Genomic DNA, 229864 nt, shown 5'->3' with positions numbered 1-229864 from the left:
GGCCGACGCGGGGCCAAGGCAATGCCTCTGCCTTTCGATGCGATAATTGTCGGCTTGGCTCTTAGCATCTTCGGCATATCGGGCTTCGCGCAGGCGCCGGGTGAGATCGCGGCAGCTATTCTCTATTTCCTCGGTTTGCTCGGAATGGCATGCGCGGTTACCGGTGCCATGACGACTTTGACGCTTACGGTGCCGCGTCACCTGCGCGGTCAGGTCACCGCTATCTATTTCTTCTGTGTGACTTTGGTTGGCGTTGCAGTGCTTCAGCCGCTCGTCGGAGCGATTTCCGACCGGCATGGACTGCCGGTGGCGATGACCGGATGCGCACTGGCATTTGGAGTGCCTGCCTTGATGACCGCGATCAGGGGGCGTGCCCGCAGCCACGCCGCAATCGCCCGTCAAAGTGAATTGGAGGCGGGTGCCATTGCAGATTGAGCTGGCCTCCTTGCGGAGGGCGTTCGGGCTGATGCGGTAGGGCCGAGCTAGGCGTCGAAGAACGCAGGTATCATGAGTTGGGGGGAAGCGATGAGCGTCTATCTGAAATTCGGAACTGTGATGGGAGCCGCATTGCTGATTATGGCGTCTCCGGCACGTTCCGATACGCCTCAACTGCCCGAGATGCGCCCGATTCCCGAGGATTATCCCGCAATTCCTGTGGCGCCGGATGGCGCGCCGAACATCCTGTTGGTGTTGACCGACGACGTCGGCTTCGGCGCGGCTTCTGCTTTCGGCGGCCCGGTCGCGACCCCGAATCTCGAGCGGTTGGCAGAGCACGGCTTGCGCTACAATCGCTTCCATACCACGGCCATGTGCTCACCGACGCGAGCCTCCCTGTTGACTGGGCGCAACCATCATGCGGTGGCTACCGGAGCGCTCACGGACTTCGCCGTGGGGGCGCCGGGTTATACCGGCATTATGCCCAAGAGCGCTGCAACTATTGCGGAAGTGCTGAGAAGGGGCGGATACAATACGGCCTGGTTCGGTAAGCATCACAATATGCCCAAGGGGCCATTCGGCTCCGCCGGTCCGCAGGATTGGTGGCCGAGCGGACTGGGCTTTGAGTACTTTTTCGGATTTATCGGTGCGGACACGGATCAGTGGCGCCCGACGCTCTATCGAGGAACGTCCAGGGTCGTCGACACAGCGCAGGAATCGATCTTGGACGAGCGCCTTGGCAACGAAGCGATCGCCTGGATTCACCAGCAGAAAGCCGCTGCGCCCGACAAGCCCTTCTTTGTCTATTATGCTCCGGGTAGTGCGCATACGCCGCATCAGGCACCGCCGGAATGGATCGCAAGGTTCCGCGGCAAATTTTCGCAAGGCTGGGAGAAAGTGCGCGAGGAGACGCTCGCTCGGCAAAAGGCCATGGGTCTCGTGCCGCAGGATGCCGTCCTGCCGCCCTGGCCCGAAGACGTGCCGCACTGGGATTCCCTCTCTGCCGGGGACAAGGCGCTGCAGGAACGCATGATGGAAGCGTTTGCCGGGGAACTGGCTTTCCAAGATGCGCAATTCGGGAGGATCATGGACGAGTTGGCTCGCATGGGTCAGCGCAACAACACGCTCGTTGTCTTCATCGAAGGGGATAACGGCGCAGACAGCGCGGCCTCGCCTGCCGGCGCTCTCGCGGAATCGGGCGAGATCGGGAACAAGCGCATGTCAGCTGAAGAACGCAGTTCCTTGATGGACCGGATCGGCGGTCCTTATGTGCACAGCAATTATGGCACGGGCTGGGCCATCGCGATGGACACGCCATTTCCCTATTACAAGCAGATTGCGTCACATCTGGGCGGGACGCGCAACGGCATGATCATTTCCTGGCCCGGACGTATCGAACAGGCAGGAGTGCGCTCGCAATACGCCCATGTCATCGACGTCTATCCGACCCTGCTGGGTGCAGCCGGCATTGCCCAACCGCGCACGATCGACGGGGTGGCGCAGCAGAAAGTGGACGGTATCGATCTTGGCTATTCGTTCGAGCACCCTGGCGCGCCGAGCCGTCGCCATGTCCAATATTACGAGATGCTGGGAAACCGAGCGATCTACAAGGACGGTTGGCTGGCCAACACCACGCCGCAACGCGAGCCATGGCACATGTTTAGCGTCGGTCCGCGATCATCGGAAAATCTCGCCCCCGATTACAAGTGGGAATTGTACAACCTCGACGAGGACTTCAACCAGACGCACGATCTAGCGCAGAAGGAGCCGGCCCGCCTTGCTGCGATGCAGCAATTGTTCGACGAGCAAGTGCAGATCTACAATGTCGATCCGGTCGACGACCGGCTCGATGCGGCGCGCGCAGCAAGCGCGTCTGCGCATTATGTCAAGGTACGCGGCCATTACGACTTCTGGGGCAAGGGGATCTCCCTGCAGTCCGATGTGGCTCCGCCCATCACCAACCGCAGCTTCCGCGTGTCGGCCGATGTTACGGCGGGCAGCGGGGTCTTGCTTGCCCTGGGCAGCAGTCTGGGGGGCTGGAGCTTTGCGATCACCGGGGGGCAAGCCGTGGTGCACCATGCGCTTTCGCCGCTTCCTGCCGATCAGTTCGAACTGGCGGCGCCACTGGCGCTTACGCCCGGACAGTCCGTGCAGCTCGAATTCGAATTCGATTATGACGGTCAAGGGCTGGGGAAGGGGGGCGGAATGGTGATCCGTTCGGACGGCCGCCAGATTGCTCAAGGGTATATTGCGCGGACGATCACTGTACCGGAAGGCTACAATGAGAACTTCGATATCGGCTTCGATGGGGGCGTGCCCGTCATCGAGGCGCTGGGGCAGAACAATGCCTTTACCGGCACCATCTTCAAGGTCCGAGTCGACCTCGGTCCTGTCGGCCAGGCATCGAAGCCGCCGGTATCAGATTGACCGATCGCATTATAGCCGAGATGTCACAGTTCGAATCTTTCCGCGCTTCTATGGAATGAATGATCATTTCTTGTGTTGAGTATCTCGTACATTTGATGCATATAATCGCTCCGTGCCGACGCATGCATCCGAATACGGGATAGCAAGAGACGGAGTTGGTGCTCGAGTGGCGGGAAGCCGCCATTGCAGGGGAGGATAAAAGTATGAAAAAGGCAGGACATTCGTCTACGATTTCGCGCCGATGCCTGGCAGGCCTGCTTGGCGCTGCAAGTGTCGTCGGGTTGGCTGGTGCAGCCAGTGCGCAGGAGGAAGGCTCGCAGAAGAACTCCGCGATAAGCAATGAGGGACTTGCGACGATCGTCGTTACAGCCCGTAAACGTGCGGAGAACGTTCAGGACGTTCCGATTACGATCGCCGCCATGTCGGGCGAGCGTCTGGAAGAGACCGCAACACGTAATATCAACGACTTGTCCGCGATTACGCCGGGTCTGCAGATCCAGCAGAGCGCTATCGTCAATCCGGCATCGAGCTACATCTTCCTGCGCGGATTCAGCCAGACGGACGACCTGATCGGTTTTGACCAGCCTGTAACCACATATGTCGACAACGTGTTCGTGGAAGGTGTCGGCGGTTCGGCCGGTACGAACTTTTACGACGTTGACCGTGTTGAGGTGGTCAAGGGGCCGCAGGGCACTCTGTTCGGCCGCAACTCCGTTGGCGGTGCCGTCCAGATCTATACCAAGACGCCTACCGACAATTTCGAAGCCGAAATGCTGGGAGGCCTGGGCAACCGCGATGGCGCACGCCTGGCCGGCTTCGTTAACGTGCCGATGTCGGATACAGCGGCACTGCGTGTTGTCGGTGAGTATGAAAATGTCGGTGGCTGGTTGAAGAGCGTTCCGACGGGTGAGGATTTCGGCGGCCGCAAAACCTATCTTGTGCGCGGTTCGCTGCGACTCGAGCCGTCTGACGATCTGCAAATCCTCCTGCGCGGATCCTATTCGCGCATCACCGCATCCGGCACGGCAGTGCGAGCGGTCTATGTCGATCCGGCCGGTCCCGCCTTTCTCTCGGCCTATGTCGAAAATGGCGGGGACTTCTCGTTCACCGATCCGGCCTATCAGCAAACGGTCAGCGATTTCAACGAGATCGTCAATGCGCCTGACTACAGCACTTACGTGACGGACAACCGTGGCCAGCGCGTCAACACCTACATGGCCTCGGCTGAAATCACCTACGATCTCAGTGACTCGTTCACGATCAAGTCCATCAGCGGCTATCGCCACCTGAAGGGCAGTTCCTACACTGACGCTGACGGAACCCAGTTCGCACTGCTGACCGCTCCGCAGCGGCGCAATACCAATGCCTTTTCGGAAGAGCTGCAACTGCTGATAAGCGGCTTCGACAACCGGCTCGATATGGTTGTAGGTGCCTACTACTATCATTTCAGCGGTCGCGAATTCCAGCAGAGCCGCGCCCTTGAGGCGCTACTCAGCGCCTTCAGTCCGAACGGGAGAACCTCGACCACGATTCCCGACATTACGCGCAATTCGCCTGCGATTTTCAGTCAGGCGACTTTTGCCCTCACCGATTCCGTCAATCTGACAGGCGGCGCGCGTTACACCTGGGACAAGAGGAAGCAGGTAGCCACCGGCACCATCTATTCCGATTACGAGTTGACCAATCCAACCGGCTGTAACATCCCGTTCGACACGACCGTGCCGTGTTCGACGACGCTGAAGACCAGTGACAAGGCCTTCACCTGGTTGCTTTCTCTGGACTGGACGCCGATCCCCGGCACGATGCTTTATGGCAAGGTGGCGAAGGGTTTCCACAGTGGCGGCGTCACATCGCGTTTGGGGCCCAGTGCGGATCTGGCCATCCCCTACGATCCTGAATACGTGACTGAATATGAAGTTGGCTTCAAGACCGAGTTCATGGATCGGCGGGTGCGCCTGAACGGTGCCTTCTACTATGATGACTTTAGCGACGCGCAGATCGTCGTTCCGGTCTTCAACGATACCGGCTTTGCCAATCGTCTCGACAATGTCGGCAAGGCGCGGCTTTACGGTGCAGAGTTCGATCTCGAACTTGCGCTGACTGAGGGTCTGCGGCTGGGCGCCACGCTTGGCTATGCGAAGGGCAATTATCAGCGGGTCGAGGTATTCGATTCGGTGACGGACCAGATCGTCAATGCAGCCGACGCTTATCGGATCGATAACTTGCCCAAGTGGTCTTACACTCTGTTCGGCTCCTATACGAAACCGACGGATTTCGGAAAGATCGCGGCGTCGCTCAACTGGCGCTGGAAGGATACGCACGTCGTGAACCCACAGAAGGTCAAGGGTCCGGAGACATTCCCGGATGACCTGACCGGTATCCCGGGCTTTGCGCTTGGCGTGTCGGATCAGTATCAGTTTCAGAAGGCCTACGGCCTGCTGGGCGGTCAGATCCGGGTGACGATAGACTCTGCAGATATCGATATTGCTCTTTGGGGCAAGAACCTGCTGGACAAGCACTATTTCGCTCAAAAGACCGACCTGGTGCGAGCGGGCCTTGGACTTGTCGGAGGCGTCGTCGGGCAGCGTCGTACGTACGGCCTGGAGGTGACCAAGCGCTTCTGACGCGATCGACTGAAACAGGGGGCGCTTCGCTTGGGAGCGCCCCAATTTTTTGCAGGCGCCGGCGTCGCCGGGTCGGTGTTGGAATCTGCACAGTTGGAGAATGAGGGATCATGGGACATGTCCGTTTCGAGGGCGCAGTCGACCTTCATTGTCATTTCGGCCCTGATTTCATCAACCCGATCGTTTCCCCTTCGGTGACTGCGATCGAGGCGGCGCGGGACGCGGTGGCCCATGACATGGGTGCGATCGTGCTCAAGGCGCACGATTTTCCCACGCCGCAGCTTGCAGCGGCGGTGCAGGAGGCGGTGCCGGGCCTGTGCACATGCGGCGGCATCGTGCTTGACTATCAGGTAGGCGGGATCAATGCCTATGCAGCGGAGCAGGCCCTCAAGCTGGGGGCCAAGATCGTCTGGCTGCCTACCGTGTCGAGCCATCAGGATCATCTCAACGGGATCGGGCCGATGCTTGGCTACGAAGGCACGGGGCAACTGGCTATCGATGATAGCGGTGAATTGACCAGTGTGGTCAAGGATATAGTCGAACTGGTCGACAAGTACGACGCGGCTATCGCAACCGGCCATACGACGCCGCAAGAGCATTACGCCTTGGCCAGATATTACGGCAAGCGCGGCAAGGTCATCGTCACGCATGCGATGGAGAAGGGCGGCGGCGCGCACCTTGACGAGCAACAGAGCGTGGAACTGGCGGAACTGGGGGCAACGATCGAACTGTGCGCGCAGATCTGCGTGGCGCACATGGGCCATCAGCCCGTTCCGGTAGAAGATGTCGCGCGGATCGTCCAGCGGGTCGGCTACGACAAGGTCCTGCTTTCGTCGGACTTTGGCTGGAACGACGACCTGCCGCGACCTGCGGCAGGGTTGCGCGACTTTCTCGATTCCCTTTGGGAAATGGGGGTCAGTGAAGAAGCGCTGCGTACAATGGCGGTGCGCAATGGCTCTCGTATCCTGAACCTGATGTAGGCGTCGGTCCCGCTGTCGACGGTCCCGTCAGTATTGGAACGGTTCGTTGGTCTTTACCCCCAGCCATTCCAGACCATAACCCAGGGCCGTATCTTCCAGCATCATGCGGCGATAGCGTTGGGTCAGCGTCAGGCGGGTATAGCGCAATGCGGCGTGTGGGCGCCGATTGAGCTCTTCGGCCAAAGCCCATGCACGGGCCAGAAGCCGGTCGCGAGGCAGGACTTCGTTGACCACCCCCAGATCGTGGGCTTCGCGCGCGGAAAGTTCCTGGCCGGTCAGCAGGAAGTATCGTGCGCGATTTGGACCTAGCAGATAGGGCCAGACGGTCTGCACGCCGTCGCCTGGCACAACCCCGTGCAGGACGAAATGGACGTAATCGGAAAAGACTGCGTCCTCGGAACACAGCGTGATGTCGCAAGTCAGGGCGAAAGGCGGCAGGTGCGTCAGAGGCCCGTTGATCGCCGCGATCATCGGTGCTTCCACATCGAGCACGCTCTGCATGATACGTCGCCCTTCGTAATGCAGCCGGGCAACCGCGGTTCCGTCGGCGCCCGGATCGGCATCGTTCATGCGATTGCCGAAGGCGCTTCCCGTCCCTGTCAGTATGACGATGCGGTTGTCGTGGTCGGCGCCGACATTGTTGAAGGCGTCGACCAATTCGGTATGGGACGTCGCGCTGTTCGCAAACTCCTTCCCATCCGTATGAAGCTGCATGAGCAGGATGCCGTCGCGCCGCTCGAAGCGGATATTTTCGTACTTATCGCAATAGGCGTCCAGGTTCACCATCACCTTGGCCATGGACAATCTCCCTTACGCGGTTGCGCGCTTTGCCTTTGGCGGTGCTGCCGCGGCGCAGGGGCGCACGTTGACGGGAATCGCGGACATGCGCGGGGTCCGGTTGTAGCAATCGAAGTACTGGTTATGGCCCAGACCGATAAGCAGATTGGTGTTGGTGCCGTCGCGAACGTCGGCCTTGGGATCGTCCGGCAGTCCGCCCCAGCCATTGGCCATCGATACCACGCCGCGTCGCAAATCCGCGTCCGGCTGGGCGATGGCTGCCATCGTTCCGGTTTCTGAGACGATCTCGATCTCGTCTCCTGCGGCCACTTCGATCTCGGCCATGTCGTCCGGGTGCAGGTAGGCGGGGTTGTAAGGCATTCTGCGCCGTACGGCAGAAAGTTCGCGCCCCATCGTGTTAGAGACCTCGCGCAGCCTCCGCACTGTGAGGCGAAAGGCGTAGGCGCCTGCACTATCGGATGTGGCTGTCTCGCTCCGGACGGCCTTGAGCTCGTTTACCACGTCGGCAGGCATGACGGCAAAGCGACCTTGCGCTTCCGGCCTCGCAGGTTCGACGAATTGCGGCTCGACCTCGAGAATCTCCCCACGCCGCGCCTTGATCTCCTCGAAGGGCACGGGGCTGTCGCGCAGGCACATGGCGTAGATTTCTTCGGTCGAAGGCGGATTCTCCATGTCGAGATCGACCCCTGCGACTTCCATCTGAAGGCCAAGGCGCTTGGCGAGCGACCAGTAGACGTACCACTCGTCCACCACTTCCGAATCCGCAGGTGGGTCGACGATTGCCGGGGTGTATCCGGCGAAAGGAACCGTGACGTAGCGATCGTCTCCCCACATCCACGGAATGGCTCCGGGCCGTTCGTACATGAGGCGCGGCGCGAAGATATAGTCGGCCATCTGTGCTGTTGCCGAAAGGACGGGGTCGGTCGTTACCAGGAGGTCGAGCGAGCGCAGGGCTTTGACGACACGCCGCTGGTCGGGAATCGTTGCCGCGGGGTTCGCGCCGACCGCGATCATGGCGCGGATACGATCCTCCCCGGGGCTCATGATGTCGTCGGCCAAGCCAGATGAAACCATTTCGCCTACGATCTGGCCATGCCCGTGGGCTCGGCTCTTTGGGCCGCGTTCCCAGGGGCGGGTGGGGGCATTGACTTCGGCGTAGCGGGGACGGCGCGGGCAGAACACGCCTGGATGGGGAACGCGTTCGCCTTCGCGGCGATAACGGCCGCAAACGACATTCAGGCATTCGGTCAGATGGTCGGAAAGGTTGCCGCGCGGGGCCATCGACGATCCCGTGGCCATGCCCGCGTTGCCCTTGGTCCCGATTCTGGCGAAAGTCTCGGCTGCCTCGCGCACAAGTGCTGCAGATACGCCTGTGCGGGTTTCGACATAAGCATCCGTAAAGGAAGCGAGGTTCGCCTTGAGCCGGTCGAGCCCATCGACGAAGCGGTCGCAAAAGGCTTCGTCATGCCATCCCTCTTCGAGAATGATGCGCAGCATTCCGGCAAGCAGTGTAGGATCCTCGCCAGGATAGGGTTGGAGATGAATATCGGCATGCTGCGCGGTTTCGGTGCGGCGCGGGTCGATGACAATGAGCTTCAGGCCCCTGGCCCGTGCGTCCTTGATCGTCTTCAAGGGGTTGGAATAGAAGCCGTAGACCGCCAGCGACACGAGCGGATTGCCCCCCACGATCATCCAGACGTCCGATTCCTCGACAGTCGGCCTACCGGCATGCCAGCTACCGAGGCGGCCGGAAGTGATGACCTTTGCCGACTGGTCGAGGGTATTGGCCGAGTAGATCTGGTCAGATCCCAGCGCGGACATGAACGCTCCGCTGTAGATGTTTGCCAGATTGTCGTACCAGCTTGGATTGCCCCGGTAAGCTGCGATGGTTTGCGGGCCATGGCGCTCGATCAACGACCTCAGGCGCTGGGCGACCTCGTCGAGGGCCGTCTCCACGCCGATCCTTTGCAGGTTCCCGTCGGGGTCACGCTTGTAGGCATGCAGGAGCCGGTTGGGGCCGTTATGCTGTTCAACGGCTTGTATGCCCTTGATACAGGCATATCCCTGGCTGAGGGGGTGGCTCTTGTCGCCCCGGATTTCCGCCAGTTTGCCATCGTCGTCGATTTTGATCCGCATACCGCAATAGCCATTGCAGATGCGACAGAAGGATTGTTCTTCCCTCATGGCCTTGCCCTCTCCAGTTTTCCCGGCGTGCAATCGGTTTCGCTGCGCCAGGGTCCATCACACAATACTCCGATATTGCAGGAGGGAAAGGACTATTTCTTGTAAGAAAGATTCTTCGCTTCGACTGATATTCTACTAATGAAACATTGCCTATATGAAATTATCATTCTTTTCTGTTGAAGTGCAGCCGGGCAATGATATGGTGGCATCAGGCCAAGCGGAATGCACGCGTGAGACGTGCTCCCTCGATGAGAGAGGATAGTTGCGATGCTGCGATTTGATGGGCGCGTGGTCGCCATTACCGGCGCGGGGCGCGGGATGGGACGTGAACATGCCTTGCTGTTCGCATCACGCGGTGCAGCGGTCGTCGTGAATGACGCTTCGATCGCCATGGACGGTCTTTCAACCGAGGCTGTTTCTCCGGCCGATGCGGTGGTTGAAGAGATTCGTTCAGCCGGCGGCACGGCTGTCGTCAATCGCGCCAATATCGTCGATCCCGAAGGCGGCGCATCCGTCATCGCCGATGCGATCGAGCATTTCGGCGGTATCGACGTACTCGTGAACAATGCAGGTGTGGTCGGGCACAGTTCCTTCGAGGATTGCTCGATAGAAGAACGCGATGCCAACATGGCGGTGCATTTCCATGGGGCGTGGAACGTCACCAAAGAGGCGTGGCGGCATATGAAAAGCCGGCGCTTCGGTCGGATCGTGAACATCGTGTCCAGTACGGCCTACCTGGGGGCGCAAAACCGCGTGGCCTACACTTCCGCCAAAGGTGCGTTGATCGGATTTACCCGCACAACGGCACTTGAAGGGGAGGAGCATGGCATCCTCGTGAACGGTCTCGGCCCTGCGGGACATACGCGCATGACCGCTGCTTCCTTCAAGGATTTCGGCAAGGCGCTGACGGACGGATCGGAAGAGGCGAGCCGCGCATGGCTCGATCGCTATTTCAACATTCGCCATCCCTCTGTCGGCGTCCTTGCGCTTGCGCACGAGGATTGCCGCGTCACAGGCAATTTCTACAATTGTCATGGCGGGCGCATGTGGCGCACATTTTTCGGGGAGGGCGACGGTTTCATCGCCAGCGACGCAGACTTTACGCCCGAAGCAGTCATGCAGAACTGGGATGCGGTGGAGAAGCTGGAGCCCTACGCCGTACTCAAGGATCCCGCAGACTCGATGGCGCACCTGATGGAACTCGTTTCTCGCGCAGAGGCCTGAGAGGGCTCTGCAACGACGAGGCAAGACACAAACTTCACGAATGTCAGGAGCAGGAATCTATGGCCGACGAAGATAGCGCAGTCACTGCGACTGGCGCACGGGAAATTGTCCGCTTCCTGGAAGATCACGGGCAGGAACACGTATTCGGCCTGCCGGGCAGTTCGATGGTTTCAGTGCTTTACGAGCTGCAAAACTCCAAAATTCAGTACGTGCCGACGATCCATGAATCGGTGACGGTGGCGGCAGCCGATGGCTATGCCCGTGTACGCGGTCTGGGCGTTGCCATGATCTACATGCTGCCGGGTACGGCCAACGCCATGGCCAACCTCTACAACGCGTGGTGGGATGAATCCCCGCTGCTGCTGATGGCATCGCAACAGGCGTCGACTTACCGCACTCGCGGCTCGGACGGTACGGTCTGTGAAGGGGATACCGTGCGGATGACCCGGCCGTACACGCGCATGTCGCACGAACTGACACGCGACACGCCGGTTCGGCCATGGCTTGAGGCAGCCAGGCGCGCGGCGATCGGTTCTCCTTCGGGGCCGGCGTTCCTCTCCATCTGCGAGGATGTATACGAGGGCAAGGCTCCGGTAGTCGACGTGCGCATGTCGGTGCGTCATCCCAGTTGCCCCAGTGACATGTCGGCCGTGATCGATGCGTTGACGCGTGCAGAACGGCCGCTGATCGTGGTGGGCGGGCAAACCCGCAGGCTGGGCGGGGCCGAGATTGTCGAAGAGATATCGGACAGGTTCGAGATACCGGTCGCCTATGAGGGCGGCTTTCAGGGACAACTTGGCGTCGGGCCGGGAAGGGAGCGGACGGCGGGAATGCTTGCCGGTCGCGGCACACCCTTCGAGCAGGACGCAGACGTCGTGGTGGTGATCGGTGCCCAGTTGATGATCGAGGGGCATCCGCGGCCGACCCCTTGGTTCCCGAATGCTTCCTTCGTGGCGCAGGTGCATGCCGATCCTGACAGGCTGGAAAAGACCGAGACAGCCGATTGGACGGCAGTTGCCGATGCGGGGGCCTTCGCTCGGGCCCTGCTTGCAGGGCTTTCGGCGGACCCGCCGTCTGCTGAATTGATGGCTTCGCGCGCCGAGCGTCTGCGCCGTTTAATGGCCCAGGGCAGGCGTTCGGCGCCGAAACCGGACACGGCCACGGGCCGCGCTTTCGCCAATTACGCGAAGGCGGCCGAATTCCTGCACGATGTCCTGGACCATGGCTGGATGGTCGATGAATCGGTCATGTCCGCCTCGCTTCTCGTCGATGCGCTGACAAGTCTGGACGGTTCGCGCTACGTGGCCGCGACCGGTGCGTCGCTGGGCTGGGCCACTGGCGCCGCTGCCGGTGTTGCCATTGCATCGGGAGAGCCGGTGACCTGTGTACTGGGTGACGGCTCGCTGCGTTTCGGCGCTCACGGCCTGTGGACCATTGCCGCATTGAATCTGCCGATCACATTGGTGATCCTCGACAACGGCGGTTACGGCTCCACGCGCTACTTTGAACGTGAATACATTGCGCGTCTCGGCATCGATACGAATTCGCACAAGCCGAGCTATTTGAACATGGACATGCGCACGCTGGGACCGCGCGTGGGCAGCATCATCCGTGGCTTCGATATTCCCTGCCGTGAACTGGGCCCTTCCGACAATGTCCGCGAGGCCTTGCAGGAGGCCTGGCAGACGCGGTCCCAGGGGCCGAATGCAGTGGTGATCCCGACGGGCTATGAAGACGAATGACGGATTGCCGACTTGCACGGTCTGCCGGTTTGCGCCCCGAATCCGAGGCTGGTGAACCGGCATCGATGGCATGCCGGGTACGTCTGATCGGGCAAGGCGATTCTGCCTTGCGCTTCTCGTCGGGCAAGTTCGTTCCGGGACTTGGAATTGCTGTTGCACGACCGGGTTGTCGATAGGCCGGGATTTTTGCTGTTCGGGGGATAAGCGCTACGTTCCCCAAGCGACGAGGAAAGCGATTGACCTGCCAAGTTCGTTTCACTTATAGATTGATCGCTTTATATACGAAAAGGTTTGCGCCGCATTGCCGGCGCCTGCCGAGGCTAGGGAGAGATGCCGCGTGGGCAGTTCGGTTTCGATGAAGGATCGCCATCAGGCGGCAAGAGAAGGGCTGCCTGAGCCGCGTCATGCGATAGGCGGTCGCCGGCTTTCGACGGATGGAGCGGGGCGTTGGTCGCATGTCGATCCTTCCACGGGCGAAGTGCAGGCGCTCGTGCCGATGGGCGGTGCTGCAGAGATCGACGCGGCTGTTACCGCCGCCCGCACGGCGTTCCCCATGTGGCGCGACACGCCCGGCGTTCGGCGCCGTGAGATCATGGAGCGCCTGGCGCGCTTGCTTGACGAACACCGTGACGAGCTCGCGCGGCTGACGGTCCTTGAAAATGGCGCATCCATGGCCACGGCGCTGCATATGACCGGTCTGGCCCGAGACTGGATGTATTACTATGCCGGGTGGGCGGACCGATTGGACGGACGCGTGGCCAGCGACCGGGCCTATTCCGGATTTGCCTATACGGTGCCGGAACCGCTTGGCGTCATTGCTTCGATTATCACCTGGAATGGTCCGATCATGTCCATGGGCATGAAACTGTCGCCTGCGATCGCAACCGGGAACTGCGTGGTGTACAAGCCGGCCGAGATCAATCCATTCACTTCGCAGCGCTTCCTGGAGCTTGCGCTGGAGGCAGGCTTGCCAGAGGGCGTGCTGAACATCGTCCACGGTGGGGCCGAAGCGGGTGGAGCGCTGACCTCGCATCCCGACATCGCGAAGATCAGCTTTACCGGCGGCGATATAACGGCCCACAAGATCTTGGATGCGGCCAATCGCAACTTGCGTCCGGCACTGCTCGAACTGGGGGGCAAGTCCGCCAACCTGGTGTTCGCCGATGCCGATCTCGATACTGCGCTCGATTTTTCGGTCGGGACTTGCATGGTCAATGCCGGGCAGGGCTGTTCTCTTCCGACGCGCATGCTGGTCGAGCGTTCGATCTATGACGAGGTGGTGGAGCGGGCCGCCGCCGTTGCACGCGCGATGCCGATCGGCGATCCGCTGCTGGAAAGCAATTTCGTAGGCCCGGTCATTACGCCGGTAGCCGGCGAACGCATATTGAATACTGTGGCACGCGCAAGCGCGGAAAGCGGTGCCAGGGTCGTGACCGGCGGCGTAAGGATGGAGGGTGAGTATGCGGACGGATGGTTCATCGAGCCTACCATACTTGCCGATGTGCCGCCTCAGAGCGACGTCTTCCGCAAGGAAGTCTTCGGACCGGTTCTAACCATCACCCCGTTCGACAGCGAGGAAGAAGCCATCGAACTGGCCAATGGTACGCCCTACGGACTGGCGGCTTACGCCCAAACGAACAACCATGCCAGAATTCGGCGGCTCGGATATGCACTGGATGCCGGATCGGTATTGTTCAATTCCGCGATGGCGCCTGTGCATTTCGCACCTTTCGGCGGGGTCGGGCTGAGCGGCTATGGCAAGGAAGGCGGGCCGGAAGGTCTCGAGGAGTTCATTCATCGCAAGACAGTGATGATCGGCTGAAACCGATCAGGCATGGGCGGGAGAAAGCAGTGAACGACAGCGACCATGCGGTGCTCGGGCAAGAATTCGCCGACTATCTCGCCCGACCTTGGGAAGTGGAGGATCCCCCTGCCCTGTTTCGGCGCCTGCGCAATGTAGATCCGGTGTTCAAGGGGCCTGGAAACACCTGGTTCATCACCGGTTTCAGGGCAGCGGACGAAGCCTATCGCCACCCAGGTCTCAGCCGCGCCGCGTCTGCCCGTCAACTCGTGCGACCGATGGGCCTGGCGGGCGTTGATCCGCCAGCAGTAGTCAAGGTGGTCGACATGATGATGACCTGGATCATACATACCGATGATCCGCAGCACGCCCGCCTACGCCAGCTTGCTGCACCCCATTTCATGCCGAAGGCGGTGAAAGCCTGGCAGGACAGGGTAGAGATGCTTGTCGATGGGCTTCTGGATCAGTTGGAAGAGAGCGATAGCTTCGATTTTCTTGAAGAATTCGCCTATCCCGTTCCGATCCACATGATCCTTTCCATTCTCGGTGTACCGTTTGAGGATCATCAACTGCTGCTCGAGTGGGTGAACCGCAGTTCGGGTATCAACACGGTAGTCGGCGGTACGGCGCAGGACATAAAGCGGTCGGCGCAGGAAGCCCTGGTCGAGGAAGCCGAATATTTTCGCAGGCTGATTGCACAAAGGCGGCTCGCTCCCGGTAACGACTTGATCGACGCGCTGATAGCAGCGGAAGAGGACGGCGATCGCATGACCCAGGACGAGCTCGTGGGGATGGTCATGCTCGTGCTTGGCGCTGGCCTGCATACGACAGCACACCTGATCGCCAATACGATGCTCTGCCTGCTGTCCAATCCGGACCAGCAGGCGCTTGTACGTGCGAATCCCGGGTTGGCTCGCAAGGCTGTGGAAGAGACCTTGCGATTCGATCCTTCCTCTGCGGGCCAGCCACGTGTGGCGATCGAGGATCTCGTCATCGCGGGCAAGCAGATCTGCGCAGGCGAGCAGGTTGTGATCGTGTTACGAGCCGCGAACCGTGATCCGGAGCGTTTCGATGAACCCGACCGTTATCTGATCGAGCGAAACGAAGGCCATCATCTGGGTTTCGGCACTGGCATTCACATGTGCCTGGGCAACTGGCTTGCCCGGTTGGAAGCCGTGACCGCGATCGAGCGCGCGATCGGTCGGCTCGACGGTCTGCAACTGTCGACCGAGCGCTTGCCAAGAAGCCGCACGCAGTCACGCGCGCTGGAAAAGCTCCCGCTACGACGGGTGCGCGCAGCCGCGACCCTCTGACGTCGCGGATCGAGCTAAATGGCCGGAGCCGCAGGCTCGAGGTCCCAGGGAAAGAATGAAGACGTGGCACAAGTGAAGACCGGAACAAGCAAGGGCATTTGGCTCACTCTACTGGCGGTCGCGACGACTGTGCTGTTCGTTCTGTACTGGCAATGGCACGCACGCCACAGCGTTGAAGGACCTTCACCTTCGGCGGTATTGCTGACGAACGGTAATGCCGGTGCGGATTGGCCCTCTTATGGCGGGACTTATGACGAATGGCACTACAGTCCCCTGGGCGAGGTCAATGCCGGTACAGTCGATCGCCTCGGGCTCGTGGCTGCGCTCGACTTGCCAGAAACGCACAACGCCGGAACCGTGCCGCTGGCCGTGGACGGTGTGATCTACTTTACCGTAGACCAGAGCATCGTTCGGGCCTTCGACGTGAAGACGAAGAAGCTGCTGTGGACTTTCAATCCCCAAGTGATGAAGCGCGGTGAGGGGCTTTCCCTGCGGCAAGGTTGGGGGCCGCGTGGCATCGCCTGGTGGGACGGCAAGATCTATGTCGGAACCACCGACGGGCGGCTCATCGCCATCGACGCAAAGACGGGCAAGCAGCGCTGGTCGACGCAGACCTTCGATTTTGCGGGTGGCGGTTACATCTCCGGTCCTCCCCGGATTTTCGACGGGCTTGTGCTGATCGGTTTCGGCGGAGCCGACTACGGCAATATTCGTGGTTATGTCACCGCCTACGATGCGCAGACGGGGCGGAAGGTATGGCGGTTCTATACTGTGCCAGGCAATCCCGCCGACGGCTTCGAAAATGAAGCCATGCGTATGGCCGCCAAGACCTGGAAGGGCGAATGGTGGAAATACGGGGGAGGCGGCACCGTATGGAACGCCATGACCTACGATCCTGAACTCGACCTGGTCTATATCGGGGTCGGCAACGGTTCTCCGTGGAACCAAGCCGTGCGCAGTCCTGGCGGTGGCGACAATCTATTCCTCGCATCGATCGTCGCGCTCGATGCCAAGACCGGCGAGTATCGCTGGCATTATCAGGTCAATCCCGGGGAAAGCTGGGATTATACCGCTACGATGGACATGCAGATTGCGACGGTCACTATCGATGGAAAGCCGCGGAAGGTTCTTTTCCAGGCGCCGAAGAACGGCTTCTTCTACGTGATCGACCGCAGTAACGGCAAACTGATTTCGGCGGAAAAGATCGCCAAGGTCACCTGGGCGGAGCGCATCGATCTGACCACCGGCCGGCCGGTCGAAGCACCGGGTATTCGCTACTACAAGAACGATAAGACAGTGTTGATCTATCCGGGCAATGTGGGAGCTCATAGCTGGGCGCCCATGTCATTCAATCCCCAGACGGGGCTGGTCTACATTCCCACCAACGAGATTGCCGGCGCCTTCAATTCCAAGGGCGTTACCAGACAGTCCTACAAGTACGTTCCGGGCAAGGGCAATCTGGGGATCAATCTCAGGGACGGCGACGTGCCGACCAACGCGGGTTCCAGTACACTGCAGGCGTGGGACCCGGTCCGACAGCGGCAGGTCTGGTCGGTCCCGACGCCCGGCATCCTGAACGGCGGGACCATGACGACCGCGGGGGGACTGGTTTTCCAGGGGCTCAACGATGGCACATTGCGCGCCTTCGATGCCCGCAGCGGCAAGGAGCTTTGGTCTTTCGACGCGCACATGGGCATTGCCGGTGCTCCGATTACGTTCAGCACGGATGGCCGACAGTATATCGCTGTCGTGGCGGGCTGGGGAGGAACCAATGCCACGATGATGGGCAAGATCGCTGCGCAGTTCGGCTGGCAGTATCGTCGCTCCATAAACCGGTTGCTGGTCTTCGCACTCGATGGAAAGGCCCAGCTGGAGGAAAGTCCTGCGCCTGAGGCTGCAGTCCCCGTGGATGATCCGGAGATGAAGCTCGATCCCGGCCGCGTTGAGGCAGGCATGGAGGCCTACGTGGGCTATTGCAGCGGCTGTCACGGAGCCGGCGTAGTCGCAGGCGGACAAGTGCCCGATTTGCGCGCTTCGGCCTTTCCGCTCGATGCGGAGATGATGCGACAGGTCGTAATCGGGGGAATCCTGCAACCTAACGGCATGCCGGCATTCAAGGAGCTCAGTCCGGATACAGTAGAGAATATCCGGCAGTACATACGCTCGAGGGCGCGCGCGGCCTTGTCGGGCGAGAGCGAACCTGAAGGCGTCGCTGTGCTGCCGCGCTAAACCGCTGCGCATTGGCTGACGAGCGCCGGTAAGAGCCGGCGAGTGCTGGCAAGGGGAGCGTTGTACGTTCGGCATACGGCCGGCTGATGATCTGGATGAACTGGCGGGCCGATGGAGAGGCTTATGGCTACGATTGCACCAATCGAATACTTCGACGAAGCCGACTTCGACCCGTTCGTGATCGACGACGACGTTTTTGGCGAGATAGAGGATCCCTACGCAATCTTCGATAGGGCGCGTGCCAACGGACCGGTCCAGCCAGGTACGATCCTGGAACTGCTTGGCGCACCTGCCGACAGCATAGTGGCCGGAATTCCGCAGTTCCGTGTCATCGGCCATGCTGAAGTGCAGGCGGTCATGCGCAATGCTGCCTTGTTCTCTAACGACGTGCTCAAGATGAATCTTGGTGTGACGTTCGGGGATACCATCTCGGCCATGAACCCGCCCAAGCACACGCAGGTGCGCGGCCTGTTCCAGTCTACGTTCATGCCCAAGCAAGTCGCCAAATGGAGCGAAACGCTGGTCGATCCGGTGGTAAACGACCTGATCGGCCGCTTCATCGGCGATGGTCGCGCGGAACTCGTTGAGCAGTTCGCAAAGCGTTATCCCTTCGAGATCATCTACCGGCAATTGGGCCTGCCGCAGCGCGATGTGCAAACTTTTCATCGGCTGGCCGTCACCCTGACGTTCAACAGCGACTATATCCGTTACGGCAAGGAGGCCTCGCGCAAGCTCGGCGTGTATTTCCAGAACCTGCTGGAGGAGCGCAGGCGCAACCCGGCCGATGACCTCGTCTCTCTGCTTGGACAACTCGGAGGCGATAATGGTCTGTCCGACGAAACCATCGTCTCCTTCTTCAGGGGGCTGATCAACGCCGCGGGCGACACCACATACCGGGCGACCGGATGCATGCTGATGGCGCTGCTGGAGAATCCGGAGCAGCTTGAGGCCGTGCGACAGGACCGATCGCTGGTGCCCTTGGTCCTGGAAGAGACCCTGCGCTGGAACGGGCCGATCATCTTCACCCAACGCATGGTCATGCAGGACACCGAACTTGGAGGGGTCAGGATGCCGGCTGGCGCGATCGTCAATGTGTCGATGGCCGCAGCCAATAACGATCCCGCCGTTCACGAGAATCCGCGCAAGTTTGACTTGTTTCGAGGAACCAAGAGTCACTTCGGATTTGGTCTGGGGCCGCACATGTGCCTGGGCCAGCATCTGGCGCGCCTGGAAATGTCGCGAGCGCTCAATGCTATACTGGACAGGTTGCCCGGCTTGCGATTCGATCCGGACATGCCCAAGCCGACCGTCAAAGGCGGTCTGATGCGGACGCCGCGGGACATCCATGTTCTGTTCGACCCATCCTGATGGCGGAAAGTCAGGAAAGACTTCTTCCTGCGACAACCATTCTCTTGAAGAAATTTATGTTTCACATAAGCTGTGCAAGCGCGGGTTGCAGAAACCCGGTCAGCGCATTTGAACGGCGATACAGGAGAGGCTGAGTGAGCAACGTGGATCTGAGTGGCAAGGCGGCCATCGTCACCGGTGGGGCCGACGGGATCGGTCTGGCCTCTGCAGAGCGGATGGCGCAGCTCGGCGCACGCGTCATGCTGGTGGACATTGACGCGGACAAACTCGATGCAGCGGTCTCCCGCATGAAAGCGCTGGGCCATGAAGTGGTGGGACAGCACGCCGACGTGTCCGACGAGGGCGATGTTCGTGCCTACGTCGAAGCGGCCAAGTCGCATTTCGGCAGGATCGATGGATTCTTCAACAATGCCGGGATCATTCCGCGCTATTACGGCGTACTTTGGGACTGTCCGGCCGACGATTTCGACCGCACCATCGCAGTCAATGTCCGCGGGGTGTTTCTGGGTCTCAAATACGTAATTCCTGTGATGATCGCTCAGGGAGGGGGCGCGATCGTCAATACGGCTTCGATGGGGGCGGCAGGGGGCATTCCCGGGTCCAGTCCCTATGTGGCGTCCAAGCACGCTGTCGTGGGTCTGACGAAGAATGCGGCGCTCGAAGCGGCGACCGCGAAGGTCAGGGTCAACGCCGTTCTGCCGGGGAACATCGTAACCAGGATGTCAGGCCTGGGTACTCCCGGAGAAAAGGCAAACCAGGAGCGGCTTGCGGCAATGGTGCCTGCGGGACATATGGGAATGCCTTCGGATATTGCCGAAGCGGTATGCTTCCTGATGTCCGATGCGGCGACCTACATAACCGGCATCGAACTGCCTGTAGACGGAGGAATCCTCGCCGCCTCCTACGGTAACATGTTCAACATCTCCCGCCCGGAGAATTAGGTCTTGCGTGCTTTCACGGCACATCGAGGGCTGGCACTGTCGTACAGGGCACCGGGGCGATGACGCTCCAGAGCGATGTCATCGTGATCGGCGCCGGCGCAGCCGGAAGCACCATTGCGGGCAGGCTGGCTAGCGCTTCGCCTTTACGGGTCCTGCTTCTCGAAGCCGGCCGACCGGCGGACAACCCCTGGATCGGCGTGCCGGCCGGACTGGGCCGGGTCCTGGTGGATGGCCGCTATAACTGGACAACCACGGTCGATCTCGGGGATCGCGTGCATCCGGTCCCGCACGGGCGTACGCTGGGCGGAGGGACGGCGATCAACGGCCTGCTCTACATGCGCGGCACTCCGGGTAATTTCGCTGACTGGGTCCAGCGCGGCGCACGCGGCTGGGACTGGGACACCGTGCTGGACGCTTATCGCCGGATGGAGTCGCACACAGACGGAGACAGCGCGATCCACGGTGGCAGCGGGCAACTGGATGTCAACCGTCTGGCCTATGTTCACCCTTCGGCGCGCGCGTTCATCTCTGCGGCCGCGCGGTTGGGCGCGCGAGTTGCGGACGACCTCAATGACGCAGGCGACGACGACAAGGTCGGGTTGTTGCAACTCAACACCAGGCGTGGACGGCGATTGTCGGCATACGATGCTTTCGTCAGGCCGGCTCTGCGCAAAGGCAGTCTGCGCGTAGAGACAAATGCTCATGTCGAGCGCATCCTTTTTGAAGGTAATCGCGCGGTCGGCGTCGTCTATCGGCACCAAGGTCAACCGATCGAAGCGCGTGCAAGGGAGATCGTCGTCTCCGCCGGCGCGATTCTCAGTCCCGCGTTGCTTTTGAGATCGGGCATCGGCCCTGCCGGGGAACTGGTCGGCCTGGGAATTGATCCTGTGGCCGATCTGCCGGGCGTTGGACGCAACCTGCAAGATCATCTCTATCTGTGGTGCAATGCCCAGGCGCAGCGCCGCGCATCGATGAATCGCGACATGGAAGGGCTGCCCTTGCTGTTTCAGGGGTTACGGTACCTCTTGACCCGTACCGGGCCGATTGCCACCGGCGGATCGCAGGCTGCGGCCCTCCTGCGATCCGCGCCCGACCTTCCGGCGCCCGATCTTCAAATGAGTTTTCGGCCTTTTACGGTCGTGCCTAATGCGAAGGGCGCATTGGTCACTGGACCGGGCAACGGCATTACCATTACCCCGACTCTACTGTCGCCTCAGGCCCGCGGGTCGGTGAAGCTGGCAGGACCCGATCCAGACGCAGCGCCCAAGGTGAGTTTGCCCCTTGGAAATCGGGCCGACGAGGACCGCTTGCTTTTTGGGATGCGCTGGGCATTGGAGTGTTTCACGACCGGAGAGCTGGCTGCGCTGACGCCTGGGCCAGTGACGCCCCCAGCGCAGGCCGATGACGACGCACTTCGCGCCTTCATTCGCGAGACCGTGTTTCCCGGATCGCATCATGTCGGCACTTGCGCGATGGGCGAGGGGCCGCTGGCGGTCGTCGATCCGGCCTTGCGCGTTCGCGCGGTAGAGGGGCTGCGGGTCTGCGATGCCTCGGTGATGCCCAGCCTGCCATCCGGCAACACCAGCGCTCCATCCATGATGATTGGCTTTCGCGGTGCCGAACTGGTCCATGAGGCATTGGGTGGCTGAACAAGCAGGAGAGGAAGAATCGAAAATGCTGACACGTAAGGACCTGGAGCGGCTGACCCGCGAATTATTCGATTCCCTCGCCGACTTCGGACCGAACGGCGAGCGCAACCTGGAGCGGATCAGCGCGCATTTCGCCGATGAGCTTGCCTATCGCATTCCCTTTCTGCCTGCCCCTGTAGAATTGGGGACACGCAAGGCTTTCCTCGAGGTGTTGGCAAAAACGAACGGACTGTTCGCGGCCAGCCACTACAAGTTGGAGAAGTTATTGATCGATGAAGTGGCGCAAACGGTCGTGGTCGAGGCGACCAGCCTGCGACCGCTGCGGACGACCGGTGCTGTCGCCACCTTCTCCTATGTCTTCATTTTCGCCTTCGACGGCAACCTGATCAACGAGATGCGGGAATACGTCTTTTCCACTGACATCGAGATGATCTCCAAAGCGATGGATCTTGAGAGCTTCGCGGCTCGTGTCGATGAGCAGGCCAGGGACGCAAAAGCATGACCTTGTTCGATGGCTTCTTTCAGATCGGCTATGTCGGCAGCGACATTGACGGCGTTTGCGATACTCTGGGTCGCCAGTTTGGCGTTACCAAAGTGCGGCGGCAACATCGCATCGAGTGGCTCCGTGCCGTACACACCTGGGTCGGGGATCTCATGATCGAAGTCCTCATTCCCGAGAGAGGGGCGCTGGAGGCCTACGATGACTATATTCCGGATGAGCCAGCGCGGTTGAATATCCACCATCATGGATTTCGCACGACAGACCCTGCAAGATGGGCTGAAACCCGCAGGTTGGTGGCCGCAGCCGGTCTGCCTATCGCTGTCGAGACCTCCATCTGGAATGACGAGCTTCACATGATGTACGTGGATACCCGCGCCCAGTTCGGCCTCTATTCCGAATACATTCTGATGACCGGTTCTGCCGCCGAGGGCTACTATGCCGACGTTCCCCACAACTGAATGGCGGTTTCGCGACAGGTTCGATCGGTTTTGGCGCCGCGCGGGGGGTGTCGGCACCACAACGGAGGTGCGAGGTGGCGCTTGAACAGTTCAGACTCGACGGATGTACCGCGGTCGTGACCGGTGCTGCGAGCGGACTTGGCGAAGCCATAGCCCGGCAGTTCGCCACAGTCGGAGCGCATGTCGTCCTGCTGGATATCAATGGCGAGGCGCTGCATGCTGTAGCTCAAGACATCGTCGCTGAGGGAGGACGGTCTGAATCGATCGTCGGTAGCGTTGCGGTAGAAAGCGACGTTGCAAGCGCTGTGGATGCAGCCGTAAAGATCACGGGCAGGCTGGACGTCATGGCCAATATCGCGGGTGTCGCCGCCCGCCAGTCTATCGAGGAATTGGACGAGGCCTTTCTGGATCGTCTATATTCCGTTCACCTCAAGGGATCGGCTTGGGGCACCAAGCATGCAATTCGGGCAATGCGCAGTGGGGGCTTTGCCGGGTCCATTATCAACTGCGCATCCGCGGCCATGGATTGCCCCGATGACGGTCTGGCACCCTATGCCGCGATGAAAGCGGGCATCTGCGCCTTTAGCCGCGTCGCTGCGAAGGAGGCGGGCAAGCACAACATTCGCTGCAATGTGATTTCACCAGGCCTCATCGTGACACCGATGACCCGCCGCTACGGCATTGATGAAAACGGGCGGTTCGATCAGGCGCGTTTCGATGAATTTGTCGATTCGATCAAAAGCGGCAACGCGCTCGACCGGGCTGGCGATACCGGCGATATCGCGAGCGCCGCACTCTACCTCGCATCGAAAGCCTCCAAGTATGTAACGGGCCAGATCCTGCGCGTGAACGGCGGCGCGTTCATGGCCTGATATTCACAGTGCCGCCGACGCCTGGCTACTCGCAAGTCGCCGCGGTGAAGCATGAAATTACACAATTCAGTAATCTGGCGAGAACGCGGGGAGTGACGGCAATGAACGGCAAGGACACGACAAGCCTGGGCAATTGGGTGCCAATCGTGGGATGTATGCTGGTGATGACGCTCGTTTCCGGGCTGAGCATGTCCGGCCTTGGCGTTGTCGCGCCTGAATGGATGCGCAGCTTTTCCCTGTCGACGGGTGAGGTCATGGTCATCCTGACGACGATTTCCGTGTCGGCAGGATTTTTCGGCATCGTTGTCGGGATGTTGGTCAGCCGCTATACGCCGACCCTGCTGTTGCTGGTCGGGGTCGTATTCAGTGCGACTGCGCTGCTCCTTGCCTCGCGGGCGCAGAGTTTCGGCTTGCTGATGCTTGCAATGGTTCCGCTTGGAGCGGCTGCCAACGCGCTGACGGGCCCGGTTCTCGGCCAGAATTTGGCGGTGCGCAATTTTGCGCGGCCCGGACTGGCGATCGCGGTGGTCAGCATGGGAATGAGCTTTGGCGCGATTCTGGGACCGCCGATCCTGGCCATGCTGATCCAGATGGACGATTGGCAAGGCGCGTTGGCAACCTCGTCGGGCGTTATCCTCGTACTGGGCGTCGCTCTCGTGCTGCTCACGGTCAGGAAGGTTGGACCGATGGTCAATGAGCCGACGACCGCCGCGGACATCACTCCGGTAGCTTCCGCTTCGGCATTGCGCATCCTCATCTCTCCGGCTTTTGTCGGGGCGGTCCTGTTCCAGTTCCCCCTGACTTCGCTGATGGCTGGCACGTTCTTCCACCTCCCGTTGTTCTTCGGTGAACTGGGCGGCGGGTTGAGCGATGCAGCAGGTATGATGTCCGTCGCCGCCTTTTCAGGTCTGGCCGGGACATTCCTTGCCGGCTGGCTGGTGGACCGGATGCCTTTGCCCGTGCTTCAGGTCGCGATTTTGGTGATGATGTTCGGCGCCAACATGCTGGTCGTATCAACGCCGTCCTTTGCCGTACTCGGCCTCGCAGCCGTATTGTTCTCGATCGGCAACAGTGTGCTGTTTCCCTTGATCCCTGCAATTCTCGCTCGACGATTTTCGTTGAGGGAGTTTCCCAAGGCGATCGGGCTATTCCAGCCGTTTCTGTTCAGCACGATCATCGGCGCGCTTGTCATCGGTGTAGTCCATGATCGCTACGGAACCTACCCGCTGACGTATCAGGCAATCTTGCCGATGTACGGCGTCGTTGTGCTGGGAATGATCATGTTGGGGTTGAAGCCCCGGTCCGGGAACACATCTGCCGACATGCGGGCTGACACGGAAAAGGCCTCGGGCAAGGCCTGACCGGGAGCTGGACCGGGGGGAGGGCACCGCGCGAGCGCCGTTTGGCGACAAAGTCGGCGATGCCTTCCTCTTTGCGTGCGCTCGTCGCGCCTGGTCCAGTGGGTGAAGACGCTTCGAAGAAGTCCAGGCGCTATTGCGCGGGCAGACTGTCCCAGGCCTTTTCAAGGAAGCTGAAGACGGGAACCGCTTCGCGGCCAAGGAAGTCGCGAACGACAGATGTTCGAATGGCTGCGTAGCCCTCGGCGCAGGCCTTGTCGAAGCCCACCATGGCGGCTGCCAAGGGCTCGGGATAGCCGGCAGCCTGCATTTCTTGTAGAAGTTGATCGGCGGAAATTGCCAGGTGGGATATGCTCTTGCCCGATCGCCGCGAGATCCATTGCGCGATCTCGCCCTGGGTCACTAGTTCATTGCCCGTGACGTCGAGGATGGCGCGGCCCGAAGTATTGCTGCCCACGACGGCTGCTGCCACGTCTGCGCAGTCCGAACGGGGGATGTAAGTCCGGCCCTGATTCTCCGTGGCGGAAACGATCTGACCTGTCGCGGCGGCCGTCGTTGCAGTCATCAGCAGCAGGTCCGCATAAAGCGCATTGCGCAGGATCGTCCACTCCATTGTGCTGTCTGCGAGGGCATGTTCGGTCCAGTAATGGTCTTCGTCGATGGGGCTGCCAGTTCCTGGGCGCGGGGCGGTCACGGAAGTGTACACGACATGGCGAACGCCTGCCGACTGCGCTGCAGCGATCGCAGCCCGGTGTTGCTGTAATCGTTGCCCAGGTGCCAGCACGGCATCCGTGCTCACCAGCAGCATCCGGTGAGCACCGCTGAAAGCGGCGGGTAGACTTTCAGGTGAGTCATAGTCGGCATGCCGGATTTCCACGCCGCGCGCTTCCAGATCGGCCAGCCGCTCAGGTGTGCGGGTCGTTGCGATCAGCGGCCCCTTGCCGCTTTCCAGCAATTGTTCCAGCGCTCGTCGACCCAGATGCCCGCTGGCGCCTGCTACAAGTAGTGCTTGCCCGCTCATTGTCCGCTCTCCGTTGGTATGGCAAAGTCATTTCTTCAGAAATATATTCGTTGCACATGTCGCATAGCGGAACTACGCTGATGGCGAAAGGCCGGCCCTTGGGCAAGGCCGATGTTTTGTATTGGGAGTGCGTGATGACTGGGTTCCTCGACGACCTGAAAGTGACCCGCTCGATGCAGCTCGAGAGGCTGCGTGAACCGGTGAGCCGCCAAGCCCGGATCGATAACATGATTGAGCATATGCAGGCGGAACACGACAACGAGTTCGAGCGACTTGCCGCCACGATTTCTCCCGATCCATGCTGGAATCTGCACCCCATCGGCGCCTGGCAGGGGTGGGAGTCTGTGCTTCGCATGTACCACGCCAACTTCCCCTTCGCCCCGGAAGGGCCGTTGGAGATGATCAAGGGCGTGCATGATCCGCGCGTCGCGATGTGGGGAGAAGATCATGTGCTGTTTCACATGGCGATCTACGCCGACGAATATCCGCTACACCGCAATCTGACGATCCTCATAAAATTCCAGGGGAATCTGGTTCAGGGGGAGACAGTGTTCCTGACCGATGAGAACCTGATCGCCTTCATGCGCAATCATGTGAAGGAACTGGGCACCGACAAATTTGAAGGCTTCGTCCCCTTTCCCGCAGCATGATAGCGGGCGGAGGGAGGCGCTGCATCTGCGTGCGCACCGGCGAGGCGATCAACTTTCCTTGTCGTCGAATTTATTGTTGAGGCCCCGCTTGAGGCCATCGGGCCGGATGCCCCATGGCACCAGTCCGAAACCACCATCGGAGATGATCGTCTGCCCGGTGGTAAAACCGGATCCCGAGGTCAGGAAAAACACAATAGGCGCGACGATTTCGGGCAGGTTGCCAAGCCGGCCGAGTGCCGTTGCGCTGCTGGCCAATTCGTACATGTCCGGATCTGACCACAGCTTCTCGGACTTTTCGACGGGGAACGCGCCGGGGCCGACAATGTTGATGCGGATACCGGAGGGTCCCCATTCGCGCGCGCAGGCTCTGGCGAAGGATTCAAGGCCAGCCTTGCCTGCGGAGCTGTGCGCTATGCCCGGTCCGCCGCGCGCGGCCACGGCACTGGACAGCATCACGGCGCTGGCAGGTTGCGCTTCGCCGGTCTTTTGCGCCGCGGCGAGTATTGGCTCGGCCCAGCGTTTTGTAGCATTGAAGCCGGTATACAAAGTGGTGCGGATCGTCTGGTCGAAAGCCGCATGGCTGATCTCGCTCGCCACGCAATATGTCGTGGCAGCTGCGCAATGGACGAGGCCGAAGGCGGGCCCGCCGTCTGCTTCGACAGCGCCGAAAGCCGCGTCCGTCGCATCGATTTCGAGAAGATCGCAAGGGATCGGCACTATCCGGCCCGACAATCCTTCACCAAGCGAGGCGGTGGCTGCCAGAGCATCGGGTCTTCGACCCATGATGTAGACCGTAGCGCCGCAGTTTGCCAGTTCCAGGGCGGTCGCACGTCCTATGCCGGAGCCGCCGCCGGTCACCACGATGCGGTCGAATTGCAGTGGCGTGCGCCACACTGGGGTGTTCATTGCCCTCTCCATTCATCTGAAAGTTTCTCGATCCGGCGCATCGCTGCCACGATCATCGCCTCGTCAACCGGGAAGGGCACGTGGTGTGCCCATTTCTCGGCGCAGGTGATCGCAGCAATGGAGCACAACTCATCTTCGCTCGGTTCCGGACAATCGAGGTCGGCCAGCGAAACGGGCAAGCCAAGAGGGCCGAGGAAACCCGCCAGATCGGTGATTTCTTGGTCAGCGCGGCTTTCCATCGCCAACTGGACGAGAAGCGCATAGGCGATGTGTTCGCCGTGCATTCTGCGGGACGCGCCGCGAGCCTGCATCAAGGCCGTCTGCATCGAATGGGCGAAGGACAAGCCGCCGTTTTCGAATGCTACCGGCGACATGAAGATAATGGCTTCGACAGTGGCTTCGAGTGCGGCGCTTGTTCGTCCCGCTTCGACATCCTCAAAGGCGGCATGACCGTGCTCGCGCAAGGTGCGATAGCATGTATCGGCAATGGCCATGGCGAAACGGGTAGGGACATAGCCGTGGTAATTGCCCGCCCCGGCTGCGGCGGCGGCCTGCGCCTCGAACTTCTTGCTCAGAGCGTCACCGATGCCTGCTGCAAGCAAGCGCGCTGGCGCCGATGCAATGACGGCGGTGTCCACGAGGACAAGTTCCGGGTGCCGTTTCAGTCGCTCGCTGCCAGTGCGGACATGCGCCTCGTTGTAGACCGCGGCGCCCAGGGAGGCGGGGGCGTCGGTCGAGGCGGCAGTCGGTACCGAAAGGAAAGGGGCGGAGAGGCGGACCGCTACGCATTTCCCAGCATCTATGGACTTGCCACCACCGATGCCGATGACGCAGTCACACCCGGCGCGGCGCGCATGTCGGGCCATCGCATCGACGGCGCCGGGCGTCACTTCACCGGCAAAATCCAGATTGCAGACATCGACCCCGGAGGCGCGCAAGGCAGCGTCGATGCGTTCGCCCAGCAGTTCACGGACGGTGCCGTCGCACACGACGGCAGGTCGGCGGCCGTGTGGCCGGACGAGTGTGCCTAGCGCGTCGATCGCTCCAGGGCCCTGGACATAATGAGCGGGGCCGCGATAACCCGACAACATGCCCGTTTCATTCAACGCCGCGCAGAGCGCTAGCGATGGCGCTGTCCAGCCAGGCCAGGTCGGGGAGGATGGAAGGCATGTGCTGCCACCAGGTATGGAAGCCGTGCAGATGACCGCGTGCATAACGGCATTGATGGTCGATCCCTGCCTCAGCGAGGCGGCGCTGGAACAGGGCAGTGTCGTCTGCAAGAGGGTCCAGTTCGGCGGCGAGCAGAATGGTCGAGGGCCAGTTCTCCGGCAATGGGTTTCGCGCGGGGGCCAGTTCAGGGCGAGCGGTCGCGGTCATGCCATCGGGCAGATAGAGCGCCCTGAAATCGAGCAGTTGCGATAGCTCCTGGAAGTGTCCGGTGCCGTACAGGTCACACGATGGCAGCGACAGTGTAAGGTCGAGCCATGGGCTCAGGAGCGCGGCCGCCGCCGGTTTCCGGCCTCCTTCGTCGAGTATCCGGCGAATCGCGGCGACCGCGAGCCCGGCTCCTGCGCTGACCCCCAGAACAGCGAAGCGGTCGCATGGAATGCCTGCTTCTCCTGCACAGATCGCGCCAATCGCGTCCTGCACATCCTCTATTCCCGAGGGGTATCGGTATTCCGGTGCAAGCCTGTAAGTGATTGAAACCAGGTTTGCGCCGATCGAGTGGGCCAGGCGCCGGCATTCCGCGTCGGCCTCGACCAGGCCGCCTACGACATAGCCGCCGCCATGAACGTAGATTATTGTCGGCAGATCGCGCTCGAGGCTCGATTGATAGAGGCGCGCGGGTCGCTTGCCGCTGCGCAGCGACAGCGAGATATCACTCACTTGCGCCAGATCGGGGAGTGGCGAAACGATCTTTATGGCGGAAGCTGCGCGGAAAGTTTCGCGCGAAGTGGGGCAATCCTTCGAATTCCAGCCCTGAAGCCCGGCTTTTCGGGCCCAGTCGAGGACAAGGTCGATCTGTGCGGCGCGGGCCTCAGGGTGTATTTCTGCCACAAGCTCTATTCCGCTGCGTTCGCCGTTGCAGCTTGCGAATGGTGACTGACAACGAAGCCTTTATAGCCGTCCTGGACGATTTCCTGACATTTCTTGGCATAGGGGCCGATCCCGCCCGCATAAGGCATGAAACGCACGGGTTTGCCTTCGATGTTGGCGCCCATGTACCAGCTGTTGCCGCGCACCATCAGGGTTGCATTCGCGACCTCGTCGACATGGTCGGCCCACTTCTCCTGGGCTTCCGGATCGGGCTCGATGGTGTCGAGGTCGTTGTCGCGCAGCCAGGTCAGGCAATCGCCGATGAACTCGACGTGCTGCTCGATGGCATTGATGACGTTCACCAGAACCGAGGGGCTGCCCGGGCCTGTCACGATGAACATGTTGGGAAAGCCCGAAGCCATCAGGCCAAGGTATGCCGAAGGACCGTCGCGCCATTCGTCCTTCAGGAGCCGGCCCTCGCGCCCACGGATGTCGATGGCGTTGAGCGGTCCAGTGATGGCGTCGTAGCCGGTAGCGAACACGATTGCGTCCAACGGATATTCCGCGGCACTGGTGCGGATGCCGTTCTGCGTGATCTCGACGATCGGTTCTTCCTTGATGCTGACCAGCCCGACATTGTCGCGGTTGAATACCTCGAAGTAATGATTGTCCACGCAGATCCGCTTGGATCCGATGGGATGACTTGTGGGGATCAGCTTGGCTGCGGTTTCCGGATCCTTTACCGTTTCTCGGATCTTGCGGCGCACGAACTCCGCCGCGAATTCATTGGCCTCCTCGTCCAGGCTAATATCCTTGAAGGCGCGGAGGAAATTGGGGCTGCCGATCTGCCAGCGCCTTTCGAACTCGGCCTCGCGTTCTTCGGGCGTCGCTTCGAGCGCAGAGCGATCTGACAATTCATAAATGGTGCCCGCAGTGGTATTGTACCGGGCCTCGTGGCGCAGTTCGGGATAGCGGTCCTTCCACTGCCGTTCGTATTCAGGTGTCATCGGTCGATTGCGCATCGGGACTGAATAGTTGGCAGTCCTCTGGAAAACGGTCAGCCGTTCGGCCTCCGGTGCGACGGCCGTGATGACCTGGATGCCCGATGAACCCGTGCCGATCACCGCCACGCGCTTGCCGGCGAAATCGATCTGGCGGTCGCGCGGCCAGTTTCCGGTATGCAGGACTTCGCCCTTGAAGGTTTCAAGTCCGGGGATCGGAGGGATGCGGGTGGAGGAAAGGGCTCCCGTCGCCATGATGAGATAGCGGCAGCGATAGCTTTCGCCGGAGCTTGTGGCGACGTCCCAAAGTCCATCCACGTCGCTGTAGTGCGCTGCGGTGACCCGGGTGTTGACCTTCACCCCGCTACGCAGATCGAGGCGATCGGCCACGTAATTGACGTAACGCATGATTTCATCGCGCGTGGCGAACTTTTCAGACCACGACCACTCCTGTTGAAGCTCGTCGTCGAAGCCGTAAGAATATTGCATGGATTCCACGTCGCAGCGTGCGCCAGGGTAGCCGTTCCAAAACCAAACGCCCCCGACATCCGGGCCGGCTTCGACGACCTGGGCCGAAAAGCCGGCCTTGCGTGCTCTGTGCAGCATGTACAGGCCCGCGAAGCCAGCGCCCACGACGAATACATCCAGCACCTGATTATCGGCCGAACTCATGATCCGCTCCATTTTCTTGTCTCGCCTGGACTACTGCAGGCGGAGCAATGTTATAGCAGTTAACATTAGTCCGCAAGGGGCATGTGACGAGTTTGGTTTCTTCAACGAAAGTGTCATTCTTATCAGGCAACAACTTGTCGACGCGCCGTGGCTCTGGGAAGGCTCGAGCCATTGCGCCGGGCTGGGCTAGAGCGGGGATCGCGGGTCAAACTTCGGTTCGCGCTTTTCGACATGGCTGGCCATGCCTTCACGCACTTCCGGTCCCATGAATCCCAGCGCCTCCAGCGCGAGGGATGTGTCCATGATCGGCCAGGCCATGCGCAGCCACCCGTTGAGCGATTGCTTCGTCCAGCGGATCGCCGTCGGCGCACCTCGGGCGAGTTTGCGCGCGACTTCAAGGGCCCGGTCCATGAGCACACCGTCGTCCACGCACATCGACACCAGCCCGATGCGTTCGGCTTCTTCGGCTGGGATGGGATCGCATGTCAACAGATAGTACTTCGCCTTTGCCATGCCGCACAGCAGCGGCCAGAGCAGAGATGCGTGATCGCCTGCCGCAACGCCCAGACGGGTATGGCCATCGACCAGTTTGGCCGAACGCGCCATGATCGAGATATCGGACATGAGCGCCACGACGAGGCCGCCGCCCGCGGCTGGGCCGTTAATGGCGGAGATCACTGGCTTGCTGCAGTGGATCATGTTCTCCACCAGTTCGCGTGCATCCTTGACCATCTCGATCATGTCGTTCCAATTGCCCATCAGCTTGCCGTCGGCTTCGAAGTCGCCGCCTGCTGAAAAGCACCGGCCTTCGCCGGTAACGATCACGACCCGTACATCCTGGTCCCGGTCGATACGTCGCCAGATCTGCGATATGTCATGGTGCATCTGAAAGCTCATCGCATTCACGTTGCCACGCGACAGGGTGATGCGCAGGATTCCGTCCTCGGGCCAATCGAGCTTGAGGCCCTCATATTCCGGATAATCCATGATCAATCTCCTTTAGAACGGATCCCTTGGGCCCTGTAGTTGACGACTTGCCGGCCGCGGGCAACGGCTCAGTCGGTCAGAACTGCCTCGCAGCCGTTCAGAATTGTTTCGTTCCGCTCAACTGCGATGGCCCTGAAGCGAATTTTGCGCTCATCGGGATAAAGTTCAAAGCGGATCGTATCGCCGGGGAATGCTGGTCTGCTTAGCCGGACCGAAAGGCTTTTCAGCTTCGTCGGATCGCCTTGGGCATAAGCACGGATGATCGCCCTGGCGGCGATGCCAAAGGAAGCAAGGCCGTGCAGGATCGGGCGCGGGAAGCCTGCCTGGCGCGCGACCGCCGGATCGACGTGGACCGGGTTCAGGTCTCCCGAGAGTCGGTAGATCAGTGCCTGATTGGCCGCGGTAGGGACCGTCACCTCATCGACAGGCGGACCATCCGGAAGTTCGGTGGAGAATTTGGGAACCTCTCCGAAGCTGCCGCAACCGCCATCGCCTCGCAGGAACATGTTCTGCCAAAGCGTTGCCAGCGGAGCATCGCTTTCATCGTCGAAAAGCTGCCGTTCGATGACCATCAAGGCGCCTTTCTCGGCGCCCTTGTCCTCCACGCCCAGGATCCGGTGCTCAGCTCTCACAGTCCCGCGCGGGGCGAGGGGGCGATGCAAGGTGATCGCCTGCTCGCCATGCAACATGCGCACCCAGTCGATACCGGCTTCGGGTTCGCGCATCCACGATCCTGGATAGCCCAGGACGACAGCCATCGAAGGCGCAGCCTGCAGCTTGTGTTCGAAGACGAAGGGTAAATCGAGCTCGTCGAGCGGATCGGCGCCGTAGCCTATGCCCAGCGCATAGAGGATCGTATCGCGCTCTTCATAATTCTGGATGACGGGTTCGAAGCGCCAATTTCTTATGCGGTGGAGATCCATGCTCCCTCTCCCCTTGTTATCGTATCGGCTAACTGTCGAAAGGCAGGCGAAAGCCGTGCTGTCGCGCCAGTTGCTTCAGCCCAACCTTGTCGACCTTGCCGTAGTTGGCGCGAGGAAGATCATCGACGATGACCACTTCGCTCACTCGCTGATATTTGCTCAGGCGTTCGTTGCCCCACGCCTTCAGTTCGGGTGCGGTTGCGTTGCCGTCCTTGCGCAGGATCGCGAAGAGAAGCGGCGTTTCCATCCATTTTTCATGGAATATGCCCAGTGCGGCTACCTCCTGAACGGCGGGATGAGCCGTGAAGACGGCCTCGATATCGGCCGGAAATACATTGATGCCGCCCGACTTGATCATGTCCTTGGCGCGGCCGCAAATGTACAGGTAGCCGTCTTCGTCGAGTCTCCCGAGGTCGCCGCTGCGCAGATAGGTGCGCCCGCGTGGCCCCGTCCAGACCGTTTCGCGCGTCCTTTCGGGGTCCTTGTAGTAGCCCTTCATGAGCCCCATCGAATAACCGCAGATCTCGCCGATTTCCCCTTGCGGCAGTTCGGTGCCCGTGTTCGGATCGATGATACGGATGTCGTCGAGGAACATGCCTTTGCCGACCGATCCCTGCTTGCCCTTAGCATAGTCGGGTGGACCGACGATCGTCCCGAACCCTTCGCTCATCCCGTAGCCTTCCCACAGCTCCACATGGGGCAGCTTTACCTGCACCTCTTCGAATGTGGCCGGGGCCAGGGGCTGGCCTGCTGAAACGATGATGCGCAGCGATGACATGTCGTGCTGCGCAATCTCAGGATGCGCGAGGATCGCGACTGTCTGTGTGGGAACCAGGAAGACATGCGTACAGCGGCACCGTTCGACTTCTGTGATGAACCCGAGCGCGTCGAACTTATCCATCAGGACAATGCACCCGCCGCGGAACATGGTCGGGCCCATCGTCTGCCAGGTTCCGTTGGCATAGAGCGCGGTGGCCAGGATCGTGACCGAGTCAGCATCGAATCCGAAGTAGTGTCCGGTTCCGAACGTATAGTTGTGGCGCGAAAGATGGCTCTGCTCGATTCCCTTGGGAATACCGGTTGAACCCGATGAATAGACGATGTTGAGAGTATCTTCCGGATCGATGCGGACATCGACGGGATCTTCCGAACCGGCTGACACGAAATCCTCGATCAACCCGAAGGTTTCGTGAGGAACATCGGAATAGATGGATTCCAGTGTAATTCCCGTCAGGTCGGAGGCGATGTCCTCTACCATCGGTGCGCCATGACTGTCCGTAAACAACCATCGGCCATCCGAATTGTTAACGAGCACAGTTAGCGCATCCGGAGAGACCATGGTGTTTAGCGCCACCACAACCCCGCCAGAGCGGATGACGCCCCAAAACAGCTCGAATGCTGCAAGACTGTTCCGCATGTAGAGGCAGACCTTGTCGCCCTTTTTGAGGCCCGCGTCGAACAGCGCATTGGCGACCTTGCGTGTGCGGAGTTCGAGCTGCGACCAGGTCAGTGTGCGATTGCCGTGGATGACGGCGGTGCGCCCCCCTGAGAAACGGGCATGATGGGGTATGACGTCCGGATAGAGAAAATCGGACTGGAACGACATGACCATCTGAACTTCCCAAAAATCCTGAGTGTTTCACCTGCGTCTTCGCGCAGGTCTATCTAGAGCCATGGTGGCCTGTGACGCAACAGGTATTGCACAAGGTGGATGATTATTTCTTTTGAGCTATTATTGCGCGGACATTGCGGCGGCGCCTGCGCGCACCAGCCGACCGGGCAGAGCCCCTGTTGCCTGTCCGTCGCGATAGGTCACCTCACCGCTGACGATCGTGGCTCTGTATCCGCTGGCCTTCTGGGACAGGCGTTTGCCATTTGAAGGCAGGTCCCTGGAAACCGTGGGGCGGTGCAGGACAATGTTGTCGCGGTCGATGACATTGATGTCGGCCTTGGTGCCAACCGCGATCGTACCCCGGTCGAACAGTCCCACGGACGCTGCCGGTTGGCTGGTCAATGCTCGGACAAGCTTCGACAGGTCAAGTTCTTCGCGGTCGACCAGCTCGCCCAGAGCATACGTCGTGTAGGCTGCGTCGCAGATCAGGCTGTAATGTGCACCGCCATCGCCAAGCGCTACGATCGTGCCCTCGGCGCCAATACGGGGCAGGGTGTGATCGAGGTAGCCGCGCACGTCATTGCTGTAGGCGCACAGGATTGCATGGCCTTCGTCCTCCAGCAGCGCATCGTAGATGAGTTCGCGCAAATCCCGGCCTTCGCGGGCAGCGCGGGCACTGAGGCTTTCCTCCGCCTCGAAGCTGTAGCGGGCCGGTTCCGCCAGTGCATAGAGCTTCCAGCTGGGATTGGAGACAAAGCTGATCAATGAAGGATTGGGATCTTCGGGCCGCTCCTGCAGTAAACGGCGGCGAAGCTCCGGGTCGCGAAGTCGAGTCACCTTCTCGGGTAGAGGAAGGTCTTCGATTGCGCGGTAGCTGGGGTTGAGGGAAAAGGGATTGAGGCTGAGGTCGAGGCCGAACAGGACCCCGGGAGGGCGCGGCAGGAACTGGCCATTGATTTGCATACCCGCCTTGCGCGCTGACTCGATTCCATCGACGTAGGCGGGCCATGCCTTGTCGTCGTGGGGCAGGACAAACAGACTGAAGTTCAGGGGGCGACCGGAAACTTTCGCAAGGCGACCGAACAGCGCCAGTTCCCGTTCGGCGTCGGCCTCCAGATTGGGATTGATCTGAAACACGCCGTCGCCTGCATCGCGAAGCCCCGCCGCGAGCGCCATCAATTCCTTTTCCTCAGTATGGACGCTGGGGGCAGGCTTGCCGTCACGAAAGCGATGGAAGATGTTGCGCGACGAGGATACGCCAAGGGCGCCAGCCCTGATTGCATCGGCAGTGAGCCGGCGCATTTCCGCAAGCTCTTCGTCGTTGGCCGCTTCCATCGACGCGCCTTTCTCGCCCATGACATGTACGCGTAGCGGGCTGTGCGGCAGCTGCGCGGCGAAATCCATGTCGCACTGACGTTCGCTCAGTGCGTCGAGATATTCGGGAAAGCTCTCCCAATTCCAGGGCAGGCCCTGCGCCATGACCACCTGGGGAATATCCTCCACCCCTTCCATCAGGCGGATCATCAAGTCGCGGTTGCATGCCCGTGCCGGAGCGAAGCCGACGCCGCAGTTACCCATGACCGCTGTGGTTACGCCGTGATTTGACGAAGGTTTCAACCGCTGCTCCCACATCACTTGTCCGTCGTAGTGGGTGTGGACGTCGACGAAGCCGGGCGTGACGATGCAGCCGGCTGCGTCGACTTCTTCCACGCCGCCGGGTAGCCCCGAGCCTATTGCAGAGATGCGATTTCCGGAGATCGCAATATCGGCTTGGAAAGGGGCAGATCCCGTACCGTCGATAATCGTTCCATGCCGGACGACCAGATCGAATTCTTGGGCCATGGACACTCTCCGGTTTAAGGGGGCAGTTCTCCTTGTGCATCACCGCCCGGCTTCGTGTCGTTATTGCTTGCGTTACGATGAGTAGAATGATTATTCTATGAATGCAATTAAGCAGAGTATCCTGCTACCCTTGGGAGAGTCCGGTTTGGCGTCTGATCGTGCCATTGTGAGCGACCGTGTAGTTGATGTCGATATCCATGGTCTCGTGGCTCCTGGCGAAGACGTGCATCTTGCCTGGAGCGACCTGACGCGCGGTCCCGATCTGGTTTGGACCGAACGTAACGGCGGCCATTGGATAGCGGTCAACGGCGATCTTATCCGCACGATCTACAAGGATAAGGTGCACTTCTCCAATCGCGATGCGAGCCTTCCGGTGCCGCCTCCCGAGTTCCGTCTTTCACCCGCAAACGACGATGGTCTCGATCATGAGGAAGCGCGCGCGATCCTTGCGCCTTATTTTCGCCCTCAGGTAGTGGCCGGAATGGCCGGTCAAGTGCGCAAACTGTCGGCTGAACTGGTTGCAAAGCTGGCGCCGCGCGGAAGTTGCGAATTCATGGGCGAGTTCGCGCTCGTTCTCCCTGTCGAAATCTTTCTCGCCATGATCGACCTGCCTCTGGCGGATCGACCTGTTCTGCGTGCTCTTGCGGAACAGATGATCCGCGAATCCGAAGAGGACAAACGCAACGCCGGTTTCGAAGCGGCCGCCCGCTACCTCATGGAATGGCTTGATCGAAGGGCCGCAAAGCCGGGTGAAGACGTACTGTCGGCGATTGCAACGGCCACTTTCCGTGGGCAACCGATCTCAAGGCAGCGGCAACTCAGTCTGGCGCTGAACGTCTTGCTGGGTGGGCTCGATTCGACCGCTTCCATGACGGGCTTCATCATGGGGGCGCTGGCACGGGACCCGGCCTCGCGGCAGTGGTTCATCGATCATCCAGGCCAACGCCGCCAGGCAGTAGAGGAATTGATGCGCCGGCATGGCGTGGTGAACAATCTGCGTGTCGCGACTTGCGATGTGGAACTGGACGGTGTCACCATCCGCAAGGGAGAGCACGTCTATCTGATCAATGCGCTGCATGGCCTCGATCCGCGGCTCTACCCCGATCCACTGAAGATCGATTTTTCCCGCAAGCCACAGCCCAATGCGGTGTTCGGCATGGGCGATCATCGCTGTCTCGGGGCCAATCTGGCGCGCATGGAAATAGGCGTCTTCCTTGAGGAATGGCTGGCGAAAATTCCGGATTTCCGGATCGCCAAGGGCGAAACGCCGGTCACGCGCTCGGGGCCGGTGAACGGCATGGAATACCTGCCGCTCGAATGGAGCCCTGCCCGCGGCGCAGCGAGTGTGTCGCAGGATTGAAGACAGGATCGAAGAGGGGACCGACGGCCCCGCGCTATACGCTCGCCGTCGTCTGAAGGAGATAATCAATGCAGGCCGAGGCCATCAAATCAGTCAGTTCGCGATTGGCGGAACTGGGCGACATCATGCAAATCGCCTTCGTGCTGAAGGAAGAGGATCTGCACCCGGCCATCGACTTCTGGGTGCGCATGGGGGCGGGGCCGTTCTTCTGGAATGAGCGGACCGCCGACATAACCTACCGGGGGCAGCCCAGCCGGCCGCATTTTACAGCGGTCATGGGTTATTGGGGTAAAGTCCAGGTCGAACTGATCGGTCAGTTCAACGATGCACCGTCGATCTACAAGGACTGGCTGGACGCTGGCCGCAAGGACATGAACCACATCTGCATCGTGGTGCAGGACATGGCCGAGGCGCGCCGCCGTATCGCCGCAGTGGGCGGCGAGATAGTGCAGGAGAATGTCCTGCCTGGCGGGGAAGTAATCTATGTGAGCATGGGGGAGGGACCCTATATCGAGGTGGCTCAGGTTCCTGATTATGCCAAGTCGTTTTCGGACATGATGGAACAGGCCGCGCGCGATTGGGACGGCGTTACAGAGCCTTTGCGCGCTGGCGGCATTGTCACGTCCTGAAACATGACGCGGGCTGGTCGATCGACGTTCCCCTTTCCTTCGATAGAAGGATTGCGCGGACGGCTGGGCGATGAAGTGGCACGAAGAGTGCGGCCTGACCGAGGCAACTTCTGGCGTATGGCATGCTGGAACGAGGCGGCCGCTCTTGGGCTCATGGATCTTGCCGATGCCCTTCGTGCCGATGAGCGTCTGCCCGCCGAAGTCCGGGAATTCGTGATCATGCGCACGGCATTTCGTTGCGGCGCATCGCTTCCGGTGGCGCATCACAGCGCTGCCGCCCGCAGTCTCGCTGTTCCCGAGTGGCTTATCGAGGCGGCGATCGGGAGAGCGCAACTGCCGCTGGATGACGGCTTTGGCGACGTCGCTGCCGTTGTCGATTCGCTGGTCGCGGATAAGCAGGCCGAACCTGAAGCGTTTGAACGGCTCCAGGCGCGACTGGGTCCAGCGTTGGCCCTCGATATCGTGATGCTGACAGGTCTTTATATCACCGTTAGTCTGGTCATGAACGCCTGCGCAATCACTTGCGAGGATAAGGATTGATGCAAAGGCGTGAGGAGGCTCAGGGAGAGCGTTACGATTACGTCGTCGTTGGTGCCGGGTCGGCCGGATGCGCCCTTGCAGGAAGGCTTGCGCAAGACGGACGTTACCGCGTGCTTCTGCTCGAAGCAGGCCCACCGAACCATTTCATCTGGACCCGCTTCGCCCTTGGCTGCGGAAAGACGCTGAACGATCCACGCGTCAATTGGTGCCTTCAGTCGCAGCCACAGGAATCCATGGGCGGCCGCCGCCTGCACATTCCCGCCGGCAAGATTGTCGGCGGATCGTCCGCAATTAACGGCGGCGTATTCATGCGCGGCAACCCGGGAGATTATGACAGTTGGGCACAGAAGGGGTGTTTCGGCTGGTCATGGGCGGACGTCCTGCCGGTGTACCGGCGCATGGAACGCTACGTCGGCGATGAAGTCGATCCTGAAGTCCGGGGCGGCGAGGGGCCACTTTGCGTCACGCAGGTGCCTGAGCGGGACCCGCTGATCAGCGCGCTGATCTCATCGGCGGGCGAGGCGGGGCTGCCGGTCAACCGCGACGTTAACGGGCGGGATCAGGAAGGCATCTGGTTCGGCCAGGCGACAACCAGGTCGGGATGGCGACACAGCGCGGCCGACGCTTATCTCCGGCCGCAGCGCCGCAATTCCAACTTGCGGGTGGTGACCGGCGCTCTCGTCGACCGGGTCGTCGTCAGGGACGGGCGCGCCGAGGCGGTCGTCTATTCCACGCGCGCCGGACCGGCACGCGCGGAGGCATCGGGTGAGATTATCCTGTGTGCCGGGGGGCTTCACTCGCCGGCGATTCTCGAACGATCGGGAATCGGCGATGGTCGGCGGCTCCAGAGCCTGGACATTCCGGTCGTATGCGACCGGCCCGCTGTGGGCGAGAACCTGCAGGACCACTGGGCGACCTGGATGAAGTGGCGGGTGCACGGTCACGCAACATTGAACGAGCGCACCCGGGGGCTGCGTGCCGTATGGGAGGGACTCCGGTTCATGGCAACCCGGCGCGGCGCCTTGAGCCTGCCTTTCGGATCGGCAGTGGCTGCCTGGCGCAGCGATCCCGCTGTCTCGGATTGCGATGTGCTGTTCACCGCCAATCCCTTTTCCTATGACAATCCCGAAACGCGCAAGCTCAATGCATTCCCGGGGATCACGATTTCGACGATGCTTCTGCGGCCGCATAGCAGAGGAAACCTGCATATATCGGCTTCCGATCCGGTGCGGCCGCCATCGGTCGATTTCAGAGGCCTTTGCGATGCGCACGACGTGCGCGTCATTGCGCGGGGGATGAAATTCCTGCGTCAGGTGATGCAGGGACAGACGCTGAGCAGGTATCGGCCCGAGGAACTGTCGCCCGGACCCGACGTCGATTCGGAGTCTGGACTGGAGGCGTTCATACGCGCTGCCGGGAACAGTTGTTATCACCCTTCCGGGACCTGCCGCATGGGAAGCGACGAGGCTGCAGTGGTCGATCCGAAGCTGCGGGTTCGGGGTATCGCAGGTCTGCGGGTCGCCGACAATTCGATCATGCCGAGCATCGTTTCCGGTAATACCAATGCCGTGGCTATCATGATCGGGGAACGGGCAAGTGAATTCGTTCTGGCCGACGTACCGGGCCGATGAACCTGGGCAGATCACGCGAATAAGTTCTATGAATGAAATGCTTGACGCACTGATGATATAGCCATAATTCTCCATCCATACGAACTATAAGGAGCATGGGCGGGATGCAGGTTTCTTCCGCTTCGGGAGAGGGTTTGAGCAGGCGGCAGGTCCTAGCAGGCGCTGCGGCCGTCGGCACCGCCGCAGCCGGCATGGCGCTTTCGGGAAGCATGTCGTCGCTGCAGCCGGCACTCGCAGTCCCTCGCATGGCGATACTGGATGAAGGCGCTCCGGTTGCTGCAGCGCTACCCGGACTGCTGGTCGCCCGCGTTCCCAGGGTAGAGCGCTTTCGCGGTGACATTTCGCAGCTTTGGTTCGGGCGAATGGCCAGGTCCCCGGCAGCTTTGTCCGCTCCGATCCTTGGCCTTACCAGCGCAGGGTCGATGTACTGCATCGAGGAGCTTGGTGCACGTCACGGGCTGCGCCTGCTTGCGGCAGTCTATGCCCATTCGATCGACGATAGTGTGGCCGGCGACGCGGCCTGGCTGCGCGGAGAGATTGCGGCAGCGCGGCGTCATGGCAATGCGGTGCTGGCATTGGCGCGCGGCGCGCCGGGCATGCCAGCCCCCGGAACGCCGGCTGAACGTTTCGCTCGTGGCGGGCGGGATCGTCTCGTCGCGTGGATAATGGCGCCCAGCGGCGCCAATCAAGCGGGGCCGGCGAAGATCCGGTCGGAAAGGGTTTGACGTCGTGAGGATACCACCTGGGGTAAACGAGGCCGATTATAGCGCGGCGCTTGGAGAATTCGCACGGATCGTGGGCAGTGACTGGGTTCTCACCAGTGACGAGGACATGGCGACTTACAAGGACACCTACTCACCCTGGAAGGGCGAGGAAAAGGAACTGGTCGCCTCTGCCGCAATCGCGCCCGACAACGCCGACGATGTGCAGGAAGTCATGAAGGTTGCACATCGATACGGCATTCCCATCTATCCGGTCTCCACAGGCAAGAACCTGGGCTATGGCGGCGCAGCACCGGTCTATTCGGGCAGCGTCGTGCTCGATCTGAAGCGCATGAATCGCATTCTCGGTTTCGATGAAACCGCGGGTACCGTTCTGGTCGAACCCGGGGTCAGCTATTTTGACCTCTTTCAGTACATTCAGGAGCGCAACTTGCCTTTCTGGGTGGATACACCTGATCCGGGTTGGGGAAGCCTGATCGGGAACGCGCTCGATGGCGGCATGGGCGGCACATACGGAATGCTGCGGCACCATTACGAGTCGCACTGCGGCATGGAAGTCGTTCTGGCCGATGGTGAAGTGTTGCGAACGGGTATGGGCGCGATGCCCGCTGCCAAGACATGGCAGCAGTTCCGTTGGGGCTATGGACCCTACCTGGATGGTTTGTTCAAGCAGTCCAACTTCGGCGTCGTTACCAAGATGGGTTTCTGGCTTGGGCCAAAGCCCGAGGCGTTCCGGCGCGGAACGGTGTTCGTGCCGCGTTTTGCCGATCTTGAAACCTTGGTGGACATCAAGAACTATCTTGAAGACACCATGGCGACGAACGGCATGCCAGAGATCGGCAGCCCCCTGCTCGGTGGTGGCGACCTGTCAGATCCGACGTCGGCTGCCATGTACATTCGCACCGATGCGAATATCGCGGAGATGGAAGCACAGGCAGCGAAAAAAGGCGGGTTCTGGAGTTGCCGCTTTGCCTATTACGGCAATGCCGCCGTGATCAAGGCGCAGTGGGAGCATACAAAGGCGCTGTTCACCGACCGCATTCCCGGCGTCACATTCCAGGATGATGAGGTATACGATCTGCCGGCTACGCCGGAACAGATGGCGAAATTCAGAACTCATCCTACGATTCTGGGTATTCCCAATCTGCTTGCTTTCCAGATTGGCGGCCGATCCGCCTTCTATCCAAATCCGACTTCCGGTCATATGTGGTTTTCGCCCGTGATCCCGCGAACCGGAGCGGCGATCATCGAAGCCAACCGGGTACTCGTCGATGCGGCGAAGGAATACAACGTGCCGCTTCTCTGGTTCAGTCCTCCGGTCAGTATCTGGCCAAGAGGCCAAATGCTGGTGATCGGCGTTCCTATCCGAGAGGATCCGCAGGAAAACGAGCAGATGCGCAATGCCTTCAGGCACCTGATCGCGACCGCTGCGGAACATGGCTGGGGTGAATACCGAACGCCGCCGATCTATCAGGACTTCGTGCAGTCCACCTACTCTTTCAACGATCATATCCAGCGCCGCGTCAGCGAGGTTCTCAAGGACGCGCTCGATCCGAAAGGCATTCTGTCGGCAGGGCGCTATGGAATTTGGCCAAGGCATCTGAGGAAAGAAGCATGACTTCGCGGATCGCAAAGCGCCTGTTTCACACGGGACTGCTCGCCCTTGCCCTTGGCCTTGCCGGTTGCGAGGTCAAGTCCAACCCTACGCAGGAAGAGTCGATCCCCGGGACGCCCCGATTGCCGGAGGTCGCCAAGATGGACATCCAGGCTGACGGCCCCGGCTTGGGCAAGGCCGTCTACACCAAGTGGTGTTCCATCTGTCATTCTGACGGACCCGGCTATCCCGGCACCGTCGCTCTGACTGAACGCTATAAGGGAACCGAGATTTCCGGCGTTCTGCTCAAGCGGACCGACCTGGATCCGGATTTCATCAAAGGCGTCGTGCGTGGCGGGCTGTTCAACATGCCCAACTTCCGAAAGACGGAAATCTCGGACGCTGAACTGGATGCGCTGGCAAATTACCTGGCGAGCAGCAAGTAAACGGCGGGCATCACCAGGTACCTGGCGGCGCGGCTAAAAATTCAGGGCCGGGGATCTTGTGCAGATCCCCGGCCCTCAAACTATCTCGACGTGCGCGATGCTGTCAGGCGCCATCTATGACCGGATTGCGCAGTACACCTACGCCTTCCAGTTCAACCTCCACGACATCGCCGGCCTTCATCCACAGCTTGGGCTCGCGCGCCATGCCAACGCCTGCCGGGGTGCCGGTGGCGATCAAATCCCCTGGCTGTAGAGTCATGACTTCGCTCATGATGACGATCTGCTGGGCGATCGAGAAGATCATTTCATCCACGCTGGCACTTTGCACGGTCTTTCCGTTCAGGCGCGTTTCCAGTTTCAGGCCGGCACAGCCGGCCGGTAACTCGTCGGCTGTCACCATGACCGGACCCAAGGCGCCGGTGGCGTCGAAGTTCTTGCCCATTGTCCACTGCGGCGATTTCCATTGATAGTCGCGGATGGAGGCATCGTTGAAGATCGAATAACCGGCGACATGGCTCAACGCCTCGTCCATCGGGATGTTGCGGCCGCCTTTGCCGATGATTGCCGCAACTTCGCCTTCGTAATCGAGTTCGATGGAGACCGGCGGGCGAACGATCGGCTGATTGTGGCCGATCAGGGTCGTCGCGAAACGGCCGAAGATTGTCGGATAGTCGGGCGGCGTGAAGCCTGCTTCAAGCGAATGATCGACATAGTTCAGGCCGACGCACAGGATCTTTCGCGGGCGCCTTACCACGGGAAGAAAGGTGATTTCTTCCCGGTCGAATCTCTCTCCGTCCAGAAGGGCGCGACCCACGGTCTGGAGGTCGGCGCTTGTCTGTACCAGCGTGTCGATGTCGCCAGGATAGCCGTCGTTGTCGCTGGTGAAGCCTCGCAGTTCGCCGTCGTTGGACTCGGCCGCGATTCCTTCCTTGTGCGCATGCTTGAACATCACGAGACGCATTGCGGGCTCCTACTCCTTTAAATGCATATATGCATTGATCGTTCTATATAAGAGACAATTGTCTTGGCTGAGCCTCTCGTCTTAGTCAAGCGCTCGGGGCTTTCCGTTGCTTGCAAAATCGTAAAATATAGAGAATGCATATTGCCCCTACGGAATAAAAATGGCTAATATGCAGCGGGCAGGCGGTTCGGCCTGTGGGCTCGATGCAGCAAGCGCCGGAAAACCGGAGGAGAGTGAGAGGGCATGTTACCACGGACTATTTTTTCCGACGAACATGAGATGTTTCGTGACGCCGTTGCGAGACTTGTTCGCGGTGAGTTCGTCCCGCACCATGAAGAATGGGAAGAGGAAAACATGGTCCCGCACGAAGCATGGTTGGCTGCTGGCGCAGCGGGCATGCTGTGTTGCACGGTGCCGGAGGAATATGGCGGCCCTGGGGGTGACTTCCTGCACTCGGTGATCGTAACCGAGGAACTGTTCCGACACTCCATTTCCGGTCCGTCCTTCATGATCCATTCGGACATGGTGACGCCGTATCTGCTGGATTACGGCACCGAAGAACAAAAGCACAAGTGGCTGCCCGAGATGGCCTCGGGTCGTATGCGCGCTGCGATCGGCTTCAGCGAACCTTCGGCCGGATCCGACCTTGCAGCGATCCGGACGAGCGCGAGGCGAGACGGCGACGAGTTCGTGATCAATGGCCAGAAGACGTTCATTACCGGCGGCTATGCGGCCGAACTCTTGCTGGTGGCCTGCAAGACTGATCCGGCGGCGGGCGCGCGGGGTATCAGCCATCATGGTCGAGGCCGATCGCGCCGGGTTCTCTCGCGGAAAGAAGCTCAAGAAGATCGGTCTCAAGGCTCAGGACACCGCCGAAATCTTTCTGGAGGATGTACGGGTTCCGGCCAGCAATCTGATCGGCGAGGAAAACCGCGGCTTTTACCAGATGATGAAGGAGTTGGCGCAGGAGCGTCTGGTACAGGCGGTGCGGGGCCAGACCATTCTCGAGACGGCTATCGAATGGACCAAGGACTATGTTCGCGAGAGGCCGCTTTTCGGTCGCACCGTGGCGGACTTCCAGAATACGCGCTTCAAACTCGCTGAAATGCACGCGCAGGCATCCGTGATGCGGGTCTATGTGGATCGCTGCATCGCTGCCCACATGGCAGGCGAACTGGATGCGACGGAGGCTGCCATCGCCAAGATGACCTGTGTGGAACTGCAGGGCAAGGTTCTGGATGAGTGCCTGCAACTGCATGGCGGTTGGGGCTATATTTGGGAATATCCGATAGCGCGTGCTTATGCCGATGCGCGCATCGCTCGAATCGCGGGGGGGAGCATCGAGGTGATGAAGCAGATCATCTCCAATTCGATTCTCCCGAAGGACAAGCGTTCATGAGCTGCATTTTGCGCTCCACGTGTGACGAAACGGCCAATTCTTCGGCCTTATGGCGAAGCCGTCTGAGTAGACTTGGAGGGTGGATCGTGCTTTTATCTTTCCTGCAAAAAGTGCGATTGGACGAGGTCTTGCGCAGCCGTTTCACCCGGCGGAGCGAACGGGTTTCCACGTAAGAGCGTGGCCATAGAAACAAGAAGATCCACAGGCCGCGTATAAGCGTGACTTACTGAGAGGAGCAATAATCATGGACATGCCCACCACGACAGCGGTGCCTGCCGATCTGCAGCCATTCATCGGGGAAATACTGGATGCCGATGCGCACGAGCACACGCCTGTAAATCACTGGCGCGAGGCCTTCGGCAGCATTACCGATCGGCTTGCCGAAGTGGTGCAGGCTTCCACCCACCCCTCGAATGAGTTCCAGGAGGCCGACGACACCGAGTTGACCCCTGACAACCTGTGGAATCAGAAGCGCGCTGCAGCCCCGGGCTCGTTCAACTTCGACCGGCGAGGGCCCGCGCTCGACATGATGGGCGTAAAGTCGCAGATGCTCTTTGCAGGTACGATGGGCCTCCAGGCCGTCATTCTGCTGGCGACAAAGGACGTGCCGCAGGCGATCCACGGTTCGATCACCGAAGGGCGTGAAAAGTACGCCCTGGACCTGATACGCGCCTACAACGAGTGGTGCGTGCGCACCAACGATGCGTACGGTCCGCGCGTCCGCCCCGTCGTGACGATCGTCGGTGAGACGGTCGACGACCTGATCTCCGAACTGAAGCATTGGAGCGCCAAGGGCATTCGCGCTTTCTGGACGCCCGCTTCCGTCCTTCCGGGCGGTGTATCGCCAGCGCATACCGATCTCGATCCGTTCTATGACATCTTCGAACAGGGGAACCTGACGCTCTGCTCGCATGTCGGCGCGGATCTTGGCTTCCTGAAGACCGAGCGCTGGCGCGACGCGCCTGCCTTCAGCGGCTTCAAGCTGGGCGGCGAATTCTCTCTCGATCCCTGGACGCTCAACAACATGAGCAAGGCGACCGAGAATTTCATGACCACGCTGGTCCTGGGCGGCGTGTTCGAACGCCACCCGAAGCTGCGCTATCTGGTGGCCGAAGTCGCCGCGAACTGGGTCGGTCCACTCGCCTACAGCATGGATATGTGGATCGAGAATTCGGGCGCCTTCAACAAGCGCAATACAGGCTGGGCAATGGAACTCAGCCCATCGGAATACGTGATGCGCAATATCCGCGTCGTCCCCTTCGAGTTTGAGGATGTCGGTGGATATATCAAGCGCTTCGGCCTCGAGGACGTCTACGTCTACGGCAGCGACTTCCCGCATATCGAAGGCGGCAAGAACCCGATGGGCCGCTTTAACGAAAGCATCAACGCCGCAGGGCTTGGGGATGCCGTAAAGCGCAAGTTCTTCTGCGAGAATGCGAAGTGGGTACTGCCCGATTGATGACTAGCTACCGCGACCATCGTCCGGCGCGTTGCCCGTGAAAAACGCGCGGGCAGCGCCAGGCGATGATGCAAGTATCGAAGAAATCAGGCCGGGCATGGCCCGGATCGCCATTCTCGTGCTGGAAGGCTGCCTGATTTCTTCGATTGCGGTGCTGAAAGACATCGTCACGCTGCTGCGGAACCTCGTCGACGAGCGTCTGGCCCACGAATCCTGGGTCATTGAGATGGACATTCCGCGTCTGCGCGATCCCATGGTCGCGCGGCATCTCTCGCTTGGCGGAACCAGCAAGCGCGCCTTTGACGGCACGATGATCGAAGTCGATGGGCCGTTGTCCGGTGACGAGTCCTATGATTTCATCTTCATTCCTTCCATGCCCTGGGACAGGGCCCTTGCGATCGCTGAGTCTGACCTGCAGCGGATCGGAACGTTTCTGCGTACGCAGCATGAGGGAGGAGCCGTCGTTGCGGCACAGGGCGGCGGCGTGGTGCCGGTTGCAGCTTCCGGCCTTCTCGATCGCCATGCCGCCGCGGTATTCTGGTCGCGCGCCGTGGCCTTTCGTGAACGCTTTCCGGCGGTGCGACCCGAGGCGGTAGAAACGATCACGTTTCAGAACAATGTCGGATGCGCCAGCACCATGGCAGCCGGACCGCCGCTGATCTGCCGCATTCTCGACCGCTTCATGCCAGCCTTCGTTGCGACCGCGTTGCGACAACAGGTTCTTGGCGAGGATCCACCGCATACGGACGACGAAATGGGAAACTGGGAACCGGAAGACCTTGTCGTGTCGCGTGCGCGCCTTTGGCTGGCCCAGAACTATCATGCGCAGTTTCGTCTCGCCGATCTGGCCGCGCTTGTCGGGGTCAGCGAACGCAGCCTCTCACGCCATTTCAATGCCACCATCGGCATGACTCCCCACGACTATCAGCGGGGTCTGCGCATGGACGCGGCCGCGCGTTTGTTGCGCAATACACCGATGCGGGTGGATCAGGTGGCACAGCGTGTGGGATACAAGGACAGCAGGTTCTTCGCGCGCGCGTTTCGCGACTGGTTCGGCATGACTCCCAAGATCTATCGGGTCCGAAACCGCACGAGGGCTGGCCGGGCCGCAGCGAAATGACCATATAACCGCCCTCATTTGGCAGGATCGATCCTTTCTTCGGTCATGGCAATCGGGCACGCTGGCGGGACAATGGGCGCTCCATGCGCCGAATACCATTAGGGACAGGATCGTGCCGGCCATCACCGAAATCAAGCAAGGACCGCCTCACGCAGACGAGGCACATGCCATCCCGGTCATTCACGTTGTGAAAGGCGAAGTGCGCAATGCTGCAGACGTGCTGTATCAGTCTGGCGGGAGGACCTATCGGCTTCCCGAGCTCGATCTGACCGAGCTTGTCTGGCCGCGCACGGCCCCGCCCCCGGCCTGGAATATCCCTCTGGCCGAGATTCTCGACTTCCTGGTCGCCACTGGGGAGGCGCTTAAAGCCGACACAGCGGGCCATCTAGCCTTCGCCCGAGACCGTATGATCGAGGCGGGTTCTTTTGAAACGGGCATTGTGCGAAGGTCGTATGAGGCGCTTCATACCTTGTTCGAACGCGACCGGTTGCTTTCTATGGTCGAGGGGGAGATCGGCAATCCCGCCGTGCTGGACGGATGGGTTCCATTTGCCAACCGCATCGGCGAACACGGCAAGATCCGCGCCTTTCCCGCACGGCTTGTGCACATTCTGGCCGGCAATGCACCCGGTGTGGCTGCGGTCAGCATCACGCGCGGGGCGCTCAGCAAGGGCGTGCATCTCCTCAAGATGCCGTCCAACGATCTTTTCACCGCGCCTGCGATACTTCAGACGATGGCGTCAGTGGATGCCGACCATCCCGTGGTTCGTTCCTTCAGCGCCGTGTATTGGCGCGGCGGTGACCGAGACGTCGAAGGCCGGATTTTTCGCCCTACCTTTTTCGACAAGCTGGTGGCCTGGGGCGGGGAGGCGGCGATCCGCGGGGCACGCGAATATATCGGTCCGGGCCTTGAATTGGTGGCCTTCGACCCGAAGACATCGATTGCGATGATAGGCAAGGAGGCATTGCAGTCCGCAGAAGCAATTAGCGAGACCGCCGAGCGCGCGGCGACCGATTCCACACCTTACAACCAGGCCGCCTGCGTCTCGGCGCGTTTCCATTTCGTCGAGGCGGGCGATGAGGATGCGGTGGATTCGTATTGCGCGCAGTTGCAGGCACGCCTGGGCATGGAAAGGCGAACTGCCTCGGTTCTGGCATCGCCGGTGACCAGCGAGCTGCAGGACGAAATCGAGGTACTGCGCGCGTTCGACGGTCTCTATCGCGTGTGGGGTAGTTATGAAGGCCGAGGCCTGGTGATCCGTTCCGATGAGCCGCTGGACATCTATCCCGATGGCAAGATCGTGAACGTGGTGCGGGTGGAAAGCCTGGAGCAGGCGGTGCGCTATGCGGGCTTTGCGACACAGACCGTGGGCATCTATCCTGCTGAACGCAAGACCGGGCTTCGCGATGCACTTGCTGCTGCGGGCGTGCAGCGCGTTGTGACACTCGGCGGCGCCGAAAGCCTGGCTACCGGCATGTCCCACGATGGATTCTTCCCGCTGCACCGCATGGTGCGTTGGGTCAACGACGAGGACTGAAAGGAGATTTGTGATGGGTGAAGCGATCGAACGTCTAAAGGCCCTGCGCGAAATGCCTGATGTCTTCGACATTCCCGAGGAAGTCCTGCGTCCCCTGCACATAGCTGCGACGCAGGAAGCTCTGGACGCGCAGCGGCCGCATATCCCGGTGCTGGACAAACGGGCACGGGACATGGGCATAGACCGCGTTCGCTCGCTGGACGACGTTGTGCCGCTTCTGTTCGCGCACAGCAATTACAAGAGCTATCCCGCGTCCTTTCTGGCTCAAGGGCGCTGGAAGGCCCTTTTGCAATGGCTGGCGATGGTTTCGACGCCGGACTATTCGGATGTCGACGTGGAGGGCATTGCCGACATTGACGATCTGCTGCAACGGCTTTGGGCTGCGGGTTACTGTGTGACGACGTCCAGTGGCACAGGCGGTAAACTGTCGATGGTCCCCAAGAGCACCGGCGACATGAACAGGCTCAAGGATTTCATCCTGCATTTCCGTGAGATGGAGCGGCCGTTGCCTCCCGAGCGCCAGTTCCATTTCTTCTGCTTCGGACCGGTACTGGGGACCTATACCGCGACAAGCATCAACGCCTTCACGATAGAGGGCTTCGCGCGACCGGACTCGACTTATGTGCTGATTGAGGAGCCGATGCGCAATGTCGCCATCATGCGCATGGCCGAAATGCGACGCCGCATGGCAGACGGTACCGCTACTCCAGACGAGATTGCGCAAATGGAGGCGCAGGCGGCAGCGCAATCCGAACAGATGAAGGAGCGTTTCGCCTCGATGGCGGACAAATTCCTGGAACTGCGGCATGAACGCGTATGGCTCTCGGCAATGACGGCGCAATTGTGGGATCTCATGCTGTTGGCCCGGGAAAGGGGGATCGAGCGCGCCGAGCTGGGGCCCGGCTCGGTCATAACGGGGGGTGGCGGGCGCAAGCACCTCAATTTGCCTGACGATTTTCAGGAGCAGTTGAACGACTTTTACGGCACACGGGGGCCGGCCGGTTATGGCATGTCGGAAATGAGTTGGCTTTACCCTGCGTGCGGTGCGGGTCGGTACCATGTCCATCCGTTCGCTGCGGCCCTGATACTCGACGAACGCGGCGAACGGCTCCTCGCGCGCGAAGGAGTGGTGGAAGGACGCTTCGCTTTCATGGACCCGACCACGGATTATCGCTGGGGCGGTCTCATATCTGGAGACAAGGTGACGGCCGATTTCGGTTCTTGTCCGTGTGGCCGAAAGGGCATGACGATTCTCGATCCGATCCGCCGTTACGCGGACATCAATGCCGATGGAGACAAGATCGAATGTGCGGGCACCATCGATGCCTACATTCGCGGCGGCTTCGCGCAAACCGCCTGAACCCATTCGTCCTGCGGCACCGGAGAATGGGTGGCGAGGCAGCTATAGGTTTTTCACCTGGGCTATGGACATTCTATCTGTTCAAATACTATGAACATCGATGTCGGGCTGCCCGCTGAACACGGCACCCGGCCCAAGCTGGGATTGGCTCGGCAAAGACAAGGCGGTTCGCAGGCCGCCCGAGAGGGATGCTATCCGCTTGTTGAGCGGCAGGGGATCGATGCTTTCATGAGTTTGCGTTTACCGGAAGCCGATGCGGATGTCCTGGCCCGCAGAGATGAGATCGTCGCCGCTATGCGCGCGATCGTTCCGGGAGAGGGGGTCATCGACGATCCGGACATGTTGCGCCCTTATGAATCGGACGGGCTCACGGCGTATCGGCAACCGCCCATGCTGGCTGTCCTGCCCGAGACGACAGAGCAGGTCTCTCTGATTCTGCGCTGGTGTCACGACAATGGCGTCAAGGTCGTGCCGCGCGGTGCGGGAACGTCATTGTCCGGCGGCGCGCTGCCGCTTGCCGACGCAGTGCTCCTCGGCATGGCCAAGTTCAACCGCATTCTCGAAATTGACTATCTCGACCGCATTGCCGTGGTGCAGCCCGGCGTTACCAATCTGGGGGTCAGTCAGGCTGTTGCGGACGAGGGGTTTTACTATGCGCCCGATCCTTCCAGTCAGATCGCCTGCTCGATCGGCGGCAACGTTGCGGAGAATAGTGGCGGCGTTCACTGCCTGAAGTACGGGCTCACTACCAATAATGTTCTGGGCGTCGAACTCGTCATGATGGACGGGCAGATCCTGCGCCTTGGCGGGCGCACGCTCGATTCTGCCGGCCTCGACCTGCTCGGTGTCGTCGTCGGCTCCGAAGGACTGCTGGGTGTCGTTACCCAGGTCACACTGCGAATCCTGCCTCAGCCGGAGATGGCCCGTGCCCTCCTGATCGGTTTCTCAAGCGTGGAGGCGGCAGGGCAGTGCGTTGCCGACGTCATCGCCGGCGGCATCATTCCGGCCGGGATGGAGATGATGGATCGTCCCGCCGTTCATGCCGCCGAGGCTTTCGTCAACGTAGGCTATCCGCTGGATGTCGAGGCCTTGCTGATCGTTGAACTGGACGGCCCGGAAAACGAGTGCGCCTATCTCATCGGCGAAGTGGAACGCATAGCACTTGCGAACGGGGCAATTTCCTGTCGCATTTCGCGTGACGAGGAAGAGCGTCTGTCTTTCTGGGCGGGCCGCAAGGCTGCCTTTCCTGCGGTAGGCCGACTGGCTCCGGATTATTACTGCATGGACGGCACAATCCCCCGGCGGCGGCTGCCGCAGGTCTTGCGGGGAATATCGGAGATGTCGGAGCGCCATGGGCTTGGCGTCGCCAATGTCTTCCATGCCGGTGATGGCAATCTTCATCCCCTGATCCTCTACGATGCCAATCAGCCCGGACAGTTGGAGCGGGCCGAAGCGTTCGGCAATGACATCCTGCGTCTTTGTGTCGAAGTCGGCGGGGTCCTGACCGGAGAACATGGCGTCGGCGTTGAAAAGCGGGATCTGATGCCTGTGATGTTCAGTGAAGTGGACCTTGCGCATCAGCAAAGGCTGAAGTGCGCCTTCGACCCGGATCTCCTGCTCAATCCCGGCAAGATGTTTCCCGTTCTTCATCGCTGTGCGGAACTGGGCCGCATGCACGTCCATCACGGGCAAGTACCGTTTCCCGAACTCCCGAGGTTCTGATGGCTGTACTGGCCCCAGACGACGAAATCCAACTCGCCGAGGCGATCCTTGCAGCCGCCGCCGAAGGCCGTTGCCTGAATTTGCGCGGCGGCGGCAGCAAGGCGCAGATCGGTGCACCGGCAGATCATGCCGACATCCTCGACATGCGTGCCTTCCAGGGGATCGTTGACTATGACCCGGCCGAGCTGGTGTTGACGGCGCGCGCGGGCACGCCGCTTTTCGAGATAGTCGCGCTTCTTCGTGATGAAGGGCAGTCGCTTGCCTTCGATCCCTTCGATCATGGCCCGATTTTCGCGCGTCCTTCCGGCGCCGCCACCATCGGCGGTGTCGTTGCCGCTGGAGTAGCCGGTTCCCGCCGCCTGACCGCGGGAAGCGTGCGCGATCACTTGCTGGGTTTCTCGGCAGTTTCGGGACGAGGAGAGTGCTTTGTTGCCGGAGCCAAGGTCGTCAAGAACGTGACCGGCTACGACTTGCCCAAGCTCATGGCCGGAAGCTGGGGAAGGCTTGCCGCTCTCGTCGAAGTGACGCTCAAGGTCCTGCCTGCGCCGCGGGAGAGTGTGACGTGCCTTCTGGGCAAGCTCGATCCGACACAGGCGTACATCGCGATGGCGCGGGTTCTGGGCTCTTCGGTGGGAGCGGCAGCGGCGGCCTATCTTCCTGCGGACATTGCGAATGGCAGTGCCGTGACAGCCTTGCGCATCGAAGGTTTCGGCCCTTCGGTAAAGGCGCGCGTTGCAGCGCTCACGGCCATGTTCAGCGATCAGCTTGCCGTCACAGAAGCATCGCCGTCGCAAGCTGCTGCGATCTGGGACAGCCTGCGAACGCTGGCGCCGCTTGACGATGCTCAACCACTCTGGCGCCTGAGCCTGCCGGCACGATCGGCAGCCGAACTCGTGGCCGAGCTTGGCGCCGACGAGTGCTGGATGATGGATTGGGGCGGTGGTCTCCTCTGGTTAAGCAGCGCGGCGGATCCGCAGCTTATCCGCAAACGCGCAGCCAGAGCGGGAGGGCACGCAATGTTGGTGCGCGGCGATCCCGATTTGCGGTCTCGTGTGCCTGCCCTCCCTTCCTTGCCGCCGGCCAACGCAGCGCTGGAAGCGCGGATAAGGCGGGCTTTCGATCCCGCCGGCGTGTTCGAGACGGGCCGTTTCGGGAAAGTCGGCAATGCAGACTAGTTTCTCTCCATCCCAGCTCGCCGATCCCGTCATGGCATCGTCGGAGGCGATCATCCGCAAATGTGTGCATTGCGGATTCTGCACCGCGACCTGCCCGACTTACGTGCTGTTGGGAGACGAGCTGGATTCGCCTCGCGGTCGAATTTATCTGATGAAGGAGATGTTGGAGAACGAACGCCGGCCTACGGCGGAAGTCGTCAAACATATCGACCGCTGCCTCTCGTGCCTGTCGTGCATGACGACTTGTCCTTCCGGCGTGAACTATATGCACCTGGTCGACCATGCTCGCGCCTACATCGCCGAGAATTATCGCCGGCCCTGGCAAGAGCGCCTGATGCGAGCATTGCTGGCCTCCGTCCTGCCTTATCCCCGTCGCTTCCGACTGGCCCTGGGGCTGGCCCGGTTGGCGCGGCCCTTGGCGCCCTTGCTGCGGGCAACGGCCGGGCTGAGGCCGCTCTCGGTATTGCTCGACCTGGCACCCAGGTCGCCGGTACGTCCTGAACCGGTGCGCAGCAGCACACCAGCTGCGCCGAAAAGTCGGATAGCCCTGCTTCAGGGCTGCGCCGAACCGGTATTGAAGCCGGCGATCCGCGCCGCCACGATGCGGCTGCTCAACCGTCTTGGCCATGAGGTTGTTCTCGCGCCGGGGGAAGGATGCTGCGGCGCGCTTGTCCATCATCTGGGGCGCGAGGCCGAGGGCCTGGCTGCAGCGCGGCGCAATGTCGATGCCTGGACTGCTCAGATAGAGGCTGGCGGGCTCAGCGCTATCGTCATCACCGCATCCGGTTGCGGCACCACGATCAAGGACTACGGCTTCATGCTGCGCAATGATCCGGCCTATGCTGACAAGGCCGCAAGGGTCTCGGCGCTTGCCAAGGATGTCAGCGAATGGCTTGCCGAACAGGAAGCTCTGCCACCGGTTACGCAGACCAGTCGTCTGAAAGTCGCCTATCAGGCTGCATGTTCGCTGCAGCACGGTCAGAAGATCACGACTGCAGCCCCGAACCTTCTGCGCGCTGCCGGTTATGAAGTGCTAACCCCGAAGGAAGCGCATCTGTGCTGCGGCTCGGCGGGCACCTACAATATCCTTCAACCCGATATCGCCGGACAGCTGCGCCAGCGCAAGGTCGAGAATCTGGAGCGCCTTGAGCCCGATGTCATCGCGACCGGCAATATCGGGTGCGCAATGCAGATTGGCGGGGCTACGCGGCTGCCTGTCGTTCACGTCGTCGAACTTATCGATTGGGCGACCGGCGGCGCCATGCCCGCCGCCTTGGAAAAATCAACTGAAGCACACAGGAAATGAAACATGTCGGCAATTACTTTGCAGCAGGCCAGGGACATCATCGCGGCGAGCCTTGCCGAAGGCGCGAAGCGGGGCCTGAAGCCGTTGGGTATCCTTGTTCTGGATGCCGGGGGGCATCTGATTGCCTATGAACGACAGGATGGCGCTTCGATCGGACGCTTTGCAGTTGCTATGGGCAAGGCCTCGGGCGCGCTGCAGATCGGCGTATCGTCGCGCAAGATTGGCGAAATGGCGGCGGAACGGCCGACATTCGTGAGTTCACTCGCTCCATTGCTCCCCCATGGCGCCGTTCCGGCGGCGGGCGGTGTTATCGTCGTTGACGACAAGGGCAGTGTCCTTGGAGCGGTCGGTATTTCGGGCGATACCTCGGACAATGACGAAATATGCGCCATCGCGGGCATTGCTGCCGCAGGGTTGCTCGTCCAGTCGTAAACCGCCAGCGCACGTGAAGTATCGGCAGGGCGTCTGCCGTCGACCATGAAAATAGCGGTGGACGCGCGACCGCGCGCCCGCGTAGAGGATCGTCACGGCCCGAGGAGGCGTGACTGATCATGCATCGGACGACGGAAAAGAGTGTGCGCAAGAAGGACTACCATCACGGCAATTTGCGGCAGTCGTTGCTCGATACAGCATACGAGATCGTTTCGAAGGATGGGGCAGGGGCGCTTACCACCAAGGATTTGTCGCGAAGGCTAGGCGTTTCCGCACCCGCTTTGTATCGCCATTACCGGAGCCTGCGCGAGCTGCTGCTGGGCGTTTACGCCCTGGCGATGCAGGAATTGTCCGCACGCATCCTGGCAGCACGGGCGGAAACTTGTGAGCCTGGCGACCAGCCTCGTAGGGTGGCGGAGGCGATTATCGACTTCGGTGATCGCAATCCGCACCTTTATCGCCTCGTCAACGAGATGGAACTCGTGGAGGAGCAGGACGGCGATACCGAAGCCTATCGTCTGCACATTGCTTTGAATGCCGAGATCGACGAGGCATTTCGCGCCGCGAATCCAGGAATCGAAGGCTCGGCCCTGCGTGAAAAGACACTGCTGATGTGGTTCATGATCTTCGGATATGTTTCGGTGCGGCGCATTCAGCCGATCAACTCGGCCGTCAACGATCCGCAGGAAGGGGCCGCCTTGCGCGAAAAGCTCATACGCCGGGCAACCATGCTCGACTGACGCGCCGCCCCAGTTCGGGAGGAAAGCATTTTAGCCGGGAATTGGTTCGCGCGGACCTGTCAGATCTGCGTGGCAGGGTGGGCAAGGGCCCGCTAATTGACTCGGATGAAGCGTGAATCCAGAGCCAAGCCGCCCAGTCCCTTCCGGTGCTTCAACTCCTCGCCGGAGGTGATCCGGCTGGTGGTGTTGATGTATGTCCGCTTTCCGCTGTCGCTGCGGAACGTCGAAGACCTTTTGTTCGAGCGGGGTATCGACATTTGCCACGAGACGGTGCGATTCTGGTGGAACAGATTTGGTCCGATGTTCGCGGCTGATATTCGCCGCCGGCGGGTCAGCCGCATGAAAGGCTTTTGCCACTGGCAGTGGCAGTGGCATGTTGATGAGATGTACGTGAAGATCAACGGCGAGATGTGCTACCTCTGGCGCGCGGTTGACCACGAGGGGGAGATCTTGGAAAGCTATGTCACCAAAAGCCGCGACAAAGCGGCTGCTTTGACCTTCCTGAAGAAGGCCCTGAAGCGCCACGGCAAGGCAGAGAAGATCGTCACCGACGGGCTTCGCTCCTATCCGGCCGCCATGCGTGAACTCGGCAACCTGCAGCGCCGAGAGATGGGACGCTATCTCAACAACCGGGCGGAAAATACACATCTGCCGTTCCGACGACGAGAGCGGGCCATGCTGCGGTTTCGGCAGATGATCGCCGCCTAGAGAATGCGTGTTCTAGAGAGAGGCTCGTCCGGTGGAGAGCGGTTCGCAGAGGACTGACACCTCCACCCTGCGCTCATCAGGTCGCCGATCCTGATTTTGACCAGATCGCAGCCTCGCAATTTGCTGTCGATGGCGAGATCGAACAGGGCCCGGTCACGCAGACGCTTGTGTTCGTCGAGATAGAAACGGATCGCCCAGATATCGCGAGGCTTCAGCGGGCGCTTGGGTCCAACGTTTATGCCTGCATTCCAAGGGCGTCGGTCATGTATGGCGGGGTCGAGGTCTGAATGTCCCATGATCATTCTCCGATGGCCGGAATGGCCAGCGTGAGTATAGGATCCATTATTCGCGTCCGCCGACGTGTGTCGCGCGACACTTGACATTAGCGCGCCGCGGGACTATGTCCGAGCGATGGAAATAGAGAGCATCAGGCACAAAGGCCTGCGCCGCTTCTTCGAGACGGGCAACGCCAAAGGCCTGGTTGGAGATGCGGGGCGGCTGCGCAAAATGCTCGCTTTCATCGACGCCGCGGAAAGCTTCGAAGAATTGTCGGTGCCTCCGAACTTCGGATTGCATGAACTGACAGGCGATCGGAAGGGGAGCTGGTCGATGACGGTTACGAGAAACTGGCGAATGACCTTCGGTTTGAATGATGAAGGCGCGCTAATCGATATGGATCTGGAGGATTATCATGGCGCTTAAGATGCACCCTTCGCTCGCGGTCCATGTGGGGGACTGGTTGAAGACTGAAATCGTGGAGCCTGCGCAGGTCAGCGTGACGGCTTTGGCCGAGCATTTCGGCGTATCCAGACAGGCATTGAGCACCTTGCTGAACGGCAATGCAAACCTGTCTGCCGATATGGCTATCCGATTTGAGAAAGCGTTTGGCATCAAGGCTGACACTCTGTTGCGGATGCAGACGACCTATGAGCTAGCCCAGGCCCGCGAGCACGAGCAGGACATAAAGGTCGAGAAGTTCGCAAAAGCTGCCTGACATCGCCTGAATTCCTGCCGTTGAGAGGCTCGGGAGGCATCGTCGAAAGCGGTCGGATGTTCATGTGCCCGCATCGGCTCCCCGACAGGATCGAGGAGCCGATAGCGGCCAAGCTCCAGGGATCGCGAACGGTGAAACGCAGCTATCCTATAGGATTGCTGATTAAAAAAGGGATTTTGTGCGGGTCCCCATTCGCATTGTAAGGATCCGGCTGCCGCGCCTGTCCGAACTCCAAATATTATTCCTGAATTCGTGCAGTGATATTTCGTCCATGTGCTAAAGAGCCTTCATCACCTGATTTCGAACAAGCTCCACGTGACAGAGGGATAAGTTTTTACCCTCGCTTGATGCAGGAGCGCGCGCCATGTGCCTCAATCAATTACTTCAGGACGAACAAATCGCGCTGATGCGATATTCCGCCGCGACCGATCCGACGGAGATCGATAGATACGGACGCACGATCGAAACCATCGGCCTGTGCCTGGGATCTTTCCCTTATCGCCACCGTCCCTATTTCCCCCGGAATGCGACGGGGCGGCTGATTGCATTTTCCCACCTGCGGCCTTCTGCCGACCTATCGATCCGGAACAACCAAGCTGGAGCCGTCTGAAATGGCCAAATCACAAAAACGCAGCAATCGCGAGCTTCGCAAGCCCAAGGTGGCAAAGCCGAAGTCGCCCACGGCACTCGCGGTCCAGGAAACGTCCGCGGTAAAGATGATCGTCAAGCCGAAAGGCAAGCACTGAGATGGCTTGCACACACCCGCGCTCCGGATCGCCTTTATCGGCAATGCCCTTCCGCGCCGCTGCGGCATAGCCACCTTCACGAGCGACCTGGAACTCGCGGTCGGGGCGCTCGACGAGATCGCCGAAACGACAATTGTCGCGATGTGCGAGCCGGGTGCTGACCACGCCTTTCCTTCAATCGTCGGAAAGACGATCCGGCAGGAGGAAGCTGGCGACTATCGGGCAGGCGCAGACTTCATCAACCGCGAAGGGTTCGATCTCGTTTGCCTGCAGCATGAGTACGGCATCTTTGGCGGTGACGCGGGCGCGCTCGTCCTCGACCTGATCGCCAGGCTCGACGCTCCGCTCGTCACCACATTGCACACGGTGCTCGACCGGCCGAGCGCGGCGCAGCGCCGGGTCATGGATGCCATAATCGCAGCATCCGCTCGCGTGATCGTCATGGCCCGCAAGGCCCGTAAGATACTGATCGAAACCTACGGCGCCGACCCGGACCGGATCGATATCATCGGGCACGGCATTCCCGATGTTCCGCTCGTTTCGTCACGGGACGCGAAAGAACGCTTGGGTTTTGCCGGGCGCAGGGTCATCCTGACCTTTGGGCTGATCAGCTGGAACAAGGGAATCGAAACGATAGTCGAGGCGATGCCGGAAATCGTCAAGCGATCCCCCGACGTCGTTTATGTGGTGATGGGCGCGACTCATCCGATATTGCACGCCGAAGAGGGGGAGCGATATCGCGACAGCCTGGTGGACCGCGTTCACGAGCTTGGCCTCGACGACCATGTCGTCTTCATCAACCGCTTCGTCGATCGCCCCGCACTGCTCGAGCACATCGCCATGTGCGATGTCTATGCCACGCCCTATCTGGTGGAATCGCAAATGACCTCGGGCACTCTGGCCTATTCGCACGGCGTGGGCCGCCCGGTCGTCTCCACGCCCTATTGGCATGCCGCCGAACTGCTGGCCGACGGATCGGGCGTGCTGGTCCCGTTCGACAATCCTGCCGGCTTCGGACCGGCGATAGCGGCCCTCCTGGGTGACGAGACGCAGCGTCTGGCGATGGGGCGCAAAGCCTATGCCGCCAGCCGTCCAATGACATGGGCCAATACGGCGCACCGCTATGCCGCCAGCTTTCGCGCGGCCTGCCGAGAGGGCAGGCTTGCGACATGCCCCGGGCCGGGCACGCCCGCCGGTCCCGCCCCGAAATTATCGTGTGCGCTGCTCGATCCAACGCTCCCGGCGATGGCCCTCGAACATTTTACCGCCATGTGCGACGACACTGGTATGTTCCAGCATGCTGTCCATGCCATACCCGACCGCGACCATGGATATTGCATTGATGACAATGCGCGAGCGCTGCTGCTGTGCTGCAGCCTTGCCGGGGGACCCGATGCGCCGCTTGCCGGCCGCCTGTCGTCGACATTCGCGGCCTTTATCCAGCATGGCTGGAATCCCGACAACCGGCGCTTTCGCAACTTCATGGGGTTCAACCGGCAATGGCTGGAGCCCGCGGGATCGGAGGACAGCCACGGACGCACGCTTTGGGCGCTCGGCACCTATAGCGCACATGCCTGTGCGCCGGGACGCGCGCGCTGGGCGAAGGGGCTCTTCTGCGAAGCGCTGGAAGGCGTGGCAGCCTTCACATCCCCGCGCGCATGGGCGTTCACCCTGCTCGGTCTCGTTTCCTATTGTGCCGCATACCCCGAAGATCACGCGGCTGCGCGGACGCGGGTTCAGCTCGCCGGCCGCCTGGAAGGACTGCTGCGGGCGAACGAAACCCCGGAATGGACATGGTTCGAGGATGGCCTGAGCTATGACAATGCGCGGTTGCCCCAATCCCTGATCGTCACGGGGGGCGCTACGGGCGCGCCGCATCTCGTCGATGCCGGGCTCCGCAGCCTGCACTGGCTCATTGCGATGCAGACCGCGCCGCAGGGGCATTTCCGGCCTGTCGGATCGCACGGTTTCCTGCAGCTACCCCGCAGTGCGCCGCAGCCTTTCGATCAACAGCCCCTGGAAGCGTGTGCAACGATTGCGGCCTGTATCGCGGCGCGGGGCGTCGATCCCGATTTCCCGTGGCGAGCGGAGTCGGAGCGTGCCTTCGCCTGGTTTCTCGGCGCGAACGACCTGGCCGTCGAGCTTGTCGATGTCGCAACCGGGAGTTGCCGCGATGGGCTTCATCCCGACCGGGCCAACGAAAACCGGGGAGCGGAATCGACGCTGTCCTATCTGCTTGGGCTGGCCGATATGAAGCGGCTGGATGACGCGGGCTGCCCGACCGCAGCACCACGGGCCATGCGCGCGATCACACCGCTGCCGATAGGCACCGTCGATGCGTGAGGCTGTCACACCGCACGCGCCATTCTTCAATCGGCAGGCGCTCCATCTGCGGCCCGATCCATCGCGCGTCGTCGTTCGCCCGTTCCGGCCTGCGGTCGAACCCAGGGATCTGAACCCCGTCGACAAGACGCGGGCCAATCACATCGTCGATCGCGTCCTCGCCCTTGGGGAGGACGAAACGCTGGAACTGCTTGCCGCAACGCTGCGGAACTTCGACGACCGGCACCGAAATCTGCCTGCGATCTTCGAACGGCGCGCGGCGGAAATGGAAGACGCCCTTGCCAGCCACGCGGCCTTTTCGAAAGCGCAGCGCCAACTCGTCGGCGCCTATTTCCTCCATGAATACAGTTTCGAGGCGGCCGCCCTGTTCAACCCCAGCATCGTGCTGCATCCGGACCAGTCGGGATTGGCCGAGGATTGCGGCCGCTTCATTCTGAGCCTGCGCGCGGTCGGCGAAGGCCACATCTCGTCCCTGACCTTCCGGTCTGGAGTCCTGGCCGCCGACGGAACGGTCTTCATCGACCCGCCCGAACGGCTTGCCGGCACGCCGGAGGTGACGGCCCGTCTAGGCGATCATCTGGAACTCACCTTCGATCCCGACAGCGATATTGCCGAGCGGGTGATCTTCCCCGTCACCGATATGCAGGCGAACGGGATCGAGGACGCTCGCTTCGTGGCTTTCAGGGATGAAGGACGAACCACCTATTATGCGACCTATACCGCCTACAGCGGTCGCGGCATTCGTTCCGAACTGCTTGAAACCAGCGATTTCCTTTCATTTCGGATGGCACCACTCAAAGGCGTTGCGGCGCGCAACAAGGGCATGGCGCTGTTTCCCCGCAAGATCGGCGGACGCTACGCGATGATCGCGCGCCACGACAATGAAAGCCTTCACCTCATCACCTCCGACACTCTTTACGATTGGGGGCTGGGCGAGGTGATCATGAAGCCCAAATATCCGTGGGAGTTTGTCCAGATCGGCAATTGCGGCTCACCCATAGAGCTTGACGAGGGCTGGCTTCTCTTCACCCACGGCGTCGGACCCGTGCGCCACTATTCGATCGGCGCCGTCCTCCTCGACAAGCAGGACCCGTCGCGTGTGATCGCTCGCTCGCGCGAACCGCTCGTCCAGCCGGAAATTGCCGAGCGACAGGGGTATGTTCCCAATGTTGTCTATTCGTGCGGCGGCATGAAAGTCGGGGAGCGCATCCTCCTGCCCTATGCCATTTCCGACGCTTTCTCGACCTTCGCCACGATCAAGACGGCCAGGCTTCTCGAACTTCTCAAAGACTGAAAGGCAGATCTTGCGGTCTACGTGAAGGGGCACTTTCCGCCACCGATCTCTCATTCCGCCGTTTTGGGATTCGAATGTGTGCGATGGCCGCAGTTTGGCCGCGTCCGTGCGAAACAAGTCATTGCACTCGGCGCACGCGGGAGCAGACGAAAGCGCGATGTGCCGCTTAGCCATTGGCGCGCTGTGTCGCTATGGGAAGACATGATCCAGATTCTAATCGATGCCGACGCTTGTCCGGTAAAGGACGAGACCTACCGGGTTGCTGCCCGCTACAAGGTACCGGTCGTTGTCATAAGCAACAGCCCGATCCGCGTGCCGCGCGATCCGCTCATTTCGCGAAAGGTGGTGAGCGACGCCTTCGACGCAGCGGATGACTGGATCGTCGAGCATGCCACCACAGGCACTGTCGTAATCACGGCGGACATCGTGCTGGCGGACCGGTGCCTGAAACTCGGGGCGACGGTCATCGCTCCGACCGGCAAGCTATTCACCAGTTCATCGATAGGCAGCGCCATCGCGACAAGGGCGATCATGGCCGACCTGCGCGTCGGCGGCGATATCGTGGGTGGACCGCCCCCATTCAGCAATGCCGACCGCTCACGCTACCTGTCGAGTCTCGACGAAACGTTGGTGAAACTGCGACGGCAGGCTTGATGCCGGTCGCCGCGCTGCGGCCGGGATTCCGTTCAATAGGAAAGCGGCGTGGGGCGCGAATGCATGAAAGCGAAACGTTTCACTCGGCCCTCGATCAGGTGCTTGGCGAGCACGCGTCGCATGATCGCGGCGCCGTCGCCGGTTACAGTGACCACATGGGTGCCGCCGGCGGGCAGCGGCTCGATCGCGCTGATGGCGACGTCCGCCCCCTCACAGTGCGCGATGACTTCGGCTTCGGTGAGAGCCACATTCATCGCCCGGCTCATGGCGAGAGCCTCCCGCGAGCGGCCGCCAGCGGGGGCGTGCGAGCACCAAGGTGCTGCTGCAGCGCGCCGATTCGCGAAGCGAAGCAGTCTGCCTGTGCGGCATATCGGCGATGCTCGCTGGAGGTTTCGGTTCGATCCGCGCGGATCAGCGCGATCTGGTGGCGGGAAAATAGTTCGTTGAGGTCCACAGCACCCCTCCCGTCATGTAAGCGGGAGCGCGCATGGTCTCTCTGCCGCGCGCGCCTACGGAATACGAATGCGCGCAGTGTTCAGTAACATGGGGATTTCTGCCGGAATTACAAGCAACGAAGAGTGCCAGGATCAGGACAGCGCCTACCTCTGCACGCCCTCATGTGTGTGGGGAGGACCACACACGCCTGAAGAGCGGCCATTGGCTGGCTCAGATTGGATCGTCGAGAGCTGCCATACATTCACGCACTAGCCCGCCTCGGGGTTGTTTCCAGCTGGAGGCGAAATAACAATTGAGATCGGTAGTTCTGCAGGTCTGCGGGGTCGTGTTGGCGTCGTCACTCGCATCATCGCAGGCCAGACACCGTCAGATCGTTGGCAATTATTCCGTTCCATTGGGTGGGCTCAAAGGTTTCAAGCGGGCTGCCGGCGACACGCCCATCGCGCCAGACCCAGTGCGTAGGCGTGGTTGTGTCGAAACTGAAACCGGGCGACAGCCATAACGGCTCTGCCAGGAGTGCATACCGGACTTCAGTCCGGCGCATGAGCCGCACCAAGCCGGCAGGCGTGCGTCGGAATACCTCCCGCCGTTTAAATGGAGTGATGGGATGTAGTGATAGGCGCCAACCCCCACCATCGAAATGAAAGCCTCGAAAGGCTGGATCGTAATTCCACCGTTCGACCACGAGAATATCGGTACGCACATCTCGCACCATCTCGTCATGCAAGCACAACCCCTCCCGCCGGAATTCATCCAGTTTATCCCACAGCGGTGGTGGCGGGGGTGGAACGTCGCGTCCAGTTTCTGCGCTTGAGGCATACACCATTTGCAAACGAGCGCGGTTGCATTCCGGACCGATCGATCCGAGTGAAAAGCGATGAGCGGGGCTGGGCAGTTCGGGCCCATTTGACAGCTTGTCGAGCGGCACTTGGGTAATGCTCTTCGCGGTGCGTGAAAATAGAAGCCGCTGGCAAGTGTCCGAACATTTACCCGGAGAGCCTAAGCCCCTGTCAATTGCGTGGGTGATCGAAAGATTTGGCTGCAATATTGGAGGGGTACCGTGATCTTGCGCGATCAGGAGCTGGACGCGTCGTTCGGTGATTCCGTTGGCCCACCATGGAATGCCAAAGCCGGCGGCCAGCGGGAGTATGGCGGCCACCGCTAACATCGCTAGATGCGGCGTCCTGTCTGACAGTCGGCGCAGGATCGCATAGATTGCAAGCGTCGGCGTTAAATATAGCCATGCCCCCGGCATAAGGGCGATAAGCCACCCCAAGGGAATGCCGATAATCGTCAGCATGAGCAGAACGATTACCACTGGCATGAAAAGCGCGCAGCCCGCTCCCAGTGTCAGCAGCAACCAGGAATAAAGAAGGCGCCGATCGAATGCATGCATGCTGTTCAAACTTCCGGAGCAAGATTCAAATGATATTTTGGGCGGCGACACGAGCGCATTTCCGCACCTATTTGTTTCGCGCCCGTTTTCCCCGGCGGCCGACTTGGCGCAAGGTTACAGAAATTGGAAGAATTGGATTATGCAATCCTCGACCGCGCCGTATTGCGCAAGTGGCCGCCGCCGCCTTAAATGCTGCCATTCACCGGACAAAACAGGCCCGTCGAAAGCCGACCTTCATTCACCTCGACCCCGGAGAGCTGGAATAACTGGGCTTGGGACATTGCCGTCATTTCTTTGATGTTGTCGAATGTCAGGTCTCGGAAGCAGCCGACGTTTAGCGTTGGCTTGAACCGCAATGCAGAATGACAGAAATGCGCTGTCGGCCCAATTGTGGTATTTGCGCGCGCCATGGTATGATGACGTGGTGCTGGAAATCTGGACAGGGTGTTAAGCTCATCCCGACCTAAGGAATGGACGGGAATGAAGAAGACGAGAAAGCGCTACAGCGCGGAATTCAAGGCGAAAGTTGCGATGGAGGCGATCCGTGGTGAACTGACGCTGGCGGAACTGGCTGCGAAGCACGGCGTCCACCATACGATGATCGGGGGATGGAAGCGTCAGGCGGTGGACGGGATGGCCAGCCTGTTCGACGGCGGTGAGCAGGCGTCGAAGACGGAGACCGAAGCGGAAATCGAGAAGCTGCATGCCAAGATCGGGCAATTGCTGGTGGAGCGGGATTTTTTGGCGAAAGCCTCCGGTCGATGAGCGCGGGCCAGAGGCGATTGCTGATCGAGCCTGCTCACCAGCGCCTGTCGATCGCGGCGCAGTGCCGCCTGCTGTCGATCAGCCGGTCTTCCTATTATTATACGCCTGCGCCTCAGAGCGAGGAGACGCTGGCGCTGATGCGGGTAATCGACGAGACGTTCATGGACTGTCCGTGGTACGGCAGCCGGCAGATGGTGCGGCACCTGCAGCGGCTTGGTCATGCGGTGGGCCGCCGCCGGGTACGACGGCTGATGGCGCAGATGGGGCTGGCGGCGATCTACCAGCGCCCGCGCACGAGCGATCCGCACCCGGAGCATCGGATTTATCCCTATCTGCTGCGGGACATGAAGATCGAGCGGCCCAATCAGGTGTGGTGTGCGGACGTGACATATCTACCGATGCGCCGAGGCTTCCTCTATCTCGTTGCGATCATGGATTGGGCCACCCGCAAGGTGCTGGCCTGGCGATTGTCCAATACCATGGACGCGGCTTTTTGCGTCGAGGCTCTGGAGGATGCCATGGCCCGCTTTGGCAAGCCGGACATCTTCAACACCGATCAGGGCAGCCAGTTCACTTCGCAGGCCTTCACCGGCGTGCTGCGGGCGGCCGAAGTGAAAATCAGCATGGATGGCAAGGGGCGCTGGATGGACAACGTCTTCATCGAGCGCCTGTGGCGCTCGGTGAAGTACGAGTGCGTCTATCTGCACGCCTTCGAGACGGGTTCCGAACTGCGCGCAGGCCTGTCCCGCTGGTTCGCCTATTACAACCATCACCGGCCTCACTCACGCCTTGCAGGCAAAACCCCGGCAGAGGCATATGGGCAAATCGACGCTTCAGATCATGGGGGGCATGCCCCCCATGATCTGATCACCAGAATGGCGGCGTAAACAACAACCGGATGAGCTTAACTTAGCCGCAAACCTGTACAGGAAGGCGGGACCACCTCATGACGCCTTGGCCGATCGAACTCGCGGATCAGGAGAATAGGCGTTGGATATCCTGGTGATCATGCCGTTCGGCGAGCATCAATATGTGCGCGACGAGGCGATCGCATCGACAGATTTCGACATCATCTATCATGAAATTATCGCGAAGGCGGTCAGCGAGACCGGAAACATCGCGGTAAGGGCCGACGAGATCATCGGCGCGGGCGACGTCACCACTCAGTTGATGGACAGGATCGTGTCCTCTCCGGTGATGATCGCGGATCTGTCGATGCCGAACGGGAATGTCTATTTCGAGCTCGGCGTGCGCCAAGCGGTTAGCAATCACCGCACGATCATCATGGCGCTGGAAGGTACGATCCTCCCGTTCAACGTCCGCAACCGGCGCGTTCTGTTTTACCAGGCGGGCGACGCCGTCGAGCGCGCCGAGTCGGCGACGCGCCTAGCCCGTTGGATCGAGCAGGTTGCGGCGACCGCATATGCCAGCCCCGTTCAGTTGCATCTGAAGGCGCTGGGGCTCGCCGCCGACCCTGATGACGCGGAATCGTTTGAGCGCGATCTCCGGGGCAAGATCGACCGCGCCACGACCCTCGAGCAGTTGAATGCCGTGTGGAGCTGGGCGAAGGCAGTGCCGGCGCCGCCTCCATTCGCACTGCTTGAGCTTGCCGACAAGTTTGCCCGGCTCAAGGCCTGGAAGACCGCCGCATCGATCGCGCGAGTGGCTCGCGATGCGCGGCCTGGCGACTATGAGATCCATCGTCTTCTCGGCTGGTACCTCAGAAACGACGGAGAGGAAGGCTATGAAGAGGCAGAGGCCAGCTTCCGGGAAGCGCTGCGGCTCAATGGCGGCGATCTCGAAGCCTTGGGGATGCTGGGTGGCCTGCTGAAGCGGCAAGGCCGCTACACGGAGGCGGCCGAGTGTTATGCGAAGGGCGTCGGCGAGGCGCCGGACAACCTTTATCTACGCGTGGCCCACGCGGGCATGCTCCTGATGTCGGGGCCTAGTGCAAATGGTCAGGCGCTCGCGCTCTACGCAAAGTTGGCCGAGGATTGCGGCGACGAGGATGCCGTATCGGACGAATGGGCGAACGCGGTCGCGGGAGAGGCCGAGTTCGTGCTGGGCAACAATGCGCGTGCGCTCGAGCGCTATCGCACCGCTCACCGGCTCGCCAACTCCCCGACGGTGCTTGCCTCGCCTGCGGATCAGTTGCGGCAGTTCGCGAGCGTGGGCTTTCGCGCAAGCGAAGCGCTCGATCTCGCCGCGCAGCTCGATCAGTGGTCGAGCGAGATCGCCGTGCGCTCGGGGACGGCGGCGGGTCCAGCGTCAGGCGTCTCGGGCACGCGTTCCGAGCTTCCCGTAATTATCCACCTTTCCGACCCACATTTTGGCTACAAGGTGATCGACGGCAAGAATGTTGACATGCACCGCTTCCGGGATGGCGATTATTCGACCACGCTCGAGGCGCATATGCTGGACGAGTTCGTATCGAGGAACCGGCCGTTCACATTCGATCCGGGAAGGCTGTTCGTGGTGATCTCCGGCGACATCGTCTACCGGGGTGTCGAGGAAGAATTCCAAGAGGCGCTGAGTTTCTGCACCGCGATGGCGGACAAACTCAGGATTCCGCGCGAGCGCTTCGTCTTCTGTCCGGGCAACCATGATGTCAGCTGGGCGGACGCGCAGATCGCGCGCGGCCGGCGGTTCGACAATTATCTGAACTTTCTTCTGCAATTCTACGGCGAAACGCTTTTCCGCACCCTATATCCGCTGGTGACCTGGGATTTCCGCGTAGGAACCCCGCGACCCGAACCGCACGAGATTATCGGAATGCACCGGTTCGGCGGACAAGGCATCTCTTTCGTCTCGCTGAACTCTTGCGTCTACGAGACCGACCAGAATCATTACGGATTGTCGGCGGCAAACAGATAAAGGCCGTGCAAGCGCTGCTGGCCGACATTGAGGCCGACACCGTGGCGGTTGCGGTGCTTCACCACCATCTACACCCCTATCCCGATTACGGCGAGAGCAACGAGACTGCCGAGCATTGGGTGGACAGCTCGACGATCCGCGACGCCGGGCTCGTTGAGCGCTTTTTGGAACGCAACGGCTTCGACATCGTGCTCCACGGGCACAAGCATAAAGCGCAGTTGCGTGAGACACTGGTCCGTGACCGCGGATCGAACGCAACGAACCGATTGATTGTGTGCGGCGCCGGCAGCAGCAGCGTGCGCTCGAAGGAGCTCGAGCATTCGGTGCCGAACCAATATCAGGTGATCGAATTGCTCTCGCCGAAGCGAAATCCGCAAGCGGCGTTTCTGCGTCTGGACTGGCGCGAGTTAGCGGTCTCAGCGGAAGCGGAATGGATCACCGCATGGTCATGTCTGGTAGATGGCTGACGTCCCATGCTGCTCCCATCCGTCTGCGGCAATTTGCCGCCAGTTCTTATTTGCCAGCATCCTCGCGATGACCGGTTGCGCCGCATTGACGCGGTGTCAGGAACCGGTTTGCAGACGCCACTTTCCGCAGCGCTTTTGCCAACGCCGCTAGGCACTGCGCCTAGATGGCGAGTTTCCATTGATCTCAAGGGCTATTGATGCACGGACAAACGTCGGCCTTCGGGATTGCGATCGCAATCGCTATATGACCGAGATCAGGGCGCGTTGCTGCCAGACGCCTCGCGCTGGGAGAAGAGCAGGTTCTGGCAGAAGCTGTCGTTCAAAGCCCGCGGAGAACGACGCATCTTGGTCGGCAGGAGAAACGCTAAGTGTGGTGAGAATCTCTGCAGATTGGCCGCCAGCACGGACCTTTTCACGGCTAACCGTCGTAATTCGATGATGTCCAATCTTCCCGACCATGCCGGACGCGTAGAATGATGACCTCGCCCTCATTTCCTACATCATAAATCACCAGGTGTGCCTTGTAGGGATGCACGCGAACTGGCGGCGAAATTTCCTCTCGCAAGCGCGCGGCATGGGGATAGTCTGCGAGAAACGCGAAAATCGCACTCAGCCCTTCGTGATAAGCGTCAGCCTGCGGCAAGCCAAACTGCTCGATGCCTTCCAGAAAAATGGCTGTCAGATCGTCGGCTGCGGCGCGTGTTAAGTGAAAACGTGGCACAGTCAGGCTTGCAGGCCTGCCTGGTTGATCGCTCGCGCCCGGATATCCGCCATCGTCTCATCGCTCAGACCGCCAGCTCGGGCGTCGTCGACAAGGCGCTGCATGGCGGCAATCTTGTCGGCGCGTTCCTGGTCACGGCGGATAAGATCGCGCACATAGTCGCTGGCATTGCTATACCGACCAGTATCAGCTTGCGCTTCCACCCATTGCTTCATCGGATCGGGCAGTGAGATGTTCATCGTAGCCATGGCAACCTCCATGCCCTGAAATAGCAAAGCTTGGCAAAGCTTGTCAATTGCTGCTCAGCCATGACCTACCCCCACGAATAGGGACAATTATGCAGCCGACGCCTCGCAGCACTTCCCCCTGCGGCTGCCAGACGTTCTTCCGTTGGCCAATTCTGGCTATCGGAGAATGAACATGGAAATGCCTGAAACCCAACCTACATCCGCCAAGCGTCAGGTCTGGAACGCAGGTCGCGCTGTCGGCGCGAAGCGGGCGCTGAAGCCGAAGCAAATTTGGGAGATCCGCTTTTACCTCAATCAGCGTCGTCGCCTTCGAGACCGGGCTCTGTTCGACCTGGCGATCGACAGCAAATTGCGTGGTTGTGATCTCGTGCCAATGAAAATCGGCGACATTGTCAGCGGCGGGCAGATCCGAACACGCGCCATCGTGATGCAGCAGAAAACCGGCCGCCCTGTGCAGTTTGAGTTGCTTCCTGATGCCCGCGCCAGTCTGCTGGCTTGGCTTGAACGCCGTGGCGGCACGGTGGACGATTATGTCTTTCCAAGTCGGGTCGATCGCAACGGCCATCTCAGCACCCGCCAATATGCCCGGCTTGTCGATGAATGGGTGACCGGTGTGGGCCTGATGCGAAGCGAATATGGCACCCACTCGCTGCGCCGGACGAAGGCGTCGATCATCTACCGGGCAACCGGCAACTTGCGCGCCGTCCAGATCCTGCTCGGTCATAGCAAGATCGAAAATACGGTGCGGTATCTTGGGATCGACGTGGAAGACGCGCTTGCCCTCGCCGAGAATACCGAAATTTGAACCGTTGGCTCCCCGCACCGCTGGCGGGGAGCCAACTTTGGTGGGCCTTGGGACTTTGCTGCCGTTCACTGTCGACATACTGAATGACTGGGTTCGCTAACACCGGCCAGTCAGCGTCGACCGGGGTTCTGCCAAAAAGCCGAAAATCCGAAACCGACGCCAATGCGGTCATATTGGGAGTTAACCTGAAACGTCAGCTTTGTGCAACATTTCCGGTCTTCCGTCACCGGTCCGACATCCTAAAAGTTGCCGTACGGCTTATACCTCCAGAGGTTAGGTATGGGGTGAGCAGTGGAGAAACGCACTCAATTCGACAACACTGCCGATATCAGTTGAGCTTAGTTGGATGCCCCTTTTAGTGCTGACACAAACGTCTCAAGAAACTTTGTCTCACCATCTATATTACCGTCACTGAGTTGGGGGCCAATGCTAATCGTCTTAGACCTTATGTGCATCGACTTGAGGAATGATCGAAGCAATTCCAGTTTGATAGATTCTGGCACATCGGAGGATTGAAAGAACACTGCAAGCTCAGAATAATTCAGAATTCTATCCTGGATATCAATGAGATATTCCCTCTCATTGTTGACATGCTTCAAAATGACCAACGCTATTGCCATGCCGAGGCCGCCCGTTGCCGTGCTTGACACGACTAGGAGCCAAGCATTTGGCAGCTTTTCTGTTGTTCCGAATGCCTGATACAGTATCATGATCCAGGTGATGACAGGGACGGAGATCAAGACAATTGCAATTGTCAGGCCGATTTTTGTCAATACAAGCGACCCGCTTTCCTTCTTTGAAAGGTAATCTCTGAGTACAGCCCGATATTCAACAAGGCCTTCGCAAATAGGCCGCTCGTCAAGATTGTCTCGAATATCTAGATATTTCGCGGATTTTGGCCAGAGAGAAAACATTCCATTAAGAAAGTTGTTTGTGTTCCCCGCCCGCTTTTCTGGGGCTCTCATGAGCCGGAGAAAGCGGACGCTGCTCATAATGATCGAGCCAAAAGCAATAAGCGCGAGGATAATCGTTACAGCCATAGCGACCGATTTGAATGGCCCATCCTCGTTGGCAAATGAGCTGGCTATACCGGTCAAAAACATACAACCCATGGCGACGAGTGCGGGGAACCATGGCGATTGGGGAATGCTGCGCAATTTCATGCTCGAATCCTAAACCCGGTTACCAGAAAATTACCTGTCTAAGACTTAGTAACCATTTCTCGATGCTCCAATTGTAGATTTCAAGTGGTTTGTTGACTGCCCAGACGAGGCGATTGGTTCCAGTAAATGTTGGCACGTCAATACCGGATGTTCCTGGATGTGCTTGAGAGGCAAATGCGCTGACTTTGGCCCAAAGCCGCCGTGTCACCGCAGACCGAGCAAGGTCCGCTCTGCACCCTAGTTGCAGTCATCAGCAGGATCCAAGCTCGATCCCGTAAGCGGTATGGCGGCTTTCGGCCGCAGCAGGCGTTGTCCCTGATTGCTGTGAACGACCGGCTCTGGGTCGGGAGTTGCCACCTCGGCAAGACGGGCCAATCCGCCGACTTTTCGGCCGTTCAAGGGCTGGCTGGCAATCCCCGAAACCGGACATTGCCAGCCATCGGCGGATCTTATTAGAGGGGGCGATGACGCATCACACAAGCGCAGCCGATCTCACCTTCGCGAAAGACGGCGCGGAACACTTCCATGCCGCTGCTTTGAGTGCGCTTCCGGGTATTCGATCAGCATTGTCAGACATTCCGTTGCATCAGGCCGGAGTCCGCATCCACGGTGCCAAAACGCTTGTGCCGTTGCTCGCCGCAAGAGGCCCCATAGGCTCCCTTGCGGCTGCGCTTCAACCAGCACCCTGGACCGCCCAGCGCGGCATGTACCTGTGCCAAGGTCGGCATGCCAAGCGGCGCGAGAACGACCGCGGCGGCCTGCAAGACCCTGATGGGGTGTTCGTGATTTCGGAGATACATCTGATAGCCCCGGCTGCGATATTCCGTGAGGAAGGCGTCCGGTTCAAGCTTTGAATCGACGACGAATTGCCGCAGCGCGGCGAGCCTTTCGCGAGGAGGCGGGCGCACACCGCTCGAAGCCGGCGTAGAAGGCTTCGAGGTGGGGGTCATGGGGGGTGGGACGCGGCAATATGGCGATGACCTGGCCGTCGGGAGCCGCGCCGGCCGCATCCTGCATGTCGACGGCCGCGCGCGAGCGATAGAACCGGATTTGCGGCGCGTAATAATGAAACATGCGCGCGCCGCTCTTCCAGCCAAGAACCTGCGCATATTCCTCGACCATCCGCGACTCGTCGGCGGGATCGCGCGCGGTCCGTATGATCGTGAGCAGGGCGCGCAGCGCGTGTTCGTGCCGCAGCCGATGGGGCGTGACCGACGCCAGTCCAAGCGCGTCCAGCGCCGTGCGGAAGTAATGGCGATGGTAGAGGGCGTAGCTGATGGCGGTGCCGTGCGGCGAGAGGAACAGCGGCGTATCGGCCAGTGCCTGCACGCCATGCCGGCGTACCAGACGCCGCGCGGCGCGCAGTGTCATGCCCGAAGCTTCGGCGCGCGGGCCTTCGAGGTAAGCGATGAGGCGCGCCTCGGCGGCCTGGGTCAGGAACAGGACCTTGCAGCGCTCTCCGCGCGAGCCCTTGTTGGGGGCGTCGATTTCGCCCCCGAAGTCGTATTTCGCCCAATCGGCCAGGGTCAGCGCGAGCGCTTCGGAAATCCGGAATCCGCAGTTCGCCAGCAACCAGGTGACTTCGGCCAGACCCGCGGGCCAGGCGCGGGCTGCTTCGAGGATGGTCGGGGTGTAGACTGTCAGGCTGAGATCGACCGGATGCTCGTGCATGCCGACGACGACGAATTGGAGCCCGGCGTAGCGTGCGAAGGGAGAGGCCCAGGGAGGTGCCGGCATCGTCTCCGCCATCCTCCTGTGGATGGCGACATCGTCGACCAGCATCGGGTTGGCGTGGGGCCACCGGCCCCACGCCATCAGGGCGTCGTAGCAGTGCTTGAGCGTGAGCAAGGCGAGGTAGATTTGCTGGGCGGAAGCGCGAGATGATCCGGCGGCTCCGGCGGCTCGCCGGTCGCTGCCGGGCGCCTGGGTTTTGGCGGCATGAACGGTCCAGCTGCCATCGTTCAGACGGCTGCGGCGGAGGGCACAGCCATTGCTGCGCACCAGCTCGCAAACCGCAAGGCGGGCTTCGTCGGCGTTGGTGAGGAGGCGATCGACCCTGGTGGGGCAGGTCCCGGCCCAGCGGTCGAGGCAGCGGCGAAAGGCGCCGATGTAGTCACTGACGGTCTGGCGCGGGCGGCCCCGGACCATCTCGCTCAGGGCGAACGAAAAAGGCTCGATCACGCGGCAGGCTGGATCGATCAGGTAGTGCGAATAGAGCGGGTGATCGAGCGCTGTCACGGTGAAATGCGGGTATGGTCCCGGCGCATCGGGACCGGGCTCGAGCGCAGGCGGCACCGCTAGCGCGCTTGCGGGGCCCGCGGTCGCTTCGGGTTCGGACAGGCTCATGATCGTCTCCCGGTATGCGCTGTGTCTGGAGCTGCAGGGCGATGTCCGGCTCCGGACCGCGGCGGGGGTCAACGGCGCGCGTTCGGCGCCGCGCGGTGGTGATAGCGCGATGTGCGCAGGCTTCTGGCCAGCGCGAGATGGCCGAAGGCGCGGGGACGCAGGCCCTGGCTGGCGCGGACCGAGGCCGGGGGCCAGGCGGTCTCCCGGCCGGAGGACCAAGCCGCCGCGCGCTCGCCTGGTCGTCTGCGTCCTCGGCGCGCGGATGCAAGGTTGTGGGGGGGCGGGGGCGGCGGCGAGGGCGGCGGCTCGCAGGCGGGCGCGGGCGCCTCGGGGGGTGGCGGCGTGGGCGCCGGGCGGCCCGCGAGCAAGACGCGGGGCGCCGTGTCGGTGCAGTCTATGACGATGGTCAGGTTGATGCGGATGCCCTTAGCATGAGGAAACTCAGCCATGATGAACCTCTCCGGTCTTGGCCTAGCCGCGCGGCGTCAGCGACGGCGCAGCGAGGGGGGGAGAGCGGCAGGGATCGCAGGAAGGTGGACTGCCGGTCCGGGCGCTCGGGTGCGTTCGGCAGGCGGCACGGGCGGCGCGCGAGGGCGCCGGGACGTGTGCTGCGCGGGGGGCAGTAGATCCCCGCTTGTGGGGCGACCCGAGTCTAACGGGGCCGAGTATAGGCTTGCCGGGCCCGCGATGGAATCGAAATGATCGGACGGGTTCGTGGCGCGCTGCGGGGCGAGCCGGGCGTCTGTCCGCAGCCGCGCGGCGCGCCTGTCAGCGCGGCTACGGCGCGCTGCCGCGCTGGCCGGCGCGCCGCGCGCGATGGCGCCCGCAGCACCGGTTCTGGCGCGCGGATCACATTCCGAGCACCGCGGGGACGGCCCGCGAACCGCTGGTTTTGCGGGCTTTTGCCGTGCCCGCGCGCCGCTCGAAGCGAAATCGACGAACGGTCTCTTTCATATTGATATGGCATTGGTTTTTACATAATGATTATTATCATTGCAATTGGCTGTAAGGGGGTGACTTCTATTTCGAAGTGCGAATTCCGAGCATTTTGGAACTCTGACTCCCGGTCGAGGAAATCGCATGGCACCCCCTAACGACAACTTCGCCTGGATAAGCGCGAAACGATCTATCGCATGAACGAGGCGCGTATGCTTGTGAGTGTGTCTGATCGTATGTCGGCTGGCGGCCCGCAGGTGACGAACAACTCGGCCAGAGCGGCCAGCAATCCTCGCTCCAAAGTTGCCGCGCAATCGGCCACGCAAGGCACTCCCTGCGGGCTTCATCGTCCGCCCCACGCGGCGTCTTGCGCTGTGTCGCACGGTTCTGCCAGAGTACATGATAGACACGTCGCTCGGCCACCGACATCATTCCCCGGATATGATGATCGATACAGCGCCCTCAGCGCGCGGGGCTTAGAAGTTTCCTGGAGTGTGCGTTACCCTTGCACAATGGCACTCATCGTATCGGCCTCTTTCCAAGCCTGAGCCTTGATCCGATACATGGCAATTGCGGTTAGCACGACGAAGAGTTCAACTGCGATGAGAGGCACCAGTTTGCCAACGAACCCGTCCAGCCCCAGCGGATTTTCAAATGGGAACAGCGGAGCGAACACATTTGTCTGTACGATCACAGCATAGACAATGTTCACCCAGGCGAACCACTTCGGCAGGATTGGGTCAGCAGAGTGATCGCGGAAAATGGCAGTTGCGAGCGGAAAGGAACTGAACAGGGTGAAGATGCTGCCCAGCAGGAAGAACTTTCCAACCTCATGAACAGCCTTGATGACGTCGGGAGACAGATCCGGCATTGACGCAGCGGCCGCAAAAAAGACCGTGCCGAAGAACGGCGAAAGCACCGCAACCAGACCGAACGTCAAGTGCATGAATATCAACAAGAGCGAGCGCGGAGCCATGCGAACCATGGCGACAGAAATCACGACGACATAAAGGCCCCAGAACAATGTCGACAGGCTCATGAGAATGCAGAACCAGATGATCGATTGGCTATGCATTCTGTAATTTGCGGCAACATCAGCAGCGCTGGTGCTTGCGGGTATCATCATGGGATTACCCGGAATCATGCCTCCAACCAGGATCAGCACAGCAACCGATAGGAACCCCAGCGTGTAGAGCTTGACATCCTTTATCATATTATTCCTCCTCTCCCCTATTTCAGAAATTGAAACCGATCCGTGCTCCGTAAGTGCGAGGAGGATTAGTTGTGGCTGCAACGAGATTTGCGAATGAATAGTTCACAGAATTAACTATGAAACGATCGTTTTCGATGTTGCGAACATAGGCGGCAATGAACCAGTTTCCGGTCTTCGGTTCGAACTTGACCTGAGCATTTGTCTGCCAGGTTGAACCTTGCAACATGAAGGGGATGTATTCATATCCCGTCCAGCGGCTTGAGCGGAATTGCGTATCCACCGAGGCGATCAACCGATGATCGCCAAGGGGAATTGTCTGTTCCGCCCCCAGGTTGATTGTCCACTTTGGTGAATTGAACGCCGGATTCCCGGAACAATTGAAAACGTACGTCGGCACGTTGCTGCCGGAATCGACGCCGGGCGTAAACGGGCATCCTACGAACGGTGCTGGCCGGCCCTGCTGCGGAACGGAATACGTGAAGCGATCGTATTCCGTGTGCAGATACTGCATGTCGGCACTGAGACGAGTTGTCGGGGTCGCGGCGATCCGGAGCTCGACTTCTGCACCGTAGTTGGTAGATCCGCCGACGTTCTGGACGAAGAAGCCCGGTACGCCCTGGTTATCCGTGCCAAGTGCGGCGATCTGCTGATCCTTGTACTTCCAGTAAAAGCCTTCGAAATTGAGCTGGACACGATTGCCGAAGAAGCGGTTCTTACTGCCTATTGTATAGGCAGTGATCTTCTCGGGCTTGTATGCCTCGTACCCATTGACGGGTTGCAGGCCGCCGACGCGGAATCCGGTCTCAACGGTTGCATAGAGCAGAGAGCTGGGACCAACATCGTATTCGATGCCAGCTCGCCAGGTGAAGCTTGATTTGGAAGTACTGTCGTCGATCTCGATAAGTGCCGAACGGCTCAGAATAACCCCCGGATAGGGGATACCATTCGGATCGAGGTAGGGAACCACTCCGCCGGGCCCGGACGGGGAAAGATTCGTCAACCCCAGGCCCTCGACGCCGTCAGTAACCGTAAAGAGCGGTGCATTTGCGCCGATGCATGGAGTGGGCAGGGTTGCGCAGATAATCGTGATATTTTCTGAATCGTCGACCGCAGCCTTCTTGTCATGGGTAAAGCGTGCACCGCCGACAAGGCGCAGGCTCTCGCTGACATTAGCCGTTATTCGCGTAAATGCGGCAACCGACTCGGCTGTGAGGTTCAGATTCTGGTACGTATTAAGCGTACTCTGGTTCGCGACGATGTCCTCGACCTGCGTTTCCTTGAAGTACATGGCTCCGATGGTGTAATCGAATATTCCGATTCGCTTGCCTACGAAACGGCCTTCAAACGAATACTGTTCCTCCTTCGCCTGAACTGCCGTCAGGAATGGCAAGGCCGAGTTGATGGTATCGCTCTTCGAATAACGCCAAGACGGAATGATGGTGAGATCGCCAATCGCTGTCTTCAGATTGGCCTCTCCGGTAATCCCGTAGCTGTCGCGGCGAACGAAAGGCGTGTCGGTGAACGGTGAGAGAAAACGACCGGCCGGGGCCACGAAAAAGGTCTGGCGATAGGCTTGAGCAACTGGATCGAAAGTGCCGATCGAGGGAGCAAGCGGGCTGGGCGTCTGGGTATAGTCGATGCCATTGAAAGCGTAACTTCCCAAATACGTCCCGCCGGAACCGCGCCCACGCAGGGCGCTATAATCGGCACCCACGCGCACTGTCAGGCTTGGAGTCAATTCACCCATCATCTGAACGCGGATCGATTTCGTGTCGCCGTCCGACGATCCATCGGACAAGTATCCGTCGTTCTTCACCATGTTGCCAGAGAGGCGGAGTGCTCCGTCCTCCCCCATTGGGACGTTGACTGCGCCCTCCAGACTTATCGCGTCGTAATTTCCATAGCTACCGTTGACGTAGCCTGTGAAAATCCCGAGCGCAGGCTTGTTGGGAATGACGTTAATGGCCCCGCCCGTGGCATTGCGTCCATATAAGGTGCCCTGGGGCCCCTTCAGGACCTCTACACGTTCCAGATCGTAAAAGAAGCCAGCCGTACCGGCAGGCCGCCCGATATACACATTGTCATAGTTGAACGCGACTGCAGGATCGAAGCTGGGGCTGAGCGTGAAGTTGCCAACACCGCGAACGAACAGGCTCATACCGCCTGCACCCGAATTGACCACGGTCAGGGACGGAACGACCCTTGTTAACATTTCCGGGCTTGTGACCCCAGCCTGCTTCAGAGAATCAGCCGAGACGACCGCGATCGGAATTGCGGCCTTTTGAACATTCTCTGTCTTACGCTGTGCAGTGACAATGATCTCGCCTAGCTGGGTAGCGTCCGATTGAGCAGGCGCAGATTGCGCGTGGCCCGTTTGCGCACATGCCATCGCAAGCATGGACGACATTGCGCCCAATACTATCTTGTTCATTGGTCCCCTCCCTCTTTTTCTACCTGCATGCTGCAGTTGTCTGAGAGGGAACCAGAACCGATTATTTCGCAAAGTCAGTTGATGAAAAGGCAACGATGTAAGCAGCTGGCGAAGGATAACGCTGCTAACCTTGTCATTATTTCAATGCGAAAGGGCCGGTTATCCATCGCGCCAGCCAAGCAGTGAAAAGCACAATTCTGGTTTGTGCTCTGCCGCAACCAATCGATATTTGTGCTCTTTGCGCCAATGCATGAGCAGCGTCAGCCCCCTCACGATGTACTGGACACCTGCCAACGCAGCGGCGGTGAAGCCTGCAGGTCGGGCTTCATTCGAAGCCCCATTCCAGCACGGCCTGTCGGCGCTTGGAGACGGGAGGCCAGGGCACGTCGAAGTTGAGGTTCACGCCTGACGCGGTGAGCGACGCGAGGTCGAAGGCTGTATCGGCCGCCTGATCGGGATGCAGCGCAGTGCGCTGGTTCAGCAATTTGCGTGTGGCTGCAAAGACTTGCGGCTGGTTGATGCAATTGACTGCGAGCAGAGTGTCGTCACGATAGTAGAACAGGCTGAAACGTCCGGCGCTCCGCTCGCCTCTCAGAACCGTGCGGTCATGCCCTTCAGCGATGCCGACGGATTGCAATCGCAGCTTGTACTGGTCCGACCACACCCAGGGTGTCTGGACATAAGGCAGTTCGCCACCTGCCGCAGAAACTCCGGCGGTGCGGCCCTGCTCCACTGCATTGTGCACGGTCTCCAGACGAATGCGCCGCCCGATGAGAGGGTTGGGATGATTGGTGCAATCGCCGGCCGCGACAATCGCCGGATCGCTTGTTCGCGCAAATTCATCGACGACAATGCCATTGTTACAGGCCAGCCCTGCTTCGTCGGCAAGTTCGACATTGGGGATGGCACCGATACCGACCAGGACCATATCGCCTTCGAAGCACCGGTCATCGGTCAATCGCACGCCAAGCCCGCCAAATGCGCGCGGTTCGATACGCGCAACATTGGCTTCGAGCACCACATCGACGCCATGCATCCGATGATGATCCAGCAGGAATTCGGCGACGCTGCCTGCGACCACCCGAGGCAGAAGCCGATCGCCTGCTGCCAGAAGGGTCACGGCGATACCGCATTGGACCAGCACGGCGGCCGTCTCCAAACCGATGAATCCCGCCCCGACGATAACGGCATGGCGGGCCTGACCCATACGGGCGCGCAGACTGTCCACATCGGCAAGTGTGCGGATCGAGAAAACATGCGCGTGATCGGCGCCGGGTACGTCGAGCCGCCGGGCCCGAGTGCCGGTGGCGATGGCAAGCCGGTCATACCCGAGATTCGTTCCATCCTCGCAGACGACCCGGCCAGCGGAACGGTCGATGGATGCAACCCGGGTCCCCAGTGAAAGATCCACCGCATACTTCTCGTAGAAGCTGGAAGGCCGGTAATGCAGCCAGTCTTGTCCGAACGCCCCGGTAAGATATTGCTTGGACAGGGGGGGGCGCTGATAGGGCAGGACAGGCTCTTCGGCGATCAGCTGGATCCGGCCCGCAAATCCGTGTTGCCGGGCCGCCTCGATCAGCTGTACCGAAGCCTGCCCGCCGCCAATGACGACAAGCCTGTCACTCGCCTTGCTGTGTTGGGTCATGCCTCAGGGCTCGAGATAATAGATTTGCGGTTTGGCACCCCGGCTTTCGGCCAGTACCTTGTGTTCGCGCGTTGCCAGCAACTGGGCGACCTTCGACTGCGGATCGTGAATGTCGCCGAAATGGATCGCGCGGGTCGGGCACACCACGGCGCAACTGGGGTCCTGGCCCCGATCGACCCGGTGCGCGCAGGCGCTGCACTTGTCGGCCACGCCGTGCACACTGTCGAATGACAGCGCATCGTAAGGGCATTCCTCCGCGCAGCGCTGGCAGCCGATGCACTTGTCCTTGTCGAGCATCACCAGCCCGTCCTCGTCGCGGCGCCACAATGTAGCGGTCGGGCAAGCGCTGACGCAGGGGGCATCCTCGCAGTGATGGCACATGGTCGGCAGCCAGTGCTGCGTCAAATTCGGGAATACGCCTTGCGGCTTCTCAAACACCGGATCGCGGTTTGAATCCAGGACCCGCAGCCGAAACCGGCCCGTTTCCACGTCATTTTCCACCTTGCACGCAATGACGCAGGTATCGCAACCAATGCAGCGCTTCATGTCGATGACGAAAGCCAGTTGTCTTGTACTGCTGGTTGTCACGCCTTTTCCACCTCCACCAGATTGTCGAAGAAGTTGAAGTTGCTTTCCATCAGCCTGTCCTGTGCGGGATTGATTGTCAGGTTCATCACATCGCTGTGATGACCTTCGATGAAGTCCTCGCGCTTCCAGCCTTGCGGCAAGTTGACCGAACCCCTTCGCATCGCTTCAGTCACCGTGATGCGCACCTTGAAGTGACCGCGGTCGTTGAAGACGCGAACCGCATCGCCGTCAGCAATGCCGCGCTGGCGAGCATCTTCGGGATGAATCTCCAGTCGTGGCTCAGGCAACTGTTCGCGAATGTAGCCCAGGCCCAGATGCTGGCTGTGAACCGAATGGACGTGGTGGCTGTTGATCAAGGTGAGCGGATAGCGCCTGGACAGTTTGCTGCGATGCCCTTCGAGAGGCTCCTTGAATACGAGGGTCGCTTCCCCGAATTCAGCCAGTTCCTCCTGATAGATGTGCATCTTGCCTGAGGCCGTCGGGAACTGCAGATCCTGGAAAGGCACGTAGGGCGTGGGAAGCGCCATCTCCACCGGACCCTCGCGCAATTGATCGAGCGTGATCGCGCGGATCAGAGGATGGCCGTGATCGCGCAGGATGCCTTCACAGACTTCCTCTGCGCTCATTCGCCAGGGACCACCCCGGCCCATATGTTCCATCAAGCCGGCGAAGATCTCCCAGTCGCTGCGCGATTGTCCCACCGGAGGAACCGCGCGCTGGCGCAACTGGACGTAGAAATTCTCGCCGCCACCCACAATGTCGAGTTCTTCCTCGAGAAACGAGACGCACGGCAGCACGATGTCGGCATATTCCGCTGCCGGGGTCATGACCTGTTCGGTAACGGCGAACAGGTCCAGTTCCGGAAGCACTTCCTTCACGAAGCGCTTGAAGAGCGGAGCCTGCGTCCCGAAGCCGTATTTTGTGAGCCACAGGCTCTTGACCGGGTGGGGATGCCCGCTGGTGATGATATCCATCATGCGCGTGCCGGGCAGCGTTCCTCCCACCTTCCCGTCGGGGACAACCCACTGCGATGCAAAGTCGAGCGCCGTCACCATCTGCAGCATTGCGCCGTCCATCCAGTGGACCCCGGCGTGCGGCTTACCGATCTTGCCGCACAGGGCCCCGAGCGTCATGGCTGCACGAAAGGCGGTGTGGCCATTGAAATAGCGCTGGACGCCCTGCCCGAGAATGATCGTGGCAGGATCTGTGCGGGCATACTCGATGCCAAGTTGGCGAATGGTGTCGGCGTCCAGACCGCACAGATCGGCCGCCTCCTCGATGGAAAAGCCATCCCAGTCGGCTTCCTGCACATCGAAGGCCGTGCGGCATCCAAGCGTGGTACCGTCCCTAAGCGAAACCTCGATCGCGCCGCGCAGACGCGGCCGCAGGGCCTCTCGGGAAGGCACGATCGATGCGCTTTCGTCATCCCAGACAAGATAGGCGTTTCCGCCATCTTCCTTCAGGTCGCCTGCGCGCAGGAACATCCCATTGTCGCTGCGTACCAGGAAGGGTGCGTTGGTATTGGCAGTGACGTAGGGTTCGTCGATCAATCCGCCTTCCCTGATCGCCGCGATCATGCCCATCAGCATCGCGGTGTCGGTACCGGGCCGGATCGATATCCACTGGTCAGCCTTGGCCGCGGTGCGCGAGAAGCGAGGATCGATGGCGACCAGCTTCGCACCCGCGTCCATCGCTTCAAACAGGAAGTGCATTTCGCTATGCGCCGTATCGGCGACATTCTTGGCGACGAGAATGATCAGCTTCGAACCGACATGATCTTCGTAACGCTGCGCCGAACTCATCACACCGAGGAAAGCCAGCATGGTGGCAGGGCAATTGCCGTCACCCATCATCCCCATGTTGGAAAACGTCGTACCTTCCAGTTGGTTGGCGATACGCATGGGGGCCAGCGAAGACTTGATGCTGTAATTGCCCGTCATGGACATCCAGCTGTTGGCCGATGGGCCATATTGCGCCGCGATGCGTTCCAGCTTCTCGGCCAGAAAGGCATACGCCTCCTCCCACGAGACTTCGCGCCACTTGCCCTCGCCACGCGCTCCGGCACGGATCATGGGTTGCGACAGGCGATCCGGTCCGTGCAGGCGCTGCGTCGCCATCGCAATGCCTTTCAGGCAAATGCGTTCGTATCGCGGATCTGGATAGGAGGCCGGTTCCAGCTTGACGATCCGATCGTCGCGAACGAATGCCTTCACCCCGCATGTCCCGGAACAGTTGGGCGCGCATACCGTCCTCACGATCCGGTCAATTCCGGGTTCTTCGATTTCGGCATCGGATCGCGGTGGCATCGTTGTGTTGGGCATTCTCATTCCTGCGCTTCAGATCGGCGGATTTTCGAATTCAGGCAGAACCCATTGCGATCTCCAGCGCGCGACGTTGGAAGGATCGTCCGCCTGCAATCGATGGGCTTCAGCGGGCACATACTGTTTACCCAGCTGCGCAAACAGCGAACCCGTCGCCTGCATGAACCATTCCGGGTTGAAGTATTCACGCCAGAAGTCGATTTTGCCATCGACAAGCTTCATGACCGCGGCATACCTGTTTGCGTAAGTGCTTCCATCCACGGCAGAAGTGGCGTGGCTCGCATACTCGACCATCACCGTGTCTCCATCGATGACCGGATAGATGGCGATGGGCCATTGTTTAAGCCTGAGCAAGACTTTGGGTATCACATCGGAAAACGTAATGCCTATGTACTTGCTGCCCATGATGTAGGTTGGCCAATAAGGGAAATCGTATATGCCGTTTTCGGTGAATGAAGGCGCCACCGATTCCCTGCCGTCGCTGCTGATCCTTTTGAAGACTTCGCGCACGATCGATTGCATCTCTTCAAGGCTATGCGGCATCCTCGTTCCTTTCCGTCCTGGAGGTCCACCACCGGGATTGCCCTCCCAATCCCGGTGGAAGTCCATCAAGGGTGCTTATTCGCTGCCGAACCGAACGCGCATCTGCGCACCGAATATTCGCGGCTCATTGTAATAGACCGAAGTGAACGCAAAGCTTGGCGTTCCAAGGCCCGGGCCCGCGATGGCGAGCTTGTTGGTCGCGTTGGTGACAAACGCCGAAAGGTCGATATTGCTGCCCATCACGGAATTCCAGTCGAGCCGCAGATCGAGACGAGCCTGAGGAGGCACCTTGATCAGCTCATACTCGACAGTACCAGCCCCGGTCACGTTCGCGTGGGCCACGAGTTCGCCCCATGCTTCCGGTGCCGGGAGGGTGTAGTTCACGCCCGCGTTGTAGGAAAAGTCTGGCGCACCATAAAAGACGCCGGTTGCGAAATTCGCTGCCGTGGGTATCGCGAACGGCGCTTCGTTCAACCAGTTCGTTGGCGCTACGAACGTGCCTTTCGTGATCTTCTTGTCGAGGTAGGACAAGCCGCCTGACAGTTGCAGCCGCGGGGTAGGCCGAAGCGAAAGGTTGGCCTCTATGCCCTTGACGCGCCCGTCTCCGACATTGCCATAGGCGATGGTCGTGGGATTATTGTCAGGATCACCATCACCGTCCACACCGCCGCTGAGAATCTGGTTCAGGCCGGCGGTGTTCAGCGGATACTGGAGGTCCTTGTAGTCGGCCTGAAAGATCGCGACGTTGAAATAGGTTGGAACCCCGCCCAGGTCCCATTTGCTCTTCAAGCCGATCTCATAGTCCGTCACCGATTCAGGCCGGAATGACTGAAGTCCAGTCAGCGTTCCCCCCAATCTCGGAGAGTTGAGGCCGCCCGCGCGGTAACCGCGCCGCGTCACGCCATAGATCAGTACGTCATCGGTCGCCTGATAGTTGAGGCCAAAAGTATAGCTCCAGAAGTCTTCCTTGCTGGCGGCGCGGGTACCGGCTCCCGCCAGGCAATCGCTTTCGCCTAACGGATCTGAGGCCATCAGGCCGGTTACGGTGCAGTTGGTGTGCTTGTCCTTCGAATAGCGCAAGCCCGCATCGACGCTAAGTCCATCAAGCGCTGAGGAAATGCCGGAAAGCTGATAGCCGATCTGACCGAATGCCGACTTGCTCTTGTCGCGATAGTAGGCGGCGGCTGCCAACGGGACCGAATCCTGATCCAGCACAAAAGGCGCCACCACTTGCGCGGAAAGACCGTCGGGCCTGTAGTCGAGATAGAAAAGACCGACGATGTAATTCAGAGTACCGTCCAGGGCCTTGCCGGACAGCTGCAGTTCGTCGGTGATCTGCTTGTACTTGTTGTAGCCGTGGCCCGTCACGACCGGCATGTCCCAGCCAGACTGGTTGACATAGGAGTCCGTCAAATTGGTGCGGTAGCCGAAGATGTTCTTGATCTGGACGGAGCCGACATCGAGCGTAGTCGTGTTGGTGAGACTGGTGCTGCGGATCTCGTTTGGAAGCAGCATCGGCGATGTCGCAGTACGCGGACCGTTCGCCTGCTGGGCGGCAAGCGCCTCGGCTGCGCCGAAGCCGTTGAACGGCGGAAAGTTGGGCACAGCGGTCGAGTTGGGATCATAGGTATAGATGACTGGCGTGATGCCGTTCGTCGAAGACGAGAACTTGTCGAAGACCAGGATATTTCGAAGGTTGTCGGTTGGCTCAGCGAGCAAGGAAACACGGATGGACTGGTCGTGCAACTGGTTGAAATCATTCCCCGGAAAGCTCAGGTTCTTGGTGTAACCATCGCGTCGATTGAAGTTTCCGGCGATCCGGACGGCAAGGACGTCCTTGACCAGGGGGACATTGATGGCGCCCGTCAGTTCGGTCCAGGAGTAATCGCCGATCTTGGTTTCGACGTATCCGTTGAAGTCGTGCGTGGGTTTGCGCGTATTCATCAGGATCGCCCCGGCTTCGGAGTTGCGTCCGAACAGAGTCCCCTGGGGACCCTTGAGTACCTGTATCCCTTCCAGATCGTAGGTGGGCAGATTGGTTCCGGTCACGGATGTCGGCACATCGTTGACATACGTCGTGACGGCGGGTTGCTGGAATCCAAGCGTGCCGCGGGACAGACCGCGGATGCTATAGACCATGTTGTAGGGGCTACCGACATAGAATAGATTTAGACCGGGGACGACTGTTCCGATATCCGCTATCTTGCCGATACCGGCCGAGCGCAATTGATCGGAATTCAGCGCTGCCATCGACACAGGAGTCCTTTGCAGACTCTCGCTAACGCGGCGCGCGGTTACTACGATTTCGTCCGGCGAAAATGCTGGTGAAACAGTTTCGGCCCCGACATCCTGCGCGTAGGCAGACGATGCGATGGCAATGGAACTAAGGGCGACAGTGAGCATCAATCCGGCCTGAACAGGTCGACTTGTCATGGTTTCCTCTCCTCTAATCGCACGCTCTTTTTGGCGTGACCTTTATTTGAGGGCGCGATGCATTTGTCGGCGCCCCGCGTTCTCAGCAGTCTCGATAAGCGGCATGAAGGGCTCAGTACGGTTCGGTGGATGCGTATCTGCCGCCGTTGAGCCTGGACCTCCCTTTTGAATTCAATGAATAGCGTACGACTTCGCCCCGAGGACCCATCTTCGCGATCCGGTGAGTTGTATTCGAATCCTGACCCTCTGTGGTTCGAAATGGCGAGGCCGCTTTATGGCGCCACCCAAAGCCTCGTGAGTCGATATTCATAACCATACCGTCCGGTTCGGTATTGTAAAGGGGGATTGCGAGGGCCCTATCGATAAGCCTGCAAGGTCCAGGAAAGCTCGAATTTGGTGCCCTGTCCTTCGCAAGAACCGCAGGTAATCGGGGCAGTGAAATGGAAAGAGATGGATAAGCGACATGTTGCCGCGTGAAGATCTCGGCTATTCGTGGCCGTCCGCCGGACGCCTCATTCCCATGGTCCGCGGCAAATCCCGTCCTTCAGGTCATGACGCACTAGTCGGCTCTCAAGCCTCGCTCAGTCGATCTTTGATGGACCATGCCTCTTCGCGATCACGTTCCGGCAGTTTGATATCCTATTTCGCGGCGCGAGCCTTGTCCGTGCGGTGGTCCGGGAATGCCTTGGTTCCGTATGCGCGCAGGAAGGCATCGACTGCCGCACCCGCCGAATGGCTTGGGTCAAGCCATGGCGTATCGCCCGACAAGAGCGGCTCGAAGATGCCTGCCTCGATCAATCCTTTGAAATGGGCGACCATGGTATCGAGATCCACGTCGCGGAGCTGCCCGTCAGTCTGCAACTTTTCAAGAAACTGCCCTACGAGATCCCAGGTTTTCCTGGCATTCTCGTGGTAGATCGCCGTCAACGAACTCGTCTCGAAGCTGCCGGAAATGCCCGCCCGCATGATAGCGACGGAACGGTCCGTGGTAAGAACCTTCAAAAACCCTTCGGCAAATTCGCTCAGCGCGAGCGGCGCATCCAGCTTGGACTTGAGCAGGCGATCCGCGCACTTCACTGCGCCGTCGACAATGATCTCGGACGTTACGGCAGCGAAGAGCTCTTCCTTGGAGGCGAAATAGTTGTAAATCGTGCTCTTGGAGCCGCCAACGCGAGCCGAGATAAGCGACATGCTTGCGCGGGCGTAGCCGAACTCCTGAAATACTTCCGAAGCTGCTTCCACAATCGCCTGGCGGCGCTCAACCGTCTTTGTCCTCATTTTTTTGGCCTATGAGAGATGACGGTACCTTTCAAGTGCCGGATAGTCTGATTGTCACGAGCGAGCGGGCGGTCGCTTCGAGGATGGATGGGACCTTGAGGCGGCGCGAATGCAAGACTTTCGCATAAGCGCCTCTCAAGCCCCTGTTTCTGTCTGGACCGCGGTTGGTCCTATCCTTCTGGAATCAACACAGCCGATCGAACTGGCCCTCTTCTTTACAATACCGAACTGAACGGTATTGTAAAACAGCGTTCGATCAAGAGGGCATTGGGCTGAAGGGAACCGCGCGGCGCAGCGATCCTGCTTTCGTTGGGGCCTGCATGCCTGAGAGATTGGCTCATGCCCCTCCAACTGGATGAAGGGAGCGACCTGTCGGGTTTGCGCGAAGATCCAGGCTGCCGAGCGGCTCTGACGCGGCGATTTTGATTATTTGCATTGGGTGGAGGAATGGATGTCCAGTCTGGAAGGCAAGGTTGCAGTCGTAACCGGGAGCGCATCGGGCCTGGGAAAGGAAACTGCGCGCCGGTTGGCGCAAGAAGGGGCTCAGGTCATTCTCGCAGACATCCGTGCCGAAGATGCTGCACAAGTCGCGAGCGAAATACAGCGTGAATTTGACAGGTCATGTCGTGCAATCGAACTCGACTGTGCCAACCAGCTATCGTGCCAGGCAGTGATCGATGACGTCGCGTCACGCGAAGGCAGGATCGACATTCTCTGCAATGTCGCAGGCGTGCTCGACGGAGGACAAACCGCGTCTTTCGAACCTGCTGCCTGGGATCGTCTGGTCCAGATCAACCTGAGCGGGAATTTCTATATGACGCGGGCAGCATTGCCGCATCTCGTCAGGGTATCGGGTTCAGTGGTCAACATCGCCTCGACCGCAGGACTGACCGGACATGCCTATCTTGCCGCCTATTGTGCCACAAAGCACGGCATTATCGGGCTGACCCGCGCGCTCGCCGCCGAACTCGCGCATCAAGGAGTAACCGTAAATGCCATCTGTCCAGGGCAGATGGAAACAGGGATGGCCATGCCGGCCTCATTCATGACCCAGAAGCTGGAACCATCCCTGCTCGCGCGTCTCCAGTCATTGACCGGCAAGGTGACTGAGCCCCGCGATGTCGCAGGCATGATCCTGTTCCTTGTGGGTCCGGCAGGGCAGAACGTGACCGGTGCCGTGATTGCCATGGATGGCGGCCAGACAACCTCGTGATTCCATCATGGCGGATCGGAAGATTTCCTGCGCTTGCATGAGCGCCTTTGCGCCGTGACGGGGGCCTTTCGCAAAGGCAGGGCAACAGGCTCACAAAGTGCAATCGATCAGAGGCCGGTACTTCGGTATCTTGTTTCGCAGCAGCATATCCGGGATGATCAGACGCCTTTGCTAAGGCCAGTGTTCGTGGTCGTATATCGCCCGGGGCGCGATCCCGGCTGCGCCGGCGTTGCTCCCGAAAGAATCTTGGATTGCAGCCGCGGCTTGCGCGTCCCATAGCAGTGCCGATGGAATGCGAGAAAATCACGCCGGGAACCGGCGCCTATCGGCGCCTGTGCATTGCAATGTTGCTGGCCGGAATTTCAACTTTCGCACTTTTGTACTGCACCCAGCCCCTCATGCCGTTCTTCAGTGAGACGTATGGCGTGGCTGCGGAAGAAGCCAGCCTTGCCGTCTCGCTCACGACCGGGCCACTGGCATTCGTTCTTCTGATCGCCGGCAAGGTTTCCGACCGGGTGGGCCGTCGCCCGCTGATGATCGGATCGATGATGACCGCAGCGGCATTGACCAGCATTCTCGGCCTGCTGCCCAGCTGGGAAAGCCTTCTCGCCGTGCGTTTTCTGTGCGGGCTGGCGCTTGCCGGAGTTCCTGCCGTCGCGATGGCTTACATCAGCGAGGAAGTCGATGACCTGGCCGTGGGCGGGGCCATGGGCCTGTACATTGCCGGGTCGGCAATCGGAGGCATGAGCGGGCGGCTTCTCGTGAGCGTGCTCACAGAGTTCTTCGGGTGGCGCGATGCTCTGGGCACGACCGGCATCGCCGCCCTGGTTATCGGCTTGGCGTTCTGGCAGATCCTGCCCCATTCCCGGCAGTTCACTCCGCGGCATCATTCATGGCCAGGATATTTCGGCGGGTTCAGGCGTCTCTTTGCCGACAAGGCCCTGCCCTGGCTGTTCCTCGAGGCCTTTCTGATCATGGGCGCCTTCATCAGCATCTACAACTACGCAGGGTATCGCCTGCTCGCACCGCCTTATGCCCTGTCGCAGGCGCAGGTCGGGCTGATCTTCCTGCTCTACATGCTCGGCTCGCTGAGTTCGGCTGTTGCCGGTCATTGTTCAGGAAAATTCGGTCCGCGCAAATGCCTCTGGATACCTCTCGTTCTGTTCCTGCTGGGCATGGCCCTGATCGGCGCGAGCCCCTTGCCGCTGGTAATCGCGGGCATCGGTATCGTCACGATTGCATTTTTCGGCGCCCATGCGATCGCGTCAGGGTGGGTCGGCCGACGCGCCCGGTCCGATCGCGCCCAGGCAGCCGCTGGCTACCTGTTTTTCTACTATCTGGGTTCAAGCGTCCTGGGTTCTGCAGGCGGGTATGCGTGGTCGTGGGAAGGCTGGAATGGTGTGACCGTATTCGTTTCGCTCCTGGTCCTGATTGCCCTTGCGGTTTCCTTCCGGCTCTATCGCGTTGCGCCCCTTGCCGCGCCGGGAGGCGATACACGCCCGATCCCGGCAGAGTGAGCCAAGCGAAGCCCGGTTTGCCTGAACAGGAAAAGGGCCGAACCTTGAGGATAAGGGCCATTGTTCGGCTACCGTTTGCTTGCGGTACCACGCACAGGTTTTAAATCGAAGCATGGCCGAAGATGACGCGACAAGCCGCACCAGAAGGCAAGCGGTCAGCGCCTCTCCGCCTTGCTGATCGGCGGTGAAGCCAGGGCCGCCGGCTGTTTCGGAATCGGCGTGGCAGGCCGTCTCAACAGGTCAGGATTCGATGCAGGCACCGTCGGCAAAAAGGCGCGCGAGATCGTCGCTGCCTGGTGCGCTGCGAGCGCGATAATGCCTTGAACAGCCCTGTGAGCTGACAGGCCAAACTGCGGATTGTCCAATGCGGTGACGTCCAGTGATGGACACCCGAACCGGGAGAGCAATCGAGGAGGCCGAGATGATGCGCGCAAGCTGGACAATCGCAGGCCTGCTTGCCGCGGCCTCATCGGTGCCGGCACTTGCGGCCGACAGTATCGTGCCGGGCGGGCCCTCGGCCCGCGTCCTTCCGGCAGACCTGCACTGGTCGACTTCGGATCGCATTTCGCTTGAGCAAGCCAAGACCCGGCAGTTGCTGGACGACAATGGCTCTTCCGGTTGGGGCCTTGGCTTCCAGTCTTTCCATTCCGCGCTTCCCGACCGCGAACCTAGCCCAGATGCGCGCATGAAAGTTCATGTCCGGCAGGCCAGCATGGAAGGCTGGCAGGATCTCGGCGGGGACACGCAGTTGCGGCTGCGGATCCACGCCGGAATGACCAGCAGGATGGACCGCGAATCGGCACTTCTAGTCGCCAAGACCAAGACCCTTCAGGCTGGCCTCGATGCGACGCTGGGACACGAAGCGGACTGGCGGCTTCGCGCAGGCTGGTTCGTTCAGGGCGGCTGGGGCGGCCATTTCCTGCAGGACGATGCCATGCGCATGACCAATGGAGAGCCGGCCGCGGCTAGCGGGGTTCATCTCGTTTTCGAAATGCCCGTCGATGGGCCTGCTCTCCTGCCCCATGCGCTGATGAGTCTTGAAGCAAGCAGCGGAAGCAGGGCCTTTGCCCCGGGGCAGCCCGTCCCCCGTCAGGAGGAAATTGCCTTGCGCCTCTCGACCCCGTTCTGATGATGCAATCGTGGTTTAGAGCGCGCGCTCCAGAGCGTGCTCTGCAGGCCGCTCGGTGACTCGCGTTGCAGAGGCCAGATAGGTCAGCAACCCGGGCCATGCGCGCAGCAGCCCCACCCCCAGAGAGCGAAGCAGCGGTTGCTCAAGAGCGCGTTGCAATGCCATTGCACGGGTAAGCTGCCGGCCGATTTCTGCGCGATGGCGCTGGCGGTAGGTCTGCGCATCCTCGCCGCTGCGCAGGCAGGCCACGGCAAGAAATGCACTGCGCAAGGCCAATGCCATACCGTCCCCGGTTAGCGAAGCCGTCATGCCCGCCTGATCCCCCAGTCGAAAGATCCCGTCGTCCGGCCTGCGGCGCAAGACCTCTCCATAACTGAGGTTGCCTATGGTGACAGGCCTGGCAAAAAGAGGCTCGGCTTCGGCCAACCACTCTCCGCCGCGTGGAAGCGACGACAGCATCGCCTGCAGGTCCGACCAGCTTCGACCGATCCGGGTGAGCCGGCTGCGCCTGACAATAAGGCAGAGATTTGCAAAGCCGCCTTCCACCATCTGCAAACCGGCATATCCGCCGTCGAACAGTGTCAGTTGGACCGTGGCTTCGAGCTGTGCCCTGGCAGGCCCCGATAGACGGTAGTGCATCTTGAAGCCCACGTAGGGATCAGCGTCCTTGTGGCCGCTATCCTTTCGTTCCTCCCGCACGGGGAGCTTGCCCGTCGCCAGAAGGATGCTTGTGCCGCTGCGCTCGCCATGGCTTGTGCGCACCGCCATTGCGTCCATTCCCAGGACCCGCACGCCCCGCTCCACCCTCGCTCCAGCCCCTTGCGCACGGTCCAGCAGGGCCTCGTCGAGAACATGGCGGCTGAGGCCGAGAGCTGTGAAAGGCAGCTTCGCCTCGATCTGCGCATCGCCTGCAATCACGCGCACGCGATCGATCGGGACGGCACCCAGCCTCGCTGGATCGATGCCGAGTTCGACAAGGTGATGACGCGCTTCGATCGACAGGAACTCCCCGCAGATCTTGTGATGCGGGCCGGTTTCGCGCTCGATCAGGTGCACCGTCTTGCCTGCGCGGGAGAGCAGCACGGCAGCCGCCGCGCCTGCCAGTCCCCCGCCAAGGATCAGGGCATCGGCCATCTCAGCCCAGCAGCGTGAAACGGAAACCTTCGGCCGCCATGCCCGGACCGAAAGCCATCGCAATGCCAGGTTGCGGTGCCTGCCCCTGTCCCCGTTGCGCCAGCATGCGCGCAAGAATGAACATCAACGTCGCCGAAGACATGTTGCCGAATTCACGCAAAACCGCACGCGATGGCTCCAGAGTGCCTTCAGGCAGGCAAAGGCCTTGTTCGACCGCGTCCAATATCGTGCGCCCGCCTGCGTGAACCGCCCAGAGAGAGAATTCGGCCGGCATCTGACCGCGCAGCAATCCATCGGTCATGTCGCGTTCCCGGCGCAGTGCCTCGGTGATGCGGGCGGGGACTTCGCCGCCAAGGTGCATGTCGAAGCCCTGATCGCCGATGTCCCAGGTGATCGCATCGGCAGTGCCGCTGATGGTTGCTGCACGAAAATCCCTGAGGGCAATCCCCTGCGCTTCCGCCGTCACAAGTGCCGCCGCCGCTCCATCACCGAACAGCAGCATCGAAAGCAGTTTGCCAAGATCGACCGTGCGCTGGAAATGGAGCGTACAAAGCTCCAGCGTGATGACGAGGACCCGCGCCTGCGGCGTGGAGCGAACGATATGATGGGCAAGTCGCAAAGAATTGACCGCGGCATAGCAGCCCATGAAGCCTACGACGGTACGCTCGGTGCGCGGGTCCAGGCCCGCCCTCTCGATCACGACCTGATCGAGTCCGGGAGCCATGAAGCCGGTGCAGGACGCAACGATCAGGTGAGTTATCCCTTGAGCGGCGATGTCCGGATCGAGCGCGCGGATCGCCTCGAGGGCCAGCCCCGGCGCGTCGCTGGCGTAGCGCTCCATGCGCCTTGCAGTACCCGGCCATTCGCCGGTGCCATAAAAATCGTCCCGATCGGTGACCGTCCCGTCCAGCAGCGTCACGGGTTCGAGGAACGAAAAGCGCTGCTCGATGCCGGATCGCTCGACCATGCGGCCAAACAGTTTTCGCGTCTTTTCGTCGGCCAGGCTCGCAGAGGCGAAGCGCAGGAAGGCATCGTGGACGCCGTGGGGCGGATTGGCCGTCCCGATGCGATTGATGTGGGCCGTTACCGCGTTCATGGCTTGCGTCCTATCAGGACGGCATTGAGGCCGCCGAAGGCAAAGCTGTTCGACACCAGGACCTCATGGTCGATGGACTGCTGCGACAGGACCAGCGGCAGCGCACAGTCGGCAGGCGTGCCCAGGTGATTGAGAACGGGCGGAGCCAGGCCTTCGACGAGGCACCTGATCCCCAGGAGGAACTCCATGGCGCCCGCTGCGCCGATCATGTGTCCATGGGCGGATTTCGTCGCGATGACGCTATGGCGGTCGATGCCTTTGCCGTAGACACTGCGCATGGCCGCGGCTTCGGCCGGGTCGTTGAGCTGGGTGCCGGTGCCGTGCGCGGATATCAGCGAAGGCGCTTCGACTCCTGCGCCGGCATCGGCATGAGCGGCACGGATGGCCGCCGCAATCCCTTCGACATCGGGCGCCGTCATATGCGCGGCATCGCTGGAAGCGCCATAGCCTGCCAGTTCGGCAATGATCGTCGCCCCGCGCGACAGCGCGTGCTCCTCGCTTTCCAGCACCAGTACTGCGGCCCCCTCGCCCAGCACCATGCCTTTTCGTTCAAGGGAAAAGGGGCGGCAGGCATCCGGGGCAAGCACTCCCAGAGAGCGCCAGGCCGTCCACGATCCTTGTGATAGGCACGCCTCGGCTCCTCCGGCAATCGCCACCTCGACCCGTCCGCTACGGATCATGTGCATGGCCTCGCCAAGCGCATGGGCGGAAGAGGCGCAGGCGCTCGACAGGGTGAACGCAGGGCCGTGAACCTTGTACAGCATGGCGATGTGGGCGGCCGGCGCCGCGATCATCGAGGCCGGGATTGTCTGGGGATGAACCTTGGCCTGGCCCTGGCCGAAAAGGCGTTGGTACGCCGCATCGATGGTTGCATTGCCGCCGCTGCCGCATCCGATCAGGATCGCCGTGCGATCGCGCAGTACCGGATGGTCTGCGAGGCCGGACTGATCGACGGCCTCGCTGGCGGCTTCGATTGCGTGGCGGGAAATCGGATCGAGCTTGCCCAGTGGCCGCAGTTCCGCTGCTGTGCAGCGCGGACTCTCGCCATCCTCTGCAATCCACGAGGCAATGCCTTCCATCCCCTCTCGCGCGATAGGCCGGATCGAGCTGGCTCCTGCCCGCAGCGCCGCCCAGTTCGCCTCCAGCCCTTTGCCAAGACCGCTAATGCAGCCCATGCCGGTGATGACGACCCGGTGCCTCATGCCTTGGCGCTTGCAGCGATGCGGTCGATCAATTGCTGGAGTGTGGAATCAGGGGGAATGTCTTCGGGCTGGATTTCGACGCCGTAGCGATCTTCTATTTCGAAAAGCACGCTCACCAGATCGATAGAGGAAATGTCGAGTGTGGTGAGCGTGGCCTCTGGGTGCAGCTTCTCAGGCGCAATGCCGGTTTCCTGCGCTATCAGGGTCATGATGTCTTCATTCGTCAACGGCCGCTCTCCTCGGCAACGCGCGTCCAGTGCTTGGTCTGGCAAAGGAACAGGATGCACCCGGTTACATCCAGGCGCCCCCTTTCACCAAGCGCAACCGAGGCGCGGTAGCTGCGGCCCGCCTTCGGATCGTAGGCTTGCCCGCCTTTCCAGCGGTCCCCATCGGGGTGCATCCCGGACAGGATCTTCACACCGACCAGTGGCCGGTTCCTGAGTGCGGTGTTGGGGTTATTGATGTCGCGGGGGGGTGCCTTGGGATCAAGTACGCGCTCCAAAGTGCCGCACAGGGTCTGTCCGCAGCGCTTCACCTCGACGATGCCGGCGCCGTCGTCGGTCAACCAACGCCCGAAGACAGAGCGTGAAGCTGCCGCACTGGCCGAATTCGCTAGTCCGGCAAGGCCCACGAAAACGACGAATGGTGCGAATTTCAATGAAGGCAACGGGTTGTCCATTTACGAAGATACCGTGGCTCAAGGCAATGTATCGGCAAGGTTCTCAGACCCTTCGCGCTTGCTTGCAATAGCGCGACTATCACGCCTTGGGACTGGACAGTCCATGCATTTCATCGTGAAAAGCGCAGGAACGGCGATTTGTTCCAAATGGCCTGGAAGGCCCGGCAAACAGCCGGGAAAGGGAACAGGAAGATGGCCTCGCTTGCAGTGCGCTCCCGTGAGGAGGAGCAAATGGATGCGGCCGATCTCGATAGCGAGACTTATGCCCGGGTCCTGCGCGATCTCGCGCGGGTCAATCGCTGGACTTTTACCGCCCACCCTGCGCTGGCCTTTCTGCGCAAGGCAACGAAGGACGCCGCATCCTTCACGCTGCTCGACGTCGGTTTCGGGCACGGCGACCTGCTGCGGGCGATTGCCCGATGGGCACAAAAGCAAGGGATCGAGGCGAGACTGGTCGGCGTCGACATCAATCCCGGAAGCGAGGCGATCGCCCGCAGCGCAACACCTGCCGACCTCGATATCGATTTTCGGACCGGCGACTATGCCGACCAGCCCGAGAGCTTCGACTACATCGTCTCCAGCCAGGTCACCCACCACATGAGCGAGGCGCAGTTGACGGCCTTTCTGCATCACATGAACAGCCGCGCGCGCTGCGGTTGGCTGATCAATGACCTGCATCGGCACCGGTTCGCCTATTACGGCTTCCCGTGGCTCGCCCGGGCCATGGGCGTCCATCGTATCGTGCGCGAGGACGGCCAACTCTCGATTGCCCGCTCCTTTCGCAAGAAGGACTGGCTGGAAATCCTGTCGGACGCCGGGATCGCAGCGGAGCGCATCGACATCGTGAGACGCTTCCCTTTCCGTCTTTCGGTGGAATGCCGCATGTAACCGAAGCTCTTGCACCCCGCCCGGCCCAGGGCTTCTCCTGCGACAAACCTTTGCACAGCGGGCCTTGCCCTGGCCTGCCGACAGAATGATCCGGCCGGCCCTTTTCCTTGGGGAACAGGCAGTCTATCTGGCTCGCAAGAACGAGAATCATTCTGGCTCTATGTGACTTCGCAACCGCTCCGTTCGGGTCTTGAATCGGCTTTCCTCGAAAACAGGGACAAGCTGCTGAAATTTCTGCGCGCGCGCGGCGCAGGTGACGCGGCTGAGGATATCGTTCAGGAAGTCTGGGTGAAGATCACGACGAGCCGCCCCGGCCCGGTCGCTTCGCCCCTTTCCTATCTCTACCGCACGGCCGACCTGCTGATGATCGATCGCTATCGGTCGCGCAGGCAGGCCGAGAAGCGCGATCGCGACTGGAGCGATGTCCATGCTGCCGGCGACGGCGCCGCGGCGTCCGAACCGTCTCCCGAGCGGCGGGTCGCCGCCGCGCAGGAGGCCGGGATGATCCTGCACATGCTTGAAGGGCTGGGCCCGCGCGCGGTTACGGTCTTTCGCAAGCACCGCATCGATGGCACTGCACAGAAGGAGATCGCCCTGGAACTGGGCGTCAGCCTCAGCACGGTGGAGAGCGACCTGCGCGGCGCCTATCGAGCGATCAGCGAATGGAAGGAAACCCGCGATGAGGCTTGAGCCCGTCGTCTCCGTCTTGCGGACAGAAGGAGGGCGCAATGGCGATTGACGAGACGATCCGGCAACAGGCCCTCGATTGGGCGCTGCGCGCCGGAGACCCGCAGTTCGAGGAATGGGAAGCCTTCACCAGCTGGCTGGAGGCGGATCCCGCCCATGGCCAGGCCTACGATGCAGTGGCCGCCGCCGTGGCCGATGCTGCAGATCTCGTTGCCGGTGCAGGCCCTGCCAATGACGATGACCTTGGAGCCGTGCAAAGCGAAGAGGCTTCGCTGCGCAGTTCCCGGCGCCGCTGGCTTGGCGGCGCGATTGCGGCGTCGCTCGCATTGGTCGGCGCTTTCACGCTCTGGCAGGCAAATTCCCGGGATCTTTACCGGATCGACGTGGCCCCGGGCGCGATCCGGACGGTTGCGCTCGATCCCGGAACCCGGATCGACCTCGGCGGCGATACCGCCATCGAGCTGGACCGCGACGATCCGCGCTATGCCCGCCTTGAGAAAGGGCAGGCGCTTTTCACCATCCGCCATGACGATGCGCACCCGTTCCGTCTGAAAGTGGGAGAGGACACACTGGTCGACGTCGGCACCGTGTTCGACGTGCGCCACCGCGGCGAGGAGATGAGTGTTGCCGTTTCGGAAGGCGCGGTGCAGTTCAATCCTGACGACCAGAACCAGCGCGTCTCTCCCGGACAGATCCTGCGCAGGAATGGTCAGGACGGGCGCATTACGCTGGAGGCGATCGCGCCTGACCGGGTTGGCGAATGGCGCGAAGGGCGCCTGACATTCAGCGATGCATCGCTTGGGCAGGTCGCAGCAGATCTGACAAGCAGCACGGGCATTGCCTTCGACGCCGCCCCCGGAGCTTCGCTCGTCAGCGTTTCCGGTTCCCTGCGCCTCGCCCCGATCCGAAAGGATCCACGCGCGCTGGGCGCCCTGCTCGGCCTCGATGTGCGCCGCGAAGGCGATCGCTGGATCATCGGCGAACGCTGAACGTGAAGGCTGCGACCTGGCTTCTGGCGGCCGCACTGGCCCTGCCCGCACCCGCGCTGGCGCGTGAGGCCATGGTCTCGACGCGCGCCGGAAAGCTGGGCGATGCAGTCAGCGAACTGGCCCGGCAGACCGGAACCAGCATTGTTATTGCCGATCCGGACATCGCCCGCAGGCCGATCCCCTCCTTGCGTGGGCGCATGCAGGCAGGAGAAGCGGTCCGGCGTCTGGCCAGGGCCGCAGGGGCACGCGCAGTCGAAGTCGCGCCCTCGGCATGGCGGCTTGATGCCGCGCCAAGGCAGGCTGGCAGGTCGACGCCTCCGCCGCACGCCACCTCCCAGGTCGCCGGGCCAGATCGGACTGCGCCGCCCGAGCCGATCGTGGTCATCGCCTCCAAGCGCGACTTGCGCTTCGATCAGGTGCCGGGCCAGGTCTCCATTCTCGATGGTGAAGCACTGGAGACCGGCGGGATCGGCGGAACCGAGAAGATCACGCAGCGCCTTGCGACCGTCACCTCCACGCACCTGGGCAGCGGGCGCAACAAGCTGTTCATCCGGGGCATCGCCGATTCCAGCTTCACCGGCCCGACGCAGGCGACTGTGGGCCAGTACCTCGGGGACCTGCGGCTTGCCTATAATGCGCCAGATCCCGACTTGCGCCTGTCGGACATGGCCCGCGTGGAAGTCCTCGAAGGACCGCAGGGCACGCTTTACGGCGCCGGTTCTCTGGGCGGCATCATCCGTATCGTCCCCAATGCACCGGTCATGGGCGCCACCAGGCTTTACGGCACGCTCGGCGGTTCACTGACGCAAAGCGGCGACTTTGGCGGCGATGCCAGCGCGACGATCAATCTGCCCCTCTCCGGCGATAGTGCCGCCCTGCGCGCGACGTTCGATGCCGTGCGCCAGGGTGGCTATATCGACAAGCCAGCCCTGGGCCGCGACGACGTCAACCGCACCGATATTCTCGGCGGCCGCGTAAGTGCGCGCTTCGAAATCTCGCCCTCCTGGTCGGTCGATGTCATTGCACTTGGCCAGGCGACCGAGGCCGCGGACAGTCAGTATGCCGATCGCCACGGGGCCCCGCTGGAGAGCTCCTCGCGCGTCGCGGAGGGTTCCGATGCCGACTACGCCATGGGACAGTTCGTGGTCTCCGGACGCATCGGCGCCCTCCACTTGCGCTCAACCACCGGTCTGGTGCGTCAGCATCTGCAGGAGCGTTATGACGCAAGTCTGCCCGAAGGGGCGCCGCGCCTGTTCGAACAGACGAACCGCACGCGGATGATTGCCAACGAGACCCGGGTCTGGATGCCCGAAAGGTATGGAATCAGTTGGCTTCTGGGTACCAGCTTCACTCACAACACCACGGTCCTCAAGCGTCGCTTCGAGAGCGAGGAATTGCGCAGCTCAACGACCGGCGTGCGAAACACCATCGATGAGGCGACGCTATACGGCGAGGCAAGCCTGCGGATCATGGAAAGTCTGGTGGCTACGGCTGGCGGGCGCTTCACCTATTCGCGCCTTGGCGGTTCGGGCGAGGACGTCTCGCGCGAGCTCGCCATGGCGCTCGCCCAGGTTACGGCCGAGCGCTCCCTCGAGACGTTCCTGCCCTCGCTCGCGCTCCATGCCGAGATTGCCCCGGAAACGGCGCTTTACATGCGCTATCAGCAAGGCTTCCGTCCGGGCGGCTTTGCGATCGAGAGCGAGTTCGTCCGCCGGTTCCGCAACGACCGCACGGAGACTTTCGAGATCGGAGCCCGGCACGGGCGTGCGGGCACAGGCCCCTTCGATTTCGCGCTCAGCCTGTCCTATACGCGCTGGCAGGATATCCAGGCCGATTTCATCGACGGTTCCGGCCTGCCCAGCACCGCCAACATCGGCGACGGCCGCGTCTGGTCGGTCAGCGCTTCGGGCGGCGCGGCGATTGCGCCGGGCCTGCGCGTGGAAGCCGGCGTCACGTGGAACCGCAGCCAGGTCGACACGCCGCCCCTGTTCCTTGTCGCGCGTACGATGCAAGTGCCCAATATCGCTCATGTCGCCGGACGCGTCGGCGTGACGTGGGAGCGCGAGGTCGGAGGAGGCCTCAGGCTTACCGGCAATGGCTGGGCCAGCTATGTCGGCCGCTCGCGTCTTGGGGTCGGGCCTGAACTGGGCGCACCGCAGGGCGACTATCTCGACAGCGGTGCAAACTTGCGGCTTGGAACGGACAGGCTCGGATTGACTGTCGGGCTGACGAACATCGCCAATTCCCGCGGCAACCGCTTTTCGCTTGGAACGCCCTTCAGTGTCGGGCGCGAACAGGTGACGCCGCTGCGGCCGCGAACCCTGCGCGTGGGCATCGATACCCGCTTCTAGAAAATTTTCTTCAAGGCTGGCCGCACAGGTCTCCGTCTCAAGGGGCGAAACCGACCTGAAGGGATTGAGATGTCGCGCTACCTGCTTGCCTCCACTGCACTGCTTGCTCTTGCAACGGCGGCCCAGACCACGGCTGCCCATGCCGAGGACGTCACCACCAAGAAAACAGCGCCGCTGCGTACCTCCACGATCAAGAACGGCGCGGCCGACGCCATCAACATCACCAAGGACGGCTCGGTCGTCCTGACCGCCGGTACCGCGGTGACCATGGACAGCGACCACAAGGTCACCAACGCCGGCGCCCTGAGCGTCAGCAATGCGAACGGGGCGGTCGGCATCGTTGCCGAATCCGGCACCAGCGGCGAGATCGTCAACACTGGTACCATCACCATCGACGAGCCTTATGAACCGGCCGACGACGACAAGGACGGCGACCTTGACGGTCCATTCGCGCTTGGCTCCAACCGCTACGGCATCCGAACCCTTGGCGCCCACAGTGGCAAGATCGTCAACAGCGGCAAGATCGTGATCGAAGGAAACGATTCGGCAGGCATCGCGCTTGGCGGACCGCTGACCGGCGATTTCGTGCAGGATGGGCAGATCACTGTGCTGGGCGACCGCGTCGTCGGCATCGCGGCAGGCGATATCGACGGCAATGTCCGTCTTGCTGGAAGCGTTTCGGTGCAGGGCAAGGATGCGGTCGGTGCGCACTTCACGGGCGATGTCGACGGGGCGATGGTCGTGCAGGGCACGATCCTTGCAACCGGCTATCGCTATACCACCGTGCCTTCGGACGCCTCCAAGCTGGACGCAGACGATCTGCTACAAGGCGGATCGGCGCTGGTGATCGAAGGCGACGTATCGGGCGGCATCGTCCTGGCCGTAGCGCCCAAGGATAACGATCCCGACAATGCCGATGAGGATGGCGACGGGATCGAGGATGCCAAGGAAGGTTCCGCCAAGGTCGTTTCCTACGGCAAGGCACCGGCGATGGTCATCGGCGCTGCCGACCGCGACGTCGCAATCGGGCCGGTCGCAGGCACGGCCAGCCAGTACGGCCTGCAGATCGACGGCAGCGTCGAAGCTCGCGGTCTTTATGCCGGCATCGATGCAACCGGTCTTGCTATCGGCGGGCGCGGCGGCGCAGTCACGATCGCCAACGGTATCGGCATCGCCGGCTCCGTCGCAGCGGTGTCGAACGGCGCGAACGCGACGGCTCTGAACATCGGCGCGGGAACGTCGACGCCTGAGCTGCGTGTGTCGGGCAGCGTCGCAGCGACCGGCGGCAATGCCGACGATGCGCAGACGAGCGCCATCCACATTGCCGCGGGCGCCGAGATTTCCGCCATCCGCAACAGCGGCACGATCGAGGCGACAGCGTCGGGCGAGAAAGGCTCGGCCAGCGCCATTGTCGACAAGAGCGGCACCGTCGAACTGATCGAGAACAGCGGCAGCATAGTTGCCAGCGGCGCCAAGGCGGATTCCGGCCGCAATATCGCCATCGACCTTTCCGCTGCGACGAACGGCGTGACGGTGAAACAGACACAGGTCGCATCGGGCTACGATGCCCCTTCAATCTTGGGCGATGTCAGGCTTGGAAGCGGAAGCGACCGCCTCGAACTCGCCGACGGTTCGCTTACCGGCAACGTCACTTTCGGGATTGGCAACAATGCGTTGGCGCTTTCGGGCGACGCGGCGCAGACAGGCGATGTCGCCTTCGGTAGCGGGACCGATACGATGACCCTGGCGGGAAGCTCGACGTTCTCGGGCAAGGTCGATTTCGGCGGCGGCGCAGACGCACTCACGCTGGCAGGTACCGCGCGCTTCTCTGGCAGCCTTGCCAATGCGGCCAACCTGGCCATCGATGTCGAGGGGGGCATGCTCGATGTGCGCACGCCTGCGCAGATCGGTTCGCTCGATGTGAGCAAGGACGGCATACTGGCAGTTACGCTCAACAAGGAAGCCGGATCGGGCAGCGCCTACACTGTTGCGGGCACGGCCTCTTTCGAAGAAGGCGCCACGCTTTCCATCCGCCTTGCCGACGTCTCTACTGCGGAAGGCAGCTACCAGGTGCTCACCGCGGGCGCCATTGAGGGGCTCGACGGGCTTGAGACAGCCACCGACCTCGTTCCCTTCATGTTCAAGGCCGCTCTCGACGAGGACGCGGCAGCAAACACGATTGTCGTCGACGTCGCCCGGCGGTCGAAGGAGGAGCTTGGCCTGAACCGTTCGCAGGCATCGGCCTACGATGCGGTCTTCGTGGCGCTCGGCAAGGACCGGGACGTCGCGGACGTCTTCCTTGGCATCACCGACGGTGATCAGTTCCGCCAGACAGTCGGCATGATGCTTCCCGATCATGCCGGCGGCTCTTTCGAGGGCATCAGCCTGGGCGCGCGCACGATCGGGCGACAACTGATGGACCCGCAGGGCCCGCTCGTCGCCAGCGGCCCGATCAGCGTGACGGTGAACCTGGCCTTCTGGGGCAGCGACAAGGACACCGGCTCCAGCGCGGCCTACGACCTGAATGGTTACGCGTGGTCGCTTACCGGTGAGTATGAAACCGGCATCGGCCGCTTTGGCGCGACGGCGGCCTACTTGTGGAACCGGCACACCAATGGCGCTGCAAGCGAAGTGAAATCAGGGTCCTATGAGCTGGCGGCTCACTGGCGCGGTAACTGGGGTGCCTTCACCGGCTTCTCCCGCGCGTCCTACGGCCACGCTGACTTTGACAGCACGCGCAACTTCGTGGGCATGGCAGGCGAGGAAGACGTGAAACGCAAGATCGAGGGTGACTGGAACGGCAACTTCGCCACCTTCGCGGCGGGCGCTTCGGCCGAAGGCGGCAGTCGTTTCCTCTACTTCCGCCCGGCCGTCACCGTCGACTATGTCCGCCTCAAGGAAGGCGGCTACACCGAAACCGGCGGCGGGGAAGCGCTCGACATGACGGTTGGCTCGCGCAAGAGCGACGAGCTCGGCCTCAATGGCGGCGTGACACTGGGCGCCGATCTGATGGGCATGAGCGCGCGTGACGAGAACTGGTTCCGCATCGAAACCGAAGGTGGCTGGCGCGAGATCCTGAGCGGCGGCCTCGGCACGACGACGGCCCATTTCGAGGACGGGACGCCCTTTTCGCTCGGCGGCGAGAAGGCGACCGGAGGCTGGTTCGCCCGCCTGCGTACTTTCGGCGGGTCGGCCGGCTTCGTCCTTGGCGGCGAGCTGTCCGCCGAGGACCGTCACGACCACGTCAATCTTGCCCTGCGCGGCAGCGTGAAGGTGGCCTGGTAACGGGGGCCGACCGAGGGCTGGACCAGAAAAACGAAGGGGGCGCATCGGCGCCCCCTTTCTTGCATCTCCGGTCGGGTCAGGTATCGAACTTGACTCGGGAAAGCGGCATGCTGCGTACGCGCTTTCCCGTCAGCGCCGATACGGCATTGGCGACCGCAGGCGGTACTGCCGGAAGCGGGGGTTCGCCGACCCCGCCCATGGGTTCGCCGCTCTCGACGATCTTGACGTGGACGCGCGGCATGCGGTCGGGCGGCAGGATTGGATAGAGATCGTAGTTGCGCGCGGTGGGCACCCCTTCCTTGTAGACTGCTTCCTCCACCAGCACCTGCGAGAGACCCAGGGCAATGGCCGAGTTCACCTGCGCCTCGACAATCGCGGGATTGACGATGCTGCCCGGATCGATCGCCTCCCACAGGTCGTGGACCACGACCTGCCCGTCCTTGATCGAGACTTCGGCGATAGCTGCGGTCTGCGATCCGAACGGCGAGGCCATCGCCACGCCGCGCGCACGGCGGGTGCCGTCCGCTGCATCGAACGGGCCGCGCTTCCAGCCTCCCGAGAGTGCTTCAACCGCCTTGAGCAGCGTGGTCAGGCGCTTGTTGCCTTCAAGCAATCGCATGCGCATCTCGAAGGGGTCGTGCCCGCCCTTGTCGGCGAGTTCGTCAAGGAACGTCTCATAGAAGAAGTCGTTCATCGAGTTGCCGACAGAGCGCCAGAAGCCGAGCGTAACCGGATTCTTGACGTGGGCCTGGGCGATGCGCGAGTTGGGAATGGCATAAGACTTGGCGGTCAGTCCTTCGACCGCCGTCCCATCCACGCCCTTGGCCCGCGTATTGGCGATGCCTTCGCTCGCCCCCTCGCACACGGTGATCGCCTCGATGGCGATGGGCATGCCGTTGCTGTCAAGCCCGCCACGAAAGCGGACCGCCGCCATCGGGCGAAGCGGATCACGCAGGAACTCTTCCTCGCGGCTCCAGATGACCTTCACCGGCTTGCCAACGGCTTTCGCCAGTTTGATCGCCTGAGGATAGCAGCAACCCGGACCGTAAAGGAAATGGCGTCCGAAGAACCCGCCCAGCATCTGCGAGTGGATCCTGACCTTCTCCGGCGCCAGGCCGGCGACCTTGGCGGCATCAGCCTGAAACATCTCGGGCCCCTGATTGGGCACCCATAAATCAAGCGTGCCATCGGGGTTGAAACGCGCCAGGCTGGAAGGCGGCTCGAGCTGGGCATGATGAAGGTACTGGCTGTAATAAGTGGCTTCCACCCTGGTCGCGGCGTCGTTGAAGCCCTTGGCGAAATCGCCCCGGGCCTCGGCCTCGTTGCCAGCTTCGGTGTTGGCGCCCAGTTGCCGGGAGAAGGCCTCGCTGTCGAAATCGGCCGGCATGTAACGGATGCCGGACTTGTCGCCGGGCTCCGCCCAATCGACCTGCAGCGCCTCTACCGCCTGCCGGGCATGCCACCAGCGCTTGGCGACGACAGCGACCGCGCCGTCGAGGCGGTGGATCGAATCGACCCCGCGCATCGCCTTGACCTCGCCCTCGTTGCGGATCGATCCCACCTGAAGACCGAGGCGCGGAGCGTGCTGTATGGCCGCGTGCAGCATGTCCTCGACCGCCATGTCGATCGTGAACTGCACCTTGCCCGTAGACTTGTCGCGCATGTCGAGCCGGGCCACCGGCTTGCCGATCCAGCGGAAGGTCTTGGGATCGCGCAGTCTGATGCCGTCTTGCGGCGGGACGGGCATGTCGAGCGCGCCCGATGCGACTTCGCCGTAGCTCAGGGAACGACCGGAGGCTTTATGGATCACCTGGCCCGGCTCCGTCGTGAGCGAGGCGAAGGGAACCTCGAGCCGCTGCGATGCCGCCTGCATCAGCATGAGCCGCGCCGAAGCGCCTATCCTGCGCATCGTCTCGTAACTGGAACGCACCGACATGCTGCCACCGGTAACGCGGCCAAACATCGGCACGATCTTGTAGGCGCTGTCCGCCGGTGCGCCTGCAACCGTGAAGGCGGAGGGATCGATGTCGAGCTCTTCGGCGACAATCTGGGCCATGGCCGTGAAGACGCCCTGCCCACCTTCGATGAACGGACATTGCAGGCGCACGGTATTGTCGGGGCGAATCTCGAGGAAGGCAGGCACTTTCGGATGCGCCGCGGCATCCGGCATGGAGGGACCGCCCTCCTGAGCCCGCGCCTTGCCCAGCGGGATTCCGAAACCGAGGACCAACGCCCCCGCGCTGGCGCCGGCCGAAGCGAGCAGGAAGCGTCTGCGCGAGATGTTGGAGGGTTCGCCATCGGCTAACTGCTGGAGGCCATCGTTTCCGGCCCCGGGTGCATCGATCGTCATGCCCATCACGCGTCCCCTTCGCCGCCGGTTTTATTGTTTCGACCGCTGGAGCGAACTGCCAGCGTGCCGCCAACCGCCGCCGCTGCCACAGCCACGCCGCCCGCAACCATCGCGCCGGTCCCGATATCCATGCCTTCGCCGCCATCCGCGTGCTCGGACGTCCCGGCGAGGTCCTTCATCGCGGCCTTGATCGCGTTGTAAGTGCCGCAGCGGCACAAGTTGATCATCGCCGCGCGGATATCGTCGTCGCTGGGCTTGGCGGTTTCACTGAGCAGCGATGTCGCCGCCATGACCTGGCCCGATTGGCAATAGCCGCACTGCGGCACCTGGTGGCGTATCCATGCATCGACCACCCGCTTGCCGAGATCCGTTTCCTCGATCGCCTCGATGGTGGTGATGGCGCTCGAGGCAACGGCATCCAGCGGAGTGACGCAAGAACGAGTGACGACGCCATCGACAAGGACCGAGCAGGCCCCGCACTGGGCGAGACCGCAGCCGTACTTCGTTCCGGTCATTCCAAGGTCGTCGCGCAGCACCCAGAGCAGCGGGGTGTCACCCTCGGCATCGACCTCCATCTCCTTGTCGTTGATTCGAAGTTTCATGGCGCTCTCTCTATGCGAAGTGTCTGCTAAGCCCTGCGCGCCGAAACCGACCCGGCCCGCAAGGCACTGACCTGAAGCGGGAACATGGTGGATCATTGCGCCCTTGTCACGTGTTGACGGCACCGGGGCGCAAATCACACGCAAGGCGAGAATGAACCGGTCATAGCAGCAAGTCGGCAAGCCGGTCGGGTGAAACTTGTGCAAGGCTACCATCGAAGCACGCATCTGCGGGCGATCCCGGGGCGCAAAACGCAATCGATTTGTCGTGCGCCAGGGGTTTCCTGTCGCTGGCGAACACGGCGGACTGGGGAAGCCTGGCCAGCGCGGCGTCATTTCCTCGAACATCGAGGAGACAAGGATGTCGCAGACATCGCCGATTGATCTGGTCCGCAGGCGCTTCATGGAAGCGCACGGAGCGAACGTGCAGGCCGGATATGGTGCATTCCTGCAGGTCTCGCACCAAAATGCGGCCCACGCCGCGCTCGGTTATCGCCGAGCGTGTGAGGAGACCCTGTTCCTCGAGCGCTATCTGGACTGCCCGGTAGAGCATTGCCTGTCGCTTGCGCTTCAGCGGACGGTCGAGAGAACCAGCGTGATCGAGATCGGCAATCTTGCTGCCGACGATGCCTTCGCCATGGTCGCACTCTGGGGCATGGCGGCCAACGACCTGGGGGCGAACTGCGAGATCGCGGTCGCTACCCTTACCGCACCGCTGCGCCGCATGTTCGAGCGGCTCGGCGTGACGCTGCACGTCCTCGCCAAGGCCGACCCGAAGCGCGCCGGCGATCCACGGGCCTGGGGCAGCTATTATGCGAGCGACCCGATGGTATGCGCCGGCTTCATCGCCCTGGGGCAAACCGCAATTTCTGCTTTCCTTGCCCGTCGTCGCAAGGTCGCCGCATGACTGGCCTGCTCACGACACTACGCGCTCACGCCGAGGCAGATCCATGCGGCATCGCGCTGGATCCGATCATCGCGGCGCCTGTCACCTGGAAGGAACTGGCGGAGCGCGTTGCGAAGAGTGCGGAAGAGCTACGTCGGCACCTTGTTCCAGCCCATCCATACGTGATGCGCCTCGATCATGGCACCGAGACGGCCATTCTCGAACTGGCGCTTCTCGAAGCCGGAATTCCCGTCCTATCTCTCCCCGCCTTCTTTACGGACGAACAGGTCCGTCATGCCGTTTCCGCCTGCGGTGCCGAAGATGAAACTCTATCCGGGCCGCAGCCCGCGCCGTCATTACTGCCCCGTCTGACGGCGCGGGTTACCTTCACTTCCGGATCGACCGGCACGCCCAAGGGGGTTTGCCTTTCGGCCGGACACATGCTCACAGTTGCTGCATCGGTGGTCGATGCGCTTGGGAGCGCCCATGCAGGTCGCCACTGCGCACTGCTACCTCCGGGGATCCTGCTCGAGACGATTGCGGGTTTCTTCGCGACCATGCTGGCCGGCGGGACATACGTCTGTCCGCCCCAGCGCGAAGCCGGTCTTGGCGATCCCTTCCGCCCCGACTTCGCGGCCATGGTCGCGCACCTTGCCGATTGGCGGATCACTTCACTGATTCTCGTCCCGGAATACCTCGCGGGGCTCGTCGCGGTTCTCGAACGCTCTGGACAGCGCCTGCCCGACCTGACGCTGGTGGCGGTCGGCGGCGCGCGGGTACCGGTCGAACTCCTGCAAAGGGCCCGCGCTCTCGGCTTGCCGGTCCGGCAGGGTTACGGGCTCACCGAATGCGGCTCGGTCGTCTCGCTCGAAGGCGCAGGCGAAAGCGTGGATGGTTCGGTCGGACGCCCGCTTGGCCATATGCGCGCAGCGATCGCGAGCGATGGGGAGATCGTGCTTGAAGGAGACATGTTCCTCGGCACGATCGGAGAGCCACGCGCTCCAGGTCCGCTGGCCACTGGCGACATCGGCCGGATCGACGATCAGGGCCGGATCTGGGTCGAGGGCCGCAAGTCGGCGATGATCGTCACCAGCTACGGCCGCAACATTGCCCCCGAATGGGTCGAGGCGGCCCTGATGATGCAACCGGAAATCGCGCAGGCGCTTATCCATGGCGATGGCGCCCCCGCGCCTGAGGCCCTGCTGGTGCCGGCATCGGCCGACGCGGATCTTGCCGAAGCTGTCGCCGCCGCGAACCGAAGGCTGCCGGCTTATGCCCACGTTGCCGCCTGGCGCGAAGCGGCGCCGTTCACGCCAGCCAATGGCATGCTCACCGGCAACGGACGCCTGCGCCGCAAGGCCATCGCCCGGACATGGCTCGAAGGGGAACCGTCCTTCTTCGATGAGCTGGAAGCTGCAACATGGCGCGATCGCCTGCGCTTCCTGACAATCCCGCAAGTGCGCGCCGGGCTCGCCGGAACGATCTCGCGGCGCACATACCTCGATTACCTGACCCAGGCCTACCATCACGTACGCCATACCGTTCCGCTGATGCAGGCGGCACGCGCACGCCTGCTTGACCGGCCCGCGCTCGTCACTGCACTCGACGAATATATCGAAGAGGAGACCGGGCACGAGGAGTGGATCCTGGCGGATATAGCTGCGGCCGGGGGCGATGCCGACAAGGCCCGCAGCTGCAGCCCCAGCGCGGCAACGCAGGCCATGGTCGAGCACGCCTACGCCCGGATTCGCGAAGGCAATGCCGCCTGCTTCTTCGGCATGGTCTATGTGCTGGAAAGCGTTAGCGTGGCCCTTGCCCAGCGCGGTGCCAGTGCAGTCGCCGCGAATCTCGGACTGCCACCCGAAGCCTTCACCTACCTCACATCGCACGGGGCCCTCGACCAGGACCACATGACTTTCTTTGCCGCGCTAGTGAACGGGCTCGACGCACCCAATGACCGCGAGGCGATCACCGCGATGGCGCGCGAGATGTTCGCCTTGTTCGGAGCGATGTTCGCCGCGATTGCCATGGAGAACCAGCATGTTGCCGCTTGAAGGCAAGCGCATTGCCGTCACCGGCGCTGCCGGGGGTATCGGGACGCCAGTCGCGTCGCTTCTTCGTAAGGCGGGAGCGCACGTTACCGGAATCGACCGCGTCGAGAGCGATGCTTGCGATGCCAGCATCGTCACCGATCTGTCCGACGAAATTGCCCTTGCCCGCCTTGCCGAACGTCTGGCCGGCGATTGCCCGGATATCCTTGTCAACATCGCCGGGGTCATGCGCTTCGGCCTGCACCAGAGCCAACCGATCGACGCGCTGTCCTTGTGCTATCGCATCAACCTGCTTGTGCCGGCGGTACTTGCCCGGGCCGTGGCCGCGCCGATGCAGGGGCGAGGGAGCGGGCAGATCGTCAATATCGGCTCGGTGCTGGGCGCAATCCCTTATCCCTGGTTCGCGGCTTATTCGAGCAGCAAGGCAGGCCTTGCAGCGCTCAGCCAGGGACTTCGGCGCGAACTCATGGGCAGCGGGGTCACCGTAACCCACATCAACCCGCGCGCCGCGCGCACCGCCTTCAACAACGGCGAGGTCAACCGCTTCCTCGAAGTGACCGGGATGAAAGCAGACGCGCCCGACTGGGTGGCCCGGCGGATCGTCTCGGCCATCGTCGAGAAGCGTGAGACAGTTTCGTTCGGCGCGCTGGAGCGCATCTACGCCGCCCTCAATGCCATTTCGCCGCGGCTGATCGACAACGGTCTTGCCGGGCAGATCCGCAAGGCCCGGGCCGAGTTCTGCTGAACCAGCCCGACACGATAAAGAGAGAGGAGTTCCATCCGATGATCAAACGCAGTGTCCTCACGTTTCTGGCCGCCCCGCTGCTGGCCTGCGCCCTGCCCTCGGCCGCCTTCGCCGACATGGCGAGCGACGTTAAGGCCGTGAACGATGGCTGGGCCCACATCACGTACGAAGTAAAGGGTTCAAGCACGCAGACCAAGGCGCTGGACCAGTTGGCCAAGCAGGCCGCGACCATCGTCGCACGCTATCCGGGCAAGGCCGAACCGCTGCTCTGGCAGGGCATCATCACCAGCGAGCAGGCCAATCGTGCCAACATCTTCCACAAGATGAGCCTGGCAACGAGGGCCCGCGATCTGATTGCCAAGGCCTATTCGCTCGATCCGCGCGCAGCGGACGGCGGAGCCGCGCTCAGCCTCGGAGTACTCTACTACAAGGTTCCAGGATCGCCGATCGGATGGGGGGACGACGAGAAGGCACAAAAGCTGCTCAAGCAGGCGCTGGCAGTCGATCCGAACGGTCTCGATTCCAACTACTTCTATGGCGACTACCTGCTGGATCAGGGAGACAAGGCGGGAGCGAAGACCTATCTTCAAAAAGCCCTGCAGGCTCCGCACGATCCTGCCCGTCCGGTGTGGGACGCAGGCCGCCGACGCGAAGTCCGGGTCCTGCTGGGCAAGGCGGGCTGATTGACCGCAAGCACGTGCCCATGATGCTGGCTTACCGACTTGCGCGGCAGCTTGCCCATCCCAGTGGCCTGCCCGGCCGCCTGCTGGGCAATGCCATGGATGTGGTCAACCGCAAGCCTACCCGGCTTGCGGTCGATCTCCTGGCGCCGGACGAGGGAGAAGCGGTGCTCGACGCCGGATGCGGCACCGGCGCGGCGATGGCCGAACTGCTGGCGCGCACCGATTGCCTCGTCACCGGGGCCGACGCTTCCGCGACCATGCTGGAAGCCGCGCGGCAGCGCATTGGCGCGCGTGCTTCCTATATCGAGGCGAAACTGGAAGATCTGGCATTGCCAGACGCGACCTTCGATGCGGTGCTCGCTCTCAATGTCCTGTATTTCGAAGATTCCAACCACGCCATGCTGCACAGGATACATCGGCTGCTGAAGACTGGCGGGCGAATTGTGGCCTACGTCACCGACAGGCAGAGCATGGAAAACTGGTCCTTTACCCGCGAGGGCTTTCATCGGCTTTTCGATAGAGACGCGCTTTGCGCAGCGTTTGCAGATGCAGGGTTTGCACAAGAGCGGATCGAAGTGCATGAAGTGGCGATCACCCGATCGGTCACCGGTTTGCTCGCAAGGGCCTGGCGATCATGAAGTTCTTGGCGGAGATCGACATGGAGCCGATGCCGCAGCAAACGCGCGCCTCCGGGCTCGCCCGCGTACTTGAAGACGAGCGCGGTCCCTTGCTGCAATTTCTGGTCGCCCGCTGCGGTTCGGCAGACGACGCGCAGGACCTGTTGCAGGACCTGTGGATCAAGGTCGGCGCGCAGCCGGCAGGGCCCGTCAGCAATCCGCGCGCATACCTGTTCCGCATGGCCAACAATCTCGTTCTTGATCGGCTGCGCGGGCGACAACGCGCCATGCGGCGTGAGCGCCACTGGCTTGAGGCGGACAGCGGCGGTGTCGCCATGCCGCCGGAAGACAGGACGGATCCGGGCGAACCTGCCGACGAAGCGCTGGCCCGCAAGCAGGAAGCGCAGATCCTGCGCGACGCCATCGACGCCCTTCCCGAAGGCGCTGGCCGGGCCTTGCGGCTCTATCGCTTCGAGGGAATGGGGCAGGGAGAAATCGCCGAAGTCATGGGAATTAGCCGAAGCGGGGTGGAAAAGCACCTCGCACTCGCCATGAAACGCCTGCGCGCGGCGCTGTCCGACTGTGGATGTTTCGACACGGCGACGTCTTCAGATCGAGGGGCTGACAGCGGGGAACGACCGCAGATGGAACAGGGACAATGAAACGCGAAGACGATCCGATCCTGGCCGAAGCCGTTCGCTGGCACCTCGCCAGCGGCGACGACAGCATGGACTGGGATGCGTTCACCCTCTGGCTGGAAGCAGACCCTGCACACCGCAAGGCGTTCGATGAGATTGCCCTGACGGACATGATGCTCGGCGAGCATCGCGAGGAACTGGCAGAGCCCGCGGCGCCCGAGTTCGAAACCCCGATGGAAGCCACCTATGCCGAGGCTGCGAACGATCGCGTTGTGCGTCCGGTCTTCGGGAAGCGGCTGCGCTGGGCAGGATTTGCCGTTGCCGCGGCCCTGACTGCGGTTCTGGCGGTTCCCCAGTTCATGGGCCCCGCTCCAGAGCTTTACGAGACCGCGGCGGCATCGCAGCGCATCGCGCTTGAGGATGGCTCGACGATCCTGCTCGCCCCGCGCAGCCACCTGACCATCGAGGGCCGCAATCGGGATCGCATGGCCCTTTCCGGCGGCGCCCTGTTCGACATCCGCCACGATCCCTCGCGCCGCCTCACGATCACCGCCGGCGATCTTGCGATCAGCGACATCGGCACGCGCTTCGACGTACAGGAACAGAAGGACACGGTGCGCGTCGCCGTCGTCGAGGGTAAAGTGCAGGTCAGTTCGCAGGCGCTTGACGCTCCGGTGAAGCTGGCCGCCGGCAGCGGTCTCGATTTCGACGGCGCAAAGGGCACCGCGACGATTGCATCGATCAAGCCCGTCGATGTCGGTTCATGGCAGGAAGGCAGACTTTCCTACGAAAATGCGCGACTTGTGCTGGTCGCCGCCGATCTGCATCGCTATGCGGGTGTCTCGGTGGAAGTGCCGGCGTCCTTGCGCGACCGGCGGTTTTCGGGGACGCTGATTGTCGACGATGGGGATGCGGCGTTACGCGATCTGGTGCAGCTCATGGGCCTGCGTCTCAGCGGCCACGCTGGCGCTTGGCGTCTGGAGCAGCCCGGCAGCTGACGCGCGCGAAGCGGCGCGCCGCGGCATCGACATAGCCGCGAGCACGCTGCCCGAAGCCATTGCCGAGCTTGCCCGCGAAACCCGGGTTTCCATCGGTACGCAGGGTGCACTGCCCCGCCTGCGCACAAGGCGCGTAAGGGGAAACTATTCGGTCGGTGAAGCGCTCTCGCAGCTTCTGTCCGGAAGCGGTTTCGTCGCAAGGCAGGTAAGCGAGACGGCCTGGCGCATCGAACCGGCCGCCGCCATCGGGCCTGCAGTGCCCCCGCCCAGTCCTGTTTCACCGCCGCCGCCACAGCCCATCGTCGTCACGACCACCAAGCAACCGCTGGAATTGCTCTCGGTTCCTGCCGCGGTTTCGGTGGTCGCCCTAGCGGACGAAATCCACGGCATCCCTACCCGCGCCAGCGCCACGGTTGCCTCGCAGATCGAAGGGCTTTCACTCACGTCACTGGGGCCGGGGCGCAATCGCATGTTCCTGCGCGGCGTTGCCGACAGCGCCTTCAGCGGCGAAAGCCAGTCGACGGTGGCCGTCGTATTAGACGAAGCGCGCCTCACTTATGCTGCGCCGGACCCGGATATCCGCCTCGTCGACATCGAGCGTGTCGAAGTGCTTAAGGGGCCGCAGGGCTCGCTTTACGGGACCGGTGCGCTCGGCGGCATTTACCGCATGGTGTCCCACGCTCCCGAACTCGATCGGACCAGCCTCGACGTTACTGCGGGAACCTCGCTCGTGGCGCACGGCAATACCGGCTATTCGGGCTCCGCCGTGGCAAACCTGCCCCTGGTGGGCGAGAAGGCCGCCCTGCGCCTCGTCGGCTATGCCGCCAAGGAGCCCGGCTGGATCGATACCGGTCAACGCAACGACGCGAACTGGACGCGCGTGTCGGGCGCGCGCGCCGGGCTCGCCTTCATTCCGGCCAGCGACTGGCGTCTGGACCTCACCGGCTTCGGCCAGTGGCTGCGCTCGAGCGACACGCGCTATGTCAATACCCCGCGCAGCTATTCACGCGACGCACAATCGCCCGAGCCGCACGACAACGACCTCATCCACTTCGCTGGACGGCTGAACGGCACGGCCGGCAGCATCGATGTGACGTTCGCCAGCGCCATGACCTGGCACGATGTCGACAACACGCTCGATGCATCGCTCGGCGCAGATGGCTTCGGCCTCGCCAATCCGCAGAGCCTGCTCGACAAGCGCCATTTCCGCATATGGGATTCCGAGCTGCGCCTGCGCGGTCACCTTGGCGGCGTAACCTGGCTTGCGGGCATCTCGCGCCTTGTGGCGCGCCAGAGACTGGCGACTTCGCTTGAAGATACTGCAGGCGCCATGGAGACGCTCGACGACGATCGCCGGACCAGTCACGACAATGCCGCTTATTTCGACGCGACTGTTCCGGTATCCGGCACGATCTCGATCGATGCCGGGGCGCGACTTTTCCGCTCGTCGATCCGCGAGACGCGCATGTTGCAGGCCGGCCCCGTCTCGCGTGAGCGTGACAAGTCCGGCGTAACGCCCAGTGTCGCTTTGTCCTGGCAGCCCGACTCGTCCAGTCTCGTCTACGTGCGCTACGGATCGGCCTTCAGGCAAGGCGGATCGGATATTACGTCAAGCGGCAGCATCGACACGCTGGGCAGCGATGAACTGGCCTCCATCGAACTGGGCTGGCGCCAGCGGCTGTCCGGCGGGGGCAAGCTCGATCTGGGCGCATGGTTCTCCAACTGGCATGACCTGCAATCCGACGTGCTGGAGGACAATGGCCTGGTCGAGACGGTCAATGCCGGAAACGCCCGCATCTTCGGCATCGAAGGCAGCCTCGAACTGCCGCTGGGCGAAGGCTGGCAGGCAGAGGCCGGCGGCAATTTCACCGATGCGCGCCTGATCCGCAATGATCTGGGTTTCGAACTGGAAGACAGGCACTTGCCGGTCGTTCCCGAATATACCGTACGCGCCGGCCTGCGCCGCGATTTCACACTAGGACAGCTGAATGCGCGCGCGAAGCTGAGCCTGCGCTATGTCGGCCCGGCCCGCATGAGCTTCGATCCTGACCTTGACCGCAGGATGGGCGACCTGATCGAGAGCGATTTCGAAGTTCAGGTCAGCGACGGCATCTGGCAAGTGGGCCTGAACGTGCAGAACCTGTTCGCTGACAAGGGCGACGTCTTCGCCTTCGGCAATGCCCTTCGCTACCGCTCCATGCCGCAATTCACTCCGCAGCAGCCCACGACGATTTCCCTGAACGGGTCGGTCCATTTCTAGACTGCGTCAGGTCTCGTAGATCACCCGCGTCGCGGCAGCGGCAGCGGAAGCGCGGTTTTCGACGCCGATCTTCACGAAGATCTGTTCGAGGTGCTTGTTCACCGTACGCGCGCTGATGTTGAGGATCTCGCTCATGTCCTTGTTCGACTTGCCGCGCGCGGTCCACAAGAGGACGTCCGCTTCGCGCGGGGTCAGGCCGAAGGCATCGCGCAGCATGTCGCCCTCGCGCCCCTCGCGCGAGAGAGCGATGCGGAACATGTGCTCGGCGCTGCCTGCTTCGCCGACCAGGGTGACATCGAACCGTTCCGCCCCCAGGACGACAGTGACTGTGCGCTGCGAGGCTTCAACGATCAGTTCAGCGAGCAGCGATTGCAATGCGGTTCGCTTGTCCGGTGAAAATCCGTCAAGCACGCGCTGCGCGGCAGGTGTAGTCCAGCCAATGTGGCCGCGCGCATCGCAGCTGACCAACTGCGCGCCCATCCCATCAAGCCCGGTCATCGCCTTGCGCGCGCCGCTGGAATTGCCGAGATGGACGCGGATGCGCGCACTCAACACGTTCAGAACCACGGGTTTGGTTACATAGTCCACCCCGCCCGCTTCCAGTCCACGCACGACATGGTCGCTATCGGAAAGCCCGGTCATGAATATGACGGGCACATCGCTGGCGCGCGGGTCGGACTTGAGCAGGCGGCATGTCTCGAATCCGTCCAGCCCCGGCATCACCGCGTCGAGCAGCACGAGGTCCGGCCGCGCCTCGTCCAGCAGCCCAAGTGCGATCGCACCATCGGCAGCAAGGATCGGTTCGTGCCCTTCGCTGCGCAGAAAGGCTTCGATCATCCCGCGCGTTTCGGGATCGTCATCGACGACGAGAATGCGGGCCGTCATCGCGCGGCCTCCGGTCGTTCGGCGGGTTCAAGGTCGAGCAGGACCGAGATCCGATCAATCAGAACGTCGAGTTCGTAGGGCTTGGCGATGTAATCGTCATGCGGATCATCGGGCCTGCGCGGCCGCTGGAATTCGTGGACATTGGCAGAGACCATCAGGATCGGAACGCTGTCGCCATCGAGTTCCCTGATCGCATGGGCAGCTTGCCATCCGCTCATCTCGGGCATGGCGACATCCATGATGACGAGATCGGGCCGTTTGCGGCGATAGGCATCGATCGCAGCGCGCCCGTTCTCGGCAAATTCGAGATCGAATCCGAGCGGGGTCAAAAGGTCCCGGGTCAGTTCGAGGTGCGCGGAATCGTCGTCGACGACCAGAATGCGCCGCTGCGGCCCGGCAAAGGACAGTTGGGGCGCAGGCTCCAACGGCCCTTTTTCCGGCACGGGCGCCTCGGAGAAGAACATCTTCACGGTAAAGGTGCTGCCCACGCCCGGCGTGCTCTTCACGGTAAGCTGCCCGCCCATGACATCGACAAGCATGCGCGCGATCGTCAGGCCCAGGCCTACGCCCTGCTGTCCGCGGACCGTGCCGATCCGCTCGAATGGTTCGAATATGCGTTCCAGACTGTCTGCTTCGATACCGACGCCGGTATCGACCACTTCGAATTCGGCGACCGGATTGCGCCAATAGACGTTGAGCGCCGCGGACCCGGCAGGCGTATACTTGATCGCGTTGGAAATGAGATTGATGAGCACCTGCCGCAGGCGCTTCTGGTCGGTATAGATCCAGTGCGGCAAGTGGTTCGGCCGGCTATGGTCGAACTGGATACCCCGCGCGGCGGCCTGAATACGGAACATGTCCACGATCTGGTTGAGCAGATCGACGAGGTTCACACGCTCGCGGGCGATCCGGACCGAACCGTTCTCGATCCGTGATACATCGACGAGACCGTCGACGAGGTCGGACAAGTGGGTGGCGCTGCGCCGGATGACGCGCACAGCGTCGGCGACCGGAACGCTTTCATCGCGCTCCAGCAACTGTGCGTAGCCCGAGATTGCGTTGAGCGGCGTGCGGATCTCGTGGCTCATACCGATGATGTAGCGGCTCTTGGCAAGGTTGGCATTCTCCGCCGCCGTCTTGGCCCGCTGCAGTTCGGCATCGGTACGCGCGTGCGCCTCGATTTCTTCCATGAGCGACACGGTCTGGCGTTCCGTTTCCTGCTCTGCCGCCCGCTGGCTTTCCCGCGAGAGAACGAAATACCAGGCGCCGAAACCTGAAATCGCCATGAAACCGACGAAAACGGTCTTGAGAATGCTGGCAAGGACCAGCGGGTCGTCCCCGGCAACTTCACGCTGATAGAAGATCAACAGCAGCACCACGCCGGCGATGGCAAGGCAGACGCAGTAGGCCACGAGGAAGCGGGCGATGCGCGCATAGGTCACGTCGGTGATAGAGCCCGGCAGGAGGCGCTCGAGCAATGCGGAGAGGTTGACGCCGGCTTCCGGCCTGACCTTGCAGGCATCGTGGCAGCGTGCCTCCAGCGTACAGCAAAGCGAACAGACCGCGCCGTCGTAAACCGGGCAGACCGCCATGTCCGGTGCTTCGAAGGTGTTCTCGCAGACCTTGCAGGTGCATTCGGCGGTTTCGAATTTGTCCTGCGGACGGGCGATGTAATAGCGCCCCCGGGTGGCGGCAGCGATGATCGGGGCGAGGATGAACGATATGCTCAGCCCGATCACCGGGGAGAGCATCTGCGCCACTTCTCCCAGAAGCCCTGCGAAGCAAAGTGTCGAACACAGGATCGAAATTGCCATGGCGCCGACCCCGACCGGGTTGAGGTCATAAAGGTAGGCGCGGCGGAACTCGATGCCCGGCGGGCTGAGGCCGAGCGGCTTGTTGATCATGAGGTCGGCGATCACCGCACCGAACCACGCCACCGCGAAGTTGGAATAAAGCGTCAGCACCCGCTCGACGACAGTCTGGATGCCGCCCTCCATCAGCATCAGCGCGATCAGGGTATTGAACACCAGCCACACGACGCGGCCGGGATGCCGGTGGGTCAGGCGCGAGAAGAAATTCGAGGACGCTATGGAGCCGGCATAGGCATTGGTGACGTTGATCTTTATCTGGCACAGCGCAACGAAGACCGTGGTCAGTATCACTGCGCCCGTCGCGTTGGCGACGAGGCCGCCGAAGGTCATGAAATAGAGCATGGCCGGATTGGCCGCATCATTCGCGCTCATGCCGGAGGACAGCGCGATAACGGCAAGGAAGGACCCCAGGGCAATCTTGACTCCGCCCACGAGGATCCAGCCCGGGCCGGTCGCCAGCAACGCCGACCACCAGCGCAGCTTGCCGACTTTCTCCTGCTCGGGCAGGAAACGCAGGTAATCGACTTGCTCTCCGATCTGCGGCAGCAGTGAGAGGAAGACGGCGAGCGCAACCGCAAAACTCGCCATCGAGCCGACTTTCTCTTCGCCTTCGAAACCGTTCCAAAGGGCAAGGCCATCGCTGCCCTGCTCGACGAGGAACAGGATCGGTGCAACCTGCAGGATGAACCAGATCGGCTGCGTCCAGTTCTGCCACTGGCTGATGCGGTGAAAGCCGTAGGCGACGATGGGAATGACCACCATTGCGCTGATCATGTGCCCGATCGGCAGTGGTATGCCGAAACACAACTGAAGCGCAGCCGACAGGATCACCGCTTCGATCGAGAACAGGATGAAGGTGAATGACGCGTAGACCGCCGAAGTGATCGTCGAGCCAAGATAGCCGAAGCCCGATCCGCGCGTGAGCAGGTCCATATCGACGCCGTAGCGGGCGCCGTAATAGCAGATCGGTATGCCGGAAATCAGGAAAATCGCCGCCGCCACGCCCAGCGCCCAGGCCATGCTTTCGAAGCCGTAACCGATGGTGACCGTCGCGCCCAGCGCCTCGCAGGCAAGGAAAGCGATCGAACCGAGTGCAGTATTGGCAACCCAGGCAGGCGAGCTCCTGCGCGCGCGCGTCGCGGTGAAGCGCAGGGCATAGTCTTCCAGCGTCTGGTTGTTGACCCACTGGTTGTAGCGCCGGCGCGTGCCGACGATGACCTGGCGCTTGACCGCGACGTCCGACACAGTGCCCGCCCGCGCCCGATCAGGTTCCGATTTTGCCAATCCGGTTGCGCTCCATCATGAAATCCCGGCCAGAACGAGGCCGAAACCCGCGCTGCCAGCCCCGATCAGGCGCAAAGCCGGGTTCGGCAACACCCGGGCAAGAGCATAACCGCCGAAGTGGAGCAAGGCACTGGTGGCCAGAAACCCACCGGCAAACAGTGCCGGAGAGGCATCGTGCGGCATCTCGATGCCATGGCTGGCGCCATGCGCATAACCGAAAGCGGCGACGAGAAAGGCCGCGATGGCAGCCGGCGTGCGGACCTGGAATGCCGCAGCAAGGCCAAGCACGACGAGCGAGGCCATGATCCCGGCTTCCGCGGCCGAACCGGGCAGCCAGGTTCCGGTCACGAATCCGAAGGTCAGACCGCCCAGGAAAGCGAGCGGAAGTACCCAGCCCGACCGCTTCAGGAACACTGCAGCGCCAAGGCCCACCAGCAGCATTGCGGCGAGGTGGTCGGCGCCGGTCAGGGGATGGAGCAGACCCGATGCGAATGCGCCGTTGCCGTGTCCGGGGTGGGCCAGGGCCAATTCGGGAGCGAGGCTAAGGCCTGCAAGGGCAAGAGTGGAGACGAGCCGCTTCATGCAGCAATCCTTTCCGGCAGTCCGCCTGCCTTGATGATGAAGCCGGCGATCTCCTCGAGACCCTTGCCGGCGCGAATGTTTGCGAATTCGAACGGCCGCGCGCCGCGCATCTTCTTCGCGTCGCGGTCCATGACTTCAAGGCTGGCGCCGACGAGCGGCGCAAGGTCGATCTTGTTGATCACCAGCAGATCGCTTCGGGTGATGCCCGGCCCGCCCTTGCGCGGGATCTTGTCGCCTGCCGAAACGTCGATGACATAGATGGTGATGTCGGCCAGTTCCGGGCTGAAGGTGGCCGCCAGATTGTCGCCGCCGCTTTCGATCAGGATGAGGTCGAGGCCCGGGAAGCGCTGCTCCAGCACATCGACCGCGGCGAGATTCATCGAGGCATCCTCGCGGATCGCGGTATGCGGGCAGCCGCCGGTCTCGACGCCGAGGATCCTGTCGGGATCGAGCGAACCGGCGCGGGTGAGGAACTCGGCGTCCTCGCGCGTGTAGATGTCGTTGGTGATCGCGGCGATCTGGTAGCTCTCGCGCAGGTATTTGCAAAGTGCGTCCATGAGCGCGGTCTTGCCCGAGCCCACGGGGCCGCCGATGCCGACGCGCAAGGGGCCCGAAGCCGGGAGGGGAGTTGCCATCTGGTTCATGTCCTGAACAGCCTTGTGTATTGGGTTTCGTGAGCCATGCAGCCGAGGTCGGCGACGAGCGTGCAGCCGCCCAGGGCATCGAAAGGATCGCCGTCCGGCAGGTTGGCCATGTGCTTGGCGGCGGCCATGACGACCTCGCGGCAGTCATGAAGGACCAGCTGGCCGTCTGTCTGCCCAAGCGGCACGAGGCGCTGCGCTGCCGAGACGAGATTGGACACCGCGCCGTGCAGCCAGGCCGTCAGCGCGCGTTCCAGTGCAATGCCGCGAAGCGCGAAAAGTGCCGCCGCCGCAACGGGATAGGCTATGTCCGTGCGCTCGAGACCGGCAAGTTGCTTCGTAAAATCGGCAACGCCCGAGGCCGCGCGCGAAATGCGTACGAAAGCGCTGCCCTGTGCGGTGCTCTCGACATAGCGTTCGTGACCAATCTGGCTGGCCAGCGCGAGCTGCGCCACTTCGTCGAAGCGCCCCGCATCGCCGAGGCGGGACGCCCGCCAGGCGTGCGTGAACAGCACGAGGTCATTGTGGATCGCGCCATGCTCGACAAGCGCGACGATCCAGTCCCGGGTGCTGCTGCGATCGGTGACGTGACCGGCCTCCACCGCCCATTCCAGTCCGCTGGAATGGGCAAAGGCACCGATCGGCCAGGCCGGCGACATCCAGCTCATCAGGTCGAAGAGCTCGGCGTCAGCCATGCGCGTGATGCTCTTGTCCGTGGCTGTGAGCGTGATTGTGCGCTTGGCCATGCTCATGCCCATGCTCATGGTCATGCCCGTGTCCGTGGTGATGTCCGCCAGTGCCTGAATAGGCCCCGCCCTCGGGGTCGAAAGGCGCAAGGACGGGCTGGCAGTGGCCGCCCAGTCCGACCACCATTTCGGCAATCACGTGATCGTGGCGAATGCGCAGGGTTCCGCCGTTATCGCCGGGCAGAAGCTGCGTCGGCAGATGACGGTTGCCCAGGTGCCAGGAAATGCGGACCAGATCGGCGCTCGAATGCGCAGCGATCTCGATCAGTGGCTCGCAAAGGGCCTCCACGCGCACCATGCTGTCATCGTCGAGGCGCAGCATGTCACCGTCGCGCAAGTGTACCGGGCGTGCCATGTCCAGCAGGATCGAAGCCCCGCCATTCGTGGTGAAGACGATCCGGCGGCGATTACGCTGGTCGAAATCCAGGCGGACCGCATCTGCAGCTTTTTCAGCCGCTTCACTCTCGATCCTGATAATTCTTTTCATGGTAATCCTCAGTACATGAAATAGCGCTGCGCCAGTGGCAGCTCGGTGGCCGGCTCGCAGGCAAGCAATTCCCCGTCGGCGTGGACTTCGTAAGTCTCGGGATCGATGCGAATATCGGGCAGCGCGTCGTTGCACTTCATCTGCGCCTTGCCGATGCCGCGCGTCTGACTGACCGGCATCACTGTGCGGGCGAGACCAATCTCTCCTGCAATATCAGCCTCATAGGCCGCATTGCTGACAAAGGTTATGCAGCTTGCCGCCATGGCCTTGCCGAACTGGCCGAACATCGGGCGCGAATGGACCGGCTGCGGCGTCGGGATCGAGGCATTGGGGTCACCCATCATGGCACACACGATCATGCCGCCCTTGAGCACGAGATCGGGCTTTGCGCCAAAGAACGCCGGGTCCCAGATGACCAGATCGGCCAGCTTGCCGACCTCGATCGAGCCGATCTCGCGGGCCATGCCCTGCGCGATGGCCGGGTTGATCGTGTACTTTGCGACATAGCGCTTGGCGCGCTCGTTGTCTGCCTCGGCGCAGTCACCTTCCAGGGCGCCGCGCTGGGCCTTCATCTTGTGGGCAGTCTGCCAGGTGCGGGAGATGACTTCGCCCACACGGCCCATCGCCTGACTGTCCGAGGAAATGATCGAGAGCGCGCCCATGTCATGCAGGATGTCCTCGGCCGCAATGGTCTCCTTGCGGATGCGGCTTTCGGCGAAGGCCAGGTCCTCGGGTATCGAGGGATCGAGGTGGTGGCACACCATCAGCATGTCGAGGTGCTCCTCGATCGTGTTCACGGTGAAAGGCATCGTCGGATTGGTCGAGGACGGGATGACATTGGCAAAGCCTGCCAGCTTGAGGATGTCGGGCGCATGTCCGCCGCCCGCACCCTCGGTATGGAAGGCGTGTATCGTGCGGCCCTTGAAGGCAGCGATCGTATCCTCGACGAACCCACTTTCGTTGAGCGTGTCGGTATGGATCATGACCTGCACGTCCATCCGGTCGGCTACCGACAGGCAGCAGTCGATGGCAGCCGGGGTCGTGCCCCAGTCCTCGTGCAGCTTGAGAGCGGCGGCACCGGCGCGGACCATTTCCTCCAGAGCAGCCGGGTCGCTGGCATTGCCCTTGCCCGCGAATGCCAGGTTCACCGGCAATCCCTCGGCCGCCATGAGCATGCGCTTGATGTGCCATGGGCCCGGCGTGCAGGTGGTCGCATTTGTTCCGGTCGAAGGGCCGGTGCCTCCGCCTGCAAAGGTGGTTACCCCGCTCGCCAGCGCCTCCTCCACCTGCTGGGGGCAGATGTAATGGATATGCGCGTCGATGCCGCCGGCGGTGACGATCTTGCCTTCGCCTGCGATAATCTCGGTCCCCGGGCCGATCACGATCTCGACACCGGGCTGGATATCGGGGTTGCCCGCCTTGCCGATGGCAGCGATGCGCCCGGCCCTGAGCGCGATGTCCGCCTTGTAGATGCCGGTCCAGTCCAGGATAACGGCATTGGTGATGACGGTATCTGCAGCGCCTTGCGCATTGGTGCGCTGGCTCTGCCCCATGCCGTCGCGGATCACCTTGCCGCCGCCGAACTTGACTTCTTCCCCCAGGATCGTGGCGTCGCTCTCGATGCGAATGAGGATATTGGTGTCGCCGAGGCGCATCCGGTCCCCGGTGGTTGGCCCGAACATGTCGGCATAGGCGGCGCGGGACATGCGATAGGCCATCAGGCGTCTCCCGCTTCGAGCGGACCCATGACCTTGCCCTGGAAACCGAAGACCTGCCGATCTCCCCGCAGCGGAACGAGCGAGACCTCGCGCGCCTGACCGGGTTCGAAGCGCACAGCGGTGCCGGCAGGAATATCGAGCCGCTTGCCACGTGCCGCATCGCGATCGAACACGAGACCGTCGTTTGCTTCGGCGAAGTGGTAGTGGCTGCCTACCTGCACCGGCCGATCGCCGCTGTTGGCGACGCGGATCGCTGTGACCGGCTGCCCGGCATTGAGCTCGTGCACTCCCGGCGCGGCAAGGATCTCTCCGGGAATGACCGGATCAGCGGATCGGGTCATGAACGCTCACCAGCTTGGTGCCATCGGGAAAGGTGGCCTCGACCTGCACGTCGTGGATCATGTCGGCGACACCGGGCATGACCTGCTCGCGTGTGATGACATGGGCCCCCGCCTCCATCAGATCGGCCACCGAGCGGCCGTCGCGCGCACCTTCGAGAACGAAGTCGGAAATCAGCGCGATGGCCTCGGGGTAATTCAGCGACACGCCGCGCTCGAGCCGGCGGCGCGCCACCATGGCGGCGAGCGAGAGCATCAGCTTGTCCTTCTCGCGAGGTGTGAGGTTCATTTCAGCATCTCCAGACGCGGGGCAAGGCACGCCCCTTGCGCATGACTTCAAGTGTGACCGCGATGTCGCGGCGCAGGATTTCTCCATCGGGCGCAATCAGGCGCACCGCCAGGATGCCATTCCAGGCGCTCGCGCCTGCCTGTCCCTGGGCAGTCTCCAGTGCGCCGCGCACCGGTTCGAGCAAGGCGGCGGCGTCATTCGCCACATGGACGATGACTGCCATGGCTCGCGCTCGGCCGCCCACTGCGGCATGAGCCATGAGGTCCGCGATATCGCCCTCAAGCGCCAGGGTATCGGCATAGATCAGTTTGCCGCCCCGCCAGATCCGCAGGCGGTCGCGCAAGGCTCCCCGCGTGACGCTCTCACCCATCGCCTCGCGGCCCAGCACAAGTGCTTCCACGCCCAGAAAACTTGAATCCTGCGCCAGCGCGATCTGCGTATCGCGCACCAATCGGGCCTCGTCGAACAGGATGGTTTCCTGCGGCAGCCATTCTGCCTGGGCGCCTTGCTCCACGTTCAGGCGCGTTGCTATTTGCGAGCCTTCGTCAAGGGCCCGGTAGACTTTCTCTGCCGCCTGGGTCGCCACGGCAGATCGCACGCCCTTTGCCCATGTCACGCCCTGGATAAGGCGATCGCCCTCGGCAAGGCCGCCCGCGGTGTTGATAAGCACCGCGCAGGGCTCCTCACCCGAAGTGCGCGGCATGCGCATGCGCAGGCAACCCGACTGAAAGGCGCGCGAAACGGCCACGAGCCCCGCCCTGTCGACGAAGGCAAGGTCGATCTCGCCGACGCTGCGCAAGCTGGCGGGAACCGCATCCGCCCGCGCGGGCGCGCAAGCCGCCGTGGGCGGGATAGTCCGATCGTCACTCATGGCGAATGCCCGGTGCACGCTTGGCAGTGTCCTTCGTCGATGGAGCGGCGAGTTGGTCGCGCCCGTCTGTTTGCAACTGCACAATCGGCGCATGGCGGGCCCGATCATATGGGGCATTTGACGTATGGACTTGGTCAGGTCCCGCAGAGCTGCGTCAAGCCAGCCTGCACATACGTCAAATACCCCATGGCGCGTTCGTGCTGCACTGCACAACCTCCAGCTGCGCCGAGGCTTTCGGGTCCGGCGTCAGGGTTCAATGTGGAGGGAAATCAAGAATGACACGATTGAAGCAGACCGCGCTTGGCGCCCTTACCCTCGCCGCGGCTTCGGCAGCCTTTGCCAGTCCGGCGATGGCCGACGACGAGTTGCCGTTCACCTTCAACGGCGGGGTCACGTTCCTGAACGACTATCGCCTGCGCGGTGCGTCGCTGAGCGATGCCAAGCCGGTCATCCAGGGCTCGGTCGAGGCAGGTGTGCCGATTGCCGAGAACGTCAGCGCATTTGCGGGCGTCTGGGCCTCGAGCCTCGACAAGGATGCAGGCGCTGGTGCGATGGAAACCGACCTCTATGCCGGCCTGCAGGGCACGATCTCCGGGGTGAAGGTCCGGGCCCGCTACCTGCGCCTCGTCTTCCACGACGCCGAGAACATCGATTTCGACCAGTACGAAGTAGGCGTCAGCGGGCCGGTCGGGCCCGTCACGCTGGGTGCCGGCGTCATCCATGACGAATACCATTTCACCGGGCACAGCACCTACACCTACACCAGCGCCACGCTGCCCATCGACGATACCGGCTTCGCCGTGAAGGGCCTCGTCGGATACGAAGACGGAACGAACTGGAACGACAAGGTCAACTGGCAACTGGGCGTCAGCTATGCCCGCGGACACTTTCTGATCGGCGCCGACTACATCGATACCAACAAGTTCTCCGCCGCGTCCAACGGCGACAACCGCGCCGGCGCGACCGTCGTCGGATACATCGGCGCGCGCTTCTGACCTTTCCATTCATTCGCAGACGACCGGCCTGGTGCGCAGGCCGGCATCCAAGGGGATAGACAATGGCATTCATGAAAAAGAGAGCTTTCCTTGCCGCTGCACTGGCCTGCACCGCCATGCTCGGCGCCTGCAGCAAGGGCGCCGACGAGGGCGCGTCTGCAGCCGATGCGGACGCAATCAAGGTCGGCGTGCTGCACTCGCTTTCCGGCACCATGGCGATCAGCGAAGTGACCGTGAAGAACGCCACTCAGCTAGCGATCGACGAGATCAACGCCGCCGGCGGGGTCATGGGCAAGCAGATCCTGCCCGTAGTCGAAGACGGCGCCTCGGACCCGGCCATCTTCGCGCAGAAGGCTTCCAAGTTGATCGAGGGCGACGGCGTGACCACCGTTTTCGGCGGCTGGACCTCGGCAAGCCGCAAGGCCATGCTTCCCGTCTTCGAGAAGGACCACGGCCTGCTGTGGTACCCGGTCCAGTTCGAAGGCAACGAATGTTCGCCCAACATCATGTACTCGGGCGCGCAGCCCAACCAGCAGGCACTGCCTGCCTACGACTGGGCCAAGGAGCAGGGCTACAAGAAGTTCTTCCTCGTCGGTTCGGACTACGTCTATCCCCGCACTGCCAATCTGATCCTCAAGAAGCACATCGCGAAGGACGGGCTCACACTCTCCGGCGAGGAATATCAGCCGCTGGGCGGAACCGAGTTCTCAGGCGTGGTGGGCAAGATCAAGGCTGCCAAGCCCGACATCATCATCAACACCCTGAACGGCGACAGCAACGTCGCGTTCTTCAAGCAGATGGCCGCGGCGGGCATGGGCCCCAAGGTCATTCCGGTCATGTCCTTCTCGATCGGCGAGCAGGAAGCCATGGCGATGGGGCCATCGCTGGTCGAGGGTGGATACGCAGCCTGGAACTACTTCCAGAGCCTCGACAATGACATCAACAAGAAGTTCATCGAAGCCTACAAGGCGAAGTTCGGCGCCGACGCGGTGATCACCGATCCGATGATCCATGGCTATCTCGACGTCTATGTCTGGAAGGCTGCGGTCGAAAAGGCGAAGAGCACCGATCCCGAAAAGGTGCGCGCTGCCGCCGTCACGCTCGACACGATCCCGACCCCGCTCGGCGATGCGAAGTTCATGAACAACAACAGTCTGATCCAGACCGCCTACATCGGCCAGTCGCAACCGGACGGCCAGTTCAAGATCCTCTGGAAATCGCCCGCCCCGATCGACCCGGACCCGTATGACCCGGTCACCTTCCCGGGCAAGTCCTGCAAGATCTGATGACCTGACTTCTGCCGTTTTCCGCTGGGCGGCCCTCACCGCCCACCCTGTCCCGGGCAACGATCCCCTGCCCGGGACAGGGGCCGGAATAACGCAGACAGTCCAACAAGCGAAAGGAGGCAGGACATGGACGCGGTATTTCTGACCGGCCAGCTCTTCAACGGCTTCTCCGTCGCCTCGCTCTACGTGCTGGCGGCGCTCGGCCTTGCGCTCAGCTTCGGGCTGATGCGGGTCATCAACATGGCCCACGGCGAAATCCTGATGCTGGGCGGCTATCTCGCCTGGATGGCGATGACGATCGTGCCGGGGCCGCTCGGCCTGCTCGTCGCGCTTGCCTTCGCCCTGCTTGGCGCGGGCATCTTCGGCGGTTTTCTGGAGGTGGCTCTGGTCAGCCGGCTGACGGCGCGGCCGCTCGACACACTGCTTGCCACCTGGGGCGTCAGCCTCATCATGCAGCAGGCCGCGCGCGACCTGTTCGGCGCGACCGGTGTTTCGGTGACGGCGCCCGCCTGGCTCGATGGCGGCCTCACCATCGCCGGGCTGCAGCTTCCGACCCTGCGGATCTTCATCCTCATAGTGGCCGTCGCCGTGCTGCTGGGCCTCGCCGCGATCCTCAGTTTCACGCGCATCGGCCTGCTCGTGCGCGCGGTCAACCAGGACCGCCCAACGGCCGCAGCCATGGGCGTCAATGTGCGCCTCGTCGATTGCTTCATCTTCGCGCTGGGCGCAGGTGTCGCAGGCCTCGGCGGCGTCGTGCTGGCCCTGCTGGGTCCGGTCACCCCGAATGTGGGCCAGGGCTACATCGTCACGGCCTTCCTCGTCGTCATTCTCGGCGGTCTGGGGTCGATCGTCGGCACCACCGTTGCCGCGCTGATCATCGGCCTGATCACCGCCCTCTCGCAGATTTTCGTCGATGTCAGCTTTGCGCAGGTCCTTACCCTGCTTTTCGTCATCCTTTTCCTCCAGTTCCGGCCGCAGGGCGTGATTGCCGTCAAGTCCCGCGCACTCGATGCAGAATAGGAGCGAGGCGATGCCCGCAAGACTTTCCCTGCCACTGGCCTCCGGACTGGCGGCCTTTCTACTCGCACTGGCCGCCCCGTGGGTGTTGAGCGGCTACGACCTCAACCTGCTCGGGCGTTTCCTCGCCCTGTCCCTGACGGCCATGGGACTGGTGCTGCTGTGGGGCGAAGGCGGTATTCTCAGCCTCGGCCAAGGGGTGTTCTTCGGTATCGGCGGCTATGCCATCGCCATGCACCTCAAGCTCGTCGAACTGGGCAGCGGCGAAGTGCCCGACTTCATGGTCTGGAGCGGGATCGAGAAACTGCCCTGGTGGTGGGCACCGTTCGGCAGCGCCCTGTTCGCTGTCATCGCGGTCTTCGTCGTCGCCCCCGCGCTGGCGGGTCTCGTGGGCTGGGCAATCTTTCGCCGCAGGATCGGCGGCGTCTATTTCGCCCTCATCACGCAGGCCCTCGCCCTTGCCTTCGCCACGCTCCTGATCAGCAAGCAGGACATGACAGGGGGCTTCAACGGCCTCACCAATTACAGCACGCTGCTGGGCTTCAACCTCAACCTTCCCGAAACCGCGACGGGCATCTACTTCGTCACGCTCGCAACCGTCGCCGCGGCCTTCTTCGGCCTGCGCTGGCTGATCGCCTCGCGGTTCGGCAAGCTCCTGCGGGCGAGCCGCGACGGGACCAATCGCCTGCGCTTCCTGGGCTACGACCCAACGCCCTACAAGGTGATCGCCTTTGCCGTGGGCGCCCTGCTCGCCAGTCTTTCGGGTGCACTGTTCACGCTGCATTCCGGCGTGATCTCGCCGGCCCTCGTGGGCGTTGTGCCTTCGATCGAAATGGTGATCTGGGCCGCAATCGGTGGCCGCCACAGCGTCGCCGGTGCGCTTGCCGGGGCCTTGCTGGTGAACTTCGCCAAGGACAAGATCTCCACCGCCCTGCCCGAAATGTGGCTCTACTTCCTGGGCCTCATGTTCATTCTTGCCGTCACCGTCCTGCCGCGCGGCCTTGCCGGGCTGTTCGGGGAGGATCGCCCGTTCCGGGCTTCGCGCAAGGGCGACCTCTTCGCCCGCTGGCGAAAGGATCGCGCCGAGGCCGATGCCGCCGGAACCGCCAGCGCCCCGAACGCGAAGGAGATTCCCGCATGACCGCTCCCATGCTCGAAATGCGCAATGTCGTCGTCGATTTCGATGGCTTCAAGGCCATCAACGACCTCTCGCTCTCCATCGAAAGCGGCTCGATGACGGTGGTCATCGGCCCCAATGGCGCGGGCAAGTCGACCATGTGCGATTCCATCATCGGCCGGGTGCGGCCGACCTCGGGGAAGGTCCTGTTCCACGGCAGGGAAATCCAGGCCGAAGCAGAGCATTCGATCGTCGGCCTGGGGATCTGCCGCAAGTTCCAGACGCCCGGCGTGCTGGTCGCGCTCTCGGTGATCGATAACCTGACGATCGCGGCCACCCGCGACCGCCGGTGGTGGACCAAGTTCGGCCGCAAGGGCGAAGCCGAAGCCCGCAGCCGGGCCGAGGAAATCCTTGAGACGGTCGGCCTGGCACCGCGCCGCGATGCGCTCGCCGGCAATCTCTCCCATGGCGAGAAACAATGGCTGGAGATCGGAATGGTCGTTGCCACCGATGCCGAACTGCTCCTGCTCGACGAGCCGACCGCGGGTATGGGCGCGGCGGAAAGCACCCAGACGGCAGAGATCGTGAAAGCCCTGGTCGGCAAGCACGCGGTTCTGGTCATCGACCATGATATCGACTTCGTCTCGCAACTGGGCGGCCACGTCGTCGTGCTTCACCAGGGCCAGCTTCTGCGCGAAGGCACGCTGGAGCAAATCCGCGCCGACGAGGAAGTCGCGGCAATCTATCTCGGGAGGGCCTGATGGCGATCGAAGACGCAGACCAGCTGCTCAACTTGCGCACAGTCAGCTCCGCTTACGGCAAGAGCCAGGTGCTCTGGGATGTCGCGTTCGACCTCAGGAAAGGCGATTGCGCGACCGTGCTGGGCCGCAACGGCGTGGGCAAGACCACCTTGCTCAAGACGATCATGGGCCAGATCCCGTGTACAGGCGGCCATATCTATTGGCACGGCCATGAAGTGACCGAGATGCAGGCTCACCAGCGTTCGCGCGCGGGGATCGGCTTCGTGCCGCAGGGTCGCCACGTCTTCCCCCACCTCAGCGTTCGCGAAAACCTGGAGGTCGGCCTGTCCGCCCTGACACGCAAGGGCTTTTCAGGTGCGAAGAAAGTGCCGGAAATGGTCTTCGAGCTGTTTCCCAAACTGACCCAGATCGCGGACCGCAAGGCCGGAGTCCTTTCCGGCGGTGAGCAGCAGCAGCTTGCCATCGGGCGCGCCCTGGCCGGCCAACCGGAGCTGCTCCTGCTCGACGAGCCGACCGAAGGCATCCAGCCCAACATCGTCCAGCAGATCGAGGACGCCTTGCTGCGGGTGCGCAAGGAACTGGGCGTGGCGATCCTGATCGTCGAACAGAACCTCGACTTTGCATGGTCTTTCGCCGACCGTTTCTTCGTGATGCAGCGCGGCAGGATCGTAAAGGAGGGCCGCACTGAAACGGCCCCGCCAGACGAGGTCGCCGCGCTGATCCATGTCTGACCTTTCGCCATGATTGGAGCGTCTTGCAATCGTAGCACTGGCATGGTCTGATCCACTCGGGAGCGGGGAGCAAGATCAGGACCAGGAGAGCATCATGGACGCCAAGACAGGTGAAACGGTAAGCGGGGGCTGCCCCGTGAAGCATGGAGATCTTCGCTCGCTGCTCGGCCGGACGAACCGGGATTGGTGGCCCAACCAGCTCTCCCTCGACATCCTGCACCAGGGCGGCAGATCGCCCAGCCCGCTCGGCCCGGATTTCGATTACGCAAAGGCCTTCAAGGCGCTCGATTACGATGCGGTGAAGAAGGATCTACATGCGCTCATGACTGACAGCCAGCCCTGGTGGCCGGCCGACTATGGTCACTATGGTCCCTTCTTCATCCGCATGGCCTGGCACAGTGCCGGCACCTATCGCACCGGCGACGGGCGCGGCGGGGCGAATTCGGGCCAGCAGCGGTTTGCCCCGCTCAATTCCTGGCCGGACAACGCGAACCTCGACAAGGCGCGCCGCCTGCTCTGGCCGATCAAGCAGAAGTACGGCGCCAACCTGAGCTGGGCGGACCTGTTGATCCTTGCCGGCAATGTCGCCATTGAATCGATGGGCGGACCGGTCTTCGGTTTCGGCGGTGGACGCGCGGACGTGTTCGAGCCGGAAAAGGACGTCTACTGGGGCACCGAGGAGGAATGGCTCGGTCAGACCCGCATCGATCCGGACAAGCAGCTCGATCTCGAAGACCCCCTCGCCGCGATCCAGATGGGGCTCATCTACGTCAACCCGGAAGGGCCCGGCGGCAATCCGGACCCGGTCCAGTCGGGACGCGACATTCGCGAGACTTTCGCCCGCATGGGCATGAATGACGAGGAAACCGTCGCGCTCACCGCTGGCGGCCACACCTTCGGCAAATGTCACGGGGCGGGCGATGCCGCGCTGGTCGGGGCGGAACCGGAAGGTGCGGACATCGCCCAGCAGGGCCTTGGCTGGACCAGCACGCATGCCAGCGGAATGGGCGACGATACGATCACCAGCGGCCTCGAAGGCGCCTGGACGCCTCGCCCGACGACCTGGGACATGGGCTACTTCCACATGCTGCTCGACTACGAATACGAACTGGTCAAGAGCCCGGCCGGCGCCCACCAGTGGCAACCGATCGATCAGAGGCCGGAGGACATGGCGCCCGGCGCGCACAGCCCGGACAAGCGGCTTCCGACGATGATGACCACCGCCGACATGGCGATGAAGATGGACCCGGAATATCGCAAGATTTCCGAGTACTTCCGCGACAATCCTGAGAAGTTCAGTGATGCTTTTGCCCGCGCGTGGTTCAAGCTGTGCCACCGCGACATGGGACCCAAGGCACGCTACCTCGGCCCCGAAGTCCCTGCCGAAGACCTGATCTGGCAGGACCCGATACCAGCGCTCGACCATGCGCTCGTCGACGATGCCGACATTGCCTCGCTCAAGGACAGGATCCTGGGCTCGGGTCTCTCGATCGCCGAACTGGTGACGACGGCCTGGGCTTCGGCTTCGACCTGGCGCGGCTCGGACCATCGCGGCGGCGCCAATGGCGCGCGGATCCGACTTGCCCCGCAAAAGGACTGGGCTGTCAACCAGCCCGACCAGCTCGCCAAGGTGCTTGGCAAGCTCGAGGCGATAAAAGCCGATTTCGATAGCTCTGCGTCGGGCGGGAAGAAGGTCAGCCTGGCCGACCTCATCGTGCTGGGCGGCTGCGCTGCGATCGAGAAGGCCGCCTCCGCTGCTGGGACTTCGGTCAAGGTCCCCTTCGTCCCGGGCCGCACCGATGCCAGCCAGGAGCAGACGGACGTTGAAGGCTTCGCCGTCCTCGAACCGCGGGCAGACGGTTTCCGCAATTACCTGGAAACGCGCTTTTCGGTCCCGACTGAAGAATTGCTGGTCGATCGCGCCCAGCTGCTCGGCCTGAGCGCCCCCGAAATGACTGCACTGGTCGGCGGCCTGCGGGTCCTTGGCGCAAACCATGGTAACAGGATGCACGGCGTCCTGACCGACAGGCCCGGTGCCTTGACCAACGACTTCTTCGTCAACCTGCTCGACATGGGAACGGCGTGGAAGCAGGTTGACGACAGCGGTGACGAAACCTTCGTCGGAACCTGCCGCAAGACGGGCCAGGAAAAGTGGAAGGCGACGCGGACCGATTTGGTCTTCGGCTCGAACTCGCAGCTTCGGGCCTTGTCCGAAGTCTATGCCTCGAGCGATGGCCCCAAAAAGTTGGCGGACGATTTCGTTGCAGCCTGGACCAAGGTGATGAACGCGGATCGTTACGACCTGGCCTGAGGCTCCACACAAGGGGGCGAGGCAAGCCTTCTTGTAGTCCAGATGTCAGCTGCATTGAAAGCCGGCACCCGTGACAGGGTTGCCGGCTTTTTCATTGAATGGCTTGTGCTTCCCCATCCTGCGCGGCGGATCAATCCAGATCCAGCCAAATGCCACGGGCGACACTTTACCCGCCGGTAAAGTGTCATTGGCGACAAAATGTTGTCCTCCTGAGAAAGGGGATTCTCATGATTCCGTGTTTGTGCTCTATTTCTTCCCGTTATGTTTGTTGCGCCGCCCCCATCCGCACCGCGTGCCTCGGTCAGTGACATGGCTGCCCTCCTGGACCAGGTCGCCCATGCCAGTTCCCGGCCGCGCTATGCCTTCATGGTCCTGTCGCTGATTGCCGAAATCGCGAGGCCGGACGGAAGCGCCGGACCGTTCATTTCCTTCGACGGGCGTTCGATCCTGCTGCGCGACTGGCTCTGCGATGCCCTGACCCCGATGGGGACGCGCGACCCAAAACGGCAGGCGCTGACCGAAAGGATCCGCAGCGAGCTGACGCGCTTGGGCAAGTTGCCCGATGATCCGCAAGCCGCCTGCGCGATGATCGACGAGGAAGTGCGTGAACGCGTGCGCACCTCGGGCAAAACCAACCTCAGCAGGGCGGTGTCCGAGCTGGTGAAGGAAGGGCTGATCCGCCGCCACTATCAAGGCTTTCGGGTCGACCACCACAATCGCGGCGCGCAGCGCCATGTCGTCTATACCCTGACCGGACGCGCGCGTTGCCTGATGACCCGGCGCGAAGCCCGATCCATGCGCGATAGCCGCCAGGGTCAGCTCGCCCTCAACTGATTCCTCTTCAAGATCCGGCACTGCGCGCGTAGATCCGCCTCGGATTTCTCCTCCATCACGCTTGCAAGGAAAGGATATTGACCGTGGCACCCATCCGCGCGGCTCTCGTCGGCTACGGTCTGGCCGGGAAGGTTTTCCACGCCCCGCTACTGCAAGTGGTCAACGGCGTCGAACTGGCTGCCGTGGTGTCGAGCGATCCGGCCAAAGTGCGCGCCGACTTGCCCAACGTGGCGGTTGTAGCGGCCATGGATGAAATCCTTGCAGATTCCGCGATTGACCTCATCGTACTCGCAACGCCCGATCACCTTCATGCAGGCCAGGCCATCGCTGCCCTCGATGCCGGCAAGCATGTCGTGATAGACAAGCCCTTCGCCGTCACCATTGAGGACGCGCGAAAGGTCATCGAGCGGGCCGAACGCCACGCTGGTCACGTCTTCGTATTCCATAATCGCCGATGGGATGCCGACTTTCTGACCCTGCAATCGCTCGTTGCCGCAGGGGAGCTAGGTGAAGTCATGCATTTCGAGAGTCACTTCGATCGCATGCGCCTTGAAGCCGGAGAGCGCTGGAAGGACAAGCGCACGGGCGGCGTCTGGCAGGATCTCGGACCGCACCTCGTCGATCAGGCTCTGCATCTGCTCGGAACGCCAGAAGCGGTCTGGGCCGATATTGCCATCCAGAAGAAAGGCGGCCACGCGCCCGATTATGCCCATGTCGTGCTGCGCTACGCGCAGACGCGGGCTGTCCTGCACCTCTCACAGCTCGCCCCCGACCATCGCCTGCGCTTCCTCGTCCACGGCAAAAACGGCAGCTACGTCAAGCAAGGTCTCGACGTTCAGGAAGAGCAGAGCAAAAGCGGGATCGCGCCGCACGAAGCGTCTTGGGGCATCGACCCCATCGAAGGGACGCTGACCTGCACCGATGGGTCCACCCGCGCCATCACGAACCAACGCGGCCGCTACCAGGCATTTTATGAAAACGTGCGCGACTGCCTGCGCGGAAGCGCGGTCCCGGACGTGCCGCCAGATCACGCTCTGGCTGTCATGGAAATCCTTCAGGCCGCGCAGGAAAGCGCGCGTGAAAGGCGCGAGATCCCGATTCTCGCAAAGTGATGCAGACTGCGGCCCAACGGTCGAAAGCACCGGAATGCCACTGCCATTCGCGCCTCAATAATGTTTACTGAAGCACTTAAAACAGCCGGTCGATCGACAGGCGTGCGCTAACCGCTCAAAAAAGGTCCATAAATCCCCGAGTTTAGAACATTATCAACCATTCTTGCAGAAATGACACAGCTCCAGATCAGGAGCCCCCCGCTTGTTCGACATCCTCTTGTGCATTCGCGACGACCACGAGATCAGACTGGTGACCTTGGCTGCAATCGTTTGTTTCCTGACAAGCGGAACGGCGGTCCTGATGTTGCGGCAGTCGGTGCAGGTAAATAAGGCCCACGCGCAAGCGTGGCGGCTCGCTGGGGGATTCGCCTCAGGATTCGGTATCTGGGCCACGCACTTCATTGCCATGCTTGGCTACCAACCGGGCTTCATAGCAGGGTATCACCTCGGCCTGACGCTGTGCTCCCTGGCTCTCGTCCTGAGCACAACGATCCTGGGCTTCTATCTTGCTACCCGGCAAAAATCGGTTGCAGCTATTGCATCGGGGGCGCTGGTCACGGGCGGCGGTTTTGCAGCGATGCACTACCTCGGCATGGAAGCGCTGCAGATACCGGCCATGATCCGATGGAATGCCGGATACGTCGGCATCTCAATCGCGATCGCCATCTTGCCGCTCTATCCTGCCATGACCATTGCAGTGGCGCGCCGTTCCTCGACCAGCGGATGTGTCGCTACCCTGTTCATCGCTCTTGCGATCATCGGCCTGCATTTCAGCGGCATGACCGCCATCCACCTGATTCCTTCCCGCATGGCCGAAAGCGGTATGCTGCTTTCTCCGGGACGCATGTCACTGCTGATCGCCACGGTTACCCTCCTCCTGCTCGGTGCCTGTCTTGCGGGATGGATCATCGCACGGCGGACAAGCGCGGCCATAGCGGCCAGCCAGCGGCAATTCTCTATCCTGGTGAAGGGTATCTCCGATTGCGCGATCTACCTGCTGGACAAGAACGCCCACGTCGCCAACTGGAATCCAGGAGCCCAGCGGCTCAAGGGCTATAGCGAAGACGAAGTCCTGGGCGCGCCGCTGGCGCAGTTCTACACACCGTCCGATCGCTTGGCAGGCTTGCCGGAGGAGGCAGTCGCCATGGCCCGCACCGAAGGCAAGTTCGTCGGCGAGGGATGGCGGGTGCGCAAGGATGGTTCCAGCTACTGGGCCCATGACTCCATCGAGCGCATTCATGACGACGATGGCAAGCTCATCGGTTTTGCGAATATCATCCGTGACATGACCCGCTACAAGCAGGATCAGGACCGGATCGAGGAAGCCAGGCTGCAGCTCGATGCTGCCCTGGAACACATGCACCAGGGTCTGTGCCTCTTCGACGCCCACGGGCGTCTGGTTCTGCGTAATCGCCAGTTCGTCCGCCTGTGGAAGCTGCCCGATGAGGCCTGCCCGCCCGGCACCGGGATGATGGAAGTGGCACGCGCCGCGCTTGAAGCAAGGACCGGTGCGACGGTCCCGCGCGAACGGCTCGAGAACATGCGCGCGTTGCTGGCGCAGTCGCTTGGCGACCCGGACCTTCCTCCCCTCGTTTCGGAATTCGGTGAGCATTTCAGCGTATCGATCAGCAGCCGCGCCATGCCCGGCGGAGGCTGGGTATCCACCTTCGAGGACATCACCGAGCGGCGCCGATCCGAAGCGCGCATCACGCATCTGGCCCACCATGACGGCCTGACCGGGCTTCCCAACCGTTCAAGTTTCAATCGCTGGCTCGACAGGGAAATCGATGGCGCCCTGAGAATGCAAAAGCAGCTTGGGTTGGTGGCCATCGACCTCGACCGCTTCAAGGACATCAATGACAGCCACGGCCATGCAGTCGGCGATGCAGTGCTGCAGCAACTGGCCGAGGCCTTGCGCGACGTCATCGGTGAGGGCGAAATTGCCGCACGCCTCGGCGGAGACGAATTCGCTGCGGCCAAACTTTTCTCCCACCCGCAGGAACTTGCCGATTTCGCGGCTCGCCTTGAGTCCTGCCTCTCGGCGCGCAAGGGCGATCCGCTGATTCCGGTGGTGGGAGCCAGCATGGGTATCGCCGTATTCCCGAACGATGCCGAGGACCGCGAAGCCCTTCTCAACAATGCCGACCTTGCCATGTACCGGGCGAAGACCAATCCGTCCGAGACCACGTGCTATTACGAGCACGGCATGGACGAGAAAGCGCGCCGTCGCCGGCAACTTGCAAACGACCTCAGACTGGCCATCGACCGGGGCGAGCTGGCCCTTGTCTATCAGGAGCAGAGGTCGCTCAAGACCAAGATGCTGAGCGGCTACGAAGCCCTGCTGCGCTGGCATCACCCCGGTTTCGGGCCGGTAGCTCCGGCCGAGTTCATTCCGATTGCCGAAGAGACAGGCGACATCATTCGCATCGGCGAATGGGCTCTGCGTACGGCCTGCGCCGAGGCGGCCAGATGGCCTTCCCAGATCAAGATCGCCGTCAACCTTTCGCCGGTCCAACTGCTGAAGCCCGATCTTCCGGATACGATTGCGCAGGTACTGCTCGAAACGCGATTGCCTGCCCGTCGCCTGGAACTCGAGATCACCGAGTCCGCGATTATTTCAGAGAAGATCAAGGCCCTGCATTCGCTGCGCCGGATCAAGGCTCTGGGCATCAGCGTCGCCATGGACGATTTCGGCACCGGCTATTCCTCGCTGGATACGCTGCACTCTTTCCCGTTCGACCGGATCAAGATCGACAAGTCCTTCCTGTTGCGGGCGGAAGGCAATCACCAGGCGCGCACCATCATCCGGGCAGTCCTTGCATTGGGTAGGAGCCTGGGCATGCCGGTACTTGCCGAAGGTGTCGAAACTCAGCGGCAACTTGAGCTGCTGATCGATGAAGGCTGCGACGAAGCTCAGGGATATTACTTTGGCCGCCCAGTACCCATTCAAGGCGATGCACCGGGCTTCGTCCTTGCCGGCTGACTTGCCCCGCCCTGACCTTGTGCAGCCAGGGGCGCGTCAGGCGCAGACCAGTGCGAGCGCCGGGTCGCCCTTGGCCTCGTAAAGCGCCTTGTCAGCCGCGAGGAAAAGGGCCTGTGGGTCGAACCCGATCTCGGCTGAAGTCTCACGGGCGCTTCCGACTGGGGCATGAGCCAACCCGACCGATACTCCCAGTGGCAAAAGGTCGCCATTCCATGCCACCGGCAAGAGCAGATGCCCGATCACGGTGCGAAGCTCGGCCTCGCTCACAGAACCCGGTCCTGCTGGCGGCAGCAGCACGGCAAATTCGTCCCCGCCGATCCGTGAGATCAGGGACGCGTGCGGGAATGCGCGGCGAAGGCGTTCGGCAAAAGCAGCGAGGCAGGCGTCCCCTGCGGCATGCCCCCACCAGTCATTGATCTTCTTGAAGCCATCGAGATCGAACAGGAGCAGCGCTCCGACGCGATGGCCCGTCGCCAGAGGTCCCCGATCAAGGAAATCCTGAAAGCGCCCCCGGTTGGCAACGCCGGTCAGCGCATCGCACTCGGCCTGCAATCGCAGGCGCTCCCATCGTTCACGATCCTCGGTGACGTCCTGCTTCATGCCGTAAAGCGCTTCGGCCCGGCCATTCGGAGCACGCGTGGCAGCGGTGATCCTGATCCATCGCTCGAAGCCATCGGGACGGACGATGCGGGCATCGAGCGTGAAGTCCGAGCAGGTCTCGATGGCCCGGGATCGCTTGTGCTCAAGCAATTCGCGCGATTCCTCGTCGTACATCTCGAGCACCAAGCGCCGGTCGATGTCATCCTGCGGGGAAAGTCCGAATAGATCGAAGACCCCGCCGGTCCAGGCCAGTTCATCGCTCGGCAAGTTGCAAGACCATGCCCCCATCGGGACAAGGGAGGCAGCCTGCTCATAGAGCCTCAGCGAATCTGGGCGATCATCGTTGATGGCCTTTGTGCTGTCCTTGATAGCTGCGTCGGCGTGGAAGTGAATCATCGGCCCCGTTCTTGCATGCGGTGGGCTGGCAGTCCCGCGAGCGGGTGAAAGCAGACCGTAAGCCGAAGAAGTAAATGGCGCGTTTACCGCCGGTCATTACCAACTCAGTTCGAAGACGACGTGTCCTTCATCGACTTGAGCCAGTCGCTCAGGTTCATCGGGAAGGGAAAGACGATCGTGGAGCTGTTGCGCTCATTCGCAAGAACGTTGAGCGTCGAGAGATAGCGCAGCTGCATCGCTTCTGGCGTCGCGCTCAGGATATTGGCCGCTTCCAGCAGCTTGGCCGCTGCCTGTTGTTCGCCTTCGGCATTGATCACCTTGGCGCGCCGTTCGCGCTCGGCTTCGGCCTGCCGCGCGATCGCGCGGATCATGGATTCGTCGATGTCGACATGCTTGATCTCGACATTGGCGACCTTGATCCCCCAGGCGTCGGTCTGCTTGTCGAGGATTTCCTGAATGTCGCTGTTGAGCTTGTCGCGCTCGGCCAGCATCTCGTCGAGGTCGTGCTTGCCGAGCACCGAACGCAGCGTCGTTTGCGCCAGCTGGCTGGTCGCCTGGATATAGTCCTCGACCTGGATGATCGCGCTCTTGGGATCGAGGACACGGAAATAGACGACCGCATTGACCTTCACCGAGACATTATCGCGGGAGATCACGTCCTGCGTCGGTACATCGAGCACCACCGTGCGCAAATCCGTGCGCACCATCTGCTGCACGAACGGGATGAGAATGATAAGGCCCGGCCCCTTGACCGATGTAAAACGCCCGAGTGTGAAAACGACGCCGCGCTCGTACTCTCGCAGGATCTTGATCGCGGACCACAGGAAGATCAGGACAATGAACAGGAGGGGGACGTAGAACCCCAAGTCGCCGACGATTTCCATCTAGATACTCCTCCTGGTGAAAGACATGGTCAACTCGGTCTGGCCACCTGCAGCTGCAGGCCGCGAATGCCCTCGACGACGACAAGCGCTCCGCGCTCGAGGTTTTCGGGTCCGGTCGCGACCCATCGTTCCCCATGGGCCAGCACGTGACCGAAGCGCCCTTCCCAATCGAGGACTTCTCCGTGCAGGCCGATCATGCCCTGCTCGCCCGTTTCCACCCGCATGCGCTGCGAGCGCATACCGAGCCTGGCCGTCACCGCGATCACCAGCGCACCTGCCACGGCCAGCGCCGCTATCACCGAAGCACTCACCTGGAAGGCCGGAACATCGGTATCGATGAGTAGTGCCGCGCCGAGCACGAAGGCGATGAGGCCGCCGATGCCGAGAATGCCGAAGGAGGGTGCAAAGGCTTCTCCCACCATCAGCGCAAGACCAAGAAGGATCAGCGCGCCGCCGGCCAGGTCGACCGGAAGCGCCGCCAGCGCGTATAGCCCCACGAGCAGCGAGATAGCGCCCACGGTGCCGGGAACCATCGAGCCTGGATTGAGGAACTCGAACAAGAGCCCGTAAACCCCCACCATCATCAGGATCAGGGCGATATTGGGATCGGTAATCGTCGCCAGCACGCGGTCGCCAAGGCCAGGCTTCAAGTCCACGACCTTGATGCCCGTGGTGTCGATAGTGCGCGCCTTGCCGGCGATTGTCACAACCATGCCGTCGATCTGGCGCAGCAGCGAAGCGCGGTCCGGGGCGATCAGGTCGATGACGTTCTTTTCGAGCGCGGCCCTTGCCGAGAGGCTGGCCGCGCCGCGAACCGCCTCCTCCGCCCATTCAACATTGCGACCGCGCAGTTCTGCAAGCGAGCGGATATAGGCCACGGCATCGTTTACGGCCTTGCGCTCACCGGCATTGGCGGGCTGCTTCTGCTTGGCGTCCTTGTCCTCGTCGGGCGAGCCGCCCACGCCTCCAAGCTGGATCGGCGTGGCCGCGCCCAGATTGGTGCCGGGAGTCATCGCCGCGATGTGGGCTGCATAGGCGATGTAGGTTCCCGCGCTGGCCGCCCGCGCGCCGCTCGGATGAACGTAAACGACGACCGGCATCGGCATCGCGAGAATGTCCTGGATGATCTGGCGCATCGAGGTATCGAGGCCTCCGGGGGTGTCCATCTCGATCAGAACGAGCTGTGCGCCCTGTTCCCGCGCCTTCTGGAACCCGGCGGCAAGGTAGGCCGCGCTGGCCGGTCCGATGGCACCGTCGATGCTCATGGCCACGGCTGTTGGCGAGCGTCCCTGAGCATCGCTGGCACTAACCGGCACGCACATCAGCAAAGCGAGCATGACCAGCCAGAAGACCCTTCTGCCCGCTGCGGTCAGCCTTTCAATTGCCTGTCCCATCTCGTGCAACTTTCGGCCGCATCGAAGACGGCCCCAGTTCGTCATGCACCTGTCTCGGTGCTGGCACTTTCATAGCACAACTATCGGCAACAACGGAATCTTCCGCAGAACGGACCCGGCCCGCCCGAGACCGCAGCTTGCGAAAACGGCGGCAAGGTCATGCCCCGCCGCCGCAATTTCCTCGCTTATGGTCAATGCCCCTGATCGGGGCCCTGCCCTCAAACGGGATAGTCTTCGGTATCGATCGTGCCGCGCATGACTTCCGGATAGCGATGTCCGGTCACCGTCTGCTGGTTGATCAGCGCATCGGCGCGATCGAGAACGGATGCGTCGACGGTCATGCCGCCTGCCGCATCGTTCTGCGCCCAATGATCGATCGAGCGCGTGCCCGGGATAACATGGATATTGTCCGAACGCGAAAGTACCCAGGCCAGGGCCAGCTGCGCCGGCGCCAGTCCCGCTTCACTGGCCAGCGCGTTGAACTGCTCGATCAACTCGAGGTTCTTTTCCCAGGCACCCGGCAGGAAGCGCGGGTGGCTGCGCCGCAAGTCGGTTTCGGCAAGGGCCGAAACATCGGTTACGGCGCCAGCGAGCGCACCGCGCGCGACCGGCGAGAAGGCAACCAGGGCAATGTCCAGCTCTCGCGTGGTTTCAAGCACGCCAAGTTCGACATTGCGCGTCCAGAGCGAGTATTCGGTCTGCACCGCGGCCATTGGATGGACCGCATGGGCTTCGCGAATATGCGCCGCGGACCATTCCGATACACCGTAAGCGCCGATCTTGCCGGCCTCCATCGCCCGCACCATGGCCCCAACCGAGTCCGCGATGGGCATCCTGGGATCGAAGCGGTGCATGTAGAACAAGTCTACGTGATCTGTGCCGAGACGCTTCAGGCTGGCATCGAGCGAGGCTGCGATGGACTCGGGGCTGCAGTCGATCCCGCGACGCGGGCCGTCGACGACGATTCCGGTCTTCGTTGCAAGGAAGAATTCCTCGCGACGATTGCCGATCGCTTCCCCGAGGATCTCCTCGGAGACGCCCTTGCCATAGATGTTGGCCGTGTCAAAATGGCCGCAGCCCTTGTCGAGCGCGTGGCGGAACAGGGCCAGGGCATCCTCGCGGCTCGGCGCGTTGCCGTAGGCCCAGGCCACGTTCATGCAGCCCAGCCCGACCGGGTTGAGCGCCTTGCCGGCGAGGTTGCGCTGCATCATCAGGACCAACCGTCCTGCGCGTCGAGCTGCGCGGCGAGATCGCCCAGCACGCGGTAGCATTCGAACACGCTCTGGACCGAGCCGTTGGGCTCACGGCCTTCGCGGATCGCGGCAACGAACTCGCGATCCTGCAGCTCGATGCCGTTCATCGAGATGTCGACCTTCGATACGTCGATCGGCTCTTCCTTGCCGTTCACCAGGTCGTCGTAGCGCGCGATGTACGTGCCGGTGTCGCCGATATAGCGGAAGAAGGTGCCAAGCGGACCGTCATTGTTGAACGACAACGCGAGGGTCAGGATCTGGCCGGCCTCGGTCTTCAGCTGGATCGACATATCCATGGCGATGCCGAGTTCCGGGTGCTTGGGGCCCTGCAGCACGTGACCGGCAACCACCTTGCTGCCGGTCATGTACTGGAAGATGTCGACGCTGTGCGCGGCGTGGTGCCAGAGCAGGTGGTCGGTCCACGAGCGCGGCTCGCCCTTGGCGTTGATGTTCTTGCGGCGGAAGAAGAAGGTCTCGACGTCCATCGCCTGGATATTGAACTCGCCCGCTTCGATGCGCTTCTTCACCCACTGGTGCGAGGGATTGAAACGGCGGGTATGGCCAACCATGCAGACCAACCCGGTTTCCTGCTGCTTGGCGAGCACGGCCTGGGCATCGGCCCAGGAATCGGCGACCGGAATTTCGACTTCGACGTGCTTGCCGGCGTCCATCGCCTGGATCGCCTGCCTGGCGTGCATCGGGGTGGGCGTGGTCAGGATGACCGCGTCGATGTCGTCGCGCTTGAGGGTTTCCTCATAGCTATCGCTGACATCGGCAATGCCGTGCTTGTCGGCCAGCTTGCGGGCCTCTTCCAGCGATGCGCTGACAATGGTGACGACTTCGACGTCATCGACCTGGGCAAGCGCGTCGATGTGCTTTTCGCCGAAGGCTCCGGCGCCGACGAGGGCAATACGCATGGGATTACTCCTTGGAAAACTCTTGTGATTTCAGCTTATCAGCGACTGCGCTGCGGCATTGTTTCCTTCCAGCGTAGGACTGGGAGGAACCGTGCCGTCGACCGGTTCGAGCACGATATGCCCGATTGCGGTGTTCGAACAAGGTACGTGGTAGTGACGGTGCAGGCACTTCGTGCTCTTGCCGAGCGCGCCGCGCATGATCAGCCACATGACCATTTCGATCCCTTCGGACCCGGTCTCGCGAAGGTATTCGATGTGCGGGATCGAACGCAGGGACTGGGTATCCCCGACAAGGCCGTCCATGAACCTGTTGTCCCACTCGGCATTGATAAGGCCCGCACGCTGCCCCTGGAGTTGGTGGCTCATGCCGCCGGTGCCCCAGATCTGCACGTTGAGATCCTCATCGAAGCTGTTGACCGCGCGGGCAATCGCCTCGCCCAGCGCCCAGCAGCGGTTGCCCGATGGCGGCGGATAGGTAACGACGTTGACTGCGAGCGGAATGACCTTGACCGGCCACGCCTCGGGCGCACCGTACATCATCGTCAGCGGCACAGTCAGGCCGTGATCGACATCCATCTCGTTGATGATCGTCATGTCGAATTCGTCGAGGATGAGGCTCTGGGCGATGTGCCATGCCAGATCCGGGTGGCCGATGACGTCGGGCACGGGGCGCGGGCCCCAGCCTTCGTCGGCCGGCGCATAGCGTTCACCGCAGCCGATGGCGAAAGTCGGCACGATGCTCATGTCGAATGCCGAAGCGTGATCGTTGTAGACGAGGATCACGACATCCGGCTTTGCCTCGTCCGCAATCCACTTCCTGGTCCAATCGTAGCCGTCGAAGATCGGCTTGAAGTAGGCGTCCCGGTCCTTGCCCTGGTCCGCCGCCACGCCGAGCAGCGGCACGTGGCTCGAGCCGACGCCTGCAGTAATGCGCGCCATGTCAGTTTCCTTCCCGCTTGGAGCGAACGCCCTTGGGCGAGCGGCCACCGGCATTCATCATCGCCTGATAGTCTTCCACGCTCATTCCGGTCATCGTCGAGACGGCCTGCACGAAGCTGAGGCCGTCGGTGGAGAAGACCTTGGAGAGGAAGTAGATGTTCCCGCCAAGATCGAGCAGCCGGTTGTAGTCGCGATCGAGCACTGCCTGCTTTTGTTCCTCGCTCATCGGCCATTCGTCGAGATAGGCGCGCTCGTCGGCCTTCCACCGCTCGCGGTTCTCGGGCTTCATCAGGCTCATCGCGAACTGGTTGAGGTGATAGCCCTTGCGCGCCCGTGCCGCCGTGTAGACGCGGGTTCCCGGAATGTCCTCGAAGTCGGCGAGATATTCGTGGATGTCCTTGTAGCTGCTCATCCATCGACCTCCTCGGCCGCGCGCATCTTGCGCGTGATGATCTGGCGCGCGCGCACGCCGCCTTCGTCGATGCGATAGGCCGCCAGCTTCTTGCCCGGGTTCGCAAGGATGGCCGCCTGCTGCGCTTCGAGAATCTCGCGGTCCTCGGCAAAGACGCCGCCCTGCTGGGCCTTGAACCGCGCAGTGAAGCCGGTGTCGTCGATGTCGAAGTTGCGTGCCATGCCCCAGAAGTAGTGATGGCTGGTCTCGGTTTCGGGCGTCATGAAGTCGACCACCATGCCGCGAACGCCCTGGTCGTGATCTTCCAGCGTGGCACCTGCATCGACAGGCGCGACACCGACGTCGATCATGACGGCGGAGGGCAGCAGGAACTGGCAGATCTGCCAGCGGTCGACCGGTCCGGGCTTTTTGAGAGCATTGCGCCAGAACGGCGGCGCGTCGATCCCCGGCATCCAGCGCGAAAGGAAAACGCGCTCGTCTTCGACCCGGCATTCGAGCGGCGCCTCGAGGATCTCTTCCTGGCCGATGGAGCTGGAGTGCACGTAAGTCTCGTGCGTGAGGTCCATCAGGTTATCGATCATCAGGCGATAGTCGCACTTGATCGGATAGTAGCCACCGTCGAAGACCCAGCCCTTGGTGCTGCACGGCCAAAGATCGGGAATCAGCGCGGGGTCGGCCTTGTCCTTTTCGCCCACCCAGATCCAGATGAAGCGGTGCTTTTCCGCGACCGCGAAAGTCTCGGCGCAGACACGCTTGTTCACCGCTTCGGACTTGAGCGGCATTTCTTCCGCAACGCCGTCCGGCCCGAGTTTCAGGCCGTGATACTTGCAGCGGATGGAATCGCCTTCGCGAATGCCCATCGACAGCGGCAGCAGGCGGTGCGGGCAGGCATCGCGCATGGCAACGACCGAACGGTCAAGCTTGCGGTAGAGCATGACCGGTACACCGCAGATCGTTCGTGAAAGCGGCGCGGAATCGACCTCCGCATCCCATGCGGCAACGTACCACTGATTGGTAAGCCAAGTGCTCATGGCCTCAGAGCCCCCTTTCCTTGAGTTGTGCATCGAGGCGCGGGAACACGCGGCGCGCGTTGCCCTCGAAGATGGCGTGACGCTGCTCTTCGCTGATATCCAGCGCGTCGACGTAACGCTTGGTGTCATCGAAATAGTGCCCGGTCTGCGGATCGATGCCGCGCACCGCGCCGACCATTTCCGAGCCGAACAGGATGTTCTTCGTCTCGATCACTTCGGCCAGCAGGTTGATGCCGGGCTGATGATAGACGCAAGTGTCGAAAAACACGTTGTTCATCAGGTGCTGGTCAAGCGAGGGCTGCTTGAGCATGTCGGCAAGCCCGCGATAGCGGCCCCAGTGGAACGGCACAGCGCCGCCGCCGTGCGGAATGATGAAGCGCAGGTTCGGGAAGCGGCTGAACAGGTCGCCCTGCAGCAGCTGCATGAAGGCAACCGTATCGGCCGCGAGGTAGAAGCCGCCGGTCGCGTGCATCGCCGGGTTGCACGAACCCGAAACGTGGACCATCGCCGGAACGTCCAGCTCGCACATCGCTTCGTAGATCGGGAACCAGTATTCATCGGTCAGCGGCGGATGTTCGAAATGGCCGCCCCCCGGATCGGGATTGAGGTTGCAGCCGATGAAGCCGAGTTCCTCGACGCAGCGGCGCAGTTCCTTGACCGAAGCCGTAAGGTCCGCCTTCGGGCTCTGCGGCAACATGCACACGCCCACGAACGTCTCGGGGTAGAGCTTGGTCACGCGGTAGATCAGGTTGTTGCAGTGCTGCGCCCACTCTTCGGACACAACCTGGTCGCCGACGTGGTGAGCCATGGCCGACGCGCGCGGGGAAAAGATCGTCAGGTCGGCGCCGCGCTCCTTGATCAGGCGCAGCTGGTTCTGCTCGATCGTCTCGCGGATCTCGTCATCGGAAATCTCGGGATAAGGCGGCGGCGCCTCGCCCGCCTTGAAGGCGGCCTTCTGGGCCTCGCGCCATGCATCGTGCCCCTTGGGCAAAACCGTGTAGTGACCGTGGCAGTCAATGACCAGCGTCATTGCCCATCTCCTCTCTTGAATGTGCCAGTCGCCGCGATTCCGGCGAGCTTGGCTTCGTAACCTTCGGGAAGCGGCGTCATTGCCAGCTGCCCGAGCGATCGCTGCCAGTTGACGGTATTATCCGTCATCAGCGGGTCGATTCCCAGCGAACGCAGCATCTGCGCCGCTTCCTGCATCTCGGCTGCACGGCGGCGGCCATGGATCAACATCCGGTCCAGGTTGTAGTCGGCCCTTTCGGCCCAACCGACCGACTTCTCGCTGGCATCGAGCGACGCGAGAACCTCTTGCGCCACGCCCTCGGCATGCGCGGCCATCATCATTTCGGCGGTCAGGGCCTCAAGCCCCTTGACCATGACCGAACGCACCAGCTTGATCGCCGATGCCCGGCCGACCTGCTCGCCCACCGTGCGCACATTGGCGAAACCGGCCTTACCGAGCAATTCCTGCGCCTCAGGCGCCTTGGCACCCGAAACGAGCAGCGGCACCTTCATGCGCGCTGGCTCGACAGGGGCAAGCACGGCGACGTCGACGTAGTGCCCTTTACCCTCGGCCACGGCCTGCGCCGCAGTCCGCTTGGTATCGGGAGCCACCGAATTCATGTCGCAGAACAGCGCGCCCTCGCCAAGCAGGGGCGCCGCCGCGCGCGCCACTCGCGCCGCTGCATCCGCGGTAACCAGCGAGAGAACAAGCTGCGCACCTTCAAGCGCTGCAGCAAGACTATCGCAGGCGATAATGCCTTGCGAATCCATCGCATCGTGCCGCGACGGTTCGATATCGAAAGCCCTGGCATTGCCGCGCCATTGCGCACCTTGCGCAAAGGTCGATCCTGCCTCCCCAAACCCAATGAGAGCTATGGAATTATTCATGCAACCTCAATGCCCGGCCATCAGCATCAAGACCAATCGGAACTGGCTTTGCGATATAATCTAAGACTAATCCACCCTCAGGCAGCGGACCTGTTTCAAGGGGCTGGACTACTCGGCAATTTCCGTTGAAGCAGCTTGCAGATCCGCGAAGAACTCGGCCTGGACCTCGGTGGGGCGCAGCGATGCTCGCGTCGTCATGCCGATGGTGCGCTCATAACCATGCGGCAAGCGAGCCAGTTCGCGGACCCATCCTGCCTGCACTTCGACCTGCATCTGATCGGGCGAAAGCAAGGCCAGAAAGTCTGAGTTCATCATCACCTGGCGGATCATCAGCGCCGATCCGGATTCCACGGGCACTTCGGGAAGCGCCTGCCCATTCTCGGTAAAGTAGCGCTCGAAACTGTCGCGCAGCGGTGTACCGCGCGGAGCGAGGCAGAAGGGATAGTTTGCCATCTGGGCCAACGTGGGGATGCCCTCGCCGAGAGGATGCCCCTTTCGCGCAAAAATGGCCGGCGCATCGTCGAACAGTGGGCGCTGGACGAGGTCTTCCTCGATCAGCGGATCACGCAAGGCACCGACGATGACATCCAGCGAACCATTGCGCAGCGGCTCGACCAGCTCAGCGCGCGAGCCCTCGACAATCGTGAGCTTGACCTGCGGACGACGTGAGAGGAACCGCGCCACGGCCGCCGGCAGAACGCGCGCCCGCGACAGCGGCATGGCGCCGATCGCGATCCGCCGCGTCTCATATCCCCGAAGCGCCTCCACTTCGGACAGGCCAGCCTCCAGCTCGACCCGGGCGAGCCGGAATTCACGGGCGAGCTGGTTGCCCGCTTCGGTCGTAATGACGAACTTGCCCCGTCGCACCACCAGCGGTCGGCGCAGCGCCAGCGCCAGATCGTTCACCGCGCGGTGTATCGACGGCAGCGACAGGCCGGTCTCCTGCCCTGCGCCGGCATAGCTTCCGGTCTCGGCCAGCGCGAGCAAGGCGCGCAGTCGCGACATCGTCACGTGCGGGCTCTGGATATGGGCGAGCGCGGTAATTATGCGCGGCGCTAGGACATCTCCGGCACGAGTCGGAATCATCCCGTCGTGCCGGCGCTCGAACAGCGGCAGGCCAAGCATGGCCTCGAGACGACTCAACGCCTGTGTTATTGCGGGCTGACTGAGATTTACAGCGGCCGCGGCCGCATTCACGGTCCCGAGTTCCGCGATTTTCGCCACGGCCCGCAAGTGCCGAAGGTTGAGACTCCATATTTCCATGCAGACACTCTTAGCCAAAACCAATCGCTAGTCCAAAGTTTCTCTTTCCCTCTAGGCCAGGGGTCATCCATCTGTGCAGGGAAGCAGAGGAGTAGATTGATGAGCGGTATTGTCGTCCAGAACATCGAACGCGCGGCCCCCGAGGTGATCGACGGCCTGGCCCAGTGCGGCGTCGCCACTGTTCACGAAGCGCAGGGACGCACCGGCCTTCTCGCCAGCTACATGCGCCCGATCTACGCAGGCGCCCGCATCGCCGGTTCGGCAGTGACGATCAGCGCCCCTCCGGGTGACAACTGGATGGTCCATGTCGCCATCGAACAGCTCAAGGAAGGCGACATCCTTCTGCTGGCCCCGACCAGCCCCTGCGAAGACGGCTATTTTGGAGACCTGCTGGCCACCAGCGCCATGGCGCGCGGCTGCCGTGGCCTCGTCATCGACGCAGGCGTGCGTGATGTGCGAGACCTTACCGAGATGGGTTTCCCCGTCTGGTCGAAGGCCGTCTACGCGCAGGGCACCGTCAAGAATACGCTCGGCTCGGTCAACGTCCCTGTCGTTTGCGCCAACGCGGCCGTGCAGCCGGGCGACGTGATCGTCGCCGACGATGACGGCGTCGTCGTCGTGCCGCGCGAAAAGGCCGCTGAAGTTCTCGAGAAGGCCCGTGCACGCGAAGCCAACGAAGGCGAAAAGCGTGAGAAGCTCGCCGCAGGCGTCCTCGGCCTCGACATGTACAAGATGCGCGAGCGCCTCGAGAAGGAAGGCCTAAAGTATGTCTGACGTCCAATCCAGCGCACCCGTCATGTGGATGCGCGGGGGGACATCCAAGGGCGGCTACTTCCTCAAGGATGACCTGCCCACAGATACCGCGGCGCGCGATGCATTCCTCCTCGGCGTCATGGGCTCACCCGATCCGCGCCAGATCGATGGCATGGGAGGCGCCGACCCTCTGACCAGCAAGGTCGCGGTCGTCAGCAAGTCCACCCGCGAAGGGATCGACGTCGATTACCTGTTCCTGCAGGTCTTCGTCGACCAGGCCATCGTCAGTGATGCGCAGAACTGCGGCAACATCCTCGCCGGGATCGGCCCCTTCGCGATCGAACGCGGCCTCGTCGATGCCAGCGGCGATGAAACCCGCGTTGCGATCTACATGGAAAATACCGGCCAGGTCGCCGTTGCCACCGTGCAGACGCCGGGCGGCCAGGTCTCCTACGCCGGAGACGCAGCGATTGACGGCGTGCCCGGCACCCACGCCCCCGTCCCGCTCGAGTTTCGCGACACTGCCGGATCCTCGTGCGGCGCGCTCCTGCCCAGCGGCAATGCCGTCGACGTCGTCAACGGCGTGCCCGTAACGCTGATCGACAACGGCATGCCCTGCGTAGTGATGAAGGCTGAGGACGTCGGCATCACCGGCTACGAGGACCGCGACAGCCTCGATGCCAATACCGAGCTGAAGGCGAAGATCGAGGCGATCCGGCTTGCCGTGGGCGAGACGATGAACCTTGGCGACGTCAAGGAAAAGTCAGTCCCCAAGATGATGCTGGTGGCGCGTCCGAAGAACGGCGGCGCGATCACGGTTCGCAGTTTCATCCCGCACCGTGCCCACGCCACGATCGGCGTCCTGGGCGCTGTCTCGGTCGCCACCGCCTGCCTCATCGAAGGCTCGCCTGCGGCAGAGCTGGCCGAAATCCCTGAGGGTCTCCGCAAGACGCTCTCGGTCGAACACCCGACCGGTGAGATGTCCTGCGTCCTCGAAACCGACGAGGGTGGCAACGTCAAGACCGCTGCTCTCCTTCGAACTGCCCGCAAGCTGATGGACGGGATTGTCTATGTCTGATCGTATCGTTTCCTGGCACGGCGCGCCGAGCAAGCCTGGCTATACGCCGCCGGCAGGCGCCGTCGACGCGCATTGCCACGTCTTTGGTCCGATGGCGCAGTTCCCGTTCAGCGCCAAGGCGAAATACCTTCCCGAAGATGCCGGGCCGGACAAGCTCTTTGCCCTGCGCGATCACCTCGGTTTCACGCGCAACGTGATCGTCCAGGCGAGCTGCCACGGCACGGACAATGCCGCCACGCTAGATGCCATTGCCAAGTCGCAGGGCAAGGCGCGCGGCGTTGCCGTCGTCGATCCGGCAATTTCCGAAGCCGATCTTGCCGCGCTGCACGAAGGCGGCATTCGCGGCATTCGGTTTAACTTCCTCAAGCGCCTCGTCGACGATGCACCCAAGGACAAGTTCCTCGAAGTAGCCCGCCGTCTGCCAAAGGGATGGCACGTTGTAATCTACTTCGAGGCCGACATCCTCGAGGAACTGCGCCCGTTCATGGACGCGATCCCGGTCCCCCTCGTCGTCGACCACATGGGCCGTCCCGACGTGACCCAGGGGCCGGACGGAGCCGACATGAAGGCATTCCGCGCTTTCCTTGAGAGCAGGGACGACATCTGGTTCAAGCCGACCTGTCCAGATCGCCTCGACGCGATCAAGGAAGGTGGCAAGGGCGATCCCTGGGACGCCTTCGCCGATGCCGTCGCGCCGCTGGTCGCCGACTATCAGGACCGCGTGATCTGGGGCACCGACTGGCCGCACCCGAACATGCAGGACGAGATCCCCGACGATGGCCACATCGTCGACATGATCCCGCGCATCGCGCCTACCGAAGAGCTGCAGCGCAAGCTCCTCGTCACCAACCCGATGCGCCTCTACTGGCCCGAAGAACTATAAGGTACCAGTATAGCCGAGACAGACAGGCCCCGTCGGAGCGATCCGGCGGGGCCTTTCGTTTGATCGTCAACCGATGGAAAGCCGAAGCGCTTTCGGGCTTCGGAAGTTGGACGACGCGGCAGGGCGAATAAGTGGAAGAGCAGGTCGACCGTTACTTTCGAGCCGAACTCGCCTACGAAATCGAAGCTCTCGCGGCCCTCCAGTGCCGCAAGATGCATCCGCGCCGAAGCCTTGGCAGGCGCGATCAGGTGGTCGAGCGCCCGTTTGGTCACAGCCGACTGGATCAGACCGCGCAGACGGTCATGTCGCGGCGGATCGAAACTTCCCAGGGTCGACCCCGCGCGTCCCGGGAACTCATCGACCAGATTGCCCTTTGCCGAACTGTAGATCCGCCAGTTGGGCAGGGCGGCAAGGATATCATCGTAGCGCGAGAGCACCCATTTCCCGGCCTGCTCGCTCCAGAAGCATGGATATTCGTCGCGCAGGATCTTGTAGGCCGGAAACTGGTTTGCATCGATGCCAGGCGAATAGGGATCGAATGTGAAACCCGGGTCTTCAAGTACGTCCATGCGACTCTCCCGCCTTCTAAGTGTCAGACCGATTCCAGCAGCATTGTCGCAGCGGCGGTGTTGGAAATAGGGATGTGGTAGTTGCGATGCGTCTCGCGGGCATTCTCGCCCAGCGCTCCGCGTGCGGCAATCCAGTTCAGGATTTCGACGCCCTGCGATCCTGCAAGGCGCACGATGTCCCGCACGCTGTCCCGGGTGAGCGCGTCGGGATCGTCGGCAAGGTTGTCCATGCAGAAGCGATCGTATTCGGGGTTCATGAAGCCTGCGCGCTCACCATCGAGCTGATGCGAGAGGCCACCCGTACCGATGACCACGATCTTCTCGTCACCCTGCCAGTTCGACAATGCCTTGTGGACGCTCCGTCCCAGCGCAAGGCAGCGCTTCGCTGATGGAAGCGGGAATTGCACCGTATTGATCGCAATCGGCACCAGCTTGACCGGCCAGGCATCGGCATCGGGCCAGGCCAGCTCGAAAGGCAGCGACAGCGCATGATCGACCAGCATCGATTGGCATGTCGTCACATCGAATTCGTCATCGACCAGCTGCTCGATGACATGCCAGCTGAGGTCGGGATGGCCGGCAAAGGGCTTGTACACGGGCAGGCCCCAGCCTTCGTCTTCATTGCGGTATTCCCTGGCTGCGCCCACCGCGAATGTCGGCATCTTGTCGAGGAAGAAGTTCAGCCCGTGATCGTTGTAGAAGCACACGGCCACATCGGGTTTCGTCTCGGCGAGCCACTCACGCACCGGCGGGAAGCCATCGAAGAAGGGCTTCCAGTATGGCGTTTCCTGGTCACCGCGCATGATTGCACCGCCGATGGAAGGAACGTGGCTGGTGAAGTAGCCGCCCAGGATCTTTGCCATGATCTTATTTCCCTTCCTGCAATGGTTGCGCCTGGTCGAGCAGCATCTGCTTGAAAGCCTCGACCGTCATTCCCGTCTGCTGTGCGCCGACGTCCTGCACGTTGAGGCCGAAAATTCCCGCCAGCTTGGCGAGATAGTAAATGTTTCCGCCGGCCTCGATCATCGCCAGCACATTCCGCGCGGCAACGGCTTCGCGCTGATGCGGCGTCAAGCCGAAGCGTTCGCAATAGCCGGACTCATCGGCGATGAAGGCCGCCCGATTCCTGGCGTCGTTGAACGAATAGCACATGGCATTGAGCTGGTAGCCCTTATCCGCGGCCTGGCCATCGAACAGCGGCGTGCCCGGTATTGTCGCCCTCTTGCTTTCGCCAGAGCCAGCGAGGTTCCTCGTCCCATCCATACCCTGCAACTCCATCAGACATTTTCGCCTTGAGGAGAGCCTGGCGCACCTTGCAGTCCGACCTGTTGACCTGGATCAAGCAATCGGGACGGCGACGTCAATCCTGCAACATTGCAATCAGAATTAGCGCAGACTTATACCCAAAGGAGGAAGTATCGGCTTCTCGAACGAAAAAGGGAAGGCTTTCGCCTCCCCTTCGTCCATCCTCCGGTTGCGACCCAGAGGAGCTGCAGGATATGCCTTCAGACAGGCAGGCCCACGTAATTTTCCGCAATCGATCGCTGGGCGGCTTCGCTCGAAGCGATGTAGTCGAGTTCGGCTACCTGCATGCGGCGCTCGAACGGGCCATCTTCCGGGAAGCGATGCATGAGCCGCGTGAGCGACCAGCTGAAACGCTCCGACTTCCACACTCGGGCCAGCGCCTTTTCCGAATAGCCGGCAATCGCATCGTTGTCGTTCGACTTGAAGAAGCCGAGCAGTGCTTCGGCCGCGTAATGGACGTCGCTGGCAGCCAGGTTCAGTCCCTTGGCGCCGGTGGGCGGAACGATGTGCGCGGCATCGCCGCACAGCAACAGACTTCCATGGCGCATGGGCTCGAATACGAAGGAGCGCAGCGGCGCAATCGACTTCTCGAGCGAAGGGCCGCGAACGATGTGCGCGGCGGCATCGGGGCCGAGGCGGATAGCCAGTTCGTCCCAGATGCGATCGTCCGACCAGTCCTCGATTTTCTCGGTCAGCGGCACGTCGATGTAATAGCGGCTGCGCGTATTGCTGCGCATCGAGGCAAGGGCAAAGCCGCGCTCGTGGTTGGCGTAGATCAGCTCGTGATTACAAGGCGGCACATCGGCCAGGATGCCCAGCCAACCGAAAGGATAGACGCGCTCGAAACTCCGTCCGGCGGAGGCGGGAATGGCCTGCCGAGAGGGACCATGGAAACCGTCGCAGCCGACAATGAACCGCGCGTCGATGCGATGCGTGCTGCCATCGCGGGTGTAGGTCACGTAAGGCGCATCGCTCACGATATCGTGAAGCGCGACATCCGCGGCCTCGTAGATCACCTCGACGCCGCGCGGCTCGGACGCTTCCATCAGGTCGCGTGTCAGTTCGGTCTGGCCATAGACCATGACCTGCTTGCCGGTCAGTTCGGCAATGTCGATATGGATCAGACGCTCGCCATCGGCGAGGTTGAAACCGTCATGCGGAAGCCCCTCCGCCTTCATTCGCGCGTCGAGGCCGAGGCGTTCCATGAGGCCGACGGTTACCTGCTCGAGCACACCGGCGCGGATGCGCGACAGCACGTAGGGGCCCGACTGTCGCTCGAGAACGACGCAATCGACGCCCTCAGCCTTGAGAAGGTGACCCAGCAACAGGCCAGCAGGGCCGGCTCCGATAATTGCAACCTGTTTACGCATTTGCCTTCGTCCTCAAACGGCGCACTTTGATCAGGTGCGTCCGATACCCCCTGGAAGATGGGCCTTGCAGGGCTCGACAGGAAGGCACCGCGAGGCCAATATGCCGGTACTTTCAGGACACCGCGCATGACCCTAAACCCGATTCCGAACTTTCTGCTCTATGGTGAGGATGAGAGTGAACCCGCGCCGGATTTCGCACATATTGAGACGATCGCAGCAAGAAGTGCCCTGTATGACTGGGAAATATCACCCCATCGCCACCTTCACAGCGTGCAGGCCCTGCTGGTATCGCAGGGACAGGTAGAGTTCCGCTGTGACGATCTGGTCCGGACTCTGGAGGCGCCTTGCTTCATGGTCGTCCCGATTGGAAGCGTTCACGGCTTCCGGTTCTCGCCCGAGACCTTGGGCCATGTCCTGTCCCTGTCGCCAGGCTTCATAACCCGGGCCGGCGATGCAACCGATCCCATGCTGCACATGCTCACACGCGGGGCCAGCGGCACGGTTCCGCGCGCAGACGAGAAGCGCGTCGAATGGCTCTGCCGGGAGTTACTGGCCATCCAATCCGACTGGCGCACGCCGCAGCCGCTGTTCCTCGCCCTTGCCGAAGCGCTCATCCGGTCGCTGCCGGGCGAGAAGGAGGAAGACGGAGTCCTTCCTGCGGAAGACGCCCGGCTGTCCGGCTTTCGCCAACTGGTCGAGTTACACTTGCGCGAACATCGGAGCCTTGGCTGGTACGCCGAACGACTGGGCGTCACCGACAAGACCCTCACCCGCATTTGCCGCAAGAGGCTGGACTGCACGCCTGTCGAACTGATCCACGCCCGGCTCATACTCGAAGCGCAGCGGCTGCTCTTCTTCAGCAATGCCAGCATCGTCGAAGTCGCCGACGACCTGGGTTTCTCCGACCCGTCCTATTTCTCCCGCTTCTACCGCCGCATGACGGGCAGGCGGCCACTGGCCGACAAGTCGGGCAGCCGGGCGGGCGGGGACGAGCGGTCGCCGGGCTAGCACTTGCGGCAAGCAGGCTGCGACGGTTGAGGGGAGGACTGATGGGCAATGTCCGATCCCTCAGGCAATGTCGGTAAAGAAGGCGAGCAGACTGGAACAGCCACATCATCTCGTGATCGAGATGGACCGCACCCCACGATTACGCCATCAATGGTCTTCGTGTCAGCCTACGGCTTCCAGGTCGGCGGGCGCCTTGTAGAGCGCACCGCCCTGAAGGTAAGGACGGCGCGCAGATCGATCTGCCGCCGGTGCGGGGGCAGCGCAGGCTCAGGGGATGTCATTACCATCCCTCAAGTCTTGATCCGCACGTGGTGCCTTGGCAAGCGCGCGCGTTTCAATCTGCGCCGTCGGTTTGCTCCATCAGCCGCACGGGACCGATCAGTCCGGATGGACGCAAGGGCGCATCGGCGCGGTAAGTCGGCATTGCAGTCCAGGTGATCTTCTGCGCGCCGTCCTGTCGGTCGCCGATCAGGCGATTGACCCATGTATTGGCAACTCGGATCTCCAGGGTGTTCTGCCCCTTGCGAACGGCCTTGCCGATGTCGAGACGGTAAGGTGTATGCCAGGCCGTCCCGACGTCCACGCCATTGATCGAAACCTGTGCGAGATCGCCGACCTTGCCGAGATCGAGCCACAGCGAGCGGCTCTTTCCCCACTTGCCGGATAGAGTGAAATTCCGGGAGTAAGTCGCTATTCCGGAGAAATATTTCACACCCGGATTCACGTTCTTTTCCAGCGGTTCAAGCTGGGCGAGATCAATGCTTGCAGGCGCTCCGCGATCGGCCTGGAACGCAACGTGCCACTCACCATCGAGTGCCGCGATTTCCCGTTGGCTTTGCGCGACAAGCGTGACAGCGTCTTTCATGGCGGGCTTGCGGAAGACAACGAAGACAGCCTCTTCACCGTCAAGCTGCAATGGCACCACAGTTTCGTTCCCGCTGATGCGGTAGCTGACAGGTTCGCTCTTGCCGGTCTCAGGATGCCAGAGCTCAGGCTGCTTGCCGGTAACGCGAAAGTGCGCCTCGATCGACTGCGCAGCCTCCTGCTGATTGACGAGGTAATAGATCTCGCCCTTGTCGTCACGGCGATGGACGAAGGGAATCGTCGCTCCGGCTTCTGCGCCGGTGAAGCTGAAATCGGTTGCAACGCCCATCGTCTTCAGTGCGGCTTCGATATCCTTCGAGGCGATCACACGGCCCTTGCCGACGCGCGCATAATCGCTTCCCGGCCAGAGCCTCGCGACCAGCGACGACCACTCGGCCAGATTGCCTTCCTGCGCGCCCGTGTTGCTGGGCGTTGCGATGGGAGCCATGCCGACCACTGTCGCGCCGCCTTCCACGAGGGCAGCCAGTTTGCGCAGGGCCGCCAACGTCATGTGGCTCGACGAACCGCCGAGATAGATCGCCTTGTAGCGCGCACCGCTCGGTGCAACGACATCCTGACCATCGTTGGCAAGAAGCTCGGTCAAGGCATTGAAATTGAGAAAATCATAGGCGTAGCGAATGGGTGCGTCGGCAACAGGCTCATCACCGTAGAGGCCCGTAAGCGGGGCTTCTTCACCGTAGAAATAGGCGACGTCGGCCAGGTTGCGCCCTTCTTGCAGGAGAAGCGAACTGCGGGCCATGTAGTCCATCCAGGGCCGCGCCAATTCCGCCCAGCTTTCCTGCCGGTTGAAGTACTGGCCGAAGATGAACAGCGACAGGCCCGGCTTCTTGTCGTCGACCGGAACGTGCACCGAGGTATGGATAATCGGGCGGTTAACGCCCGACACGAATTCAAGATCGATGAACCGCTTGAGATCCTTGGGTGCGAAGGCCCAGGGCGCCATGGCGGCCGTCATCGACTCCGCGGCGACGAGGTTCTGTCCGTAGAGATGAGCAACCGAAGCCGCGCCCTTCATATCCGCGATCAGCGTCTGGCGCGGGCCCTCCTTGCGATCGAATGTCCATAGAGCGGCCATCGGAACGTCCGCATGGCTGCGCATCGCCATGTCGTCACCCAGCATCGGCCGATGGTCTTCCAGCGCCTCGCCATAGACCTTGAGGTCGTTCTCATGGGCGACCTTGACCACTGTCCCGTAATGCTCGCTGGCAAGCAGGTCCGCGAGGGTCCGGCGATAGTCGTAGAGGAACCGGTCGGACTGCGCGCGCGTGCCGACGATCGTGCCGGTCAGTGCCGGAAGCCATGGACGCGCATCGTAACCACGCAGGCGCTGGAACTGTTCGAGCATCCTGGGCGTCCAGTTGGCCTCGCCCACTTCAATCGAGTCGGTCAGGATCGCCCGAACCCCGCGCTTGCCGACCATATCGGCGCCGGCAGCGTCCTTGTACATGCCGATGTAGTGCTCAAGGTAGTTCCTGACGGCATTGCCATCGAACTTGTCGACCTCAAGTCCCGTCGCCTCGGGCGGAGCGGGATGGTTCGTCGTGCCCAGCAGCGAATAGCCCAGTCGCAGCACCCGCCAATGCTGGCCGGCCGGAAGCGGAGGCGCGTTCCAGTCTAGCGTACCATCGGGTCGCAGCTTTTCGGTCAGGTCGACTACGTTCTGCGGCTCGATACCCTTGGCGCCGTCCTTCGGCCCGCCCAGCGCATGGTAATCGCGGCTCATCACGAAGCCTGCCTTGGTCTCGAAGCGATCGACAAGGGCTTCGCCGCGTAACTGGAACTGTCCGACGACTAGCGGCTGACTCGCCATAGTCCTGGCAATCCCGTCAAACAGGCCGGCCGTGGCAACGCCCGGTGCCGGGGAGCCGAGGCTGGCATCGGGTTCGCGCGGATTGAGTACCAGTCGAAAATGCGCTGCCTTGACGGCAGCGAAGCCGATCGTCGTCGGAACATTGGCAAGATCGAACCGCTCTATCGGCTGCCAGTTCACACCGTCCTTGCTGGCTTCCAGAGCCCCGATAAAAGCCGCGCCCGCGAAGGGAACCTTGATGTTCGGAACGAAGACCGTCGCCGCACGAGCCGTAACAGGGTGCGCGTAATCAAGCCTGAGCGACGGGGCCTTGCCCTCCTCACGCGCGAGAGTAACGCCGCCAGCGATGTCGGCATCGATCAGCGCCTTTCCCGAAAGCGGGTTGCCCGCTCCGTCGGATGCGTTTGGGACGGGCAATGCGCCGGCATCGGAGACAGGGAAGGCGATCACGCCAACCTGCCCGCCATAGGTCACGCCGCCGGCACCTTCCGGCTTGCCCGAAATGATCTCTTCGATGCTGAGCGGCAGTCCGAGAGTCTGGAAAGGCCCGGTCGTTTCCGGCGGGGACGGCAGCTTCCCGACAAAGCGTTTGCCGGGCGCGAGGGTCGTTTCGCTCCAGACCAGTTTCTTGAGCCCATCCTGCGGTTTCACCCAGGGACCACCGGTTTCGGACCAGCCTGGAGAAGATGCAATCGCCAGTTCCAGATCGAGCCGATCGGCTTCATGCGCGGCAAACCGGAAGGCGTCCTTCCATTCCGGTGTCATGTACACGAGTCGATGATCGACCACTTGCGGTGTCTGGAGATTGGCGTCGAAATTCTGGAGGCCGCCAATGCCGATGCGCTTCATCCATTCCAGATCCTTGCGGATACCGTCCTTCGTGATGTTGCCGTTCATCCAGTGCCACCACACACGCGGGCGTGCCGCATCGGGTGGATCCTGAAAGGCAACTTCGAGAGGCGCCGCTGCTCGGGCCGCGGCAGAAGTCTCGTCGGCCTCCGCCCTGTTTTCCGCCATGGCGGGCAATGCGCTCAGCGCGGTAGCAAGGCCCAGTACGATGCGAAGCGAGCGGCGCGGCATGAAGTCTCCCGTTTATCCGTCTTGTAAAGCAGTTATGAAATAAACCCCGGACATGCAAAGCCCGAAACCTGGGACCGATGGACCGGATCAGACGATCCCAGCGCCCAGTCCCACGGCCTTGCGCTCCTGCGCCTTGCGGTCGCGCCACCGGCTTTCGCGATAAGTGCCCAGCATGTCGATCGCCCCGCCGTTTTCGTGTCTCGCCATGGCCAGGATCGGCGAAACATCCACGTTATAAGCCCGGCGCAGGGCCTGGAAGGCCATCATCGTGTCATTGGCTTCCTGCGCCATGTGCAGCGCCTCGCGATCGACCAGCAGTGCCTTGGCGAAGCATGCACCTATCGTCTCGGCCGAGGACAGCATGGATTCAATCGGATCGGTCACGTTGTGGGACTGATCGATCATGTAGTTGGGATTGAAGCCCTCTCGCGGGTTCAGTTCGGCTTCGACCAGCTCGTTGAAGACGAGGAACAGCTGGTGCGGATTGATCGATCCGGAATCGAGGTCGTCGTCCCCATACTTGCTGTCGTTGAAATGGAAACCGCCCAGCTTTCCGAAGCGGTGCAGGCGGGCAACGATCTGCTCGATGTTCACGTTGGGCGCGTGATGGCCCAGGTCGACAAGACACTTGGCCTTGGGGCCCAGCTCCTGCGCGGCAAGTATCGAGGAGCCCCAGTCGCTGATCACGGTCGAATAGAATGCCGGCTCGAACATCTTGTGTTCAAGCAGCATCCGCCAGTCATCGGGCAGTGCGGCATAGACCTGCGCTGCCGCGTCGAGGTAGCGGTCGAGACTGCGCGCCAGATCCTGCTGTCCGGGGAAATTGGTGCCGTCGCCGACCCAGACGGTTAGATCGGTAGAGCCGAGCTGGCGGCCGATCTCGATGCATTCTACGTTATGCTCGACAGCCTGCTGGCGCGTTGCGGCAACCGTCGAGGAGAGCGAGCCGGTTGCGTAACTCTTTGCCTGGCCGGGCTGGTCCTGGAAGGTATTCGAATTCACCGCATCGAAGCCCAGGCCAAGGCTCGCCGCCTCTTCGCGCAGCGCGCCGTAGTCGGACACCTTGTCCCATGGGAAATGCGGCGAGACACGCGGAGTCAGGCGCGAAAGCTGGCTTATGACTGCACAGTCCTCGAGCTTCTCGTGGATGTTGGTCGGCTCGCCGGCAATGGGGAACTTGGCGAAGCGCGTGCCGCCACGCCCCGCTCCCCAGGTCGGCACGGCAAGGGAAAAGTCGGCAACCCGCTCCTTGATCGCATCGATGGCGATGCCGGCCCGCTCAAGCTTGCGTCCGAGGCTCGCGTAATCGTCCTCCAGCGCTTCAAGGTCGCGCGTATTGGCCTCGGCGATCAGTTCGGCGGAAAGGGGCATGTTCATGGTTGTGCCTTCGCTATTAAAAGTCCCCGCATGTCGATCCATGCAAGGAACTCATCCATCATCAGTCCAGTGGTGGTCCCCGGCGGCCCCAGGCCGAAGCCGGGGTGGTCAGGCAAGTGGCCGCCAGCAGCGCAGCCGTCATCAGGTAACGTCCGGACATATGATCTTCCTCTCCCGATAAGACTTAAGTCATCGCGTAAACGCCTGTGCGTTACCCGCGTCGACATTGATCATGTTTCCGGTCGACTTTGCCGACATGTCGCTGGCGAGGAAATAGACGGCTTCGGCAATGTCCGAAGGCAGGACATCGCGCTTGAGCATCGAGCGCTGGCGGTAATGTTCCTCAAGTTCCTTGCCCGCGTCGATACCATGGGCGCCTGCGCGCTCCTTGCGCCAGTCGCCGTCCCAGATCCGGCTCCCCTGGATCACCGCGTCGGGATTCACCACATTGACGCGAATCCCGTGCGACGCGCCTTCCAGAGCCAGGCAGCGGGCCAGGTGGTTGGCGGCTGCCTTCGCCGAAGCATAGGCACTGGCATTGGTGGCAGCAGCCACACCGTTCTTCGAACCGATGAACACGACCGAAGAACCGCCCTGCTCCTTCATGCCCTTCAACAGCGGCCAAGCGGCGCGCGAGCTCAGGAAATAGCCCTGGGCCAGGACGTCGTAATTGCGGTTCCACAAAGCGATGGTCGTTTCCTCGATCGGGGCCGAGGATGCAATGCCGGCATTGGCGACAAGAATATCGAGTCCGCCGAATTCGCGGGCACATGCAGCGAACGCCTCGCTTACCTGCGCTTCATCCGTCACGTCGCAAACAACGGAGCGAACGATATCGCTGCCGAACTGGCGGGCAAAACCTTCGCGCACTTCACCAACAGCCTGTTCGTCACGGTCAGCCAGCATCACGCAGGCCCCGTCCGCCATCAGGCGCGCCGCCGTGGCTGCTCCGATGCCGCCGGCACCTCCTGTGACCAGAGCGATGCGGCCGACCAGCGACTTGGGTGCAGGCATGCGCTGCAGCTTGGCTTCCTCGAGCAGCCAGTATTCGATGTCGAAGGCTTCCTGCTCGTCGAGCGCGATGTAATCGCCAATCGCCTCGGCTCCGCGCATGACGTTGATGGCGTTGCCATAAAACTCACCAGCGAGACGGGCGGTAGTCTTGTCGGTGGCGAACGTGATGCGGCCAAGGCCCGGGACCAAGACGACAACCGGGTTGGAATCGCGCATCGCCGGCGAATTGGAACGCTTGCAGCGCTCGTAATAGGCGGCGTAGAGTTCACGGTAGTCGGCGACCTTCCCGGCCAGGTACGCATCGTCCTGAAGGCGTGCGGGATCGAGCGTGAGCGGCGCGATCTTGGTACGCAGGAAATGGTCCGGGCACGAAGTGCCGAGCGCAGCCAAGCGCTCGAAATCGACCGAGTTCACGAATTCCAGCGCTTCGGCATCATCCGAAAAATGGCCGACCTTACGCCGCGCCCCGATCATCAGACCGCGCAGGCGAGGCATAAGGTCGGCGGCCATGGCCGCGCGTTCCGCCGAGGAGAAGAGAGTAGCGGAGGCGCCGCCTAAAGCCGGTTTTTCAGCAAGCCTGGAATTGAGGTACTTGGCCGCATCGGCGATGAGCGAGACGGTATGCTCGTAACAGGCCCGGGCGCTGTCGGCCCAGCAGATGATCCCGTGGCCGGCCAGCATCACGCCTTCGACCTGCGGGTTAGCCTTGACGAAATCGCGCAGTTGCACGCCAAGCGTGTAGCCCGGACGCTTCCAGGGCAACCAGCCGATCTTGCCGCCCCATATTTCCATGGTGACGGCCTCTCCCCCCGAAGAGGCCGCCAGCGCAATGATCGCATCCGGGTGAACGTGATCAACGTGCGCAAAAGGCAGCAGCGAATGCAAAGGCGTATCGATCGAAGCCGCGCGCGAATTGAGATTGAAGGTGCAGTGAGGCAGGTAGCCGACCATCTTGTCGTCATCGTCCGGCCCGCCATAGTGCTTTTCGAGGCTGAGCAGCTTTTCCTGATAGAGCGTCGCGAAACCGTCGAGCTTCATCGAACCGATATCGCCGCCCGAACCCTTGACCCAGAGTATTTCGACCTGCTCGCCCGTGATCGGATCGACCTCGACCAGCTTGGCCGAGGTATTGCCGCCGCCAAAATTGGTAACGGTGAGATCCGAACCGAGAAGGTTGGAGCGGTAGAGCAGAAGCTCTTCCGGAGTAAGCGATGCCGCGACCGCTTCGTCCCAGCGGCTTTCCGGGACAGCAAAAGGAATTGCGGCTAGAGGCGATGGCGCGGTGATCGTATTCATGGCGCCCCGCTTAACATTGCCTCTTCCCACTATCAATCTGATTCGATAGAAACCAATCATATTCAATCAAAATGCTCACAAGGGAGAGCATGTCAGGTACCGGTTCCTACATCGTCGTCGATATCGGCAAGACGCTCAGCAAGGTTACCTTGTGGACTCGCGAGGGTCGAATGCTGGATCGGCAGGTTCGCCCGAATGCCCCGTGCGAGGATGCCGGCTTGCGCCGTCTGGATGCCGCGCGGATTGCGGCATGGCTCAAGGCGACGCTCGCGGCATTCTCCGCCCATCCCGTCGAAGCGATCATCCCGGTCGCCCATGGCGCCGCCTTCGTTGCGCTGGGCAGCGAAGGAGCCCTGTTCCCTCCGCTCGACTATGAGCAGCCGATCCCGCAGGAGGTGATGGAGGACTACCGCCGCGAGCGCGATTCCTTCGCGCTGACCGGCAGCCCCGCCCTGCCTGACGGCCTCAATCTCGGCGCGCAGGTCTACTGGATGTCGCGCCTCTACCCTCAGGAAATGGCGGGAGCGACGCTTGTTCCCTGGTCGCAATACTGGGCCTGGTTCCTGACGGGCAAGGCGGTCAGCGAAGTGACCAGCCTTGGCTGCCACACCGACTTGTGGTGCCCCAGCGACGCGCGCTTCTCTCCCATGGCCGAACGCATGGGCTGGGCGCAGCGATTCGCGCCGGTGGTCAAGGCCAGCCAGGTGGTCGGACCGCTACGCGCCGACCTTGCCATCGAAACGGGGCTGGCAGCGGGCATCCAGGTCCATGCCGGCCTGCACGATTCCAATGCCGCCCTGCTCGCCGCCCGCGGCTTCCCCCAGATCGCCCGGCAGGAAGCCACGATCCTGTCGACCGGCACCTGGTTCATCGCGATGCGCCTGGCCGCCGAAACCGTATCGATCGCGTCCCTGTCCGAAGCGCGCGACACGCTGGTCAATGTCGACGCCTATGGCTGGCCTGTACCTTCAGCCCGCTTCATGGGCGGGCGCGAGATCGAGACCGTCATCCAGCTCGACACGCGCAGGGTGGATATCAAGCCCGATCAATGCAAACTCATGGAAGCCGTGCCTGCGCTGCTCGAGCGCGGAACCGTGATGATGCCTACGCTCACTCCGGGATTCGGCCCCTTCCCGCGCGGCAAGGCCTGCTGGCTCAATGCTCCGGTCGAATGGGCAGGCACCTGGTACGCACGCCGCGCGGCCATCTGCCTTTATGCAGCCCTCGTGGCCGACACTTCGCTCGATCTCATCGGGTCGAAGAACCGACTTCTCATCGAAGGACGCTTTGCCGAGGCGGAAGTCTTCGTACGGGCGCTTGCGGCACTGCGGCCCGATACCGAAGTGTTCGTCGCCAATGCGCACAACGATGTCTCTTTCGGAGCGCTGCGTTTGATCAATCCCCTGCTCAAGCCGGCCGCAGGGCTGTGCCGGGTTGAACCTCTCGAAGGAGACCTGCAATCGTACCGGGCAAAATGGCGCGCAGCAGTGGCAAGGGGTGAAGCATGATCGTCGCATCGGTTCCCGACTTTCGCGAAGCGGCAAGGCGGCGCCTGCCCCGCTTCCTGTTCGAATACATTGAAGGCGGCTCCTATGCCGAAGCGACCTTGCGCCGGAACGTCGAGGATCTGGCCGGATTGGCCCTGCGCCAGCGCGTGATGCGCGATGTTTCGCGGCTCGACCTGTCGACCGAGCTGTTCGGCCAGAAACTGGCTTTGCCGCTTGCCCTTGCGCCCATCGGCCTTGCCGGCCTCAATGCCCGGCGCGGGGAATGCCAAGCCGTACGCGCGGCCGAAAAGGCCGGCGTTCCCTTCACCCTCTCGACCGTCGGTGCCTGTCCGCTGGTTGAAGTCGCAGCGGCCGCCAGCAAGCCGTTCTGGTTCCAGCTGTACATGATTCGCGACCGGGCGTTCATGAAGGACCTGTTGGCGCAGGCCGTGGCAGCAGGCTGTTCGACACTGGTCTTTACCGTCGACATGCCGGTACCTGGCAGCCGATATCGCGACTATCATACAGGGCTGGCCGGAGCATCGGGCCTCAAGGGCGCGACATGGCGCGCGGCTCAGGCCTTGGCGCGACCAGGCTGGGCCTGGGATGTCGGCCTCCGGGGCCGCCCCCATACCCTGGGCAATGTCGCGCCCGTCCTGCAGGGCAAGACCGGCATCGAGGATTTCTTCGCCTGGATGCGCGCCAACTTCGACCCTTCGATCAACTGGCGCGACCTCGATTTCATTCGATCCGAATGGAAGGGGCCGCTGGTCATCAAGGGCATTCTCGATCCCGAGGACGCGCGCGAAGCGGCAGAGCTGGGGGCCGACGGCATCGTCGTTTCCAACCACGGCGGCCGACAGCTGGACGGCGTGCTTTCAAGCGCGCGAGCCCTGCCCCCGATCGCAGAGTCCGTCGGCGACCGCCTGACCGTGCTTGCGGACGGCGGCATACGGTCGGGCCTCGACGTCGTTCGCATGCTGGCGCTGGGCGCAAAAGGCGTGCTGCTCGGGCGCGCATGGGCCTGGGCTCTCGCTGCAGGCGGCCAGGCAGGGATCACCAAGATGCTGGGCTTGATCGAAGCTGAAATGCGCGTCGCCATGGCGCTGACCGGAACGACAAAGATTGCAGAGATCGACGGCAGCGTTCTCGCATAAATGAGCGAAAGGGATCGAATCTGATGGGAGGCAATCCGGCGCTTGGCGTCGTGTTCCACTGGCTTGGCGGCTTTGCCTCGGCCAGCTTCTATGTCCCCTACAAGCGCATCAGGCTGTGGTCCTGGGAAGTGTTCTGGCTGGCAGGGGGGATCTTTTCCTGGGCCGTTGCGCCTTGGCTATTCGCTTCCCTGCGCACCAACGACCTGTTCCAAGTGCTTGTCCAGACACCGGGCAAGACGCTCTGGTGGTGCTGGTTCTGGGGCGCGATGTGGGGTTTCGGTGGCCTGACGTTCGGCCTGACCATGCGCTATCTCGGCCTCTCGCTTGGCATGGCAGTGGCGCTGGGACTGACGACCGTGATCGGGACGATGGGCCCACCCATCTTCCACGGAACCCTCGATGCAATCGCCTCGCGTACCAGTGGGCAGCTGACACTGCTGGGTATCCTCGCCACACTTGCCGGCATCGTTGTCGTCGCGCGCGCGGGCCACAATAAGGATGCGGAACTGGGCGGCGAAGCGAGCGAGGGCGTCGCCGAGTTCGACTTGCGCAAGGGTCTGCTGATCGCCGTCTTCTCGGGTGTGATGTCGGGTTGCTTTGCCTGGGGCCTCGACGCCGGCCAACCCATCCGCGACCTGACGCTTGCCGCCGGTACCGATCCGCTCAACCAGGGCCTGCCGGTCCTTTGCGTTGTCCTTGCCGGTGGTCTGACCACAAATGCGATCTGGTGCTCCATCCTCATCCGCCAAAATCGCAGCTTCGGGCAATATTTCGGTGCTGTTGCCGATCCGGGCGCCATTGCCGATCCGGGCGCCATTGCCAATCCGGACGCCATTGCCAATCCGGACGCGGGAACCCCGCATGCTCCCGAGGGCAAAAAGATGGTCAAAGTGCCGCTGCTGCTCAATTACCTGCTTGCAGCGCTTGGCGGAACATTATGGTACTTCCAGTTCTTCTTCTACACCATGGGCGAAAGCCAGATGGGGCGCTACGGCTTCTCGTCCTGGACCTTGCACATGGCCTCTATCATCCTGTTCTCCACGCTCTGGGGCTTTGCCCTCAAGGAATGGAAAGGGGCAAGCCTGCGCACCCGGACAATGGTTTGGCTCGGCATAGGTCTTCTGGTCGGGGCAACAGCGATCATTGGCCTGGGCAATATGCTGGAAGCAAACGTGACGGCTCACTGACGGTTGCGCAGCGGGGCGCGCAACCTGTAACGCCCATTCAGATAGAGCCCCGGAATGTCTGCAAACGGGCAAGCGCAGGGAAACACAATGCATTCGGCTGAACGCGAAAAACTCATTCTCAATGCCTTGGGCGCGACGGGATTCGTGAGTTATCGCGAGCTTGAGTCCTGCCTCGATGCATCGCCTGCAACCATCCGGCGGGACCTGACCCGGCTTGAGGAAGAAGGACGCATCGTGCGCGTCCATGGCGGCGCAAAACTCCCCGGCGATGAAAGCGAGGGCAGTGCGCTTAAGTTGTCCGGCACGCCATTCGAACAATCAATTTCGCTCAACCTGCCTCAGAAGCAGGCCATCGGACATGCCGCGGCAAACCTGTGCGGGCACGGCGAAGGGATCATGATCGACGGCGGCACGACAACGCTTCAGATGTGCCCCTACCTCGATGGCAAGGACGCCCAGGTCCTCACCAATTCATTGCATATCGTCAACGCGCTGCTTCCGCAGGCCGGAACCCGGGTCCTGTTGCCATCCGGCACGGTGTTTCGTGAACAGAACATCGTTCTTGCCCCGGCGGGCGAGGATTCGATGCCGCGGTTCTACGCCCCAAAGCTGTTCATGGGCGCCGCCTCGGTCGGACCGCAAGGCGTGATGCAGGCGGACGTCATACTGATCGCAGCCGAACGCCGCCTGATCGACCGCGCCGAAGAGGTCATCCTCCTCGTCGACAGTTCCAAGTTCCGCTCCTCTTCCGGCGCAATCGTGTGCGGCCTCGACGAAGTGGACGTACTCATCACCGATCCGGGCATTCCGGACGAGATGTGCTCCATTCTCGATAAGCATGGCGTACGCCTGATCGTCGCCCAGACGGCTTGAGGCGATCTGCGCACCGATCAGGTCGCAAGGCTGCATTGCCGATCCATACCGCGCGTATGGTTGGGCGGCGTCGATTTTCCAGCCTACGTCGGCCTGGCCGCTATCGCCTGCATGTCAAGCGAATCTGTATTGATCGTGACGCACGTGCGCATTTGCAGCGATCTATTGTCATGAGATGCCAAGGCTGCTCGACGCGCTTGTTCCGTGCCTAGCAATTGTTGCCGACGTCGGTTTTAACCGAATTCTTCGATTGGGTCCGTCCCGCAAAGATTCATCGGTTCTCGCCGGCGCTTGATTATTGCACTCGATGCAGTTAAGCCATATGCACTGAGTGCAGTTTCGGTGGTGGGAGATTGGATCAGGGTGTCGGTGGGGCAGAAGATCAGCCGAATCTAGTCAGGCTCGGCAGGTACAGTTTTCCCAGTGTCATCCACGATCAGGCGACCACGGTCGCTTGTGCTGGAGGAGTCGTACGACTCCGGGCCGGATCCCTTGTCATGGCGGGCGGGAAGACGCTTCGGAACTGAAAAAGGAGAGGGCAGAATGTCATTACAATCAGAACAACCTGCAAACGGAGAGCGAATCTGTATATGGCTCGGGCCGATCGGCACGATCTTGTTCATGGTCGGATTCTTGCCGCTGGCGCACTTTGCGCCTCCGCCAAGTCCATCGCTTAGCCCGGAGGAAATTGCGGCCGTTTACCAACAAAACTTATCTGGCATTCGATTCGGCGCTGGAATCACCATGATCGGCGCTGCATTTTACGGGTGCTTTTTCGGTGCCATCTCAATGGTAATGAAACGCATGGAAGGGCCGCGAGCGCCTTATACTTGGGTACAGACCATCACCGGCGCGGTCGTGACTGCCTGCTTCTTCCTCGGAGCGTTGTTCCTTACCCTGACCGCATACCGCCCTGACCGCCCACCTGAGATGACCCAGCTCCTGAACGACCTCGCTTGGTTCACGATGGTCACGCCCGGCATCATAGGTACGGTGCAGACCGCAGCCTTTGGCGCCGCGATTCTGGGGGACAAACGACCGGTTCCACTCATGCCGCGCTGGTCCGGCTATCTATGCTTCATGCTTGCTCTCGCCTTCCTGCCAGAAGACACCGCGATCTTCTTCTATGACGGTCCCTTCGCATGGAACGGCCTGTTCCCGTTCTGGGTGCCGATCATACTGCTCTCTGTCTGGATGGTCAGCTGCACCTACCTCATGCTCCAGGCGCGTAAACGCACGGATTGAATGGAAGACATCAGGCCTGGCGAGTCACGCCAGGCCTGATTCCTCGCAATCTGGAGGACAGTAACTGCAATGAACAAACCATTGAATCATGCGACGACGCCGCTTGTCCAAACAACGAATGAAGACTCATCGCGTGAAGAGGGAATCTGGGTCCTGATCCTGGGCGATATGGTGGTGTTCGCCCTGTTCTTCCTCGTGTTCACCTACTATCGAGCGTTGGACGTCGAACTCTTTGAACAGTCGCAACGGCTACTCAACGTGACTCTCGGCCTTTGCAACACCCTGATCCTGCTGACGAGCTCTTTGTTCGTCGCGTTGGCGGTGCGGCAGGTCAGGCACGGCGAGCCCGGTAGAGGCAGAATACTGCTGTTCCTGGCGATGGTGTGCGGCATTTCCTTCGGCGTGGTAAAGTTCTTCGAATATAGTCAGAAGATCTCGATCGGAATCACGCCGGCGACGAACGACTTCTTCATGTATTATTTCATGTTCACCGGCATTCATCTTCTTCACGTGACCGTTGGGCTCGTCGTGCTCCTGTTCGCCATCTTTCATACAAGACGCAAGCCGGCTGGAGAGGGCGTCGCAGGCACAAGGCTGATCGAAGCCGGTGCGTTGTTCTGGCATCTCGTCGATCTACTCTGGGTGGTGCTTTTTGCACTAATTTACCTGATGGGATGAAGATTATGGCCAAGATATTCGACATTAGGTTGACGCTGGTTTGGCTACTTCTAGTCATACTGACGTGTTTTTCATGGGAATCCGGTCAAGGGTTTTCTTTTATTCATAATGCCAAAATTGGCGGCATTTTCGTCATGATAATCGCGTTCATCAAGGTACGCTTCATTTTTCGAGAATTCATGGAAGTAAAGCATGGCCCAATTGCCCTCCGCATCGCAACTGATGCCTGGCTGTTAATCGTCTGCGCAAGTATAATTGGGATCTTTGTACTCGGAGTGCCTTCCTAGAAACAACCTAGCTTTGCAATATTAGGACGGACCAATTGAATAATAAGGAATGCAGATATAGAAATGTCTAAATAGGGGAGGATGTTATGAAGATCTATTCATTAAGGAATAGCACTTGCCGGTTTGCAATTCTGGCCTCGGTTATCGCTAGCCCGGTCATGTTCAATCCTGCGCTCGCTGCTGCGCAGGACGGTCCAGTCAGCAACGCGCAGAGTGCTCCGCAGCAAGATGATAAAGCACGACTTGACGAGATCATTGTTACTGCTCAGCGGATAACAGAGAACGTTCAGAAGGCAGCCGTTCCTATCGCAGTCGTGAGTCCGGATACGCTACGTAAGGCTGGCGTCGTAAGTCCCGACAATCTCACGCGCCTGGTTCCCGCCCTTACGATCGCCAGTACCGGCGGTTCCTCCATGAGCCTGTTCCTTCGCGGTGTCGGGAACTTCACCCTCAATTCGACCTTCGATTCAGCCATCGCGTTCAACTACGATAACGTTTACATCCCGCGGACATCCGCCACGACCGGGTTCTTTTATGATCTCGAGCGGATCGAGGTGCTGAAGGGGCCTCAAGGAACGCTGTATGGACGAAATGCGACCGGCGGCGCCATCAATATTCTTCCGGTCAAGCCGAAACTAAGTGAAACGAGCGCATTTGTTAACGGCAGCTACGGCAATTACAATTCGGTGACCCTGGAGGGAGCGCTGAACTTGCCGACAGGCGACGATGGGGCGGTACGCATCTCAGGGAACCTGTCAACGCGTGATGGGTATCTGACGGATGGGACATCCGACCAGGACCTGAAGGCTGTTCGTTTCCAGATCATGCAGGAGATCGGACCTGATCTCACCGTGCGACTGGCTGCCGACTACTCCGCCATCCGGGGACGGGGGCCTGGCGCGACCTATCTGGAAAGCTATCAGTTTAACGGGGCCGGCTATACGGAAACCCCCAGTCTACTTGATCCGTCTATTGGGCTCCTTGATCCGCGATCGCAGGCTTATCGGCGCCAGTTCTTCGTCGTGCCGGCAGGCCGCTTTCTGAATGACCTTGAGGCGAAGCAGTTCATCAACAATGACCATTACGGAGTGAACGCCGAGATAAATCTGAGAACCGGCGCAGGTGAGCTTACCATCATTCCATCATGGCGAAAATCGGAGCAAGAGGCCAATACCAGCACCTTACCATTTCAGAATTACAACAATACTCAGGATGAACACTACTCGATTGAAGCAAGATTTGCCGGAGATAGGGTAGGAATTTTTGATTACACTCTGGGTGGAATTTATTATCACGAAACCCAAGATGAGCTGTACGTGTCCAATCAGCAAACTTTGTATGCCTATACAGTTTACCATCTCAAAACGGAATCGCTCGCTGCCTTCGCCCGCATTACTGCGAACGTAACGGACACGTTCAGGGTGGTTGCTGGCGGACGATTTACGCATGACAGAAAGTCGTCTGACAACTCTTTTAGCGATACTGTGGTGATAGCCTGCACCACGTTGCCCACGCCCTGTTTGAACGCGCCACTCTTTAATCTGGTTCCAGACGCGTCGCTACTTGGCATCAGCAACTTGCCGCCCCAGGGGCCCGGTGGTATCGTGCCATACATCGATGGGAATGGCGTTCCGCAGCCCAATGTCCTGATAATCCGCTCTCCGGTGACCGCGATCAACAATTCGGTCAAGAAGGACAGCTTTACCTGGCGGGCAGGCGTGGAATTCGACGCTGGTCCGCAATCGCTGCTTTACGCTACTGTGGAAACAGGTTTCCGCGTGGGTGGGCTGCAACCTGTGATTGGCTTCGAATCATTCCAGCCTGAGAAGATTACCGCGTATACCATCGGAAGTAAGAACCGCTTCTGGGGAAACAGGCTACAGTTGAACGTCGAGGGATTTGTCTGGAAGTATAGGGATCAGCAGATTGCCGCAGTTGGCGTCGACGGGACTGGTACCACCAACTTCTTCGTTCAGAACGTCGGCAAATCGACATCCTACGGCTTCGAAGTGGATGCGCAGGTTGCGGCGACACGCACAACGCGCATTGGCGCGAACATACAATATCTTCACGCCGAATACGATCGCTTCAAATACGACCAGGCAGTGGCGGGCCCTGCTGCACCGTTCGTCGGCTGTCCCACCACCTTGGGTGTGAATTCCGGCGGCAATCCTGTCTATTCGATAGACTGCTCTGGAAAGCCCTCGTTCAACTCACCCCGATGGACTTTCAACGCCAACATTTCTCAGACTATCCCGTTGGGTTCTTATCAAATTGTCGCTTCCGCCGACACGCAGTACCGGAGCAGCCGATGGGTCGGCTATGATTATATTTCTGGAATGAAACAGGATTCCACATGGCAGTCGAATGCACAGCTGCAGTTCGAGCCGGTTGACTCCAGTTGGTTTATTGCGGCCTACGTTCGGAATATTGAAGATGATCGATACAAGGTGAACGCAGTAAATTCTGCATCGTCTTCGCTGATCTCAGTCACGACGAATGCGCCACGTACCTATGGCGTTCGCGCAGGTGTCCGCTTCTAAATAAATGGGTTGGGTAGATCTATTTTGACTGACCTACCCAACCCTTTTTTCCATCACGCAAGTCGATACGTTAATATCTTACAACATTCGAACATTTGCCGGTCCGTCACCCGGATATTGATCGCGGCAATATAACCCTGATGCCGGATTTGGGGCGAAGAGGAGAACGAATGAAGATTCTACTTACCGCGGCCGCCGGCCTACAAGGCTCACTTCTACTGCCCAAACTAAGCGCCCTAGGGCATAGCGTCCGCGCTGTTCGGGTGTCCGCCGACAAAGATGATGAACTGCTGGCGCTCGGCGCACAGGAAGTTTTCGTCGGCGATCTCACCGACGTTGATACCTATACGAGGGCGCTCGAAGGATGTGACGCGGTGTATCATGTGGGGCCGTCTGGGATCGCGCGCGAGAAGGAATATGGGTTCGCAATGATCGAGGCCGCAAAGCGGAACGGAACGCGGCACGTCGTGATGAGTTCGGTTTATCACACCATCATCGACATCATCCAGCACCGCTGGAAACGGGATATAGAAGAAAAACTCTTTGAGTCAGGGCTTAGTTGCACCGTTCTGCGACCATGTGATTACATGGTCGTCGAACACTACGTCGACTTTCCGTGGCGCACGGGGGTGTTGCCAATGTTCTGGAGTGTCAGGCCCGATCGGCGAGGCTCCTTTATCGATATTGACGATCTTACCGATGTCGCCGCCAAGGTCCTGACCGAAGGGTCCAAACATTATTTCGCAAACTATGAATTGGCTGGGCCGGATAAGCTCTCTCCGCACGAAATCGCGACAATTCTATCACGGGTCATGGGCAAAGCCATTAGCCTGGAAGAACAAACGCCTGAAGAGTTCATGAAGAAGAACTACGGACTCGTCGAATTGAACGCCAAGTGGCGTGACCATCTCGATGTTTTTGAATCAATCAGTGCATGGTATTCAAAGTACGATTTCATCGGTAATTCCAACGTCCTGGAATGGCTGCTCGGACGCCCGCCAACCACGTTCGAAGCATTCGCGCGGAAGATCCTGGCCTCAAGATCCGGTAAGGAATGAGCGGCGTCCAGCGCCCATGGATCTCCGCGACGCATCAGAAGCATGACAACGCAGCATATGCCCGGCGATTATGCATGGCTGGCATGTGATCGCCGCTCCAACCGAGACCGGAAATAGTATCTCTCCGACGTGCCGGCTGTCAATTCACTCAAATATCAGCTGGCGCCGATTACGGATCGGGTTCTACCGATATACGCCCATTACATCGATTGCCTGTGCCTAGCGGCAATCTTGCCGCCTCGTCGCAGCGGGGCAAGGAAGGGATACGGCGCCCCCCGCCGCCAAATCGTGGCTGCCAGCATTCAGCCAAGCTATCCCTGACCAGGTGTCCCACTAAACGCCAAGTATCTGCCCCGTTTCGGGGTGCAGCCTTGCATAGTCCACAAGCCCAAATCTGCCAATGTAATGCTAACCGCGAGCGGAACGTGAAACGCGTTTTTTTGTCGGGATGGGACTTCCCTCGAACTTACTTTCCAGCTTCTGGGCAAAGACCTCGGCCAATCCATCCATTCCGGTTTCGAGCAGCGAGACGAGATCTGAGTCAATGGTTTGCATCCACTGTTCATAGGCAGCGAGGATGACCGCAAGGCTGGCATGGGCGATGGTTCGCGGTATAAGCGAATCGACCGGTTCACCGACTTTCCTGGCGGCAAACTCCGCGACGATTTCACGCCATTCAGCATATCGCAAAGTGGAATGCGCCTGCAAAGCAGGCACCTTGGATATGAGGTGGACGCGCCGGCGGTGCATCTCCTGCTCGGCGGGTGTAATCATATGATATTCGATGATTGCCTTCTTGATGCCGTCCATTACCGGCCAATCGGTGGAGACAGTGGCAAGCGATTGTCGCAACTGGGCAAGCGTGACGTCGAAACCGGCCCATGGCAGGTCATTCTTTGACGCGAAGTAGCTAAAGAAGGTGCGTCGCCCGATTGCAGCGGCATCGGCGATATCGTCGATCGTCGTGGCCTCAAAGCCGACCTGATCGAACAAGGTGAACGCGGCTCGCTCGATGCGCGCTCTTGTGGCGGCCCTACGAGAACCGGCACGACTTTTTTGCATGATTGTGAATGCTCCCGTTTGCCTTGATCACGATGCTGGAATTGCCCTTACGATTCGACGCTCCGATCGTTCAGCACAGGCCTTCACGCGCGATTGCTTATCATTCATGTCCGAACATATCATAAAATGTTCTGGTCCAAAACGTTAGCCTAACCTCCCTGATCGAAGAGTGCAACGCCGCCACGTCGTGAATCGAAGCGCAATTCAAGTATCTCCGCAGGTATTGTGAGGCGCTCCGATTACCTCTTCACGCAAGGCGTCATCGCTAAAGCGCAACGCAAGATGGAAGACCTGCCGAACGCGGCAAATTCCAGTTGCCGTTGTATCGGGCACAGCCTTCTATCGTGCGCTCTGAACAGCCAACATACCTCGCCCTGGCGTTGAGCATCGCCAATATCGGAACTGCAAGCACGGTATTCTTCTTGGCGGCATCGGTAATTTCGCGACGTCATTCCTGCGAAGCCGGACCCTGGCGTTTTTTAGGGTATCTTGGCACTCAGATGGCCATTGCGATGTCAGAATTCTTGAAACCGAGGTCAAAGTACTACTGTGCGAGAACAGAGCCTTTCGGGTATTCGGCAATCTTGATCAGCACGACGGCTATTCGTCCGACGGTAAACGCGACGACGATACCAAGGCGCCGCGTGTCCAGATGGCGGCAGAACTTACGCCCAGCCTGAATGTGCGGCATCCGGCAATTATGCATCACCGCACGGCGCTTGCGCTCAGGAAGCGGGCCTCAGCGTTCAGCGATAACGGAATTTCCCGAAGATCCCAGGCCCTTGGCGGTGACGGCGACGGTATTGCCAGCCTTCGGCCAAATCGGCGACTGCCTAAACGCGCTGGCGCCAACAGGAGTCCCGGTTGCAATCTCGTCTCCGAGCGGCAATTGCGTCCAGATCGAGCAAAAGGCGATGAGTGGAGGCACGTCGAAGATCATCGGCTCCAGGCAGATCGTCTGCACAACCGCGTCGCCAATCCTCATTTCCGGGGCGTCGGCGCGAAAATCGGAAAAGTCGTCCCGGGTGAGGATCCACAACCCGATCACGTGATCGAGCTCCGCCTCCCGAGAGATACCCCTATCTGCATTGGGACATTTCGGCCCTTCAAGGCAAGTGCCTGGGGCCATAGAACCTGGCCTGCATTGATTTATCGATGGGCGGGCGTGAACGACCCAAGCGGGATGACAAAGTTGCCTTCTTCGCTTCCCATTGCGGAATGGATCTAGGGCCTGCTCAAAGGATTGCCGCACATCCAACGAGTGCGCGGTTACAGAGTTGAGGTGGCATTCAGAATAGAAGAATACCCCGGATCTGCGCGGCTACGTTGCCAAGCAAATCCGGGGGAGATCTATATTTCTTCTTGGATTGAACGCTTATGCAATCTTCTGAATGGTTTGCATATTCAAATCAACCTGTTTTGCAAGAGGGGCGGCTGCTGCCTTGGTCAGTTTCACAAGAGCATCATTGCTTTTCGAGCCACGCGCGATCGCAGCTTCGACGTTACGGCGCAAGAACTCACTCTGCAGCTTGTAGAATTCTGCCGGAGACGTGGCAGCGGCCATGCTCTTTAGACCTTCGGAAAGATTTTCGAAGCTGGCTCGATTGTCTTCAGAGTAAGAGGTTCCAAGCTTCTGCAGGCCTTCGGCAAAGATCTTTCCCGCCTCGAAAAACGCGCTGACGTTTGCCTTCGCTAATTCGCCGTAAGCCCCAAACGCTGACGCCCCTTTTTGGATGGCAATCTTTGCCTTGTCGTTGATTGCGTCGAACGGAATCTTCTCGGCATTCGTCTTAGTCATAGAATCCATTTTTTCTCTCTCCGTAGTAAAATTTGGGCCTTCGTGTGCACCGCGCAATCATTCGACTCGCCTGCCTCGCGATCAGTTGAATCGAGGCCGAAAGTCATGTCGATTGCTGCACTGCAGCATCGTCGCCGCTCGATGAGTATGCATGCCCAAGCGCAGCGGCCTGGGGCTCAGTACATGTGCTGACCGCCGTTGATCGACAAGGTCGAGCCAGTGATGAAGGCAGCGTTATCTGAGGCAAGAAAGGCGACCCCACGGGCAATTTCGTCTGCGTGGCCCAAGCGTCCGACGGGAATGTTGGAGACGATCTTCTCCAGCACCGTATCGGGGACGGCTGCGACCATGTCCGTATCGACATATCCAGGCGCAATTGCATTGGCTGTTACACCAAACTTCGCCCCTTCCTGGGCGAGCGCCTTTGTGAAGCCGTGAATGCCAGATTTGGCGGCAGCATAATTGACCTGGCCATATTGTCCGGCCTGACCATTGACTGAACCAATATTGATCACGCGCCCCCAGCGCCGCTCTCGCATACCCGGAAATGTCGCCTTGGCCATGTTGAAGCAACCGCCCAGATTGATCCGGATGACTTCGCTCCAATCATCCCAGCTCATTCTGTGGAGCGTACCGTCGCGGGTTATTCCTGCGTTGTTCACCAAAATATCAATCGGGCCGACTTCGGCTTCAACGCGCGCGCAACCTTCGAGACAAGCATCATGGTCTCCCACATCCCACTTGAATGCCGGGATGTCCGTCTCCTTTGTGAAAGTCTGGGCTGCGGCTTCATTGCCCGCATAACTGGCGACCACAGTCAGGCCTCTTTCCTTCAGCCTGAGTGCGATTGCCTTGCCAATTCCGCGTGTTCCACCCGTGACGATTGCCACTCGCGCCATTCAAGAATTCCTCTCGCTATGTCGGCTTTGCCAAGCCTTGGATCTGATTCCATATATGCAATCGTGCTGCACTGCACAACAAAATTGTGCAGTGCAGCATTTCTTGTGGTTTGTCATTAACTTGGGAACAAAGTGGTAGTTTTGTGCGTTTAGGTAACAAGTTTCGATTTCATCGAAACCAGAAGGCTCGTCCATTTCATTTCCGCAGGGCGAAGCCTTCGGGAAGGCGACCCGAACTCGGGCCGCTTTCTTTATCGATGGAGTAATCAGGCAATCGTGCTCAAGACAGCCCAGAGGTCCTCTTCAGACACTGGCTTGCGTCGAAGTTGGCAGAGCCTATTTCCCCCGCACCACAATTCGGCGGATCTATTGGGACTTTCCTTGTGCGCATGAACTAGCGCAGCAACCGAATCTGCAGCCTCGAACGTGATGACGTCTTCTGGGCTGCTGCCAGTCTCAAGCAAGATTAACTTATATAGCGGCACCAATTCCTCCCCCCGCGCAGATGATATCTGCGCATGCTCCCAAAAGAATCATTCCCGCGTTGGCATACTGTCTTGCAAAGAACATGAGCGCAACAATCAATTGGTCTTGGAAGGAACAATTCATTCTGGAATTTGGCAGACGATCTATGACTCGTTTCGTCAACCGGCACATGGGCTTCCAATCGAAACGATCCAGGACATCGGACGATGTTAACCCGAGAGTGCAAGCGGCAGTAAGCGAGCCCGAGCACGGCAGTGATCGATAAATGATTCCGTTAAGGCACCAGGCGCAGGAAAGCGCGGGTCCAACGCCGGCAAGAAGTTCGTCGACCTTCAGCGGCATATCACCGGAGATACCGATGCGCGCTTACTGATGGTTGTCAATCGGCGCGCGAACGGGCACCGGGATCGGCGTCGGTGCGCGGGCGACTTGCGAACACCCATTGCTGCAAGTGCGACGTGACGGTGCGGATTTAAAGGTCAGCGCTTCGACTATTGGATAAGTTCACCGGTGACTGTCAGCATCGCGTCGCTCAAGGGATCAACCCATCATTTGGTCACGGTTTCGCAGACGCGGACCTCTTTGCTTTTTCCCCTGGTGAAGATCCTCTTGGCCTTTGAACTTTGGACAAAGAGGCGAGTGCAGCATCTGCACGCTCCAGGCTCAATATTGTTGGTATGCGGGCAGTGGCCTCCCAAGCCGGTCGCAAGGCGCAATGGTCTCGAAGGGGTCCTGGCGCGGCGTGAAGCCCAGATGTTGGACCTCGACATCAGCAAGCTTCCAATCGAAACGCACCCCAGCGCACCCCTTTGCGAGCCAGACAATCTTGCCTTGCGCTTCAATGAAATGGTTCAGACGTAGATGAATGAGCGTTCCACCCTCAAGTTCAAGATGGGGCGCCTCGATCATGCAGCCCCCGGCAGAAAGATCGTAGACAAAGACCTCATGCCGTCTCTCACCAACAAAGCATTCGACTTCACGATCAATGATGAAACGCTCGTGCTCACGCTCATCCATGGATAATCTCCCGAATCGTCTGTGAAAATTTGGCCGTGAATTATGAAGAAATTGTGAGTTTTGGTTCAGGTCATTATTAAATTGAGCCAGCATAAAGTTATGTGTTTAAACATAAGGTGATGAATTCAACTGGAAATGCCGATGTGACGCAAACGATGCCGTGAAGTTCATTCGAAGAGTGCGGCGCTGCATGGGTAAGAGGTGACAATAGCCCACATTGCCGGTCGCCTCTTGCTGATGCCCTTGCACTGCGGCATTGCAGATTGCAGTTGAGATCGCCCCTGATTCTATCCCAGCGCCTTGGCGCTCCGCCATCGGTGCAGTACCCCCGCAACGATGTTCGGGCGTCGGAGCTACGACATCAATATCCCGATCCCATTTGCGGCAATGGCGGCAGCATTCGTCCAAACCGGTCGCGCGGGGCCAAAGCCTCGAAAGTCTGGTGTCGCGGCGTAAAGCCCAGATACCTGACAGCCGCTTCATGAAGTTTTTGGCCGAAGCGCACGCCAGCGCTCGCCCCAGCCTTCCAGACAATCTGGCCGTTCACCTCAATGAAATGGTTGAGCTTGAGTTCGACCATGGTCTCGACCTTGAGCGGAACTCGCAAAGCCTCGATCATGCACCCGCCAGAACAAAGGTCGTAGAGGGAAACCTCATGACGCCTATCGTCGACAAAGCATTCAATCTTCCGCTCAACTACAAAGCGTTCGTATTCGCGCTGGTCCATCCCACATCCCCCGATGTTGCACGAAATGTAGAACGGCGATCATTAACCTGCAGTTAGCTCGCATGGCACCTTTTTGTTTGGCGAAACTGACAATTCGCTCCCCGTTCCAACGGCCATCCGCCGATGGTCGTGCGTATGATTGTCGTGCTCGCAGCGGGTCTCGACGAGCACGTAGCATTGAGCCTGGGAGTCGATCTTCCGGGAAGGTCGGCATAGGCATGGACTTCGACCGGATGCCCTACTACCCGCAACGCAACCGAGTACCTGTTGTAATCGAACCGCGACAGCAACGTCCTGGATACCGAGGCAGTGAAAGCGTGGAAACCCTAGAACGGGAACGTCGGCATGTGCATGAACGCGGGCTTCTCATCCTCGACCACATCAGCGATGGTGTGACCACGCAGCTCGGGATGGCGATGGGCTTCGGCTATGCCGGGAATGATAGCTGAACTTGTGGTCCTAGGCCTCAATCGCCTTCCTAACCATCGTCCTCGAAACATGCAGCCGCTGCGCTGTCTCTCCCGCCGATCTGCCCGCAAATTGGCTGGCGGCACGACGATCCGGCCGCCGCCTTCGACTCCGTTTACGCCATTTGGACGGGCGAGCGGTCTTGTCACAAGCGATGGCGCCGTGCCACCTATGTGATAGCTCGCAGAACCTCGCGCACTCGCTATGCCACTGCGAAGCTGGCACGGGTCCGGTTGGCGAAGGCGACCAGCGAAAGCATGACCGGTACTTCCACCAGCACCCCGACCACTGTTGCAAGAGCCGCTCCGCTGCCAAGGCCGAACAGGCCGATGGCAACGGCCACGGCAAGTTCAAAGAAGTTCGACGTGCCGATCAGCGCGCAAGGGGCAGCCACCGCATGCGGGACTTTCCAGAGCTTCGCAGTGCCGTAGGCAATGAAGAATATCCCGTAGCTCTGTATCACGATCGGCGTCGCGATCAGGACGATCAGCAGGGGGCGGGACAGGATCGTCTGCGCCTGGAAGCCGAACAGGAGCAGGACGGTCAGCAATAGACCAAGGATCGAGAGCGGCTTCAACCGTCCGGTGAACTCGCTGACGGCACCTTCGTCGCCACCATGCGTTACCAGCAGGCGATGGCGAACCCACGCTCCGGCGGCGAGTGGCACCACGACATAGAGTGCCACGGAAAGCAGAAGCGTGTTCCATGGCACGACGATATCGGTCACGCCCAGCAGCAGCGCCACGATCGGCGCGAAAGCCACGATCATGACAAGGTCGTTCACCGCAACCTGTACCAGCGTATAGGCAGGGTCACCCTTGGTCAGCTGAGACCAGACGAAAACCATTGCCGTACACGGCGCGGCGCCGAGCAGGATCAGGCCGGCTATGTACTGCTGGGCATCGCTGGGTTCCAGCAACCGGGCGAAGGCGAATTCAAAGAACAGCACACCAAGCGCTGCCATGGTGAACGGCTTGATCATCCAGTTCACCGCGAGGGTGATGACCAGGCCCTTGGGCTTCTCTCCCACGCGGCGCACCGCGGAAAAATCCACCGCGACCATCATCGGAAAGATCATCGCCCAGATCAGGACCGCAACGACGAGATTGACAGACGCATATTCGAACGAGGCAAGCGCGGCGAACAGGCGCGGTGCCGTATTCCCCAGCAGAATACCGCCGACGATGGCCCCGCCGACCCAGACCGACAACCATTTCTCGAACAGGCCCAGTCCCGCCGCACGGGCCTCTGCTACCGCTGCGCTTTCACTCATTGGTGATCGGCGTCCCGGCCTATGGCATGAAGAGTCTCGTGCAGAGCCATCTTTTCAAGACTGGCAATCGGCAGTGCAAGCAGCAGGTCGATGCGCCGCTTGAGCATGCGGTAGGCTTCCAGAAATGCCGCGGCCTTTTCGGCATCGTGCCCCTGGACCGCGGCCGGATCGGGGATGCCCCAATGCGCGGTTATCGGCCTGCCGGGCCAGACCGGGCAGCTTTCCGCAGCAGCGTTGTCACAAACGGTGAACACCAGATCGAACTCCGGTCCGTCGATGAACTCGTTCCAGCTCTTGGAGCGATAGCCCTCGACCGGATACCCGAGCGTTTCCAGCGTATGGATCGCCCATGGATTGACCGTGCCCACCGGCTGACTGCCCGCGCTATAAGCCCGGAAATGCTCCTTGCCTTCGTGGTTGAGGATAGCTTCGGCGAGGATTGAGCGTGCCGAATTACCGGTGCAAAGGAACAGCACATTCAGTGGTGTGTGGCTCATGACACCCTCTAGCAGCAAGATGGGGACGAGGCAGACGCGGCAACAACCTGCGGGACGCAGCAAGCGCTCTGGTCCGCCTTGCCGGAAACGAGACCGCCCAGATCGGGCGAACCGCCATATGTCGTGCTGTCGCCATCGGTGAGGAAGGCTTCCCAGACGACGCCATCGGGATCTGCAATCCAGCTCTTTTCCGACCGCGCATAACAGCAAGTCGTCGCGCCTTCATCGAGGACAGGACCGTCCGCCGCCTCAAGCCGCCCCTGGACCGCGGCAAGTTCCGCCCTGTCCTCGACTTGCATGCCGACATGCTCGATCCCCTTTGCCGCGCCGTCGCGATGCGAAATGGCAAAGTTGATGCAAGGATCCTCGAGCATCCACTTCGCGTAGTCGGGCTTCGTCACTGTCGGCGCGCTACCGAATAAGCTGCTGTAAAAGACGATCGAGCGATCGATGTCGCTGACACCGACGTGAACGTGAAAACGCTTCATCAGGCCGTCCTCCTCTTCGCTTCGCTATTGCAGGTTGTTTCCTGACCGCAGGGAATGCCGCCGCAGCAGTTTTCCGTGAGATATTCCATCAGGCCGTTCATCGCCGAATAGTCTGCCGAATAGATGATCGAGCGACTTTCACGCCTCTGGCTGACAAGCCCGGCATTGGCCAGTTGAGCAAGGTGAAAGCTCATCGAGGAAGCCGGCACCTCGAGTTTTTCCGCAAGCGCACCAGCGGCAATGCCTTCCTCACCGGCCTGCACCAACAGCCTGAAGGCCGCCAGGCGATGCTCCTGGGCCAGGGCAGAAAGTGCGCGGATCACGATTTCGGCTTGCACTGCATTCTCCGATGATTCGAGAACTATAGAAATATCGAATTCGCAGCCTGGTGGCAAGAACGAAACAATTGAAACGCGAACGCCTGTCTTGCGGCATCGGATTGAAACAGCCCGGACGCAATCTTGCCTGCATGCCACGAACGAAAAGCGTTCGCCGGAGCAAGTTCACCTTTCCACAAACACCTCAGACAAGGACCTTTGACCATGACCACTGCCACTCTCGAAAAGCCCGCCAAGGTCGCCATGAACGGCGTCGATGTCCCCGCATTCCTCGCCACTCTCGGTGCCGTCGACGGCCAGCGGGAACTCGCCAGGTTCTCCTTCCGCGCAGAGGGCAACTGGATTTCGGGCACCCACAGCCAAGCCCGCATGGGCAATTTTCAAGGCGCCGGCGGCGAACAACAGCGGGATGACGGGCACATGATCCACGGCGATCACCCCGCCGTTCTTTGCGGCAGGGATCAGGGTGCAACCCCCGTTGAAATGCTGCTTGCCGCACTCTCGGCCTGCATTACCGCGGGCATCGGTAACATCGCCTCGATCCGCCAGGTCAGGCTGGAATCGGTTGAAACCGTGGTCGAGGGCAACATCGACCTGCTCGGCATTCTAGGCCTCGACAACACCGTGCGCAACGGCTTCGAGGGTATCAACATCCAGGTACGCATCAAGGGCGATACCGGCGCCGAGGATCTCGAGAAGATCGTCCATCAGTCGGTCGCGCGCTCTGCCGTGTTCGATGTGCTTACAAATGGCGTGCCAGTGACTGTTTCGGCCCAGACCGCCTGATCTCCATAACTACCCCCCGCTCTCCCGAGCGTCCTCCTGCCCCGTCGGCCCGTGCCGACGGGGCTTCTTCATGATCCCATGCTGCTCGCTTGCCGTGAAACGATTGAAACAAATTGGCCGGCGCAGCGGCACATGACTGATACCTGCCCTGCCTAGGCTTGCTTACGAACCCAAGGAGCAAGCTTACATGTCTCGCCAAATCGACAGCCTTATCATCGGCGCCGGACAGGCCGGCCTTGCCATGAGCCGCTGCCTTGCCGAGCGCGGCATCGATCATGAAGTGGTCGAGCGGGGCCGCATCGGCGAACGGTGGCGCTCGCAACGCTGGCCCTCGCTGCGCCTGCTCACACCGGGCTGGATGACACGGCTTCCCGGCGCCCAGCTCGCCCGGGAAAGCGACGGATTTCTCGCTTCGGCGGACCTCGTGAAGCGCCTGCAAGGCTATGCCAGCGACTTCGCCGCTCCCGTCACCGAGAATTGCGAGATCCTCGCCGTTGAACGCATGGCGGACCGGTTTCGCGTCGCCACGTCGCGCGGCACCCGGATTGCACGCTCTGTCGTCATTGCGACGGGTGCCTGCGACCGCCCTCGCCTTCCATCTTGGGCGAGCAAGCTCTCGCTCGCTATCCACCAGGTCACCCCCGGCAGCTATCTCACTCCGGACCTGCTGCCCAGCGGCGGCGTTCTGGTCGTCGGCGCTTCGGCGACGGGCGTCCAACTCGCACGAGAGATCCGCCGCCATGGCCGAAATGTCACGCTTGCTGTTGGTCGCCATGTCCGCGCGCCGCGACGCTATCGCCGGCAGGATCTGTTCGACTGGCTCGAAGAAAGCGGCTTTCTGGCCGAGGCACGACCTGCAGGAGCCGAAAATGGCGCCCTGCTGAGACAGCCCTCGCTGCAGCTCGTCGGCGATCCGACAGGCGGAAACATCGATCTCCCCGCTCTTGCAGGTGAAGGCATCCGGCTTGTCGGTCGAGTTACCGATGCGCAGGGCCTGCAAGTCAAGCTTGCCGAGGACCTGACCGAGCAATGCCGTGCGGCCGAAGAGCGCCGTCACATCCTGCTTCGCGCAATCGATGCACATATCGAGCGCGCGGGCCTTTGCACCGACCACGATCCCGCTGCATGGAGCGCACCACTGGAACCCGCCGCAGCGCCGGAATGCCTCGACCTGCGCGCCGAGGGAATAACCAGCGTGCTCTTCGCAACCGGTTACGCGCGACGTTATCCTTGGCTGCACCTGCCGGTCACCAACACCGCGGGCGAGCTGATCCAGCACGGCGGCATCACGGCGATACCCGGTCTCTATGCCCTCGGCCTGCCCTTCATGCGCCACCGCGCCTCCGCTTTCATCGACGGCGTGGGCCGCGATGCCGAGGCGCTCGCCCCGATGATCGCTGCACAGCTTGGCGCTGCACGTCCGATAGCCGTCTGATGAGGAGAACCACCATGAGCACGCCCATCTGGAACCACGAACGCTATGACGCCGTCGTTGTCGGAGCCCGCCCTGCAGGCGCTGCAACCGCCATGCTGCTAGCACGCGGCGGTGCGCGGGTCCTGTTGGTCGACCGCAGCCCCCTGGGCAGCGACACACTATCGACCCATGCCCTGATGCGCGGTGCGGTGATGCAACTGGCCAGTTGGGGCCTGGAAGGTGATCTGCTCGCCTGCGGCACTCCCGGGATCGAGCGGACCAGCTTTCATTATGGCCAAGAGCGATTCGACATTGATATCCGACCCGCCTTCGGAACCAATCGCCTCTATGCGCCGCGTCGCACAGTGCTGGACCGCGTAATTGCCGATGCCGCCGAAGTTTCCGGAGTGGAACGCCGCTATGGCCTCGAATGCATGGGCGTGATCCGAAAGCAGACACAAGGGCCGGTGAACGGGGTTATCCTGCGCGATACGCGAGGCGCCCACTATCGCGTCGAAGCGGACATCGTCATCGGGGCAGATGGACGCCGATCGGGCATCGCCCGCGAAGTGGACGCCAGATACCTTATACGCATGCATCAGGCATCCATGTCGATCTACGGCTATTTCACCAGGATGCCGAATGACGGCTTCCGTTGGTACTGGGGCAAGCAGGCTGCCGCTGGCGTCATTCCCACGAACAACGAGGCAAGCTGCGTCTTCCTCTCGCTCCCCCGCGAACGCCTGAGCGATTTTCGCAAGGCCCTTCACCCGTCGCGCTTCCTCAATCTGATACAGCAGGAATTCCCGGAAGTGGGCGCGCAGCTCACTCATACAGCACGCACCGGTCGCCTTGTCGGGTTCCCGGGACAACCCGGATACATGCGCGAATGTGCCGGTCCGGGCTGGGCCCTCGTCGGCGATGCGGGCTGGTTCAAGGACCCTCTCACCGCACATGGGATCACCGATGCGCTGCGTGACGCGCAGATCCTGGCCGATGCGGTACTGGCAGGGAGCCCTCGCAGCTATGCCACGACACGCGATGGCCTGAGCCACGGCATGCTGGAGATCTCCGACCGCATCGGATCGTTCGATTGGGACCTCCAAGGCATCGCGGCGCTGCACGAGCAGCTTAATCGCGAGATGAAAGCGAACCAGAACTGGATAGCGAATAACCTCATGCGCTGCGCAGTCCCGGCATGAGAAAGGCAATAAATATGCAAGAAGGCTTGCAAGAATCGGAATTCAAGGCGCAAAGTCCCCGGGCAATTGCGACGGGGGGTGTTGCAATGGAAAGATCGCTTTTTGAAAAGTACGGCGGCTTTGCGGTCATCAGCCGTATTGTCATGGACCTCTACGACCGGCTGCTCGAAGACGACGATGTCGGACCCTTCTTCGAGAACGTCGATTTGCCGCGTATCGTCGACCATCAGACACAATTCGTGTCGGCCCTGATGGGCGGCCCCGCCTCGTTCACCGATGAGCAGATCAGGCGTTTGCACGAACGGCTCGACATCAACGATGCGCACTTCGATCAGCTCAAGGTCCTCCTCGCCGAAACCTTGGGCGATCACGGCGTCGCACCCGAGGATATCGATACCGTGGCGCAGGCGTTCGAGCAGCGGCGCGGCCTAGTGGTGGGATAGCGCCATGTCGATAGAAGCCATCAACGAACAACTGCTGCGCGCCATCGGCGTCGGCGTTGCCCTGCTCGACCTTCGCGAACTGCGCTTCCGCTTTTTCAACGACACCTTTCGCGAATGGTTCGGAGACGTCGAGATCGGGCAGACATTGACCGACCTGTTCCCCGAATTCGACGTTGCCGCGATGCGCGACGCCTTCAAGGACAGCGTCCGCTTCACCACCGAGGCCAGCTTTCGCCTGCGCCGCCGCACGATGACCATTGCAGTGACCATCGACAGCGCAGAAGAAGGTGGCGAACCGATCGCGGTCCTGGTGTGCCAGAATATCTCGCGCATCAAGGAGCTGGAAGCGATGATCGATTCCTATTCCATGATGGTCGAGCGGAACACGCGCGAGATCAAGCGCGAGAAAGAGCAGGTGGAGAAGCTCCTGCTCAACATGATGCCACGCTCGGTCTACGAGGAATACAAGAGCTTCGGCGTCGTCACTCCACGTCTTTACGAGGATGTCGCCGTGCTGTGCCTCGACTTCGCGGGATTTTCCGAATTCGTCGTCGAAAACGATGCCGGGGTCGTCGTCAGCGAACTCAACGACATTTACACCGCCTTCGACCGAATTGGTGACCAGTTCGGGTGCGAGCGGATCAAGACCGTGGGCGACACCTATATCACGGTAGCCGGGATGCCCGATCCTGCAGATTCAGCATCGAGTTCGATCGCCAATGCAGCGGTGCGTTTCGTGCGCTATCTGGAGCAGCGCAACCGCAGCCACCCGATACAATGGCGCTGCCGCGTCGGCGTTTCGCAAGGTGCGGTGATAGGCTCTGTCGTCGGAGTGCAGAAGTACATCTACGACGTCTTCGGCCCCGCCGTCATAGAGGCGAGCCAATTGCGCCAGTTGGCACAGCCTATGCACATTGTAGGCACGCGGGCGTTCATCCAGGCCTTGCCCGATCCTTGTTCCAGCGAACCGGTCGGCACGCTTGACCTTGGCGGCAAGGAACCGGAGGAAGTCTTTGCCCTGACCGGCCGTCTGGATGCAGCGGAAGGGGCCTGAGATGGCCCAGGCTGTGCATGACATGGACAGCCGCCGACTCATCGGCGAAGTCATCGACGCCCTGCCCGATGGCCTGGCAATCTTCGACGACGCTGCAAAACTGGTGCAGGCAAACCGGCGCTTTCGTGAACTCAATCCGCTCGTGGCCGAACTGGTCGAACCGGGGCTCGACTGGGGCCTGCTGCTGTTCGAGATGGTTGCGCGCGGCGCGGTCTCAGCCCACTCGCGCGTAGCGCTCGAAAGCATGGAAATGCGCCTGGGAGACGATGAGCGCGCTCCGCCCCCGCTCGAATTGGAAACGAGGCAGGGCATGATTCATGTCCTGACGATGCGCCAGACTGCAACCGGCGGCTTCGTCGTGACCCAGAGCGACATTACCGAGGCGCGGCAACGCGAGGAAAGCGACCGTGAGGCCGACACCCTGCTTCGGGAAGTTCTTGAAGCATGCCCAGCCAATCTGGTCATGGCGCGAATAGGCGACGGACAAATCATCTATCGTACCCCCGCAGCGCGCGACTTGCTCGGTTCCGGACGCGATTTTGGTGCGCACTTTGCCTCCCGCGGTCAGAGGGCGGATTTCATAACCGCACTATTGCCGGAAGGCCGGGTCGATGAAATGCGCGTCGACGCCTTGCGTCCTGATGGCGATCCGTTTCCCTGCCTCGCCTCGGCCCGCCTAATCGATTATCGCGGCGAGGACGTCGTGCTCTACTCGATGGTCGATATCAGCAAGGAATCCGCCTTGCGCAAGACGCTGTCCGAACAACGGGAAAGGATCTTTCAGGCCGAAAAGATGTCGGCTCTGGGCGAGCTTCTCGCCGGCGTCGCCCACGAACTCAACAACCCGCTCTCCGTAGTCGTCGGCCACGCCTTGATGATGCGCGAAGAGGCCAGCGATCCTGACACGATCCGCCGGATAGAGAAGATCGGCTCCGCCGCCGAACGCTGCACCGGAATCGTCAAGTCTTTCCTTGCAATGGCCCGGCGCCAGAACCTGAAAGTCGAAGCGATAGACTTCGCCGCGGCAATCCGCGACGCGATCGACACCCTGCAACAAGGTGCAGGTGCGCTGAGTGCGAGAATCGAGCTGGACATCGGTCTCGGGCTACCGCCGCTGCAGGGCGACGCTGGCCAGATTCGGCAGGTCTTCATGAACCTTGTCGCCAATGCCGACCAGGCGATTCGGGAAGGTGGTGGCAGTCGCATCATGATCCGCGCCCGCGAGGAACCTGGCGGCGCGTCCATGACCATCCATGTCATCGACGACGGACCCGGAATTTCGGAAGAGGCTGCCAAGCGCGTGTTCGAACCGCTCTTCACGACCAAGGCTCCTGGGCAGGGCACCGGCATCGGTCTCGCCTTTTGCCACCGTGTCGTCAATGCGCATGGCGGCACCATTGCACTCGTGCCTGCAACCAAGGGGGCCAATTTTCGTATCACCCTGCCCCTGGCCGAGCCGGAACCCGAAACCCTGCCAGAAATGGAGCGAACCGAACCAGTCGCGGCAACCGGCCGGGTTCTGGTCATCGACGATGAAAAGGACGTCAGCGACCTGATCCGCGAGATCCTGCGCAAGGAAGGCTTTCAGGTCGACAGCGTCGCCAGTGCGGAGCGAGGTCTCGCGCTTGCCCGTTCCGGAGGCTACCGGGTGATTCTGACCGATCTCAACATGCCCGGCATGGGTGGACGCGGCCTGTTCGAAACGCTGGCGGGCGAACGCCCCGAGATCGCTGAGCGTATCGCCTTCGTCACCGGCGACACGATGAGCCCGGAAGTGCGCGCTTTTCTCGAATGCGCCAACCGGCCCTATCTCGAAAAACCGATAGCCCCGCGCGACTTGCGCAGCCTCGTCACGACAATGCTGAAGGCAAATCATGTCTGACGCACCGCTGATATACGTCTGCGACGATGAGGCCGACCTTCGCGACATGGTCGCCGAATACCTCGCACGCCACGGCCTGGAGGTCGCGCAAGCCGGATGCGGCGATGAATTGCGCGCCCTGATCGCCGAGCAGAGGCCCGACCTCATCCTGCTCGACATCAACATGCCGGGCGAAGACGGCCTATCGGTCCTGCGTAGCCTGCAGGCGAACGATGCGCCGCACGTTATCATGTTGACGGCGGCAGGCGAGACGGTGGACCGCATCGTCGGACTGGAAATGGGCGCCGACGATTACCTCGGCAAACCCGTAGACCTTCGCGAACTGGTCGCGCGCGTCAGGGCTGTGCTGCGGCGCAAGGGATCTGCCGATCGACTTCCGGAGCGAGCCGGGGGAAAGAACCGCTTCGCTTTCGGCAAATGCACGCTCGACCTCGAGGCCGCCAAGCTCTTCGATGGAGAGGGCAACGCACTCCCGCTGACGGCCATGGAATTCAATCTCCTCAAGCTCTTTGCCCGCAACAAAGGCCACGTTCTCAATCGCGACCAGATCCTCGAAGGTGCGCACGACCGCGCTTGGGAACCCTTCGATCGCAGCATCGACATCCGCATCTCGCGCATTCGCAAGAAGATCGAGGTCAACCCGGAGAAACCGACCGTGATCCGAACCGTGCGCGGCATCGGCTACATCTACGACCCCGGCTGAAACAATCGAAACATTCGAACTACCCCGGCGCAATCGGATTGATACGCACCAGAGCGAAGATCTCCTCCAAGCCCGGCGACAATCGCCGATGAGAGGAGTTTTCTTCGATGAACAAGCCCCATTTTCCGTCGATTGCCGGTAGCGCCGGTGTTCGCAATTCGATCCTCGAACTGATTGGCAACACGCCCACGCTGCTGGCGGAGCACCTCTCACCTCCAGGCCGCGAGATTTACCTCAAACTTGAGGCGTTCAATCCGATGGGCTCTGTCAAGGACCGGCTTGCCCTCGGCCTGATAGAAGCGGCCGAACGCGACGGATCGCTGAGGCCTGGCCAGACGGTGATCGAGGCCACCAGCGGCAATACCGGTATCGGCCTTGCCATGGTCTGCGCACGCAAGGGCTATCCGCTCGTCATCGTCATGGCCGAAAGCTTCAGTGTCGAACGGCGCAAGATCCTGCGCTACCTTGGCGCCAAAGTCGTGCTGACCCCAGCGGCGCAGAAGGGCACCGGAATGCTCGCCAAGGCGCGCGAACTGGCCGAAACGCATGGCTGGTTCCTGCCCAGGCAGTTCGAGAACGAGGCCAATGCCGAAGTGCATGCCCGCACGACCGCGCAGGAAATCCTCACCGATTTTGCCGGCGCCCCGCTCGATGCCTTTGTCAGCGGGGTTGGCACAGGCGGTACGCTGGCAGGCGTCGCCCGCGCGCTCAAGGCGCAAAGTCCCGGAACGCTGATCGTCGGATGCGAACCGGACAATGCGCCGCTCCTGTCATCGGGTGTATGGCAGGACTATGCTGCGGACGGCAGCCCGACTTCGAGCCATCCCCGCTTCCGGCCCCACCTGATGCAAGGATGGATGCCCGATTTCATCCCCCACGTGACCGCACGGGCCTTTGAGGACGGGCTCATCGATCGCGTCATGCCGGTCGGCGGGCAGGAAGCGCTCGACTGGTCGCGGCGACTGGCCCGTGAGGAAGGAGTATTCTGCGGGATCTCCAGCGGAGCCACTTTCGCGGCGGCCCATCGCCTGGCTGAAACAATGCCGGAAGGGTCGCGCATCCTGGCCATGATCCCGGACACAGGCGAGCGCTACATGACGACACCGCTCTTCGCGGGGATCGAAGAGGCGATGAACGCAGAGGAACTGGCGATCTCCACCTCTTCACCGAATTTTCGTTTCGACCTGCCCGCTTCGCCCACCCCGGTGCCAACGAAGGCCGAACCCGCCGATGGCGAGGCGCGTGCCCATATAGATGCGATTGTCGTTGACAGCATGCAACCGGTGGTCATGTTCGCGCTGCAATGGTGCGAATTCTGCTGGTCGGCCTGCAAACTGCTCGATGCATTGGGTGTGCCCTATCGCAAGGTCGACCTCGATGGCGGTGAATATACCGATGCGGACTGGGCCGGACGCGTCCGCCGCGCGCTAGCAGAACGGACCGGGGCACCGACCATCCCGCAAGTCTATATAGCAGGCACGCATGTTGGCGGCGCGACCGAACTGTTCGATGCGCATAACAGCGGCACGCTGGCCCGAAGGCTGGCCAAGCTCGGTCTCGAGTCCCGGGACAGTAGGATCGAAGATGCCTACTCGCTGCTTCCCCAGTGGATGCAGCCGCGATGAACGCGCCCGTCCAGCCCACTTCGCTGCAGGACGTCCTGTCCTTCGCTGCACATCACGCCACGATCTCTCGCAGCGAAGGCGCCGAGATGCATGCTGCGGCAGGCGTCAAGCAGCTGCGGACATTGTTCGACATTCCGCTCGACACAACCCCGCGCGATGCCGTCGCGGTTCTGGCAGAGCTGGTCGAAGCTGCGAAACCGGGGCTGAGCGCCACCACATCGCCGGGTTTCCTGTCCTGGGTAATCGGCGGCTCCCATCCCGCCGGGGTTGCTGCCGACTGGCTGACGTCGGCCTGGGGGCAAAACGCCGCGATCTACCAATGCGCGCCGTCAGCGGCCGTGGCCGAAGAAGTCGCATCGAAGTGGCTATTGGAACTCCTTTCCCTCCCTCCCGAATGTTCGGTCGGCTTCACGACCGGGGCGACCATGGCAACCTTCACCTGCCTGTCCACGGCCCGCCTCGCCCTCCTCGATCGGCTCGGAGTGAGGATCGAGGAATGCGGCCTCGCCGGGGCACCGCCACTGGAAGTCTTCATCGGCGACGATGCCCATGTCACCAATTTTGCGGCCCTGCGCTATCTCGGCTTCGGAAGCGACCAGATCCGCCGCGTCGCCTGCAACGATGGCGGTACCTTCGAGCTGCAGGCCTTGGCCAAGGCGATGGAAGACAGCGCGGCGGCGGCCAAGATCGTGATCGGCCAGGCTGGCCAGATGATCAGCGGCGCCTTCGACGATTTCGCGGCCCTTGCCCAGCTTTGCAGCGAACACCAAGCCTGGCTTCATGTCGACGGGGCCTTCGGCATGTGGGTCCGCGCCAGCGAACGCCGTCGCTTCCTGGCCAAGGGCGCCGAGCTTGCCGATTCATGGTCGGTCGACGGGCACAAGTGGCTGCAGCTTCCCTATGATTGCGGTTTCGCGATCACGCGCCATGCGCAATACCACCGCCGGGCCATGACCATGGACGCCAGCTACCTCACGCGGGACGAGTGCGACGGTCGCCATCCCAGCGATTACGTGCCGGAACTCTCGCGCCGGGCACGCGGCTTCCCGGCATGGGTGATGATGCAGGTGCTGGGCCGCGATGGCATCGGCCAGATGGTCGAACGTCACTGCGCGGCCGCCTCTGAGCTGGCAGCACGGATCGACGGGATCGAAGGTGTCGAACTTTGCCACGCGCCCACGATCAACCAGTTGGCCCTGCGCTTGACGGGCATCGACGATGCGCAAGGCGACGCCCTTACCCATGCAATGACCGAACGCCTCAATGCCACCGGTCGCCATTTCCTGAAAACGGCGCAATGGCGGGATCACACGATCATGCGGGTTTCGATCATGGGCCATGAAACCGATGCACAGACGGTCGCCGGCCTGGCCCGCGACATCGAGGTCCTGTGCCGGGAACATACCGCCGACGCCAACGCGGCTTTCGCCTGCAACAATTGAAACCTGAATGCCCGGTCAGCGACATCCGATCGATACTTGCAAAGCCTAGAAATTTCTTCACGCAAGTAAAGCGGACACAGAGACAACCGAATAGCGAGCATGGCAGTCAGTCTTCCAAGTCGCGGCCCCGCTCCCGGCCTCAGGACATTGCAACAGGTGCAATACACTGCGCATGGCGCTGCACCTGACCGCATTCGATCCCGCGCCCTATTCCAGGCCTGTCTATCCGCTCAAGTAGAGATCAGAGGATGGAGCACGGCCATGAACAGGGACCTACTTACCGCCTTAGCATTATCGGCCGTTCTGATTACGGGTGGCTCACCGGCTGCACGCGCGGCCATGCCGCAAACATCGCCGCATGACTGGGTTCTTGCGACCGAGAATGAAGCAGGCCCGGCACAGTTGCACGTCATCTTCTCGATGCTCACCGAGCCGGCCTGCCATCATGTGCGGGGCGAGATGGTCACCGGCGACTGCCGGTTCGGCAGCACTTCCAGTGATGAGAAGCTGCGGCGCGTCAAACGGCAACGCAAGATTGAAGTTGACCTGACGCAAACGGAATGGACCGAACTCATGGAAGACTGAGCGGCCCTTGCCCCTGCCTAGCCCCGCAGTTGGCCCGTCATTGTCGTGCCTTGCGTAAAACGGCCCTGCGATGTCGCCATAAGGAACAGATCCCCGCCCTTTTCGGCGGCGGCCGGCCCGATATCGCGCAGCAGATGGTCGATCACGGCGCCGTCAATCTCCCCTTCCTCGACGATGGCGTTCCGGGTGAAGAGTTCCTGGCAGATCAGATCGTCCTCGTGATCCTCACCGGTCAGGTCGCCGATGCGCTCGAGAAGCAAGGGCACCGCCGCCGGCGTGCGTTCGGCGTTGAGCGCGGCCATCACCATCAAACCGTCCAGAATATCCGCCTTGGGCAGCGGTACACCGCGAAACACGAGGAACAACGGGGTTGCGCCAACGGAATCGTAAAGGACCGAGAAGATGTTGCCTTCAGCCGGAAAGACGTAGCCCTCGAATACGAGGCCCTGGCTGCCCATTCGCACTTGCAGCATGCCATTCGCCATCACGCGGATCATGCCGTAATCGTGAAAGAACTTGTCCCTCATGATCACCGATGGCCGGGTTGTCCTCCAGAAACCTTCGTAAGTTGCGCCGCGCTGACCGGTGACACGCCGGGACTGCTCCAAGAAGGCAGGCGGCAATACCGCGATATCGCTTGCGAAACCCTCTTCGGCGATCGAGGAGATGGGATCGAGGCCAAGCAAGCTCGCAAACGAGGTAATATCCCGCTCCCAGTCAGCCATCGTGAAGCTGGGCTGGCGTGAGGCAACAAGTCCGGTGATACGCGAAAGGTTGTGATCGGTTGGCCGCACCGCCCCCGATGCCCACCGACCCACAAGCGACTTATCTACCGCAAGCGCCGCGGCCACCGCAGCCCTACTGAGAGACAAGGCCTTGAGAACAAGGCGAAATCTCTCAGAGAAGTGCGCTTTCGCATCCATTGTTCAAGAGTGAACACAGATTTGCGCACTTTGCAACGGGTTGCACCCTCTTGTGCAACCCGCGCGCCGCGAGAAGCGACTGATCGCATGGTCCCCTGCGCCCTAGCCTTCAAGCCTGCCGCACTGCCGATGGGCAGTTCTCGGCAATAAAACAGGAGGTTTAGATGACCCTAATTAGCGAACGGCAACATCAACGCGGCGGGACGGGAAAATTCATCCTGCTCGGCTCGGTTGCGGCCATGACGCTCGGCCTTTCGGCCTGTGTCGGCGTGCGTATTCCGGAAGATGCGTTCTTCGGCGAATGCACAACCTGTCCGCCGATTCAGCCGGACGATGAGGATCCCAACCAGGAAGCCCAGATCGGAGCGGTCTCCGAACCCGGCCTCGGAACGAACCCCATCGTACCGACTTCGTTCGACGAACTCATCGCTGGCTCAGATAGTGACACCGACCAGACGATAAAGCTCCGTCTCGTCCAATCCTCGCGCGCGCTTTCAATCGGCGATGTCTCGGTTTCCTCGTCCGATCCTGCGACCGACGATGGCGGGGCGCACTTCACAATCACGATACCCGCCGATCCCGATAGCGAGACGATAACCACGTTCACGCTGGGCAACAATGCCTTGGGGGTCAAGGACGTCGCCTTTACCGAAGACGATTACGAATCCCCTGTCCGGAATGTGACCCTGTCAGACGGCAGAAAGCTCTCGGTCGCCATGTTTACCGAAGACAGGAATACGCAGGAAGCAGGCAGTGAACTCGACTGGACCGTGTACGGCAGTTGGGGCATCCGTTCCGCGACGAACATCCCGCAAAGAGGCGCAACGTTCGTAACGGGGATCGAAACGTCGGACAGCGCAATCCCGACGAGCGGCACAGCGACCTTCAACGGCTTCGTGGAAGGTTCTGTCACGGTGCCCAGCGGAACTGCCATCGACACCGCTTCCATCCGGGGCGATGCGACGATCACGGCCAATTTTGCGAACGGTACGATATCGGGCGCGGCGTCCGATATTACTGCCATTCCCATCGGCACCCTGCCCATGACCGGACCGGTTACACCGGGTTCCCCACAAGCGTGGAACAGCTTGAGTTTCCAGGGAACCATGACAAGCGGCCTGAACGGTTTTTCCGGGGCCACGGCCGTCACCTCCGCTCCGGAAGGCGCCTATTCGCTGCTCGACAGCGCAACCGGCTATTTTGCCGGCATGTTCTACGGCCCGGGCGCGGAAGAACTGGGTGCTGTCTGGAACCTCTACGATGGCATTGGTGCAGCCACCGGCGTCCTTATCGGAAAGCAATGACATGCCCTGCCGAAGCCATGATCCCGGCCTCGGCCACTGGTGGCGGCTAGGCTTGCTGGTCTTTGGAATGGCCAGCAGCGAAGCCGCCGCCAATGAGCCTGCGCCTGTCGCCATGAACGCGCGGCCCTCGACCGATGCAGAAGACGCACCGGTCGTCGGCCTTGAAGCCCTTGTCGAACAATTGCTTCGGGAGGGTCGGACCGAGGAGGCCGCAAGCATCCTGGAACAATTTGCAAAGGACGATCTCCACAAGGTCCGCATGCAGTTCCTGAAAGGCATGGTCGCGCTTACCCGCCGCGATTACCGCGAAGCGATCAACCGGTTCCGCGTGATCCTGATCGATCATCCCGACGCTGTTCGCGTGCGCCTCGAATTGGCGCGCGCCTTCTTCATGGACAAGGATTACGCCAATGCCGACAGACAGTTCAGACTGACTCGCGCCGGGAAGCTGCCCCGCGACGTTCTCGCCAATATCGACGCCTATCTCTTCGCGATCCGACAGTCCAAGGAATGGTCCTACAGCGTCAACCTGTCGCTGGCGCCCGACACCAATATCAATGCCGGCCCGACTGCGCGCGAAGTGACACTCTACGGCCTGCCTTTCGAACTCTCCGACGATGCCCGACATCGCAGCGGAATTGGCCTCGCTGCGGACTTGAGCGTCGAATGGGCACCTCGGATTGCCCGTAATGCGCGCCTGCGCATGGGGTTCAACGGCCAGCGCCGCGAATATTCCGGGTCACGCTTCGACGACATGACCCTGGGAACCTACATCGGGCCACGCTTCGTCAGCCGTAAGTGGGACATCTCCTTGCTGGGTACGGGCTTCCAGCGCTGGTATGCAGGTTCACCCTACGCGCGATCCGCCGGCACACGCGTGGATGCAACCCACTACCTCTCACCGACCTTCGTGCTATCGGCCAGTGCTTCGGCCCAGTGGCTGGACCACCAGCGCGTGCCGGCAATGAGCGGTCCGATCCTGTCGTTTGGTGTGAGCGCCTTTCATCCGCTTAATTCGTCGAGCGCGCTCACGGCCAAGATCGGAATCAACCGGCAAGATGCCAGAGACGCAGCCTATTCAAACTGGAGCGGCTATGCCGCGCTGGGTTATTATCGCGATCTGCCGGCGGGATTCTCGATATACATTGAACCCTCACTGGCATTCGCCCGCTACGACAAGGCTGTCCCGGCGATCGGCTTGAAGCGTTCGGACAGAACCTTGTCGGGCCAGGTGACCTTGCTCAACCGGCACATCGTCCTGTCACGCTTCACACCGCGCCTGTCCTACACTTTCACGAAGCAGGACAGCAACGTCCCGCTCTACCGCTTCACACGCAGTCGTATCGAGATAGGCCTGACAACGAACTTCTGATTGCGCTGATCAGGTCCATTTTGCGCGGTCGCGGTTCATGGCCTCGGACACGGCGATGGTCGTCATGTTGAGGACTGAGCGCGAGGTCATGCTGGGAGTCATGACGTGGATCGGGCGCGACAGACCCATCAGCATCGGCCCGACGGTCGGCGAGCTTGACGAAGCGCCTAGCGCGGTGAGCGTGATGTTGGCTGCATCGAGGTTGGGCATGACCAATAGATTCGCTGGCCCTTCGAAACGGGTATCAGGCACCAGCCTTTCACGCAGCGGCTGCGAGAGCGCGGCGTCGGCATGCATCTCGCCGTCGACTGCCAAATCGGGCGCCTTTTCGCGCAGCATGGCCAGCGCGGCCCGCATTTTGCGGGCACTGGGGCTGTGCGAGGCACCGAAATTGGAGTGCGAGAGCAGGGCAACGCGCGGCTCCAGGCCGAAGTGCCGGATCTCCCTGCTCGCCAGCAGCGTCATTTCGGCGATCTGCTCGGGCGTCGGCTCGGGAACCATGTGCGTATCGGTGATGAACAGCGCACCGGCATCGAGGATCAGGCCTGAAAGCGCATAGACGCGCTGCGCGCCCGGCGCGCGGTCGATGATCCGCAGCACGTATTCCATCTGCCCCCAGTATTCCGAGTTGCCGCCGACAAGGGCAGCATCGACCTGCCCGGTACGCAGGAGCATCGCGGCGGTCACGGTAGGGCGACGATAGATATGGCGCACGATTTCGGGCGCAGGCACGCCCTTGCGGCCTGCAACATTGCGATAAGCCTCAACCAGCGGTTCGATGATCGCGTGGTCGGTTTCCGGATCGATCACCTCGACATCGCGGTCGAGCTCGAAGCGCAGGCCAAGTTCGGGAAGGCGTCGTTCGAGAATGCGGCGGCGCGCCACGATGACCGGGCGGGCGATGCCGTCGTCCAGAACGTCCTGCACCGCGCGCAGGACACGCTCGTCCTCGCCTTCACCATAGGCGATACGCGTCTGCGATCCGCGTGCTGCCTCGAATACCGGCATCATCAGCTGCGCGGAACGGGTATTCTTCTGCGCCAGCGAGCGACGATAGACTTCAAGGTCGAGGGGACGGCGGGCCACGCCGCTGTCCATCGCCGCCTTGGCCACTGCCGGGGCGATCTCGGCTATCAGGCGAGGGTCGAAAGGCGTGGGAATGATGTATTCGGGCCCGAATGCCAGCTTGCGCCCGCCATAAGCCTGCGCGACGCTTTCATGGGCGGGGAGACGGGCCAGCGAGGCAATTGCCTCGGCTGCGGCGACCTTCATCTCCTCGTTGATCGTCGTCGCCCCGACGTCCAGCGCGCCGCGGAAGATGTAAGGGAAGCACAGGACGTTATTGACCTGGTTGGGAAAGTCGGAGCGGCCCGTGGCGATGATGGCATCGGGACGCGAAGCGCGCGCGATGTCGGGCAGGATCTCCGGCTCGGGATTGGCCAGCGCGAAGATCAGCGGCTTGTCGGCCAGGAGCGGCAGCCATTCGGGCTTGAGCACGCCGGGCGCGGACAGGCCGAGGAACACATTCGCGCCGGGCAGAACTTCCGGCAGGGTACGCGCATCGGTCTGGCGGGCGTAGCGCGCCATGTTTGGCAACATGCCTTCGCGCCCTGCGTGGATCACGCCGTCCTTGTCGGTCAGCGTGACGTTCTCGGCGGGCAGGCCCATCGATACCAGAAGGTCGACGCAGGCGAGCGCGGCAGCTCCGGCGCCCGACGTCACCAGCTTGGCCTCGCCAAGGCTCTTGCCCTGCAGGACCAGCGCATTGCGCACCGCGGCAGCCACGACGATGGCGGTGCCGTGCTGATCGTCGTGGAAGACCGGAATGTTCATCCGCTCGCGCAATGCCGCCTCGATGGCGAAGCATTCCGGGGCCTTGATATCCTCCAGATTGATGCCGCCGAAGGTCGGCTCGAGCAGGGAGACGGCATCGACGAACCGGTCGGCGTCGGTCGTGTCCACTTCGATATCGAAAACGTCGATGTCGGCGAACTTCTTGAACAGGACCGCCTTGCCTTCCATGACCGGCTTGGAGGCGAGCGCGCCAATCGCGCCCAGGCCCAGGACGGCGGTCCCGTTCGAGATGACCGCGACGAGATTGCCGCGGGCGGTGTAGTCAGCCGCCTTGTCCGGATCCCTCGCGATCTCCTCACACGGCGCGGCCACACCCGGTGAATAGGCCAGCGCAAGGTCACGCTGGTTGACCATGCGCTTGGTCGGCTCGATCCTCAGCTTTCCCGGCTGCGGGGAAAGGTGGTAGTCGAGAGCCGCCTTGCGCAGGTTTTCGTCCATGGTGCGTTAGAACTCCGGTTCACAGTCAATGGTTATGCGCCTCCTCAGACGAGAGTCGCGCACATTTCAACCTCGAACGACAGGGCTTGCGCAGATAGAATAGCAATTAGGCAGATTGTGCCGCGAAGGAGGCACTGAAAGGCCCCGCCCTGCGGATCGGCTCAGGACTTCACTGCAGCCTGTAATCGGCGACGAACCCGAGATGATCGGACAGGCCGAAGCCCCCATCGCTGGCACCGAAGGGAACGTCCACTCCAGTCAATTGCAAGCGCGAGCCTTGCCCCGCCCTGAAGTATTCCTTGTCCTTGGCACGGCTGACGACGAAGTCGAAGTCGCTGCCCGAGGGAGCGCTTACCCTGCCATCCATCGTCGCAATAACTTCCTGCCCGCCAGGCAGAAGCCCTCCATCTTTCGCGGCTGCGGCAAGGCGATCCCGGTCATGTCCAAGATTGAAGTCGCCGCCGAAGATGACGTCGGACCCGGGGGCGACCTGCCTTTCGACGAATTGTCGAACGGCCACGACTTGCCAGGCATAGGCTTCGTTGGCGCGCCTCGTCGATACACCCGAGGCATGGCGCGCGTTGAGATGGGTGTCGACGACCGTCACCGGCTTATCGACGCCGGGAACCTTGATTTGCGCCAGCACGGCGCCCTTCGTCGCGAGGCAATCGAAACCGGCGCAGGCGTCCTGCGGAAAGGCCATCTTCGCCGTAGCGACGACGGGATAATCGGACAGGATCAGCAGGCCACTGTCCACCCATTTGCCTTCGCCCTCACCCTTGCTCCAGTGAACCTTTGCGCGAAATTCCCCGTCGAGCGAGCCCGTTGGTGCTGCCGAAGAGTCCTGCGGTTGTGGCCCGCTCACCACGTATGGATAGCCGCCGATGGCGCCAAGCGCCTTGGCCTCGGGAATGAACGCCTCCTGCAGGAGCACGACGTGAGGCTGTCTGCCCTGCGTGCGCAGATGTCGAAGCCGGCGACCGATCTCCAGCAGCGCGGAGGAACGCCCCAGGGCAATGGGCCAGGGCAGACCCTTCACGTTGTAGGTCATGACGGAAAGTTCGGAAGAAGGCGCGCCCGGCACCGCCGCGACGGTGGCGGGCACGACGGCTGCGGGCGCCCCGCCTGCCACATTGACGGCAAATGCACTGAACACCGCCGCCACGGCGGCGAGGCGAAGCATCCTCATCGATCCGGTTCCCAATCGCTACCTGACGAGGACGCCGCCGCCCCGCTCTCTCCGCAGTCGCGCGGGGCACTCTTGCTCACCCGCCCGGACAAAATCGCATCCCTGAAAAAAGATTTTCGCGTCCGACTGGGGAAAACGGCGAAGGGTAACGTCATGCCAACATGCGCATCGGTTTCCTGTTCAACCACGACCAGATCCATCAGATCGCTCACAGTTTACCGATCGCGCTGGCGCTTGCCGACGGCGGGTTCGACGGTGAAATCGTGGTCGCCACAACCAATGCCGCGCTAACCCGCGAGGTCATGCGCATCGGGGGCGAGCGGATCGGCTCGCGCATCGGCTCGCGCATCGAGCATGTACAGCTTGAGCCCTGCGCCGCCACGCGGCGCCTCGACACGCTGCTGGGCAAGATCGTCCCTGCCCAGAAGATCCTGATCTACCGCGACAACCTTGATTTCTTCCGCAGCCTGGACGTGCTTGTCGTCGCCGAAAAGACCTCGCTTTTGCTAAAGACGCGCTACGGGCTCGACCACCTGGCGATCATTCATACCCGCCACGGTGCAGGCGACCGGGCCATAGGCTTCGACAAGGCCAGCGCAGGTTTCGACCATGTCCTGTGTTCCGGCCCCAAGATCCGCGACCGCCTGATCCGCGAAGCACAGGTGGCCCCGGATGCCATCTCCATTGTCGGCTACCCCAAGTTCGACCTGGCGCGGGAAAAGACGCCGCAGCGATTCCTGCCTGGTTCCGGCAAGGCGGTGATCTACAATCCCCATCCCTCACCCCACTTGTCTTCGTGGTACAGACATGGGCACCGCGTTTTCGAACACTTCGTGGACAACGAAAACATCGGGCTGATCTTCGCCCCCCATGTGATGCTGTTCCAGCGCAGCTTCGTGGTCACGATCGACAAGCTGACCATCGACCGGGCCGGCGACATCCCGAAGCGATACCTGCGGGGTGACAATATCCATATCGATCTGGGCAGCCGCGCCTCCACCGACATGACCTACACCCTGGGGGCCGACATCTATCTTGGCGACGCCAGCAGCCAAGTCTACGAGTTCCTACTGCGGCCGCGCCCTTGCATCTTCCTCAATTCGCAGCAGCATGATTGGACCGGTGATCCCAACTTCCATCACTGGCATGCCGGCGAAGTAATCGTCAGCCCCGACCAGCTTTCGGCGGCCCTGTCTCGGGCCGAAGACCTGCACGAAACGCACTACCGGCGGATTCAGGAAGAGTTGTTCGCCGAAAGCTTCGATCTGACCAACACGCCCTCCTCGGTCCGGGCCGCAATGGCCATCGTCGACTTTACGCATGGGCGCGAAAGATCCCGGCGTCATCTGCACCTCGTATCGGCCTGATCGCGGCAAGCGCATCAAGTCTCTGGTCATGGGCGCGCATTTGTTGCAAATGGGCCCCGCCTCTCAGGGCGAAACTGACCAATTCCGGGATTCCTGCTTGCCTACCGAAGTCGAGCCGCACGTCGGCCGAATCCAACGTATTTTCAAGGGGCTTGGACTCGTCGTGGGGGGCAAGGCCGGGGCGGGCCTGATCAGCCTCATCTACCTCGTCCTGGCAACGCGCTTCCTCGGACCGACCGAGTACGGGGTGCTGGTGCTCGTCCATGCCTATGTCACCACGGTCTGCGGCATCGTCGAATTCCCCTCCTGGCAGGCCATCGTGCGCTACGGCGCCGAGGCCGATCGCGAAGGAGACAATCAGCGTCTCGGCCGCCTGCTGCGTTTTGGCGCGGGTATCGAACTGGCTGGCGGTGCGCTTGCGATCGTGTCTGCCATGGCCCTGGCGCAATTCGTCGGACCGCACCTAGGGTGGCCGCCCAAGGCCATGGCTTTCGCGCAGGTCTATTCCTTCGCCGTGCTGGGCTCGGTGCGCTCGACTCCTTCAGGCTACCTGCAGTTGATCGGTCGCTTCGACCTCATTGGACTGCACAACCTTGTCCAGCCTCTCGTCCGTCTCGGCGGCGCGCTGATCGTCATTGCCTTTGGCTGGGGCATCAAGTCCTTCCTAGTCGTCTGGCTTCTGGCCGCTCTTGCCGAATTTGCAGTCCTCTGGGCAATGGGCCTGTGGTTCGCGGCGCGGCGGCTCGGCGCAAGCCTCTGGAATCCTCGGGCAGGCGACGTGGCCCGGGAGAATCCCGGAATCTGGCGTTTCCTGATCGCCAGCAATGCCGATCTCACCTTGAGCGAGCTGGCTGGCCGGATCGCGCCGCTGATCGTCGGCTGGGTCATGGGCCCGGCCTCGGCAGGCCTCTTCGCCGTCGCCCAGCGCGCCACGGTGATCATTGCCCAGCCCGCCCAGATCCTGGGCAACACCGCCTATGCCGAACTGGCTCACATCGTTGCCGGTGGTGGTGGCGGCAAGCCCCTGCGCCAGACGCTCGCAAAGGTGATCGGGATCAGCCTGCTTGCCGCGCTTCCGGTCATCGTGATCGTCGCGGCTTTCCCTGCCGCTATCGTCGGCCTGCTGGCAGGCCCGGCCTTCGCGGCTGCGGCCACCCTCATGGTCGTGCTCGTCGCCGCACGTGGCATCGCCCTGATCGGGCCGCCCTGCACCTCGGCAATCTCCGCGCTGGGACACCCGGCCCGGTCGATGAGCGCCAACCTGTTTTCAAGCCTCGTCTTTCTGCCCGTTCTTCCCTGGCTTTTGCACCACTACGGTTTGATGGGCGCCGGCATCCAGGCCGTCGGGCAGGCGTTCCTGGCAAGCAGCCTGCTCGTCTACTCCGTCTGGCACAGCAGCAGGAAGCTATGACCCGCCCACGCATAGCCTATGTCATCAACTCGGTCGAAGGCGGCGGCGCGGCCCTGCCTGTTCCCGCGGTGACGCAAGTCCTGCGCGACGCCGGAGCCGAAGTTCGCGTCTTCGCGCTCACCCGGCGCGACGGCCGGGCGCTGGCGCCAATGGTCGCCGCCGGCCTTGAGCCAGCCGTACGCGATGGCGGCGAGACCGACCACTTTGCTGCGGCCGGGTGGCTCATCAAGGAAGTGCGCAACTGGGGCGCGACCCACTTGTGGACTTCGCTCAGCCGCGCGACGATACTGGGGCTGATCGTCGGCCCCATGATCGGCCTGCCTGTCATCTCATGGCAGCATGCTGCCTTTCTCAAGCCCTGGAACCGGCGACTCATGCGCCGGCTGCAGGCACGCGCCGACTTATGGGTGGCGGATTCGCGATCGGTCGCGGATCTGACCGCGCAGCGCCTGAAGGTTCCGGCCCAGCGTCTCGAGACCTGGCCGATCTATTTCGCCGATCCCGCCATGCCCGAGGCCAGGGCATGGTCGCCGGGAGAGCCGCTGCGTCTGGGCAGCCTGGGCCGCCTGCACCCGGTCAAAGGGTACGATGTGCTGATCGGCGCACTAGCGAGACTTCGGGCGCAAGGCTTCACGCCGCCCGTGCCGGTCGAAGTCGCCATCGCCGGAGACGGCGACCAGGCCGACGCGCTCATGGAACAGGCGTCGCAAGCCGGCGTCACCAACCTCACGCTTGCCGGCTATACCAGCGACCCGCGCGGTTTCCTGGCCGGCCTGCATCTCTATCTGCAACCCTCGCGTTCGGAAGGCTTCTGCATCGCCGCCCATGAAGCGTTGACGGCCGCCCTTCCAGCCATTGCATCGAGCGTGGGTGAATTGCCTTTCTCCATCGTGCCCGAACGCAACGGCTGGCTGGCACCGCCGGGCGATGTCGACGCCTTGGCCAAGGCCCTTCGCCAGGCCTTGTGCGCGCCCAATACATTAGCAGCGATGGGCCGTACCGCGCGTGCAGACATGTTCGACCGCTTTTCCAAGGAACGCTTCGAGGCCAAGGGCCGGGCTATCTGGACGCGTATCCACCCAGCGAACGGCGAAGATCGAGCGCCAGTCCGGCAAGCGAACGATCGATCGTCTTCACGTCGAACAGAGTAACGTCCCCGGCCGCCGTCAGGGTATGCATGCCTTCGCAGGGTTGCGGCGCACCGGCAGGGACCGGCAACGGCGCTCCTGCTTCGGCATGAAAGCCGCTTTCGTCCAACCGGTCGATCCACAAGGGCCGAATCGCGGCTCCGTACGTGCGAACGCAATCCTGTACCGGCAACATGATCCTGCCGCCGAGTTGCGCCGGTGTCCCGCCCGGGCGTGACGAAGCGCTGTCCTGCCTGACGGGGTTTCCGGGATGCGGTGTCCAGGACCCGCATAGCGTTTCAGCCCACGCGAGATGCAGCGAGCCGAGCTTGTCGGACTTGCTTGCCGCGGAGGAATAGAAAAGCCACCAGCGATCCTGATAGCGCAAAATCGAAGCATCGACCGGAACGCAGTCCAGCTTGATTTCGCATTCCGCGCGCCAGTCCTCAAGCTCACCGTGGGCACGGTAGAGCGTCAGCCTTCCAGAGCGATGCGCTTCGGGCAGCATCCAGCTTGCGCCTTCGCCGTCGAACACGAAAGGGTAGGACAAGTGCCAGGCTTCACGCAGGACCAGTCTGCGTTCGACAAGGGTCAGTCCCGGGTCGAAGGTAAGCCGTTCTATGACCCCGTGACGCGTGCGGTAATCATACTGCTCGGCAAAGACGTAAAGATGCTCGCCACTGCGATAGCCGAAGGGATCGGCCAGAAAGGTAAAGGCAGGTTCGGCGCCAAGCCAGTGCACCTTGTCTGCCGCAATGCCGGACTCGAGCACCGCTTCGAGCGGCTGCATTGCGATCCCGCAGGTCCAGATATCCTTCCGCCTTGGCATAGGGCCACGCCTTAGCAGGGGCGAGCATTCACGCAATCCCGCGGCGATACCCGGCTTGATGAACGGCCACCTGGATGATTGCCCGCGGCGCCTCCATGAATGATGCACAAGAAGCCATGCACTATGTCGCTCCGGTCGGAGAAAAGGCCGAGTATGTCAAAGGAGCCGCGTCCGTGGTAAGCCGGGCAATGGCTGGAGAAACAATCGCCGCAGGCTGAGTGCCAAGCCGGCATTCTCGGCGTAGAGTACCGAGCAAGAGACAAGGGCAAGGATTTACTTTGGGGGGATAATCAGCCCCGCGGACACGAATACTGAGCACTTCACCTGAATTTCCGGGCGCCATGTCCAATGTAAATGGAACTGCGCGCCCGACTGTCCTTCTTACCGAAGGTTGAGAACCGGAACTGGATGGATGAGCCTAAGGAATGCATGAATCTCGTCCATCTGACAGGTACGGCTCGCACGTCATCCTGAGTCATGATGCCATCTCCATCGCCCGGGTCATCTGCATACTCGGCGTGATCTACGTGCACGGGTGGACGGGCCTGGGCGGCCATGATCTCGAACTCGCCCGCGGAACGGCGCAGGAAAACCTGCGCTGGTTCCTGATGGAAGCTTTCGGACGCAGCGCCGTGCCCTTGCTCGGCATGATTTCGGGCTGGCTCGTTGCCGCTTCGTCCAGGACGCACAGTTGGCCGGACCACGTCGCTCGAAAGGCGCGTACAATTCTTCTCCCGATGATCGCGTGGAACGTGATTGCCCTTGTGCTGGTATGCGGAACCGCCTGGGTGTTCACCCTTCCTGCTCCGACGCCGCCATCGCTTCGCTGGGTGTTCGAGGAAGTCTTCGTCCTGACCCGCAACCCGGACGTGAACGTACAGATGCCGTTTCTGCGGGACCTGTTCGTCTGCATGGCCCTCGCGCCGGTGCTGGTGCGGATGAACGGCTGGTCGCTCGCTTTCATGATAGCCCTTGCCGCAAGTGCTCAAGTGCTCGGTTTCGGCGCACCCTTGATCTTGCGCCCGGCCATTCTCGTGTTCTTCGGCCTCGGAATTGCCGCCCGGCAGGCCGGGCTGGCCGAACGGGCCGCCGCCTGGCCACTGGCGCTGACGATTGCGCCATTCGCGCTGCTGCTTCCAGTCCAGCTCTGGTTGGTGATGACACCCGACATGCCCCATACCGGAGTATTGATTGCCAGCTTCGATCTGATCATGCGCGTGGCGGCATCGCTGTTCTTCTGGCGCCTGGCATGGGGCCTGGCAAAGTCGCCGGCGCGCGCCTTGCTGCTCAGGATCGAACCTTTCGCCTTCCTGATCTTCTGTGGCCATCTCATTTTCATGTGGTTGGCCGGGCCTCTTCTGGGCCGGATCTTCGGCAAGCTCGGCGCACCGACCTATCCGATCTACCTCGTCCTGCAGCCGGTGATGGTGCTGGCATGCATCGTCGTCATAGGCCTGATGCTGCAACGCTGCGCGCCGGGGCTGGCCGAGATCCTGAGCGGCGGACGCCTGAAGAGGCGCAAGATTGCGCCAGAAGCGAACTTGCCTCCGGCTCCCAAAGGTGAACGGACCAGCCCCGCCCCCCTGCCCTGATGGGACTACATTCCGCCAAGCCACGGCCCGCCGATCGAAGGCGCCGTATTGGCCGCAGGACGCAATGGGGCCGCGCAGCCTGCTCACATCGCCGTGGGGTGGGATTTTAAAGGCGCTTTCGTCCTGCAAGCATTCTTGTCTCGCAATGCTGCAAAGCCTGCTGGTACAGGCAAAGCATGAACGGTATTTCGGCAGCGCATTCGATCGGCATTATCGGCACCGGACGCGTTGCCCAGGCGTTGGCACTCGCCCTCGGCAAGCATAGCTCGGCGCTACCGCTGATCTGGGGGCGATCCACCGACAAAAGCAAGGAAGCTGCCACCCGGATCGGGCATGCCAAAGCCGTCGATACACTCAGTAGCCTGGCAAGTTCCAGCGACATTGTCGCGATTGCCGTTTCGGATGATGCAGTCGGTCCGATCGCCGCGCGATTGGCACCGCTCCTGCACGGTAGTGATCGCACGCCGTTCGTGTTTCATGTGAGCGGGCGCAGCGGCACAGCCATACTCGATCCGCTACGGGAAATGGGCGCCCTAACCGCGGCGATCCACCCGGCCATGACCTTCACCGGCAATCCACGAGAGGAAGTGGTCCGCATGGCCGGCGCCTGTTTTGCAGTCACCGGCTCAAGCGACCTTGCCTCCGACCTTGGAAAGCGGATCGTCAGCCTGCTTGGCGGTAACGCGGTGGAAATTGCCGAAGACCGCCGCGCTCTCTATCACGCCGCGCTGTGTCATGCGGCCAACCACCTGGTCACTCTGCTTGAAGGATCGTCTCAGATCTTGTCCGCCGCCGGCGTACACGAGCCCCATGCCGTGCTTGCCCCTCTCGTACGTGCGGCCATGGAGAACAGCTTGACGCACGGATTCGACGCGCTCTCCGGTCCGGTCCTGAGAGGCGACCGCGAAACGATTGCCGGTCACATCGCCGCACTGGGCGAATACTGCTCGCAAGCACTGCCGGCTTATCGCGCCATGGCTCTTGCGACCATCGACGAACTCGAAGCCCGAGAGGCGCCTGTCCCGCTTGCCGCCGTACGCGAAGAACTGGGCTGAATCCTCGCCTTCGCCTGCCGGATTGCGCATTTCCGCCCAGCAGTGTCTGGATCATGCGCAGAGCGGACCTGCGCCAGGTGCCTCAATGCAGGTGGCTGCGGTGCCCGTTGCGGATCAGACCGACGGCAGTCGATACCGCTTCACGCGGCGCAAGGCCCGAGGTGTCGATCAGGATCGCATCGCGGCACATGCGCAAGGGCGCCTGATCGCGGCTCTCGTCCCGATAATCCCGAGCCGTGACTTCCGCGGCCAGCTCCTTGAGTTCGATGGGATATTCCATCTCGAGCAGTTCGTTGAAGCGATGGCGCAGGCGTACGTCGGGATTGGCGGTAACGAAAATCTTGGCATCGGCATCGGGCGCTATCACCGTTGCAATGTCGCGTCCTTCGAGAACGGCGCCCCCCTTCCTGTGGGCGAAGATCCATTGTCGCTGGAACAGGGCCTGCCGCACCGAAGGAAATACCGCCACGCGACTGGCCAGGTCCGCGACAAGTTCCGAGCGCAAGTGCGGTTCTCCCAGCAACCCCATCGGAAAATCGCATGCGGCCAAGGCATCGTCCTCGTCATCGACCTGGCCGCCGTTCAGGATCACCTGCCGCGCGACCGCCCGGTAATGCAGCCCGGTCTTGAGGTAAGGCACCTGGAAATGCCAGGCGAGCCCCCTGGCGACCGAACCCTTTCCCGATCCTATAGGACCATCAACGGCGATAAGCATGACTTGCTCGCCTCCCGACTGTTCTTGCACAACCAAGATGGGTCCTTGGGCAAGGTTTGCAATGGTCTCAAACCGGGCGCGAGTGCATTACCCCCGATGGCGCAGGGAAACGCCGCGAAAGGCGTCGCCTCAGGGTTCAACCAGGGACTTCGCCCAGTTCCGCATGCCGGTGGCAAGACGCGCAAGCCCGGTATCGGCCTCGAACACGGAATGGCCCGCAGCATGGGCTTTCAATGTGCGCCTGTCAGAGCTTAACAGTGGGAGGCGAAACCCGGCTGCACGCCGAACTGACCGAGCCGGGCTAGAACTGTACGTCTACGGTCAGCGTATCGGTGTATGTGCCGGGAGGCGGGGTCGACTGGCCAGTGAGGATTTCGGCGCGGTAGCTATAGGTCTGATCCGTGGTCCCTGTGTAGATCCCGGCATTGGTCGTCGCTTCTGCGCTGCTGCGGCGTTCGGTGCCGATGCGGCCCCAACGACGGGTGGAGCCTTGCGGGTAGTAGATCTCGTAGGCGATGTAGTTGCCGGCACTCCCCAGTCGCCTTGTGCCCGAGAAGTTCTGCCCGTCATCGATACCCACCGAATAGGCCGCGTCCTTCGAACAGCGGATGGTGATGGCCTGGGTAACCGGATCGAAACTGCCGACGAAGGCTGCGCTTCCGAAATTGGCGGTTGGCGCGGAGAGGATACAATCGGGGCTGACGGTCATGCTGACCGCGATCGTACTCGACGCTGCGTCATCGTCGTAGATGCACAGCGTGCCAACACCGGCCGAACACAAGTGCCATGTCCAGTCCACGGCAATCGTGCTGGTATAGGTCCCCGCAGCGACCTGGGATCCGACCTGGGTGCGAATGTAGATCGGCAGGGTTCCGCCGGTTGCGTTGAACAGGCCTAGAATGCCCAGAAAGGTCGAACTGCTCCAGGTTATGGAGTGGCCCACCGAATAAGCCGCGCTGCACGAGGAATCCTTGCAGATATCATAGCCAATATAATCGCCCGTCGCCGCGTCGTGCAGGCGCGGCTGCGTGCCCTGGCTGTTGGTCACGCTGGCGATGGTGGCGGTGATCGTATTGGTTGACGCGATCGACAGCAGGCTCCCTGTGCAGGAGAACCCGGTCGACCCGGCTGCCGTCTGCGCAGAGGCCGCAAGAGCGAATGAACTCGCGCTGCCCAGGCTTGCCGACCCCGAGGTCGTGCTGCAATCGGCCCGAGCCTCGCCAGGCATCGCTGCATGAAGCAGGACGGCAAGCAGGGCGAGGCCAAGCCGCCTCGCAAAGCGCATGGTGCCTAGCGGCATGACAATGGCCCCACGCGTCCCACGCCAGGATCCGTGATGGTGTACTCGAACGCGGCATTGCAGCGGGTGCCATCCGCCATAACAACGGAAAGGGAATTGCTATCCTGCAGGTCCTGAAGAAAGGCGCGACCATCGAGCCCGACCCAGGTTTCCTCGCCCGTTGCCGCGGTGACCTTAGAGCCCGCAGCAAGCGCCGCGCCATCCTTCCCGATCAGGAGAATCCGGGCAGCCCTGCTACGCAAGACAGGGAAATGCAGAAGGCGACCACTACCGTTCTTCACGGCGGACCGCTGCGTTGTCACGGGAACTTGAGCGTCCACCGGCAGATCGCGCGTGTCGATGGCGAAACTGGCTGCATAGTACGAGGGGACGCGGGCAATCAGCAGGTGTCCCTTGGAGTCGGTCATGCCGACTTTCTGGTTTTCGTAATGGACTGGCACCCCCGCCACGCCATCGGTGGAGACGAGCGCAAAGGCGTCGTTGATGCGATTGGACGCGAATACATCGCCGTCCATGATCACCAGCGAACCGGAAACTTCGCCCCAGGTACTTGTCCTAGCACCCGCCCCAAAGATGCCGCCCTGTACTTGCAACGCGGTGCTGCGCCATGTCAGATCGGCGCGATAGCGATCGCGTTCACCGCGTGCGTGGGATGCTCCGGCCGACCATCCCAGTCCGCCTTCGCTGGGAACGGCCCTGCCATAATCGACCACGGCGCGAGAATTGCCACGCGGCGTCTTCTCGATGCCGGCGACAGCGCTGCCTTGCCGTCCCAATGGAACCACCCATTGCGCCATGGCGCTGGTCGTCCCCCGTTCGATATCGCTCACGGCAGAAAGGTGCAGGCTGCTTCTGCCCCAAAGGGACTTGTAATAGGACAGGTTCGCCAGTCTGAAACGTGCGTCTCCCTGGCTCGTCTCGACATAGCTGGCGGCAAGACTGCCCAAGCCCTTGCCCAGGACGACATTCGCCTGAGCCTGCCACTGGCGGTTAGGCAAGCGAAACTGCGCCGCCTCATAGCTCGAAAGATCGCCGTAACCGGTGCTGCGCCGGACCGCCCTTGCCATCAGGTTGAAGCCGCGCCCGGAATATTGATAGCCCAGCACGACCTGGCTGCCGTCGCGGCCCTTTTGGCGACTGATGCTGACCGATCCATCGAACACGCCGAGGTTGCCCAGGCGCAGGATACCGCCCGCGCCAACCAGGCGGTGCTCCTCGGACGCTTCTGCCGAAGCCTCCACGGTCAGATAAGGGGTGAGGCCGAGGCGTCCGGATGCCGAAGCAGCCCAATCACCATAATCCGCGCTGCTGGCCCCGAAATTACGGCGAAGCTTGCCCAGTGAAAATGCGTAGTCGGTCAAACCAGGCCGCAGCAAGGAGCTTGCTACATAGAAAGCCGCCGACGACTGCACCTGCCTGCCCTGCGCGTCGGTGGTGATGACAGTCGCTTCGCCTGCCCCGTTCACGTATGGCAATTCATCCACCACGAAAGGGCCAGGCTGCACCGTCGTTGCCGCAGCGCGGTAGCCATTGACGAAAAGCTCAAGCGCACTTGGCACCGCCGCCAAACCCGAAAAGCCGGGCAAGGGATAAGTCACGACGTCGGGCCGTACGCTGAAATCGCGCGAGACTTGCGCGCCCCCCAACCTGACCGGGTTCATCCAGGGCAGAGTGCGGGTGACAAGATCCCCCGCTTCATAGGTGCGGATGGCGCTGTCATCGACATATGTCCAGCGTGTCTCGTACCGCAAGTACCGTCCCGTCCCGCCAGAGGGGCCGAGCCGGAGGTTTCCGGTATTGCTGATCGTCCCCAGCCTTCCGAAGACGCGTTGCTCGCTACAGAGCGAACCATGGCTTCCCTGCCCCGAATGCGCGACATAGAGATCGTAGTTGACCAAGGCGCCGAAGTCGCTCTGCGGCGCGATCCGGCTACGTCCGGGGACAATTGCCAGATGATCGCCATGGAGCCAATGCGGGGGCACCGTCAGCAGGAGGGTCTGATCGGCCTGGGAATAAGTGACATCCACCCCTGGTTCGGTCGTGAGATCGACTTCGGCATCGGTGGCCCAATCGCGATCTATCCCGGCATCGCGCAGATCCCTTGCCACCACCGTGATGCGCCCATCCTGCAAGGTGACGGGGACCAGGCCGCTGGCCCGCCGGCCATTCACCACCAGTTCCAGATGAAGGCGCAGGCTCGACCGGATATCCGAGCCCCGTGTCATCTGCTCGGGCGCATCATCGGCATGTGCATTCACCGATGCAAACGGGACCAGACCCGCAACCGGCGCCACGAGGAGCCCCAGCGCCGACCATCTAGAGCGGCATGCAGGCGCCAAGCGCCACCTGCTTCGCATTGCCGTTGACCTTCGCAAGCAACGTACCGCTGGAGGTTGCCTTGCCGGGAACGGCCCATTCCATGATGCTGCCGGGCAGAACATAACCGAGAAGCCCCTGCGCCAGCGGCACGGAACCGTTTGCGCTATCGAGCACAGCATCGGCAAGCCGGGCGTGAACCGTCCCGGTATTGGTCAGTCGAATACGGCGTCCCCCCGGATTGAGACGACAGCTCAACTGCGGCTGGGTAGCCATTGCGCCGCTCTGCTTCGGAGCGACGAACAGGGGAATGGAATAACGCATGCGAAAGCGAAGCGCGGTAGCGGTCTGCTTTTCTGCGGGCTTGCCGGTAACTGCGGGAATCTCATCGACGATGACGCGGTACGCGCCTTCGCGCTCGCGCGGCTCCGGTTTAGCCATCACGAGGCGCACGAGTTGGCGCACGCCGGGGACCACCTTGACCATTGGCGGACTGGCGAGGACTTCATCCTGTTCGGAATGCACTTCGCGTCCCTCTTCCTGCGACCAGCTCAGGACCCGGACCTGCAGGACGACATCCGACGAACCGCGGTTCTCCAGCCAGAGTTCAGTTCCAGCGCGGCCCGCCTCAATAGCCGGGTCGATCGGCCAGATCAGGACTGTTGCGGCCCAGGCCCGAAGCGGCAGAAGCGCAATTGCCGCAGCGATGAGGCTTGCTGCCATGCTAGCCGGTTCTTTTGCCTCTCCCATGGCCATCACCAGCTCAGCGTCAGAACGACGGTGTCGGAATATGTGTCCGGCGGCTTATCCCCGCCAAGCACAACCCTTGCATAAATGGGCAAGACCATGTCTTCCGGATCGGCGAAACTGACCGAATAGGCCTGGTCCACCTGCATCTCGTTCGAAAAGGCAGCGTCGCGATAAAGCCGATAGGCAAGCAGGTCGTTGCTCCCCGAAGCCTGCATGTTGCGTGTCGCAGAGCCATGCTGGCCGCCCCCAAGCGCCATCGACAGGGTCACGCCAGGCGTGCAGCTCAACGTCAAGCCGGCATCTGCCGCAATGGCTGCAGACGCCGTATCGGTGGAAAGCGAGGGATGAGTCCCGAAGTCGAGCGATCCGTATCGACCAAGCGCTTCGCCTCCCATGGCAAGGGAACCATTGATCTCGCACCCCGAAACGATCGTAGCGGATACCTGAAAGGTGGCCGTCGTCTGGGCTATCGCCGTTGTGGACAGACCAGCCGCCAGTGCTGCCCCCAGTCCTGCTACGCGGCGCCATCGCGATGCCATGAGTCTTTCCTCCGCCCTCAGAAGGTCAGCGTCACCGAAATCGTGTCGGTATAAGTCCCGGGAGAGAGACCGGTGACACCCACGGCGCGGCCGTAGATCGGCACCGTCTGCTCGGTTCCATCACCGGTCACGGACAACGTCGAACCGTTGTTAAGAACAGTACTGAACCCGGCATCGGAATAGATGTCATAGGGTATGTACAGCGAACCGTTCGACAGCGCCCTGCCGCCCCCGGCCACCGCAGCGTCGTTCGCGCCGCTATCGATGGTTATCGTGGCATCGGAGCCGGGGGAGCACTGCACCGAAATGTTGCCAGATCCATTGCCGTCGACGTGAGCGTCGGACGATGTGAAAAAAGTACTGACCGAACCGAAATCGAGCGAGCCGAAATCGACATTGCTGGTCGCCGTATCGCCGTTGACTGCACAGGCTGCGACCAGCGTGATTGTCGCGTCGATCGTTCCGGTTATCGTTTGGGCCTGGACCGGCCGGACAGGATACAGAGCGGCGAGCAGCAGGACAGGCACCGCACCATATCTGTATTTGAACCTACGCATCATGATCAGACACCTCGAGTTCTTGTCCCGCAAGTGTCTTCTTCGGGTAAATAAACTTTGGTAAATGCGCCGATTACAATTTTGAAACAGCTCGGATGCCACTGATTATATTACCAATTTCATGATGATTATTCGAAATTGGCGTTGAAAATTCAACTTTGATCGACTTCTAAGGCGCTTAAGCGTCATCTGTCGGGTATAACGATGATGCTCGGCAGGAATACACTTGGGTGCAGTCCAGCCTGGATGTCACCGCGGACACGAAAGTCCCGCAGGAGTCAGGCCGAACTATTCGGGTAACGGCTCGGGCTCGCGGGTCGCAGTAGCGTCGGGACCTCCCTGCGCTTCCATTACAGGCGGCTGGACACGGATTTCCACCCTCCGGTTGCGCGCCCGTCCCTCCGGATCATCCGAACCGTCAAGCTTGCGATTGGGCGCAATAGGACGGCTTTCCCCCAAGGGGATGACCGTAAGGCGATCGGTATCCACGCCCTTGCTCTTCAGGTAATCGCGCACGGCCTCTGCGCGCTTCTTCGAAGCCGCGAGGTTGGCCTTGTCGCTGCCGCGGGAATCGGTGTGTCCCCAGATCGTGACAGCACCGCCTGCCTTGAAGGTCGGATTGGCGACAAGCTCGTCGATGGCGGCAAGTCCTGCCTCATCCGGCTCCTTGCCCTGCTCGGGAAAGCGAACGGTAATCGTCACCGGCTGCAGCGAAGGCGCCGCATCGCGCAAGGGACTGACGTCGGGACGAAGTATCGACTTTTTCGGCATGACGTCCACGTCAGGGGAATTGTCCTGTGCTGCGGCACCAGCCACCTCACTTGCCGCGGAACCGGTTTCTTCAGGCGCTTCGTGCCGCCCCGGACCGCCGCAAGCCGAGAGTGACATGACCAGCGCTGCACTCAAAAGCCAAGCCTGCCCGCCGTCCCTGCCACGACATAGCATCATGCTCCTGTCTCCTCTGTCAGTGTTGTCTGCCCGGAAGATTGCGGCTCCGGGCGGCGTGATGGCGCGTAGGAAACAATCACGTCGCCGGGCTCTGGCGCCGGCCGCGAAGCATGGGTGAAGAAGCGGATCTTGCCATCCTTGCGGTAGAGGAAGAGCATGTCCGCCCCTTCCGGCAAAACCGCCTGGGCGTCCGAGAAATCGAACTGATCGCTGATTTTGGTCTTGCGAAAGCTCCACCCGGCCTGCTCGCGTGCGATGATGTCTTCGACGCCAAGACCCGAGGTAAACATGGCTCGGCCCTGCAGCGCCTCGGGCAGGCTTCGGTGATCCTCGTCATCGCCCATCCCGCCCAGCTGGTATACGGAATCGCGCCCAAAATCCGGCGCAAATTCGTTGCAGACAAGAGCATTGTAAGCCTCGTTCTGCGATATAGCGACAAGCACTTGGAACTGCGTCAGGTCGAGCCTCTCCTCCGTCGATTCCGAGAGGATTTCACCGTGGTAGGTCGGGATACCCGCCTGACGCGCTGCCGAAAGACGTTGCCAACTGGTATCGCAGATGGTCACCGGCAGATCGAGCGAGCACACCTGTTCGGCGAGCGCCAGGCTCCAGGGCGTGCTGCCCACGATCAGCAGCCCCTTGCGCTGAACGCCCGTCACTTTCAGCCAGCGCGCGACATGGCGCACACTGAAACCGTGGGCGACGATCGTCGCGACGACGACCGCGAAGGACAACGCCACCAGGATGCTCCCGTCGGCATAACCCAGCTTGCCCAGGCGCAAGGCAAACAGGCCGGCGATCGCGACGGCGACGACACCGCGCGGGGCAATCCAAGCCAGGAGCAGACGCTCGTTCCACGGCAACCGGCTGAAAGCCAGGCTGACGAGCACCGTCACCGGACGCACGATGAACAGCAGTGCCACGAGAAAAGCAATGAAGCGCCACTCGAACTGGCGCAGAACTTCAAGATCCAGCGATGCCGAAAGCAGCACAAAGACGCCGGAGATCAGCAGAACCGTCACGTTCTCCTTGAAGGGATGTATGTCGCGCAGGCTGTCGAGCCGCATGTTGGCAATGGCGACACCCATGACCGTCACTGCAAGCAGGCCCGTTTCCTGCTGGATGAGGTTGGACAGGACGAAAGTGCTGATCACGGCTACCAGCAGGACGGGCGCCTTGAGGTATTCCGGCACTTGTCCGCGCGGAAAGGACCAGGCGACCAGGCGGGCCACGGCGTAGCCGATCAGTCCGGCCACGACGGCGGCAGCCAAGAGCGAGATGACGACGGCAATCAGCGTTCCGCCGGCTTCCGCCCGCCGAAGGTACTCGTAGGTAATGACCGCGCAGAGCGCCCCGATCGGATCATTGACGATCGCCTCCCACTTGAGGATCGCACGCGGTCGCGGCGCCACGTTGCTTTGGCGCAGGAGAGGAAGCACGACCGTAGGGCCGGTCACGACCAGTATGCCGGCAAACAGGATCGCCACCGGCCAAACCAGCCCCGCCAGGTAATAGCAGGCGATGGCGCCAAGGCCCCAGCCCACCGGCACACCGATGAGCACGAGCCGCGTCACTGCCCCCTCGGTCTTGCGCAGTTCGCGAAAATTGAGATTGAGGCCGCCCTCGAACAGGATCAGCGCGACAGCCACCGAAATCATCGGCTCCAGCAGTTCACCGAAAGTCTGTTCCGGCAGGACCAGCCCGGTGATCGGCCCTGCGATAACGCCTGCAAACAGCATCAGCGCGATCGCCGGCCATCCCGTGCGCCACGCGATCCACTGCGCCCCGATCCCCAGAACGCCGATCAGTGCAAAAACAAGGGCCTGGTGCTCCATAGGCAGGGCATACTCCACGTCATCCGGATTGTTAAATGCCCGGGGTTCCGGTTCGTTCACTCAGAACGCGAAAGCTTTTCGATCGGCGCGCTCCGGTCAGGCGGGGGAGTTTCGCTCCGACCGCGCATCCTTGAGGATCTCCAGCGCTTCGCGAATGACATAGACACCGATTGCCGCGCCGACGAAGAGATCGAAGTAGCGAAGGCCCGTCAGCATGACGGCAAGGCCCGAGAAGATCACGGCCACATTGGCCACGACGTCGGCCCGCGTGAAGATCCACGCCGCCCTTAGATGCACCTCGCCATTGCGCTGGTGTGAAAGCAGGCGCAGCACGATGACATTGACGGCCAACGCCGGCAGGGAAACGGCCATCATCCACAAGCCTTCAGGTGCTACTCCCACCTGGAGCCGGCGCGCCACTTCCCACAGCAAGGCAATGCCAAGGGCCAGCAGCAGGACACCGCTGAGCCTTGCGGAGTTGACCTTGAAGCGCGCACTGCGCCCGATCGCGGCAAGCGCAATCGCATAGACCGTCGCGTCGGATAACATGTCGAGACCGTCAGCCAGGACAGCCGTCGACCCGACAAGCAGGCCAACTGTCACTTCCACCACGAACATGGCGGCATTCAAGGACAAGGCCAGCCACAGCACGCGCCGCTGGGCCGCCGTTTCAACTGCAGTGGGCTCGCATCCGCATCCTGTCATGGGCACGTCTGTAGCCTGCCATGCAAACAAGAGCAAAGCCGCTCATACTCGCACGATCGGCAAAGCATGCGTGATAATTGCTGCCGGCCTCATGCAGTTTAGAAAGTCTGTGATTTCCCAACTTCGCGCCAATACGAACTATATTTCATTTACGTTCGAATTTAATCCGCCAATCTTCAACGGCGAATTTTCTGGCTGCATTGCACAATCCATGCTACAAGGCCGAACGTCGAATTTGCGACGGGTTTCGACAATTCTGGTTTTTGAGCCGACGTCTGCTTCGGTAATTTTCCCATCTGAGACGATTTCCCTTTCTCTGACGGTTTGACGTGATCCGGTCGCGCGCTTTGTGCGCCGGGAACATCGTTTCTTGAAAGGAAACACCAATGCCTATCGGCACCGTAAAATTCTTCAACACCGACAAGGGCTTCGGCTTCATTTCGCCGGACAACGGCGGCGATGACAGCTTCGTTCACGTCTCGGCGGTTCAGGCAGCAGGCATGCACACGCTCGAAAAGAACCAGCGCATTTCCTACGAAGTTGAAGTCGGCCGCAACGGCAAGGCTTCGGCAACGAACCTGCGCGAGGCCTGATCGCGCAAAATGCAGGGCTGTCTCAGGACAGCCCTGACCTTCCCATCTACCCGATCTCGCGGAGAGCCCCTCGAATGAGCCTGACCCGCACCTTCTGCGACGAGCGCGTCCGCGCCGCGACCCTTGCCGCAGATCAGTCAATCCTCGACAATGTCCGCCAGCGCGAACTGCGCTCGGCTGCGGCCTGGCAGGCTATGTCCGACCGGATCCAGAAGCTTGAAACGACGCGCTCCGCCAGGGAACGCGCGCAACTGGAAGCCAGGCAAGAGCAGGAAGCCTCGCAGGCCGACGACGGGGTCAAACCCGCCGGCAACTGACAACGCAGGAGTCAGGCATATAGCCCCTCCTGCGGTGTAGCCGATCGATTTTCATGGAAAACCGAGGCCGGGCAAAGCCCGACCCGATGCGCGTTTCAGTCCACCATTGCCGCGACAAGGAGCTTGAGCTCCTGCACGGAAAGCGAACTGCGCGTCTTTTCAAGCGTATGCTTGATCGAAAAGGGCAGCTTTTCACTGCCGTTCTTCTTGTGGGGACGCCCAAATGCGTCCGAAATGGTATTGATCATCAATTCCTCTGATAGCGGCCAAAGCCGCTTCCCTTCGTTTTCTGTCTATCTTTTAAAATTGCCACGTCCCTTGCCCGGCCCGGGCTGCCCAGGCGAACGCTCACGAAAGACGATACGTCCCTTGCTGAGATCGTAAGGCGTCATTTCAACATGAACGCGGTCTCCGGCCACCGTGCGAATCCGGAACTTGCGCATCTTGCCAGCCGTATAGGCGATGATCCGATGCTCATTGTCCAGCAGCACGGCGAAACGTCCATCGGGAAGTACTTCCTCGACCGAACCTTCCATTGTCAGTAGTTCTTCTTTAGCCACTTCAATAAATCCTGAAAAAGCGTTGCCCAGCCCCGATGCTCAAAATGCATTCCGGGAAATGATTGCCAGGAAGCTGTAGAGGAAATCGAGATTGCAGCAGATGCTGAAAATTATCTCGTCATGGAGCGACGTAGCGAAAGCCATATAGAGCTTTCAATTGCAAATTTCAAGGCAACGAAATTTTGGGCTGCACTAGCCAGCGAGACTCTTTTGGATTACAGTAGATTATCGCCGGCCCCTTTTTGCATATCGGCGACTGAGAGACCAACGCGCTCCCGCATGAAGGAGAGCAGTCTTGGACCTCAATCAGCTTCTGTACCATCACCAGATTGCTCTTATGCGCAAGGGCGATGGCGAAGCCCCGCAACACTGCGGCTCGCATTTCGACCTCGTTTCGCATTACGAACGTCGCATCAGCAAATTGCGCAGGGAACTGGGCACCACGCAGTATCCGTACTGGGCGGACGGACAGGCTCAACTATGACCCTCGGACGCGTATTGCGCGACCCGCCTTCTCCCTGCGGCAGGCAGTGGGCCTCCCCGCCCAGATCTTCGCAGCAATGGAAGCGCCGCAGCGAGGTCTATGAACTGGCCTTTGATCTGCTTGGCGGCGCGCGTCCTGCCGCGCACTTTCTGGGCGCGCACGATGCCGCCTTTCCCGGGACGCTCCTCTCCGTCGCCATGGGCTCAGCCCACGGCCAATTGATGGTCAGCAAGCTTGTCCGCCGCCTCGCCAGCCAGTCCATCTGAGCTGAAGCGCGATCGCCGCAACCGCGGCCGCGCAATCTCCACAAGGTTACCCGAATGAGTTCAAGCCCCGACACCCACGCCGGCCCGATGGTGCGCATTCAGCAGAACCTGCTTGCGCGCTCGGAGCGGCGCATCCTGCAATGGCTCTGCGCGCACATGCCCGGCTGGGTTACTCCGGACATCCTGACAGCGCTTGGCATCGTCGGGGCCGTCATGACCTTTGCCGGCTATGCTGCCAGCAACTGGGCCTGGCAGTGGCTATGGCTGTCGATTGCGGGCTACATTGTCCAGTGGTTCGGGGATTCGATGGACGGAAGCCTCGCCCGCTTCCGCCAGATTGAGCGGCCCGCTTACGGCTATTTCATCGACCACAGCTGCGACGGGCTGACCACCGTCCTCATCGTATGGGGCCTGGGCGCAAGCCCCTACATAGCCATGAACGTGGCGACAGTGGCGCTGGTGGGCTATCTCCTGCTCTCCATTCATGCCTACCTGGCAGCACGGGTCATCGGCGAGTTCAAACTCTCCTATCTGTCCGCCGGCCCGACCGAGCTGCGCTTCATGCTGATTGGCCTGACGCTGATGATGATGTTGCTGGGAAGCGGCAAAGGGATCTTCGGCACGACGTCCGGATTCGATGTCTTCGTCGGCGCCGTGGGCTCGATCCTGATGGTTCTCTTCATCATCCAGACCCTTGTCACCGGACGCCGCCTGGCATCAGGAGCCCGCTGAGCGCGACCGCGCTACATGCGAGTTGCGGCCCGGCTCAGCGCTGCGCAAATGGCCTCTTCGCGTCATTATCGAAAGGCATCGCAACGGCTTCTGAACCTCGGTTTCCCGAACACGATGTAAGCGAAGCCATGCCTGTCAGATCAATGGACTCGACCGCCCGGCCCGGTGATGAAGCATGGCGTCAAGAAGACCCAGCGCGCGCGCGAGTTGGTTACGGTCGAGATTGCCGCCGATCGAAAGCCGCACGGCGCGCCCGGACGTCTCCGGGCCCACGCGGAACTGCTCGCTCGATACCACCGAAACGCCCAGGGGACGCAACGCGCTGACAAGTTCGTAGGACTGCACCGCTTCGCCAAGCGGAACCCAGAGGTGATAACCGGCGGGGGCCCCGCGATAACTACCAGCAGGCAGAGTCTGGGCGACGATCGCCTGCCGCGCCTTGCACTCGCCCCGCACCTCATCGATCAGCCTCGACCATGTTCCATCGCGCAGCCATTGCGTCGATACCGCAAGATTGAGCGGCGGCGGCATCACCGTTGTCTCGTATGTATCGGTGGCCAGCTGCAAGGCATCGCGCAGGCGCGGCGCGCGCAGATAGGCGATACGCAAGGACGGCGAGATCAGTTTGGACAAGCTGCACACATGCCACGTCCGCTCCGGCGCCAAAGCCGCCAGCGGAGCGGGGCCTTTCTCGCCCAATCGCGAGTAGGAATCGTCCTCGATAATCAGAACATCGTGCCGCCGGGCAATCTGCACAATGCGCTCCCGCCGATCCGGACAGAGCGTCGCCGTGGTCGGATTTTCGTTGTCCGGCACAATGTAGATTGCGCGCACCTGCGAGGAAGCGCAGGCGCGTGCGAAGGCATCCGGGTCAATACCCTGATCGTCGGCAGCGAGGGGGAGCAACGTCACATTGGCCCTCCGGCAAATCGCCGTCCAGCCGGGATAGACGAAAGGTCCGGTGCAGACGATATCGCCCGGCTGGAGGACCGAACTGGCAATCGCATGAAGCGCGGTCTGCGCTCCGCTCGTGACCAGGACATTGTCCTCATTCGCCTCCATGCCGCTGGCGGCGAGCCATTCGGCGCCGGCGTGTCGATCCTCAGGCGCTCCGCCAGCGGGCTGGTACTGCATTCGGTTGATCGCTGAAGGCCCCGTCATGACCGCCTGCAATGTGGCCATGAAGCGCGCGGCAAATGTGCTGCGCGCCGGAATGGGGGGCAGGTTCATGCCGGTGTCGAATGGGGCAATCTCGGCTGAAACCGCGCTGGTCTCCCTTCCCCTGACAAAGCTGCCGCGCCGCCCCTCGGCATCGATGAGGCCTTGCCGGCGCGCTTCGGCATAGGCGCGCGTCACGGTCCCGGGATCGATCCCCAGAGTTTCGGCGAGTTCGCGCTGCGGCGGCAGCCGATCGCCGGCGCTCAGTCGCCCCCCCTCGATATCGCGCTCGAGGGCGGCGCAAATCGCCAGATAGACTGGTCCTTCAGACTGCCCGATATCCGGGAGCCACTTTTGCTGCACACTTTGCATTGACTTTGTATGCATGCAAATATCATATATTGCAACGACCGATTCCCTGCAAAAAAAGCGAATGGACTTGCCCCATGGCTGACGAAGACAACCAGCAACCCAACAAGGGCCAGTGGATATTCCACTGCGGCGCCAGGGGTCTTTGCCCGCGCTGCGGCAAGGGGAAGATGTTTCGCAAGTGGCTCAAACTGAACGACAAGTGCCCGAACTGCGGCCTCTCCTACGACTTTGCCGCCCCCGATGACGGGCCTGCATTCTTTTCCCTATGCATCGTCGCCTTTCCGCTGACGTTCTTCGCAGTCTGGCTGCAGGTGAAATTCGACCCGCCATTCTGGGTTCACCTGGTGACCTCGTTTCCGCTCCTGGCAATCGGGTGCATCGTTCCCCTGCAATTTATCAAGGGCTGGCTCGTCGCCTCGCAGTATGTGAACAAGGCCCAGGAAGCCGGCACCGAAAAGCTCTGGGCCGATCTCAACGCACGTGCCGCACGTGAAAAGGATTGACCTGAAAATGGCCAAGTACGCGGTCCTGCCCGCGAGTCCGGCACAAGGCCGGCCTTCCACCGAATTCGCGCGGCGCTTCGTTGCCGATTACTTCGACGCTATCAACCGCCAGGATCTTTCGCAGCTGGTACGCGAAGGCAAAGGGGACGACTTCGAGGAAGTGCGCGCCGCAGACGCACTTCTCTCCCAACAGGCAGACCGAGTGGCGCGCTATGAAACCGCCCTCTCCCAATATGCCGATCCAGGCTTCTGGGACGATACCCTTCCGGGCGGCGCGCTGGCCTTCCACGACGGCGGCGAAATGGCTGCCAATGTTCTTGCCGGCAAGCCTGCCTTCTTCCACCGCGACTGAATGGTCAGACCGGCCGGAGTGTCCGCCCCTGCCGGCAGAACCTCTCGCGGCACAAATTGGCCTGCCGGGCATTGTCTTCAGGAGACCGGATCCAAAGTGATGAGCTGCCCTCTTGCAGGGGCATAATGCAGAAGCAACCAACTTGCCGAGTGTCGCCAGAACCTTGTGATCTTCGGCGCCCTTTCAACAAATGCCCGGATCGCGACGGCAAATGAGCCTATATCCCGGGGATTTTCTCCCAGTAAGGCGGACTGCCGAAGGTGCGGCGAAGGCTATCGCCGAAAGCCCGGATCTTCGCTGAGGCACCATGGTCCTTCGGATATGTCAGGAAGAGCTCCGCTCCTTCCGCCTGTTGTCCGATGTCGATCTGCGTCAACGTGCCATTGGCAAGCGCTTCGTGGATGAAGAAGGTGGGCAACAGGGCGATCCCCAAGCCTTCCGTTGCCGCTTCGCGCATGAGCATGCCGCTGTTCACGCGCAATCCCGCCCGCGGGCGGATCACCGACCAGCCGCTGGCCGTCGCAAACCGCCAATCGCTTGCCCGGTTGGAATAGAGAATGCCCCTGTGCCGCTCCAGTTCGGCGAGTGTCGTGGGTATTCCGCACTCATCCAGGTATCCCGGCGACGCGACCAGCAGGCGCCGGCTCGACGCCAGGCGCCTGGCAATGAGGCGTCCATCGCCAATCGCGCCGTGCCTCAACACGGCGTCGAAACCTCCGCTCGCCGCGTCGACGAAATTGTCGTCGAGTTCTAGAGAAAGGTCGATCTCGGGATAGTCACGAAGGAACCGCCCGAGAGCGGGCCCGAGATGAAGATTGCCGAACCCCACGGGCGCGGAGATGCGCAGGGGCCCGGCCAGCTTGCCGCTCCGCGCCGCCAATTCGGAAGAAGCCTCCTCCACTTCGCGCAGGATGCGCTGTGCTCGCGGCAGGAAGGAACGGCCTCCGTTAGTCAGGGACAACTTGCGGGTTGATCGCTGGACAAGTGTCGTCCCCAGGGTTCGCTCCAACTCGGCAAGCCGCTCGCTCACCACCGACTTGGCTAGGCCCAGCCGCCTTGACGCCGCGCTGATCGAACCGGCTTCTGCCGTCACGACGAACGCAACAACGCCGTCGAGTTTCATCATTGTTCGGTAATCCCGTCAACTAGATCCAGCTTTTTACGGCTAGTCCGGACAATGCCTGCAGTTCATCTTCAAGTCCAGAGGCGCAGGACCGGGACGGGCGCCCCTTCGTTTCGAATACGCCCCAAACACTGGAGAAACCTCATGGATGATTTCAACACCAAGAATGTTCTGATTCTAGGCGGCAGCCGTGGCATCGGCGCGGCAATCGTGCGCCGCTTTTCGGCAGGCGGCGGCGAAGTCGCCTTCACCTATGCCGGCTCGAAGCAGGCGGCCGAAGATCTCGCGGCCGAAACCGGCGCCTCCGCGATCCGGACCGACAGCGCCGACCGGAGCGAACTGATCGCAACCGTCGCCGATCGTGGTCCCCTCGACGTCATCGTCATCGCGGCCGGCTCGCTCGTGCTGGGCGACCCGCTGGAACTGGAGGCCGATGCGATCGATCACATGATCGATGTCAATGTCCGGGCGCCCTATCACGCGGCGGTCGAGGCAGCGCGGCGGATGAACGACAACGGACGCATCATCGTCATCGGGTCGGTTAATGGCGATCGCATGCCCTTCGCGGGCGGTGCCGCATATGCGCTGACCAAGTCGGCGATGCAGGGCATGGTTCGCGGCCTGGCTCGCGATCTTGGCGACCGGGGAATAACGGTCAACAGCATCCAGCCCGGGCCGACCGACAGCGACATGAACCCGGCCGACGGGCCGATGGCCGAGACGATGCACAGCTTCATGGCGATCAAGCGGCATGCCACACCGGACGAAATCGCCGAGCTTACCGCCTATATCGCCGGACCTCACGGCGCAATGATTACCGGCTCCCTCCAGACAATCGACGGAGGCTTCGGCGCTTGATGCCGGTATCGAACTGAATTGCGGATCACTGGGCGGGCTGCTGCGGATAAAGCACTGCTGCTTGCGGCGGCCCGCCGGGGGCTCACCCAGCCCCCTGGCCCGCGATCTTCCATTGACAGCGCGAGAGAGGCACTCGGCTTCCACTGGGCAACTTGAAGTACTTGCATTGCGGCGCAGCGTAATCCGTCACGCATGTTTCAGCGCTGGAAACACAGCGGCATCCCAAGCGTTGAGTACGCAATATACAATTCGCGGAGAAACCTGATGCTCTGGACTATCGCTGTAATACTGTTCGTTCTCTGGCTGCTTGGCTTCCTGGCTTTCCACGTCGCCAGCGGGCTTATCCACCTCCTGCTGGTTCTCGCCGTGATCGTCGTTGTCTATCAGCTTGTTACCGGCCGACGGGGCATTTGAAGAAGGCTTGAACGGAGCCCTTTCACCGTATTTGAAGGGCCCCACGTTTACCCCATTCCGACGTGATCTTCGCGGTTTGCCGCGCGCCGCTTGTCGTCGCGCCAGCTCCAGACCGCAACACACCCCCAGACGAGACAATAGAGCGCACCTAGCGCGAGCACGAGTTCGCCTGGTACCGGACCGATCGCCGAGCGCTGCGCAAGCTGGGACACATGCTCGATCGGGCTGGGATGGACGACGATCTTGCTGACAAAGGCAGTTGTCTGGATCAGCAGGATCCAGAAGTAATTGCGCCGGATGCGCCGGCCGATCGCGACCTGCAGCGGGATATGGTAGCGCGGACGAAGGTAATCGCGGGCGAGCGTCTCTTGCCAGCCAGGTCCGTGACATTCCTCATCGTCACTGAGCAAGCTTGCGAAGAAGTGCGTTTCCATCCAGCGGCAACGGGCGCGCCAGACGTTGAAATAGCGATAGCGCCGCGCCTCGAGCAACAGAAAGAACAGGATCAGGATGCCTGCCAGAAGCAGCGGCAAAGGCGAAGCATCCGGCGAGGCAAACGTTATCGAAAGTGCAATCCCGAGCGTAACGACCGACCAGTTGGTAGTCGTATCGAGCCGCGTTCGCCAGACAGCCGAACGATACACTTCCCCGCGATAAAGGTGCGCAATCGCGCCGATCTTCGCAGCACCCAGGTCGGGCGCCTCTGCGGCCTGCAGGGTCATGCCGTTTCTCCCGCATTTTGCGCGGCTTTTGCCGCTGGGAAGAGACTTCACCCTTGCAGTAGTCTTGTCAATTCTACCGCAGGGGTGGTCCTTGCCCGGCTTCTCGCCCTTACCCCCTTACGCACCCTTGCCCAGTTCGGAGGCCAGCACCTTATGCCACAAGTGAAGGCGGGCGCGACGCATCGCAGAGTCCATCGCCGGCCGGAACACCATGACCTCGGGCCGCATCCTCGCCGCATCTTCAAGCGAGCCATAGATACCGCAGCCCACGCTTGCCAGCATGGCGGCACCCAAGGCAGTCGTCTCGACATCGAGCGGTCGTTCGACCTCGAGATCAAGGATGTCGGCAAGGTCCTGGGCGATCCAGTCGTTCGCACTCATACCGCCGTCGAGACGCAGGTTCAGCCATGCCGCGCCGTCACCATCGAAGGCGACTTTCAGGTCATGCATCTGATGGGCCATGGCTTCCAGCGCAGCGCGAACGATGTGCGCTCGCCCGGTGCCATGGGTCAGTCCCGCAATGACTCCGCGCGCTTGGGCGCGCCAGTGCGGGGCGCCGAGACCCGACAGGGCCGGCAAAATGCACACGCCGCCGCTGTCCGCAATCGAGCGGGCAAGACTTTCGGTTTCGCAGGCAGTTCCGACCATGCACAGTTCGTCGCGCAGCCATTTGACCAGGCTGCCGGCGACGAAGACGGAGCCTTCCAGCGCGTAGCTGCGCTCTCCGCCGATCTGCGCCAGCACGGTGCTCACCAGCCTGTGACTGGACAACCTCGGCGAGGTTCCCGTGTTCGCCAGAACGAAAGCGCCTGTTCCCAGCGTGGCCTTGACGTCCCCGGGTGAGAGGCAATTCTGACCGATCGTTGCAGCTTGCTGATCTCCGGCAAGGCCGCATATGGCAATCGATCCACCGAACAGTTCCGGGCTCGTCCGCTCGAATTGTCCGGCATTGTCGACGATCTCGGGCAGGCTGGCGCGCGGGACGCCGTGAAGCGCGAGCAGCTCGTCATCCCAGCCCGCGCCTTCCAGCGGCATCAGCATCGTCCGGCTGGCATTGCTGGCGTCGGTGATATGCAGCCCTGCGGTGAGCTTCCAGACCAGCCAGCTCTCGACAGTTCCGAAAGCCAGCCTGTCCCCGAGCTCGCGCGCCGCCGGCACGTTTTCGAGAACCCAGCTCATCTTCGTTGCCGAAAAATAGGGATCGAGCATCAGGCCGGTCCGCGCACCGATCAGCGGTTCATGGCCCGCTTCCCGCAATTGCTGGCAGCGGTCCGCCGTGCGGCGGTCCTGCCAGACGATGGCGGGGGTGATCGGCTTGCCGCTCTGGCGGTCCCAGGCAACAACGGTTTCGCGCTGGTTGGTAATACCGATGGCAGAGATGCGATCCGCGCCGCCTGCCCTCGCGACCATTTCCCGCGCGCAGGCGAGCGTCTTTTCCCAGATTTCGTCCGCATCGTGCTCAACGTAGCCGGGCGCAGGATAATGCTGCGTCAGTTCCGACTGGGACACGCCCAGAATGCTGCCCTCGGCAGAGTACAATATGGCTCTGGTCGAAGTCGTTCCTTCATCGAGAACCAGAATGGGGCGCTCTTGCACCGTATCTCTCCCTAAGATTCAATCCGTGATCGTCTGCGCCCGCCCCAACCCTGGATGGCAAGCGCAATCCAGCCTCAAGCAGGCGTCAGTTTCGCAAGGTAATTCTGCAGCTCATCGACTTGCTGCGCGTTCATTCTCAGGCCCAGCTTGGTCCGGCGCCACAGCAAATCCTCCGCGCTGCGGCACCACTCGCGCTGAACGAGGTATCGCACCTCGCATTCGGTCAATCCGTTTCCGAAGTGAATGCCGCATTCCGGCAGCGCTGCGGCATTGCCGAAAATGTCCGAGATCAAGGTCCCGTAATTGCGCAGCAGGCGGTGCAGCCATCCCGGCTCCAGGAACGGATAGCGCGATGCATAGTGTTCAAACATTGAGGGCAATTCATCGGCGGAGAAATTGCCGCCGGGCAGCGGCGCCTTGTCGGTCCAGTGCTTGTGGGCAAGCTGCGGCAAGCGGTGGCACAGCAGATCGACGGCTTCCTGCGCCAGATGCCGGTACGTGGTGATCTTGCCGCCCATGACCGAGAGCAGCGGCGCCCCCTCATCCTCGTCGGTCAGTTCCAGCGTGTAGCCGCGCGTCGCCGCTTCCGGCTTGCCTGAGCCGTCGTCGATGAGCGGCCGCACACCCGAATAGGTCCACACCACATCGCCGGGGGTCA

General features: G+C 61.6%; 205 protein-coding genes and 5 pseudogenes (2 of these 210 only partly in view). 116 read left to right on the top strand and 94 right to left on the bottom strand.

Going from position 1 to position 229864, the window contains the following annotated elements:
- The 4 genes from JI59_RS20780 to JI59_RS25810 form a co-directional block, all read left to right on the top strand.
- Positions 1–435: the final stretch of an MFS transporter gene (locus tag JI59_RS20780; protein ID WP_007014403.1), read on the top strand. Its footprint begins 840 nt before the window's first position; the window shows 435 of its 1275 coding nt (coding positions 841–1275); its start codon lies beyond the left edge, outside the window; its stop codon occupies positions 433–435.
- A gap of 90 nt (positions 436–525) precedes the next feature.
- Entirely contained in the window at positions 526–2862 is a 2337-nt protein-coding gene (locus JI59_RS20775; RefSeq protein WP_007014404.1) for an arylsulfatase, read from the top strand.
- 203 nt (positions 2863–3065) lie between these two features.
- Positions 3066–5486, top strand: a complete 2421-nt coding sequence (locus JI59_RS20770; RefSeq protein WP_007014406.1) for a TonB-dependent receptor — start codon at positions 3066–3068, stop codon at positions 5484–5486.
- A gap of 110 nt (positions 5487–5596) precedes the next feature.
- A complete protein-coding gene (locus JI59_RS25810; protein ID WP_007014407.1) occupies positions 5597–6466 on the top strand; it encodes a DUF6282 family protein in 870 nt (289 codons plus the stop codon).
- Positions 6467–6493: 27 nt separating this feature from the next.
- Here the strand turns inward: JI59_RS25810 and JI59_RS20760 are convergent, their stop codons facing one another.
- A complete protein-coding gene (locus JI59_RS20760) occupies positions 6494–7264 on the bottom strand; it encodes an enoyl-CoA hydratase/isomerase family protein (protein WP_007014408.1) in 771 nt (256 codons plus the stop codon).
- 12 nt (positions 7265–7276) lie between these two features.
- On the bottom strand, positions 7277–9400 hold the full coding sequence (locus JI59_RS20755; protein WP_007014409.1) for a molybdopterin-containing oxidoreductase family protein: 2124 nt from the start codon (positions 9398–9400) through the stop codon (positions 7277–7279).
- Between the two features lie 315 nt (positions 9401–9715).
- Here JI59_RS20755 and JI59_RS20750 point away from each other — a divergent pair, with 315 nt between their 5' ends.
- The 12 genes from JI59_RS20750 to JI59_RS20695 all read left to right on the top strand — a co-directional run bounded on the left by JI59_RS20750 (position 9716) and on the right by JI59_RS20695 (position 24908).
- Positions 9716–10672 carry an SDR family NAD(P)-dependent oxidoreductase gene (locus JI59_RS20750; protein WP_007014411.1) on the top strand — a complete coding sequence of 319 codons (957 nt, stop codon included), beginning with the start codon at positions 9716–9718 and terminating at the stop codon, positions 10670–10672.
- A 59-nt stretch (positions 10673–10731) separates the two neighbouring features.
- Complete coding sequence (locus JI59_RS20745; protein WP_007014412.1) at positions 10732–12414, top strand: thiamine pyrophosphate-binding protein; 1683 nt, start codon at positions 10732–10734, stop codon at positions 12412–12414.
- 337 nt (positions 12415–12751) lie between these two features.
- On the top strand, positions 12752–14236 hold the full coding sequence (locus JI59_RS20740; protein ID WP_007014414.1) for an aldehyde dehydrogenase family protein: 1485 nt from the start codon (positions 12752–12754) through the stop codon (positions 14234–14236).
- 29 nt (positions 14237–14265) lie between these two features.
- Positions 14266–15528, top strand: coding sequence for a cytochrome P450 (locus JI59_RS20735; RefSeq protein ID WP_007014415.1), 1263 nt, complete (start codon positions 14266–14268; stop codon positions 15526–15528).
- 72 nt (positions 15529–15600) lie between these two features.
- Positions 15601–17757, top strand: coding sequence for a PQQ-dependent dehydrogenase, methanol/ethanol family (locus JI59_RS20730; RefSeq protein WP_203226097.1), 2157 nt, complete (start codon positions 15601–15603; stop codon positions 17755–17757).
- A gap of 123 nt (positions 17758–17880) precedes the next feature.
- Positions 17881–19125, top strand: a complete 1245-nt coding sequence (locus JI59_RS20725; protein ID WP_007014417.1) for a cytochrome P450 — start codon at positions 17881–17883, stop codon at positions 19123–19125.
- Between the two features lie 134 nt (positions 19126–19259).
- A complete protein-coding gene (locus JI59_RS20720) occupies positions 19260–20066 on the top strand; it encodes an SDR family NAD(P)-dependent oxidoreductase (protein ID WP_052118016.1) in 807 nt (268 codons plus the stop codon).
- Between the two features lie 59 nt (positions 20067–20125).
- On the top strand, positions 20126–21715 hold the full coding sequence (locus JI59_RS20715; protein ID WP_007014419.1) for a GMC family oxidoreductase: 1590 nt from the start codon (positions 20126–20128) through the stop codon (positions 21713–21715).
- Positions 21708–22217: a nuclear transport factor 2 family protein gene (locus JI59_RS20710; protein ID WP_007014420.1), complete on the top strand. Its 510-nt coding sequence runs from the start codon at positions 21708–21710 to the stop codon at positions 22215–22217. The genes JI59_RS20715 and JI59_RS20710 overlap by 8 nt, the downstream gene beginning before the upstream one ends.
- On the top strand, positions 22214–22675 hold the full coding sequence (locus JI59_RS20705; protein WP_007014421.1) for a hypothetical protein: 462 nt from the start codon (positions 22214–22216) through the stop codon (positions 22673–22675). Before JI59_RS20710 ends, JI59_RS20705 begins: the two co-directional genes overlap by 4 nt.
- Before the next feature lie 47 nt (positions 22676–22722).
- Complete coding sequence (locus tag JI59_RS20700) at positions 22723–23547, top strand: SDR family NAD(P)-dependent oxidoreductase (RefSeq protein ID WP_420845488.1); 825 nt, start codon at positions 22723–22725, stop codon at positions 23545–23547.
- Between the two features lie 101 nt (positions 23548–23648).
- Positions 23649–24908 (top strand): MFS transporter, encoded by a 1260-nt coding sequence (locus JI59_RS20695; protein ID WP_041565034.1) that lies wholly within the window; start codon positions 23649–23651, stop codon positions 24906–24908.
- A gap of 130 nt (positions 24909–25038) precedes the next feature.
- On the opposite strand, the gene JI59_RS20690 is transcribed toward JI59_RS20695, so the two are convergent.
- Positions 25039–25926, bottom strand: coding sequence for an NAD(P)H-binding protein (locus JI59_RS20690; RefSeq protein ID WP_007014423.1), 888 nt, complete (start codon positions 25924–25926; stop codon positions 25039–25041).
- An 80-nt stretch (positions 25927–26006) separates the two neighbouring features.
- On the opposite strand from JI59_RS20690, the gene JI59_RS20685 reads away from it, so the two are divergent.
- Positions 26007–26576 carry a hypothetical protein gene (locus JI59_RS20685; RefSeq protein ID WP_138921483.1) on the top strand — a complete coding sequence of 190 codons (570 nt, stop codon included), beginning with the start codon at positions 26007–26009 and terminating at the stop codon, positions 26574–26576.
- Between the two features lie 48 nt (positions 26577–26624).
- On the opposite strand, the gene JI59_RS20680 is transcribed toward JI59_RS20685, so the two are convergent.
- From JI59_RS20680 to JI59_RS20645, 8 genes are all read right to left on the bottom strand, one after another.
- Positions 26625–27482, bottom strand: coding sequence for an SDR family NAD(P)-dependent oxidoreductase (locus tag JI59_RS20680; protein WP_041565033.1), 858 nt, complete (start codon positions 27480–27482; stop codon positions 26625–26627).
- Entirely contained in the window at positions 27479–28573 is a 1095-nt protein-coding gene (locus JI59_RS20675; protein WP_041565032.1) for a glycerol dehydrogenase, read from the bottom strand. The genes JI59_RS20680 and JI59_RS20675 overlap by 4 nt, the downstream gene beginning before the upstream one ends.
- A 7-nt stretch (positions 28574–28580) precedes the next feature.
- A complete protein-coding gene (locus JI59_RS20670) occupies positions 28581–29540 on the bottom strand; it encodes an alpha/beta hydrolase fold domain-containing protein (RefSeq protein ID WP_007014427.1) in 960 nt (319 codons plus the stop codon).
- 5 nt (positions 29541–29545) lie between these two features.
- Positions 29546–31192 carry a flavin-containing monooxygenase gene (locus JI59_RS20665; RefSeq protein WP_138921484.1) on the bottom strand — a complete coding sequence of 549 codons (1647 nt, stop codon included), beginning with the start codon at positions 31190–31192 and terminating at the stop codon, positions 29546–29548.
- A gap of 186 nt (positions 31193–31378) precedes the next feature.
- Positions 31379–32179, bottom strand: a complete 801-nt coding sequence (locus tag JI59_RS20660) for an enoyl-CoA hydratase/isomerase family protein (RefSeq protein ID WP_007014429.1) — start codon at positions 32177–32179, stop codon at positions 31379–31381.
- Positions 32180–32247: 68 nt separating this feature from the next.
- A complete protein-coding gene (locus JI59_RS20655; protein ID WP_007014430.1) occupies positions 32248–33102 on the bottom strand; it encodes a MaoC/PaaZ C-terminal domain-containing protein in 855 nt (284 codons plus the stop codon).
- A 28-nt stretch (positions 33103–33130) separates the two neighbouring features.
- Complete coding sequence (locus JI59_RS20650; RefSeq protein ID WP_007014431.1) at positions 33131–34714, bottom strand: class I adenylate-forming enzyme family protein; 1584 nt, start codon at positions 34712–34714, stop codon at positions 33131–33133.
- A 120-nt stretch (positions 34715–34834) separates the two neighbouring features.
- The gene (locus JI59_RS20645) at positions 34835–36556 is read right to left on the bottom strand and encodes an N-acyl-D-amino-acid deacylase family protein (RefSeq protein WP_007014432.1); all 1722 of its coding nucleotides are present in this window, start codon (positions 36554–36556) and stop codon (positions 34835–34837) included.
- Positions 36557–36701: 145 nt separating this feature from the next.
- On the opposite strand from JI59_RS20645, the gene JI59_RS20640 reads away from it, so the two are divergent.
- The 7 genes from JI59_RS20640 (at position 36702) to JI59_RS25805 (ending at position 43478) form a co-directional block, all read left to right on the top strand.
- The gene (locus JI59_RS20640) at positions 36702–37916 is read left to right on the top strand and encodes a cytochrome P450 (RefSeq protein ID WP_160289749.1); all 1215 of its coding nucleotides are present in this window, start codon (positions 36702–36704) and stop codon (positions 37914–37916) included.
- A 68-nt stretch (positions 37917–37984) separates the two neighbouring features.
- Complete coding sequence (locus JI59_RS20635; protein ID WP_007014434.1) at positions 37985–38545, top strand: VOC family protein; 561 nt, start codon at positions 37985–37987, stop codon at positions 38543–38545.
- An 87-nt stretch (positions 38546–38632) separates the two neighbouring features.
- Complete coding sequence (locus JI59_RS20630) at positions 38633–39085, top strand: hypothetical protein (protein ID WP_203226096.1); 453 nt, start codon at positions 38633–38635, stop codon at positions 39083–39085.
- The gene (locus tag JI59_RS20625) at positions 39085–40716 is read left to right on the top strand and encodes a GMC family oxidoreductase (RefSeq protein ID WP_007014436.1); all 1632 of its coding nucleotides are present in this window, start codon (positions 39085–39087) and stop codon (positions 40714–40716) included. Before JI59_RS20630 ends, JI59_RS20625 begins: the two co-directional genes overlap by 1 nt.
- A gap of 134 nt (positions 40717–40850) precedes the next feature.
- The gene (locus tag JI59_RS20620; protein ID WP_138921485.1) at positions 40851–41441 is read left to right on the top strand and encodes a hypothetical protein; all 591 of its coding nucleotides are present in this window, start codon (positions 40851–40853) and stop codon (positions 41439–41441) included.
- 4 nt (positions 41442–41445) lie between these two features.
- Entirely contained in the window at positions 41446–43056 is a 1611-nt protein-coding gene (locus JI59_RS20615; RefSeq protein WP_039858032.1) for an FAD-binding oxidoreductase, read from the top strand.
- Positions 43053–43478 carry a c-type cytochrome gene (locus JI59_RS25805; RefSeq protein WP_052118014.1) on the top strand — a complete coding sequence of 142 codons (426 nt, stop codon included), beginning with the start codon at positions 43053–43055 and terminating at the stop codon, positions 43476–43478. The genes JI59_RS20615 and JI59_RS25805 overlap by 4 nt, the downstream gene beginning before the upstream one ends.
- 103 nt (positions 43479–43581) lie before the next feature.
- Here the strand turns inward: JI59_RS25805 and JI59_RS20605 are convergent, their stop codons facing one another.
- Positions 43582–44439, bottom strand: coding sequence for a fumarylacetoacetate hydrolase family protein (locus tag JI59_RS20605; protein ID WP_007014440.1), 858 nt, complete (start codon positions 44437–44439; stop codon positions 43582–43584).
- Positions 44440–44682: 243 nt separating this feature from the next.
- Here JI59_RS20605 and JI59_RS28130 point away from each other — a divergent pair.
- The 12 genes and pseudogenes from JI59_RS28130 to JI59_RS20550 form a co-directional block, all read left to right on the top strand.
- Positions 44683–45171 (top strand): annotated as a pseudogene (locus JI59_RS28130) (acyl-CoA dehydrogenase family protein); the annotation flags it as partial.
- Positions 45172–45235: 64 nt separating this feature from the next.
- Positions 45236–45838 carry an acyl-CoA dehydrogenase family protein gene (locus tag JI59_RS28125; RefSeq protein WP_007014441.1) on the top strand — a complete coding sequence of 201 codons (603 nt, stop codon included), beginning with the start codon at positions 45236–45238 and terminating at the stop codon, positions 45836–45838.
- 244 nt (positions 45839–46082) lie between these two features.
- Positions 46083–47297 carry an amidohydrolase family protein gene (locus JI59_RS20595; protein ID WP_007014442.1) on the top strand — a complete coding sequence of 405 codons (1215 nt, stop codon included), beginning with the start codon at positions 46083–46085 and terminating at the stop codon, positions 47295–47297.
- 97 nt (positions 47298–47394) lie between these two features.
- Positions 47395–48417: a GlxA family transcriptional regulator gene (locus JI59_RS20590; RefSeq protein ID WP_039858034.1), complete on the top strand. Its 1023-nt coding sequence runs from the start codon at positions 47395–47397 to the stop codon at positions 48415–48417.
- Between the two features lie 112 nt (positions 48418–48529).
- Positions 48530–49954, top strand: a complete 1425-nt coding sequence (locus JI59_RS20585; protein ID WP_007014444.1) for an acyl-CoA reductase — start codon at positions 48530–48532, stop codon at positions 49952–49954.
- Positions 49955–49967: 13 nt separating this feature from the next.
- On the top strand, positions 49968–51314 hold the full coding sequence (locus JI59_RS20580; RefSeq protein ID WP_039858036.1) for a hypothetical protein: 1347 nt from the start codon (positions 49968–49970) through the stop codon (positions 51312–51314).
- Positions 51315–51542: 228 nt separating this feature from the next.
- The gene (locus tag JI59_RS20575) at positions 51543–53036 is read left to right on the top strand and encodes an FAD-linked oxidase C-terminal domain-containing protein (RefSeq protein WP_039858053.1); all 1494 of its coding nucleotides are present in this window, start codon (positions 51543–51545) and stop codon (positions 53034–53036) included.
- Complete coding sequence (gene glcE / locus JI59_RS20570; protein ID WP_007014447.1) at positions 53036–54211, top strand: glycolate oxidase subunit GlcE; 1176 nt, start codon at positions 53036–53038, stop codon at positions 54209–54211. The genes JI59_RS20575 and glcE overlap by 1 nt, the downstream gene beginning before the upstream one ends.
- Positions 54201–55517, top strand: coding sequence for a glycolate oxidase subunit GlcF (gene glcF, locus JI59_RS20565; RefSeq protein ID WP_007014448.1), 1317 nt, complete (start codon positions 54201–54203; stop codon positions 55515–55517). The genes glcE and glcF overlap by 11 nt, the downstream gene beginning before the upstream one ends.
- 3 nt (positions 55518–55520) lie before the next feature.
- On the top strand, positions 55521–55949 hold the full coding sequence (locus JI59_RS20560; protein WP_007014449.1) for a GlcG/HbpS family heme-binding protein: 429 nt from the start codon (positions 55521–55523) through the stop codon (positions 55947–55949).
- Positions 55950–56068: 119 nt separating this feature from the next.
- Complete coding sequence (locus JI59_RS25800; protein ID WP_081474043.1) at positions 56069–56689, top strand: TetR/AcrR family transcriptional regulator; 621 nt, start codon at positions 56069–56071, stop codon at positions 56687–56689.
- Positions 56690–56794: 105 nt separating this feature from the next.
- Positions 56795–57385 (top strand): annotated as a pseudogene (locus JI59_RS20550) (IS6 family transposase); the annotation flags it as partial.
- Positions 57386–57462: 77 nt separating this feature from the next.
- Here JI59_RS20550 and JI59_RS27785 read toward each other — a convergent pair.
- Positions 57463–57693, bottom strand: a pseudogene (locus tag JI59_RS27785) (integrase); the annotation flags it as partial.
- Positions 57694–57808: 115 nt separating this feature from the next.
- On the opposite strand from JI59_RS27785, the gene JI59_RS20540 reads away from it, so the two are divergent.
- The 7 genes from JI59_RS20540 (at position 57809) to JI59_RS20515 (ending at position 63428) form a co-directional block, all read left to right on the top strand.
- Positions 57809–58099: a type II toxin-antitoxin system RelE/ParE family toxin gene (locus tag JI59_RS20540; protein WP_007014453.1), complete on the top strand. Its 291-nt coding sequence runs from the start codon at positions 57809–57811 to the stop codon at positions 58097–58099.
- Positions 58089–58391, top strand: coding sequence for a HigA family addiction module antitoxin (locus JI59_RS20535; RefSeq protein ID WP_039858039.1), 303 nt, complete (start codon positions 58089–58091; stop codon positions 58389–58391). The genes JI59_RS20540 and JI59_RS20535 overlap by 11 nt, the downstream gene beginning before the upstream one ends.
- 364 nt (positions 58392–58755) lie before the next feature.
- Entirely contained in the window at positions 58756–59001 is a 246-nt protein-coding gene (locus JI59_RS20530) for a hypothetical protein (RefSeq protein WP_007014455.1), read from the top strand.
- A gap of 1 nt (position 59002) precedes the next feature.
- A complete protein-coding gene (locus JI59_RS28045) occupies positions 59003–59137 on the top strand; it encodes a hypothetical protein (protein ID WP_007014456.1) in 135 nt (44 codons plus the stop codon).
- Positions 59138–59143: 6 nt separating this feature from the next.
- A complete protein-coding gene (locus JI59_RS20525; protein ID WP_007014457.1) occupies positions 59144–61480 on the top strand; it encodes a glycosyltransferase family 4 protein in 2337 nt (778 codons plus the stop codon).
- Entirely contained in the window at positions 61473–62774 is a 1302-nt protein-coding gene (locus JI59_RS20520) for a glycoside hydrolase family 130 protein (protein ID WP_007014458.1), read from the top strand. Before JI59_RS20525 ends, JI59_RS20520 begins: the two co-directional genes overlap by 8 nt.
- A gap of 201 nt (positions 62775–62975) precedes the next feature.
- Positions 62976–63428 (top strand): YaiI/YqxD family protein, encoded by a 453-nt coding sequence (locus tag JI59_RS20515; protein WP_039858043.1) that lies wholly within the window; start codon positions 62976–62978, stop codon positions 63426–63428.
- A gap of 32 nt (positions 63429–63460) precedes the next feature.
- On the opposite strand, the gene JI59_RS20510 is transcribed toward JI59_RS20515, so the two are convergent.
- A complete protein-coding gene (locus JI59_RS20510) occupies positions 63461–63694 on the bottom strand; it encodes a hypothetical protein (RefSeq protein ID WP_007014461.1) in 234 nt (77 codons plus the stop codon).
- A gap of 536 nt (positions 63695–64230) precedes the next feature.
- Positions 64231–65280: a hypothetical protein gene (locus tag JI59_RS20500; protein ID WP_007014462.1), complete on the bottom strand. Its 1050-nt coding sequence runs from the start codon at positions 65278–65280 to the stop codon at positions 64231–64233.
- A gap of 480 nt (positions 65281–65760) precedes the next feature.
- Here JI59_RS20500 and JI59_RS20490 point away from each other — a divergent pair.
- The 3 genes from JI59_RS20490 (at position 65761) to JI59_RS20480 (ending at position 69386) form a co-directional block, all read left to right on the top strand.
- Positions 65761–66932, top strand: a protein-coding gene (locus JI59_RS20490; RefSeq protein ID WP_085997526.1) for an IS3 family transposase whose coding sequence is annotated in 2 segments (ribosomal slippage) — positions 65761–66025 and positions 66025–66932 — 1173 coding nt in all. Because the reading frame shifts where the segments join, the coding sequence is not laid out codon by codon here.
- A gap of 103 nt (positions 66933–67035) precedes the next feature.
- A complete protein-coding gene (locus JI59_RS20485) occupies positions 67036–68919 on the top strand; it encodes a metallophosphoesterase (protein ID WP_007014464.1) in 1884 nt (627 codons plus the stop codon).
- A 5-nt stretch (positions 68920–68924) separates the two neighbouring features.
- Positions 68925–69386 carry a metallophosphoesterase family protein gene (locus JI59_RS20480; RefSeq protein WP_007014465.1) on the top strand — a complete coding sequence of 154 codons (462 nt, stop codon included), beginning with the start codon at positions 68925–68927 and terminating at the stop codon, positions 69384–69386.
- 418 nt (positions 69387–69804) lie between these two features.
- Here JI59_RS20480 and JI59_RS26355 read toward each other — a convergent pair whose 3' ends face one another.
- Both JI59_RS26355 and JI59_RS20475 read right to left on the bottom strand, forming a co-directional pair.
- Entirely contained in the window at positions 69805–70107 is a 303-nt protein-coding gene (locus JI59_RS26355) for a type II toxin-antitoxin system RelE/ParE family toxin (RefSeq protein ID WP_007014466.1), read from the bottom strand.
- A gap of 2 nt (positions 70108–70109) precedes the next feature.
- Complete coding sequence (locus JI59_RS20475) at positions 70110–70355, bottom strand: type II toxin-antitoxin system ParD family antitoxin (protein ID WP_039858067.1); 246 nt, start codon at positions 70353–70355, stop codon at positions 70110–70112.
- Positions 70356–70527: 172 nt separating this feature from the next.
- On the opposite strand from JI59_RS20475, the gene JI59_RS20470 reads away from it, so the two are divergent.
- The gene (locus JI59_RS20470) at positions 70528–71160 is read left to right on the top strand and encodes a tyrosine-type recombinase/integrase (protein ID WP_039858069.1); all 633 of its coding nucleotides are present in this window, start codon (positions 70528–70530) and stop codon (positions 71158–71160) included.
- Positions 71161–71498: 338 nt separating this feature from the next.
- Here JI59_RS20470 and JI59_RS20465 read toward each other — a convergent pair whose 3' ends face one another.
- Positions 71499–72323: a hypothetical protein gene (locus tag JI59_RS20465; protein WP_138921487.1), complete on the bottom strand. Its 825-nt coding sequence runs from the start codon at positions 72321–72323 to the stop codon at positions 71499–71501.
- Positions 72324–72787: 464 nt separating this feature from the next.
- Between JI59_RS20465 and JI59_RS20460 the strand changes: the two genes are divergently transcribed.
- Positions 72788–73177 carry a hypothetical protein gene (locus tag JI59_RS20460; protein ID WP_039858065.1) on the top strand — a complete coding sequence of 130 codons (390 nt, stop codon included), beginning with the start codon at positions 72788–72790 and terminating at the stop codon, positions 73175–73177.
- On the opposite strand, the gene JI59_RS20455 is transcribed toward JI59_RS20460, so the two are convergent.
- The 10 genes and pseudogenes from JI59_RS20455 to JI59_RS27165 all read right to left on the bottom strand — a co-directional run bounded on the left by JI59_RS20455 (position 73167) and on the right by JI59_RS27165 (position 88057).
- Entirely contained in the window at positions 73167–74669 is a 1503-nt protein-coding gene (locus tag JI59_RS20455) for a site-specific integrase (protein WP_007014470.1), read from the bottom strand. The genes JI59_RS20460 and JI59_RS20455 overlap by 11 nt on opposite strands.
- Before the next feature lie 1162 nt (positions 74670–75831).
- Positions 75832–76091 (bottom strand): annotated as a pseudogene (locus JI59_RS26890) (hypothetical protein); the annotation flags it as partial.
- A gap of 13 nt (positions 76092–76104) precedes the next feature.
- Positions 76105–76818, bottom strand: coding sequence for a hypothetical protein (locus tag JI59_RS20450; protein WP_007014471.1), 714 nt, complete (start codon positions 76816–76818; stop codon positions 76105–76107).
- Between the two features lie 22 nt (positions 76819–76840).
- A complete protein-coding gene (locus JI59_RS20445; protein WP_138921488.1) occupies positions 76841–79249 on the bottom strand; it encodes a TonB-dependent receptor in 2409 nt (802 codons plus the stop codon).
- A gap of 325 nt (positions 79250–79574) precedes the next feature.
- Positions 79575–80894 carry an NAD(P)/FAD-dependent oxidoreductase gene (locus JI59_RS20440; RefSeq protein ID WP_007014474.1) on the bottom strand — a complete coding sequence of 440 codons (1320 nt, stop codon included), beginning with the start codon at positions 80892–80894 and terminating at the stop codon, positions 79575–79577.
- 3 nt (positions 80895–80897) lie between these two features.
- Positions 80898–81482: a 4Fe-4S dicluster domain-containing protein gene (locus JI59_RS20435; RefSeq protein ID WP_053226618.1), complete on the bottom strand. Its 585-nt coding sequence runs from the start codon at positions 81480–81482 to the stop codon at positions 80898–80900.
- Complete coding sequence (locus JI59_RS20430; RefSeq protein ID WP_274378226.1) at positions 81479–83788, bottom strand: molybdopterin-containing oxidoreductase family protein; 2310 nt, start codon at positions 83786–83788, stop codon at positions 81479–81481. The genes JI59_RS20435 and JI59_RS20430 overlap by 4 nt, the downstream gene beginning before the upstream one ends.
- A 30-nt stretch (positions 83789–83818) precedes the next feature.
- Positions 83819–84346: a nuclear transport factor 2 family protein gene (locus JI59_RS25795; protein WP_007014477.1), complete on the bottom strand. Its 528-nt coding sequence runs from the start codon at positions 84344–84346 to the stop codon at positions 83819–83821.
- A 75-nt stretch (positions 84347–84421) separates the two neighbouring features.
- Entirely contained in the window at positions 84422–86779 is a 2358-nt protein-coding gene (locus JI59_RS20420) for a TonB-dependent receptor (protein ID WP_007014478.1), read from the bottom strand.
- Between the two features lie 639 nt (positions 86780–87418).
- Positions 87419–88057 (bottom strand): TetR/AcrR family transcriptional regulator, encoded by a 639-nt coding sequence (locus JI59_RS27165; RefSeq protein WP_007014479.1) that lies wholly within the window; start codon positions 88055–88057, stop codon positions 87419–87421.
- Positions 88058–88508: 451 nt separating this feature from the next.
- On the opposite strand from JI59_RS27165, the gene JI59_RS20410 reads away from it, so the two are divergent.
- From JI59_RS20410 to JI59_RS20400, 3 genes are all read left to right on the top strand, one after another.
- The gene (locus JI59_RS20410; RefSeq protein WP_039858077.1) at positions 88509–89270 is read left to right on the top strand and encodes an SDR family NAD(P)-dependent oxidoreductase; all 762 of its coding nucleotides are present in this window, start codon (positions 88509–88511) and stop codon (positions 89268–89270) included.
- Positions 89271–89557: 287 nt separating this feature from the next.
- Positions 89558–90787: an MFS transporter gene (locus JI59_RS20405; RefSeq protein ID WP_039858080.1), complete on the top strand. Its 1230-nt coding sequence runs from the start codon at positions 89558–89560 to the stop codon at positions 90785–90787.
- Between the two features lie 382 nt (positions 90788–91169).
- Positions 91170–91916: a hypothetical protein gene (locus tag JI59_RS20400; protein WP_007014483.1), complete on the top strand. Its 747-nt coding sequence runs from the start codon at positions 91170–91172 to the stop codon at positions 91914–91916.
- A 15-nt stretch (positions 91917–91931) separates the two neighbouring features.
- On the opposite strand, the gene JI59_RS20395 is transcribed toward JI59_RS20400, so the two are convergent.
- The 5 genes from JI59_RS20395 to JI59_RS20375 are packed head-to-tail and all read right to left on the bottom strand — an operon-like array spanning position 91932 to position 96006.
- Complete coding sequence (locus JI59_RS20395; RefSeq protein ID WP_007014484.1) at positions 91932–93050, bottom strand: NAD(P)/FAD-dependent oxidoreductase; 1119 nt, start codon at positions 93048–93050, stop codon at positions 91932–91934.
- Between the two features lies 1 nt (position 93051).
- On the bottom strand, positions 93052–94146 hold the full coding sequence (locus tag JI59_RS20390; protein ID WP_007014485.1) for a type III polyketide synthase: 1095 nt from the start codon (positions 94144–94146) through the stop codon (positions 93052–93054).
- Positions 94143–95348: a beta-ketoacyl-[acyl-carrier-protein] synthase family protein gene (locus tag JI59_RS20385; RefSeq protein WP_007014486.1), complete on the bottom strand. Its 1206-nt coding sequence runs from the start codon at positions 95346–95348 to the stop codon at positions 94143–94145. Before JI59_RS20385 ends, JI59_RS20390 begins: the two co-directional genes overlap by 4 nt.
- A complete protein-coding gene (locus JI59_RS20380; protein ID WP_007014487.1) occupies positions 95345–95575 on the bottom strand; it encodes an acyl carrier protein in 231 nt (76 codons plus the stop codon). Before JI59_RS20380 ends, JI59_RS20385 begins: the two co-directional genes overlap by 4 nt.
- Positions 95572–96006, bottom strand: coding sequence for a DUF2147 domain-containing protein (locus tag JI59_RS20375; RefSeq protein WP_238532603.1), 435 nt, complete (start codon positions 96004–96006; stop codon positions 95572–95574). Before JI59_RS20375 ends, JI59_RS20380 begins: the two co-directional genes overlap by 4 nt.
- Positions 96007–96258: 252 nt before the next feature.
- On the opposite strand from JI59_RS20375, the gene JI59_RS20370 reads away from it, so the two are divergent.
- The 5 genes from JI59_RS20370 to JI59_RS20350 all read left to right on the top strand — a co-directional run bounded on the left by JI59_RS20370 (position 96259) and on the right by JI59_RS20350 (position 104227).
- Positions 96259–96915 carry a methyltransferase domain-containing protein gene (locus JI59_RS20370; RefSeq protein ID WP_007014489.1) on the top strand — a complete coding sequence of 219 codons (657 nt, stop codon included), beginning with the start codon at positions 96259–96261 and terminating at the stop codon, positions 96913–96915.
- A gap of 162 nt (positions 96916–97077) precedes the next feature.
- Entirely contained in the window at positions 97078–97605 is a 528-nt protein-coding gene (locus tag JI59_RS20365) for an RNA polymerase sigma factor (protein WP_007014490.1), read from the top strand.
- Positions 97606–97643: 38 nt separating this feature from the next.
- Positions 97644–98591: a FecR family protein gene (locus tag JI59_RS20360; RefSeq protein ID WP_007014491.1), complete on the top strand. Its 948-nt coding sequence runs from the start codon at positions 97644–97646 to the stop codon at positions 98589–98591.
- 2 nt (positions 98592–98593) lie between these two features.
- Positions 98594–100942, top strand: a complete 2349-nt coding sequence (locus JI59_RS20355; RefSeq protein ID WP_007014492.1) for a TonB-dependent receptor — start codon at positions 98594–98596, stop codon at positions 100940–100942.
- 69 nt (positions 100943–101011) lie between these two features.
- Positions 101012–104227, top strand: coding sequence for an autotransporter outer membrane beta-barrel domain-containing protein (locus JI59_RS20350; RefSeq protein WP_007014493.1), 3216 nt, complete (start codon positions 101012–101014; stop codon positions 104225–104227).
- 76 nt (positions 104228–104303) lie between these two features.
- Here JI59_RS20350 and JI59_RS20345 read toward each other — a convergent pair whose 3' ends face one another.
- Both JI59_RS20345 and JI59_RS20340 read right to left on the bottom strand, forming a co-directional pair.
- Positions 104304–106583, bottom strand: coding sequence for a xanthine dehydrogenase family protein molybdopterin-binding subunit (locus JI59_RS20345; RefSeq protein ID WP_007014494.1), 2280 nt, complete (start codon positions 106581–106583; stop codon positions 104304–104306).
- The gene (locus tag JI59_RS20340) at positions 106583–107179 is read right to left on the bottom strand and encodes a (2Fe-2S)-binding protein (protein WP_007014495.1); all 597 of its coding nucleotides are present in this window, start codon (positions 107177–107179) and stop codon (positions 106583–106585) included. The genes JI59_RS20345 and JI59_RS20340 overlap by 1 nt, the downstream gene beginning before the upstream one ends.
- A gap of 358 nt (positions 107180–107537) precedes the next feature.
- Here JI59_RS20340 and JI59_RS20335 point away from each other — a divergent pair, with 358 nt between their 5' ends.
- Genes JI59_RS20335 through JI59_RS20300 form a run of 8 tightly spaced genes read left to right on the top strand, consistent with a single transcriptional unit; the run spans position 107538 to position 116054 of the window.
- Positions 107538–108083 (top strand): thermostable hemolysin, encoded by a 546-nt coding sequence (locus tag JI59_RS20335; protein WP_039858160.1) that lies wholly within the window; start codon positions 107538–107540, stop codon positions 108081–108083.
- Entirely contained in the window at positions 108080–110116 is a 2037-nt protein-coding gene (locus JI59_RS20330) for an AMP-binding protein (RefSeq protein ID WP_007014498.1), read from the top strand. Before JI59_RS20335 ends, JI59_RS20330 begins: the two co-directional genes overlap by 4 nt.
- Complete coding sequence (locus tag JI59_RS20325; RefSeq protein WP_007014499.1) at positions 110103–110858, top strand: SDR family NAD(P)-dependent oxidoreductase; 756 nt, start codon at positions 110103–110105, stop codon at positions 110856–110858. Before JI59_RS20330 ends, JI59_RS20325 begins: the two co-directional genes overlap by 14 nt.
- A gap of 38 nt (positions 110859–110896) precedes the next feature.
- Positions 110897–111541, top strand: coding sequence for a tetratricopeptide repeat protein (locus tag JI59_RS20320; protein ID WP_007014500.1), 645 nt, complete (start codon positions 110897–110899; stop codon positions 111539–111541).
- A gap of 20 nt (positions 111542–111561) precedes the next feature.
- Positions 111562–112179 carry a class I SAM-dependent methyltransferase gene (locus JI59_RS20315; protein ID WP_007014501.1) on the top strand — a complete coding sequence of 206 codons (618 nt, stop codon included), beginning with the start codon at positions 111562–111564 and terminating at the stop codon, positions 112177–112179.
- Positions 112176–112820, top strand: a complete 645-nt coding sequence (locus tag JI59_RS20310) for an RNA polymerase sigma factor (RefSeq protein WP_007014502.1) — start codon at positions 112176–112178, stop codon at positions 112818–112820. Before JI59_RS20315 ends, JI59_RS20310 begins: the two co-directional genes overlap by 4 nt.
- Entirely contained in the window at positions 112817–113794 is a 978-nt protein-coding gene (locus tag JI59_RS20305) for a FecR family protein (protein WP_007014503.1), read from the top strand. Before JI59_RS20310 ends, JI59_RS20305 begins: the two co-directional genes overlap by 4 nt.
- On the top strand, positions 113706–116054 hold the full coding sequence (locus tag JI59_RS20300) for a TonB-dependent receptor (RefSeq protein WP_039858088.1): 2349 nt from the start codon (positions 113706–113708) through the stop codon (positions 116052–116054). The genes JI59_RS20305 and JI59_RS20300 overlap by 89 nt, the downstream gene beginning before the upstream one ends.
- A 6-nt stretch (positions 116055–116060) precedes the next feature.
- Here JI59_RS20300 and JI59_RS20295 read toward each other — a convergent pair whose 3' ends face one another.
- Genes JI59_RS20295 through JI59_RS20250 form a run of 10 tightly spaced genes read right to left on the bottom strand, consistent with a single transcriptional unit; the run spans position 116061 to position 125766 of the window.
- On the bottom strand, positions 116061–116939 hold the full coding sequence (locus JI59_RS20295; protein ID WP_007014505.1) for a response regulator: 879 nt from the start codon (positions 116937–116939) through the stop codon (positions 116061–116063).
- Positions 116936–120094 (bottom strand): hybrid sensor histidine kinase/response regulator, encoded by a 3159-nt coding sequence (locus JI59_RS20290; RefSeq protein ID WP_238532605.1) that lies wholly within the window; start codon positions 120092–120094, stop codon positions 116936–116938. The genes JI59_RS20295 and JI59_RS20290 overlap by 4 nt, the downstream gene beginning before the upstream one ends.
- Before the next feature lie 15 nt (positions 120095–120109).
- Positions 120110–120676, bottom strand: a complete 567-nt coding sequence (locus tag JI59_RS20285) for a HupE/UreJ family protein (RefSeq protein WP_007014507.1) — start codon at positions 120674–120676, stop codon at positions 120110–120112.
- Positions 120673–121311: an urease accessory protein UreG gene (gene ureG, locus JI59_RS20280; RefSeq protein WP_013837129.1), complete on the bottom strand. Its 639-nt coding sequence runs from the start codon at positions 121309–121311 to the stop codon at positions 120673–120675. Before ureG ends, JI59_RS20285 begins: the two co-directional genes overlap by 4 nt.
- 5 nt (positions 121312–121316) lie before the next feature.
- Positions 121317–122087 carry an urease accessory protein UreF gene (locus JI59_RS20275; protein ID WP_238532606.1) on the bottom strand — a complete coding sequence of 257 codons (771 nt, stop codon included), beginning with the start codon at positions 122085–122087 and terminating at the stop codon, positions 121317–121319.
- Positions 122005–122550 carry an urease accessory protein UreE gene (locus JI59_RS20270; RefSeq protein ID WP_007014510.1) on the bottom strand — a complete coding sequence of 182 codons (546 nt, stop codon included), beginning with the start codon at positions 122548–122550 and terminating at the stop codon, positions 122005–122007. Before JI59_RS20270 ends, JI59_RS20275 begins: the two co-directional genes overlap by 83 nt.
- Before the next feature lie 8 nt (positions 122551–122558).
- Positions 122559–124268: an urease subunit alpha gene (gene ureC / locus JI59_RS20265; protein WP_007014511.1), complete on the bottom strand. Its 1710-nt coding sequence runs from the start codon at positions 124266–124268 to the stop codon at positions 122559–122561.
- A complete protein-coding gene (locus JI59_RS20260; protein ID WP_007014512.1) occupies positions 124268–124609 on the bottom strand; it encodes an urease subunit beta in 342 nt (113 codons plus the stop codon). Before JI59_RS20260 ends, ureC begins: the two co-directional genes overlap by 1 nt.
- Positions 124593–124895 carry an urease subunit gamma gene (locus JI59_RS20255; protein WP_007014513.1) on the bottom strand — a complete coding sequence of 101 codons (303 nt, stop codon included), beginning with the start codon at positions 124893–124895 and terminating at the stop codon, positions 124593–124595. Before JI59_RS20255 ends, JI59_RS20260 begins: the two co-directional genes overlap by 17 nt.
- A 1-nt stretch (position 124896) precedes the next feature.
- Positions 124897–125766, bottom strand: coding sequence for an urease accessory protein UreD (locus JI59_RS20250; protein ID WP_039858094.1), 870 nt, complete (start codon positions 125764–125766; stop codon positions 124897–124899).
- A gap of 275 nt (positions 125767–126041) precedes the next feature.
- Here JI59_RS20250 and JI59_RS20245 point away from each other — a divergent pair, with 275 nt between their 5' ends.
- From JI59_RS20245 to JI59_RS20200, 10 genes are all read left to right on the top strand, one after another.
- Complete coding sequence (locus JI59_RS20245; protein ID WP_007014515.1) at positions 126042–126761, top strand: TorF family putative porin; 720 nt, start codon at positions 126042–126044, stop codon at positions 126759–126761.
- 62 nt (positions 126762–126823) lie between these two features.
- Positions 126824–128047 carry an urea ABC transporter substrate-binding protein gene (urtA, locus tag JI59_RS20240; RefSeq protein ID WP_007014516.1) on the top strand — a complete coding sequence of 408 codons (1224 nt, stop codon included), beginning with the start codon at positions 126824–126826 and terminating at the stop codon, positions 128045–128047.
- A 126-nt stretch (positions 128048–128173) separates the two neighbouring features.
- Positions 128174–129067 carry an urea ABC transporter permease subunit UrtB gene (gene urtB / locus JI59_RS20235; protein ID WP_007014517.1) on the top strand — a complete coding sequence of 298 codons (894 nt, stop codon included), beginning with the start codon at positions 128174–128176 and terminating at the stop codon, positions 129065–129067.
- A gap of 10 nt (positions 129068–129077) precedes the next feature.
- Positions 129078–130205: an urea ABC transporter permease subunit UrtC gene (urtC, locus tag JI59_RS20230; protein ID WP_039858098.1), complete on the top strand. Its 1128-nt coding sequence runs from the start codon at positions 129078–129080 to the stop codon at positions 130203–130205.
- Positions 130202–130942, top strand: a complete 741-nt coding sequence (urtD, locus tag JI59_RS20225; RefSeq protein WP_007014519.1) for an urea ABC transporter ATP-binding protein UrtD — start codon at positions 130202–130204, stop codon at positions 130940–130942. Before urtC ends, urtD begins: the two co-directional genes overlap by 4 nt.
- Positions 130942–131673, top strand: coding sequence for an urea ABC transporter ATP-binding subunit UrtE (urtE, locus tag JI59_RS20220; protein ID WP_007014520.1), 732 nt, complete (start codon positions 130942–130944; stop codon positions 131671–131673). Before urtD ends, urtE begins: the two co-directional genes overlap by 1 nt.
- Positions 131674–131767: 94 nt before the next feature.
- A complete protein-coding gene (gene katG, locus JI59_RS20215) occupies positions 131768–133984 on the top strand; it encodes a catalase/peroxidase HPI (protein WP_007014521.1) in 2217 nt (738 codons plus the stop codon).
- A 309-nt stretch (positions 133985–134293) separates the two neighbouring features.
- The gene (locus JI59_RS20210) at positions 134294–134818 is read left to right on the top strand and encodes a hypothetical protein (RefSeq protein WP_007014523.1); all 525 of its coding nucleotides are present in this window, start codon (positions 134294–134296) and stop codon (positions 134816–134818) included.
- Positions 134819–134901: 83 nt separating this feature from the next.
- Complete coding sequence (locus JI59_RS20205) at positions 134902–135930, top strand: oxidoreductase (RefSeq protein ID WP_007014524.1); 1029 nt, start codon at positions 134902–134904, stop codon at positions 135928–135930.
- 202 nt (positions 135931–136132) lie between these two features.
- The gene (locus tag JI59_RS20200) at positions 136133–138913 is read left to right on the top strand and encodes a bifunctional diguanylate cyclase/phosphodiesterase (RefSeq protein ID WP_007014525.1); all 2781 of its coding nucleotides are present in this window, start codon (positions 136133–136135) and stop codon (positions 138911–138913) included.
- A 36-nt stretch (positions 138914–138949) separates the two neighbouring features.
- Here the strand turns inward: JI59_RS20200 and JI59_RS20195 are convergent, their stop codons facing one another.
- From JI59_RS20195 to JI59_RS20145, 11 genes are all read right to left on the bottom strand, one after another.
- Complete coding sequence (locus tag JI59_RS20195; protein WP_007014526.1) at positions 138950–139909, bottom strand: GGDEF domain-containing protein; 960 nt, start codon at positions 139907–139909, stop codon at positions 138950–138952.
- A 104-nt stretch (positions 139910–140013) separates the two neighbouring features.
- Positions 140014–140793 (bottom strand): slipin family protein, encoded by a 780-nt coding sequence (locus JI59_RS20190; protein WP_007014527.1) that lies wholly within the window; start codon positions 140791–140793, stop codon positions 140014–140016.
- A 29-nt stretch (positions 140794–140822) separates the two neighbouring features.
- Entirely contained in the window at positions 140823–142187 is a 1365-nt protein-coding gene (locus JI59_RS20185) for an NfeD family protein (RefSeq protein ID WP_007014528.1), read from the bottom strand.
- A gap of 218 nt (positions 142188–142405) precedes the next feature.
- Entirely contained in the window at positions 142406–143398 is a 993-nt protein-coding gene (locus JI59_RS20180; RefSeq protein WP_039858166.1) for an aldo/keto reductase, read from the bottom strand.
- Positions 143398–144357, bottom strand: a complete 960-nt coding sequence (locus tag JI59_RS20175) for a Gfo/Idh/MocA family oxidoreductase (RefSeq protein ID WP_007014531.1) — start codon at positions 144355–144357, stop codon at positions 143398–143400. Before JI59_RS20175 ends, JI59_RS20180 begins: the two co-directional genes overlap by 1 nt.
- A 30-nt stretch (positions 144358–144387) precedes the next feature.
- Positions 144388–145296 (bottom strand): class III extradiol dioxygenase subunit beta, encoded by a 909-nt coding sequence (locus JI59_RS20170; protein WP_007014532.1) that lies wholly within the window; start codon positions 145294–145296, stop codon positions 144388–144390.
- Between the two features lies 1 nt (position 145297).
- On the bottom strand, positions 145298–145708 hold the full coding sequence (gene ligA, locus JI59_RS20165; protein WP_007014533.1) for a protocatechuate 4,5-dioxygenase subunit alpha: 411 nt from the start codon (positions 145706–145708) through the stop codon (positions 145298–145300).
- Positions 145705–146739, bottom strand: a complete 1035-nt coding sequence (locus JI59_RS20160; protein WP_007014534.1) for an aromatic ring-hydroxylating oxygenase subunit alpha — start codon at positions 146737–146739, stop codon at positions 145705–145707. The genes ligA and JI59_RS20160 overlap by 4 nt, the downstream gene beginning before the upstream one ends.
- A 4-nt stretch (positions 146740–146743) precedes the next feature.
- The gene (locus JI59_RS20155) at positions 146744–147769 is read right to left on the bottom strand and encodes an amidohydrolase family protein (RefSeq protein WP_007014535.1); all 1026 of its coding nucleotides are present in this window, start codon (positions 147767–147769) and stop codon (positions 146744–146746) included.
- On the bottom strand, positions 147766–148635 hold the full coding sequence (locus JI59_RS20150) for an NAD(P)-dependent oxidoreductase (protein ID WP_007014536.1): 870 nt from the start codon (positions 148633–148635) through the stop codon (positions 147766–147768). Before JI59_RS20150 ends, JI59_RS20155 begins: the two co-directional genes overlap by 4 nt.
- A 108-nt stretch (positions 148636–148743) precedes the next feature.
- Complete coding sequence (locus JI59_RS20145; protein ID WP_039858102.1) at positions 148744–149898, bottom strand: LysR family transcriptional regulator; 1155 nt, start codon at positions 149896–149898, stop codon at positions 148744–148746.
- Between the two features lie 99 nt (positions 149899–149997).
- On the opposite strand from JI59_RS20145, the gene ligK reads away from it, so the two are divergent.
- From ligK to JI59_RS20130, 3 genes are read left to right on the top strand one after another with little or no spacing between them, the layout of a single operon-like run.
- Positions 149998–150672, top strand: a complete 675-nt coding sequence (gene ligK, locus JI59_RS20140; RefSeq protein WP_007014538.1) for a 4-carboxy-4-hydroxy-2-oxoadipate aldolase/oxaloacetate decarboxylase — start codon at positions 149998–150000, stop codon at positions 150670–150672.
- Entirely contained in the window at positions 150665–151729 is a 1065-nt protein-coding gene (locus JI59_RS20135) for a 4-oxalomesaconate tautomerase (protein WP_039858104.1), read from the top strand. Before ligK ends, JI59_RS20135 begins: the two co-directional genes overlap by 8 nt.
- Positions 151722–152612: an amidohydrolase family protein gene (locus tag JI59_RS20130; protein WP_007014540.1), complete on the top strand. Its 891-nt coding sequence runs from the start codon at positions 151722–151724 to the stop codon at positions 152610–152612. The genes JI59_RS20135 and JI59_RS20130 overlap by 8 nt, the downstream gene beginning before the upstream one ends.
- On the opposite strand, the gene JI59_RS20125 is transcribed toward JI59_RS20130, so the two are convergent.
- From JI59_RS20125 to pobA, 4 genes are all read right to left on the bottom strand, one after another.
- Positions 152591–153181 carry a cytochrome P450 family protein gene (locus tag JI59_RS20125; RefSeq protein WP_007014541.1) on the bottom strand — a complete coding sequence of 197 codons (591 nt, stop codon included), beginning with the start codon at positions 153179–153181 and terminating at the stop codon, positions 152591–152593. The genes JI59_RS20130 and JI59_RS20125 overlap by 22 nt on opposite strands.
- A gap of 23 nt (positions 153182–153204) precedes the next feature.
- Positions 153205–154044, bottom strand: coding sequence for a class III extradiol dioxygenase family protein (locus JI59_RS20120; RefSeq protein WP_007014542.1), 840 nt, complete (start codon positions 154042–154044; stop codon positions 153205–153207).
- A 4-nt stretch (positions 154045–154048) separates the two neighbouring features.
- The gene (locus JI59_RS20115; protein ID WP_052118010.1) at positions 154049–154444 is read right to left on the bottom strand and encodes a protocatechuate 4,5-dioxygenase subunit alpha; all 396 of its coding nucleotides are present in this window, start codon (positions 154442–154444) and stop codon (positions 154049–154051) included.
- Between the two features lie 242 nt (positions 154445–154686).
- On the bottom strand, positions 154687–155856 hold the full coding sequence (gene pobA, locus JI59_RS20110) for a 4-hydroxybenzoate 3-monooxygenase (RefSeq protein ID WP_007014544.1): 1170 nt from the start codon (positions 155854–155856) through the stop codon (positions 154687–154689).
- A 126-nt stretch (positions 155857–155982) separates the two neighbouring features.
- Here pobA and JI59_RS20105 point away from each other — a divergent pair, with 126 nt between their 5' ends.
- Entirely contained in the window at positions 155983–156864 is an 882-nt protein-coding gene (locus tag JI59_RS20105) for a helix-turn-helix domain-containing protein (RefSeq protein WP_039858105.1), read from the top strand.
- A 334-nt stretch (positions 156865–157198) separates the two neighbouring features.
- Here JI59_RS20105 and JI59_RS20100 read toward each other — a convergent pair whose 3' ends face one another.
- From JI59_RS20100 to JI59_RS20090, 3 genes are all read right to left on the bottom strand, one after another.
- Positions 157199–160639: a glycosyl hydrolase gene (locus tag JI59_RS20100; protein ID WP_007014546.1), complete on the bottom strand. Its 3441-nt coding sequence runs from the start codon at positions 160637–160639 to the stop codon at positions 157199–157201.
- Between the two features lie 87 nt (positions 160640–160726).
- Positions 160727–162016: an L-rhamnose catabolism isomerase gene (gene rhaI / locus JI59_RS20095; protein WP_007014547.1), complete on the bottom strand. Its 1290-nt coding sequence runs from the start codon at positions 162014–162016 to the stop codon at positions 160727–160729.
- 189 nt (positions 162017–162205) lie between these two features.
- On the bottom strand, positions 162206–164326 hold the full coding sequence (locus JI59_RS20090) for a bifunctional rhamnulose-1-phosphate aldolase/short-chain dehydrogenase (protein WP_007014548.1): 2121 nt from the start codon (positions 164324–164326) through the stop codon (positions 162206–162208).
- 89 nt (positions 164327–164415) lie between these two features.
- Here JI59_RS20090 and JI59_RS20085 point away from each other — a divergent pair, with 89 nt between their 5' ends.
- From JI59_RS20085 to JI59_RS20045, 9 genes are all read left to right on the top strand, one after another.
- A complete protein-coding gene (locus JI59_RS20085) occupies positions 164416–165834 on the top strand; it encodes an FGGY-family carbohydrate kinase (RefSeq protein ID WP_007014549.1) in 1419 nt (472 codons plus the stop codon).
- Positions 165831–166970, top strand: a complete 1140-nt coding sequence (gene lldD / locus JI59_RS20080) for an FMN-dependent L-lactate dehydrogenase LldD (protein ID WP_007014550.1) — start codon at positions 165831–165833, stop codon at positions 166968–166970. The genes JI59_RS20085 and lldD overlap by 4 nt, the downstream gene beginning before the upstream one ends.
- A 23-nt stretch (positions 166971–166993) precedes the next feature.
- Positions 166994–168157 (top strand): L-rhamnose/proton symporter RhaT, encoded by a 1164-nt coding sequence (rhaT, locus tag JI59_RS20075; protein ID WP_007014551.1) that lies wholly within the window; start codon positions 166994–166996, stop codon positions 168155–168157.
- An 87-nt stretch (positions 168158–168244) separates the two neighbouring features.
- Positions 168245–169030, top strand: a complete 786-nt coding sequence (locus JI59_RS20070; protein WP_039858106.1) for a DeoR/GlpR family DNA-binding transcription regulator — start codon at positions 168245–168247, stop codon at positions 169028–169030.
- Between the two features lie 543 nt (positions 169031–169573).
- Positions 169574–170275: a hypothetical protein gene (locus JI59_RS20065; protein ID WP_138921489.1), complete on the top strand. Its 702-nt coding sequence runs from the start codon at positions 169574–169576 to the stop codon at positions 170273–170275.
- A 69-nt stretch (positions 170276–170344) separates the two neighbouring features.
- A complete protein-coding gene (locus tag JI59_RS20060) occupies positions 170345–170953 on the top strand; it encodes a cytochrome c oxidase subunit 3 family protein (RefSeq protein WP_081474049.1) in 609 nt (202 codons plus the stop codon).
- The gene (locus JI59_RS28240; RefSeq protein WP_052118008.1) at positions 170950–171240 is read left to right on the top strand and encodes a cytochrome C oxidase subunit IV family protein; all 291 of its coding nucleotides are present in this window, start codon (positions 170950–170952) and stop codon (positions 171238–171240) included. The genes JI59_RS20060 and JI59_RS28240 overlap by 4 nt, the downstream gene beginning before the upstream one ends.
- 158 nt (positions 171241–171398) lie before the next feature.
- Entirely contained in the window at positions 171399–173783 is a 2385-nt protein-coding gene (locus JI59_RS20050; RefSeq protein WP_039858108.1) for a TonB-dependent receptor, read from the top strand.
- A 170-nt stretch (positions 173784–173953) separates the two neighbouring features.
- A complete protein-coding gene (locus tag JI59_RS20045) occupies positions 173954–174841 on the top strand; it encodes an SDR family oxidoreductase (protein WP_039858109.1) in 888 nt (295 codons plus the stop codon).
- 408 nt (positions 174842–175249) lie between these two features.
- Here JI59_RS20045 and mftR read toward each other — a convergent pair whose 3' ends face one another.
- The 7 genes and pseudogenes from mftR to JI59_RS28235 form a co-directional block, all read right to left on the bottom strand.
- Positions 175250–175903 (bottom strand): mycofactocin system transcriptional regulator, encoded by a 654-nt coding sequence (gene mftR, locus JI59_RS20040; RefSeq protein WP_081474050.1) that lies wholly within the window; start codon positions 175901–175903, stop codon positions 175250–175252.
- Between the two features lie 739 nt (positions 175904–176642).
- Positions 176643–176951, bottom strand: a complete 309-nt coding sequence (locus tag JI59_RS20035; RefSeq protein ID WP_007014561.1) for a fumarylacetoacetate hydrolase family protein — start codon at positions 176949–176951, stop codon at positions 176643–176645.
- 327 nt (positions 176952–177278) lie between these two features.
- Positions 177279–177710, bottom strand: a complete 432-nt coding sequence (locus JI59_RS20030) for a phasin family protein (protein ID WP_138921490.1) — start codon at positions 177708–177710, stop codon at positions 177279–177281.
- 167 nt (positions 177711–177877) lie between these two features.
- Positions 177878–178600 (bottom strand): acetoacetyl-CoA reductase, encoded by a 723-nt coding sequence (gene phbB / locus JI59_RS20025; RefSeq protein WP_039858110.1) that lies wholly within the window; start codon positions 178598–178600, stop codon positions 177878–177880.
- A gap of 1149 nt (positions 178601–179749) precedes the next feature.
- Entirely contained in the window at positions 179750–180103 is a 354-nt protein-coding gene (locus tag JI59_RS26325; RefSeq protein WP_007014564.1) for a PilZ domain-containing protein, read from the bottom strand.
- Positions 180104–180464: 361 nt separating this feature from the next.
- The gene (locus JI59_RS20015; RefSeq protein WP_007014565.1) at positions 180465–180830 is read right to left on the bottom strand and encodes a PilZ domain-containing protein; all 366 of its coding nucleotides are present in this window, start codon (positions 180828–180830) and stop codon (positions 180465–180467) included.
- Positions 180831–180883: 53 nt separating this feature from the next.
- A pseudogene (locus JI59_RS28235) lies at positions 180884–181132 on the bottom strand (Mu transposase domain-containing protein); the annotation flags it as partial.
- A gap of 15 nt (positions 181133–181147) precedes the next feature.
- On the opposite strand from JI59_RS28235, the gene JI59_RS28040 reads away from it, so the two are divergent.
- Positions 181148–181279: a hypothetical protein gene (locus tag JI59_RS28040; RefSeq protein WP_007014566.1), complete on the top strand. Its 132-nt coding sequence runs from the start codon at positions 181148–181150 to the stop codon at positions 181277–181279.
- Between the two features lie 221 nt (positions 181280–181500).
- Here JI59_RS28040 and arsB read toward each other — a convergent pair whose 3' ends face one another.
- The 4 genes from arsB to JI59_RS19995 are packed head-to-tail and all read right to left on the bottom strand — an operon-like array spanning position 181501 to position 183894.
- The gene (arsB, locus tag JI59_RS20010) at positions 181501–182571 is read right to left on the bottom strand and encodes an ACR3 family arsenite efflux transporter (RefSeq protein WP_007014567.1); all 1071 of its coding nucleotides are present in this window, start codon (positions 182569–182571) and stop codon (positions 181501–181503) included.
- Entirely contained in the window at positions 182568–183068 is a 501-nt protein-coding gene (locus tag JI59_RS20005; RefSeq protein ID WP_039858113.1) for an arsenate reductase ArsC, read from the bottom strand. The genes arsB and JI59_RS20005 overlap by 4 nt, the downstream gene beginning before the upstream one ends.
- Positions 183069–183076: 8 nt before the next feature.
- A complete protein-coding gene (locus JI59_RS20000; RefSeq protein WP_007014569.1) occupies positions 183077–183556 on the bottom strand; it encodes an ArsI/CadI family heavy metal resistance metalloenzyme in 480 nt (159 codons plus the stop codon).
- Complete coding sequence (locus JI59_RS19995; RefSeq protein ID WP_007014570.1) at positions 183556–183894, bottom strand: ArsR/SmtB family transcription factor; 339 nt, start codon at positions 183892–183894, stop codon at positions 183556–183558. The genes JI59_RS20000 and JI59_RS19995 overlap by 1 nt, the downstream gene beginning before the upstream one ends.
- A gap of 204 nt (positions 183895–184098) precedes the next feature.
- Here JI59_RS19995 and JI59_RS19990 point away from each other — a divergent pair, with 204 nt between their 5' ends.
- From JI59_RS19990 to JI59_RS26875, 10 genes are all read left to right on the top strand, one after another.
- The gene (locus JI59_RS19990; protein WP_007014571.1) at positions 184099–184680 is read left to right on the top strand and encodes an OsmC family protein; all 582 of its coding nucleotides are present in this window, start codon (positions 184099–184101) and stop codon (positions 184678–184680) included.
- Between the two features lie 187 nt (positions 184681–184867).
- The gene (locus JI59_RS19985) at positions 184868–186115 is read left to right on the top strand and encodes a flavin-containing monooxygenase (protein WP_007014572.1); all 1248 of its coding nucleotides are present in this window, start codon (positions 184868–184870) and stop codon (positions 186113–186115) included.
- A gap of 14 nt (positions 186116–186129) precedes the next feature.
- Positions 186130–187296, top strand: a complete 1167-nt coding sequence (locus JI59_RS19980; RefSeq protein ID WP_007014574.1) for an NAD(P)/FAD-dependent oxidoreductase — start codon at positions 186130–186132, stop codon at positions 187294–187296.
- 86 nt (positions 187297–187382) lie between these two features.
- Positions 187383–187739 (top strand): group I truncated hemoglobin, encoded by a 357-nt coding sequence (locus JI59_RS19975; protein WP_007014575.1) that lies wholly within the window; start codon positions 187383–187385, stop codon positions 187737–187739.
- A 4-nt stretch (positions 187740–187743) separates the two neighbouring features.
- Positions 187744–188793 (top strand): adenylate/guanylate cyclase domain-containing protein, encoded by a 1050-nt coding sequence (locus tag JI59_RS19970; protein ID WP_007014576.1) that lies wholly within the window; start codon positions 187744–187746, stop codon positions 188791–188793.
- Between the two features lies 1 nt (position 188794).
- Positions 188795–190675, top strand: a complete 1881-nt coding sequence (locus JI59_RS19965; protein ID WP_081474052.1) for a hybrid sensor histidine kinase/response regulator — start codon at positions 188795–188797, stop codon at positions 190673–190675.
- The gene (locus tag JI59_RS19960; protein WP_007014578.1) at positions 190668–191378 is read left to right on the top strand and encodes a response regulator; all 711 of its coding nucleotides are present in this window, start codon (positions 190668–190670) and stop codon (positions 191376–191378) included. The genes JI59_RS19965 and JI59_RS19960 overlap by 8 nt, the downstream gene beginning before the upstream one ends.
- Before the next feature lie 107 nt (positions 191379–191485).
- Entirely contained in the window at positions 191486–193003 is a 1518-nt protein-coding gene (locus JI59_RS19955) for a pyridoxal-phosphate dependent enzyme (RefSeq protein ID WP_007014579.1), read from the top strand.
- Positions 193000–194445, top strand: a complete 1446-nt coding sequence (locus JI59_RS19950) for a pyridoxal phosphate-dependent decarboxylase family protein (RefSeq protein WP_138921493.1) — start codon at positions 193000–193002, stop codon at positions 194443–194445. Before JI59_RS19955 ends, JI59_RS19950 begins: the two co-directional genes overlap by 4 nt.
- Before the next feature lie 261 nt (positions 194446–194706).
- Positions 194707–195030 (top strand): hypothetical protein, encoded by a 324-nt coding sequence (locus JI59_RS26875; RefSeq protein ID WP_138921494.1) that lies wholly within the window; start codon positions 194707–194709, stop codon positions 195028–195030.
- A gap of 17 nt (positions 195031–195047) precedes the next feature.
- Here the strand turns inward: JI59_RS26875 and JI59_RS19940 are convergent, their stop codons facing one another.
- Positions 195048–195848 carry a hypothetical protein gene (locus JI59_RS19940; RefSeq protein WP_203226102.1) on the bottom strand — a complete coding sequence of 267 codons (801 nt, stop codon included), beginning with the start codon at positions 195846–195848 and terminating at the stop codon, positions 195048–195050.
- Between the two features lie 269 nt (positions 195849–196117).
- On the opposite strand from JI59_RS19940, the gene JI59_RS19935 reads away from it, so the two are divergent.
- Positions 196118–197257, top strand: coding sequence for a transferrin-binding protein-like solute binding protein (locus JI59_RS19935; protein ID WP_007014583.1), 1140 nt, complete (start codon positions 196118–196120; stop codon positions 197255–197257).
- Position 197258: 1 nt separating this feature from the next.
- Positions 197259–198629: a surface lipoprotein assembly modifier gene (locus JI59_RS19930; protein ID WP_039858116.1), complete on the top strand. Its 1371-nt coding sequence runs from the start codon at positions 197259–197261 to the stop codon at positions 198627–198629.
- A gap of 9 nt (positions 198630–198638) precedes the next feature.
- Here the strand turns inward: JI59_RS19930 and JI59_RS19925 are convergent, their stop codons facing one another.
- Positions 198639–200921, bottom strand: coding sequence for an NADP-dependent malic enzyme (locus JI59_RS19925; protein ID WP_007014585.1), 2283 nt, complete (start codon positions 200919–200921; stop codon positions 198639–198641).
- A gap of 169 nt (positions 200922–201090) precedes the next feature.
- Complete coding sequence (locus JI59_RS19920) at positions 201091–202110, bottom strand: endonuclease/exonuclease/phosphatase family protein (protein WP_238532607.1); 1020 nt, start codon at positions 202108–202110, stop codon at positions 201091–201093.
- Positions 202111–202271: 161 nt separating this feature from the next.
- Here JI59_RS19920 and JI59_RS19915 point away from each other — a divergent pair, with 161 nt between their 5' ends.
- Genes JI59_RS19915 through JI59_RS19905 form a run of 3 tightly spaced genes read left to right on the top strand, consistent with a single transcriptional unit; the run spans position 202272 to position 206039 of the window.
- The gene (locus tag JI59_RS19915) at positions 202272–203477 is read left to right on the top strand and encodes a hypothetical protein (RefSeq protein WP_007014587.1); all 1206 of its coding nucleotides are present in this window, start codon (positions 202272–202274) and stop codon (positions 203475–203477) included.
- Between the two features lie 49 nt (positions 203478–203526).
- Positions 203527–204888, top strand: a complete 1362-nt coding sequence (locus tag JI59_RS19910) for a lipopolysaccharide biosynthesis protein (protein ID WP_138921503.1) — start codon at positions 203527–203529, stop codon at positions 204886–204888.
- Positions 204885–206039: a glycosyltransferase family 4 protein gene (locus JI59_RS19905; RefSeq protein WP_007014589.1), complete on the top strand. Its 1155-nt coding sequence runs from the start codon at positions 204885–204887 to the stop codon at positions 206037–206039. Before JI59_RS19910 ends, JI59_RS19905 begins: the two co-directional genes overlap by 4 nt.
- On the opposite strand, the gene JI59_RS19900 is transcribed toward JI59_RS19905, so the two are convergent.
- Positions 205948–206844 (bottom strand): glucosamine inositolphosphorylceramide transferase family protein, encoded by an 897-nt coding sequence (locus JI59_RS19900; RefSeq protein WP_039858117.1) that lies wholly within the window; start codon positions 206842–206844, stop codon positions 205948–205950. The genes JI59_RS19905 and JI59_RS19900 overlap by 92 nt on opposite strands.
- 95 nt (positions 206845–206939) lie before the next feature.
- Between JI59_RS19900 and JI59_RS27460 the strand changes: the two genes are divergently transcribed.
- The 3 genes from JI59_RS27460 to JI59_RS19890 all read left to right on the top strand — a co-directional run bounded on the left by JI59_RS27460 (position 206940) and on the right by JI59_RS19890 (position 209491).
- Entirely contained in the window at positions 206940–207062 is a 123-nt protein-coding gene (locus JI59_RS27460) for a hypothetical protein (RefSeq protein WP_420845489.1), read from the top strand.
- Between the two features lie 207 nt (positions 207063–207269).
- The gene (locus JI59_RS19895; protein ID WP_081474054.1) at positions 207270–208436 is read left to right on the top strand and encodes an acyltransferase family protein; all 1167 of its coding nucleotides are present in this window, start codon (positions 207270–207272) and stop codon (positions 208434–208436) included.
- A gap of 176 nt (positions 208437–208612) precedes the next feature.
- Complete coding sequence (locus JI59_RS19890) at positions 208613–209491, top strand: Rossmann-like and DUF2520 domain-containing protein (protein WP_007014593.1); 879 nt, start codon at positions 208613–208615, stop codon at positions 209489–209491.
- A gap of 82 nt (positions 209492–209573) precedes the next feature.
- Here JI59_RS19890 and JI59_RS19885 read toward each other — a convergent pair whose 3' ends face one another.
- The 9 genes from JI59_RS19885 to JI59_RS19845 form a co-directional block, all read right to left on the bottom strand.
- On the bottom strand, positions 209574–210206 hold the full coding sequence (locus JI59_RS19885) for a (d)CMP kinase (protein ID WP_039858184.1): 633 nt from the start codon (positions 210204–210206) through the stop codon (positions 209574–209576).
- A 301-nt stretch (positions 210207–210507) separates the two neighbouring features.
- Positions 210508–211506, bottom strand: coding sequence for a Csu type fimbrial protein (locus JI59_RS19880; RefSeq protein ID WP_238532608.1), 999 nt, complete (start codon positions 211504–211506; stop codon positions 210508–210510).
- Complete coding sequence (locus JI59_RS19875) at positions 211497–213764, bottom strand: fimbria/pilus outer membrane usher protein (RefSeq protein WP_239000629.1); 2268 nt, start codon at positions 213762–213764, stop codon at positions 211497–211499. Before JI59_RS19875 ends, JI59_RS19880 begins: the two co-directional genes overlap by 10 nt.
- 58 nt (positions 213765–213822) lie before the next feature.
- Positions 213823–214545 carry a fimbrial biogenesis chaperone gene (locus JI59_RS19870; protein ID WP_238532610.1) on the bottom strand — a complete coding sequence of 241 codons (723 nt, stop codon included), beginning with the start codon at positions 214543–214545 and terminating at the stop codon, positions 213823–213825.
- Positions 214546–214577: 32 nt separating this feature from the next.
- Complete coding sequence (locus JI59_RS19865) at positions 214578–215111, bottom strand: Csu type fimbrial protein (protein WP_039858118.1); 534 nt, start codon at positions 215109–215111, stop codon at positions 214578–214580.
- A gap of 17 nt (positions 215112–215128) precedes the next feature.
- Positions 215129–215671 (bottom strand): Csu type fimbrial protein, encoded by a 543-nt coding sequence (locus tag JI59_RS19860; protein WP_238532611.1) that lies wholly within the window; start codon positions 215669–215671, stop codon positions 215129–215131.
- A gap of 285 nt (positions 215672–215956) precedes the next feature.
- Positions 215957–216616: an OmpA family protein gene (locus JI59_RS28230; RefSeq protein ID WP_420798904.1), complete on the bottom strand. Its 660-nt coding sequence runs from the start codon at positions 216614–216616 to the stop codon at positions 215957–215959.
- Positions 216613–218451 carry a cation:proton antiporter gene (locus tag JI59_RS19850; protein WP_007014602.1) on the bottom strand — a complete coding sequence of 613 codons (1839 nt, stop codon included), beginning with the start codon at positions 218449–218451 and terminating at the stop codon, positions 216613–216615. Before JI59_RS19850 ends, JI59_RS28230 begins: the two co-directional genes overlap by 4 nt.
- 96 nt (positions 218452–218547) lie before the next feature.
- Entirely contained in the window at positions 218548–219156 is a 609-nt protein-coding gene (locus JI59_RS19845) for a cation diffusion facilitator family transporter (protein ID WP_039858120.1), read from the bottom strand.
- On the opposite strand from JI59_RS19845, the gene JI59_RS27240 reads away from it, so the two are divergent.
- The 3 genes from JI59_RS27240 (at position 219068) to JI59_RS19835 (ending at position 220066) form a co-directional block, all read left to right on the top strand.
- Positions 219068–219484 carry a hypothetical protein gene (locus tag JI59_RS27240; protein WP_162473515.1) on the top strand — a complete coding sequence of 139 codons (417 nt, stop codon included), beginning with the start codon at positions 219068–219070 and terminating at the stop codon, positions 219482–219484. The genes JI59_RS19845 and JI59_RS27240 overlap by 89 nt on opposite strands.
- A 58-nt stretch (positions 219485–219542) precedes the next feature.
- The gene (locus tag JI59_RS19840) at positions 219543–219749 is read left to right on the top strand and encodes a cold-shock protein (protein WP_007014604.1); all 207 of its coding nucleotides are present in this window, start codon (positions 219543–219545) and stop codon (positions 219747–219749) included.
- 74 nt (positions 219750–219823) lie between these two features.
- Positions 219824–220066: a hypothetical protein gene (locus JI59_RS19835; protein WP_007014605.1), complete on the top strand. Its 243-nt coding sequence runs from the start codon at positions 219824–219826 to the stop codon at positions 220064–220066.
- A 95-nt stretch (positions 220067–220161) separates the two neighbouring features.
- On the opposite strand, the gene JI59_RS27160 is transcribed toward JI59_RS19835, so the two are convergent.
- On the bottom strand, positions 220162–220314 hold the full coding sequence (locus JI59_RS27160) for a hypothetical protein (protein WP_007014606.1): 153 nt from the start codon (positions 220312–220314) through the stop codon (positions 220162–220164).
- Between the two features lie 45 nt (positions 220315–220359).
- The gene (gene infA, locus JI59_RS19830) at positions 220360–220626 is read right to left on the bottom strand and encodes a translation initiation factor IF-1 (protein WP_039858122.1); all 267 of its coding nucleotides are present in this window, start codon (positions 220624–220626) and stop codon (positions 220360–220362) included.
- Positions 220627–220921: 295 nt separating this feature from the next.
- Between infA and JI59_RS19825 the strand changes: the two genes are divergently transcribed.
- The 3 genes from JI59_RS19825 to JI59_RS19815 are packed head-to-tail and all read left to right on the top strand — an operon-like array spanning position 220922 to position 222108.
- Positions 220922–221110, top strand: a complete 189-nt coding sequence (locus tag JI59_RS19825) for a hypothetical protein (protein ID WP_039858123.1) — start codon at positions 220922–220924, stop codon at positions 221108–221110.
- Positions 221107–221376 (top strand): hypothetical protein, encoded by a 270-nt coding sequence (locus JI59_RS19820; protein ID WP_007014609.1) that lies wholly within the window; start codon positions 221107–221109, stop codon positions 221374–221376. Before JI59_RS19825 ends, JI59_RS19820 begins: the two co-directional genes overlap by 4 nt.
- A 54-nt stretch (positions 221377–221430) precedes the next feature.
- Positions 221431–222108, top strand: coding sequence for a CDP-alcohol phosphatidyltransferase family protein (locus JI59_RS19815; protein WP_039858125.1), 678 nt, complete (start codon positions 221431–221433; stop codon positions 222106–222108).
- 135 nt (positions 222109–222243) lie between these two features.
- Here JI59_RS19815 and JI59_RS19810 read toward each other — a convergent pair whose 3' ends face one another.
- Positions 222244–223638, bottom strand: a complete 1395-nt coding sequence (locus JI59_RS19810) for an aminotransferase-like domain-containing protein (protein ID WP_239000628.1) — start codon at positions 223636–223638, stop codon at positions 222244–222246.
- Positions 223639–223712: 74 nt separating this feature from the next.
- Between JI59_RS19810 and JI59_RS19805 the strand changes: the two genes are divergently transcribed.
- Positions 223713–224141, top strand: a complete 429-nt coding sequence (locus tag JI59_RS19805) for a DUF983 domain-containing protein (protein ID WP_007014612.1) — start codon at positions 223713–223715, stop codon at positions 224139–224141.
- A gap of 7 nt (positions 224142–224148) precedes the next feature.
- Positions 224149–224493, top strand: coding sequence for a hypothetical protein (locus JI59_RS19800; RefSeq protein ID WP_007014613.1), 345 nt, complete (start codon positions 224149–224151; stop codon positions 224491–224493).
- Positions 224494–224710: 217 nt separating this feature from the next.
- Here JI59_RS19800 and JI59_RS19795 read toward each other — a convergent pair whose 3' ends face one another.
- Positions 224711–225619, bottom strand: coding sequence for a LysR family transcriptional regulator (locus JI59_RS19795; RefSeq protein WP_007014614.1), 909 nt, complete (start codon positions 225617–225619; stop codon positions 224711–224713).
- A gap of 141 nt (positions 225620–225760) precedes the next feature.
- On the opposite strand from JI59_RS19795, the gene bdcA reads away from it, so the two are divergent.
- Positions 225761–226474 carry an SDR family oxidoreductase gene (gene bdcA / locus JI59_RS19790; protein ID WP_007014615.1) on the top strand — a complete coding sequence of 238 codons (714 nt, stop codon included), beginning with the start codon at positions 225761–225763 and terminating at the stop codon, positions 226472–226474.
- Between the two features lie 264 nt (positions 226475–226738).
- On the top strand, positions 226739–226888 hold the full coding sequence (locus JI59_RS19785) for a lmo0937 family membrane protein (protein ID WP_007014616.1): 150 nt from the start codon (positions 226739–226741) through the stop codon (positions 226886–226888).
- 47 nt (positions 226889–226935) lie between these two features.
- Here JI59_RS19785 and JI59_RS19780 read toward each other — a convergent pair whose 3' ends face one another.
- The 3 genes from JI59_RS19780 to JI59_RS19770 all read right to left on the bottom strand — a co-directional run.
- On the bottom strand, positions 226936–227610 hold the full coding sequence (locus JI59_RS19780) for a DUF2270 domain-containing protein (RefSeq protein WP_039858128.1): 675 nt from the start codon (positions 227608–227610) through the stop codon (positions 226936–226938).
- Positions 227611–227727: 117 nt separating this feature from the next.
- Positions 227728–229206 carry a glycerol kinase gene (locus JI59_RS19775; protein ID WP_007014618.1) on the bottom strand — a complete coding sequence of 493 codons (1479 nt, stop codon included), beginning with the start codon at positions 229204–229206 and terminating at the stop codon, positions 227728–227730.
- A gap of 74 nt (positions 229207–229280) precedes the next feature.
- A protein-coding gene (locus JI59_RS19770; RefSeq protein ID WP_007014619.1) for a glycerol-3-phosphate dehydrogenase crosses the window boundary here: on the bottom strand, positions 229281–229864 show its 3' end. It continues 904 nt past the right edge of the window; only the last 584 of its 1488 coding nucleotides appear in the window; its start codon lies beyond the right edge, outside the window; its stop codon occupies positions 229281–229283.

It is taken from the genome of Novosphingobium pentaromativorans US6-1 (genome assembly GCF_000767465.1).
Classification (GTDB): domain Bacteria; phylum Pseudomonadota; class Alphaproteobacteria; order Sphingomonadales; family Sphingomonadaceae; genus Novosphingobium; species Novosphingobium pentaromativorans.
This window is presented reverse-complemented; position numbering and strand designations above follow the sequence as displayed.

What these genes read in the sequence shown, in the direction of transcription:
- JI59_RS20575 (WP_039858053.1), top strand. Translation starts at nt 51,543, where the DNA reads ATGAGTTTGCGTTTACCGGAAGCCGATGCGGATGTCCTGGCCCGCAGA.
- JI59_RS20520 (WP_007014458.1), top strand. Translation starts at nt 61,473, where the DNA reads ATGCGTGAGGCTGTCACACCGCACGCGCCATTCTTCAATCGGCAGGCG.
- JI59_RS20070 (WP_039858106.1), top strand. Translation starts at nt 168,245, where the DNA reads ATGCATTCGGCTGAACGCGAAAAACTCATTCTCAATGCCTTGGGCGCG.
- JI59_RS20340 (WP_007014495.1), bottom strand. Translation starts at nt 107,179, where the DNA reads ATGAAACTTCGAATCAACGACAAGGAGATGGAGGTCGATGCCGAGGGT.
- urtD (WP_007014519.1), top strand. Translation starts at nt 130,202, where the DNA reads ATGACCGCTCCCATGCTCGAAATGCGCAATGTCGTCGTCGATTTCGAT.
- JI59_RS20625 (WP_007014436.1), top strand. Translation starts at nt 39,085, where the DNA reads ATGCAAAGGCGTGAGGAGGCTCAGGGAGAGCGTTACGATTACGTCGTC.
- JI59_RS20320 (WP_007014500.1), top strand. Translation starts at nt 110,897, where the DNA reads ATGATCAAACGCAGTGTCCTCACGTTTCTGGCCGCCCCGCTGCTGGCC.
- JI59_RS20090 (WP_007014548.1), bottom strand. Translation starts at nt 164,326, where the DNA reads ATGAATACGATCACCGCGCCATCGCCTCTAGCCGCAATTCCTTTTGCT.
- JI59_RS20015 (WP_007014565.1), bottom strand. Translation starts at nt 180,830, where the DNA reads ATGGACCAGCGCGAATACGAACGCTTTGTAGTTGAGCGGAAGATTGAA.
- phbB (WP_039858110.1), bottom strand. Translation starts at nt 178,600, where the DNA reads ATGGCGCGAGTGGCAATCGTCACGGGTGGAACACGCGGAATTGGCAAG.
- JI59_RS20475 (WP_039858067.1), bottom strand. Translation starts at nt 70,355, where the DNA reads ATGGCTACGATGAACATCTCACTGCCCGATCCGATGAAGCAATGGGTG.
- JI59_RS27240 (WP_162473515.1), top strand. Translation starts at nt 219,068, where the DNA reads ATGGCGGCATTCAAGGACAAGGCCAGCCACAGCACGCGCCGCTGGGCC.
- JI59_RS19785 (WP_007014616.1), top strand. Translation starts at nt 226,739, where the DNA reads ATGCTCTGGACTATCGCTGTAATACTGTTCGTTCTCTGGCTGCTTGGC.
- JI59_RS20650 (WP_007014431.1), bottom strand. Translation starts at nt 34,714, where the DNA reads ATGGTCATGTCGTTCCAGTCCGATTTTCTCTATCCGGACGTCATACCC.
- JI59_RS19800 (WP_007014613.1), top strand. Translation starts at nt 224,149, where the DNA reads ATGGCCAAGTACGCGGTCCTGCCCGCGAGTCCGGCACAAGGCCGGCCT.
- JI59_RS20130 (WP_007014540.1), top strand. Translation starts at nt 151,722, where the DNA reads ATGTCTGATCGTATCGTTTCCTGGCACGGCGCGCCGAGCAAGCCTGGC.
- JI59_RS20065 (WP_138921489.1), top strand. Translation starts at nt 169,574, where the DNA reads ATGTCATTACAATCAGAACAACCTGCAAACGGAGAGCGAATCTGTATA.
- JI59_RS20120 (WP_007014542.1), bottom strand. Translation starts at nt 154,044, where the DNA reads ATGGCAAAGATCCTGGGCGGCTACTTCACCAGCCACGTTCCTTCCATC.
- JI59_RS20160 (WP_007014534.1), bottom strand. Translation starts at nt 146,739, where the DNA reads ATGAGCACTTGGCTTACCAATCAGTGGTACGTTGCCGCATGGGATGCG.
- JI59_RS19915 (WP_007014587.1), top strand. Translation starts at nt 202,272, where the DNA reads ATGCGCATCGGTTTCCTGTTCAACCACGACCAGATCCATCAGATCGCT.
- JI59_RS20105 (WP_039858105.1), top strand. Translation starts at nt 155,983, where the DNA reads ATGACCCTAAACCCGATTCCGAACTTTCTGCTCTATGGTGAGGATGAG.
- JI59_RS20305 (WP_007014503.1), top strand. Translation starts at nt 112,817, where the DNA reads ATGAAACGCGAAGACGATCCGATCCTGGCCGAAGCCGTTCGCTGGCAC.
- JI59_RS20510 (WP_007014461.1), bottom strand. Translation starts at nt 63,694, where the DNA reads ATGAGCCGGGCGATGAATGTGGCTCTCACCGAAGCCGAAGTCATCGCG.
- JI59_RS20690 (WP_007014423.1), bottom strand. Translation starts at nt 25,926, where the DNA reads ATGAGCGGGCAAGCACTACTTGTAGCAGGCGCCAGCGGGCATCTGGGT.
- JI59_RS20455 (WP_007014470.1), bottom strand. Translation starts at nt 74,669, where the DNA reads ATGAGCCTGTCCGAACCCGAAGCGACCGCGGGCCCCGCAAGCGCGCTA.
- JI59_RS20560 (WP_007014449.1), top strand. Translation starts at nt 55,521, where the DNA reads ATGTCGGCAATTACTTTGCAGCAGGCCAGGGACATCATCGCGGCGAGC.
- JI59_RS19860 (WP_238532611.1), bottom strand. Translation starts at nt 215,671, where the DNA reads ATGATGCGTAGGTTCAAATACAGATATGGTGCGGTGCCTGTCCTGCTG.
- JI59_RS20175 (WP_007014531.1), bottom strand. Translation starts at nt 144,357, where the DNA reads ATGCGTATTGCCCTCGTCGGCGCCGGAGCCTTCGGCGAAAAGCACATC.
- JI59_RS19810 (WP_239000628.1), bottom strand. Translation starts at nt 223,638, where the DNA reads ATGCAAAGTGTGCAGCAAAAGTGGCTCCCGGATATCGGGCAGTCTGAA.
- JI59_RS20295 (WP_007014505.1), bottom strand. Translation starts at nt 116,939, where the DNA reads ATGACGGCCCGCATTCTCGTCGTCGATGACGATCCCGAAACGCGCGGG.
- JI59_RS20150 (WP_007014536.1), bottom strand. Translation starts at nt 148,635, where the DNA reads ATGAATAATTCCATAGCTCTCATTGGGTTTGGGGAGGCAGGATCGACC.
- JI59_RS19930 (WP_039858116.1), top strand. Translation starts at nt 197,259, where the DNA reads ATGCCCTGCCGAAGCCATGATCCCGGCCTCGGCCACTGGTGGCGGCTA.
- JI59_RS19845 (WP_039858120.1), bottom strand. Translation starts at nt 219,156, where the DNA reads ATGACAGGATGCGGATGCGAGCCCACTGCAGTTGAAACGGCGGCCCAG.
- JI59_RS19985 (WP_007014572.1), top strand. Translation starts at nt 184,868, where the DNA reads ATGTCTCGCCAAATCGACAGCCTTATCATCGGCGCCGGACAGGCCGGC.
- JI59_RS20450 (WP_007014471.1), bottom strand. Translation starts at nt 76,818, where the DNA reads ATGATAAAGGATGTCAAGCTCTACACGCTGGGGTTCCTATCGGTTGCT.
- JI59_RS20770 (WP_007014406.1), top strand. Translation starts at nt 3,066, where the DNA reads ATGAAAAAGGCAGGACATTCGTCTACGATTTCGCGCCGATGCCTGGCA.
- ligA (WP_007014533.1), bottom strand. Translation starts at nt 145,708, where the DNA reads ATGAGCAGCTACAAGGACATCCACGAATATCTCGCCGACTTCGAGGAC.
- JI59_RS20645 (WP_007014432.1), bottom strand. Translation starts at nt 36,556, where the DNA reads ATGGCCCAAGAATTCGATCTGGTCGTCCGGCATGGAACGATTATCGAC.
- JI59_RS20440 (WP_007014474.1), bottom strand. Translation starts at nt 80,894, where the DNA reads ATGACCCAACACAGCAAGGCGAGTGACAGGCTTGTCGTCATTGGCGGC.
- JI59_RS20195 (WP_007014526.1), bottom strand. Translation starts at nt 139,909, where the DNA reads ATGATTCACTTCCACGCCGACGCAGCTATCAAGGACAGCACAAAGGCC.
- JI59_RS20725 (WP_007014417.1), top strand. Translation starts at nt 17,881, where the DNA reads ATGGCTACGATTGCACCAATCGAATACTTCGACGAAGCCGACTTCGAC.
- JI59_RS20410 (WP_039858077.1), top strand. Translation starts at nt 88,509, where the DNA reads ATGTCCAGTCTGGAAGGCAAGGTTGCAGTCGTAACCGGGAGCGCATCG.
- JI59_RS20660 (WP_007014429.1), bottom strand. Translation starts at nt 32,179, where the DNA reads ATGGATTATCCGGAATATGAGGGCCTCAAGCTCGATTGGCCCGAGGAC.
- JI59_RS20390 (WP_007014485.1), bottom strand. Translation starts at nt 94,146, where the DNA reads ATGAACGCGGTAACGGCCCACATCAATCGCATCGGGACGGCCAATCCG.
- JI59_RS20000 (WP_007014569.1), bottom strand. Translation starts at nt 183,556, where the DNA reads ATGAAGCGTTTTCACGTTCACGTCGGTGTCAGCGACATCGATCGCTCG.
- JI59_RS20535 (WP_039858039.1), top strand. Translation starts at nt 58,089, where the DNA reads ATGGCGCTTAAGATGCACCCTTCGCTCGCGGTCCATGTGGGGGACTGG.
- JI59_RS20250 (WP_039858094.1), bottom strand. Translation starts at nt 125,766, where the DNA reads ATGAGTGACGATCGGACTATCCCGCCCACGGCGGCTTGCGCGCCCGCG.
- JI59_RS20210 (WP_007014523.1), top strand. Translation starts at nt 134,294, where the DNA reads ATGGCTGCCCTCCTGGACCAGGTCGCCCATGCCAGTTCCCGGCCGCGC.
- JI59_RS25800 (WP_081474043.1), top strand. Translation starts at nt 56,069, where the DNA reads ATGCATCGGACGACGGAAAAGAGTGTGCGCAAGAAGGACTACCATCAC.
- JI59_RS19980 (WP_007014574.1), top strand. Translation starts at nt 186,130, where the DNA reads ATGAGCACGCCCATCTGGAACCACGAACGCTATGACGCCGTCGTTGTC.
- JI59_RS19880 (WP_238532608.1), bottom strand. Translation starts at nt 211,506, where the DNA reads ATGCCGCTAGGCACCATGCGCTTTGCGAGGCGGCTTGGCCTCGCCCTG.
- JI59_RS20170 (WP_007014532.1), bottom strand. Translation starts at nt 145,296, where the DNA reads ATGGCGCGCATTACTGCAGGCGTCGGCTCGAGCCACGTGCCGCTGCTC.
- mftR (WP_081474050.1), bottom strand. Translation starts at nt 175,903, where the DNA reads ATGCAAAAAAGTCGTGCCGGTTCTCGTAGGGCCGCCACAAGAGCGCGC.
- JI59_RS20125 (WP_007014541.1), bottom strand. Translation starts at nt 153,181, where the DNA reads ATGGACGTACTTGAAGACCCGGGTTTCACATTCGATCCCTATTCGCCT.
- JI59_RS20030 (WP_138921490.1), bottom strand. Translation starts at nt 177,710, where the DNA reads ATGGATTCTATGACTAAGACGAATGCCGAGAAGATTCCGTTCGACGCA.
- JI59_RS25795 (WP_007014477.1), bottom strand. Translation starts at nt 84,346, where the DNA reads ATGCCGCATAGCCTTGAAGAGATGCAATCGATCGTGCGCGAAGTCTTC.
- JI59_RS20155 (WP_007014535.1), bottom strand. Translation starts at nt 147,769, where the DNA reads ATGACGCTGGTCATTGACTGCCACGGTCACTACACGGTTTTGCCCAAG.
- JI59_RS19865 (WP_039858118.1), bottom strand. Translation starts at nt 215,111, where the DNA reads ATGGCATCGCGATGGCGCCGCGTAGCAGGACTGGGGGCAGCACTGGCG.
- JI59_RS19965 (WP_081474052.1), top strand. Translation starts at nt 188,795, where the DNA reads ATGGCCCAGGCTGTGCATGACATGGACAGCCGCCGACTCATCGGCGAA.
- JI59_RS20605 (WP_007014440.1), bottom strand. Translation starts at nt 44,439, where the DNA reads ATGCGTCTCGTGATGTTCAAGCATGCGCACAAGGAAGGAATCGCGGCC.
- ureG (WP_013837129.1), bottom strand. Translation starts at nt 121,311, where the DNA reads ATGGCAACTCCCCTCCCGGCTTCGGGCCCCTTGCGCGTCGGCATCGGC.
- JI59_RS20310 (WP_007014502.1), top strand. Translation starts at nt 112,176, where the DNA reads ATGAAGTTCTTGGCGGAGATCGACATGGAGCCGATGCCGCAGCAAACG.
- JI59_RS20675 (WP_041565032.1), bottom strand. Translation starts at nt 28,573, where the DNA reads ATGTTGTCGGGTTATCGCGGCCCCGCTCATTATGTCCAGGGCCCTGGA.
- JI59_RS20775 (WP_007014404.1), top strand. Translation starts at nt 526, where the DNA reads ATGAGCGTCTATCTGAAATTCGGAACTGTGATGGGAGCCGCATTGCTG.
- JI59_RS20465 (WP_138921487.1), bottom strand. Translation starts at nt 72,323, where the DNA reads ATGAAATTGCGCAGCATTCCCCAATCGCCATGGTTCCCCGCACTCGTC.
- JI59_RS20115 (WP_052118010.1), bottom strand. Translation starts at nt 154,444, where the DNA reads ATGGATGGGACGAGGAACCTCGCTGGCTCTGGCGAAAGCAAGAGGGCG.
- JI59_RS20655 (WP_007014430.1), bottom strand. Translation starts at nt 33,102, where the DNA reads ATGGATCTCCACCGCATAAGAAATTGGCGCTTCGAACCCGTCATCCAG.
- ureC (WP_007014511.1), bottom strand. Translation starts at nt 124,268, where the DNA reads ATGGCCTATCGCATGTCCCGCGCCGCCTATGCCGACATGTTCGGGCCA.
- JI59_RS20270 (WP_007014510.1), bottom strand. Translation starts at nt 122,550, where the DNA reads ATGAAAAGAATTATCAGGATCGAGAGTGAAGCGGCTGAAAAAGCTGCA.
- JI59_RS20460 (WP_039858065.1), top strand. Translation starts at nt 72,788, where the DNA reads ATGACGCATCACACAAGCGCAGCCGATCTCACCTTCGCGAAAGACGGC.
- JI59_RS20400 (WP_007014483.1), top strand. Translation starts at nt 91,170, where the DNA reads ATGGACACCCGAACCGGGAGAGCAATCGAGGAGGCCGAGATGATGCGC.
- JI59_RS20180 (WP_039858166.1), bottom strand. Translation starts at nt 143,398, where the DNA reads ATGATGCAGCGCAACCTCGCCGGCAAGGCGCTCAACCCGGTCGGGCTG.
- JI59_RS20705 (WP_007014421.1), top strand. Translation starts at nt 22,214, where the DNA reads ATGACCTTGTTCGATGGCTTCTTTCAGATCGGCTATGTCGGCAGCGAC.
- JI59_RS20060 (WP_081474049.1), top strand. Translation starts at nt 170,345, where the DNA reads ATGAACAAACCATTGAATCATGCGACGACGCCGCTTGTCCAAACAACG.
- ligK (WP_007014538.1), top strand. Translation starts at nt 149,998, where the DNA reads ATGAGCGGTATTGTCGTCCAGAACATCGAACGCGCGGCCCCCGAGGTG.
- JI59_RS20370 (WP_007014489.1), top strand. Translation starts at nt 96,259, where the DNA reads ATGGATGCGGCCGATCTCGATAGCGAGACTTATGCCCGGGTCCTGCGC.
- JI59_RS27165 (WP_007014479.1), bottom strand. Translation starts at nt 88,057, where the DNA reads ATGAGGACAAAGACGGTTGAGCGCCGCCAGGCGATTGTGGAAGCAGCT.
- JI59_RS20360 (WP_007014491.1), top strand. Translation starts at nt 97,644, where the DNA reads ATGGCGATTGACGAGACGATCCGGCAACAGGCCCTCGATTGGGCGCTG.
- JI59_RS20430 (WP_274378226.1), bottom strand. Translation starts at nt 83,788, where the DNA reads ATGCCACCGCGATCCGATGCCGAAATCGAAGAACCCGGAATTGACCGG.
- JI59_RS20350 (WP_007014493.1), top strand. Translation starts at nt 101,012, where the DNA reads ATGTCGCGCTACCTGCTTGCCTCCACTGCACTGCTTGCTCTTGCAACG.
- JI59_RS20050 (WP_039858108.1), top strand. Translation starts at nt 171,399, where the DNA reads ATGTTCAATCCTGCGCTCGCTGCTGCGCAGGACGGTCCAGTCAGCAAC.
- JI59_RS20760 (WP_007014408.1), bottom strand. Translation starts at nt 7,264, where the DNA reads ATGGCCAAGGTGATGGTGAACCTGGACGCCTATTGCGATAAGTACGAA.
- pobA (WP_007014544.1), bottom strand. Translation starts at nt 155,856, where the DNA reads ATGCGTAAACAGGTTGCAATTATCGGAGCCGGCCCTGCTGGCCTGTTG.
- JI59_RS20515 (WP_039858043.1), top strand. Translation starts at nt 62,976, where the DNA reads ATGATCCAGATTCTAATCGATGCCGACGCTTGTCCGGTAAAGGACGAG.
- JI59_RS20590 (WP_039858034.1), top strand. Translation starts at nt 47,395, where the DNA reads ATGGCCCGGATCGCCATTCTCGTGCTGGAAGGCTGCCTGATTTCTTCG.
- JI59_RS20315 (WP_007014501.1), top strand. Translation starts at nt 111,562, where the DNA reads ATGATGCTGGCTTACCGACTTGCGCGGCAGCTTGCCCATCCCAGTGGC.
- lldD (WP_007014550.1), top strand. Translation starts at nt 165,831, where the DNA reads ATGATCGTCGCATCGGTTCCCGACTTTCGCGAAGCGGCAAGGCGGCGC.
- JI59_RS19935 (WP_007014583.1), top strand. Translation starts at nt 196,118, where the DNA reads ATGACCCTAATTAGCGAACGGCAACATCAACGCGGCGGGACGGGAAAA.
- JI59_RS20715 (WP_007014419.1), top strand. Translation starts at nt 20,126, where the DNA reads ATGACGCTCCAGAGCGATGTCATCGTGATCGGCGCCGGCGCAGCCGGA.
- JI59_RS19895 (WP_081474054.1), top strand. Translation starts at nt 207,270, where the DNA reads ATGCATGAATCTCGTCCATCTGACAGGTACGGCTCGCACGTCATCCTG.
- JI59_RS20420 (WP_007014478.1), bottom strand. Translation starts at nt 86,779, where the DNA reads ATGACAAGTCGACCTGTTCAGGCCGGATTGATGCTCACTGTCGCCCTT.
- JI59_RS20185 (WP_007014528.1), bottom strand. Translation starts at nt 142,187, where the DNA reads ATGGGACAGGCAATTGAAAGGCTGACCGCAGCGGGCAGAAGGGTCTTC.
- JI59_RS19850 (WP_007014602.1), bottom strand. Translation starts at nt 218,451, where the DNA reads ATGGAGCACCAGGCCCTTGTTTTTGCACTGATCGGCGTTCTGGGGATC.
- JI59_RS19795 (WP_007014614.1), bottom strand. Translation starts at nt 225,619, where the DNA reads ATGATGAAACTCGACGGCGTTGTTGCGTTCGTCGTGACGGCAGAAGCC.
- JI59_RS19925 (WP_007014585.1), bottom strand. Translation starts at nt 200,921, where the DNA reads ATGGACGAAAACCTGCGCAAGGCGGCTCTCGACTACCACCTTTCCCCG.
- JI59_RS20085 (WP_007014549.1), top strand. Translation starts at nt 164,416, where the DNA reads ATGTCAGGTACCGGTTCCTACATCGTCGTCGATATCGGCAAGACGCTC.
- JI59_RS19905 (WP_007014589.1), top strand. Translation starts at nt 204,885, where the DNA reads ATGACCCGCCCACGCATAGCCTATGTCATCAACTCGGTCGAAGGCGGC.
- JI59_RS20445 (WP_138921488.1), bottom strand. Translation starts at nt 79,249, where the DNA reads ATGAACAAGATAGTATTGGGCGCAATGTCGTCCATGCTTGCGATGGCA.
- JI59_RS19835 (WP_007014605.1), top strand. Translation starts at nt 219,824, where the DNA reads ATGAGCCTGACCCGCACCTTCTGCGACGAGCGCGTCCGCGCCGCGACC.
- JI59_RS19960 (WP_007014578.1), top strand. Translation starts at nt 190,668, where the DNA reads ATGTCTGACGCACCGCTGATATACGTCTGCGACGATGAGGCCGACCTT.
- JI59_RS20540 (WP_007014453.1), top strand. Translation starts at nt 57,809, where the DNA reads ATGGAAATAGAGAGCATCAGGCACAAAGGCCTGCGCCGCTTCTTCGAG.
- JI59_RS27460 (WP_420845489.1), top strand. Translation starts at nt 206,940, where the DNA reads ATGAATGATGCACAAGAAGCCATGCACTATGTCGCTCCGGTCGGAGAA.
- JI59_RS19955 (WP_007014579.1), top strand. Translation starts at nt 191,486, where the DNA reads ATGAACAAGCCCCATTTTCCGTCGATTGCCGGTAGCGCCGGTGTTCGC.
- JI59_RS20135 (WP_039858104.1), top strand. Translation starts at nt 150,665, where the DNA reads ATGTCTGACGTCCAATCCAGCGCACCCGTCATGTGGATGCGCGGGGGG.
- rhaT (WP_007014551.1), top strand. Translation starts at nt 166,994, where the DNA reads ATGGGAGGCAATCCGGCGCTTGGCGTCGTGTTCCACTGGCTTGGCGGC.
- JI59_RS20595 (WP_007014442.1), top strand. Translation starts at nt 46,083, where the DNA reads ATGGACATGCCCACCACGACAGCGGTGCCTGCCGATCTGCAGCCATTC.
- JI59_RS20330 (WP_007014498.1), top strand. Translation starts at nt 108,080, where the DNA reads ATGACTGGCCTGCTCACGACACTACGCGCTCACGCCGAGGCAGATCCA.
- JI59_RS19990 (WP_007014571.1), top strand. Translation starts at nt 184,099, where the DNA reads ATGACCACTGCCACTCTCGAAAAGCCCGCCAAGGTCGCCATGAACGGC.
- JI59_RS20470 (WP_039858069.1), top strand. Translation starts at nt 70,528, where the DNA reads ATGGAAATGCCTGAAACCCAACCTACATCCGCCAAGCGTCAGGTCTGG.
- glcE (WP_007014447.1), top strand. Translation starts at nt 53,036, where the DNA reads ATGGCTGTACTGGCCCCAGACGACGAAATCCAACTCGCCGAGGCGATC.
- JI59_RS20665 (WP_138921484.1), bottom strand. Translation starts at nt 31,192, where the DNA reads ATGAGTTCGGCCGATAATCAGGTGCTGGATGTATTCGTCGTGGGCGCT.
- urtB (WP_007014517.1), top strand. Translation starts at nt 128,174, where the DNA reads ATGGACGCGGTATTTCTGACCGGCCAGCTCTTCAACGGCTTCTCCGTC.
- JI59_RS20005 (WP_039858113.1), bottom strand. Translation starts at nt 183,068, where the DNA reads ATGAGCCACACACCACTGAATGTGCTGTTCCTTTGCACCGGTAATTCG.
- JI59_RS20100 (WP_007014546.1), bottom strand. Translation starts at nt 160,639, where the DNA reads ATGCCGCGCCGCTCGCTTCGCATCGTACTGGGCCTTGCTACCGCGCTG.
- JI59_RS19975 (WP_007014575.1), top strand. Translation starts at nt 187,383, where the DNA reads ATGGAAAGATCGCTTTTTGAAAAGTACGGCGGCTTTGCGGTCATCAGC.
- JI59_RS28230 (WP_420798904.1), bottom strand. Translation starts at nt 216,616, where the DNA reads ATGATGCTATGTCGTGGCAGGGACGGCGGGCAGGCTTGGCTTTTGAGT.
- glcF (WP_007014448.1), top strand. Translation starts at nt 54,201, where the DNA reads ATGCAGACTAGTTTCTCTCCATCCCAGCTCGCCGATCCCGTCATGGCA.
- JI59_RS20045 (WP_039858109.1), top strand. Translation starts at nt 173,954, where the DNA reads ATGAAGATTCTACTTACCGCGGCCGCCGGCCTACAAGGCTCACTTCTA.
- JI59_RS20635 (WP_007014434.1), top strand. Translation starts at nt 37,985, where the DNA reads ATGCAGGCCGAGGCCATCAAATCAGTCAGTTCGCGATTGGCGGAACTG.
- JI59_RS19900 (WP_039858117.1), bottom strand. Translation starts at nt 206,844, where the DNA reads ATGCCAAGGCGGAAGGATATCTGGACCTGCGGGATCGCAATGCAGCCG.
- JI59_RS20680 (WP_041565033.1), bottom strand. Translation starts at nt 27,482, where the DNA reads ATGAACACCCCAGTGTGGCGCACGCCACTGCAATTCGACCGCATCGTG.
- JI59_RS19890 (WP_007014593.1), top strand. Translation starts at nt 208,613, where the DNA reads ATGAACGGTATTTCGGCAGCGCATTCGATCGGCATTATCGGCACCGGA.
- JI59_RS20500 (WP_007014462.1), bottom strand. Translation starts at nt 65,280, where the DNA reads ATGCATGCATTCGATCGGCGCCTTCTTTATTCCTGGTTGCTGCTGACA.
- JI59_RS19805 (WP_007014612.1), top strand. Translation starts at nt 223,713, where the DNA reads ATGGCTGACGAAGACAACCAGCAACCCAACAAGGGCCAGTGGATATTC.
- JI59_RS19815 (WP_039858125.1), top strand. Translation starts at nt 221,431, where the DNA reads ATGAGTTCAAGCCCCGACACCCACGCCGGCCCGATGGTGCGCATTCAG.
- JI59_RS20145 (WP_039858102.1), bottom strand. Translation starts at nt 149,898, where the DNA reads ATGGAAATATGGAGTCTCAACCTTCGGCACTTGCGGGCCGTGGCGAAA.
- JI59_RS20395 (WP_007014484.1), bottom strand. Translation starts at nt 93,050, where the DNA reads ATGGCCGATGCCCTGATCCTTGGCGGGGGACTGGCAGGCGCGGCGGCT.
- JI59_RS20335 (WP_039858160.1), top strand. Translation starts at nt 107,538, where the DNA reads ATGTCGCAGACATCGCCGATTGATCTGGTCCGCAGGCGCTTCATGGAA.
- JI59_RS20530 (WP_007014455.1), top strand. Translation starts at nt 58,756, where the DNA reads ATGTGCCTCAATCAATTACTTCAGGACGAACAAATCGCGCTGATGCGA.
- JI59_RS20745 (WP_007014412.1), top strand. Translation starts at nt 10,732, where the DNA reads ATGGCCGACGAAGATAGCGCAGTCACTGCGACTGGCGCACGGGAAATT.
- JI59_RS20345 (WP_007014494.1), bottom strand. Translation starts at nt 106,583, where the DNA reads ATGGGCATGACGATCGATGCACCCGGGGCCGGAAACGATGGCCTCCAG.
- JI59_RS20190 (WP_007014527.1), bottom strand. Translation starts at nt 140,793, where the DNA reads ATGGAAATCGTCGGCGACTTGGGGTTCTACGTCCCCCTCCTGTTCATT.
- rhaI (WP_007014547.1), bottom strand. Translation starts at nt 162,016, where the DNA reads ATGAACATGCCCCTTTCCGCCGAACTGATCGCCGAGGCCAATACGCGC.
- JI59_RS20255 (WP_007014513.1), bottom strand. Translation starts at nt 124,895, where the DNA reads ATGAACCTCACACCTCGCGAGAAGGACAAGCTGATGCTCTCGCTCGCC.
- bdcA (WP_007014615.1), top strand. Translation starts at nt 225,761, where the DNA reads ATGGATGATTTCAACACCAAGAATGTTCTGATTCTAGGCGGCAGCCGT.
- JI59_RS19780 (WP_039858128.1), bottom strand. Translation starts at nt 227,610, where the DNA reads ATGACCCTGCAGGCCGCAGAGGCGCCCGACCTGGGTGCTGCGAAGATC.
- JI59_RS20275 (WP_238532606.1), bottom strand. Translation starts at nt 122,087, where the DNA reads ATGACCATGAGCATGGGCATGAGCATGGCCAAGCGCACAATCACGCTC.
- JI59_RS19970 (WP_007014576.1), top strand. Translation starts at nt 187,744, where the DNA reads ATGTCGATAGAAGCCATCAACGAACAACTGCTGCGCGCCATCGGCGTC.
- JI59_RS20285 (WP_007014507.1), bottom strand. Translation starts at nt 120,676, where the DNA reads ATGAAGCGGCTCGTCTCCACTCTTGCCCTTGCAGGCCTTAGCCTCGCT.
- JI59_RS19885 (WP_039858184.1), bottom strand. Translation starts at nt 210,206, where the DNA reads ATGCTTATCGCCGTTGATGGTCCTATAGGATCGGGAAAGGGTTCGGTC.
- JI59_RS26325 (WP_007014564.1), bottom strand. Translation starts at nt 180,103, where the DNA reads ATGGATGAGCGTGAGCACGAGCGTTTCATCATTGATCGTGAAGTCGAA.
- urtE (WP_007014520.1), top strand. Translation starts at nt 130,942, where the DNA reads ATGGCGATCGAAGACGCAGACCAGCTGCTCAACTTGCGCACAGTCAGC.
- JI59_RS20695 (WP_041565034.1), top strand. Translation starts at nt 23,649, where the DNA reads ATGAACGGCAAGGACACGACAAGCCTGGGCAATTGGGTGCCAATCGTG.
- JI59_RS26875 (WP_138921494.1), top strand. Translation starts at nt 194,707, where the DNA reads ATGAACAGGGACCTACTTACCGCCTTAGCATTATCGGCCGTTCTGATT.
- JI59_RS20685 (WP_138921483.1), top strand. Translation starts at nt 26,007, where the DNA reads ATGGCGAAAGGCCGGCCCTTGGGCAAGGCCGATGTTTTGTATTGGGAG.
- JI59_RS19950 (WP_138921493.1), top strand. Translation starts at nt 193,000, where the DNA reads ATGAACGCGCCCGTCCAGCCCACTTCGCTGCAGGACGTCCTGTCCTTC.
- JI59_RS19910 (WP_138921503.1), top strand. Translation starts at nt 203,527, where the DNA reads ATGGGCCCCGCCTCTCAGGGCGAAACTGACCAATTCCGGGATTCCTGC.
- JI59_RS19840 (WP_007014604.1), top strand. Translation starts at nt 219,543, where the DNA reads ATGCCTATCGGCACCGTAAAATTCTTCAACACCGACAAGGGCTTCGGC.
- JI59_RS28125 (WP_007014441.1), top strand. Translation starts at nt 45,236, where the DNA reads ATGGTCGAGGCCGATCGCGCCGGGTTCTCTCGCGGAAAGAAGCTCAAG.
- JI59_RS19870 (WP_238532610.1), bottom strand. Translation starts at nt 214,545, where the DNA reads ATGGCAGCAAGCCTCATCGCTGCGGCAATTGCGCTTCTGCCGCTTCGG.
- JI59_RS20405 (WP_039858080.1), top strand. Translation starts at nt 89,558, where the DNA reads ATGGAATGCGAGAAAATCACGCCGGGAACCGGCGCCTATCGGCGCCTG.
- JI59_RS20580 (WP_039858036.1), top strand. Translation starts at nt 49,968, where the DNA reads ATGGGTGAAGCGATCGAACGTCTAAAGGCCCTGCGCGAAATGCCTGAT.
- JI59_RS20245 (WP_007014515.1), top strand. Translation starts at nt 126,042, where the DNA reads ATGACACGATTGAAGCAGACCGCGCTTGGCGCCCTTACCCTCGCCGCG.
- arsB (WP_007014567.1), bottom strand. Translation starts at nt 182,571, where the DNA reads ATGAGTGAAAGCGCAGCGGTAGCAGAGGCCCGTGCGGCGGGACTGGGC.
- katG (WP_007014521.1), top strand. Translation starts at nt 131,768, where the DNA reads ATGGACGCCAAGACAGGTGAAACGGTAAGCGGGGGCTGCCCCGTGAAG.
- JI59_RS28045 (WP_007014456.1), top strand. Translation starts at nt 59,003, where the DNA reads ATGGCCAAATCACAAAAACGCAGCAATCGCGAGCTTCGCAAGCCCAAG.
- JI59_RS19820 (WP_007014609.1), top strand. Translation starts at nt 221,107, where the DNA reads ATGACCCTCGGACGCGTATTGCGCGACCCGCCTTCTCCCTGCGGCAGG.
- JI59_RS25810 (WP_007014407.1), top strand. Translation starts at nt 5,597, where the DNA reads ATGGGACATGTCCGTTTCGAGGGCGCAGTCGACCTTCATTGTCATTTC.
- JI59_RS20260 (WP_007014512.1), bottom strand. Translation starts at nt 124,609, where the DNA reads ATGACCCGATCCGCTGATCCGGTCATTCCCGGAGAGATCCTTGCCGCG.
- JI59_RS19920 (WP_238532607.1), bottom strand. Translation starts at nt 202,110, where the DNA reads ATGAGGATGCTTCGCCTCGCCGCCGTGGCGGCGGTGTTCAGTGCATTT.
- JI59_RS25805 (WP_052118014.1), top strand. Translation starts at nt 43,053, where the DNA reads ATGACTTCGCGGATCGCAAAGCGCCTGTTTCACACGGGACTGCTCGCC.
- urtC (WP_039858098.1), top strand. Translation starts at nt 129,078, where the DNA reads ATGCCCGCAAGACTTTCCCTGCCACTGGCCTCCGGACTGGCGGCCTTT.
- JI59_RS20755 (WP_007014409.1), bottom strand. Translation starts at nt 9,400, where the DNA reads ATGCGGATCAAAATCGACGACGATGGCAAACTGGCGGAAATCCGGGGC.
- JI59_RS20385 (WP_007014486.1), bottom strand. Translation starts at nt 95,348, where the DNA reads ATGAGGCACCGGGTCGTCATCACCGGCATGGGCTGCATTAGCGGTCTT.
- urtA (WP_007014516.1), top strand. Translation starts at nt 126,824, where the DNA reads ATGGCATTCATGAAAAAGAGAGCTTTCCTTGCCGCTGCACTGGCCTGC.
- JI59_RS20300 (WP_039858088.1), top strand. Translation starts at nt 113,706, where the DNA reads ATGCGGCGTTACGCGATCTGGTGCAGCTCATGGGCCTGCGTCTCAGCG.
- JI59_RS20750 (WP_007014411.1), top strand. Translation starts at nt 9,716, where the DNA reads ATGCTGCGATTTGATGGGCGCGTGGTCGCCATTACCGGCGCGGGGCGC.
- JI59_RS27160 (WP_007014606.1), bottom strand. Translation starts at nt 220,314, where the DNA reads ATGATCAATACCATTTCGGACGCATTTGGGCGTCCCCACAAGAAGAAC.
- JI59_RS28240 (WP_052118008.1), top strand. Translation starts at nt 170,950, where the DNA reads ATGAAGATTATGGCCAAGATATTCGACATTAGGTTGACGCTGGTTTGG.
- JI59_RS20325 (WP_007014499.1), top strand. Translation starts at nt 110,103, where the DNA reads ATGTTGCCGCTTGAAGGCAAGCGCATTGCCGTCACCGGCGCTGCCGGG.